Below are 219,916 nucleotides of genomic sequence, written 5' to 3'. Positions count from 1 at the left end.
GACCGGCCGACGTGGACCTCGACGCCGTCTGGCAGGTGGCCCCTCTCCCCCGTCGCGGCTCGTCGGCACCAGTCCAGGAGCGTGTCGTGCGGGGTGTCGCTTCTTGTCCCTCCTGAGGCCCCACCGTCGGGGTGCCACTGGGCGAACCACCCCTGGCCGAGCAGCGCCACGAACGGTCCTCCGACGACGCGACCGACCGTGTCGTCGATGGCGTCCAGGAGGTCCTCCGACCCCCAGTCGCACGCGTCGCACCCGCAGTCCGGCACCGACATGAGGGTGATCCGCGGCTCGGCGGCGCTGATGTGGAGGACCGCGAGCGTCGACTGGTGCCCCGGCTGCGGCGCGTCCCGCTCGAGCAGCAGCAGGGGCAGCGTGTCCGGTCGACGCGGGACGAGCTTGGTGCCGCGGTCGAAGGACCCCTGGGACGGCTCCGTCCCGTCCAGCGGGGCGGCCGGTAGAGGGACGGTGTCGACGTCGAGCAGGTCGGTCAGGACGTCGATCCACACGCGGGCCCGGGCGTGGACGATGCGGTAGCGCTCCGGCGCGGTGACGCGGGAGTACTCCTCCTCGCGGGCCTCGGCCCCATCGGGATGAGGGTTCGGCCAGGAGGGCAGGTCGAGGCGGGCGTAGCGTGCAGCCACCTCGGCGCTCAGGTCACCCAACCCCGTCACGGTCGAGACCCTACGCCCCTCCGAGATCCGCGGCTGGAATCGTCAGGAGCAGGAGCCCCTCGCGACGAGGACCGGCTGACCAGCAGGTAGCGCTCGTCCTCGATGGTCTTGCCCCAGTAGACCGGCTCCGGCAGCGGACGCACCCAGACGTCCTTGAGCAGGGGGCGCACGATCTCCTCGCACTCCGCCGCCGTCAGACCGGCCCCCGTCGACCACCGGCCCTCCACGAGGACCACGACGCCGCCCGGACGCAGCAGCTCGACCCAGCGTGCGAACGCCTCGGCGGGGTCGGGCATCGCCCACAGGACGTGCCGGCTCAGCACCACGTCATACGCCCCGGGCTCGAGCGCAGGACGGGCGGCGTCCCCGACGACGAACTCCGCTTCCGGGACCTTCACCCTCGCCCGACGGATCATCTCCGGGGAGAGATCGAGCCCGTCGACGACATACCCCTCGTCGGTGAGCAGCCGCGTGAGCGTCCCGGTGCCACACCCGAGGTCGGCCACCCGTCCTGGAGCCGCGGGAAGGACCTCGAGCAGCAGCTCCCGCCACGCGGACCGCACCTGCGGATCCGCCAACCCGTGGTCCGGCTCGTCGTCGAAGTGCGCGGCCTCGTCGTCCCACAGGTCCCGGGTCATCCGGTCAACCTACCGAGGTAGGCCGTGGCCCCCGTCACGAGCTGGCGGAACCTCGCTGGGGCTGCCCCTCGAGCACCGTTCCCAGGCGGTCAAGGTCCTGTCGCAGACCCCGTCCGAGCATGATCCCGAGGACCGGCTCGAGAAGTCGTGACGCACCTGCGAGACGGACCTCCAGCGCGGCGGTCACGGCAGCCCCGTCCGGAGCCGCGTCCACCGTGTAGGAGCCGCCTCCGCGCCACGGCCCGTCCGTCAGCTGCCACCGGACGTGCCGTCCGGGGACGTGGTCGACGACGGTCCAGCCCATCGAGACCCGCTTGTCCCCCATCGCAACGCCGGTCAGGCCCTGCCGGCCGACGGCGAGCGGCCCGTCGGTCGTGTACGAGGACTCCACGACCGACCGGCGCCAGTGGACCTCGTTCGTCACGTCGGCCAGGTAGTCGAAGACCTCGTCGACCGGCCGACGCACCAGGTCGTCGCACGCCTCTTCATCCGTTCTCGCTCTCGTCCTGGCGCCGCCGCCGAGCCTGGCACGCACCCTGGGTGCCACACCGTAGCGGGCTGGGACCATCCGCGGGCGGCACGTGCGACACACTTCAGGAATGCCACTGATCCGCCGGTCCCCCGGAAAGGACCCCTTCGAGTCCGAGCTGGGCTTCTTCGACCATCGCGTCGGGCGTCTCCTGCACCACGGAGCCCAGGTGGGACATGTCGCATCGCACGTGCAGTGGGCCGGGGTGTTCCGGCTGCGTCCGCTCCCCACCTTCCTCATCACCTGGCACGACGGGTCGCACGAGCTCATCGCCGAGGACCCCCAGCCGTTCTCCCTGACGCGCGAGGTGCGGGCCGGCCGGCTGCCCTGGTTCGTCCGCCAGCACTCGATCCGGGAGGCCCTCGACCTCACCGGGGAGGACGAGACGGACTTCACGGTCGAGTGGCTGGACGACGCCGGGTCGGCCGCCCTCTGGCCCACGGTCGGCTTCCCCGAGGACCAGGGAGAGCTAGCCAGCCCGAGGTCCGACGAGGACTCCTAGATGGAGAACGGCGTCCACCACGTCGAGCTGTGGACCTGCGACCTCGCGGGTGCCGTGCCGTCGTTCGACTGGCTCCTCACCTCGATCGGCTGGCACGCCGAGGATGACCGGGACTGGCCGGCGGGACGGGTGTGGACCCACCCGAGCGGTGTCTACCTGGTGCTGGAGCAGTCCCCCGACGTCACCGGTGCCCACGAGCGCACCCGCGCCGGGATGAACCACCTGGCCCTTCGCGTCGCCGACCGCCACCAGCTCGACCGGCTGCGAGAGGACTGCGGCCGGCACGGTTGGACCGAGCTCTTCGCGGACCGCTACCCGCATGCCGGCGGACCGCAGCACACCGCCCTGTTCATCGAGAACCACGAGGGCTTCGAGCTGGAGCTGGTCGCCCCGGAGTGATTCCACCGGCGGAGCTGTCCTGGCCGCGGGGACGAACCCGTGGTCGGCCCCGACCCGTCGAGCCACGTGCCCTACCGTTGGGCCATGCTCCGACGCCTCGTCGCCCGCACCTTCTGGGCCGTCAGCCGGTGGAAGCTCGTCTCGGCGCCCGCGCCGGACCGCCCCACCGTCCTCGTCGGGGCGCCCCACACGTCCAACTGGGACTTCGTGCTGATGTTGGCGATCGCCTGGCGTCTGGGCATGGACTTCAGGTGGCTGGGCAAGCACACGCTCTTCAGCGGCTGGCGCGGTCCGATCATGCGTCGGCTGGGCGGCATACCCGTCGACCGGTCCAACCCCTTCCGGGTCGTCGACGAGGTGCTCGAGCGCATCCGCACGGGCGAGGTGTTCGGCCTCGTGGTCACCCCCGACGGCACCCGCAAGGGTCACACCCACTGGAAGTCGGGCTTCTACCGGATCGCGCAGGAGAGCGATATGCCGGTCACGCTCGGGTATGTGGATCGCACCACCATGACGACTGGTCTGGGTCCGACGATCGAGCTGACGGGGAACGTGTCGGCCGACATGGACCGCATCCGGGAGTTCTACGCCGACAAGGCCGGCTTCCGTCCGGAGAGCCGCGTCGAGCCCCGGCTGCGCGAGGAGTCGCGCGGGTCCTGAGGATCGCCGGGGCCCGTGCACCGCCGCCCTCCGTCGATCAGTAACGCGTGTGATCGGGCGCCGGGACAGGAATGACCCCTCCGGCGCGCACGGGGTCGACGACCGCCCGCCCGCGATCGTCGGCGCTGACCCTCCAGGCTCGACCCGTCCCGAGGACGTCCCACTGTTGACCTCGGGGGCGCACGGCAGTGTCCTCGTCAAGGGCCACGACGACCTCCGCACCTCGCTGCAGAACGATCGCGACGGCTCGGCCGACCGTCCCGGCCTGGGCGGCGTGCACCTCGACCACGCCGGGGACGAGACCGATCCCTTCGTCGAGGGAGACCTCGTCCAAGCCCTCCGACCACCCGACAGGGCAGACGTCGACCCCATCCACCCGGTGGCCCCCCACGAGTGCCCGGTCTCCGGCGATCATCGCGCCGGCCGAGAAGCCGAGGTAGGGACAGCCGACGGCGGCCATCGCGCGGATCTCGGGATAGACAGGGCGCAGCGCCGAGTGATACGCGGGGGTCGGGCCACCACCTACGACGAGCGCCTCGAACCTGGCCACGTCCGGGACGCCGTCCGCGAGCGGCACCACGTCGATCCGCCCGGCGAGCGCGGGCAGCAGGTTCGTGTAGTCGGGGGCGAACATTCTGGCGTTGTCGGCCGCACCTGCCAGGAGCAGGCCGACACGGGCGACTCCACGTTCCAGGCAGGCGTCGACGAACGGTTGGAGACAGGTCGAGCTGCGGGTGGTGTCCGGGCCGCCGCCCACGAGGACCGTGGTCATGCCCACAGTTCATCATCGGACCGTGGGTCCGCGCGCGAGGTCACTGCATCATCGCCGCGTGTGGCAGATCGTTCTCATGGGCGGCGACGCGTCAGCCGAGGTCGAGCTCGCGCAGGGGCTGACCGCCGTCGACGAACACCCGCCCACCCGAGGCCAGGGCGGCCCGGATGCGTTCCAGCGCCAAGGCCCCGGCGTCGGGGTGCCGACCGTCCAGGGCGCCCACCCGGACCGCGAACACCACGTCGAACGGGCCCTCCCCCGGCTCGGGCACGAACTCCTCGGCCGCGGCCTGACGGACGCTCATCCGGCCGGACGCGATCTCGCTGGCGGAGCTGGCACGCGTCTGCTCGACGGCCCTGGCCGAGCGGTCGATCGCGAGGATGCGCCCGTCGGTCAGCCGAGCGGCGACCGCGCGGGCCGCAGCGCCGGTCCCGCAGCCGATCTCCAGGACCCGGGAGTGCGGAATGATCGGCAGGGCGTCCACGACGGCTGCCAGGCGGGGCGAGAGGGCGGGCGCCACGCTCATCACAGTAGCGCTCACACCACAAGGTGACCCGGTGCCCCCGGATCAGCCCAGTGTCCGCTGGCTAGGCCTGCGGCTTCCAGACCGCGCGGCGCTGCGCCTCGTCCTCGCGCAGCTCCGCCACGGGTCGCAGGTCGACGTGCAGCTGCACCACCGACGGCCCGGCGGCGAAGCCCTCCGGCCGGATCGCGCCGTTGTGGGCGTACATCTCGATATCGTGGCCCTCCAGGCGCCAGAGCCAGCTGGGGCCCCGGCCCTCGGCCTCCGCGGTGGACTCCGATGGCGCTCCGTGGACGGTCGAGATCTCCTCGGCCAGGGCCGCCGCGGCCGATCGCACGTCTTCCCACTCAAGGTCGCTCCACAGCCACCACGACACGCCCGCGAACCGCCCGCGGTAGGTGCTCCATCCGACCTTCGCCGCGCCCCACGCCGGCAGCGTGGCGAAGTCCCAGGCGCCGCTGTCCTCCTCGCACGACGTCTCCTCGGCAGTCTCCGTCGACACGCCGAGCGACCCCAGCCACGGGATCCCGTCGTCGAGCCCGTCGGGCCACGTCGACCCGACGATCGCGGTGATCTGCGCTGCGACGTCCCCCGGCGTAGGCCTCATGCTTCCCAGACCCTAGCCCCCTGAACGGGCAGGATGGAGGGCTGGACGAAACACGCCCGAGCTCCAGCTCCCGCGTCGCGATCGAGGCCGGCGGGCGTCACCCGGTCGGGAAGAGCCGTGCGAGCTGGGCGTGGCCGACGGCCTCGAACGGCTCGTCCCCGACCGCGAAGGCCCACACGGCCGTGCCGACCGCCTCGGCGACGTTCATGCGTCGCCACATCCCCGGTTCGCGCGGGTCGCGACCATAACCCTCCCGGAAGGCCACCTCAAGCCGCTGGTCGCGCAGGAAGTCCTGACGAGCGAGCCGCACGAAGTCCTCCTCGGGCGGGCGGAGATCGAAGCGACCGAGATCGATCACCCGCAGCGTCCCGTCGTCGTCCAGCCAGTTGCGCGGCTGCCAGTCGCCGTGGGTGGGCACGACGGCGGCTCCCCCGCCGGGCCAGTCCTCGAGCTCCCGGCGAACTCGCGCCTCCACCTCCCCGTCGATCCGGTGGGGTCTCGCGAGGAAGTTGTCCACCCGCTGCCGGAGCCGGTCGTTCCAGTCCGGATCCACCTCTGCGTGCTGACTGTGGAAGGCCGCCAGCAACCGCCCCGCCTGCAGGTATGTCGTCGGGTCGTCCTGCGCGGACGTCCCCTCGACCAGACGCCCGGGGACGAACGACGTGACCAGGACCCGGGCGTCCTCGTCGGCGGCCACCATCCGGGCGGCCCGCCCCGCCTCCACCCATCGTGCGGTCCACCCCTGGTGGGCCCGGATCTCTCGCCCGATGTGACCGTTCGCGGGCCCGCCCGCCTTGACGACGACGTGACCACGGGCGGACCGGACCTCGAGCACCACTGTGTCGGTCTGGCCCCAGGTGTGGTCGGCGAGGACGCACCACTCCCCCAGCCACGTGTCGACGAGGGCCCGCTGCCGGGCCGTCAGGCGATCTGCGGGGTCGGTCACGGTCCCGACCCTAACCTCCGGGTCCGGACCCGCAGGCCCGTCTCAGCACTCCCAGTTGTAGGTGCGGACCTCCGTCGTCAACCAGGTCGACAGGTCGCCGCTGTCGGACTCGAAGCGCGCGAACCCGTCGGAGAAGACGGTGACGTCGCCCACGTCGTCGCCGGGCCCCGGGGCGACCACCCTAGGGGCCGAGACGTCGGTGACCACCATCAGGGCGTTCGCTCCCCCGGCGGTTCCGCCGTCGAGCTCGGCGTCCAGCGCGCGCTGCTCGTCGCGGTAGAGCTGGTACCAGGTGGTCCCGTCCAGCTCGAGGACCTCGTTGCCGCAGGCTGGGTAGAAGGGCACGTCTGCGTGCACCTCCCTGACCGTGACGCCCGAGCGCGGTCCCGCGGGGGGATCACCGCTGGTGGCCGTGCCGCACCCGGCGACCACGAGAACCGATGCCCACACCGTCACCGCCGCACCCGCTGTCCTCGCGTCCATACGCCTCAGACGTGCGACGGCAGTGCGATGTTCCCGGGCGCGTCCTGCCGACGACAAACGTTCTTTGAACACGTTCAAAACAGGTGTATGTTGCCCTCATGACCACCAAGGCGGAGCGCACGCGCGAGCTCCTCGTCGACACCGCCCTGCGGTTGTTCCGCGAGCGCGGCTACGAGGCGACGACGATGCGCCTGGTCGCCACCGAGGCCGGGGTCTCCCAGGGCTCCGCCTACTACTACTTCGACGGCAAGGACGCCTTCGTCCTCGAGCTCTACGCCCGCATCCAGGAGGAGCACCGTGAGCGCGCCCTGCCGCTGCTGCGCGAGGGGGCGTCGCTGGCCGACAACCTGCGCACGGTGCTGCATACCGGCCTCGACACCATGAGTCCATACCACTCCTTCGGGGCGACGATGCTGCACGTCGCACTCTCGCGGTCCTCGGCCGTGAGCCCGTTCTCGACGGAGTCCGGGCCGGCCCGCGCGGCCGCGACGGACCTCATGCGGCAGGTGCTCGCCGCCTCCCGCGGCACCCGGACGACCACCGTGCACCCGCGGCTGGCCGAGCTGCTGTGGATGGCCTACCTGGGGGTCACGCTGCACTGGGTCACCGACTCCTCCCCCCAGCAGCGCCGCACGCGGGAGCTGGCGGACGGCCTGGCGCCGATCATCTCGCGCGTGGTCTCCCTGAGCCGGCTGCCTGTCGGCCGGGGCCTGGCCGCCGACGTCTTCGCCCTGGTCGACCGGCTGGCGGCACCTTCCTCCGACAGGAGCGCCCCATGAGCACCGTCGTCCTCGCCGGGGCCTCCGGCTTCCTCGGGCAGCACCTCCGGCGGGCGTTCGCCGCCGAGGGGGTCGAGGTGCGCACCATCGGCCGCACCACGGGGGACGCGACGTGGGGCCAGGACCTGCGCCCGGTGCTGGAGGGCGCCGACGCCCTGGTCAACCTGGCCGGACGCTCGGTGAGCTGCCGCTACACCAGACGCACCGCTGACGAGATCTTCTCCTCGCGCACCGAGACCACCCGCGCCCTCGGAGAGGCGCTTGCGGGATGCACGTCTCCTCCCCCGGTCTGGATCAACGCCAGCACCGGCACGATCTACCGCGACGCCCGCGACCGCCCGCAGGACGAGGAGACCGGTGAGCTGGGCAGCGGTTTCTCGGTCGCCGTCGCCCGGGCCTGGGAGCGGGAGCTGTATGACGCCCCCACGCCGGTCCGCAAGGTCGCCCTCCGCATCGCCATCGTGCTCGGTCCGGACGGCGGCGCCCTCAGCCCGCTCGTCAACCTGGCACGCACCGGCTTCGGCGGGGCGCAGGGCGACGGGGCCCAGATGTTCAGCTGGGTCCACGTCGACGACGTCCACGGCGCGATCCGCCACGTGATGGACCGTCCCGACATCAGTGGTCCGGTCAATCTGGCGACGCCGCACCCCGTGACCAACGCCCAGCTCATGGCGGCCGTCCGGCGCCACCTGGGTGCGCCGGTCGGTCTCCCCCTGCCGGCGTGGTCCTTGCGTGCGGGCGCTCGGATCATCCGCACCGAGGAGGAGCTCGTCCTCAAGAGCCGCTGGGTCCACCCCGCGGTGCTGCTGCGCACCGGCTACGCCTTCCGCCACCCCACCCTCGACGAGGCGCTTGCGGCCATCGCTCCCCTGACCCGGTGGGGTCTGCTGCCGGTCCAGCTGGGCTGAGGCGCGACCGGGCCTTCAGGGAGCGTCGACGATCTCCCCGCTATGCGGTATGCCGTTCCCGAAGGTCAGGGGCAGCCCACGAGCGCGGCCGGGGTCGAGCTGGTCCATGACCTGCAGGTGCAGGTGCGGCTCGGTGCTGTTGCCCGAGTTGCCGCACCGGCCCAGCTCCTCGCCGGCGGCGACCTCCTGCCCCGGTCGCACGCCGACGCTGCCGTCGGCGAGGTGGCACAGCGCCACGAACACCCCGATGCGGACCTCTACGACGACGTGGTTGCCGGCGAGCGCCACCCACCCCCCGTGAGCCCGCCTGCCCTGCGTGAGGGCGTAGCCCACCGACGGCAGGCCGCGGTAGGCGTCATGGTCCGGCTCCCCGTCGTGGACCGCAGCGACCACGCCATCGGACGGGGCGAGCACCGGTCGTCCGAACCCGACGAAGGCCTGCGGCGGCTCCGGGCGCACCAGGCCCCGCAGCCCGAGGCGGGCGGACCGGCCCACCTCGTCCACGGGCACGAAGTCGATCGCGTAGGTGGTGGCGAAGAGGTGCGTGCCGTGGCTGGGCACGCGGTCGGCCGGGCTGTTCTGGACCAGCCAGCGGCCGGAGAAGGGAGGGGCGAGCTCGACCGGGCGCGTCACCGATCTCCCAGCTCCAGCGCCGTGAGGATCGTCGTCCCGCGTTCGGGGTCGGGCGCCCGCCGACCGGTCTCGCGGAAGCCGACCTTGTCCAGCACCCGCAGCGACGGGCCGTTCCAGTCCCACACGCTGGCCACGAGCCGCTCGTGCCCCGCCGCGCGCGCCGCGTCGACCACCGCGAGCGCCGCCTCGGTGGCGTAGCCCCTGCCCTGGTGCCCACGCAGCAGCTCGAAGGCCAGCTCGGGATCCTCGCCGTCATCGGTGGGGACGATGCCGCAGTAGCCGACGACCTCCCCGGTCTCCGCGACCTCCACGGCCAGCAGACCGGGCGGAGGTCCGACGGCGTCCTGGACCCGCCGAGCCAGGTCGGAGACGGTCGGCCGTCCCTCGGCGTCGATGCGCCGGTGCGGCGGCACGCGCGGGTCCCGCTCGCTCCACAGCTCGCGGAGGACCGCGGCGTCCCCCTCCTCCAGCGGCCTCAGGACCAGGCGGGCCGTGCGTAGCATCCGACCCCTACTCCAGCCAGGTCGTGACGAACTCGGGGTTGGCGTGGACGTGCACCGCCTCATACCCCTGCGGTCCGGTGGTGAACCGGTGCGGGGTGTCGGCGGGGACCACGAGCACCTGCCCCGCCCGTCCCTCGACGGTGTCCTCCCCGATCGTGAAGGTCGCCGAGCCGCGGCGGATGACGAAGGTCTCGGCGTAGGGGTGCTGGTGCAGGCGCGGCCCGACGCCGGCTCGGGTGGTGGACTCGAGGATGAGCGAGATCCCGACCCCACCCGGCAGTCGCTCGTAGTTGTCGGTCCACTCCTCGCCGTCGGACCGGCCGTCGGAGCGGTCGAGCACGGAGCCGGCCATCATGCGGACGGGGCGTCCTGGAAGGCCCGGACCTCGATCCGGCCACCGAGCGCCCGCGAGGCGCGTTCCGCCCAGTCGAGGGCGGTCTCCTGGTCGGCGACCTGGATCACCCAGAAGCCGCCGAGATACTCCGGCGCCTCGACGAACGGCCCGGGCGTCCGGGTCGTGGAGGCTTCCGTGGCCTCGACGGTGACCGCGCTCGAGGGCGGCATGAGCCCACCGGCGAAGACGAACGCGCCCGAGGACATCAGCTCCTCGAGGATCGCGCCGGTGGCCGCGAGCGCGGCCTCGAGCTCGGCCGGGTCCATGGTGGCCATGGTCGGCTCCTCGGCGGAGTCGTGGGGGACGGACAGCAGGTACTGGGTCATGCGAGGTCCGACCGGCCCCGGCGCCCGGACTCATCGGTCGGCGTCCCAGGTGCGCCGCACCGCGTGGTGCAGAGCCACCGACCCCCCGGTGAAGCGGCGGACCTCGCGCAGCTCCAGGTCGAGACGTATGCCGTGGGGCAGGGCGGGCTTGCCGCCACCCAGGACCACGGGCTGCACGACCAGCACGACCTCGTCGACGAGCCCGTGCCGGAAGGCCTCGGCCCCGAGCGCGGCGCCTCCGACGCTGAGGCCGCGGTCCGAGGTCTCCTTGAGCCGCCGAACGGCCTCGGGGTCGAAGGTGCGCTCGACGCGGGTCCGTGACGTGGTGGCCCCGGCGAGGGTGGTGGAGTAGACGACCTTGTCGGCGTCGCGCCAGATCTGGGCGTAGTCGAGGACCACCTGGGGCTGCCGATCCAGCCAGTCGTCCTCCTCCCAGACCCGCATCGCCTCCCACATGCGGCGGCCGTAGAGCGAGGTGCCGATGCGGCTCTCGTGCTCGTTCCAGAAGGCGTGGACCTCCTCGTCCGGCACGGACCAGTCCAGGGACCCCGCATCGTCCTCGAGGTAGCCGTCGAGCGAGACGTTGGCCGCGTAGACGAGCGTGCCCATGAGGTGCCTCCGCGGTCGGTGGAAGGTGCCAGGCTCGCAGCGCGAGGAGCGGACGGTCAAGACCCGGCACGCGCCGAGCACGGACGGGTACGGTGGGGTCCGACCGGTGCCGCGTGGCGCCGGTGGGCCGAGGGAGGCCGTCCAGCGTGGTCGTCCGTTTCATGCATCCCCCCGAGCAACCGCTCCGTCTCACGCAGCTGGCGGCCGCGCTGCGGCAGGCCAGGACGGTCGTCCAGTCCCGTCGGACGCCGCCGGCGGCCAAGGCCGAGCTCGCCGTGGCCAGGGCGGCCCTGCTGGACGCCGCGGAGGCCTACGTCGCCGAGCTCCACCTGCTCCGCATGCCGGTCCCGCCCCGCCTGCGCGACGAGCTGCGCCTGCTGCGCAGCTGCCGCAACGACTAGCTCGGTCAGCGGCCGTTCGTCCGTCAGGGGTCGCGGTTCTTCGCGATGGCGACGCGCATCCGCGCCCAGAAGCCCGTGCCCTCGACCTCGAAGAACCACCCGGGACGGCTCTGGACCTCCTCCAGGTGCTGCAGGGGTGCCTTGGTCCCCAGCGGTGCGCACTGGGCGGCGATCTCGCGCAGCGCGGCGGCGTCCTTGGCGTCGCGGCGGCCGAGGTACTCCTCCCCCGTGTGGAGGAAGAGCTCGGCGGCGGTCTCGCCCGGGAAGACCTGGACGTAGTACTGCTTGCGGAAGATGACGTTGTCGGAGAAGCCGATGCCCCGGCTGTCGCGCTCGCCGACGTAGACGTCGAGCCGGAAGACCATGCCGTAGGCCTGCTCGCTCGGCGTCGCCCGTCCGTCGATCCACCCCTCCCAGATCAGCCGGTCCCGACCGGCCCACCCCGTCGTCCGGTCCCCCGGGGCGGACAACGGCCTGGCCAGCTCGGTCGCGAGGTCGCCCAGGTCGTCGTCGAGGGCCTGGGAGGCGAAGGGCCCGTAGCAGTTCTCGGCCTCGGCGCTCTGGTGGAAGAGCTCGAAGTCGACGTAGCGCGGCTTGATGCTCACGCCGAAGTAGAACTCGCTGTCGCCGAACCAGTCCTTGCCGCGTCGGACGTCCGCCTCCTCCAGCCACAGCGACACCTTGTGGGTGCCGTGGAGGAAGCGCATGGCGATCTCGTAGGTCTCGCGCGAGTTCACGATCGAGTCGGCCCCGCCGTGGCTCTTGTGCACGAAGGTCCGAGGGGCCCCGGGCAGCTGCGCGGAGGCCTGCTTGACGAGACCGTCGCTGCGGTTGGTGGCCAGGGAGCCCTCGTCGAGCAAACGTGGAGAGGCGGTTGAGCACGCTCGCCGGGCGCACGCCATACGCCCGGTAGTTGGTGCCGACCACGGTGAGGATGCGCTCGGGAGGAAAGACCTCGAGCAGCTCCAGGTGTCGGACGCTGTCCGGGGAGAAGCCGACGAGCTCGTCGGCGCCGCCCCGCACACCGGGCAGTGCCTCGAGCAACCACCGGGGCATGCCCTGGAAGGCGATCCCGCGGTGGGGCGTCCCGAGCGTGACGACCCGGTGGACCAGGGTGCGCGCCGAGCCCTCCTCCTGCGCGTCCATCTGCAGCAGCGCCTCGCGCATCACGAGCCCGCCCATGCTGTGGCAGACGAGGTCCACCCCGTCGAAGGAGCCGGGCCCGGTGCGCTCGACGGCCTGCCGGATGAGGGTGACGAGCCGCACCAGGCCTGCGCCGTAGGTCGCCAGCGAGCGCGGCGAGAGGTCGTAGAACCGGTAGACCCACAGTGTGCCGAGCGCCGCCTCCTGGAGCACGCGCCGCGCGACCTCGTGGTCGATGACGACCGTGCCGCTGGTCTCCCCCTCGCCCCAGCCGTCGAGGTCGCCGCCAGGCGAGGTGACGGGGCTGGAGTAGTAGCCGACGACGTTGGTCGCGTCCCGGTAGGGGTAGTCGCCTGACTTCATGGCGCGCAGCAGGAAGCCCTCGTAGATGTAGTTGTCGCCGCGCCGCCCCGGGTAGACGGTGCCCTCGTTGAAGCCCTGGTAGGCGTTCGCCTGCTCCGCGCTGACGTCCAGCCCTCCGAAGCCGCGCACCAGGATCAGCGGTCGGATCGTGGTCCCACCCATGACGGCCCTCCCCTGCTCGCCCCGGATGGTGCCGGTCTACCAGCGCCTCGCCGAGGGCGGGTATGGGTAGTTGTGCCCATGGACAGCGGGCGCGCGCCGGAGGACACTACGTCCTCGTGGTCAGGGCACGACGAGGTGCTGGTGCCCGTCGATGCCCTCCCGCGCCAGGTCGAGGTGGCCGGCGTGCGTGGTGGTCTCCACGAGGAGGCGCAGGAGGCAGGCCCGGGCGTCCGCGAACGGCGGGAACGGGAAGACGTCCTGCGGGGGCCACCAGCGCGCCGGGGCGTCGAGGTCGACCTCGGCGAGGAGGGCGTCCGTGCGGCTGACCCAGCGGCGGTAGCCCTCGACGGCCTCGGCCCCCGTGGTGACCGGCAGCCGCCAGCCGTCCTGGATCTCCGCCGCCGCCTCCTCGTCGCCCCCGAGGATCGCGCAGCCCCAGAAGATCTCGTCGTCGTAGGTGAGGTGGTGCAGGAGCTGGGCGATCGACCAACCCGAGGGCGCCACGGGTCGCGTCAGGTCGTCCTCGTCGAGGCCGTCCACGGCCGCGAGCACGTGCCCGCGCGCCTCCGCGAGATGGGCGAGGAGCGCCGTCAGCTCTGCGGTCATGCGGTGCACCGTACGCCACCTCGTGGGACTGTGAGCCGGGTCAGCCCAGGGGATGGGCGGCGTAGACGTAGCCGTCCTCCCAGCTCCCCGACGGCGCGGTCCGCAGCAGGATCATGCCGTCGCCGAGGAAGGAGACGATCTCGTGACCGGCAGGTCCGCTGATCGCGACCTCGCCGTCCCGGACGAGGGCGACGCCCGTCATCTGGTCCCAGTCCGAGTAGTCACCCTCGAGGGCCAGCAGCGCCTGCAGACCGTCGTCCCGGACGCTGGCCGCCCAGCCGTCCACGCCCTCGACGGCCTCGTAGCACGTGACAGACCCGTCGACGAGGTCGATGAGGTCGCCGGAGAGCATCGTGGAGCTCCGGTCGGCGTGGACGGAGGGCACGAACGGAAGGGTGCCAGGCTCGTCCATCGGAGCGCAGGTGCCGCCCTCCCCCACCGGTCCGTCGGCCCCCACGACCTGGATCGTCCCGTCCACGTGGTTGATCCACAGGTCCTCGGTCACCCGGTGCGTCCCCTTCCGGTCCGAGTCGTCGTAGGGGTCGTCCACGGCGGTGGTGGCGTCGTCGTCGATGACCATGAGGAGCCCGGTCGGCGTGACGTCGTTGCCCAGCCACAGCTGGTCCAGGCTCGCGGGCTCGGAGGCGTAGGTCCCGGCCGGCACCTCGGTCGTCGAGGTGGCGAGGTCCTCACCGGTGGCGGGGTCGACGACCGCCACGACCAGGAGGCTGGTGCTCGACCCGGCAGGTGTCCCGGTCCAGGCCAGCCGGACGGTCCGGTGTCCCTTGACCGCCATCGCCCTCACGTCCGTGGCCTCGGCGAGGTCCTCCGGCACCACCATCGGCCGCTGCCACACCTGCGTGCCGTCGGCCGCGCGGCCGACGACGATGGTCGCGACGTCCTCGCCACGGGTGAAGACGGCGACGTCGTCGTAGACGTCGACCAGGTCCCCGGTCTCGGTCCAGGAGGCCGTCTGCGCGATGGTGGGGATGTCGAGAGCCTCGGGGGCCGCCTCGCCCGCCTCCTCGCCCCTGTCCTCGGCGGGGTCCTCGGCAGCCTCGGGCTCGGTGTCGGTCCCGGTCCCGGCCGGCTCCACCGTCACGGCGCTGGTGTCCGTGATCGGCGCCTCGGCGGCGCCACCGTCCTGCTGCGTCCCGCAGCCGGAGGTGAGCACCAGGGCGGCGGTCAGAGCGGTGGGAAGAGCAAGGGTGCGGAGCTGGCGGTTCATCGGGTCCCCCTCGGGTGAGTCGCATCGTTGCGTTGTGCTCCTGAAGACGCCGCCCTCCCCCAGATCGGTTGTGTGATGTGTGCCACATCAGCGGTCGGCCATTGTTTCGACAAACTGTCGGGACACGGTAGGGTCCCGCCTCATGGACGTCGCTCACTCTGCCGCCCTCTTCCTCCACATCCTTGGCGCCGCCGCGCTCGTCGGAGGCTGGTTCGCCACCTACCGCAGGCCCACCGTGCTGCAGGTGCAGCTCTGGGGAGCCTGGGTGCAGCTCGTCACGGGCGTCCTGCTCGTCGGCCTGATCGAGATGGGCGAGGACGGCCACGTCAACAACGTCAAGATCACCGTCAAGCTGGTCGTCCTCGTCGGCGCCCTCGTCGCGGCCATCCTCGGACGCCGCAAGGTCAAGGCCGGCCAGGAGGTCTCGGTCGGTCTCGCCCACGCCGTCGGCGGGCTGGCGCTGCTCAACATCGCGATCGCCGTCTTCTGGTGACCCGTCGCGGCGTCGGCCGCCTAGGCTGACGGCGTGCCTCAGCCGCGCGTCGTCGCCGTCAGCCGCGATGCCGAGCACCGCTTCAGCAAGGTGCCGGTCGGCTCCATCACGCTCGTGGAGGGGCTCGGGGTCGTCGACGACGCCCACGCGGGGTCTACGGTGCAGCACCGCTCCCGGGTGAGGCGCGACCCGACGCAGCCCAACCTCCGTCAGGTGCACCTGATCCCCGTCGAGCTCTTCGCCGACGCGGCGAAGGCCGGCCACCCGCTGGGACCCGGCGATCTGGGCGAGAACGTCCTGACCGCCGGTCTCGACCTCGTCGCCCTTCCCGAGGACACCCGGCTGAGAGTCGGGAATGCGGTGCTGCGGGTGACCGGGCTGCGCAACCCCTGCGCGCAGATCAACACCTTCCGACCGGGCCTGCTCAAGGTCGTGCTGTTCCGCGGCGACGGCACCCCCCTCGACCGTCCCGCTCCGGGCACGGGGGCTCCGGGGGCGGCCTCGGCACACGTCATACGCAGGGCCGGGGTGATGTCAGTCGTGGAGCGCGGCGGTGAGGTCCGTGCGGGCGACCCGGTCGAGGTGGAGCTGCCCGCCGGGCCGCACCGCCCGCTGCGACCCGTCTGACGACGTCCGGGGTGGCACTCGCCGGCGAACCACTGCGACAGCGAATTGCCCTGGCGCCGACGCCCAGCCCCTCCTAGGGTCGGGGACGGACGGTTCCGGACCAGGGGGTGAACCATGCGACCCACGAGGCGTGACGACCACGGCGGCGGCCCGCGCCGGCCGGGCCCACGTGCCGGCCGACCCGGTGTGCTCGCCTCGCGCAACGCCCGCTTCCAGCAGTGGGAGGCCCTGCTGGACAACCGCACCAAGCGCCAACGCCTCGGTCAGTTCCTCGTCCAGGGGGTGCGACCCATCACCCAGGCGGTCGAGCACGGCTGGACCGTGCAGACGCTCCTGCACGACGGGAGCGCCACCTCGCGCTGGGCCACGGAGCTGCTGCGCGCGGGGATCGCCGAGGACCAGGTCCGGCTCTCCCCCGACCTGCTGCGCGACCTGAGCCAGAAGGACGAGGACACGGTCGAGGTGATCGCGGTCGTCCGGATGCCCCCGGACGACCTGGACCGCATCGATCCTGGGCCGACCGGGGTCATCGTGATCCTCGACCGCCCGGTCAGCCCGGGCAACGTCGGGTCGTTGATCCGGACCTGCGACGCCCTTGGTGTCAGCGGGGTGGTCGTGACCGGGCACGCCGCCGACGTCTACGACCCCAAGTCCGTGCGCGCCAGCCGTGGCTCGGTGTTCGCCGTCCCCGCCGTGCGGGTCCCGGCCCCGGCGGATGTCGTGGACTGGGTGCGCACCCACCCGGGTATGGAGATCGTCGGCACCAGCGAGGACGCGGACTCCACCGTCTGGGCCCACGACTTCCGTGGGCCCACGGCACTCGTCGTCGGCAACGAGACCACCGGGATGAGCGCCTTCTGGCAGGAGGCCTGCGACCGCACCGTGAGCATCCCGATGGTGGGCTCCGCCAGTTCCCTCAACGCCACGGTGGCCGCCTCGATCACCCTCTACGAGCTCGTGCGGCAGCGTTCCGAGGGCGTCCCGCGCCGGTAGACTTCGCCCCGTGCGACGGCCCGCCGCCGTCGCCGACGTCTGTCCCGGGCGGCCTGCGCCCCCCGTCGCGACGCTCCCCCGTGCCACACCGCCCCGCCGAGGTCCGCCATGCCCGAAGCCGCCAGCCCCGCGCCCGAGGCGCCCCGTCCCTCGGTGGTGCCCGAGGCCGGCGAGCGTGACACGTCGACCCTGGCCGCGCTGCGGGATCCCCGCCGGCTGCGGACCGAGGCCCTGGCCGGCCTGGTCGTCGCCCTCGCCCTGATCCCCGAGGCGATCTCCTTCGCGATCATCGCGGGGGTCGACCCGCGGATGGGGCTGTTCTCCAGCTTCATCATGGCGGTGACCATCTCGGTCGTCGGCGGCCGGCCGGCGATGATCTCGGCGGCCACCGGGGCCGTCGCCCTCGTCATCGCGCCGGTGGCGCGCCAGCACGGGCTTGACTACTTCCTGGCGACCGTCCTGCTCGCCGGTGTCCTGCAGATCGTCCTGGCGCTGCTCGGGGTGGCGCGGCTGATGCGCTTCATCCCCCGCATGGTCATGGTCGGCTTCGTCAACTCCCTGGCCATGCTCGTCCTCATCGCCCAGGTCCCTCACGTGGTCGGCGTCCCGTGGCTCGTCTATCCCCTGGTCGCCCTCGGCATCGCCGTGATCGTGGCCTTCCCCCGCCTGACCACCGCCATCCCCGCACCGCTGGTGGCGATCGTCGTGGTGACCGCGCTCGTCGTCGCGACCGGCTGGAGGGTGCCCGACGTCGCCGACCAGGGCGCGCTGCCCACCTCCCTGCCCTGGCTCGTCGTGCCCGACGTGCCGCTGACCCTCGACACGCTGCGAATCATCGGGCCCTACGCCCTGGCGATGGCCCTCGTCGGCCTGCTGGAGTCGCTCCTGACGGCCAAGCTCGTCGACGGCATCACCGACACCCACTCGGACAAGACCCGGGAGGCGTGGGGCCAGGGCGTCGCCAACCTCACCTCGGGACTCTTCGGCGGAATGGGCGGCTGCGCGGTCATCGGCCAGACGATGATGAACGTCAAGGTGGCCGGCGCCCGGACGCGCATCTCCACCTTCCTCGCCGGCGTCTTCCTGCTGGCCCTGGTCCTCGGGGCCGGGCCGCTGGTCGGGATGATCCCGATGGCGGCCCTCGTCGCGGTGATGATCATGGTCTCGGTCGCGACCATCGACTGGCACAGCCTCCACCCCGCCACCCTGCGACGTATGCCGCACAGCGAGAACCTCGTCATGCTCCTGACGATGGGGGTCACGGTGGCCACCGGGAACCTCGCCTACGGCGTGCTCGTCGGCGTCAACGCCGCGATCATCCTCTTCGCCCGCCGGGTGGCCCGCTTCGCGTCGGTCGTGGCGGTCGGCGACCGGGACGTGGACGGAGACGGTGCCCCGGACGTGCGCACCTACAAGGTCTCCGGCGAGCTCTTCTTCGCCACGAGCAACGACCTCGTCTACCAGTTCGACTACGCCGGCGACCCGACCCGCGTGGTCGTCGACCTCTCCGACAGCCACATCTGGGACGCCTCGACCGTCGCGGCGCTGGACGCCGTGCGCACCAAGTACGAACGCGTCGGCAAGACGGTCGAGATCGTCGGCCTCAACGAGGCCTCGGCCGCCCGCCACGCCCGGTTGAGCGGTCGGCTCGGCGAGGAGCTCTAACCGCCGCGGGTGCGCTCGAGGTGCCGGCACGTCATACCGGGGAAGGTCCCGGCCCCGACAGTGGTTCTCCTTCCCACACACCCGCTGGAGTCCGTGCGGCAGGAGCTCCTGCGCCCATCCTCGACCACGACGGTCTGCCCCTGGAAGGGCACGGCCTCCTACTACTCCCTCGAGGTCGGTGGCCGCCAGAACCCCGACGCGGTCTGGACCTACCGCGACCCGAAGCCGGCCGCGTCGCAGATCGCGGGCCGGGTGGCGTTCTGGAGAGGCGTCGACGTCATCGCCTGACGGTCCCGGTGCTGGTCGGCGATGGTGGGCCGCCCTAGGCTGGACCCCACGTCGTCAGGAGGACCAGCCATGAGCGCGACCACCCGGATGCCGGCGGCCTTCCTCGGGCACGGCAACCCGATGAACGCCCTGGAGCGCAACCGCTACACCGAGGCCTGGCGGCTCTTCGGGCGGTCGGTGCCCCGTCCGCGGGCGATCCTGGTCGTCTCGGCGCACTGGTACACCAACGCCACCGCCGTCACCTCCATGCCGCGGCCGCGCACCATCCACGACTTCTACGGCTTCCCCCAGGAGCTCTTCGACGTCCAGTACCCCGCGCCCGGGGCGCCCGACGTCGCCGAGCTCGTCGCGGACGTCGTCAAGCCGACCTGGGTCGGCCAGGACATCGACAGCTGGGGCATCGACCACGGCACGTGGTCGGTCCTGCTTCACGCCTTCCCCGACGCCTCGGTGCCCGTCGTGCAGCTCTCGCTCAACGCCTTCAAGAGCTTCGACCACCACCTCGAGCTCGGCCGCAAGCTCGGGGCGCTGCGCGACGAAGGGGTCCTGGTCGTCGGCAGCGGCAACGTCGTCCACAACCTGCACGCCGTCGACTTCACCCGCCCGGACGAGGGCTACGACTGGGCGCGGCGCTTCGACGACGTGGCGCGCGAGACGCTCATGGACGACCCGGCGCAGGTCGCGGCGCTCGACTCCCACCCCGACTTCGCTGCGGCCGTCCCGACGCCCGACCACTACCTTCCGCTCCTCTACATCGCCGGTCTCGCCGACGGAGAGCCGCTGGACCCGCTGGTCGACGGCCATGCGGCCGGCTCGATCTCGATGGCCGCCTACACCCTGGGGCTGGACCTCGAGGCCGCTCGCCGGGCGGAGTCGGAGGCCGAGGAGGGCGCCGCCGACCTGCCGCCCGGCTTCCCGGCGCTCGACGCCAACATCTGAGTCAGCGGGTCTGCCGCGGCATCGACCGGGACGCGACGAAGAGGAAGACCAGCACCAGGGCCGCCAGCAGCCCCAGGTCCACGACCGTCCCCGGACCCACCGAGTCGGCCAGCACGTCGCCGACCGCGTCCACGGCCCAGGTCATCGGCAGGCACGCCGCGATCAGCCCGAGGGCGTCCGGCATCAGGTCGGTCGGCACGAAGAGGCCGCACAGCAGGAGCTGCGGTCCGATGAAGACGGGCATGAACTGCACGGCCTGGAACTCGGTGCGCGCGAAGGCGCTGGCGAGGAGGCCGAAGGCCACGCCGACGAGGCCGTCGAGCAGGGCGACGAGGAGCAGGACCGCCGGGGGCCCGTCGATCTCGACGCCGAGCGGGCCGAGGATGAGCAGCCCCAGCAGGAGCGCCTGGACCACGCTGAGCATGCCGAAGACGGCACCGTAGGAGGCGAGGAGGTTCCAGCGGCTCAGCGGCGTCGTGAGCAGGCGCTCCAGCGTGCCGGACCGGCGCTCCCGCAGCATCGTCACCGAGGTCACGATGAACATCAGCAGCATCGGCAGGACCGCGAGCATGACCGGCCCGATGCGGTCGAAGACCGACCGGCCGCCCGGCGGCACCGGCACGTCGAGGAAGACCAGGTAGAGCAGGGTCACGAGCACCAGCGGCATGACCAGCACGATCGCCACGGTCCGGGGGTCGGCCCGGAGCTGGGCGGCGATCCGTCGCACCGTCGCGAGGCGGCTGCTCACCGGCCCTCCTTGATCAGGGCCAGGAAGGCGGCCTCCGGCGTCGTCGTGCCGGTGCGCTCCTGCAGCTCCTCGATCGGGCCGTGGGCGAGGAAGCGCCCCTCCCGCATCAACAGGACGTCGTCGCACCGGGTGGCCTCGTCCATGACGTGGCTGGAGACGAGCAGCGTGCGGCCCTCCGCGACGAGGGAGTGGAAGTAGGTCCACAGCGCCTCGCGCGTGAGCGGGTCCAGCCCCACGGTCGGCTCGTCGAGCACCAGCAGCTCGGGGTTGCCCACCAGCGCGCAGGCGAGCGAGACCCGGCTGGCCTGGCCGCCGGAGAGGGTCTCGACCCGACGGTCCGCGTGGTCCCCGAGCTCGACCGCCTCGAGGATCCGCCCGACCTGCCCGTCGCCCGCGCCGACCAGCCGCGCGAAGTAGGACACGTTGGCCCGCACCGTGAGGTCCGGGTAGACGCTGAGGTTCTGGCTGGTGTAGGCCACCCGGTGCCGCAGACCCGGCGACCCGGCCGGCTCCCCCAGCACCAGGACCTCCCCCGCCGTGACGCGCTGGACGCCCACGAGGGTGCGCATGAGGGTCGTCTTGCCGCAGCCGGAGGGACCCAGCAGGCCGGTGACCGTGCCGGGTGCGAGCGCCAGGTCGAGGTCGTCCAGGACGCGCGTCCGACCACGGTGGACCACGAGGCCACGAGCCTCGACCACCGGGCCGCCCGACACCGACGACATCACGTCAGCAGCGTAGTCCCGCGGCGGGTTCGCGCCGTGGGACAGGATGAGCAGGTGACGGGAACCGACCGCTCAAGGCTGTCGCCGGACGGTCGGGACGAGTAGCGTCGGGCGGACGCGGGGGACGAGTGAGGGGGACGTCATGGTCGAGCAGGGCGGTCGTCGTGATCCGGCCGGGCGCCGCTGGTGGCTCGGCCTCGTGCTGGCATTCCTGCTGGGCGCCGCCACGTGGGCCGCCTGGCTGGGGTGGGACACCGAGTACTACTGGGACGCCGAGATCGGGGCCTACCAGGGTCCCTACCGTCCTGCGCAGGTCGTCGGCTGCGCGCTGACCTTCGCAGCCGTCGTGGCGCTGCTCACCCTGAGGTGGCCGTCCCGGATCGTCGTCGCAGGCACGGTGCTCGGCTTCTGGCTTCCGTGGACCGTGCAGGCCGTTCGGGAGGACGAGTCGGGCCTGGCCGTGGTCGGGTCGCTGATGCTCCTCGTGGGGCTCGCCGTCGGGGCGGTCGTGGTCAACGCCGTGACCCGGGCCGTGCGCGACCGGGTCAGCCGGCGCGACCGCCGTAGCGGCCCCAGCTGACGATCTCCTCCAGCGGCTTGCGCCCGGACAGCTGCGGAGCCGCCTGCGCCCTGGCGGTATCGGTGTAGCCCAGGGCGATCGCCGACCACGGCTCCAGCGCGGACGGCATGCCGAGCAGGTCGCGCACCCGGCCGCGCGACTCGGGCGTGCTGAACCAGGCGGTGCCGCTGCCCAGACCCAGAGCCGCCGCCGCGAGCATGATCCGCTCCTGCAACCGCCCGTCGTCGTAGGCGCCCGGGCGCCCCGGGCCCTCGATCCCCACGACGATCGACATCGGCGCACCGGCCAGGAAGCCGGCGAAGTCGCCGCAGCCGGCCAACGTCTCCTGGTCGGCCCGGTCGGTGACGACGACGAGGTGCCACGGCTGGCTGTTCTTGGCGCTCCCCGTCCAGCGGGCGACCTCGAGGATCTGCTCGAGGTCCTCCCGGGGCACGGGACGGTCGAGGAAGCGGCGGGACTGGCGCAGCCCCCGCATCAGGGCGAGCAGGTCGGAGCCTCGTGTCGTCATCCCGCCATTCTGCTGGTCCGTGGTAGGCAGGCAACCATGAGCGGCACCACGGACAAGGTGGACCTCAGGCGGACCATGGACTCCTACCGCGCCCGCGCCGGCGAGTTCCGCGAGATCGAGGTGCCACCGCTGCGCTACCTCATGGTCGACGGGACCGGCGACCCCAACACCGCTCGGGCCTATGCCGAGGCGCTGGCCGCGCTCTACCCCGTCGCCTACCGCGTGAAGTTCCTCGCCCGGGACCGGCTCGGGCGCGACCACGTCGTCCCGCCCCTGGAGGCGCTGTGGTGGGCCGAGGACCACCGCGTCTTCACCTCGGCACGTGACAAGAGCCGGTGGAGCTGGACGACGATGATCCTGGTCCCGGACTGGGTCCCGTCCGACCTCGTCGACGAGGCCGTCGCCGACGTGGCCCGCAGACCCGACGCCTCCCCCGCGCTCGACCGGCTGCGCTGCGAGACGCTCGCCGAGGGCCGGTGCCTGCAGACCCTGCACGTCGGGCCCTACGACGACGAGGGCCCCGTGCTCGCCGAGCTGCACGACGTGGTCATCCCCGGGCGGGGGCTGCGGCTCACCGGGAAGCACCACGAGATCTATCTCAGCGACGCCCGACGCACCTCGCCGGAGCGGCTGCGGACCATCCTGCGTCAGCCGGTGGCACCGGCCTGACCCGGGGTATGCCGTGCCCGCGGCGGCGGGCCGGGGTGGGGTTGTCCCCACCCCGGCGGGTCGGGGACAGCCACCGCGAAGTCTCTGTCTGGCACCACAGACACCGAGCCCTCGCGTCGATGGACTGGAGACATGCTCTCCGCACCGCTCCCCCACGCTCTTCCCCGGACGATCCGCACGAGGATTCACCCCCTCGCGCTGCTGTCGTCCCAGGTGCCCGCGCCGTCGACCACGCTCGCCATCGGGGTGGCGCTGGTGACCTCCACGGTGCCCTCGCTGCTGCCCCGGCCGGCCTGGACCCAGGGCCTGCTGGCGGGCGTGCTGGTGCTGGCGGCGGTGGGGCTGGTCGCCGTGGTGCGGCGCGCGACGGGGCCGCGCGCGACCGGCGCGGACGCGGGCGGCGGGCGCGCGGGCGTTCTCGTCCTCGCAGCCACCGCCCTCGTGGTCCTCGTCGCAGGGACGCTCTCCTGGCTCGGCCTCTCCGAGCAGGCTGTCACCCTCGGCCTGCCTGAACCCGGGCTCGCCCACGCGCTGACGGCCGGTGCCTGGACCCTCCTCGTGGTGGGCGTCGGTCTCACCCTGGCCCGCGGCGTCACCGCCGCCCTGCGGGCGCTGCGCACCTCCTCGACGGCCCGCGTCGCCACCGTCCTCGTGCTGGGAGCCAGCGTGACGACGGCGTCGGCCTCCGCGCCGGGGGTGCTCGACGGGCTGCTGGACGGGCTGCGCAAGGGGCACCCCAACCACATCCTGCTCCAGGAGTCGCCCGTCGGGGCCACCCGCGTGCTCGCACTGGCCGACGAGGCCGACGGCCCGGAGGCGGTCGCCCGGCTGGCGGTGGACCGGCTCGTGACCGCGGGCGGGCTCGCCCGCCGGGCCGTGGTGGTCGTCGTGCCCACCGGGAGCGGCTGGGTCAACGACGTCGCGGTCAGGGAGGTCGAGGCGCAGCTCGGCGGCGACGTCGCGGTCGTCTCCGCCCAGGCCGGCGACCTGCCGAGCTGGTACTACTTCCTCCTCGACCAGGACCCGGCCCGCCGGGCGGCGTCGACCCTGGTGCACGGGGTCGTCGAGGTGGTCGGCGAGGTGCCGGCGGCCGACCGCCCCGACGTCTACGTGCTGGGTGAGTCGCTTGGTGCCACCGTCGGCCAGGCCGCGGTCGCCGAGCTCCCGGACCCGGCGGGCCAGGTCTGCGCAGCGGTGTGGAGCGGCACGCCCGGCACCACGACCTCGGGCCACCCGCGTGAGCGGACCCTGCTCAACGCCGACGACCCGATCACCCACCTGACCACGCGCACGGCATACCAGCGCCCCGAGGACTGGCCCGGCACCTGGCTGCCCGGGCTCAGCTATGCGACGACCTGGCTCGACACCAGCGTCTCGCTGAGCACCCCGTCGGGGCACGGGCACCGCTACGGCGCGGAGCAGGACTGGACGCTGCCGACCTGCTAGTCCTCCTGCGGGGCGGGCGCGGGGCCCTCGACGTTGACCGTCGGCGCCCCGGAGCCGCAGCGCACGATGACGGCGCGCGAACCCTCCTCGCCGGGGTTGGACTCGCGGTGGACGGCCCAGGCGGGCACCCGCAGGAAGTCTCCGGGCCCGGCCTCGACGACCTCGCTGCCGTCCGGCCCGGACTCCAGACGCATGCGCCCCGAGACGACGTAGAGCGTCGTCTCGTGCTCCCCGTGGTGGTGCCAGCCGCTCACCGCGCCGGGCTCGGTGTCGACAGTGCCGGTCCACATCCCGTCGGCGTGCATGGCGACGCGTCGCGACATGCCGGGGGTCGGGTCCGCGGGCGCGAGGGCCCCGTCGGGGACCAGGGTCACAGGCTCGGCGGATCGGGAGTCGTGCCGGGGGTCGTCCATCCCCCGATCCAACCGCAGCCGTGCGGAGTCGTCCAGCGGCCCGGGCGTCAGCAGGTCGCCAGCAGCATCGGCACGAGCAGCTGGTTGAGGTCGTAGGGCGGCAGCGTCCCGGTCAGGTCACGACCGGTGATGCCGACCGACAGCTGGCGCGTGCCGTCGGCCGAGGACAGCGCCAGGCTGACCGTGCCGTAGCTCGCGCCGTCGTGGCCGTAGAGCCACCCGCCCGTGCACGGGTCCTGCAGGCGGTAGACCCCGAGCCCGTAGTCGGGGAAGAGCTCCTGACCGACGGTCCGCGGCTCGACCATGTCGGCCACGGTCCCCGGCTCGAGCAGCTCGCCCGACAGCAACGCCTCGGTGAAGGCGTTGAGGTCCTCGGTCGTGCTGACCGCAGCCCCGGCCGAGCGGAAGACGTCCGGGTCGAAGCCGTCGAGCGAGACCCAGTCCAGACCGCCCGTCCACGCTGGCCCGGTGTAGGCGGCGCCGACCAGGAACGGGCCGTTGATGCCCGGGTCGTCGGGATAGCTCGTGTGGCGCATCCCGGCGGGACGCAGCACGCGCTCGCGCAGCAGGTCGTCGATCTCCTCCCCCGTGACCTCCTGGAGCAGCACCCCGAGGGCGACGTAGCCGGCGTTGGAGTAGGAGAAGTCGGTGCCCGGCAGGAAGTGCCAGGGCAGGTTGTTGACGACCCACAGGTGGTCCTCGTCGCTGTAGTCCTGACCGATCGCGGCGAGGAACTGGTCCCAGCTGCTCGGGTCCTGGATGCGGGTCAGGAGCACGTGGTCGGTCGCGGTGGGCGCGCCCGAGCGGTGGCTGAGCAGCTGCTCGACCGTGACCGAGCCGCGGCCCGGGAACAGCCCGGGGACGATCGAGCTCACCGGGGTGTCGAGGTCGAAGGTGCCCGCCTCGACCTCCTGCAGCACGAGCGTGGCGATCATCGTCTTGGTGATGCTGGCGACGCGGAAGCGGTCCTGCGGCTGGGCCGGCGGGCGGGCCCCAACCTCGCGCACACCGGCGGAGCCGCGCCAGTCCAGAACCGGCGACTCGACCCGGGCGGTGACGCCCACGGCCCCCTGGTCGACGAGCGCGCGCGTGGCCTCGTCGAGGGCGCGGCGGAGCTCCCGGTCGGTGGGCGTGGTGGCGGGACCGGCGGACCTCGCGGACGCGGTGCCCGTGCGCTCCTGCTGCGCCTCCCGGACGGCCTCGACGACGAGCCCGGTGACGTCCGTCGGCGTCAGGTCGTCAGGCCCCGAGCCGTCGGGCTGGGCGACCGCTCCGGGCGTCAGCCCCAGCGGCAGGGCGAGGGCCGCGAGGGCGGCCAGGGTGGTCGAGACGGTGCGACGTCGGCGCATGGACAGGTCCTCCCCGAGAGACGTGAACCGGCATTCAAGCACGTCAGAGGGGGTGATGCCAGTCGCGGACCTCGCCGGCGAGGTCCGCCGGGCCTCAGGACCAGGCGAAGACCGGCTGCTCGAAGTGGTCGACGGGGTCGCTCCGGCCCAGCAGCCCGAGCCATCCGAGCTGGACCAGGACGGCGGCCGTCGGCGCGTGCACGTAGGTCGATCCCAGGGGCACGGAGACCACCGGACGGTCGCTCTCGGGGATGTGCTCCAGGCGCGGTGAGTCCGTCCGGAGCAGCTGGTGCAGGCCGACCCGGTAGGCCGCCATCACCTCGCCCGGGTCGGGCCGCAGCTCGACCTCACCGGCCCAGACGACGACCGGGGTCATGACGAAGCCGGAGCGCGTCACGTAGTCGTCGAGCAGTCCCAGGACGGCGTCCGGACCGAGGTCGACGCCGATCTCCTCGTGCGTCTCGCGCAGGGCTGCCGTGACCACGTCCTCCCCCGGCTCGAGGCGGCCACCGGGCAGGGCGTACTGACCCGCGTGGCGCGGCAGGGTCAGCGGCCGACGGCAGAGGACGAACGCCGCTCCTCCCGCCCCGGCCGTCAGTCCCTCGTGCAGGAGCACCGGGGCGTGCGCCGGGCGACCGTCCGGCCCGAGCGAGGGTGCGCGTGCGGTCTCCGGGGCCGAGTCCACGAGGACCAGGGCGACCGCGGCGTGCCGCCGCTCCCCCAGGTCCGCCACCCGGCGCTCGTGCCCGGAGAGGTGGGCGGTGATGCGCTCGCGCAGCTCCACGTCATACCGCAGCGGGGCGGGTATGACGTGCGCCAGCGATCCCTGCTCCCCCACCGTTCCTCCTCCTGGCCCGGACCCCTGGGCACGAGGCGTCCGTGCACCCTGTCGTCCCCGGCACCGTACCCGGGTCGCCCGGCGCCGTGACCGGCGGTCCTAGGCTGGCGGCATGGCCACCCTCTTCACCAAGATCATCAACGGCGAGATCCCCGGCGAGCTCGTCTGGGAGGACGACGTCTGCGTCGCCTTCCTCAACATCGCCCCGCTGACGCGCGGGCACGCCCTCGTCGTGCCGCGCGCCGAGGTGGATCAGTGGACCGACCTCGACCCCGCGACGATGGGGCACCTCATGGAGGTCGCGGCCACCGTCGGCCGGGCCCAGCTCGGCGCCTTCGGCGGGAAGCGGGTGGGCGTGGTCATCCAGGGCTTCGAGGTGCCGCACGCGCACGTGCACGTCTTCCCGGCGTCCAGCCCGGACGACTTCGACCTCTCGGCGGCGACGCCGCGCGACCCCGCCGACCTGGCGCAGGACGCGGTGCTGCTGCGCGAGGCGCTGGGGCGCTGAGACCCGGGGCGGCCACTGGCCGGCCGCCCCGCCGGGTCAGTCGCGGCGCGGGGCGTGGATGCCCGCGAGCATGCACCGGGCGGAGCCGCCCGCGTGCTCGATGGTGGGCACCTCGACCGGCAGCACCTCGTGGTGCGACTCCAGGCGTCGACGCTGGTCGCGGTCGAGGGAGCGCCAGCCGCGCGCCGACATCACGAGCAGCGGCGAGCCGCCCGCCAGCACCTCGAGGGCGTTGCCGGCGAACTCGCCCATCTGGGCCTCGGTGATCGAGACGACCTCGCGGCCGGACTGCTCGAGCTCGTGGACGAGCCGGGCCCGCTGCGTGGTGTCGCGCACGGTCTCCAGGGCGACGATCGCGACCCGGGTCCCGACGGCCATCATGACGTTGGTGTGGTAGATCGGCACGCCCTCGGAGTCGGTCGCGTCGAAGACCACCGGGCGGTAGTCGTGCTCGGCGCAGAAGAGCTCGAGCAGGCGCTCGTCGGCGCGGCCGGAGCGGCAGACGTAGGCGATGCGGTACACGTGGTCGAGCACCATGACGCCGGTGCCCTCGAGGTAGCGGCCGACCTCCTCCCACGCGCTGTAGTCGCGCGTGCGGGCGATGCGGTAGCGCCCGTAGAGCATGCCCACGACGTCGGCGCGGCGCTCCCAGCGGCGCACGGGCGAGCGCATCGGGTAGAGCACGAGGCTGCCGTCGGGGTGGGTGGTGAACCAGTTGTTCGGGAAGACCGAGTCGGGCGTGGCCCTCCCGGTGTCCTCGACGAGGTGGACCTCGACCCCGGCGGCGCGCAGCTGCTCGGCCATGACCGTGACCTCGCGGTAGGCGGCGCGGGCCACCTCCTCGGGGGCGGCGTCGGGCACGCTCATGAACTCGTTGTCCACGAGCGTCTCGGGGTTCGGGGTGAAGTGGTGGGGTCGCACCATGACCACGGCCGCCGGCGCCTGCTGCGCGGCCGCGGGGTGCGGCTGCGGCTGGCGCCCGCGGACGAGGTCCGGGACGTCACGGCGTTCGGGAGCAAGGGTCATGTGCCCCATGATGCGGTCGGGGCGGTGTCAGCACATCGGCGTGAAACGCCATACTTTCCGTCATTCCCTGATCATTCTGCGCTGCGGGTTGTACAGTCTGGCCATGCACCGCCTTGACGACATCGACCGGGCCCTGCTGGCCCGGCTGCGGGACGACGGCCGGGCCTCGGTCTCCTCGCTCGCGGCCGACCTGCACGTGGCCCGGGGCACCGCGCAGACGCGCCTCAACCGGCTCGTCTCCGACGGCGTGATCAGGCGGTTCACCATCGAGCTCGACCCGGAGCACGAGAAGCAGATCGTGCGCGCCGTGTGCCTCGTCGAGCTGCACGGCACCACCACCAAGGCCGTCGCGCAGGTGCTGCGCCGCATCCCCGAGGTGGTCGAGATGCACGCGACCAACGGCAGCTGGGACATCGTCGCCACGCTCAGCGCCACCTCCCTCGGCGAGCTCGACCGGGCCCTGGTCGAGCTGCGCGGGGTGCGCGGGGTGGTGCGGACCGAGACCTCGATCCTGCTGCGGACGCTCTGAGGCGAGAAGGAGCCCACCGTGCACGACGACGACATCCGGACCGACGACGACCGGTCCGAGCACTACCACCGCGAGGTCTACGACGCGTGGGAGGAGGACCTGGGTCCGGCGGCCGAGATGCACCGCCCGGGGCTCGACCTCGGCCTGCTCGTCGCGCGCCTCGGCACCCTGCTGCTCGTCCCCCACGGCGTGCACAAGGCGACGGACATGAGCACCTTCGTCCGCGAGGTCGGGGACAACGTCCTCGGGGCGCAGGCGCCGGAGTTCTTCGCCTGGATGATCATGCTCGGTCAGGTCGGCCTGCCGGTGCTCATCGCCCTCGGGCTCTTCACCCGCCCCGCGGCCTTCCTCGTCGCCGGCTCGCTGTCGACGATCTGGCTGCTGGAGATCTACCTCAGCCTCGACTACCAGCCGCTGACGCCCGAGGGCGGGCTGACGGGCGAGGCGGTCCTGCTGCTGGTGGCCCTCTCCCTCGCGCTGGTCTTCACCGGGGCGGGCCGCTGGTCCCTCGACGCGATGCGCACCAGCGGACGGCCCTGACCTTCAGCGCGCCTAGGCTGTCGGGGTGCAGTGCGACTACTTCGACGCGGGGGTATGCCGCTCCTGCGCCCTGATGGGGGTGCCCTACCCCACCCAGCTGGCCGACACCCAGCGGTCGGTCGCCGCCGCGCTGCACGCGCACGTGCCCGACGAGCTCTGGGACGCGCCGTTCTCGGGCCCCGAGCAGGCCTTCCGCAACAAGGCCAAGCTCGTCGTCGGCGGCACCCGGGACGCGATGACCTTCGGCATCCTCGACGTCGCCGGGCAGGGCGTCGACCTGCGCCACTGCGGCCTCTACGAGCCCGCGCTGGCCGCCGCCGTGCCGGTCCTGGCCGACCTCGTGGCGGGGTCGGGGCTGGTGCCCTACGACGTCCCGCGCCGCCAGGGCGAGCTCAAGCACGTGCTCGTCACCGCGTCCCCGGACGGTGAGCTGATGGTCCGCCTCGTCCTGCGCTCCCCCGGCCAGCTCAACCGCGTCCGTGAGCTGCTGCCCCTCGTGCGCGAGGCCCTGCCCGGCACACGCGTCGTGAGCGTCAACCTCCAGCCCGAGCACAAGGCGGTGCTCGAGGGCGACGAGGAGCTGGTGCTCACCGCGGAGCAGACGCTGCCGATGCGCCTCAGCTCGGTGACCCTGCACCTGCGGACCCGCAGCTTCTTCCAGACCAACACCGTCGTCGCGGCCGGGCTCTACCGCCAGGCCCAGGAGTGGGTCGGTGAGTCGGCGCCCGCGAGCCTGTGGGACCTCTACTGCGGCGTCGGCGGCTTCGCGCTCCACCTCGCGGCTCCAGGGCGCGACGTGCTCGGCGTCGAAAGGTCCCCCGAGGCCGTCCTCAGCGCCCGCACCAGCGCTGCGGAGATGGGCGTCGCCGCGCGCTTCGCGGCGGGCGACGCGACGTCGCTCCTGGTCGACGAGCCCGCTCCCGGATACGTCGTCGTCAACCCGCCCAGGCGGGGCATCGGCTCACTTGCTGCGTGGCTCGAGGCCAGCGGCGTGCCGCGGGTCCTCTACTCCTCGTGCAACGCGACCTCGCTGGCGCGTGACCTGGAGGCGATGCCCTCGCTGCGCGTGCGCCGGGCCCGGGTCTTCGACATGTTCCCGCAGAGCTCCCACGCCGAGGTGCTCGTGGAGCTGGCGCGCGACGGCGCCTGAGTGCCCGACCGGCCGCCCCGCTCGGCCGAGCACCGCATACCCCGTGCCGGACAAGGCTGTGCCGCCGGTGCGACCTCCGGAGAGGCGCATCGGCGGCACAGGGTTGCCGTCCGGCCCGCGGGCCGGCAGCGGGATCAGGACAGGGCTGCGACCGCGGAGTCGTAGTCGGGCTCCTGGCCGATCTCCGGCACGAGCTCGGTGTGGATCACGCTGCCGTCGGCGTCGAGCACGACGACGGAGCGGGCGAGCAGCCCGGCCATCGGGCCATCGGCCATCGTCAGGCCGAGCGCGTCGCCGAAGTCGGAGCGGAAGGCCGAGCCGACGCGGACGTTCTCGATGCCCTCGGCGCCGCAGAAGCGGGCCTGGGCGAAGGGCAGGTCCTTGGACGCGCAGACCACGACGGTGTCGGGCAGCGTCGTCGCCAGCTCGTTGAACTTGCGCACGGACTCGGCGCAGATGCCGGTGTCGACGCTCGGGAAGATGTTGAGCACGACGCGCTTGCCCGCCAGGTCGGCGGTGCTGAAGTCGGACAGGTCGGTGCCGGTGAGCGTGAGGGCCGGTGCGGCCTCGCCCGCCTGGGGCAGCTCGCCGACGGTGGTCACGGGGTTCCCTCGCAGGGTGATGGTCGCCATGCGTCGTGTCTACCATCGGGCGGGCCTCCGGCTCCCGCTGGGGTGGCTCTGTCATGATGGAGCCTCTCAGCACTCCGCCGACGACAAGGAAGTTGATCGAGCATGGCCAGTACGTTCGACGCCGCACCCGAGGGCGTGCGGGAGCGCAGCACCGCCTCGCTGACCATCTCCGACCCCAAGGTGCTCCTCGAGAAGCTCGTCGAGGAGGCCAACAAGCACCGGGGCGCCCTCCGTGAGCAGGACGGCTACACGATCCCCTTCCGCGAGGGTGGCCTCGTGCGCATCCGCGTCGAGGGCGGCACCCTGCACTTCACCGCCGAGGGTCCGACCGTCGAGCGGCGCGAGCACATCGAGCGCACCGTCAGCGAGCTCGCGATCAGCCAGCTCGGCGACGAGGCCGTCCTGAGCTGGCAGCCCCAGGCCTGACGGCAGGCAGACGCAGCCCGTCCCGGCCGCCCGGCCCGGGACGACCGTCAGTCGTCGCTGCTGACGAGCGGCAGCCCGGACGCGCGCGCCTGCTCCCCGAAGGAGTCGTCGACGCACACGACCCGCCGGCCCTGCGCCTGCAGGATCGAGGCGGCCGCCGCCGCGCGGTAGCCCGCGGCGCAGTGCACCCACACCTCGCCCTCGGGCACGGCGTCGAGCCGCTCGAGCAACTGGCCCAGAGGGACGTTCACCGCGCCGTCGACGTGGGTCGCGGCGTGCTCCTTGGGGTTGCGCACGTCGAGGATGCCGACACGACGGTGGTGCAGCACCTGCGCCAGGTCGGCGAAGGTGGCCCGCTCGAGGGTCGCCGGCGCACCCTCGATCCACTCCTCCGGACCGCCCGTCGCGGCACCCGCGACCTGCTCGATCCCGATGCGTGACAGCTCGCGCTGCGCGATGGCGACGTCGTCCTCCGTCGCGCCCAGCAGGGTGACCGTGGCACCGGAGGGCAGCAGCCAGCCCAGCCAGGTGGAGAACTGCCCGTCCAGCCCGAAGCTGAACGACCCGGGCAGGTGACCTGCGCAGAACGCCCGGCGCGTGCGCAGGTCGACCACCCAGTCGCCCGCGTCGACCCGGCGACGCAGCTCGGCCCGGTCGGCAGGGGCGGGCGGGTCGAGGTCGGGCTCGGAGGGGCCCGCGACGTTGGCCGGGTGCATCCGGGCGTAGTAGGCCGGGAAGAGGTCCAGGCCCTCGAGGATCTCGCGGACGTAGTCCTCGACGTCGAGGAGGAGGGCCGGGTTGGTCGCCCGCTCCCGGGCCACGGTCGAGGCGTCCCCGGACGCCTGGGTCGCCGAGCAGAACGAGCCGAAGCCGTGGGTCGGCATCACGTGGGTCTCCCCCGGCAGCTGGTGGGCGAGCCGGTGCGCGGAGCGGTGCTGCAGCCGCGCCAGCTCCTCGCTGTGCTCCTCGCCGAGCAGGTCCGGACGCCCGGTGGAGCCGAAGAGCAGGGAACCGCCGGTGAAGACGTGCGGCGGATCGCCCTCGAGGACGTAGGACAGGTGGGTGAAGGTGTGGCCCGGGGTCGCCAGCACCCGCACCCGCAGCCGGTCGGACACCTCGACGACGTCGTCGTCCCGGACCGGGACCCGGTCGAAGGACACCTGGTCGTCGGCGTTGACGTGGTAGGCCGCCCCGGTGCGGCGCGCGAGGGCGTAGCCGCCCGTGACGTAGTCGTTGTGGATGTGGGTCTCGAAGACGTGGGTGATGCGCACCCCCTCCCGCTCGGCCAGGGCCAGCACCCGGTCGATGTCGCGCTGCGGGTCGACCACGAGGGCGACCTCGCCGTCGTGGGCCAGATAGCTCCGGTCGCCCAGCGAGCTGGTCTCGATGGTCAGGACGGTGGGCACGGTCGGCTCGGGCACGCGGCTCCCTCTCACTCGAACGGGGTCGGGTCGCCGGCGCCGACGCGCACGACCTCGGGATAGCCCTCGGAGAAGTCCACGACGGTGGTCGGCTCCTGCCCGGTCTGGTCGCCGTCCACGACGACGTCGACGACGTGGTCCAGGGCCTCCTTCACGTCCCAGCCCATCGCGATCGGCTCCTCGTGGTCGGGCAGCAGGAGCGTGCTGGTCAGCAGTGGTTCACCCATCGCGTCGAGCAGGGCCCGGCAGACCTTGTGGTCGGGGATGCGGACACCGACCGTGCGCTTCTTGGGGTGGAGCAGCCGGCGCGGCACCTCTCCGGTGGCGGGGAGGATAAACGTGTAGGGCCCCGGCGTGGCCGCCCGGATCGCGCGGAAGACGCTGTTGTCCAGCTGCACCAGCGACCCCAGCTGGGCGAAGTCCGAGCACATCAGCGTGAAGTGGTGCTTGCCGTCGAGGTGCCGGATGTCGATGATGCGCTGCTTGGCGTGCGCGTCGGAGAGCCGCGCCCCGAGGGTGAAGCAGGCGTCGGTCGGGAAGGCCGCCAGCCCGCCGTCCTGGAGGATGTCGACCACCTGGGCGACCAGGCGGGGCTGCGGGTCAACCGGATGGATGTCGACGAAGCGAGCCATGCCGATCACCCTAGCGACCGCGGGCGGCTCGCGCCCGGAAGATCAGGCCGGGATGAGGAAGCGGCGCAGCACCTCGGCGAAGACCTCCGGCTGCTGGGAGTGCACCCAGTGGCCGGCGTCCTTGATGGTGACCCTGCGCGTCTGCGGGAAGTGCTGCCGCATCACCGGCTCCGCCTCGGCGGTGACGTAGTCGGAGTCGGCCCCCGCGACCCAGAGCACCGGCCCCTCGAAGACGGCGTCGCTCCCCAGCTGCGGGATGTCGCCGGTGATCGCCGGCAGGTCGCGACGGAGCACCTCGAGGTTGGGCTGCCAGGCCAGGCGCCCGTGGTCGTCGCGACGCAGGTTCTGCAGCAGGAAGCCGCGCAGCGTGCGCTGCGGCACCTCGGCGGCCAGCTGCTCGTCGGCCTCGCGCGTGCTGGTCATCCCCTCGAGGTCGATGCGGGAGAGCGCACCGAGGAGGTGCTCGAACTCGCTGGTCTCGCCGGTGCCGGTCGGGCCGACGTCCTCGACGACGAGCCGGTCGACGAGGTCGGGATGGGCCAGCGCCAGGGTCATGGCGGTCTTGCCGCCCATCGAGTGCCCGACGACGTGGACGGGGCCGTCCGCGGCGACGCCCGAGCGCAGGTGCTCGGCGACGGCGTCGGCCATCGCGCCGTAGTCGACCCGGTCGGTCCACGGCGAGGCGCCGTGGTCGGGCAGGTCGACGAGCAGCGCGCGCAGCTCGGGCTGCACGGCGCGGGCGGCGGTGGCGAAGTTGCGGCCGCGGCCGAAGAGGCCGTGCAGGAAGACGACGACGGGGCCGTCGCCCTCGCCGACCAGCGTGCTGTGCAGACCCTCGCTCACGGGCCCGAGCCTACGTCAGCGCGCAGGCCCGGGCCTCGGGCACCTCAGAGCGGCAGCGGCCGCTGCATCGACATCATCGACAGCTTCGGTCCGAAGCCGACCCGCTCGTAGAGCCGGGTGGCCCCGGTGATGCTGTCGGAGTCGACGTCCAGCTGGATCGTGTCGTAGGCGCCCGACCGGGACGCCGCGGCGATCGTGGTGAGCAGCGCGGCGGCGGCGATGCCACGACCCCGCGCCTGCGGCACGGTGCCCACGAGGTTCACGTAGAGCTCGCGCGGCTGGTACTCCCCGCACAGCACGTAGGCCAGCACCTCGCCGTCCTCGGACACCGCCAGCGTGGAGACGTCCTGGCGCGCGGCGCGCGTGGTCCAGTGGTCGTGCCAGGGCTCGGGCGCGCTCGGGCCGGAGCCCCAGTGGTCGCGGAAGGCCTCGTTGTGGGCCACCCGCACCGGCTCCTCGTGCTCGGGCTGCGGCACGACGAAGGACACGCCCTCGACCTCCGGCACCTCCGGCACGTCGCCGAGCGGACGCTCCAGCAGGTTGAACCAGCGCACCACGGCATACCCCCGCCGCTCGAGCATCGCCGAGGCGCTGGAGCCCTGCAGCCCGCCACCGGCACGCAGGTATGCCGTGCGGCCCGGGTGCCGCTCGGCGACCAGCTCGGCCGCGCGCGGCTCCAGCAGGTCCATGAGACGGGTGCCCAGGCCGCGACGGCGGTGCTCCTCGCGGACACCGCCCTCGACGTAGCCGCGGCCGGAACCCTCGTGGTCCGGCGTCACCGGCACGCCGACCTTGGCGTAGGCCACCATCACGTCACCGTCCCAGACGGCGATCGAGTCGGTCGCGGGGGTGAACCCGCTGAAGGTCAGCTCCTCCTGGAGCTCCTCCTCGCCGAGAAACTCCTCGGTGCCGTCCACCCGGGCCAGGTGGTTGACCAGGTCCGCCCACGCGGGGACGTCGGCCTCGGTCAGCGGTGCCCACCGGTAGGCGGCGGCGAGGTCCGTGCCCCCGGCGCCCTGCGTGGTCGTCTCTGTCATGGGGACCAGTGTTCCGGACGCCTCCGGAGGACCGCCACCGGGTTTCCGCGCCCGTCTGCCACGATGCCTGCATGCGGGACCTCTGGTACCACCTCGGCATCTCCCCCACCGCGGCCGTCGGCGTCGTGATCAGCACCCTGGTCATGTACTTTCTCTTCGGCGGGGTGCTTCGGCTGTGGGGCCAGCGCCTCTACTCCAGCCCGCGCAGCGTCGACCTCGCGGTCGTCACGGTGCTCGGGGCGATCGTCGGGCGCTCGACCCTGGGGCACGTCCCGACCCTGGCCGGCGGCCTCCTCGCGCTCGGCACCCTGCTCCTCACCGAGCTCGCCTTCCACGGCCTGCGCCGGCTCCCGCTCCCCCAGCTGCGCCGCCCGGCGCCCCGCGCCCGCGCGGTCGTCCTCGCCGTCGACGGCAAGGTGCGCACCGAGGCGCTGCACGCCTACGGCCTGAGCCTGACCGAGATCTGGAGCGCGATGCGGCAGGCCGGGATCAGCCACCCCTCCCAGGTCGCGCTGGCGGTGCTCGAGCCCCGCGGCGTCATCTCGGTGCTGCGCGCTGGCCAGCCGATCCACCCGCGCGCGCTGATGGGCGTCAAGAACGCCCACGTCGTCCAGGAGCAGCTGCGCGAGGCGGGGCACCTGCACACGGGTCCGCTGCCGGCACCGGCCCCCGCGTCCCCCGTGGCCGGCACCGCCCCGGTCGTCGCCGATCCCCCGCGCGACTAGCGCAGAGCCCGGCGCACGGCCAGGACGACCACGCCCACGAGCACCACCACGACGCCGGCGACGACCGACGAGAGCGGCAGGGTGGCCGCCAGCACCAGGCAGCCCACCAGCCCGAGGACCGGCACCACCCGGCCAGGGCGCCACTCCGCACGCAGGGTGAAGGCCGAGGCGTTGGCGACCGCGTAGTAGAGCAGCACCCCGAAGCTGGAGAAGCCGATCGCCCCGCGCAGGTCCGCCACGAGCACCACGGCGAGCACCAGGAGGCCGACGGCGAGCTCGGCCGCCCGGGGCACCCCGGCGTCGGAGACGGCGGCCAACCGGCGGGGCAGGTGGCCGTCCCGCGCCATCGCCACCGTGGTGCGCGAGATGCCCAGCACCAGGTTGAGCAGGGCACCCAGCGCCGCGATCCCCGCAGCCGCCCGCACCAGCCAGCCCCATCCCGGGCCCCACACCTGCGCGGCGACCGTGGCGACCGCGGCCGGGTCCCCCGCCGTGCCCTCCGGTCCGAGGACGCCCAGGACGACGAGCGCGACGCACGCGTAGACACCGAGGACGCCGGTCAGGGCGAGCACCACGGCCCGGGGTATGACGTGGGCCGGGTCGCGCACCTCCTCCCCCAGGGTCGCGATCCGGGCGTAGCCGGCGAAGGCGAAGAAGAGCAGACCCGCCGCCTGCAGCACGCCATACCCGTCGAGGTCGCCGCCGAGCACCCGGGTGACGTCGAGCGCGGGTCCGGTGGCCGTGGGCAGGACCGCCGCGACCCCGACGCCGAGCAGGACGCACAGGACGACCGCGACCACCGCGCGGGAGGCCGAGACGGAGCGCTGCACCCCGGCCAGGTTGAGGGCGGTGATGACGAGGACGGCGACGGCCGCCGCGAGGCGCTCGGCCCCCGGCACGAGGTGGGCCCCGACGGTCATCGCCATGGCCCCGCAGGAGGCGGTCTTGCCGACCACGAAGCACCAGCCGGCGAGATGGCCCCAGGTCTCCCCCAGTCGCTCGCGCCCGTAGACGTAGGTGCCGCCCGCGGACGGGTAGCGAGCGGCGAGGGCCGCGGACGACAGGGCGTTGCACACCGCCACCCCGGCCGCGAGGAGCAGGGCCAGGAGGAGCCAGCCGCCCGCCGCCGTGGCCGCCGGCCCCCAGACCGCGAAGACGCCGGCCCCGACCATCGAGCCCAGCCCGACGGTCACGGCGTCGCCGAGGCCGAGGGTGCGGCGCATCGGTCGCCCCGTCATCGAGCTCCCACCCGTCGTGGGGCGGACGTCAGTCGACCTCGAAGTGGACCTCGGTGGGCAGCTGGACCGTGCGCGAGACGGTGCACAGCCGGTCGCGGGACTTGGTCACCACGTCGGGCAGCCGGTCGCGGGCCCGGTCGCCGCCCTCGCCCTCGGGGAAGGTCACCGACACGGTCACCGTGATCGGCCCCATGTGGTTGCCCTGCTCGTCGCTGAGCTTGTCGCCCGAGGCGCTCATCGAGAAGGTCACCGGCTCGGCCAGCCTGGAGGTGAGCGCGTCGATGTCGACGGCGGAGCAGCCCGCGATGGCGGCGAGCAGCAGCTCGACCGGCGTGAAGTCGGCCGCGTCCGAGCCGCCGGCACCGATCGGGATCGTGCCGCCGCGGGCGTTCTCCGCGAGGAAGGTGCCCGCCCCGGTGCGGGTCAGGGACACCGAGCGGGTCGCGTCGCCGGCCATCAGGCGACGTCGTCCGCGCGGTTGTCGACCGGCTCGTCGGCCGAGGCGTCCTCGCCCTCGCCCGGGACGGGCTCGACCGTCGGCACCTCCCAGTCGTGCACCGGGATGTTGTCCTCGCTGTGGTCGACGTAGAGGAGGAACATCTCGCGCAGCGCCTCCTCGCGGCCGTAGCCGGCCGCCTCGAAGGCCTCCGTGGTGGCGACCTGCCAGCTGGCGCCGTTGGTGCGGGCGCGGCAGCGCCCCTCGATGACCGACAGGTAGTGGCTGCGCACCTCGCGCCGCAGGCCCAGGGCCGCCAGCCCGTCGTCGGCCACGTCGAGCAGGTGGTCGGCCACGAGGTCGACGACGGGGATGCGCCCCAGGCCCGGCCAGCTGTGGATGCTCGCGATGCCGTGCCGGGCCGCGTCGTCGAAGTTGTCGCTGGCCGTCTCGAAGGACATCTTGGTCCACAGCGGGCGACCGCTGCTCGTGGCCGCCTCGAGCAGGCCGTAGTAGAAGCAGGCGTTGGCGACCATGTCGATGACGGTCGGTCCGGCGGGCAGCACGCGGTTCTCGACCCGCAGGTGGGGCACGCCCTGGCTCGTGTCGTAGATGGGCCGGTTCCAGCGCCAGACCGTGCCGTTGTGGAGCCGCAGGTCGCTCAGCGTGGGGACCTCCCCGGCGTCGAGCAGCGAGCCGGGGTCCTCGTCCGACACCTCGGGCAGCAGTGCCGGGAAGGACCGGACGTTCTCCTCGAAGAGGTCGAAGATCGAGGTGATCCAGGCACGGCCGAAGTAGGCACGGGGCCGCACGCCCTGGTACTTCAGCTCGATCGAACGGGTGTCGGTCATCTGCGTGAACAGCGGGATGCGGGTCTCGGCCCAGAGCCGCCTGCCGAAGAGGTAGGGCGAGTTGGCCCCCATCGCCACCTGCAGGCTGGAGATGATCGTGGCGGCGTTCCAGTAGATCGGGAAGTCCTGCGGCGTCACCTGCTGGTGCAGCTGGACCGAGGTGCAGCCCGACAGCGGGCCGATGCCGTCGAAGTAGTCCTCGAAGCTCTCCCCCGTCGGCCCCTGGATCGAGAGCTCGAAGCCCTCGCCGCGCTCGCGCAGCAGGCCGTCCTCGAGCGCCTGGTAGCGCACGCCGTGGGAGATCCACGGGCTGTCGAAGAGGTCGGGCATCAGGGTGGGCATGATCCCGATCGCCGCGACGCGTGCGCCGTGGAGCCGGGCCGCGTCACCGGCGCGGCGCAGCGACTGGGACAGCCAGCGCTCGAGCCGGACGGCCTGGTCGCCGGCCATCGGGCGCGGCGGCACGTTCATCTCGATGTTGTAGCGGCCGACCTCGCTCTGGAAGTCGCCCTCGCGGATCTCGGCCAGGACCTCCTTGTTGACCAGGGCCGGGGCCGCGGTCTCGCCGTCGAGGAGGTTGAGCTCGATCTCCAGACCCATCTGCGGCCGCGTGAAGTCGAAGCGGCTCCCCTCGAGCATCCGCTCGAAGACGTCCAGGTCCTGCAGGACCTTCTGGCGGAAGGCCAGGCGGTGCTCCCGCGTGAACTCACTGTGGCTGACCTCTTGACCCATGGCCAGATCCAAACACAGAAAGGCCCTGCTGGCGAGGGGTTCCGGACGGTGCCGAGCAGCGCTGTCCCGGACGCGGACGGGCGCCGGGACGCGAGGTGCGTGCCGGCGCCCGTCCGGTGCCGAGGTATGGAGCGGCTCAGGCCTCCGGGCCGGTCGCCTCCGGCGTCACGCAGGTGGTGACGAGGTTGCGGTCGCCGTAGACGCCGTCGATGCGGCGCACCGGCGGCCAGTACTTGCGGGACGGGTCCACGCCCTCGGGGAAGACCGCCGTCATCCGGTCGTAGGGGTGGTCCCACTCGCCGGCGATGCTCAGCGCGGTGTGCGGGGCGTTGCGCAGGACGCTGCCCTCGACGTCGCCGGCGACGGCGTCCATCTCGGCGCGGATCGCGACCATCGCCGCCACGAACCGGTCGAGCTCGCCCTTGTCCTCGGACTCGGTCGGCTCCACCATGAGCGTCCCGGACACCGGGAACGACATCGTCGGGGCGTGGAAGCCGTAGTCGATGAGGCGCTTGGCCACGTCGTCGACCGTGACGCCGGTCTCCTTGGTGAGCGGGCGGACGTCGAGGATGCACTCGTGGGCCACCAGGCCGTTGGCCCCGGTGTAGAGCGTCGGGAAGTGCTCGCGCAGGCGGGCCGAGACGTAGTTGGCGTTGAGCACCGCGACCTGCGAGGAGCGGGTCAGACCCGCGCCACCGACGAGGCGGATGTAGGCCCACGAGATCGGCAGGATGCTCGCCGAGCCCCACGGTGCGGCCGAGATGGCGCCGACACCGGTCTCGGGGCCCGCGTCCGCGACGACCGGGTGCGTGGGCAGGTAGGGCGCGAGGTGCTCGCGGACGCCGATCGGGCCGACGCCGGGGCCACCGCCGCCGTGCGGGATGGTGAAGGTCTTGTGCAGGTTGAGGTGCGAGACGTCCGCGCCGAACCTGCCCGGCTTGGCGATGCCCATGAGCGCGTTGAGGTTGGCCCCGTCGAGGTAGACCTGGCCGCCCGCCTCGTGGATGACCTCGCAGAGCTCGGTGATGGTGTCCTCGTAGACGCCGTGGGTCGAGGGGTAGGTGACCATGACCGCCGCCAGCTGGTCGCGGTGCTGGTCGACCTTGGCCCTCAGGTCCTCGAGGTCGATCTCACCGGTGTCGGTGCTCTTGATGACGACGACCTTGAGGCCGGCCATCACGGCGCTGGCGGCGTTGGTGCCGTGCGCGCTGGAGGGGATGAGGCAGACCGTGCGCTGCTCGTCGCCGTTGGCCTGGTGGTAGCGGCGGATCGCCAGCAGCCCGGCGAACTCGCCCTGCGAGCCGGCGTTGGGCTGCATGGAGACCGCGTCGTAGCCGGTGATCTCGCACAGCCACTCCTGCAGCTGACGGACGATCTCGCGGGTGCCCTCGGTCTGGTCGGCCGGGGCGAAGGGGTGCAGCGCGCTGAACTCCGGCCAGGTGATGGGCTCCATCTCCGTGGTCGCGTTGAGCTTCATCGTGCACGAGCCGAGCGGGATCATGCCGCGGTCGAGCGCGAAGTCCTTGTCGGACAGCGAGCGGATGTAGCGCAGCATCGCGGTCTCGCTGCGGTAGGTGTTGAAGACCGGGTGCGTGAGGTAGGGGTGGTCCTCGCCGCGCGCCAGGCCGCCCCAGTCGCCGGACTCCACGGACGGGATCTCCTGCGGCGCGTCGACGCCGAACGCCTCGGCCACGGCCTGCAGGTGCTCCAGCGTCGTGGTCTCGTCGGTGGAGAGCAGCACGGCGTCGGCGTCGGCCTGCCACAGGTTGATGCCGCGCTCGCGGGCGGCGGCCACGACCTCGGCTGCCCGGCCGGGCACCGAGACCCGCAGCGTGTCGAACCACGCGTCGCCGGCCAGCTCCAGGCCGCCGGCGGTGAGGGCATCGGCGAGGGCGCGCGCCTTGGCGTGGGTCTCCAGCGCGATGCGGCGCAGGCCCTCCGGTCCGTGCCACACGGCATACATCCCGGCCATGACGGCGAGGAGCACCTGGGCGGTGGTGATGTTGGAGGTGGCCTTCTCGCGGCGGATGTGCTGCTCGCGGGTCTGCAGGGCCAGGCGGTAGGCGACGTTGCCGTCGGCGTCCTTGCTCACGCCGACCAGCCGGCCGGGCAGGGAGCGCTCCAGGCCGGAGCGGACGCTCATGTAGGCGGCGTGCGGGCCGCCGAAGCCCATCGGGACGCCGAAGCGCTGGGTGGTGCCCACGGCGACGTCGGCGCCCCAGGCGCCGGGCGGGGTGAGCAGGGTCAGCGCGAGCAGGTCGGCGGCGACCGTGACGAGGGCACCGAGCTCGTGGGCGGCGGAGGTGACCGCGGCCCAGTCGCGGACGACGCCGTCGGCGCCGGGGTACTGCAGGAGCACGCCCATGACGTCGCGGTCCCCGGCGGCCGCGCGGAGCCCGTCGGCGTCGGTGACCTCGTCGAGGTCGGTGACGACGACGTCGATGCTCAGCGGGGTGGCGCGGGTCGTGACGACGTCGATCGTCTGGGGCAGCAGGTGGCGGTCGGCGACGAGGACAGCGCCGGCCGGGGCCTTGCTGTTGCGGCGCATCAGGGCCAGGGCCTCGGCGGCCGCCGTGCCCTCGTCGAGGAGGGAGGCGTTGGCGATGGGCAGCGCCGTGAGGTCGCTGACCATCGTCTGGAAGTTGAGGAGGGCCTCGAGACGGCCCTGGGAGATCTCCGGCTGGTAGGGCGTGTAGGCGGTGTACCAGCCCGGGTTCTCCAGGATGTTGCGCTTGACGACCGGCGGCGTCTGGGTGCCGTAGTAGCCCAGGCCGATCATCGAGGTCAGCACGGTGTTGCGGGAGGCCAGCTCGCGCAGCTCGGCCAGCACGGCCTGCTCGCTGGGGGCGGCGGGCATCGACAGCGGCTCGGTCGAGCGGATGGCCGGCGGGACGGCGGCGTCGATCAGGGACTCGAGGCTGTCGTGGCCGAGGACGGCCAGCATCTCGGCGATGTCGGACTCCCGGGGGCCGACGTGGCGCCCGGTGAAGTCGGACAGGGTGGACGGGTCGGGGGTGGTTCCGGTGCTCATCTCAAAGCTCCTCGGGCAGGCGCGGCGGGGCGCTCCCCCTCTGTCGGGCACGTGGTGGTGCGCCCTTCAGAGTTGCCTGATCCGCACGGTCCTGGCGCCTGAGAGCTTGGCGGGGAGTTTGCCCCTTCGGCGCCTCACCGAAACCTGGCGAGGACTCTCCCGCGCGGCCTCGACGGCACCGTCAAACTTAGCAGGTGCGCGGGTGTCCCCCGGCGACCGGTCAGGAGGTGCGGCGGGCGCGACGGCGGGCCGAGAGCTCGTCGGAGGGGTGCTCGGCGACGGGCTCGCCGGCCCGCTCGCTGGGCAGCTCGGCGAGCTGGCCCTCCACCTCGCGCCAGACGCTGCCGACCGCGATGCCGAAGACGCCCTGGCCGCCACGGACCAGGTCGATGACCTCGTCGTCGCTCGTGCACTCGTAGACGCTCGCGCCGTCGCTCATGAGGGTGATGCGGGCGAGGTCCTCCACGCCGCGCTCGCGCAGCGCCGTCACCGCGACGCGGATCTGCTGCAGCGACACCCCGGTGTCGAGGAGGCGCTTGATGATCTTGAGGACGAGGATGTCGCGGAAGGAGTAGAGGCGCTGGGTGCCCGACCCGCTGGGGTTGCGGACGGAGGGCTCGAGCAGGCCCGTGCGGGCCCAGTAGTCGAGCTGGCGGTAGGTCACGCCCGCCGCCCCGCAGGCGGTGGGGCCGCGGTAGCCGATGGTCTCGTCGAGGGCGGGGATGTCCTGCGTGAAGAGGACCCCCTGGGAGGGCCGGGGCTCGTGCCCGGTGCCGGCCTGCGTGCCGGGGGCGTCAGCGCCTGCGCTCACCGGTCCTCCTCGGAGATGTGAACAATGGGATTGGTGTGACTCGTGTGCACCGTGTGCACACCTCGACGGTAGGGCGCGGGGGTGGCGTGGTCAACGACCGACGCGCCGCAGAAGGCCACGGCTACTCCTCGAAGTCCTCGGCGGAGACGTTGTCGAGGAACTCGCGAAAGCGCTGCACCTCGTCCTCCTCCTCGACCGCCATCGTGACGCCCACCTCGTCGAGCAGCTCCTCGGTCGCCAGGATCGGGGTCGCCGCCCGCAGGGCCAGCGCGATGGCGTCGCTGGGGCGGGCCGAGATGACCGTGCCGCCGTCGAAGTGGAGCTCGGCCATGAACGTGTTCTCGCGCACCTCGGTGATGTGCACGGCCGTCAGGCGGTGGCCCAGCTCGGTGATGATCGTGACCATCAGGTCGTGGGTGAGCGGACGCGGCGGCTCGACGCCCTGCTGGGCGTAGGCGATCGCGGTCGCCTCCGGAGCACCGATCCAGATGGGCACGTAGCGCTGGCCCTCGCGCTCGCGCAGCAGCACGATCGGGCTGTTGGTCGGCATCTCGACCCGGACACCCAGGACGTCGAGCTCTCTCACCCTTCCACGGTACCCCGCCGCACCCCCGGACGGCGGGCGCGACGCGGGACGGGTCCCCTGCGGAGGGTCGAACGGGGCCGTCGGCCGGAGGTCAGTGCCCCTGGGAGAGACCGGACCTCACGAGGGCGACGTGCAGCGAGAGCATCGTCGAGAGCAGCTCGGCCTCGGCCTGCTCGGGGTCGGGCCCGGCGGCGCCGCGCGCCTGGCGCCGACGCAACGGCTCGAGGATCTGCTGGGCGATGCCGAGCTCGCGGTCGGCGCCGATCCGGAAGGAGCGCAGGTGCCGGGCCTCGAGGCCGTAGCGGGCCAGCGAGGCGGCCGCGGTCGCGACGTCGAGGTCGTCGGCGTGGTGCCGGCCGCTGGAGTCGGTGCGCAGCAGGCCGAAGGCCTTGAGCTGGCCGTAGGCGGCCCGGTCCAGGCCGGTGCGCTCGCGCAGCTCGGCCGGGGACAGCCGGATCGCGCGGCGACGCCGCAGCGCGGCGGCGCTGAGGTCGGTGACGACCGCGCCGCCCTCCTCGCGGGCGGGCTCGCCGGCCGGCTCACCCTCCCCCGCGGGCCGGGCCAGCTCGGGCACGTCGAGGCCGCGGTCGAGCCGGTCCAGGGCGTCCTTGATGACCTTGAGCGGCCAGAACCGGTCGCGCTGGGCGGTGAGGATGAACCGCAGCCGGGCGATGTCGGCCTCGGAGAAGAGGCGGTAGCCCGAGGAACGGCGCTCGGGGCTGATGAGCCCCTCGGTCTCCAGGTAGCGGATCTTGGAGATCGTCAGGTCGGGGAAGTCGGGCTGCAGCTCGCGCAGCACGGCCCCGATCGAGATCCCCCGTGCGCCGGAGGTCTCGGCGCGTGCGGTCGAGGTCACGGGCGCCCGAGGTAGTAGACGAGGCGGAACTTGCCGATCTGGACCTCGTCGCCCTGGTGCAGGACGGCCTCGTCGATGCGCTGGCGGTTGACGTAGGTGCCGTTGAGCGAGCCGACGTCGCGCACGACATACCCCTCGGGGTCGCGGACGAAGACCGCGTGCCGGCGCGAGACGGTGACGTCGTCGAGGAAGATGTCGCTGCTGGGGTGGCGGCCGGAGGAGACCTCGTCGGCGTCCAGGAGGAAGCGTGCACCGGTGTTGGGACCACGCAGCACGATGAGCAGGGCGGTGCCGGGCCGCAGCGCGTCGACGGTGCGCTGGTCCTCGGCCGAGAGCCGCGGGGTCTCGTCGTCGAAGGTGTAGTCGGCCGGCGGCAGGTCCCCGCCGTGCGGGATCCGCGCGGTGGCCGGGTCGGTGCCGAAGTCGTGGTGCTCGCGGTCGCGGTCGCTCACGGGTGACCTTCCTGGTGGTTGGTACGTCGTGTCCGGGGACGGAAGGGACCGGTGGCCGACGGTGCGGTCACCGGTCCCCCACTGTAGTCCAGCGCTCCCCCCGTTCCGAGGTCCCGGACGGGGGTGGCGCGGATCGACAGGGGTCCGGGGTCAGTCCAGCGACGCCTGGTAGGCGGCGGAGTCCATGAGGCCCTCGAGGGCGGCGGCGTCGGAGAGCTTGACCTCGTACATCCAGCCCTCGCCGTAGCTGTCGGAGTTGATCAGCTCGGGCGTCGCGTCGAGGGCCTCGTTGACGGCGGTGATCTCGCCGGCGACGGGAGCGTAGATGTCGCTCACCGACTTGGTCGACTCGACCTCGCCGACCGAGTCGCCCACGGCCACGGTGTCGCCGACGGCCGGCAGCGAGACGTAGACGACGTCACCGAGGGCGTCCTGCGCGTAGGCGGTGATGCCGACGCGCACCACCCCGTCGCCCTGGTCGCGCACCCACTCGTGGTCGGTGGTGTAACGAAGGTCCTCGGGGTAGTTCAGGGTGCTCATCGCTCTCCTCGGTGGCTGGTCCGGCGGTGCGGTGCGACCGCCGTGGTCGGTAGGGCTACCTTACGAGCCCGGGCAGCGCGCACTACTCGGGGGCTGACGGGACGGGCCGAGCGTAACGGGGCTCCTGCGCCGGGTGCAACGCATCCACGAGGAGGTCGTCGTCCTCGACGACGTTGACCGTCGCTCCCACCCCGCGGAGGCTGTCGGAGAAGCCGCCGGGGATCGCCATGGCCGCCGCGAGCGTGTGCGAGTCGCCGATCGCCACGATCCGGTAGGGCGGCACCAGGGGCGCGCCGTCGAGGGTGACGCGTCCCTCGGCGTCGGTGCCGACCCACGTGGAGGCCACCACCCGCTCCGCACCGATCTGGATCGCCTCGGCACCGGCGTCGCGCAGCTCCTGGATGGCGTCGAGCATCATCGTCTGGGTCACCCCGCCCTCGGGGTCGTTGACGTAGATCGTCACGCCCGGGCCCTGGACCGGCACGGTGCCCGCCAGGATGGCGTAGGACTCCAGGCGCTCGGCCGCGGCGACCGCCGCGGCCTCCCCGCCCTGCTCGCCCTGGAGGCGGAGCCGGTCGGCCTCGAGCTGGACGACCTCCTGCTGGAGCGCGTCGACACGCCCCGTGACGTTGTCGAGAAGCGCCACCAGCTCGGCCTGCCGCAGCTGGCGCAGGCCGGCCTCGTCGGTGCTGCGCACCTGCGCGACCAGGGCGATGCCCAGCAGCGCGAGCAGCATCGCCGCGACGACCTGCCCGCGGCTGGGTCGTGCGCCCGTCGCGAGGCTGCGCAGCCGGCTGCGCGCCTGGTCCGTCGTGACCCGTGGTCCGTGGTGGCGCCGGGGCAGGTGGAGACGGTTCCGGGGGCCCGCTCGGTCGGTGTCCGTCATCAGGCCCCCAGCAGGTGGCGCCGGATCGCCGCCACGTTGGAGAAGATCCGCAGGCCGAGCACGACCACGACGCCCGTCGACAGCTGCGCCCCGACACCGAGCTGGTTGCCGAGGAAGACGATAAGCGCGGCCACGACCACGTTGGACAGGAAGGAGATGACGAAGACGCGGTCGTTGAAGATGCCCTCCAGGGCGGCCCGGGTCGCGCCGAAGACGGCGTCGAGCGCGGCGATCACGGCGATCGGCAGGTAGGGCTGCAGCCACAGCGGCACCTCGGGGCTGACGACCAGGCCGATCGCGATGCCGATCACGAGTCCGAGGATGGGGATCATCGGGTGTCCTCCGAGGTCTGCTGCTCCGGCACGCGGCCGACGCGGGTGGTGAGCCGCTCGGCGGCGCCGATGGTGATCTGCTCCTGGGCGCCGACCTCGGAGCGGATGCCGAGCTGGGAGCGCAGCTCGGACAGGTAGGCCCCCGTCATGCCGCGCGACGTCTCCTCGGCCAGCCGCTCCGGGTCGCCGATGGCGCGGATCTCGTAGGGCGGCGCCAGGCCGCGGAAGTCGACGATGATCGCCTCGCCGGCGTAGCGGATCGCCGAGGTGCTCGTGAGGCGGTGGCCGTTGACCGAGATCGCCTCGGCGCCCGCGCTCCACAGCCTGTTGACGACGAGCTGGATGTCCCGGGCGTTGACCCGCTCGGCACGGGGCCGCTCCCCCGGCCCGGCGGCCTCCGGGACGGCGTCCTGGAGGGTGATGAGCACCCCCGGGCCCTGGACGGCGGCGGCGCCGACCTGCAGGCCCGCGGCGGCGATCCCGCCCTCGCCGGCCGAGCCCTGGGGCAGGGTCTGCGCCTGCTCGAGCTCGAGCAGCTCGGCGCGCAGGGTCTCGACCCGCTCGCGCAGGTCGTCGCCGGCGGCCTCGGCCGCCTCGATGCGGGTGACGAGCTGGGCACGGGTCTCCGCCGCAACGGGGTCGGGCACGCGCAGGGTCAGCGCCGAGACCGTGAGGAGCACCCCGAACGCGAGGGCGGTGACGAACATCAGCGGCGTGGCGAAGCCGGAGGACCGGGGCAGCCCGGCCGCCTCGCGCGCCTCCGCGGCCGAGCTGTAGCCCGGCCCCACGGGCGGGTCGAGGACCTGGTTGAGCAGGGCCATGGACGCCGCGGGGTCGGGGTCGCGGCGGGCCTGCCCGGCGCGGGGGAACCTCATACCCCTGCCCCGGCGCGGCGCTGGCGGATCATCGAGCGCAGCTGCCACAGGTAGATGCAGCCGGTGACCCAGTAGAGCGCCGCGCCCCACCACACCAGGGCCCAGCCGGCGGCCAGCGCCGGCGTCTGCCACCAGCCCTCGAGCTCGCCGAAGAGCAGCAGCGGGAAGGCCGCGAGCAGGTTGAAGGTCGCCATCTTGCCGACGAAGTGCACCGGCGGGATGGGCAGCCGGTGGTGCCGCACCACGGGGTACATCGAGGCCATGAGGGCGTCGCGGGCGACCAGGAGGGCGACCAGCCACCACGGGATGACCGAGATCCAGGCCAGGCTGAGCAGCGTCGCGGCGATGTAGAGGCGGTCGGCGATCGGGTCGAGCAGCTGACCCAGGCGCGTCACGAGGCCGTAGTGCCGGGCGATCTTGCCGTCGAGGTAGTCGGTGACGCCGGAGAGGACGAGGAGCAGGCCGGCCCAGCCGATCTCGCCGGCGACCAGCAGCCACAGGTAGACCGGCACCCCGACGAGGCGGATGACGCTCAGGACGTTGGGCACGGTCAGGACGCGGGCGCTCACCGACGGGACGGGATCGTCCCGCCGGGTCTGCGGAGCCTCCCCCGTGCCCGTGGTCATGGACGCAGTGTAGTTGTCCGGTCCGTGCGTCCCGGGAGGTATGACGAAGGCCCTGCCGGTGTGTCCGGCAGGGCCTTCGTTCTCGGTCGGGCTGACAGGATTTGAACCTGCGACCCCTTGACCCCCAGTCAAGTGCGCTACCAAGCTGCGCCACAGCCCGAGGCCCCGAAGGGCGAGGATCACCTTAACGCATGGGGGCCGGGGAACCGAATCCCGGGTCCCCCTGCGCCACAGGTGTCTCCTCGACCCCGGGATCAGCGCCGGGAGCGCTTCTCGCGCACCCGCACGGAGATCTCGATCGGCGTGCCCTCGAAGCCGAACTCCTCGCGCAGCCGGCGCTCGAGGAAGCGGCGGTAGCCGGCCTCCAGGAAGCCCGAGGCGAAGATCACGAACTTCGGCGGGCGGGTGTCGGCCTGCGTCGCGAAGAGGATCCGCGGCTGCTTGCCGCTGCGCACCGGGTGGGGGTGCGCCGCGACGACCTCGCCCAGGAAGGCGTTGAGGCGCGACGTCGGGATGCGGCGGTCCCAGGAGGCCAGAGCGGTCTCCAGGGCGGGCACCAGCTTGGCGACGTTGCGACCCGTGGCGGCCGAGATGTTGACCCGGGGGGCCCACTGCATCTGCACGAGGTCGCGCTCGATCTCGCGCTCGAGGTAGTAGCGCCGCTCCTCGTCGATGGTGTCCCACTTGTTGAACGCGAGGACCAGCGCCCGGCCGGAGTCGACGACCTGCTGCACGACGCGGATGTCCTGCTCGGTCAGCGGCTCGGAGACGTCGACGAGCACGACGGCCACCTCGGCCTTCTCCAGCGCCGTCTGCGTGCGCAGCGAGGCGTAGAAGTCGGCGCCGCGGGTCTGGTGCACGCGCCGCCGGATGCCGGCGGTGTCGACGAAGCGCCACGGCCGCCCGCCGAGCTCGATGAGCTCGTCGACCGGGTCTCGGGTGGTGCCGGCGACGTTGTCGACGACGACGCGCTCGGACCCGGCCAGCTTGTTGAGCAGCGAGGACTTGCCGACGTTGGGTCGGCCCAGCAGGGCCACCCTGCGGGGCCCGCCGCGGGGGTAGGCCCCGGGGACCGACGTCGTGTCGGGCAGCACGTCCAGCAGCGCGTCGAGGGCGTCGCCGACACCCCGCCCGTGCAGCGCGGACACCGGCCACGGCTGGCCCAGGCCCAGCGACCACAGCATCGCCGCATCGGCCTCGACCCGCTGGTCGTCGACCTTGTTGGCGATGAGGATCACCGGCTTGCCCGAGCGGCGCAGCAGCCGGACGACCTGCTCGTCGGTGTCGGTGGCCCCGACCGTGGCGTCCACGATGAAGAGCACCGCGTCGGCCAGGTCGACGGCCACCTCGGCCTGCTCGGCGACCCGCAGGTGGATGCCGGTGGCGTCCACCTCCCAACCACCGGTGTCGACCAGGGTGAAGCGCCGGCCCGACCAGTCCGCGTCGTAGGCGACGCGGTCACGGGTCACCCCGGGCACGTCCTCGACGACCGCCTCACGGCGGCCCAGGATGCGGTTGACCATGCTCGACTTGCCCACGTTGGGGCGGCCGACGACGGCCACGACGGGACGCGTCTCGGCCTCGTCCAGGTCGCCCTCGGGCAGCTGCCCGGTCTCGACCAGCTCGAGGTCCTCGTCGGACAGCTCGAACTCGGACAGACCTGCCTTGAGCGCGCGCTCGAGCTGAAGCTCCTCCTCCGTCGGCTCGACGTCGACGGTGGGGTCGGCGCCGCCGGTCCACTCGACCTCGACGCCGTCGTCCTCGTTCTCCCAGGACTCGCTCATGCCCCTCCTCCGAGGCTCAGCGCCTCCCGGCGCATCCGGACCTGGCGCTTGATGCGCCCGAGCATGCCCACCATCCCGCGCATCCGCAGCGGGGAGACCGCCTCGGCCAGGCCGAAGCGGTAGGGCGCGTCGTCGGGCACCCCGAGGACCTCCTCGGCCGGCAGGCCGTCGAGCCCCTCGTGCAGGATGCCCGCGAAGCCGCGCGTCGTCGGCGCCTCGGCGGGCGCGTCGAAGTAGAGCGAGACCGTCTGCTCCGGGTCGTCGGCGACCTCGACCGCGAGGAAGACGGGTGACTGGCACTCGTCGACGCGCTCCATCTGGTCGAGGTGGCCGGCGTAGCGCTCCGGCAGGGCGGGCAGCTCCTGGCTCAGCTCCAGCAGCAGCTGGAGGCGGTCCTTCTCCGAGACGGCGTGGAAGTCCTCGGCCAGCTCGGCCAGCGGGGCGGGCAGCGCGGCGCGGGTGTCGTCCCCGGCCGTCATGCTCACCGCTCCACCGGCACGCCGACGGAGTTGCCCCACTCGGTCCAGCTGCCGTCGTAGTTGCGGACCTTCTCGAAGCCGAGCAGGTGGGTCAGCACGAACCAGGTGTGGCTCGAGCGCTCGCCGATGCGGCAGTAGGCCACGACGTCGTCGGAGGGCTGCAGCCCCTGCTCCTGCAGGTAGATGGCCTCCAGCTCCTCGCGGCTGCGGAAGGTGCCGTCCTCGTTGGCCGCCCGGGCCCACGGCACCGACCTCGCGCCCGGGATGTGGCCGCCGCGCATGGCGCCCTCCTGGGGGTAGTCGGGCATGTGGAGCAGCTCGCCGGAGTACTCCCCCGGGCTGCGCACGTCGACCATCGGCTGGCCGATGTGGGCCAGCACGTCATCCTTGAAGGCGCGCACGGTGGTGTCGTCGCGCTCCACGACGGGGTAGTCGACGGACTGCGGGGTGGGGACCTCGGTCGTCAGCTCGCGACCCTCGGCGATCCACGCGGCGCGGCCGCCGTCGAGCAGCCGGACGTCCTCGTGGCCGAAGAGGGTCATCACCCAGAGGGCGTAGGCGGCCCACCAGTTGGACTTGTCGCCGTAGATCACCACGGTGGTGTCGCGGGAGATGCCGCGGGAGCCCATGACCTGGGCGAAGCGCTCGCCGTCGACGTAGTCGCGCGTCAGCGGGTCGTTGAGGTCGGTGTGCCAGTCGAGCTTGAGGGCGCCCGGGATGTGCCCGGTGTCGTAGAGCAGGACGTCCTCGTCGGACTCGAGGACGACCAGGCCCTCGTCGCCGAGGTGCTCGGCCAGCCATGCGGTCGTCACCAGCCGCTCCGGGTGGGCGTAGGCGGCCAGCTTGGGGTCGGTGTCGTGCGGCAGGCTCATCGGTGCTCCTGGGGTACGGGGGTAGGGGGTGCGACGCGGCCGGCGACGAGGTCCAACACGGCCCGGACCGACTCCTCGAAGGTCAGCTCTGAGGTGTCGAGGCCGGTGACGCCGTCGGCGGGTTCGAAGAAGGCGCTGACCGTGGCGTCGTCACGGTCGCGGCGGACGATCTGGTCACGGGTGGCGGCGAGGTGCTCGGCCGCGGTGCCGCCGTGCAGCTCGGCGGCGCGGCGGGCCAGACGGGCCTCCTCGGAGGCGGTCACGAGGATCCGGTGCTCGGCGTCGGGGGCGACGACGGTCGTGATGTCACGGCCCTCGACCACGACGCCGCCGCGCTCGGTGCGCAGCTGCTCGATCAGCTCGCGCTGGCGGCGACGCAGCTCGGCCCGCACGTCGAGGTTGGTGGCCACGGCCGACACCTGGGTGCTGATCCGGGTCTCCCGGATGGCCTCGGTGACGTCCGTGCCCTCGACGGCCACGGAGGCCGCGTCGGGGTCGGTGCGCATCAGCAGCGGCAGCTCGCGGGCGGCGGTGGCCACCGCGGCGGAGTCCGTGAGGTCAAGCCCACGCTCGAGGCACCACCACGCCAGGGCGCGGTACATGGCGCCGGTGTCGAGGTAGCCGAGGCCGAGGTGCCGGGCGACCGCCTTGGAGACCGACGACTTGCCCGAACCGCTGGGACCGTCGATGGCGATGGTGATCGGGGAGTCAGGCACCCGCCCAGCCTAACGGCATACCGGGTCTCCCCCGGCCCCGAGCCGCGGGCCTCAGAGACCGGCGGCGCGGTAGAGCTGGGCGACCTCCTCGGCCGCCAGCGCCCGGTAGCGCCCGGGACGCAGCTCACCGAGACGGACCGGGCCGACCTGCGTGCGGGCGAGCATCTCGACCGGGAAGCCGACCTCGTCCATCATCCGGCGCACGATGTGCTTGCGGCCCTCGTGGATGACGATCTCGACGATCGAGTGGCCGGGCAGCGAGTCGACGAGCTTGAAGGAGTCGGCCCTGGCCAGGCCGTCCTCGAGCTCGACGCCGTCGCGCAGCTGGCGCCCGACGTCCCTGCCGACCACGCCGTGCACCTGCGCGACGTAGGTCTTGGGGATGCCGTAGGCGGGGTGCTGCAACCGGTGGGCGAGGTCACCGTCGTTGGTGAGCAGCAGCAGGCCCTCGGTGTCGAAGTCGAGACGACCGACGTGGAAGAGGCGCTGCGAGAGGTGCCCGACGTAGTCGGCCAGGCACGGGCGGCCCTCGTCGTCGTCCATGGTCGAGACCACGCCGGCCGGCTTGTTGAAGGCGAGGTAGACCTTGTCGGTGTCGAGCACGACGCGGTCGCCGTCGACGTGCACGACCTGGCGCGAGGCGTCGACGCGCACGCCGAGCTCGCGCACGACCTGGCCGTCGACCTGCACGCGGCCGTCGGCGATGAGCTTCTCGCAGGCGCGGCGGCTGCCGAAGCCGGCGGAGGCGAGCAGCTTCTGCAGGCGCACGCCCTCGGGGTCGTGGACGTCGACCTGGGTCGAGGGGCCGGGGGGCTGCTGGCGGCCGCGCGGCGGGCGGGAGGCCCCGGCCCGTCGGGGCCCGGCGGTGCCGCCGTCGAGGGAGCGGCGCGAGGGTCGGCCCGAACCACCCCCGCGACCGCCGCCGGTGCGGCCGGCGCCGCCCTTGCCGCCCCCGCCGGAGCGGTTGCCGCCGGAGCGGCCCCCGCCCTGCGGGCTCCTGCCGCGGCCCGAGCCGCCCGAGTTGCGTCCGTCGTTCATGCCAGTCCTTCCGCGGCGAGCTCCTCCAGCACCTCGGCCGAGGGCAGGTAGGGCGCGAGCGCCGGTAGATCGTCGAGGGAGTCCAGTCCCATGCGTTGGAGAAAGAGGTCGGTGGTGCCGTAGAGCACCGCGCCCGAGGTGGTGTCCTGGCCCGTCTCCCGGACCATCCCGCGCGCCAGCAGCGTGCGCACCACACCGTCGACGTTCACGCCGCGGATGGCACCGATGCGGGCCCGGCTGATCGGCTGCCGGTAGGCGATGACGGCCAGCGTCTCCAGGGCTGCCTGGGTCAAGCGGGCCTGCTGGCCCCCGAGAAGGAACTTCTCGACCACCGGTGCGTATTCCGGGCGGGAGTAGATCCGCCACCCGCCACCGAGCCGGCGCAGCATGAACCCCCGCTCGGAGTCGGCGTAGTCCTGCGCCAGCTCGTCGAGGATCGAGCCGACGTCCTCGACCGGCAGCTCCAGGGCGGAGGCGAGGGCTTCCTCGGTCACCGGCTCGTCGATGACCATGAGCACGGCCTCGACCGCGGAGCGGGCACCGCCCGGGAAGTCGTTGATGTCGAAGGCGACCTGCTGCTCGCCCTCGTCGGGGGGCGACGCGCCGGCGTCGTCGTGCCCTGCGGGCAGGTCGTGCTGCACCTGCTGCTCCTCCGTGCGCTCGCTCATCGGTCCACCTCGTCGGTGCCATCCTCGTCGAACTCGTCGCTGACCTCCACACGGCCCCGGTCCGGCCCGGTCCAGCGCACCGTCAGCTCACCCAGCGGCTCGGGCTGGTCGAAGGTCAGGACGGTGTCGCGGAAGAGCTCGAGCAGGGCCAGGAAGCGCGCCACGATGACCAGCGTGCTGTCGGCGTCGGCGACGATCTCGCGGAAGCTCAGCGTCCCCTTCTCGCGCAGCCGCTCGACGACGAGGGAGGCCTGCTCGCGCACCGACACCTGGGGCGCGTGCAGGTGGGACACCCCGACGGTGGGCGGCGGGCGCGGGATCATCGCGCGACCGGCAATCATCGCCAGCTGCTCGGGCGTGACGGTCAGCACGAGCTCGGGCAGCAGCGAGGCGAAGCGTTCCTCCACGCCGACGTCGCGGGCGAAGATCCGCCCCGCGCCCTCCATCCGTAGCCGCAGCTCCCCGGCGACCTGCTTGAAGGCGCGGTACTGCAGCAGCCGGGCGAAGAGCAGGTCGCGGGCCTCGATGAGCGCGAGGTCCTCCTCGTCGTCCTCGCGGGCGCTCGGCAGCAGCCGCGCCGCCTTGAGGTCGAGCAGCGTGGCGGCGATGAGCACGAACTCGCTGGCCTGCGACAGGTCCCAGTCGTCCTCGGCCGCCTGCGCCGCGCGGATGTAGGCGACGAACTCGTCGGTGACGCGCGCCAGCGCGATCTCCGTGACGTCGAGCTTGTGCTTGGCGATGAGCCCGAGGAGCAGCTCGAAGGGCCCCGAGAAGACGTCGAGGTGGACCTCGAAGCCGCTCGAGGAGCGGGTCAGCACGCCGCCGGGCGTGACGGGAGCGGCGGCGGGCTCCTGCCCGCTCCCCTGCTCCTGCTGGTCCTCCGGCGCGACCGGTGCCCCGGCCCCGGCCGGCGGGGCGGCGGTCACGGTCAGGGGGCGCCGCCGCGGCTGATGAGCTCGCGGGCCAGCTGGCGGTAGGCCTCGGCACCCGCGTGGGTGCTGGCGTAGGAGGTGATGGGCTCGGCCGCGAGGGTCGCATCGGGAAACTTCACGGTGCGGCTGATGACGGTGTGGAAGACCTGGTCCTGGAAGTGGTCGACCACGCTGCGCACGACCTCGCGGGAGTGCAGCGTCCGGCCGTCGTACATGGTGGCCAGGATGCCGTCGATCTGCAGGCGCGGGTTGAGGCGGTCGGTGATCTTCTCGATCGTCTCGATGAGCAGCGCCACGCCGCGCATCGCGAAGAACTCGCACTCCAGCGGGATGACGACGCCGTGCGCCGCGGTGAGCGCGTTGACGGTGAGCAGGCCGAGCGAGGGCTGGCAGTCGATGAGGACCACGTCGTAGTCGTCGAGCACCGGCCGCAGCACGCGGGCCAGGATCTGCTCGCGGGCGACCTCGCCGACCAGCTGCACCTCGGCGGCCGACAGGTCGATGTTGGCCGGCAGGATGTCGATGTTGGGCACCCGGGTGGTCTGGATGACGTCGCGGATGTCGTGGCCGCGCTCGACCATGAGGTTGTAGACCGTGATGTCGAGCTCGTGCGTGCGCACGCCGAGGCCGACGGACAGGGCACCCTGGGGGTCGAAGTCGACCATGAGCACGCGCCGGCCGTACTCGGCCAGGGCCGCGCCCAGGTTGATGGTGCTGGTCGTCTTGCCGACGCCGCCCTTCTGGTTGCACATCGCGATGATGCGCGCAGGCCCGTGGCTGCTCAGCGGGGCGGGCACGGGGAAGTCGGGCAGGGGTCGGCCGGTCGGCCCCTCCTGGCCCACGCCCGTGTCCTCCGTCCCGGGCAGGCGGTCGTACGTCGCGGTTGCCTCGCGCTTCACGTATCTCTCCAGCCTCGATCGCTCGTGGTCGGCCTCCCGCCGATCACCGAAACACTAACGGGTCGGGCGGCTCCCCGCCCCGGCCCGTCAACCTCGACCTGAGGTCGAGGGTCTGCTCCGACCGCCTCTTCCGGGAGGTCAGCGGGCCCGGGCGCGCGGGTGCGCCTGGGCGTAGACCTCGCGCAGGTGCTGGGTCGAGACGTGGGTGTAGATCTGCGTGGTGGTGACCGACGCGTGGCCGAGCAGCTCCTGGACCACGCGCACGTCCGCTCCTCCGTCGAGCAGGTGGGTGGCGAAGGAGTGCCGGAGGGTGTGCGGTGAGACGTCGGCCCGGAGGCCGGCCCGCTCGGCAGCGGCGCGGATCGCGGTCCAGGCCGACTGGCGCGACAGCCGGCCGCCGCGGACGTTGACGAAGACCGCGGGCGTGCCGGTGCCGGCGCGCGCCAGGGCCGGACGGCCCCGCACGACCCAGGCGTCGAGGGCGTCCCGGGCGTAGCGGCCGAGCGGCACGATGCGCTCCTTGCCGCCCTTGCCGAAGAGCCGCACGACCCCGCCGGTGCCGTCGTCGCCCCTCCCCAGCTCCAGGTCGTCCAGGTCCAGCCCGATCGCTTCGCTCACCCGCGCCCCCGACCCGTAGAGCAGCTCCAGCAGCGCGCGGTCGCGCAGCGCGGCGGGGGTGTCACCCAGGGACGCGGCCTGCAGCAGCCGGCCCACGTCGTCGACCGACAGCGCCTTGGGCAGCCGCCGTGGAGGAGCCGGAGGCTGGACCTCCCGGGCGGGGTCCGCCTCCACCTCGCCCTCGACGGTCAGGAACCGGTGCAGGCCGCGGACGGCGACGACGGCGCGTGCCGCGGACGTCGCCGCCAGGGGCGGGTGCTCGTCGTTGCCACGACGCAGGGCGGCGAGGAAGTCGGTCACGTGGCGCTCCGCGACGTCCTCCGGGTCCGTGACGCCGAGACCCTCGAGGAAGGTCAGGTAGCGCTCGGTGTCGCGCTGGTAGGCCTTCAGGGTGTGCTCGGAGCGTCCTCGCTCCACCCGCAGGTGGTCGAGCCAGCCGTCGCGGGCGCGGCGCAGGGCCGTGCGGCGCGGCGGTTCGGGACTGGGTGCGGACATCGGCCCGATTGTCGCAGCGCGTCGGGCCGGGGACGGCCCGCCCCGCCGGGGTCGTCCCGCGCGGTGCGGCACCGCACCGGCGCCGCTGCGCCAGACTGACCTCCATGCGCTGGTATGCCGACGCCCCCGTGAGGCGATCCCGTCAGGTCCTCGCCGACCTGTTCCTGCTCGGCTGGGTGGTCGCCTGGGTGCTCGTCGGACGGGCCGTCTTCGGTCTGGTCACCACCCTCGCCGCTCCTGCCGACCCGCTCCGTGAGGCGGGCGGGTCGCTCAGCGCCCGGCTGACGGAGGCGGCGGCCGAGGTGACGCGCATCCCCGCGGTCGGGGACTCCCTCGGCGAGCGGCTCACCGGGGCCGCGGCCGTCGGCACCGACCTGGTCGCGGCCGGCGACCGGCTCGAGGAGTCGGTGCGCACCGTGGCCTGGGTCGTCACCCTCCTCACCACGGGGACCCCGGTGCTGCTGGTCCTCGCCGTCTGGGCGCTCTTCCGCGTCGCCTGGATGCGGCGGGCGGCGGCGCTGGGCCGCGAGCTGGACGACCCCGAGTCGCAGGAGCTGCTCGCCCTGCGCGCCCTGGTCCGCCAGAGCCCGCGCCGGCTCCAGGAGCTCTACCCCGACCCGGTCGGGGCCTGGCGCTCCGGGGACCCGGAGGCCCGCCGCGCCCTCGCCGACCTCGAGCTGGCGGAGGTCGGCCTGCGCAGCCGCCCGGCACGGCGCTGAGGCGCCACGGCATACCCGGAGACGGACGCAGGCCTCAGCGCACGCCGCGCATCTTCCGCGTGATCCACGGCGAGAGCGCCAGCAGCACCAGGCCGATGCCGATGGTGACGGCGCCGAGCGTGCCGAAGTAGGCCGCCTCGCGCTCCTCGCTGTAGAAGCCCGCCAGGGTGCCCGACAGCGCCGTGCCGAGGGCCAGCGACAGGTAGAAGAGCGAGACCATGAGCACCGGATAGGCCTTGGGTGCCAGCTTGGTGGACAACGACAGGCCGACCGGCGAGAGCATGAGCTCCCCCGCGGTGGCGACGAGCATGATCATCGCCACCCACAGCACCGGCACCCCGGCCGTGCCGACCATCGGCAGGAAGACGAGGAAGGCGGCACCCATGAGGCTGATGCCCAGGGCGAACTTCACCGGCGTCGTTGGCTGGCGGTCCCCCAGACGCACCCAGAGGGCCGCGAAGAGCGGCGCGAGCAGGATGATGAAGAACGGGTTGAAGGACTGCACCCACGGGATGGGCATGGTCCAGTCCCCGAGGAGGGGCAGGCCCGAGAAGTCGCGGTCCAGGCGGGTGTCGGAGTAGATCGTGATGACGGTGAACTGCTGCTGGAAGAGCGCCCAGAAGGCCACCGACCCGACGAACATCGGGATGAAGGCGACGACCCGGGACCGCTCGTCGGCGTCGACGTGGCGGCTGGTGAGCAGCAGGACGAAGAGGACGACGGCGGCGACGACGATGGCGGTGACCACGACCGTGCCGAGGTTGCCGGCGTCCAGCCAGCCGGCCGCGACGGACACCGCGACGAGCACCACGGCCGCGGCGGCGATCGCCAGGTAGCGGCCGTAGAGGGCGCGCGGCAGCGGGTCCGGCACGTGGCGGGCGGTGTCGGGCAGGTTGCGCCGCGCGAGGGCGTACTGCGCCAGGCCGATGGCCATGCCGATCGCGGCGAGCCCGAAGCCGAGGTGGAAGCCCCACCGCTGCTGGACCAGGCCGGTCAGGAGCGGGCCGACGAGGCCACCGATGTTGATGCCCATGTAGAAGATGGAGAAGCCGGCGTCGCGCCGGGTGTCCTGCGGTCCGTAGAGGGAGCCGACGAGGTTGGTGATCGTCGCCTTCAGCCCGCCCGAGCCGACGGCGATGAGGACCAGGCCGACCGCGAGCCCGGCGACGGCGGGGATGACCGCCAGCGAGACGTGCCCCAGCATGATGAGCAGCGCGCTGACGAACATCGTCCGCTCGGAGCCGAGCAGCCGGTCGGCCACCCAGCCGCCGAGGATCGAGAAGAGGTAGACCGACCCGCCGTAGGCGCCGACGATGCCGGCGGCGACCGTCTGGTCGATGCCCAGGCCCCCGTCGGTCGTCTGGAAGTACATGTACAGCAGGACGATGCCCTGCATGCCGTAGAAGGAGAACCGCTCCCACAGCTCGACGCTGAAGAGGTTGGCCAGACCACGCGGCTGGCCGAAGAAGCCGTCCCTGCCCTCCCTCGGGCGCTCGTCGACGGTGCTTCCTGCAGGTGGTGTCGGGTCGGTGGACATCTGTCCATGCTCACCCCGTCGCGCCACGAGCGCCAACCCGGGACCGGCCCGGCCCGAGGTCGGTCAGCCGTGGCGCTCGCGCAGCACCCGCTCCACGTCGGCGATCCCGAGGCCACGGGTCCGCAGCAGGACGAGCAGGTGGTAGACGAGGTCGGCGGCCTCCCCGAGCAGCTCCTCGTCGCCCTGGGCGACGGCGGCGAGGGCGGTCTCGACGCCCTCCTCCCCCACCTTCTGGGCGACGCGGCGCGGTTCGCCGGAGAGGAGGAGGGTCGTGTAGGACCCCTCGGGCCGCTCGAGGTCGCGCACCCGCACGACGTCGTCGAGCTCGTGCACGAAGGAGCCCTCGACCGCTCCGGGCCCGAAGCAGGTGCGGTCGCCGGTGTGGCAGGTCGGCCCGGCGGGCACGGCGTGGATCAGCAGCGTGTCGCGGTCGCAGTCGACCTCGACCCGCTCCACCGCCAGGGTGTTGCCGCTTGTCTCTCCCTTCGTCCAGCTGGTGCCGCGGGAGCGGGAGAAGAAGGTCGCCAGACCGGTGCCCAGGGTGGTCTCCAGGGCTGCGCGGTCGAGGAAGCCGACCATGAGCACCTGGCGGGTGCGGGCGTCCTGGACGACCCCGGGCACCAGTCCCCCGGTCTTGGCGAAGTCGACGTCGTCGACGGCGGTGCCCTCGGGCAGCAGCGGGACGCTCATCGGACCGGCTCCGGGACGGTGCGGACGACCAGCCCGGCCTCGGCGAGCTGCCGCTTGAGCGCCGGGATCTCGATCGAGCCGTTGTGGAAGACGGTGGCGGCCAGGGCGCCGTCGACGTCGGCCTCGCGGAAGACCTCGACGAAGTGCCCGGCGGTGCCGGCGCCGCCGGACGCGATCAGGGGGACACGGCATACCTGCCGGACCGCGTGCAGCTGCTGGAGGTCGTAGCCCTCACGGACCCCGTCCGACCCCATGCAGTTGAGGACGATCTCGCCGGCACCGAGCTCCTGCACGTGCCGGACCCAGTCCAGCGTGGTCACGGGCAGCGCACGGGTGGCGTCGGGGCTGCCGGTGAACTGCCGGATGCGCCAGACCCCGTCCTCGTCCCGCAGGCTGTCGACGCCCACGACGACGCACTGCACGCCGAAGGCCTCGGCCAGCTCGGAGACGAGCTCGGGGCGCTGGGTCGCGGGGGTGTTGACCGAGATCTTGTCGGCACCGGCGTGCAGCACGGCGCGGGCCGCCTCCACGCTGCGGATGCCGCCGGCCACGCAGAACGGGATGTCGATCGCGCGGGCCACGCGGGTGACCCAGTCGACGTCGACCGCGCGGCCCTCGGGGCTGGCGGTGATGTCGTAGAAGACGAGCTCGTCGGCACCCTCCCGGGCGTAGCGCTTCGCGAGCTCGACGATGTCGCCCATGTCGACGTGGTCGCGGAAGCGGGTGCCCTTGACAACCCGCCCGTCGCGCACGTCGAGGCAGGGGATGATGCGTCGGGCCAGGGTCACAGGCCCTCCTCCTGGATGGCGTCGGTCACGGTGAGGCGGCCCTCGAGCAGGGCCTTGCCGAGGATGATCCCCGCGCAGCCGGTGCGGCGGGCCGCGCGCACGTCGTCGACGTTGCGGGCCCCGCCGGAGGCCTGGACCTGCAGCTGGGGGGCCGACCGGGTCAGCGCGGTGTAGAGGTGGAAGTTCGGGCCGCCGAGCGTGCCGTCGCGCCCGATGTCGGTGGTCAGCACGTGCCGCAGGCCCGAGCTGTCGTAGCGGTGCAGGCAGGTGATGAGGTCGAGGTCGGAGTCGCCGGTCCACCCGTCGACCGGGAGCCGCCAGACGCCGTCCTCGCCGATGCGGGTGTCGAGGGCGACCGTGATGCTCTCAGGGCCGAAGCGCTCGAGGAGGCCGATGACGGTGTCGGGCTCGCGCACCGCCAGCGAGCCGATGACGACCCGGGTGGCGCCGGCGTCGAGGAGGCGCTGCACGTCGTCGGCGCTGCGCACTCCGCCGCCGGTCTGGACCATCAGCCCGGTGCGCTCGACGATCTGCTGCAGCATCCCGTCGAGGGTGTAGCGGCCCTCGCGGGCGGCGTCGAGGTCGACCAGGTGCAGCCAGCGGGCGCCTGCGCGGGCGTAGGACTCGGCGACCGTCACCGGGTCGTCGGAGTACTGCGTCTCCTGGTCGTAGTCCCCCTTGAGGAGCCGGACGACGGCTCCGTGCCGCACGTCGATCGCCGGGTAGACGGTGAACGGTCGGGTGGTGCTCACTGTGGAATCACTCCGTGACTGGTCGGGCAGGTCGGACGTCATCGACCGACCTCCGTGAGGAAGTTTCGCAGCAGCCGGGCGCCGACGGACGCCGAACGCTCCGGGTGGAACTGCGCGCCCCACCGCAGCCCCGAGCGCACCACCGCGGTGAAGGTGTCCCCGTGGGTGGTCGCGGCCAGGGTGTGCGGACCGGCCGGTGCGGCGTAGGAGTGCACGAAGTAGGCCCGCTCCCCCTCACCGATCCCGGCCAGCAAGGGGTCGTCGACGATCTCCGTGAGCGCGTTCCACCCCATGTGCGGCACCCGCACACCGTAGTCGGCCTTGATCGGGAGCACCTCCCCGGGCACCAGGCCCAGGGTGTCCACGCCGCCGTCCTCGGCCGAGCGCTCGAAGAGCAGCTGCATGCCCAGGCACACCCCGAGCAGGGGCACCTGGACCTCGTGGAGGACCTCCTTCAGGCCCAGCTCGCGGAGCCGCCGCATCCCCGCCCCGGCGGCGCCGACACCGGGCAGGATCACCCGGTCGGCAGCCAGGATCTCGTCCCGGTCGGCGGTCAGGCGCGCGGTGGCGCCGAGCCGCTCCAAGGCGTAGCTGACCGACCCGATGTTGGTGCCACCGGAGTCGACCAGCGCGACGCGCAGGCTCACAGCACGCCCTTGGTGGAGGGCAGCTCGGTGGAGTCGCCCTGGCGGGCCAGCGCCATCCGCAGCGCGCGGGCCACGGCCTTGAAGCCGACCTCGATCTGGTGGTGGGTGTTCTCGCCGTCGACGCTCAGGTGCAGGGTGCAGCGCAGCGCGTCGGCGAAGGAGCGCCAGAAGTGCTCGATCATCTCGGTCGGGAACTCGCCCACGTTCTCGCGGGAGAAGGTGCCGTCGTAGCGGAAGAACGGGCGGCCCGACAGGTCGATCGCCGCGCTGGCGCGGGCCTCGTCCATGGGCAGCGTGAAGCCGTAGCGGCCGATGCCGCGCTTGTCGCCGAGGGCGGTGCGGATCGCCTCGCCGACGGCCAGCGCGACGTCCTCGATGGTGTGGTGCTCGTCGATGTGGAGGTCGCCGGAGCAGCGCACCGTCATCGAGAAGCCGCCGTGCTTGGCGAGCTGGTCGAGCATGTGGTCGAAGAAGCCGATGCCGGTGTCGGCGACGGCCCCGCCCGGCTGGTCCAGGTCCACGTCGACGCTGATCCGCGTCTCGGCGGTGTTGCGGTCGACGTGCGCGGTGCGCGGACGGTCGGCCAGCTCGTGCGCGATCTGCGCCCAGGTGGTGGTGCCCTCGGCCGGGCTCGCCGCGGAGGGCAGCAGGTAGGTGCGGATCCCCAGGTTGTCACCGAACTGGCGGTCGGTCTCGCGGTCGCCGACCATGACGCTGCGCTCCCAGTCGACGTCCTTGTCCTTGAGCAGGTGCACGACCATGCCGATGCCGGGCTTGCGGGTCCAGGGGGCGTCGGGACCGGCGTGGTGCGGGTCGATCAGGACCTCGCGGAAGCGGATGCCCTGGCTGGTGAGGATCTGCAGGAGCAGCTCGTGCGGGGCGTCGAAGTCCTCCTGCGGGAAGGACTCGGTGCCCAGGCCGTCCTGGTTGCTCACCATGACCAGGTCGTAGCCGGCGTCCTGGATGCGCAGCAGCGCGGGGATGACGCCGTCCACGAGTCGCAGCTTGGCCAGGCTGTCGACCTGGAAGTCGTCCGGCTCGGCGATGATCGTGCCGTCGCGGTCGACGAGGCAGAGGGGGCGGGGGCTCATCGGTCGATCTCTCCCAGGGCGGTGTCGAGGGCGGTCATCTCGTCGTCGGTGCCGATCGTGATGCGCACGGCGTCGGCGAGACCGGGGTGGTGGCGCACGTCGCGCACCACGATCCCGGCAGAGGCGAGGGTACGGAGCAGCGCGTCGGGGTCGTCGTGCCGCACCAGCAGGAAGTTGGCCTCGCTGTCGTAGACGGCGCGCACGCCGTCCAGGTGGCGCAGCCGGTGGCAGAGGTGGTCGCGCCGGCGCAGCGTGGCGTTGACGCGCTCACGCGTGGCGGCCAGCGCCTCGGGGGTGAGCGCCGCCAGCGCGAGGCGGGCGACGGGGACGGGCACGGGGTATGGCGCCTGCACCCGGCGCAGCACCGTGGCCAGCTCGGGGTGGGCCAGGGCGATCCCGACGCGGGCACCGGCGAGCCCGTGCGCCTTGGACAGGGTCCGCAGCACGACGAGCGTCGGGTGCTCCTCCAGGAGCGTGACGGCCGACCGTTGCTCGGCGTACTCGCCGTAGGCCTCGTCGACGACGACGACCGCCTGGTCGGCGAGCTCGTCGGCCAGCGAGGCGATCTCGCGCAGCGGCACGACGTTGGCGGTCGGGTTGCCGGGCGAGGAGACGAACACCACCCGGGCACCCTTCTCCCGGGCCGCGCGGGCCACCGCTGCGGTGTCGACGCGCCAGGTCAGGCCGTCGTCGAGCTGGGGCACGTCGGTGACGGGCACGCCGTGGAGGCGGGCCGAGACCTCGTACATGCCGAAGGTCGGCGAGCAGATGACGATCCCGTCACCGCCCGGACGGCACAGCGCCCGCACGAGCAGCTCGATGAGCTCGTCGCTGCCGCGACCGACGACGACGCGGTCGGGCGTGACGGCCCAGAGGTCGGCGAAGGCCTCGACCAGCTCGGCGGGCTGCGGGTCGGGATAGCGACGGCTGGCGCCCCCGGGGTCGGCGGCGCTGGGGTCGCCGGACTCGTTGGCGTTGAGCCAGATGCGGGCCGGGACGCCGGGGGCGCTGGTCCGGGCCGAGGAGTAGCCGGCGAAACCGCGCAGGTCCTCGCGGACGAGCTCGGTCGGGAAGCCCTCGGAGGGTCCGGCGGCGCTCACGACGCGTCCTGGGTGGGGGCGAGCCGGTCGAGGCGGCGGGTGACGGCCCGCTGGTGGGCGTGCAGCTGCTCGGCCTCGGAGAGCACGACCGCGCACGGGCCGACGGCGGCCAGCCCGTCGGGGGTGGCGCGCTGGACGGTCATCGCGATCTGGAAGGCGGAGACGTTGACGCCGCCGGTGAACCTGGCCGCGCCGGCGGTGGGCAGCACGTGGTTGGTCCCCGAGCAGTAGTCACCGAGGGTCTCCGGCGTGTGGTCGCCGAGGAAGACCGAGCCGGCCCGGTCGACCTGGGCGACACGCTCCTCGGCGTCGCGCAGCGCCAGGATGAGGTGCTCCGGCGCGTAGTCGTTGGACACCTCGAAGGCGGTGTCGAGGTCGGGGGTGAGGATCAGCCGGCTGGAGGCCAGGGCCTTGCGGGCGATGTCGGCGCGGGGCAGGCTCTCGACCTGCTCCTCGACCTGGGCCGCGACGGCCTCGGCGAGCTCACGCGAGTCGGTGAGGAGCAGCACCTGGCTGTCGGGCCCGTGCTCGGCCTGGCTCAGCAGGTCGGCGGCCACGAACTCGGGGTCCGCGCCCGCGTCCGCGATGACCAGCACCTCGGAGGGACCGGCGGGCATGTCGATACCGGGGCCGCCCTCTGCGGTGGTCACCTGGCGCTTGGCCTCGGTCACCCAGGCGTTGCCCGGGCCGAAGAGCTTGTCGCACGCCGGGACCGACCCGGTGCCGTAGGCCATCGCCGCGATCGCCTGCGCGCCGCCCACGACGAAGATGCGGGTGATGCCGCACTCGGCCGCGGCCGCGAGGACGGCGGGGTCGGCGGTGCCGTCGGGGCGGGGAGGGGTGCAGAGGACGACCTCGGGGCAGCCGGCCAGCTGGGCGGGGACACCGAGCATGAGGGCGGTCGAGGGCAGCGGGGCGGAGCCGGCGGGCACGTAGAGACCGACGCGGCGGATCGGCCGGACGACGCGCTCGCAGACCACGCCAGGAGCGGTCTCGACGGCGTAGGCGGACTGCATACCCGCCTCGTGGAAGGCCCGGATGCGGGCGGCGGCCTCGGCGATCGCCTCGCGCAGCTGCGGGTCGAGGGCGGCGACGGCGGCGTCACGGTCGGCGACGGAGACCTCGAGGGCCGCCGGCTCGGCGCGGTCGAGGCGGGCGGTGAGCTCGCGCAGCGCGGCGTCGCCACGGGTGCGCACCTGCTCGAGGATGTCGGCGACCCCGGCGCGCACCTCCGGGCCCGCGGCGGCGGTCGCCCGGCGCAGGGCCTCGGCGCGCTCGGTCTCGGAGAGCTCGGACCAGGTCAGGACGTTCATGCCAGCATCCCCTCGACGGGCAGGACCATGAGGTTGTGCGCACCCGCGTGCTTGAGCTGCTCCAGCTTGGACCAGGACACGGAGCCGTGCACGAGCACCTGCACGGACACCTCGTCACGGTCGTCGACACGCATCACGGTCGGCTCGTGGCCCTCGGGCAGCAGCGGCAGCAGGTCGGTCAGGCCGTCACGGGAGACGCGGAGCATGAGCAGGCGCGACTCCTTGAGCTGCAGGGCGCCATCGAGGCGGCGGACGAGCAGGTCGGCGATCTCCTGGCGGCCGTCGTCGAGGGTGGCGCGCGGGCCGGCGATCACGGCCTCGGAGTGCAGGATCGTGGTGACGGGGCGGAGCTGGTTGGCGCGCAGCGTGCCGCCGGTGGAGACGAGATCGCACACGACGTCGGCCTGGCCCAGGCGCGGGGCGATCTCGACGGAGCCGTTGAGGACCACGGGCTCGGCGTCCACACCGTTGTCGCGCAGCCAGCGGCCCAGGGTCTGCGGGTAGGACGTGGCGATGCGCAGCCCCTCCAGCTGCTGCGGGCCGGTCCACTCCTCGGACTCCGGGATGGCGATGTCGAGGCGGCAGGTGCCCCAGCCCAGCTGGCGCCACTCGTTGAGGTCGGCCGGGCGACCCTGCGCCTCGCGCTCCAGACCGTGCTCGACGAGCACGTTGCGCCCGACGATGCCGAGGTCGCAGACCCCGTCGGCGATGAGGCCGGGGATGTCGTCGTCGCGGACCAGGAGGATGTCGACGGGCAGCGACTCGCCGTAGAGGAAGAGCTTGTCGCGGCTCTCGCGCCAGGTCAGCCCGCACGAGGCGAGGAGCTCGCGGGCGGGCTCGCCGAGGCGGCCGGACTTCTGGATCGCCACACGGAGGCGTTCGCGCGGCTGGACGGGCGGGGTCATGGAGGACCTTCCGGTCGGGTGCCCGGCCGAGGGGCCGGGGCGGGTGGTTCGGGGGCGTGCGACGGTCCGTCGCGGGGAGGCGGTCAGCGCACCAGATGCTCGGGCTCCCCGCCCGCGGCCGAGGCCACCTGCAGCGCGGCGCGGTAGCCCCCGGCGCCGCCCTCGAGGTGGCGGGCGACGCGGCCGATGGTCGTCACGCTGACGCCGGTGCGCTCGTGGATCTGGCGGTAGGAGAGCCCCGCGGCCAGCAGCGGGACCACGCCCCAGCGGTCGGAGAGGGCCTCCAGCTCGGCCGGCGTGCAGAGGTCCTCGAGGAAGGTCTGCACGGAGTCCGCGTCGTCGAGGCCCGCCAGGACCGTGCAGAGCCGGGCCAGGGCGGCGCGGTCGACGGTGCTGCGACGCTTCACGGGGGACCTTCCGGACGGGATCGGACAGAGAAGAACCGGGCGTGGAAGCACGACCCGGTGTGTTAACGCGTTATTACACTAGCACGCTCGAGACGCCCGTCTCACATCGGTGGTCGAGCCGTGGCATCCCCCGATCGGAGGATGCCGGTGCACCCCCGCGGGCGATGTGCGCGCGGGCCGCGCCGGGCGAGGCTGGGGCACATGGAACGGAACGCAGCAGTCACGGTGGAGCACCTGCGCATGACCTACGGCACGACGGTGGCCGTGGACGACGTGAGCCTGACCGTCGCCGAGGGCGAGGTCTTCGGGATCCTCGGCCCCAACGGTGCCGGCAAGACCACGACGGTCGAGTCGATCGCCGGGCTGCGCGTCCCCGACTCCGGGACGATCCGGGTCCACGGTCTGGACCCCGTCCGCGAGCACGACGCGCTGACCCGTGTCCTGGGCGTGCAGCTGCAGGAGAGCCGTCTCCAGCCCAAGATCACCGTCCGTGAGGCGCTGGTGCTGTGGTCGGCCTTCTACGACGACCCCGAGCCCTGGCCCGAGCTCGCGGCCCGGCTGGGGCTCGACACGATGCTCGACTCGCAGTTCCGCAACCTCAGCGGCGGTCAGCAGCAGCGGCTCTCGATCGCCCTGGCCCTCGTCGGCCGGCCCCGGGTCGCGATCCTCGACGAGCTGACCACGGGTCTGGACCCCCGCGCCCGGCGCGAGGTCTGGGACCTGGTCCGCGACGTCCGCGACCGCGGCGTGACCGTCCTCCTCGTCACGCACTCCATGGAGGAGGCGCAGTCGCTCTGCGACCGCATCGCCATCATCAGCGAGGGCCGCGTCCGGGCGCTCGACACCCCGGACGGGCTCATCCGGGCCGCCACCTCCGCGACCGTCATCTCCTTCACCCCCGGCGCGCCCGTCGACCTGCAGGCGCTGCGCGAGCTGCCGGGCGTCGCCGACGTCCGCTCCACGTCCGGGCGGGTCACCGTCGAGGGCGCCGAGGACAGCGTCCTGGACGTGCTCGCGGCGCTCTCCGCCCAGGGGGTGACCCCCGCCTCCCTGCGGGTCGTCGACGGCAGCCTCGACACCGCATACCTCGACCTGACCTCCGCAACAGCCCACCTCGCCGAGGAGCTGGCATGACCCTCTCGACCACCACGACCACCGCCACCCCGAAGCCCGCCCGTCGCGCCGCGCCGACGGCCGCCGTGCTGCGCACCGAGGCCCGCCTGTTCGGGCGCGAGCTGGGCTCGCTCTTCTGGATCCTGCTCTTCCCCGTCGCCCTGCTGTGCATCCTGGGCGCGGTCCCGTCCTTCCGCGAGCCGTCGGCCGACCTGGGCGGGCTGCGGGTCATCGACCTCTACGTGCCGACGATGATCGTCATGTCGATGATCATGGCGGCGATCATGTCGATGCCCGCGCTGATCTGGGCCTACCGGGAGGCCGGCGTGCTGCGCCGCCTGCGCACCACCCCGGTGCGCCCGCCCAGCCTGCTCGGGGCGCAGGTGCTGCTGCACGGCGCCGCGGTCACGGCCTCCTCGGTCCTGGTCCTGCTCGTGGGGCGTCTCGTCTTCGACGTGCCCTTGCCACAGGCGCTGGCCGCCTACGCTGGCGCCTACCTGCTCGGGCTGCTCGCGGCCTTTTCGCTCGGCGCGGTCGCGACGGCCGTCGCGCCCAACGCGCGGGCCGGCACCGTGCTGGCGAGCATCCTCTTCTTCGGCTCGATGTTCACCGCCGGCGTCTGGTTCCCCGTCGAGGGGATGGGTGGCGCGCTGCGCACCGTGGTCGACCTGACGCCGATGGGTGCCTCGGTCCAGGCCATGACCGCGGCGCTGGTCGGCGACCTGCCGCAGCTGCGGGACGTGCTCGTCGTGCTGGTGTGGACGGTCCTCACCGGCGCGGTGTCCGTGCGCACCTTCCGCTGGGAGTGAGAGGGTGGGAGCCGTGACCAGCACGACCGGCAGCCCGGACCGCCACCGGCGCGCCTGGGAGCGGTGGAACCCCTACGTGCCGTTCGCCATGCTCGCCGTGGCGACCGTCGTCGCGCTGCCCACCGGCTCGATCTTCGGCACCGGGACGCCCCGATGGCTGCTGGTCCAGGCCGTCCTGGTGGCGGTCACGGCGCTCTGGTCCTGGTGGTGGACGATGCGGCGGCCGGAGTGGCGCGCCGATCGCCGCCGCATGGCCGTGCACGTCGTCGGGCGCACGGCCCTGGCCTTCGTGCTGACCTGGATCAACCCCTTCTTCGCGCTCTTCGCGTGGGTCGGATTCCTCGACGTCGGTGACGCCTTCACCGGCTGGCCCCGCCGGGCCGTCCTCCTCGTCGTCGCGGCGACGGTGGCCGGCTCGCAGTCGGGCGGCCTCCCACCCTCCGGCGCCGCCCAGACGCTCGTCCTCGCGGTCCTCGTCGTGCTGCACGTCGGCCTGTTCACCTTCTTCGGCAACGTGCAGCAGGAGCTCGACCGGCGTTCGGCCGACCAGGCGGCGGCCATCACCGAGCTCGAGCGTCTCAACGCCGACCTGGAGCGGGCTCTTGCGGAGAACGCGCGGCTCCACGAGACCGTCGTCGAGCAGGCTCGGCGCGCCGGGGTGCAGGAGGAGCGGCAGCGCCTGGCCCGCGAGATCCACGACACGATCGCCCAGTCCCTCGCGGGCGTCCTCGCCCAGCTCCGCGCGGCGCAGGTGGAGCCCGACCCCCGGGCGCGGCTCGACCGGGCCGCCGACCTGGCGCAGGAGGCCCTCGCCGAGGCCCGCCGCTCGGTGATGGACCTCTCCCCCGCCCCGCTCACCGGCTCCGCCGACCTCGCCGAGGCGGTCACCCGGCTGGTGCACCGCTGGGACGAGGAGCACCGGGCCGCGGCCGAGGTGCACGTCACCGGCGACCTGCGACCGCTGCACCCCGAGGTGGAGGCGACCGTGCTGCGCGTCACGCAGGAGGCGCTCTCCAACGTCGCCAAGCACGCCTCCGCCACGCGGGTCGGCGTGACGCTCGCCCTCGACGACGAGGAGGTCCTCCTCGACGTCCGTGACGACGGGGTCGGATTCGACCTCGACGCCGAGCGGGCACCCACCTCCTTCGGTCTGAGAGGTATGCGGCAGCGCGCCGAGCGCCTCGCCGGCGCCCTCGAGGTCGAGACCCAGCCGGGGCAGGGCACCGCCGTCTCGCTGCGGCTGCCCGCGCTCGCCCGGGAGGTCGCCGCGTGAGCGTCCGCATCCTCGTCGTCGACGACCACCCCGTGGTGCGCGACGGCGTCGCGGCCACCCTGTCGGCCGTCGACGACTTCGAGGTCGTCGGCCAGGCCGCGAGCGGGCCAGAGGCCGTCGAGCGGACCGTCGCGCTGGACCCCGACGTCGTCGTCCTCGACCTGCGGATGCCGGGCGGCGGGGGTGTCGACGCCGTGCGCGAGATGCGCCGCCGGGGCCTGCGCGCCTCGGTGCTGGTGCTCACGACCTACGACACCGACTCCGACACCGTGGCCGCGATCGAGGCGGGAGCCACGGGCTACCTCCTCAAGGACGCCCCGACCGCCACACTGGTGTCGGCCGTGCGCTCCACCGCGGCCGGCGAGACGGTGCTCTCCCCCACCGTGGCGACCCGCCTCGCCTCGCACGTCCGCGATCCCGGGCGCCGGCCGGCGCTCAGCGCGCGGGAGCGCGAGGTGCTGGTGCTCGTGGCCCGGGGGATGACCAACAAGCAGATCGCCAGGGAGCTCTTCGTCAGCGAGGCGACCGTCAAGACGCACCTCGGTCACGTCTTCGACAAGCTCGGCGTCACCGACCGCGCCGCGGCCGTGGCCACCGCTTACGAGACGGGGATCCTCGGGTAGCATCGCGCCACCGCCAACCGTCTACGGGAGACTTCTTGATGCGCCGTTCTCTGCTGCTGCCCCGCCTCGCCCTGACCAGCGCCGTCGCGGCCGTCGCCCTGGCCGGGTGCTCCGGCGAGGCGATGTTCCCCGGCGCCGAGGACGACGGGCAGGAGACCGCTGCCGGCGAGACCGGCGCGGCCCAGCCCGCCGGTCCGGTGGAGTGCAGCGAGCCGCCGGCCCCGCCGTCGGACCCCATGGCCTTCCACCCCGATGACCTGCCGCGCCCCAAGAGCGGCGACCCTGAGACGCTCACCGCCACGGTGCAGACCAACTGCGGCGACATCGTCATCGAGCTGGCCGCCGCGGACGCCCCGCAGACCGTCGCCTCCTTCGAGTTCCTCGCCAAGGAGGGCTACTGGGAGGACAGCGCCTGCCACCGCCTGACGACCTCGGGCATCTACGTCCTGCAGTGCGGCGACCCCACAGGCACCGGCGCGGGTGGGCCCGGCTACACGTATGGAATCGAGAACGCCCCGGCCGACGGCTACTACCCGCCCGGGACCCTCGCCATGGCCCGCACCATGGACCCCAACAGCAACGGCGGCCAGTTCTTCATCGTCTACGAGGACACCCAGCTGCCGACCGACGGCGGCGGCTACAGCATCTTCGGCACGGTCGTCGAGGGCATGGAGGTCGTCGAGAAGGTCGCCGAGGCCGGTGTCGAGGGCGGGGCCTCCGACGGCGCCCCCGCCCAGCCGATCAGCATCCTGTCGGTCGAGATCACGCAGTAGGTCACGGCTCGCGGAGACGAAGGCCGCCGCACCGGATCGGTGCGGCGGCCGTCGTGCGTGCGTCGTGGATCAGACGAGCGGCTGCGCCAGCTCGACCTTCAGCGCCGAGACGACCTCGGCGCGCGGCACGGTGAACTGGTCCTGGCGGCGCAGGTCCTTGATCGTGACCGTGCCGTCGGCGACCTCCTGGCGCCCGAGCAGGGCGACGAAGCGGATGCCCGCGCGATCGGCATACCGGAGCTGCTTGGCGAGCTTGCCGCCGTCGAGGACGGCCTCGGTGTTGATGCCGCCGTGGCGCAGCTGGGAGGCCAGCGCGAGCTGGTCGTCGAGCAGCTCGGCGTCGACCTGCGGCACGAGCACCTGGACCGTCGACTCGCTGGTCGACGCCTCGAGCAGGCCGGCCTCGCGCAGCTGCCAGAAGAGTCGCGACAGGCCGATCGAGATGCCGACGCCGGGCAGCTTCGACTTCGTGTACTGGCCGGCCAGGTTGTCGTAGCGACCGCCGGAGCAGATCGACCCGATCTCGGGGTGGTCGTCGAGGACCGTCTCGTAGACCGTGCCGGTGTAGTAGTCGAGCCCGCGGGCGATGGAGAAGTTGAGGCGGTAGTCGCTCTCCGGCACGCCCAGGGCACGGACGAGGGTGAGCACCTCGCGCAGCTCGGCGACGCCCTCGGAGAGCGAGGCGCTGCCGGAGGAGGCGGCCTCCACCCGCGCCAGCTGCTCCAGCGCGTCGTCGTGACCGGTCGAGCGCACCTGGACGAAGTCGAGGATCGCGTCGACGACCGCGTCGGACAGGCCGAAGCCCTCACCGGTCAGCGTGGTGCGCAGGTAGTCGGGGCCGCGCTTGTCGAGCTTGTCGACCTCGCGCAGGACGGCCGCCTGCTGGTCGGCGTCGGTGATGCCGAGGTCCTCGTAGAAGCCGCGCAGGAGCTTGCGGTTGTTGATCTGGATCGTGAAGTCACCGATGGCCAGGTCGGTGAAGATCGCGTGGATGATCGCCGGGCACTCGGCGTCGTGGCGGACCGACAGCTCGTCCTTGCCGATGATGTCGACGTCGCACTGGTAGAACTCGCGGAAGCGGCCGCGCTGCGGGCGCTCGCCCCGGTAGACCCGCTGCATCTGGTAGCGGCGGAAGGGGAAGGTCAGCTGGTGCTCGTGCTCGGCGACGTAGCGCGCGAGCGGCACGGTCAGGTCGAAGCGCAGCGCCATCTCCGGCAGCGCGTCGTCGCCACCCTCGCGGGCCTTCTCCAGCGCGCCGGTCGACTGCACGAAGTAGACCTGGCGCTCGGTCTCGCCCCCGGTCTTGGTGAGCAGCACGTCCGAGCGCTCGAAGACGGGGGTCTCGATCGGCAGGAAGCCGAAGCGCTCGTAGCCAGAACGGATGACGTCCAGCATGCGCTGGAAGGCCACCTGCTCGGGAGGGAGCAGCTCGAGGACACCGGACGGCGTGCGGGGGGTGATCACCGGGCGAGTCTATCGACCCGGCGACCACCGCCCGTCACGCCGTCGGCCGGGTCAGGACCAGAGCGAGTGGTAGGCGTTGAGCGCCGGCTGGCCGCCGAGGTGGGCGTAGAGCACCGTCGAGTCGCGCGGGATGTCGCCCTCCCGGACCAGGTCGATCAGGCCCGCGAGCGACTTCCCCTCGTAGACCGGGTCGGTGATCATCGCCTCCAGCCGGGCGCCCAGGGACATGGCCTCCATCGTGGAGTCGACCGGGATGCCGTAGAGGTCGCCCGCCCAGCCCTCCAGCACCTGGATCTCGTCCTCGCGCAGGTCACGGCCCAGCTCGATGAGCTCGGCGGTGTGCCGGGCGATGCGCGCCACCTGGTCGCGGGTCTTCTCGATGGTGGCCGAGGCGTCGATGCCGATGACGCGGCGGCGCACGCCGGTCAGGTCCTCCAGCGCCGCGAAGCCCGCGATCATGCCCGCGTGGGTCGAGCCGGTGACGGTGCAGACGACGATCGTGTCGAAGACGACGCCGAGGTCCTTCTCCTGCTCGGCCACCTCGAAGGCCCAGTTGGCGAAGCCGAGCCCGCCCAGCGGGTGCTCGGAGGCACCGGCAGGGATCGGGTATGGCGTGCCGCCCGCCTCCTCCACCTCGCGCAGCGCCTGCTTCCAGGAGTCGCGGATGCCGATGTCGAAGCCGGACTCGTCGAGGCGGGAGTCGGCGCCCATCATCCGCGAGAGCAGGATGTTGCCGACCTTGTCGTTCATCGGGTCGTCCCACGGCACCCAGGTCTCCTGCACGAGCCGGCACCTCAGGCCGAGGTGCGCCGCGACGGCCGCGACCTGGCGGGTGTGGTTGGACTGGTAGCCGCCGATCGACACCAGCGTGTCGGCCCCGGAGGCCAGGATGTCGGGGACGAGGTACTCGAGCTTGCGGACCTTGTTGCCGCCGTAGGCCAGGCCGCTGCTCACGTCCTCGCGCTTGGCCCAGACCTGCGCGCCGCCGAGGTGGTCGGACAGGCGCCTGAGGTGGTGGACCGGGCTGGGCCCGAAGGTGAGCTGGTGACGGGGGAACTCTGCGAGCTTCATCGCTGCCTTCACGTGGTGTCGGGGTGGGTGGGAGGGGGAAGGAGGTCCTGCAGCGTCCGCCAGATGCGGTCGCTGACGTCCGCGGCACCGGCGGCGTCGCCGGCCTCGCAGCGGTCGACGAGCTCCGCGTGCAGGTGGACGGAGTCCTGTCCGGCGTGGGTGCCGAAGCGGATCCGCTCGAGGCGGCGCACGACCGGGGTGAACTGGTCGAGCACGGTGCGCAGCGCCCGGTTGCCGGAGACAGCCACCGGGACGTCGTGCAGCTCGTCGTCGGCGGCCAGCGCGGCGTCGACGTCCCCCGCCTCGAGAGCCGCGGCGAAGCGCGCGTTCGCCTCGCGCATCCGCGCGAGGTCGTCGTCCGTGAACCGCCGGGCCGCCGTGGTGACGGCCAGCCGGTGCATCGCGGCGACGACCGCCTGGGCGTCCCGGACGGCGTCCTCGTCGACGTCGGCGACGATCGTGGACCGCCCGGGGACGGCACTGACCAGCCCCGACTCGGCCAGCTTGAGGATCGCCTCCCGGACCGGCGTGCGGCTCACGCCGAGCTGGGCCGCGAGCTCGCCGTCGCGCAGCACCGAGGCCGGCGCGAGGCGGCCGTCGACGATCGCGTCGCGCAGCCGCGTGTAGACGTCGTCGCGGAGCAGGCCCTTGCGGACCGGGGCGAGCGGCTGCGTCGTCGACATGCAATATATTGCACACCGGGCAGGGTGTTCGCGTCAAGGGGTAGGCCCGCAGGAGGTCGCCAGCGGACCATCTCGGTATGTGGACGGGGACCGCCCGACCCCCTCAGGACAGCTCGCGCAGGAAGGGGTTGGTCGAGCGCTCGCGGGCGATGGTGGTGGCCGGGCCGTGACCGGGCAGCACGAGGGTCGAGTCCGCCAGCGGCAGCACGACGTCGCGCAACGACCGCTGCATGGCCGCGGGGTCGCCGCCGGGGAGGTCGGTGCGGCCGATCGAGCCGGCGAACAGCACGTCGCCCGAGAGGACGGTGCGGTCGAGCTCGTCCGACGGGATGCCCTGGGGCAGGCCCGGGAGGCTGAAGAGGACCGAGCCCTCGGTGTGGCCCGGCGCGTGGGCGACCTCGAGCCTCACTCCCGCGATCTCCAACGTCTGGCGGTCGGTCACCTCGACGACCGTCTCCGGCTCCTTCCACGTCGCCGAGCGTCCGAACTGCTGCTCCAGCGCCAGCCGGATCGGCTCCGAGAGCTGGCGCACCGGGTCGACGAGGCGGTAGCGGTCGTCGGCGTGGATGTAGGCGGCCGTCGTGCCCCCGCAGACCGGCGTCACCGACCAGACGTGGTCGAGGTGGCCGTGCGTGAGGAGGACGGCCGCGGGCCGCAGCCGGTGCTCCGCGAGGACCTCGGCGACGCGGTCGGTCACCCCGATGCCCGGGTCGACGACCAGGCACTCCTCGCCGCGCGCGGGGGCGATGACGTAGCAGTTGGTGCCGAAGGCGTCGGCGACGATGCTGCGGACGAACACGCTCGGAACACTACGCGACGCACGCGTCGGCGATTCCGTTCGGTAGTGTCGTGCCACGCCATGTCAGTCGAGCCGGCCCCGATGGTCGTGCCCGCGGTCGAGAGAGGCCACCAGTGTCCGAGCAGACGCCCAGCCCCGTTCCCACTCCCCCGTCGCCGGCCATGCTGGCGTCCCGCAAGCCGGCGGTCCCCCGCCCGGCCGCACCGGCCTCCGAGCCGGCAGCCGAGGCCCCCGCCGCGGCCGAGACCCCCGCCGTCGCCCCGAGCGAGTCGGTCAAGCACGGTCGGGTCGGTGAGGACGGCACGGTCTACGTGATCCTGGCCGACGGCTCCGAGCGCGCGGTGGGCTCCTATCCCGACGCCACGCCCGAGGAGGCCCTGGCCTACTTCGCGCGCAAGTACGACGAGCTCGTCGCCTCCGCCGACCTCCTCGCGCAGCGCCTGGCCCACACCGACGTCTCGGCGCACGACGCCCGCCAGTCACTGGCCCACCTCAAGGAGCAGATCGGCGAGGCCCACGTCGTGGGCGACATCGCCGCGCTCGAGGCCACCGTCTCCTCCCTCGAGGAGTCCGTCGCCGCCAAGTCCGCCGTCGAGGCCGAGCAGCGCGCCAAGGCGAAGGCGGAGGCCACCGTCGAGCGCGAGAAGCTCGTCGCCGAGGCCGAGGGCCTCGCCGCCGCCGACCCCGCCAAGGTGCAGTGGAAGCAGGCCTCGACCCGCGTCCGCGAGCTCCTCGACGAGTGGAAGGCCCACCAGCGGTCCGGCCCGCGCCTGGACAAGGACGTCGAGAACGAGATGTGGAAGCGGTTCAGCCACGCGCGGACCGCCTTCGACAAGAAGCGCAAGACCTGGTTCGCCCAGCTCGACGAGCAGCACGGTCAGGCCAAGGCCGTCAAGGAGCAGCTCGTCCGCGAGGCCGAGGCGCTGGCCACCAGCACCGACTGGGGCCCCACCGCCGGTGCCTTCAAGCGCCTCATGCAGGAGTGGAAGCGTGCCGGTCGGGCCGCCCGCGCCGACGACGACGCCCTGTGGACGCGCTTCAAGGCGGCGCAGGACGCCTTCTTCAACGCCAAGGACGAGGTCGTCGCCGCCGAGGAGGCGGAGTTCGCCGAGAACCTCAAGGTCAAGGAGGCGCTGCTGGTCGAGGCCGAGGCGCTGACGATCGACGAGGAGCACCTCGAGTCCGCCAAGGCCGAGCTGCGGCGCATCCAGGAGCGCTGGGACGCCGCCGGCAAGGTGCCGCGCAACGACCTGCGCCGCGTCGAGGGCCGCCTGCGCGCCGTCGAGCAGAAGGTCCGCGAGCTCGAGGACAACCAGTGGCGTCGCACCGACCCCGAGCTGGCCGCCCGTGCCCGGTCGCTCGTCGACCAGCTCGAGCGCGCCGTCCAGGGTCTGGAGTCCGACCTCGCGGCGGCCCGGGCCGCCGGTGACGACCGCAAGGTCGCCACGCTCGAGTCCGAGCTGGAGACCAAGCGCCTCTGGCTCGAGTCCGCGCGGGGCAACCTGTCGTGACCGACCCCGCCGGTCTGGCCACCCGCGTCGCGGACGTGGCGGAGGGGCTGTGCGCCTATCTGGACGCCTCCCCCTCCCCCTTCCACGCCGTCGACTCCGCCGCCGCGCTGCTCCGCGCGGCCGGCTTCGTCGAGGTGGCCGAGACCGACCCGGCCCCGGCCGCACCGGGCCGCTACGTGGTCCGCCGCGGCGGATCGCTGCTGGCGTGGTCCACGGCCGAGGCCGGCGACGGCGCCCCGCTGCCGCCCGCGACCCCCTTCCGGGTCGTGGGTGCGCACACCGACTCCCCCAACCTGCGCATCAAGCCGCGCCCCGACTGGGTCCGGGCCGGCTGGCAGATGCTGGGCGTGGAGGTCTACGGCGGGGCGCTGACCAACTCCTGGCTGGACCGCGACCTGGGCCTGTCGGGCCGGGTCACCGTCCGCGACAGCTCGGCGCCGGGTGGCTACTCGGCGCGGCTGTTCCGCACCGACGACCCGGTCCTGCGGGTCTCCCAGCTGGCCATCCACCTGGACCGCACGGTCCGGTCCGAGGGCCTGGTCCTCAACGACCAGCAGCACCTCGCCCCGCACTGGGGCCTGGGCCTGGAGCGCCGCTCCTTCCGGGAGTGGCTCGCCCAGCAGGTGCACGTCGCGCCGGCCGACCTGCTCGCCTTCGACGCCATGACCCACGACCTCACGCCGGCCCGCCTCGTCGGCACCGAGCGCGAGCTGCTCGCCTCCGCGCGCCTGGACAACCTGGCCACGAGCTATGCCGCGGTGCGCGCCCTGCTCGAGGTCGTCGATCACCCCGCGGACGGAGCCCCCCTCATCCCGCTGATCGTCCTCTTCGACCACGAGGAGGTCGGCAGCACCTCCGAGCGCGGGGCGCAGTCGACCTTCCTGCCGTCCTGGATCGAGCGCATCGTGCTCGCCGCCGGCGGCACCCGCGACGACGTCTGGCGGGCGCTGGCCGGCTCCGTGATCGCCTCGGGCGACATGGCGCACGCCACGCACCCCAACTACGCCGAGCGGCACGAGCCCGAGCACACGATCGCGATCAACGGCGGCCCGGTGCTCAAGGTCAACACCAACCTCCGCTACGCGACCGACTCGCTCGGTGCCGCGGCCTTCGCGCTGGCCTGCGAGCAGGCGGGCGTGCCGATGCAGACCTTCGTGACCCGCTCCGACCTGCCCTGCGGGTCGACGGTGGGCCCGATGACCTCGGCGCTCACCGGCGCCACGACGGTCGACTTCGGCGCCCCGATGCTCTCGATGCACTCGACGCGCGAGATCTGCGGCACGCTGGACCAGGCGGCCTACGCCGCGGCCCTGGCGGCCTTCCTCTCCCCCGAGCGCTGAGGGCCGCCCGGCTCGTCCGGGTGCCCCGCCCTTCCAGGGGTATGCCGTGCGCCCGCCTCAGGCGGTCGCAGAGCGACTGGACTCGGCGGACCGGCGCCGGTGCGGGTCGGTGCTCGCCGTGCCCGTGACGCGGTAGGCGTCGAGCACGCCGGACACCTGGCGGACGGCCCGGATGACCGACTGCAGGTGGCTCGGGTCGGCCATCTCGAAGGTGAACTTCGACAGCGCGACCCGGTCGCGGCCGGTCTGCACCGAGGCCGACAGGATGTTGACGTGCTGGTCGGAGAGCACGTGCGTGATGTCCGACAGCAGGCGTGGCCGGTCGAGCGCCTCGACCTGCAGGTTGACCAGGAACAGGCTCGAGGCGGTGGGAGCCCAGGCGACCGGGATGATGCGCTCGGAGTGCCGCTCCTTGAGCTGCTCGGCGTTGGTGCAGTCGGTGCGGTGCACGGAGACGCCGCGACCGTGGGTGACGAAGCCCATGATCGGGTCGCCCGGCACCGGGGTGCAGCACTTGGCCAGCTTGACCCACACGTCGTCGGTGCCGACGACGGTGACGCCCGGGTCGGCCTGCTGGACCCGGCCGCGTCGCGGCGGCGTGGTGGCCTCGGCGAGGTCCTCCTCGGCGCCGTCCTCGCCGCCCAGCGTCGCCACGAGCTGGCCCACGACGTGCTGGGCCGAGATGTGGCGCTCCCCCACCGCGGCGAACAGCCCATCGATGTCCTTGTAGCTGAGCTCCTGGGCGACGGCCATGAGCGTGTCGTGCGACATCAGGCGCTGGAGCGGCTGGTTCTGCTTGCGCAGCACCTTGGCGATCTGGTCCTTGCCGGACTCGATGGCCTCCTCGCGCCGCTCGCGCGTGAACCACTGCCGGATCTTGTTGCGGGCCCGCGCGCTCTTGACGAACGTCAGCCAGTCGCGGCTGGGTCCGGCGTCCTCGGCCTTGCTCGTGATGATCTCGACGGTGTCGCCGTTGGAGAGCTCGGAGTCGAGCGGCACGAGCTTGCCGTTGACGCGCCCGCCGACGCACTTGTGGCCGACCTCGGTGTGGACGGCGTAGGCGAAGTCGACCGGGGTCGCCCCCGCCGGCAGCGCCATGACGTCGCCGCCGGGCGTGAAGACGTAGACCTCGGCCGAGCCGATCTCGAAGCGCAGGGAGTCGAGGAACTCGCCGGGGTCGGCGGTCTCGCGCTGCCAGTCGATGAGCTGGCGCAGCCACTGCATACCCTCGAGCGGTCCGGGTGCCCCGTCGGAGCCGGTGACGGCCTTGGTGCCGTCCGGACCCTGCTCCTTGTACTTCCAGTGCGCGGCGACGCCGTACTCGGCGCGGCGGTGCATCTGGTGGGTGCGGATCTGGATCTCGACCGGCTTGCCCTCGGGCCCGATGACCGTCGTGTGCAACGACTGGTACATGTTGAACTTGGGCATCGCGATGTAGTCCTTGAAGCGCCCCGGCACCGGGTTCCACCGGCTGTGCAGGGCACCGAGCACCGCGTAGCACTCCTGGATCGAGTCGACGAGCACGCGCACGCCCACCAGGTCGTAGATCTTGTCGAAGTCGTGCCCCCGCACGATCATCTTCTGGTAGACCGAGTAGTAGTGCTTGGGCCGCCCGGTGATCGTCGCGCGGATCTTGTTGGTCTTGAGCTCCTCGGAGATCTCCTCGCGGATCTTGGCGAGCAGCTCCTCGCGGGCCGGGGCGCGCTGGGCCACCATCCGCACGATCTCGTCGTAGACCTTCGGGTAGAGCTGGGCGAACGCGAGGTCCTCCAGCTCCCACTTGATGGTGTTCATGCCCAGCCGGTGCGCCAGCGGGGCGTAGATCTCCAGCGTCTCCGAGGCCTTGCGCGCGGCGGACTCGGGCGAGACGTAGCGCCACGTGCGGGCGTTGTGCAGCCGGTCGGCGAGCTTGATGACCAGCACCCGGATGTCGCGCGCCATCGCGACGACCATCTTGCGGACGGTCTCGGCCTGCGCGGCGTCGCCGTAGGTCATCTTGTCGAGCTTGGTCACGCCGTCGACGAGCATCGCGATCTCGTCGCCGAAGTCGGCGCGCAGCTGATCGAGGGAGTAGGAGGTGTCCTCGACGGTGTCGTGCAGCAGCGCCGCCGCGATGGTCGAGGGGGTCATGCCCAGCTCGGCCAGGATGGTGGCGACGGCCAGCGGGTGGGTGATGTAGGCGTCGCCGCTCTTGCGCTTCTGGCCCTGGTGGGCCTTGGCCGCGACGGCGTAGGCGCGCTCGATCAGCCCGAGGTCGGCCTTGGGGTGGGTGGCGCGCACGGAGCGCAGCAGCGGCTCGAGCGCCGGGTTGCTGCTGGAGGACCGACCCCCTAGGCGAGCCCAGCGCGGACGGAGCCCGCCACCCGACCGGGTGGTGGAGGGGCTCGGCGCGGTGTCGCTCATGACGAGATCATAGGTGCACCGACTGGGTATGCCGCGCACCAGCCGGGTCGGGCCCGGCCGGTGCGTCGGCACCCACCTCAGACGGTGAGGATGGAGTGGACGTCGTAGCCGCCGAGCTTGTCGCGACCGCCGAGCATGCCGATCTCCAGGACCAGCTCGATGGCTGCCACGCTGGCCCCGCACTGCTCGATGAGGTCGCAGGTCGCGGCGAGGGTGCCGCCGGTGGCGAGCACGTCGTCGACGACCAGCACCCGCTCCCCGTTGGACACGGCGTCCTGGTGGATCTCCAGGGTCGCCGTGCCGTACTCGAGGGCGTAGGACATCTTGTGCACCGCCGAGGGCAGCTTGCCCTCCTTGCGCACCGGGACGAAACCCACCCCGAGCTCGTGGGCGATCATCGCGCCCAGGATGAAGCCGCGGGCCTCGATCCCGGCCACGACGTCGACCCGCCCGCGCTGGCGGGCGACCGTGTCGGACACGATCCGCCCGCGCAGCGACGGGTCGAGCAGGATCGGGGTGAAGTCCTTGAAGACCACGCCGTTGATCGGGAAGTCCGGGATGTCGCGCATCCCGGCCAGCACGTCGTCGGCCAGCGTCGGGTCCGCGCCCTGCGGCTCGGTCCTCATGGTCTTCTCCTACCGGTCGGGGGTCAGTCCCGGCGCTTGCGCTTGGGCTGGTTGCGCGGGCCGCGCTGGGCGTAGGGGTGCAGCTGGCGGCCGGTGGGGGCGGTGCGCTGGGCCTGGGTCGGAGCCGGGGTGGCGCTCACGCCGGCCGGATCGCCCTCGACGTCCGCCTCGCCCAGCACCGGGTCGGTCTCCGCCTCGGGAGCGTTGCCCCCACGGCGGGCCGCCCGCTCGGCACGGCGGGTGACCGACGCGTCGTGCTTGCGGATCTCGGCCTCGCCCTGGCGCAGGTGCACCAGCAGCGGGGTGGCGATGAAGATCGAGGAGTAGGTGCCGACCGCGATACCGATGAACAGCGCCCACGACAGGTCGACCAGCGTGCCCGGGCCGATGATCGTCAGACCGACGAGCAGGATGACCGCGACCGGCAGCAGCGCGACGACCGAGGTGTTGATCGACCGGACGAACGTCTGGTTGACCGCGAGGTTGGCGGCCTCGGCATAGGTCATGCGCCTGGTGTCGAAGGCGTGGACGGTGTTCTCGCGGACCTTGTCGAAGACGACGATGGTGTCGTAGATCGAGTAGCCCAGGATCGTCAGGAAGCCGATGACCGAGGCCGGCGAGACCTCGATGCCCAGCAGCGCGTAGATGCCGACGGTGAAGACGACGTCGTGGATCAGCGCGACCAGGGCCGCGACCGCCATCTTCCAGGTGCGGAAGTAGACGCTGAGCACGGCCGTGACGAGCACCAGGAAGATCACCAGGGCGATCGCTGCGCGCTCGGTCACGGTCTGGCCCCACGAGGGGCCGACCAGCGAGCTGGTCACCGACTCGACGGGCACCGAGAACTCCTCGGCCAGCTCGGCGCGGAGGGCCTCGGCCTGCTGCTGCTCCATCTCACCGGTCTGGACGCGGACGGTGCCGTCGCCGATGCGGGTGACCGACGTGGTCTGGCCCGGGACGGCGGCGTCGACGAGATCGCCCGCGCGCCTCTCGTAGTCGTCCATGTCGGCGACCTGTGACACCCGGAGCTCGGTGCCGCCGCGGAACTCGATCCCGAAGTTGATGCCCATCCCGAAGACGCCGATCAGCGAGGCCAGGAGGAGCACCAGCGAGAGGCCGTAGAACAGGTTGCGGCGTCCGACGATGTTGTAGGACTTCTTGCCCGAGTAGAGGTCGTTACCGAGCTGGCTGAAGCGCGACATCAGACCACACCACCTTCCAGCTCCTCACGGGTATGACGCCTGCGTCCGGTGCTCACCGGCTCGGGCTCGCGGATCTGGCCGCGGCCCAGGTAGGCCGAGCGCTTGGCTCCCAGACGCTCGGGCTCCATGCCCGACCACTTGCGGCCCTCCCCGAAGAACGGGGTGTTGGCCAGGATGGACACGACCGGGTGGGTGAACATCATGACGACCACGAGGTCCATCACCGTCGTCAGGCCGAGCATGAAGGCGAAGGCCTTCACGCCCGCCTCGGACAGGAAGTAGAGGACGCCCGCGGCGATGAGGTTGACGACGTCGGAGATGATGATCGTCTGCCGCGCGCGGGACCAACCGGTGTCGACGGCGTAGCGCAGCGGGCGGCCGGCACGGACCTCGTCCCGGATGCGCTCGAAGTAGACGATGAAGCTGTCCGCCGTGATACCGATCGAGACGATCAGACCGGTGACACCGGCCATCGTGAGGCGGAAGTTCGTCGCCCAGCCCAGCAGCGTCACCGCGCCGTAGGCGAGGATCGCCGCCACGATCAGCGAGGCGATCGCGACGAAGCCGAGCGCGTGGTACTGGATCAGCATGTAGATGAAGACCAGCAGCAGACCGATGGCGCCGGCGATGAGGCCCCAGCGCAGCTGCTCGCCACCGAGGGTGGGGCTGATCTGCTCGGAGGTCTGCACGTCGAAGCTCAGCGGCAGCGCACCGAACTTCAGCTGGTTGGCCAGGGTCTGGGCCTCCTCCACGGTGAAGTCACCGGTGATGGTGGCGACCCCGTTGGGGATGACGCTGTTGACCGTCGGGGCGGAGATGACGATGCCGTCGAGGACCATCGCGAAGCGGTTCTGCGCCGAGTTCTGCTCGTAGCCCATGAGGCGCGTGGTGACCTCGGCGAACTTCTGGCCGCCCTCGTCGTCAAAGGTGAGGACGACCTGCCAGCGGCCGGTGACCGCGCCGCCGGAGACCTGCTCCATGGAGGCGGTCGCGTCGTCGAGCGCCGCACCGGAGATCTCGGCCGGGCCGAGGATGTACTTCTCGGTGCCCTCGGCGTTGCACACGACCAGGGGCTGGTTGCTGGGGGCCTTGGATGCCTTGTCGGCGAGCTCGTCACCGCACTCGGAGGCGACGAACTCCTCCTGGACCTCCGGGGTGATCTGCGAGAGGTCGGAGGGGTCGGCCGGGGGCTCCTCGGCCGCCGGCTCCTCCTCGCCCGCCGGGGCGGAGGTCTCGGAGGCGTCGTCGGTGCCGCCGGCCGCGAGGGCCTCGCCGCCGCGGTTCTCCGGGGCCGGGGCCTCGCCGCCGCGGTTCTCCGCGGTCTGCTCGGCGTCGTCGCCGGGTGCCTCGTCCTGCGGGGCCTGCAGGTCCTCGACGACCGAGGGGGGCAGCGGCAGGTCGCGCGGGGTCGCGGGCTCCTCGCCGGGCGGGTAGACGGGGGTGGCCACGAGCACGGGCCGGAAGTACATCTGCGAGGAGCGGCTGAGCGCCTCCAGCTGCGCCGGCGTCGGGTTGCCCGGGATGGCCACGGAGATGTTCTGCCCGAGGCGGGTGACCTCGGCCTCGGCGGTGCCGGTGCCGTCGACGCGGCGACGGATGATGTCGATGGCCTGGTCGAGCTGGTCGTTGCCTATGGAGGCACCGTCGTCGGTCGCGGGCGCCAGGACGACCTGGCGGCCACCGGCGAGGTCGAGACCCAGCTGCGGGGTGAGCGCGGCCTGCGGGGTCGCCCAGAGGTGCGCGGCTCCGATGCCGGCGAAGAGGGCGATCGTGAGGGCCAGCAGCGTCACGAGGGTGCGGTAGGGGCCGCGGAGGCGCGGGTTGCGGCGGGTCTTCCTCGACCGGCCGGTGCTCGCGGAGGGACGGCGGCCGCTCGTCCTCGAGGCGCCGGGCAGGTCCTCCTCGCGGCGGGAACCCTGGGTGGAGAGCGACATCAGGCGGTCTCCCCCTGCTGAGCGGGGCCGGCGGCCGGGGTGGCGTCGGGCACGACGGCCCGGCGGGCCACCCTCACCACCACTCCGGGGGCGACCTCGAGGTGGACCACGTCACCCTCGATGGCGGAGATCCGGCCGAAGATCCCGGCCGCGGCCATGACCTCCTGGCCGACCTGGAGGCCGGCCTGCGCGTCGGCGACCGCCCGCGCGCGCTTGCGCTGCGTGAACATGAGGTAGAGCAGCACCGCGAAGGGAAGCGCGAGGAGCAGGATGGTGGACAGGCCCCCACCCGACGCGGGTGCGGCGGTGGCCAGTGGCGTCATCGTTGAACCTTCTCATCTGGGATGTGGGGCCGCGAGCAGGCTGCGGCACCGGTCCGCGCCGGTCATGACGCGGGCACCGACGGGAGAGTCTAGGTGAGCCGGGGACAGCCACCAAAGACCAGGTATGCCGTGTTGCGACGCGGTCCTACGCGGAGGGTTCGTCGAGGGGCAGGGACGCCTGCTCGGCCTCCGGGCCCAGCCGGCCTCCGGAGGCCCCTGCCACGGCCACCGCGTCGCGCGGCGGCGTCAGCCCGAGATGCTCCCAGGCGCGGGGGCTGGCGGCCCGGCCGCGCGGCGTGCGGATGAGGAAGCCCTCGCGCACGAGATAGGGCTCGGCGACGGTCTCGACGGTGTCGGGCTCCTCCCCCACGGCCACCGCCAGCGTCGACAGGCCGACCGGCCCCCCGCCGAAACGGGTGCACAGCGCCTCCAGGACCGCCCGGTCGAGACGGTCCAGGCCGATGGCGTCGACGTCGAAGAGCTCGAGGGCGGCCCGGGCGGCCTCGTCGTCCACCCGGCCGTGGCCGTGCACCTGCGCCCAGTCGCGGACGCGGCGCAGCAGCCGGTTGGCGATGCGGGGCGTGCCGCGGGAGCGGGAGGCGATCTGCTCGATGCCCGGCGCGTCGGCCTCGATGCCGAGCAGCTCGGCGTTGCGCGTGAGGATCGTGACCAGGTCGGCGGTGTCGTAGTAGTCGAGATGGCCGGTGAAGCCGAAGCGGTCGCGCAGCGGCGCCGGCAGCAGGCCGGCGCGGGTGGTGGCGCCCACGACGGTGAAGGGCGGCAGCTCGAGCGGGATCGCGGTCGCACCGGGTCCCTTGCCGACGATGACGTCGACGCGGAAGTCCTCCATCGCCAGGTAGAGCATCTCCTCGGCCGGGCGCGACATGCGGTGGATCTCGTCGAGGAAGAGCACCTCGCCCTCGACGAGCGAGGAGAGCACGGCGGCGAGGTCGCCGGCGTGCTGGATGGCGGGGCCGCTGGTGATGCGGATGGGCTGCTCGAGCTCGCCCGCGATGATCATCGCCAGGGTGGTCTTGCCCAGCCCGGGCGGCCCGGAGAGCAGCACGTGGTCGGGCGGGGCCGCCCGGCGACGGGCTGCCTCGAGCACCAGGCCGAGCTGGTCGCGCACGCGCCCCTGCCCCGGGAAGTCGGCCAGCCGGCGCGGCCGCAGGGCGGCCTCGACGCGGCGCTCCTCGTCGCTGGAGCCGGCGTCGACGATGCGGCCGCTCGTGGGGCCCTCGTCGACGTCGATCTCGCGGGAGCCGTCGTCCCAGGTGCTCATCGGCCGAGCTCCCGGAGGGCAGCGCGGAGGATCTCGGAGACCCCGGTGGGCGCGTCGTCGGCCTTGGTCACGCGGGTGACGGCGTCGGCGGCCTGCTTCGAGGACCAGCCGAGGCCCTCGAGGGCCTCGCGCACCTGGCCGAGCACGCCGTCGTCGGCGGGGGCATCGTCGGGGCGCACGGCCAGGTCGGCCGGGTCGACCCCGACGGCGAGGATCTTGTCCTTGAGCTCGAGCACGAGGCGCTCGGCCGACTTCTTGCCGATGCCGGGCACCTTGGTCAGCGTGGCCAGGTCGCCCTGGGCCAGCGCCCGCCGGACGACGTCGGGGGCGTGCACCGACAGCATCGCCAGCGCGAGCCGCGGGCCGACTCCGGAGACCGTCTGCACCTGCTCGAAGAGCGCCTTGGCGTCGGCGCCGCGGAAGCCGTAGAGGGTGAGCGACTCCTCGCGCACCACGAGGGTGGTCTCGAGGGTGACCTCGGTGCCGGTGCGGCACTCGGCGGCGGTGGCCGGGGTGGTGTGCACGAGCAGCCCGACCCCGCCGACCTCGACGATGACGTGGTCCAGGCCGACGTGGCGGACGGGGCCGCGGACGGAAGCGATCACCGGGTGGTTCCTCCTGGGGTGGTGGCCGCGCGGGCGGCGGCCCGGGCCGCGGCCGAACGCGCCGCGGTCTGGTGCGAGGCGTGCAGCTGGGCGAGCCGGTTGGGCGGGGCCTGGCCCGCCAGCCGCTCGGCCTGCTGCAGCAGGTTGGGGGCGGAGCCCTCGGCGGCCAGCCGTTCGTCGGCTCCGCTGCGCCACAGGTGGCAGATCGCCAGCGCGAGGGCGTCAGCGGCGTCGGCCGGTCGCGGGGCCACGTCGAGGGCCAGGATGCGGGTCACCATGTGGGTCACCTGGGCCTTGTCGGCCCGGCCGTTGCCGGTGACGGCGGCCTTGACCTCCGAGGGGGTGTGCAGCCCCAGCGCGAGCCCGAGCCGGGCGGCGGCGAGCATCGGGATGGCCGAGGCCTGGGCGGTGCCCATGATCCCCTTGATGTTGGCCTTGGCGAAGACGCGCTCGACGGCGATCGCGTCGGGCCGCCAGTCGGCGAGCCACTGGTCGATCTCGGTCTGGACCGACAGCAGCCGGTCCTGCGGGTCGTCGGTCGCCGGCGTGCGCACGACTCCGACGGCGACCATCCGCAGCCGCCGCCCGGGCAGCCCCTCGACCACGCCCAGCCCGCAGCGGGTGAGGCCGGGGTCGACACCGAGCACGCGCACGAGCAGGCCTCCTGGGGGTGCCCCGGCGCGACGGGGGCGGCGCGACGGGTGTGGACAGGTGTTCGCACCCACGCTACCCGCCCGGCGCGCGGGCCCGGGCCTGCGACACGCCCCGCCCGACGGCGGGGCGCGCGGGAGGTCAGTCCTCCTCGAGCTCCGCCAGGACCTCGTCGGGGACGTCGACGTTGGAATAGACGTTCTGGACGTCGTCGCAGTCCTCGAGGGCGTCGATGACGCGCATGACCTTGCGGGCGCCCTCGGCGTCGACCGTGACCTCCATGGTCGGCACGAAGGTGACCTCGGCCGAGTTGTAATCGATCCCGGCCTCCTGCAGCGCGGTGCGCACGGCGACGATGTCGGTGGCCTCGCAGATGATCTCGAAACTGTCGTCGAGCTCGGAGACGTCCTCGGCACCGGCCTCGAGCACGATCTCGAGCAGGCCGTCCTCGGTCAGCTCGCCCGACTCCTGCTTGACCGGGACCACGACCTGGCCCTTGCGGTTGAACAGGTAGGCGACCGAGCCGCTGTCGGCCATCGAGCCGCCGTTGCGGGAGAGCGCGGTGCGCACCTCCATGACGGCGCGGTTCTTGTTGTCGGTCAGGCACTCGATGTAGAGGGCGACACCACCCGGGGCGTAGCCCTCGTAGACGAGTGACTCGTAGCTCGCGCCACCGGCCTCGGCACCGGAGCCGCGCTTGACCGCGCGGTCGATGTTGTCGTTGGGGACCGAGGACTTCTTGGCCTTCTGGATCGCGTCGAAGAGCGTCGGGTTGCCGGCGGGGTCACCACCACCCATCCGGGCCGCGACCTCGATGTTCTTGATGAGCTTGGCGAAGAGCTTGCCGCGCTTGGCGTCGATCTGAGCCTTCTTGTGCTTGGTCGTCGCCCACTTGGAGTGACCCGACATGCGCTCTCCCACTTCCCTCGACCGAATCCGAACGGCCTCCGATGCTACCGGGCGGGGGCGCGGGCCTCCCAATCCGGCTCCCGCCCGCCCGACGGGTATGCCGTGGGGCGGGCGCGGAGGGGTCGTGCCGGCCGGCGCCGGGGGCCTGGGTCGGGCCGGCGCGGGGGCGTGGGTCAGGCGGCGGGGACGGCCCGCGCCTGCTCGCAGATGCGCACGAAGAGCTCGTGGACGCGGTGGTCGTCGGTGACCTCGGGGTGGAAGGAGGTGGCGAGCAGGTTGCCCTGCCGCACCGCCACCACGGCGTCGTCGACGCGGGCCAGAACCTGCACGTCCGGCCCGGCGTCCTCCACGCGGGGGGCGCGGATGAAGACGGCCCGGAACGGGCGCCCGGCGTCGCGCAGGCCCTCGACGTGCAGGTCGGACTCGAAGGAGTCGACCTGCCGGCCGAAGGCGTTGCGCCGCACGGTCATGTCGATCCCGCCGAAGGTCTGCTGCTCGACGTGGCCGTCGAGGATGCGGTCGGCGAGCTGGATCATGCCGGCGCACGAGCCGTAGACCGGCAGCCCGGAGGCGATCCGTTCCCGCAGCGGCTCGTGCAGCCCGAAGATGCGGCAGAGCCGGTCGATGGTCGTCGACTCCCCGCCGGGCACGACGAGACCGTCGAGGCCGTCGAGCTCGGTGGGGCGCCGGACGGTCCGGGTGCGGGCACCGGCCGCCTCCAGGGCGGCCAGGTGCTCGCGCACGTCGCCCTGGACGGCGAGCACGCCGACCAGGGGACGCGAGGTGGGGCTCGAGGTCACCAGCCGCGCTCGGCGAGGCGGTGCGGGACCGGGATGTCGTCGACGTTGATGCCGACCATGGCCTCGCCCAGCCCGCGGGAGACCTGCGCGACGGTGTCGGGGTCGTCGTAGAAGGTCGTCGCCTTGACGATGGCGGCGGCCCGCTGCGCCGGGTTGCCCGACTTGAAGATGCCGGAGCCGACGAAGACGCCCTCGGCGCCGAGCTGCATCATCATCGCGGCGTCGGCGGGGGTGGCGATGCCGCCGGCGGTGAAGAGCACGACGGGCAGCTTGCCGGCGGTCGCGACCTCCTTGACGAGCTCGTAGGGCGCCTGCAGCTCCTTGGCCGCGACGTAGAGCTCGTCCTCGGCCATGCCCTGCAGGCGGCGGATCTCGGCGCGGATGGTGCGCATGTGGGTCACGGCGTTGGAGACGTCACCGGTGCCGGCCTCGCCCTTGGAGCGGATCATCGCCGCGCCCTCGGTGATGCGCCGCAGCGCCTCGCCCAGGTTGGTCGCGCCGCAGACGAAGGGGACGGTGAAGGCCCACTTGTCGATGTGGTTGGCGTAGTCGGCCGGGGTGAGGACCTCGGACTCGTCGATGTAGTCGACGCCGAGGCTCTGGAGCACCTGCGCCTCGGCGAAGTGGCCGATCCGGGCCTTGGCCATGACGGGGATGGAGACGGCCTCGATGATGCCGTCGATCATGTCGGGGTCGCTCATGCGGGAGACGCCGCCCTGGGCGCGGATGTCGGCCGGCACGCGCTCCAGCGCCATGACGGCCACCGCACCGGCGTCCTCGGCGATCTTGGCCTGCTCAGGGGTGACGACGTCCATGATCACGCCGCCCTTGAGCATGTCGGCCATGCCGCGCTTGACGCGCGACGTGCCGGTGGTGTGCGGGGTGGGCTCGCTCATCGGTGCCTCTCGGGAGGTTCTGCAGCGCGCGCGGGTCCCGTGCCGCGCTGCGACGGAAGGTGTGATGGTGCCGAAGACCGGCGGGCCGCTCCTGCGAGGCGGCGCGTGGACAGTCTACGAGCCCGTCCTGCGTGCTCCGCACGCGCCGTCGTAGAGCTCCTCCCACCGGTCGGCGAGCACCGGCCAGTCCCAGCGCCCGACCCGCTCCCGGCCCTGGTCACGCAGCCGCCCGGCCAGCTCCCCGTCGCCCAGCACCGCGGCCAGCGCGTCGGCCAGGGCGGTCGGGTCGGACGGCGCCACGAGCATGCCCGCCTCGCCCAGCACCTGCCGGAAGGCGGGCAGCGCGCTGGCCACCACCGGGGTGCCGGTCGCCATCGCCTCGGCGAGCACGATGCCGAAGCTCTCCCGCCCGGTGTGCGGCGCCGCGAGCACGTCGGCCGCGCGCAGCAGCGCCCGCTTGCGCGCCTCGCTCACGGTGCCGACGTCCTCGACCTCGGGCACCCGCACCCGGCCCGGCCCGGCGACGACGACCCGGACCTCCGGCACGAGGTGCCGCAGCCGCGGGAGCGCCTCGACGAGCACCGGCAGGCCCTTGCGCGGCTCGTCGCGCCGGCCGAGGAAGAGCACGACCGGGCCCTCCCCCTCCAGCCCCGCCGCTGCGCGGAGCTCGACGGGGTCGAGCCCCGGCCGGGGCAGGTATGCCGTGACGTCGAGCCCGTTGGGCACGACCAGGGGATCGAGGTGGTACTGCTCCCGAGCGACCTGCCAGGCCTGCGGCGACACGGCGGTGCTGAGGGCGAGCGGCCCGAGGACCCGGCGCACCACCGGCCCGCTGGCCCGGGCCGTCCGTCCCACGGGCCGGTCGGCGTGGAAGGTCGCCACCACGGGCAGGCCGGCCGCGCGGGCCCGGCGGACGGCGGTGATCCCGAGGCCGGGGGTGGCCGGCTCGTGGACGTGCACGACGTCGGGACGGGCGGAGGCCAGCCACCGCTCGACCTGCGCCGGCACCGTCGGACCGACGGCCAGGTGCGCCACGGAGCCGTTGCCCGGGACGGCGCGGCCCGGTCCCGCGCTGGTGACGTGGGGCAGCTCCGGCCCCGGGGGTCGGCCCGGCCCGAGGACCGCGACCTCCTGGCCGCGTCGGAGCAGCTCCTCGGCGAGCCCGAGAACCTGGCCCTGGACCCCGCCGGGGCGGCCGAGGTCGTAGGGGCACACCAGCCCGATCCTCACGACGCCCTCCCCGCGGGCACGAGCGGCGCGGTCAGGTGCCAGTCCGCGGTCGACCGGCGGACCGACTCCCCCAGCACGTCGGCGCAGGCCCGGGTCATCGAGGCGACCCTCTCGGCGCGGGAGCCCGGCCCGACGGGGACGTCCGCCCCGAAGGTCACGCGGTGCCGGGGCGCGCCCCACCCCAGGGTCTCGACGGTGACCGGCCGCAGGTCGGCCCCGGTGGCGAGGGCCAGCTCGGCCGGCCCGGCCGCGAGGGTGGTCGGCAGCCCGGCGAGGTGGACGGGGACCCGGCGGGAGCGCACGCCCCGGTCGGCAAGGTCCCGGTCGGCGAGGAGCGCGACCGCCCCTCCGCCGCGCAGCACCTCCACGAGGCGCCGCGCACCGGCGGCCCCGGCGTCGACGGGCACGACCTCGAGCCCGGCGGCGGCACGGGCCCGCCGCGTCAGCGCCGCCATCAGGGGCCGGGACCGCAGCACCTCGGCCACGGTCGTCAGGCCGCCCAGCCGCCGCCCGGCCCAGGCGCCGGCGACCTCCCAGTGGCCCTGGTGGAGGAGGACGAGCACCTGGCCCCGGCCCTGCTGCATACCCTCCAGGACGGCCTCGGCGCCGACGCCTTCGACCAGGCGGTCCAGGGAGGCGGGGCGGCGCAGCGGCAGGAGGGCGAGGCCGACCCAGTAGCCGGCGTAGCGGGCCACCCCGCAGACGGTCAGCGCGAGGTGCGCCACCGGCCCGAGGTCGGGGTGCACCGCACCGTAGGTGCGGTGCAGGTCCAGCAGGCTCACCCCGCGACGGCCTGGCGCCGCACCATCGCCATCCGTTGCACGACCGTCACGAGCGAGGCGGCCAGCAGGAGGGCGAGCACCGTGGTCAGGACCCAGTCGGGCAGGAAGAGACCGGTGAACCCGGTGGCGACGAGCACGGCCACCAGCCGGTCGGCGCGCTCGGCGATACCGCCCTCGCAGACCCACCCGAAGGACTCGGCCCGGGCCTTGGCGTAGGAGACGAGGAAGCCGCCGGCCAGGCAGCCGAGGGCGAGGGCGCCGTCGAGCGGTCGGTCGCCGTCACCGAGGAACCACAGGACGAGCCCGCCGAAGATCGCCGCGTCGCCCACCCGGTCGAGGGTGGAGTCGAGGTAGGCGCCCCACGGGCTGGAGCGGCCGGAGATGCGGGCCATCGTGCCGTCGACGAGGTCGGAGAAGACGAAGGCGGTGATGAAGAGCGTCCCCCACCACAGCTCGCCGCGGGGGTAGAACCACAGCGCCCCGACGACGACGCCGAGCGTGCCCACGGCGCTGACGACGTCCTGGTGCACGCCGAGACGCAGGAGCAGCCGGGCCAGGGGCGAGAAGACGCGCGTGAACGTCCCGCGTGCGTAGCGGTTGAGCATCGGCGCGTCAGCCCTGGGGCCACGCGGCGACCAGCGCGCGGCGGGTGTCGTCGAGCAGCTGCGGGAGGGCCTTGGTCTGCCCCACGATCGGCAGGAAGTTGGCGTCGCCCTGCCAGCGCGGGACGACGTGCTGGTGCAGGTGGGCGGCCACCCCGGCCCCGGCGGCCTCGCCCTGGTTCATGCCGAGGTTGTAGCCCGCGGGGCTGCTGGCGGCCTCGATGGCGCGGATGGCCTGCTTGGTCAGCGCGGTGAACTCCTCGGTCTCCTCGTCGGTGAGGTCGACGTAGAGCGGGACGTGGCGGTAGGGGCAGACGAGCAGGTGCCCCGGGTTGTAGGGGAAGAGGTTGAGGACGACGTAGCAGAGCTCGCCGCGGTGGACGATCAACGACTCCTCGTCGGGGGTGCCGGGGGCGGCGCAGAACGGGCAGCCGTCGCCCTGCTCCTCGCTGGGGCGCTCGCCCTTGACGTAGACCATCCGGTGCGGGGTCCAGAGCCGCTCGAAACCGTCGGCGGCACCGGGCAGTCCACGGGCCTCGGGCGCCGTCTCGGATCCGTCGCTCATGCGGGGAATCCTACGGTGGTGCCCCCGCGCGGGAAGAGCGACGCCCCCGGCGCGGTTGCACCGTGCATGTCGCAGACCTCCCAGGACGCCGGCCGTCCCGCTTCCGACCTCGGTTCCACCTCGCCCGACGACTACCTGCCCGAGCGCAGCGGGTGGGTCGCCGAGCAGCTCACGGCCATCGACTCCGCCGGTGACACCCGCGCCGCCTCGATCCAAGGCCGTCCGATCGTCGTCGTGACGATGCGCGGCGCCCGCTCCGGTCTGCTGCGCCGGGTGCCGCTCATGCGGGTGGAGCACGAGGGCACCTACCTTGCCGTCGCCAGCAAGGGCGGCGCCCCGGAGCACCCGGCTTGGTTCTACAACCTGCGCGCCGGCGGTGACGTGCTCGTCCAGGACGGCATCCAGCAGCACCTGCGCCGCAGCCGCCTCCTCGAGGACGGCCCCGAGCGCGACGCCTGGTGGGAGCGGGCCGTCGCGGCCTTCCCGTCCTACGCCGACTACCAGGAGAAGACCGAGCGCCAGATCCCGGTCTTCGCGCTGGAGCCTCACGGCGCCTGAGCCGCCGCCTCGGTCCGGTCAGCCGGCGTCCTCGCCGGCGGACCGGGCCCGTCTGCCGTGGAGCTGCTCGATCCCGTCCAGGATCCGCTCCAGTCCCCAGCGGAACTCGTACTCGACGTCGTTGTCCGCCTCCCCCTCCGGCGGCACCGCCGACCGGTCGCCGCCGGCGTAGCCGCCCGTGAGGAGGATGGGGGCCAGCGCCGGCCACCGCTCAGGGGTGATGACCTGCCCCAGCTGCGCCATGGCGTCGGGCCCGAGCTGCAGCGTCGCCTGCCCCGCGAGGTCGCGCTCGAGGCCGGCGAAGGAGCTCACGTAGGCGCTCAGGGTGAGGATGACCGCCACCCGTTCCTGGTCCTCCAGACGCAGTCCCGTCAGCGCCTGCAGGCCGCGATCGGCGACCCCGACCGAGCTGGGCATGAGGACCGACACCGGACCCCGGGGCACCTCCAGCGCCCACGGGTGGGCGCGGTAGACCTCGCGCAGGCTCTCGACCCAGCGCCCGAGCGCCTCGCGCCACCCCGGGCCGTCGTCCGCGGGGCCCTCGGGCAGCGTGGTCGCGGCGTCGAGCATGAGGAGGAGAAGCTCCTCCTTGCTCTCGACGTAGCGGTAGAGCGCCATCGTGCTGAAGCCCAGCTCCCGGGCCAGCCGCGACATCGTCACCGCGCCGATCCCCTCGGCGTCCGCGAGACCCACGGCGGTCCGCACCACCTGGTCCAGGCTCACCCCGCGGGCAGGTCCGCGCGTCGGCTCGGGCAGCAGACCCCAGGCCAGCGCGACCGGCCTGGGCAGCGCCCCGTCGTCCTCGCCCATGGCACCTCCGCGTGGTCTCGCTCTGCATCGTTCGCGTGCGACTGTATGCCGTTCCCGTCCGGGGGTGTACGCGGGACACTGTTTACGTCATACTCAGTGTATGACGTACACACAAGACAGAGCGGTGATCGAGCTGCGGGGGGTCACCCAGGCCTACGGCACGACACAGGTCCTGCGGGGCGTCGACCTCACCATCGGGGCGGGCGTGCACGCCCTGCTCGGCCCCAACGGCGCCGGGAAGACCACTCTCGTGGGCATCCTCACCACCCTCCGCCCCCACGACGCCGGTGAGGTCCGGGTGCTGGGCCTGGACCCCAGGACCGAGGGGCCCGAGATCCGCAGGCGGATCAGCGTCACGGGACAGTTCGCCGCCGTGGACGCAGTCCTCACCGGCACCGAGAACCTGGTCATGATGGGCCGGCTGCTCGGCCTGCCCACCCGCCGAGCGCGGACGCGGGCCGAGGAGCTGCTGGCCCGCTTCGACCTCACAGACGCGGCACGGCGACCCGTGCGCACCTGGTCCGGCGGGATGCGACGGCGGCTCGACCTGGCGGTCAGCCTGATCTGGCCGCCGGAGGTCCTCGTCCTCGACGAGCCCACGACGGGCCTGGACACGCGCAGCCGTCTCGCGCTGTGGGCGCAGGTCGAGGCCCTCGCGGCGGCGGGCACGACCGTGGTGCTCACCACCCAGTACCTCGAGGAGGCCGACCGCCTGGCCGACCGGGTCTGCGTGCTCGACGGCGGCCGCGTCGTCGCGGACGGCACGCCCGCGGACCTTAAGGAGCTCGTGGGAGGCAGCGTCCTGGCCGTGTTCGACGACGCGGGCGCGGTGGTCGAGGAACGCTCCACCGACGGCTCCTCGGCGGACGTCGCCCGGGTCGCGGCGGAGTTGGCCGCCCGGCACCCGGACCTCCACGTGGAGCTGCGCACCCCCACGCTCGACGACGCCTTCCTGCGGCTCACCGGGCACCACGCCGAGCAGGAGGAGGCCGCCTGATGGCCACGCACCACTCCCTCACGCCCGCGGGCTCCCCCGCTCCCGCCACCGGCACGGGGGTCGTCACCGCATCGCGCGTCTTCGTCGGGCGCGCCGTGCGGCACAGCGTCCGGGACGTCGAGGCGCTGCTCATGGCCGTCGTCCTGCCGGTGCTCCTCATGCTGGTCTTCACCTTCGTCCTCGGTGGCGCGATCGCGCCGGACGGGACCTACCTCGACTACGTCGTGCCCGGGATCGTGCTGACCTGCGCCGGCTTCGGCGCCTCCTTCACCGGCGTGGCCGTCAGCAACGACCTGACCTCCGGCACGATCGACCGGCTCCGGACCATGCCCGTCCCCGGCGCCACCGTGCTCGTCGGCCACACCGTCGCCAGCCTGGCGCGCAACCTCGTGGCCACCGCGGTCGTGCTCCTCGTGGCAGTCGGGCTGGGCCACCGCCCGGCAGCGGGACCGGTCGCCTGGGCGGCGGCCGTGGGCCTGATCGCCCTCTACATCCTGGCGATCACGTCCGTCTTCGCGCTCCTGGGCCTGCTCGCGCGCTCCCCCGAGGCCGTCACCGGCTACGGCTTCGGACTGCTGTTCCTGCCCTACGTCTCCAGCGCCTTCGTGCCCGTGGAGACGATGCCGGGCTGGCTCCAGGGCATCGCCGCCCACCAGCCCCTCACCCCTGTCGTGGAGGCGGTCCGGGCGCTGCTGGGCGGGGGTGCCCCCGGCGGGGACGCGTTCCTCGCGGTGGCCTGGTGCGCGGGGATCGTCCTCGCGACCGCCGCGGCCACGGCATACCTGTGGCCCCGGAGGGCCTCCCGCTGAGCCGACCGCCCCACCCGGGGTCCCCCGCAGGGGCTCCGGGGTGAAAGGCTGGACCCATGATCGAGATCCTCAGCCCCTCCGAGGTCGAGGCGGCCCGGCCCGCCGGACGGTTCGTCGGCGAGACCCTCCGCCACCTGCGGGAGCGCACCCGCGTGGGCACCAACCTGCTGGAGATCGACGAGTGGGCGGCGCAGCGCATCGAGGACGTGGGGGCGGTGTCCTGCTACGTGGACTACGCGCCGTCCTTCGGCAGCGGGCCGTTCGGGCACGTCATCTGCACCTCGGTCAACGACGCCGTGCTGCACGGGCTGCCCCACGACTACGCGCTGCGGGCCGGCGACCTGCTCACGCTCGACTTCGCCGTGTCGATCGACGGGTGGGTCGCGGACGCGGCGATCACCTTCAGCGTCGGTCAACCGGCGACGCCGGACGAGCAGCGGATGATCGACGCCTCGGAGAAGGCCCTGGCCGCCGCGATCTCGCGCGCCCGGGCCGGCAACCGCGTCGGCGACCTCTCCCACGCCATCGGCAAGACGCTCAAGCGCGCCGGCTTCCGGGTCAACACCCAGTTCGGCGGGCACGGGGTCGGCTCGACGATGCACCAGGACCCCCACATCGCCAACGACGGCCGCCCCGGCAAGGGCACGGTGCTGCGCCCCGGGATGCTGCTGGCCATCGAGCCGTGGGTCATGGCCGACACCGACGAGCTCGTCGTCGACGACGACGGCTGGACGCTGCGCAGCGCCACCGGCGCCCGCACCTGCCACGTCGAGCACACCGTGGCGATCACCTCGGGCGACCCGATCGTTCTGACCAGGGTCGACTGACGCAGGACCCGTCCGAACAGCAGGTCCCCGGCGACCTCGCGGCCCGCCAGCCGGTCCGGTCCGTCAGGGACGCGTCGGCAGGCTGACTATCGTGCGCCCCAGCACGTCCGCCCGAGCGGCGTCGAGCACGGCGCCCGGCAGCGCCACCTCGGGCGAGACGTCGACGCTGGGATAGCCCTCGCGGCCGAACCACGTCACGACAGCGCGCACCAGCGCGAGGGCGACGGGCTCGGGTCCCGGCGCGCCCAGGGGCTCCAGGGCGATCAGCTCGGGCAGGCCGCGCCCGACGTGGGGGAGCACGGGGAGCCGGCACACCGCCATACCGACGTGCTGCTCGTCGCACTCGGCGACCCAGGCGGGCAGGTCGGCGCTGCGCAGTTGCCACGCCGCGGCCAGGGCCGTGACGTGGCTGCCGGTGCTGCGCCCGGACGAGGGGTCGACGCCGCGGCGTCGCAGGGCCTGCAGGTGCAGGGCACCGAGGAGGAAGGACTCGTCCTCGGTCAGGCGGCGCACCCGGACCCGGGCGCTCTCCTCCCCCAGCGACGCCACGGCCGGATCAGACCTGCACCCGGTCGCGGACGGCCTGGACGATCTCGGCCACCGCCTCCGCCACGGGCACGCCGTTCTTCTGCGAGCCGTCGCGGTAGCGGAAGGAGACCGCGCCGGCGTCGCGGTCCTCGCCGCCGGCGATGAGGATGAACGGCACCTTGCTCTTGCTGGCGTTGCGGATCTTCTTGGGGAAGCGGTCGTCCGACAGGTCCAGCTCGACGCGGATCCCGGCCGCCCGCAGCTGCTCGGCGACCTCCTTGAGGTAGTCGTCGAAGTCCTCGGCCACCGGCACGCCGAGCACCTGGACCGGCGCCAGCCACGGCGGGAACATGCCGGCGTAGTGCTCGGTGAGGACGCCGATGAAGCGCTCGATCGAGCCGAACTTGGCCGAGTGGATCATCACCGGCTGCTGGCGGGTGCCGTCGGCGGCGGAGTACTCCAGCCCGAAGCGCTCGGGCTGGTTGAAGTCGTACTGGATCGTCGACATCTGCCAGGTGCGGCCGATCGCGTCGCGCGCCTGCACCGAGATCTTGGGGCCGTAGTAGGCGGCGCCGCCCGGGTCGGCGACCAGCTCGAGGCCGGACTCGCGGGCGACCTCCTCGAGGACCGCGGTCGCCTCGGCCCACTGCTCGTCGGAGCCGATGAACTTGTCCTTCTTGTCACCGGTCTCGTCGCGCGTGGACAGCTCGAGGTAGTAGTCGTCGAGGCCGAAGTCGCGCAGCAGGCCCAGGACGAAGTCGAGCAGGTGGCGGATCTCGCCGGGCGCCTGCTCCTTGGTCACGTAGGAGTGGCTGTCGTCCTGGGTGATCATGCGCACCCGGGTCAGGCCCTGGAGCACGCCGGACTTCTCGTTGCGGTAGACGGTGCCGAACTCGAAGTAGCGCAGCGGCAGCTCGCGGTAGGAGCGCTGCTGGGAGCGGTAGATGAGGTTGTGCATCGGGCAGTTCATCGCCTTGATGCGGTAGGCCTGCCCGTCGTCGTCGAGCTCGGGCATCATGCCGTCGGCGTAGTAGGGCAGGTGCCCGGAGGTGTGGAAGAGCCCCTCCTTGGACAGGTGCGGGGTCGTGACGTAGGAGAAGCCCGAGTCGACGTGGCGCTGCCAGACGTAGTCCTCCATGGTGCGCCGCAGGATGGCGCCCTTGGGGTGGAAGACGGGCAGGCCGGGGCCGACCTCCTCGGGGAAGGAGAAGAGGTCCATCTCGGCGCCGAGCTTGCGGTGGTCGCGGCGCTCGGCCTCGGCGAGCCGGTCGAGGTAGCCCTTGAGGTCCTCCTTGGTCGGCCAGGCGGTGCCGTAGATGCGCTGCAGCTGGGGGTTCTTCTCCGAGCCGCGCCAGTAGGCGGCGGCGGTGCGTATGAGCTTGAAGCCGTTGCCGATGAGCTTGGTCGTCGGCACGTGGGGGCCGCGGCACAGGTCGCCCCAGACGACCTCGCCCTTGCGGTCGACGTTGTCGTAGATCGTCAGCTGGGCGCCGCCGACCTCCACCGCGGCGCCCTCGATCTCAGGCATCGTGTCCGAGGGCCGGCCTTTCAGCCCGATGAGCTCGAGCTTGTAGGGCTCGGAGGCGAGCTCGGCGCGCGCCTCGTCGTCGCTGACCTCGCGGCGGGCGAAGGTCTGTCCGGAGTTGATGATGCGCTGCATCGACTTCTCGAGGCGCTTGAGGTCGTCGGGCGTGAACGGCTCGTCGACGTCGAAGTCGTAGTAGAAGCCGTCACGGACCGGCGGGCCGATGCCGAGCTTGGCGTCGGGGAAGGCGTCCTGGACGGCCTGGGCGAGGACGTGGGCGCAGGAGTGGCGCAGCACGGCCAGGCCGTCCTCCTCGGTGACCAGCACCGGCTCGACGACGTCGCCGTCCTCGAGGACGTGGGTCAGGTCGCGCAGCTCGCCGCCGATCCGGGCGACGACGACCTCGCGGTCGTCGGCGAAGAGGTCGCCGGCGGTGGTGCCCTGCTCCACCGTTCGCTCGCTGCCTGCGACGTGGACGGTGATCTGGCTGGGCACGGGTGCGCTCCTCGGGGGTGCTCGGGTGGGCCTGCTTGCGGCTCGCGGTCCGGTCGGGCCGCGTTTTCCAACACTACCGCCCACAGTGCTGCGGACCTGCAGGGTTATGGTCGCCCGCGTGGGACACGTCGAGGACCGGGAGCCGCCGGACGGGATCGTCAAGCACTTCACGGTCGCGACCTTCGTCGTGCACGATGGTCACGTGCTGCTGCACCCGCACCGCAAGCTCGGGCTGTGGCTCCCGCCGGGCGGGCACATCGAGCCGCACGAGCTGCCCGACGACGCGGCCCGGCGCGAGACGCTCGAGGAGACCGGGCTGCCCGTGAGCCTGGTGGGATCTCCCGGCATCGACCACCTCGCTCCCGGCGCGCCCCGCCAGCTGCTGCGCCCCGAGGGCATCCAGGTCGAGGACATCTCCCCCGGCCACCAGCACATCGACCTCATCTACTTCGCCGTGCCCGACGGCGTCGCCCCCGAGGCACCTCTCCCCCGCCCCCTCGGCGACGAGGGTATGGAGTGGGTCGACGAGGCGGGGCTGCTCGAGCGCCCGGTGACCGAGGAGGTCCGCACCTGGGCGCGGCTCGCGCTGGCCGAGGTGCCGCGCCGGCTGGCGGTCGCCGCCACGTGACGCACCAGACACCGCGGGCGTGACCCAGGTCGCTGCGGCGAGCCGCCCCCGGTGGTGCGCTGGGAGGGCACGAGGAGGTGCGCCATGCCGACCACGATGACCGTGACCCGTTCCGACCCGTCCACCCTGCCCGGCCGCGACGTCCCGACGGCGCTCGTCGTGCACGAGTCCTGCTGGGGCAACACCCGCCTGGTGGCCGAGGCCATCGCCCAGGGCCTCGGCGAGGGCGCCACGGTGGTCGGCGTCGCCTCCGCACCGCCGCTGGACCAGGTGCACACCGACCTGCTCGTCGTCGGTGCACCTACCCACGCCTTCGGCCTCAGCCGGCCCGGCACCCGGCACGACGCCTCGGAGCGGGGCGGCACGGACCCGGGCACCGGCATACGCGAGTGGCTCGAGGCCGCCTCCCCGGCCGCGGGCCGGCGGGCCGCCACCTTCGACACGCACGTCCGACGCCCCAACCTCCCGGGCACCGCGAGCCGGGCGGCCGCACGCCGGCTGCGCCACCTCGGCTTCGAGATCGTCCGCGAGCCCGAGGTCTTCTGGGTGCGCGGGATGGAGGGGCCCCTCGAGGAGGGCGAGCTGGCCCGCGCCCGGGCGTGGGGCGCGGAGCTGGTGCGCCTGCTCTGAGTCGGGCGCTCTCCCCCGAGGTCGCTTCGGGCGGACGCCCGGGAAGCCGCGTGCGACGCTGCATGGGTCCGCACGTTCCACCCGGGGAGGATCCATGCGAGCACTGGTCTACCGCGGCCCGTACAGGGTCGAGGTGCGCGAGAAGGACATGCCGCGCATCGAGCACCACAACGACGCGGTCGTCAAGGTCGAGATGGGCGCGATCTGCGGCTCCGACCTGCACCTCTACCACGGGATGATGCCCGACACCCGGGTCGGCACGACCTTCGGCCACGAGTTCATCGGCACCGTCCACGAGGTGGGCCCGTCGGTGCGCAACCTCAAGGTCGGCGACCGGGTGATGGTCCCCTTCAACGTCTTCTGCGGCACCTGCTTCTTCTGCGCCCGCGGGCTCTACTCCAACTGCCACAACGTCAACCCCAACGCCACGGCGGTGGGCGGGATGTACGGCTACTCCCACACCACCGGTGGCTACGACGGCGGTCAGGCGGAGTACGTCCGGGTGCCCTTCGCCGACGCCGGCCCGAGCCTCATCCCCGACTGGATCTCGGACGAGACCGCGGTGCTGCTCACCGACGCCCTGCCGACCGGCTACTTCGGGGCCCAGCTCGCCGACATCGTCGAGGGCGACACCGTGGTGGTCCTGGGCGCGGGGCCGGTGGGCCTGTTCGCAGCGCGGTCGGCCTGGCTCATGGGCGCCGGCCGCGTCATCGTCGTCGACCATCTGGAGCACCGGCTGGAGAAGGCGCGCACCTTCGCGTTCGCGGAGACCTACAACTTCGCCGAGCACGACGACATCGTCGTGCTCCTGAAGAGGGTGACCGACCACCTCGGGGCCGACCGGGTCATCGACGCCGTCGGCGCCGAGGCCGACGGCAACCTGCTCATGCACGTGACCTCGGCCAAGCTCAAGTTGCAGGGCGGCTCCCCCGTCGCGCTCAACTGGGCCATCGACGCGGTCCGCAAGGGCGGCACCGTCTCGGTCGTCGGCGCCTACGGACCGATGTTCAGCGCCGTGAAGTTCGGCGACGCGATGAACAAAGGCCTGACGCTGCGGATGAACCAGTGCCCCGTGAAGCGGCAGTGGCCGCGGCTCCTCGAGCACCTGAGGGCGGGCTACTTCGACCCGACCGAGATCGTGACCCACCGCATACCCCTGGAGCACCTCCCCGAGGGCTACCACATCATGTCCGCCAAGCTCGACGGGTGCATCAAGCCCCTGGTCACCGTCGGCGACTGACGCAGGAGGACACCGTGCCGTACCCCGCAGACAAGCCGAGCCGCGCCCCCTCCTCCGAGGAGCTGAGGGCCCGCATCCCCGGGTGGGGCGCCGACCTCGACCCCGCCGACCGCCCCAGCGTCCCGCGGGAGCGCTTCGACCCCCGCGCCACCGGTGCCTGGTGGGACCTGCCCGAGCAGCAGCCCGAGACCTACCCGCGCGAGCGGTCGATCGAGCACGCCCGCCTCACCCCGGTCTTCGGGACGACCTATCCCCCGAGGGGCGTCTCCGGCGCCATCCGGCGGCTGGCCTTCCGCCGCTACAGCGAGGCGCGCGCCGCCCACTGGCTGCTGCTCCTGGCCGCCGACCGGGTCGACGTCGTCGAGAGCTCGGTGCGCGAGCTGACCTCGGGCCGCGTCTCCAACCCCGTGGCGACCGGGCTGCGGAGCGAGGTCACGCACGGCGGACCCGACCCGCGCACCACCGCCCGTCGCGTGGACCACAACCACCGGTGGATGGACCCGATCGTCACCGCGGGACCGCTGGTCGCAGCCGGCGTCGGAGCCGTGCTCGTGGGGCGCCGGCTGCTGCGCAGGCCCTGAGATCGCCCGAGATCCTGCGCGCGCGGGCCCGGAGGGTCCACACTGACGCATGAGCACTTCAGGGGTGGCTATGGGGTCGGGGTGGTCCGGACGGCGCGGCTGGTCGCCGGGATGGGCGATGGCGGTCGCCGCCATCGGCGCGCTGCTCGCGCTGGTGCCCGTCGTCTACGGCGCCGGCGTGCTGATGCAGCCGAGCACCGGCACTCCGACGGCCGATGGCATGGGGGCCGCGATCGGTCAGGTCTCGCTCGTCGCGGGGCTGGTCACGCTCGCGTTCCTCGGCTGGTTCCTGGTGCGCGGCGGCCGGGTCGGCTTCGTGGTCGGGACGGCGCTCGTCGCGCTGGGCGTGGCCTACTACGTCCTGCTCGGGATCTAGCCAGGTCCGAGCACCCCGCCGGGCACGGCATACCCGTCGATAGGGTGGAGGAGCATCCTCCCGCAGGAGGTGCGACCTGGTGAGACGCCCCTGGAGGTGACCGGTGGTAGGTCCGCGACGGGACCGGTACCGCGAGATCGTGGAGACCCTGACGATCCACGGGTTCGGAGCCGCCATCGGGTCCATGGGGCTGCCCGGCCGGTTGCGCCTCCCGGGCCGCCCGCACTCCCCCGCGCACTCCCGTCCCGAGCACCTACGGCTGGCGCTGGAGGAGCTCGGACCTACCTTCGTGAAGCTGGGCCAGCTGCTGTCGACCCGCTCGGACCTGCTGCCGCCGGAGTACACCGCCGAGCTGGCCAAGCTGCAGGACGCTGCCGCTCCCGTCCCGATCGAGGCAATTCTGGAGACCCTCGGCGAGGAGATCGGCGGCCCGGAGCTGTTCGACGACTTCGACCCGGCGCCGCTCGCCAGCGCCTCGATCGGTCAGGCCCACGCCGCGACGCTGGCCGGCCTCCCGGTGGTGGTCAAGATCCGCAGGCCCGGTGCCGTGGAGACCGTCCAGATGGACCTGGAGATCCTGCACAACCTCGCCGCCACGACGACCCGCCACTGGCAGGCGGCCCGGTCCTACGACGTGGTCGGCCTCGTGCGCGACTTCGCCTCGACGCTGCGGGCGGAGCTGGACTACCTCGCGGAGGCGAACAACGCCGAGCGGTTCGCCGCCAACTTCGCCGACGACCCGCGCGTGCAGATCCCGGCCGTGATCTGTGAGGCGACGACCTCACGGGTGCTGACCCTCGAGCGGGTCGGTGGCCTAAAGATCGACGACCTCGACGGCCTGGACGCCGCCGGGATCGACCGCCGCGAGCTCGCGGTCCGGGCCACCGGCGTGCTGTGCCAGATGGTCTTCGAGGATGGCTTCTTCCACGCCGACCCGCACCCGGGCAACTTCTTCGTCGGACCCGACGGCACCCTCGCGGTGATCGACTTCGGCATGGTGGGCGAGCTGGACGACACGCTCCGCTCCCAGCTGGTCGCCCTCCTCATCCCGCTCCTGCGAGGGGACCTGGACCGCACGACCGAGGCGATGCTCGACCTGGTCGGGAACCCTCCCGGGGTCGACAAGGTCGGGCTCCGCCAGGGGCTGCAGCCCCTCGTGGACCAGCTCACCGGCGTCCCGCTCGCCGACCTGGCGCTGACCGGGCTCATCACGGACGTGCTGAGCCTGGTGCGGCAGCACCAGCTGCGACTCCCCACCAACCTCGCGCTGCTCTTCAAGATGCTGCTCATGGCCGAGGGTCTGGGCCGGCGCCTCGACCCGCAGTTCCAGCTCAGCAACGTGCTGGCTCCCTATGCCGCTCGGCTGGCGGTGCGGCGCCACTCCCCCGACGAGATCCTCGACCGCCTCGTCCAGGTCGCTCGTGATCTCGCGGACGCAGGGGCGCACACGCCGAGGACCCTACGGTCGCTGGCCGACGTGCTCGAGCGGGGCGGCTTCGACGTCTCCGTGCGCGCGAACGACCTGCAGCAGGCGCTCAAGGACGCCGATCGCATCAGCAACCGGGTCATCGCCGGTCTCATCGCCGCGGCACTGATCGACGGCGTGGGCCACATCGTCGCCACCAACCAGGGCAAGGGCCGTGCGCTGCAGGGGCCGCTGGTGATCGCCGGGGCGGGCGCGCTGGGTGCCCTCGGCACCTACCTGGCTAGGGGTTCTCTGCGCGGTATTCCGTTGCGGCGCCGGGGCCCTACCGCCTCTTGACGCCGACACAGTCTCCACGAGCGGGTAGGGGAAGGCCGCATCGACACCCTTCTGCACCGCCTACAAGCACGCAGTCGTCAGGGAGATGCCGGTGATCGGCTCGACCCAGGTGCGTGACATCGCGACTCCGCCGATGTCCGGATGCTGGAGACGAACGGCCTGAGACCCCTCAGACGCCTCGCAAGAATCACCGGCGTTTCATTCTGCGCGCAAGGGAGAGACCGCGTCTGCCGGCTGCGGGGGATGATTAGGCTCAGTTCGGGGATGCTTTCCGAGGAAAACAGTCGAGGCATGGAGCAACAGGGCCAGCATCCCCGTTCGACATCACCGCCAACCTCAACAAAGGGGCGAGGAAAGCGGACAGTCACTGGATTGCTGCCGCCACGATCAGTCGGCCAGTGATACGACTCGCTGGAAATCGTGGGGACACACCGCAATTCAGGGTGTGCGTAGGACCCGGACGGGATCGCGGGTGGCAGCGTAGAGGGCGGGCGGGATTGCGGCAACGGTGGCGGCGAGGAGGGCGAGGGTGGCGGTGCCGGTGATGAAGTCCCAGGGAGGGACGGCCCCTAGCCGCCGGGTGAGCAGGACGCCGACGAGGGTGCCGGTCGCCGCGCCGGCCAGGGCGGGGGTCAGGGTGCGCAGGACGACGAGGGTGATGATGGTGGTGCGGGTGGCGCCGAGCGCGCGGCGGCGGCCGAGGTCTGCCCGGCGCACGAGGACGTCGGCCAGGGTGACGATGGCCACGAGCAGCGCCCCGGCGCCGAGGACGCCGAGGAGCAGGGTGCGACCGAAGAGGGCCAGGTCGCCGGTGACCTGGTCCTGCAGCTGGGCCAGTGAGACCGGGGAGGTGATGGTCAGCGCGTCCGGTGCCGGTGGGTCGATGAGCCGCAGCACCTGGGACTGGGTGACTTGCGCGGCACCAGCGGTGTTGAGGACGACGTGCAGGGAGTCCAGGTCACGCCCCTCGGGGGCGACGTACAGCACGCCGGTGGCGTAGTCGCCGAACGGTTCTCTGGGGGTGAAGGAGCCGACGACGGACCAGTCGTCGACGACGGTGGTGGAGGCCTGCGCGACCCACCCGACGGGGTGGTCCATCCCGAGGCGGTCCATCGCGGCCTGGGTGACGATCGCCTCACCGGGGCCGGGCCAGCGTCCGGCGGTCAGGGTCGCGACCGTGGACAGGTCTCCGTGCACGCCCCAGGCGGGGACCCGGGTGCCGCCCTGCCCGATGACGCCGTTGACCACGTCGACCGGGATGAGCGTGCCAGCGGCGCGTTCGGCAGTGGACAGACCGGTGGCCTGGTCCACCACGGTCGGGGTGATGAGACCGTCGCCGCGGGCGTCGGCGACGACCAGGACGCGGGAGCCGGCCGAGTCCAGCCGGGTCAGCAGCTGCTGCTCGGCGGCGGCGGTGCGCCCGACCGTGGCGATCGTGGCCGCGCACATCGTCGCGACCAGCAGCAGCACCAGGACGGTGGGCACCTTGGTCGCCCACGCGGTGGCCAGCGCCTCCCGAGCCAGCAGCAGCGGCCTCACGACCGGCGCCCCGTCGTCGCGGTGGGTGTCATAGGGCCAGGACCTCGTCGGCGTGCTCGAGCACGAACGGGTCGTGCGTGGCGACCACGACCGTGCGGGGCGTGCCGCCTGCGGTGCCGGCGGCCGCGGACAGCGCCGCGAGGACACCGGTGGCGTTGTCCCTGTCCAGGTTGCCCGTGGGCTCGTCGGCCAGGACGACGGCGGGGTCGGTGACCAGGGCCCTTGCGACCGCGACGCGTTGGGCCTGCCCGCCGGAGACCTCCCCGGGGCGGTGGTCCGCGCGGTCGCCGACGCCGAGCTGGTCCAGGAGCTCCCGCGCCCGGACCCGTGCGGCGGTCAGGCTCCAGCCGGCGTAGAGGGCGGGTTCGAGCACCGAGTCCAGCACCGTGCGGGTGGGGTCGAGGGCAGAGTCCTGGAAGACGAACCCGACCCGGTGCGCCCGCACCCGGGAGCGGGTCGCGTCGGGCGCGGAGGACACGTCCTGGCCGTCGAGGAGGACAGCCCCGCGGGTCGGGGTGAGCATCAGCCCGAGCACGTACAACAGGGTCGACTTACCGCGCCCGGAGGGCCCGGTGACCGCGGTGACCGCGCCCGGGGTGAAGTTGTGCGTCAGGCCGTCGAAGAGCTCTTCCCCGCCGCGGGTGTAGGCAAAGGCCAGGTCGCGTACCGCCAGCACGATCCCTCACCCGTTCCCGGTGGCCTCGGCGCCGTCACCCGGTGCCTGGGCGGGCTGCGGTCCTGGGGTGCCGTCGAGGACCTGGACGCGGGTGCCCGGCTCGATGCCCTCGAGGACGGCGACGCCCTGCCCGGACCCGGCCACGGTCACCTCGACCTCACCGGAGTCGGTGACCACGTAGGCGGTGCCATCTGCGCGGGTGGCGACCGCGGCGGCCGGGACGGTGGTGCCCTCCACCTGGGGCACGATCACCACCTCCGAACGCAGCGTCACCTGCGCGTCGTTGGGCAGCACACCGCACGCCTCGCCGCAGACCTCGCCACCGTCGGGTGCGGTGAGCTCGAACGTGGTCGAGCCGAACTCATCCAGTTCGCTCCCCGCGATCACCGCGTCCCACGTGTGGCCCTCGTAGGTGATCTCCACCGTGGCCTCGGCCGGGATCAACCGTGCCTGGTCCTGCGTCACGACGAGCACGAACTCGCGGGCCCCGGTCGGCGCGAGGACCGCGTCCTCACCCCCGCCCACCGTCTTTCCGACCACGATGGCCTCACCGAGCTGGACCACCGCGGGCAGGTCGGGCACCCAGATCAGCGCGCCCAGCGGCACGGTCCCGGTCTGCTCGCGCCCCTCGGCCCTCTGCCAGGCGCGGAGGGCCCGCAACGTGGCCGGCCCGAAGTCACCGTCGGCCTCACCGTCCAGGTGCCCCTGGTCGATCAGCAGTTCTTGCAGGGCGGCCACGTCCTTGCCTTTGGCCCCGGGGGCCAGGTCCCTCCAGAACGGCACCTCGCCCTGCACCACACGCACCGGTGTGTCCCCGACGACGTACACGACGTCCCCTTGGTCCACCTCCCCCGGTGACACCCGGGTGACGACCCCGGTGAAGGTGTTCTGCGCAACCGGCACGGCTGGCTGCCGCAATGTCGTCGACAACGGCAGAGACCGCCCCACCGACCCTGACGTCGCCTGCGCCCACACGACCTGTTGCGCTCCCTCCTGGGGAACGTCGACTGCCAGTGACGGAGTCAGGGTTGCCCGTGATGCCCACCAGGCGAGGCCAGCCACGGCGCTGAGCGCGAGGGCCAGTGTCGCGACGACGGCCGCCCGCGTCACCCAGGGGGGCCGTCGCCGCGGCTGCACATGCGGGCGAGGTGGAGGGGACGAGGATAAAGGGGTCACGCTTCCCAACGCGCCAGTGCGTGATGTGGTTGGGTCCAGACCACGACCCAACCTGCCTGGTTCCTCGTGCGTTGAAGAGAACCAGGTCGACGAGGAGATGCATGACGCAAGGCAGCGAGGACGACTTCGTCGCCTTTGTCCGCGCACGACAGGGCGCGCTCCTGCGGTCGGCCTACCTGATCTGCGGTGACCACCACCTGGCGCAGGACCTGCTCCAGGACGCCCTGGTCAAGCTGGCCAGTCGGTGGGAACGGCTACGGGACGAGCGACCGGAGGCCTACGTGCGACGAATCCTGTACCGGGACGCCATCTCAAGGTGGAGGCGCCTGCGCCGGGAGCACCTTGCCGACCACCAGGACCCCGGTGGACTCTTCGGCAGCCACGAGGCTCCCGATGGCACTGCTTCGTGGCTGACCAACGACGAGATCCGACGCGCTTTGGTTCAGCTCCCGCCTCGACAACGAGCGGTGATAGTGCTGCGCTACTACGAGGACCTGTCCGAGGTGCAGATCGCCGAGGCGTTGAACATCGCCCCAGGCACTGTGAAGTCCCAAGCCAGCGACGCTCTGCGCAAACTGCGCCGACTCATCCCGGCGATCGACGAGACAGCCCAGGAGCTACGGTGAACTCCGACCGCACGCCGAACGGCCTGGCACACGCCCTGCGGCAGGTCGCGGACGAGATCCCCGAACCCGACCTGGCATCCACCGCCTGGTCGATGGGCCGACGGGCACGGCGACGCCGGCACGGCGGCGCCGGCGTCCTCACCATCCTCGCTGTCGTCGGCATCTGGGCCGGCCTGCCGAAGGAGCAGCCGGCACCGGTGCCCGCCGGCGAAGGCAGGGTCGTGGTCACGAGCCCCGTTCAGACGCCCGATTCGACTGGGCTCCCCACCGCACCATCCGTGTCGAACCTGCTCACGGCGAGTTGCCTTCAATACCGCGGATGGCAAGCATCGGCCACAGAGGACACGCTGAGCGTCCAGGTCGGCCAGGGTCGGACCCAACCTGACGCCAACGCCGCCATCCGCGACTGCGCTGACGCACTGGGCATCACGGCCTTCGACCAGGGGTGGCCAACCTTCGTCGGCACAGAGCAACAAGAACAGGCCTCCGTGACGATCTACACGGTCTACGCCGACGTCACTGACTGCCTGCGTGAGAACGACCTGCCCTACGCAACAGCCCCCTCACAGCCCGCATTCGCCGACGACCTGAGCGACGGCTACGTCGACTGGCATCCCTACCTCTCCGCCAACATGAGCAAGAGTCTTGCCTCTGCGATGCGGACCTGCCCAATGCCCGGGACGCCCTGACGCAGCAGTTCTCGCAAAACCTCGACCCAACCCGGAGCGCTCCGCAGGCGTTGAGGAGCATGCGCACAGGTCTAAGAGCCGCCGCCCGCTCCTTACCCCTTATCGTCCTGGTGCTGGGCGGCTGCGCCGCCGCGCCAGGGCCGTCGCCCGACGGCTCGCCTACGACGGAGGACACCAACAGCTCCGCCGTGTCCCCCGCAAGCACGGACGCCTCCTCCTCCATGTCCCAAGACGAACTCACGCGCTCACTGCAGCAAGCACCACCCGGGCCACCCCGCAGCAATGCCGAAGCTCTGCAGCAGTACTGGGAGCAGGCCGGACTGGACGGTGAACCGCCCGCGGTCGAACCTGTCCGCACCGTCGACACGGGCGAATGGAACACCACCATCCAGCCCGAGTGCATGGCCGAGCAAGGGTTTCCGACCACGCAAGACGAGCATGGCCAGGCGGGCATATCCTTCGATCTCAGTCAGGAAGACGACCTGAAACGTGCCACGTACATCTGCATGGCCCAATACCCGCTCGACGAGAAATACCTCCGCCCCTACTCCCTAGAGCAGCTGCAAGTCCTGTACGACTGGCGTGTCAACCACACGATCCCGTGCATGCAAGCAGACGGCGTCTTTCCGCCTGAGCCACCATCGTTCGAGACCTTCGTCGCAGAATATGCAGCCACCGGCTACAAGCACTGGAGTCCGCACACCGAAGTAGAACCACCCCCGGAAGTACAGGCAACCTTGGGCGAAAGCACCTGGTGCCCCGACGCACCGCCCCAAGACGTGCTCTACGCCGACGAATAGCCCGCCAGAGCCACCCCGACCGACGCACGCTATTGCCGCAAACCTTAAGAGTCCGAGCATCGGGTGTAGCCGTCGAGGTAGTAGTCACCATCGGGGGTGCGGCCAACGCGAAACTCGACCACCACTTGACCACTGTCGTCCAGGCGGTGCCATCGCGTCGGGGCGACCTCGACATCTCGGCCAGCAGGGAGCCGTCCGCCGCCAACGGCGTCGAGGAGGATCGCCTCCTCCGCCGTCGTGTGACGGAAGGATGGGTCACTCATGTCGTAGTCAAACTGCACGTCCTCAGTGTTCTCCGGGCACACCAATTCTTCCCGGGCCGGGCTGGACGTGACCGGCACACCAGATCCGGGGTCCTGCGCACTCTCGCACGCCACCAGCACGCTTGAGCAAGCCGCCACGACGGCAACGATCCCGCTTCCAGCGAACGCCCTTTTGCCCATGTGCCCAAGTATGGCCTTGGCCCTAGTACTTCGACAGACGCGCGAGATGACATCCTGTACTGCCGCATAGATCTAGGGGGCTGACAGCGGACCAGGGCGGCTAGGGTTTGCGGTACGACGTCTGCCGTCGCATGTGGAGCATCGCGCGGCAGAGGCGGTCACCTGTCGGCGTGGTAGCGGGGCGCAGAATGGGAGGATTCGAATGCGGCCGGTCCTGGGGGCTTGCCTGATGGCGGTTGGCGGCTTGGTCTTCGTCTCGGCCGCTTTCGCGTTTGAGGGGATGACCGCACGGTTGCTTGGCTCCGTGCTCGCCCTGCTTCTCACGCTTGCGGGCGGGCGCCTGTACGGCAATCCATGGGCGACGCTGCCAACTCCTGCGAAGGACACTTGGAGTCCGAAACGGCGCTCCGTCTTTCTGCTCACTGCGATCCTGACTCCAGTCGCCGCCTTCGCCACCGTCGTCTCCGGTCTCATCGTTGACGGCCTCAACCCGGTTGTCTTGGCGTTCTTGCTCATCACGGCCTGCAGCTTCGTCGTCTTGCTGCTCCTACCACTCGATCAAGAGTCGTAGGTCTCCTGCCGCCGGGTGGCGACGGAAGGCATCACACGTGAGGGCGGCGCCGTGCAGGCAGTCGACGCCTGACTGGACGCTCCGCAAGATGCTTACGCTCATGCCGCGCTGAGGACGCTAGCCTGCGGCGCGTCCAATCGTGCCGCGAGTCGCTCGCCCCGAGAGTCGGATTTTGGGAAGTCGTCCCCTCGGGTCTCGGCTAGAGGCCGCTCTCGAGCGCGGAGAGCCAGTCGGAGTAGCGGTCGCGCAACGAGTCGCGTTCCTCCGGTCCCCCCACGAGCACGTCCGCGCCGCCGTCGTAGGGGCAGTAGAGCCAGGACAGCCCCTTATCGGCGATGACGAACTGGCCCTTGTCGTCGGCGGCGTTCAGCAGAATCGCGTTGAGCGCCTGCTCGTCCACCTCGGACTGCACCCAGCAGTAGATGGGCCCGGCCTCGCGGTCCAGCGGGTTCAGCACGATCCTCCACGGCCACGCACCGTCGGGGTCGAACGGTGCGTGGTTCGGCGCTGGGATCCCCCATTGGGTGCTGATGACCAGCAAATCTGCCGCGTCGGACCCGTGCAGGTCGGCGAGGACGGTCCGATGACGGCGCAGGATCTCAGCCCTCTCGTCCTCGGTGTCGGCGTAGCGCTTCGAACCGGGCAAGCTGTGGAAGCGGACCCAACGGTCGGGCCAGTTCTGGCGCAACACCCACCCCAACGGCTCGCTGTCAGGCCAATGAAGATCCCAGGACCTCGTCAACAATTTCGCTCGTTCGCTGTCCTCGGGCTCCGTGAATTGCACCTTCCACCCCTGTGCTCCCAATCGCTGGTTGGCCCAGCGCCACCGAGTGTCAACCCAATCCGCGACCCCAGTCAACCGAGCTCCACTCGGCCACGTCATCTTCCGAACATTACCGAAGAGCGCCGACCCGCTCAGGCCATGGTCGCGCGGAGAGGAGAGCGATTCAGCGGTGCTGATTGCGCGGGTGATTCCGAGCCGGCGTTCCGAGCACACAGTGGTCAACGACCTCTACGCTGCTCGCAACGCCCGAGGGACGCTTGCCAGCAGGTAACGGCGTTCCCGCTCTACGACCGCGTACTTGAGGGAGATCGGCACCCGGTCAGCCTAGGAGGACGACGACGTGAGGAGAAGTATCCGCTTCTGCCGCGTGGAGGACGGCTACGCTCGTCCGACTTTGCCGCCTCCTGTGCGGGTGCTCCGTGATGCCCATGTTCCCTTTGTCGACCTGAGGTCGGTCAGCAGACCCAGTTGTAGGTGCGTTGCTCCCGGGTGAGCCACGTGGTCAGGTCTCCGCTGTCGGACTCGAAGAGAGCGAGTCCGTCGGCGAAGACAGTCACGTCGCCTATGTCGTCGCCCGGCCCGGGTGCAACGACAGCCGGCACATTGATGCCGCGTATCAGCGTGATCTTCGGCCCCTGGGACAGGGGCGCGAAACTTTGGACCGTCGTGAACGGGTCGGGCGATGCCGGACCCAATGAGTTCTCATCGCCAGGGTCCTCACGCAGTGCACGCTGCTCTTCCGGGAGGAGCTGGTACCAGGTGGTGCCGTCCAAGTCGAGCACCTCGTTGCCACAGGCCGGGTAGAACTCGACGTCCTTATAGACCTGCACCACCGTTTCAGGTGCGGCGGAACCACCTAGGGGTACATCCCCCGACACGTCACCGCAGCCCCCGAGCAACAGCACCGCCACCGACGTGGTCGCAGCGAGGCAAACCCTGGTCACGATCATGAAGGTCCGACGCGTGACGAACTCACCTTGTTCCAACGTGAACGCCAGAAACGTCCGGAAATGCCGCTGATCGCTCATCATGAGAGTCGGAATGTTGGGAAAGCGACGGCCAGGAGCGTCTTGAGCACTCATTGCCCCGGTCGCAGGCGAGTTCTTTGGTGGTAAGGCAAGGTCGCTCATGGCGGTCCGGTCTTAGTGCCGGACCAGATCCAGAGCGGACGAATACACCCCCGGCCTGCGTGCGCCTGTCGGCGCGCGGGCCTACGCTGCCGGTCATGGGCGAGAACGGGGGGCAGGTCGTGCCGTCGGTTGAGGAGATCGCCAGGCTTGTGGGCGAGCTGGTCGACTCGGAATGGCCGACGACGCAGAGCGAGCGGAGCGCGTGGTTCGAGCGACACGGCATTGCGACAGAGGGTGCCGAACGGTTGCGGGAAGAGCACGGGAGCGAGTCTTGGCACAGCGGCGACCCAGGCGCCCCGTGGCCCGGGGTGGGTTGGCACGTCTTTGAGAACGAGTTCGTCGGGGTCAGCTGGTTCCTGTGGCACGGCCTGCCGGAGGACGTCGTGCCCGAGCTGGCGGAGGAGTTGCGCGCCCGTTTTGTCGAAATGGCCGGTGAGCCGATGGACGAGATACGGCGCGAGGGCGAGGATTACCGCTTTGCCGCCTATTGGCAGACGGGTGGTCGCTCCATCGACATGTACCTCCACGGCGGACCTGTGTTGGAAGGTCGGTTCCACGAGCACCCGGTGGTGCAACTGCACGTCAACCACGTCGAGCGCGCCCGACGGGCAGACGAGACCGCGGCGCGGGCGCAGCCGGTGGTGAGGGGTCGGGCGCTGGGGGACGATGCTGCGCCGCATCCGGACCGCCGTGAGGGGCACCCATCACCTTGACACCAAGCCGCGTCCGCTATTGCCGCACTCGGTGCGTATGATCCGGCCATGAGTCATGCAAATGCGATCTGGAACCGGGCCCTGGAGTACGGCGTCGACCTGACCCGACCCGGAGATCGGCACCTGCGTACCGCGGTCACGTTCGACGGTAGCGCCGAGAACGGGGGACTCCTCTCGGCGGTCGAGTCTCACCTCGAAGATGAAGAATTCCCGTTGGCCCATGTCGTCAGCGGGTTACAGTACTTTGGTCTGACGCGGACTGCTGCCCTTGTTGTCGACGCGCGTGACCGCCTCCGTGATGCGAACGACTCCGTGCTTGAGGAGCTGGAGCTAACTCTGGATCCGCGGTACCCCGTCGACGGCGAAGACCTGTCCGGGGCGCTCGAGGACAAGTTGGCCACCGATCCAGAGGACTTCGCTCCTCTCGGGTGAGACCAGCTGCTACCCAGCGAGCGGCCAGGCGCGGTGGAACCATAGCCGCCTGGTCAGGGAGAGGCAGCCTCGGCGCTGCGGAAGGTCGCGCCCGAGGCCTAGTGGAGTGCTTACAGCTATCGACGCCTGCCACACGCCGGGGCTGCACGGCAGAGGCGACGCCCCCGCACGCTTCTGCCGCTGGTCGTCAGCTCACGGACTGGAGCGCCGGCCGGCGTATGCGGCCATACGCCAGAAAGCCGGCGGCGGCCGTAAGAAGCGCCACTGCAGAGAGCAGCCACGGCACGGGGTCGAGGAGTTCCCCGCAGCCGGACATGGTCGGAGTCGTGACGCATCTCTCGCCTGGCCCGCCACGGTTCCTCGAGGCGACCCAAAGTAGCGGAAGGGAGACGCCCGCGAGCAACCAGGGCAGGTCCCATTTCCAGTTTGCCAAGGCGGCAGCCACAATCGCTATCGCGAGAACCGGGAGACCCACGGTCATGACGGACAGGCCATAGAACGTGATGACGCTGCCCGCGGCGAGCCAGACCAGCAGACTCCGCATGCCGCAATTGCGGTGAGCCGTACCGCTCATCCACCGACCATAGCGGTCCGCGGACCTCCCACGTTCAGCCGTGCCGCGACTCGCGACCGGGACTTCCTTGGCGATCGGCCAAGGCGGCGGCCCATCGACGGTAGCCTTATAGCGTGTCGAGCAAAGCGGAGCGGCCGGCTGCGCAGGAGGCCGTGGCTGCCTATCACGAGACTGAGCTGGCCAAACTCGTGGAGCGGGTCGGTCAGGCGATCGACGATTTCCGGTCGGGCCAGATGGACGCCTTCGGGGTCGACCAGGTTCTGTTTCAGTACTCGCGCGCGGCGAAGGAGTTGTGGAAGTTCTGCAACCTCGGGCCGGTCGAACTCACCGCGTCCCTGATCACCCGTGACAAGCCTGCGGTCGATTGGTGGGGGCGTGGCGCGCCCCGACGATGATCCCCAAAGTCGGAAAGCGAGACGTCGCTCATGTTCTTTCGATTCATGGGGGCATGACTTGACGCTCCTTGAGTCGAAGGTGGTACTCCGTGAGCTGGGCGCGGCGGACGCAGACGCGATCGCCGGCTGGTCTCGGGACGAGGACTTCTGTCGAGCGGCCGGCTGGAGAATCCAACCGGTGGAACAGCACCGAGAGTTCCAGCGCCGCCTGATCGCGGATTCACCTACTGACCTGCTGCGACTGGCCGCCGTCCAGGACGGGCGCCTGGTGGGCTACGTCGACCTCCACGGCAACGACCCGCACCGCCGCGAACTAGGTTTTCTAGTCGGACCTCGCGAAATCTGGGGCCAGGGACTGGGCATGGCGGTTGCCACCGTGGGGATCAGATACGGGTTCCAGGTGCTCGGGCTCAAGGAGATCTGTGCGGAAGCGCTGGAGGCGAACCGCGCCTCGATTCGCATCCTTCAAAGAGTAGGCATGACGGAGACTGGCTGGGGCGACATGGACACTCACCTCGGCCGCGCCAGCCGTTACCGCCAGTTCGCCATCGCTGCGGAGTAACAGGGAGCATCCGCTACTGCCGCGTGGAGGACGGCTATGCTCGTCCAACTTTGCCGCACTGAGCGTGGCCGCACGCTACTGCCGCTGTGCGGGCTTTGCTGGTTCGGCGCCGTTGCGTCGAACTGCACATCGCCTTGGGCTCCTTCGCTTCACCAACGAGGCTAAGGAAGGATCGTTCGGGTTGCCCGCGAGTACCGCTACCGCCCCGCAAAGACGCCCGGGCGTCTTCTCCGGACTGTTGCGGAGGTGCAACAAGCCAGCCACGGCGTCGTAACGAGAGTGAAACGCGCGGGAGAGAAGGTGAGTCATGACCGATCACCCGGCTCGACCCGCGCCCACCGCAGATCTCCACTGTGAACTGTGCGGCCACCTCCCCCATCCGGCCAAGTCCCGGCTCACCTTCGCGAACGTAGCTGCAATCCTCCCCATCGAACTGGCCGTGCACGCCGTCGTGCTCCGCAGCGATCTTCCGTACCTGGGCAAGGTCGTCCTGCTGACGGTTCTAGCGACCGTCCTGGTCGTATGGGTGACCGAACCGTCAATCATGCGCCTCCTGCAAGCGTGGTTGCACGCGCCCCAGCTCCTCCATCGACGCCGCCTCGAGTCGGCCGACAAACTCTGGCGGCTAAGGACCCGGATCAGCGACGAGCCCGGCGCACTGCAGGCACTGGCGGAGCGACTGGAAGCGCTCAACGCGAACATCCTCGACCTACAGGTGCACCCTGTCGCTGGCGGCGCCTTGGATGAGCTGACCGTCGCAACCTCGGACGAGGTCAACGCCGAGGACCTCGTCGACGCAGCAACCGCCGCCGGTGGCGTCGACACCCTCGTGTGGCCGACCACTGCTCTCGCGCTGGCCGATGGCCAGACCAAGGCCCTCAACCTGTCAATCAGAGTTGCTGCGGATCCCTCGGAGCTGGCATGGGCAGTGGCCGAGCTGCTGGGAGCCGAGATAGTCACCACCTCGATCACGACACCTGGACCTGGCCCCCTGCCGCTGGAGGAGGCAACGATGCTCAAGATTCCTTCACCGTGGCAAGGCGCGTTCGTCTTCTCTCGGCCGGGAGTACCGTTCACCCCGGCAGAGTCGGCCCGGGCGCACCGCCTTGCCGAGCTCGCGGAGCAAGCGCACTTGTCGACCCTGCGTCTTCGGTCCACCTCCTCCCCGCGGTCAACATCACGCAGAACTAGTGCGGGACTTCAGTAGTTGTCGCGCGGCCGCTTCGTGTGGTGGTGTCCGCCTCGGCCCAACCGTGGAAGCACACACCGCCCCGGTCCACCACGGACGCTTGCTCATGCGCCGTGGGGAACTGGCCTCCATTCGGGGGCCCGCGACTGCGTATCCGCTTCTGCCGCCGGTCGCAAGGTCCCGCTGGACCCACACGGGAGAGACTTCACCCATGGAGCTCTCCTCCCAGATGACCGCCGCCGAGGTGGTGCAGATCGTCGCCTGGCTTGACGCCAATGGTGTGGTCTATCAGGTCAACGGCGGATGGGGTGTCGATGCGCTGGTGGGACGACAGACTCGCCCCCATCAAGATCTCGACGTGTTCATCGACGAAGATCAGGAGGCCGAGTTCATGGCCTGGCTCACCTCCCGCGGCTATCGGGTCACCGAGGATTGGCGACCAGTCCGCGTGCAGCTATCGAGTCCCTCAGGGCAAGTAGACGTCCACGCAATGCGCTTGGACCCGGCCGGCAACGGGGTTCAGGAAGGTCTGGACGGCGAGGTGTACCTCCACCCTTCTGAGCAGAGAGTCACGGGCTTCATAGACGGCCAAGCGGTCGTCGTGGCCAGCGCGGAGCGAGCCCGAGAGCTTCGAAGTGGCTATCCCCCGCGCGCCGTGGACCTCCACGACCTCGCTGTCCTCGACGAACTGTAGGCATCCTGTTCTGCCGCTGTGATCGCGTAGCGTCCAACCATGCCGCTGTGATCGCGACCATGGACCGCCGCTCGTAGAGTGCATCCATGTCTCCGAGTGCGCCGCCTGCATGTTCGTTCTGCGACATTTCGAACCACCGTGGGGAGGCGAGTGTCGCCGTGAGCGACGAGCTGACTGTGGCTTTCATGGACGCATACCCCGTTGCCCCTGGGCACGTGCTCATCGTGCCCCGCCGACATGTTCCCTCTTTGGATGACCTCAGCCCTGTCGAGGGCGCCGCCCTGTGGAGAATGACGCGGTTGATCGCGCGGAGAGTTAAGGCAAAGCACGCACCAGCGGTGAATCTGCACCTGTCCGATGGTGCAGAGGCCGAGCAGGATGTTTCTCACGTCCACATGCACGTTGTTCCACGGCAGGGCGATGACGCTGTCGTGATCGAGTTGCCGGGTACGCGCGTAAGCCGGGACGAGCTCGACCGCGTCGCGGCCTCGCTTGCCGAGGACTGACGAACCCTCCGCAGCTGGGCCGCTTCCAGCTACATTGAGCCAGCGGCCGAGCAGTCGGTAAGGGACCACACGGGTCTTCCCTTAGGGGTAAGAGAAGGGCTGCAAGTAGACCCCGGTGGTGCGCCGCCACACGCACGCTCTTGCCGCACGGAGGACGACCCTGTTCAGAAGTCCCTGCGTGCTCGCCAGGCCAGTGCCGTCAGCACGGCAGTCGTGGGAGTCCAGATGGCCCGCTCGGGCCAGGACGGCGAGATGCCGTTCATGACGGTGCCAACGCCCATCAGGGTGGTGACGCCGGTCAGCACGTGGCGGCGCATCTTCACCGGAGTGCGACGGCTCCCGACCACGACAGAGAGCCCGCTATAGAGAAGCGCCGCGCCTGCGCTCACGACCCTGAGGCGGCTAGGCAGGACGCCGGGGTGAGCGCCGCCGTAACTAGCACGGCCCCAGGGGACCCCGGCTGCAAGCGCAACCTGGAAGGCGGCGACCCCTCCCAGACCAACGGCCAAAGCACTACGTTCCAGGGAGCGCCGCTGACGCTCAGCACCTGATGGCGTCGGCCTCGGCTCAGTCACACCCTTAGGATGCCGCATCCGCTCCTGCCGCTGGTCGCTCGGCGGTTGCGCTGGGGACCCGAGTCTTCGGGCGTGGTTGGGGCCATGAACCCCTTCCGCCGCACCTTCGTTACATGTAACGTGGTGGGTATGACGGTAAAGCATCGAGTCAGCGAGTACCGGCGCAGGATGCGCGCACGCGGCCTTCGACCTGTGCAGATCTGGGTGCCGGACGTGCGTAGCGAGCGCTTTGCACTGGAAGCGGAACGTCAGGCGGCCCTGGTCGCCAGGGCGGACGAGCAGTCCGATGACCAGGAGTTCGTCGAAGCCGTCACCTCCCCCTGGGACGAGGAGTGAGGCGCGGCGAGCTGTGGACCGTCGCCGGGGGTGTCTACGCCTCCAAGCCGAGGCCCGCGCTGATCGTGCAGGACGACCTCTTCGAGGGCACTGCCTCGGTGACCGTGGCGCCCCTGACGACGACCCTGGTCGACGCCCCTCTGCTTCGCGTACGCGTCGCCGCCGATGATCTCACCGGTCTTCAGCACGACAGCCAGGTCATGATCGACAAGGTCACCACAGTCCGCCGCGAGAACGTCGGTACGCGCGTTGGCCGCCTGGCGCCTGAGAGTCTCGTGGAGGTCGAGCGCGCCCTGATGGCTTTCCTCGGCCTGGCTAGGTAGCTGAGGAGCGAGACCACTGCGGACGTCCGCATTTGCCGCCAGGAGCGTGGTCGCACGCTATTGCCGCAGGTGGCAAGCTGACGAGTCGCCGTCGCGGAGGCGCCAGGCGGTACTGGCTTAGGCGGCTGCCGACGACGGTCGAAACGCAAACTCGATCGCGCAGCTACCGAGCTCCGGCCCCAGGTTGGCGAGCTCGGTGGCCGTCGGTTCATGATCACCGGCCGTCCTGGTTCCCATGCGCGACGCTGAACCGCCCGTGTCCAAAGACTTCCGCACGGCCTCGCCCATCTCAGTAGGGCTCTTCGGCACCAACGTGCCGGTGGTCACGTACACCTCACCCGCGTGGATCACCGTCACCGGGATAGTGGAGGTGAAGTTGTGCCGCCACACTGCGTCGGTGAAGGCCATCGGAACGCCGTCGACCAGATTGAAATTGACGGGGATACTCATGCCCCGTCCCGTCCGCCGGCCTTGGAACTGCAGCAGCATGACACCCGGGAAGCGCTTCCCGAGGCGGGACCTCAACAGCGGTCTCGCAACAATGTTCATCGCTTTGAGCACGCGGGGAGGTGGAGGGGGCGCAAGCCAGACGACGCCCCTGTCACGCTTCAGGGTCTGGCCTCTCGTCGACGCGGAGACACACGCGGGAGCAGCGTCCCTCCCTGCCAGAGTCCTCCTCTGGGCACACGCTGTCAACGCGCGCGTCAAACCTCCGGATTTGCCGCATACATAGCTGAGCTGTTAAGGACAAGTGGCTTCCGGCAGGCGTACGAATAGCCAGTCCATCTGTGGGGCGGAGGCGACGATCTCTCTGTCAGATCCGCCCAGAGGGTGGAGCGTGAGCTCATCTCCGTCCTGGGCGTCCCAGGCTGCCTCCTCGTCGGCCAGTCGCCAGATGGATCCGTCGAGCGGACCCAGAAGAGGGGTGTCGCAGTCCGGATCGTCACGGTAGATGTAGCGCACCGGCTGGTCGTTCGGCAGATCGTCTCCGTCGGTGACCAGGGCTGGCTCAAGGGGCACCGCCAGTGACGCGTCTGCGTGCACCTGCTCGTTGGTGGCAGTGCTGCCCTGCTCTGTCAGGTCCACATCGACGACGGTGCGTTCCTCCGGTGCCCCCGGGTAGGGGTCACGCGCCTCCAGCTGCACCCTGAACGGGCCTTCGGGCAGGACAGCCCTGGAAACCGCGACCACGAAGGCGTGCGGGTTGGCATCGGCATTGCAGCCGTACACCTCACCGGGGACGACGAGATCGGCGTAGAGCAGGTCACCCTCGACGAGGACACCGTCCATCCGCACGGGGCAGCCCGAGCCGTAGACCGCGCCGAACCACACCGCGATCTCGCCGTCCCAGTCCACCCGCGGCGCCTCCCCCTCCAGTCCCGCGGCCTCCCACAGGTCCTGCAGCTGGTCGTCGGTGGTGGCCACCGACGTCCGGTAAGGCTCACCGGTCAACCCCTCACCCAGCAGACGCCACCCTTCCCCGGCCGTCGGCTGGCTCCTCTGCGCAGGCGCCTGATCCTCAGGGATCCCGTCCACGCACAAGGGTCGGCCGGTGAAGCCGGCGAGCACCGCCTCGGCCTCGGGGGTGATCACCCCGAGGTGGATCTCGACCACACCGCCGTGCGGGGAGAGCGCGGACCCGCCGCTGCGAACACCGGCCTCCCGCAGCGCGGCGTCCACCTCGTTCAGCACGGCCTCGAGCTCCCCGGCGGTCCAGGGCACCTCCACCACCACGATTCCCTCCCCCGGCCACCTCTGGCTGACCTCCTGCTGCAGCGCGTCCAAGTCGGCGTCCTTGACCCACACAGTGATCCACCCGTTGCGTTCCCGGTCCAGGCCCAGCTCGACGAACCCGGGTTGCTCGACCGCCCACGCGTGCACCTCGCTGAGCAGCTCCTCGGCGTTGCCGTACACCGGCTCGTCGCGGTACAGGGCCTCATCCGCGCGGATCTGCGGCACGTCCGCGCACGACGGGAACCCGGCTACGCCCCCTGATGACGCCCCATCTGCGCCACCGGAACTCCCGCCGACCGTCCCGCACGCTGCCAAGAGCAATGCCGCTATGACGGCGCCCACCGGTACCCGACCGGGCCAAGGGTTACGCCATGACCTTTGCAAGCCCCTCACCTCCAAGAGCAGTCTGCACGCTCGACGCCACGAGACGCTCCCATTGCCGCCGGTCCCGATTTCCTACTTTGTCGTGCTCTCGCGCCACGCCGTGGCGGTTTGCTCGTCGTAGTACCGGCTGAAGCCACAACCCCATGCGATCGGTGAGTCCAGCGGGGCGCCTTCCCAACGAGGTTCACCGCTCACAAGCAGACGCGTCCCAACCTGGACGGGCATAGCTTCCTCCGCGGTCGGCTCGCCGACGCTTTGCAGGTCGACAATGACCTCATCCGCGTCACCGCCCACGAACCACTCGCGGACGTCGAACGTGATGCCCGCCAGGTCCAGGTCACCGTCGTCACCCCGGTCGGAAACAGACGGACCCATGCGGACGACGGTCCCATCGAAAGCGAAGGCGCGGTTCTGAAGTGTCTCGAGCGAATACGACTCGACGCAAGAGACTGCGCCGCCATCTGGCAGCGGACTGCCTTCGTTGTCCGGTGCGGGCTCGCTGCCAGCGGAGGCGACAGCAGATCTATCGGAGCTTTGACGGCTCGCGGTGCTCTCCGCATCGCTGCTACAGGCCGCCAGGATCAGGGCAAGGCCAAGCAGGCTCCCAGTGACGGTATGGATCTGCATCGTCTGCTCCAGGTGAACGTCGCCTCCATCTGAGACGCCGACCCAGCCGCCAGCGTTCCACACCATCCGCACATCCTGTTTGCCGCGCGGCGGCCGGCTCTAGTTCGCATCGATCATCTGCGGGTCAGGATGGTTCATGAACAACTTCCAGATCACCGCCGCCCTCGTCCCAATATCGACCGATGACCCCTCCGTTACTGCGCTACGCCAGGCGATGGCCGCGCACCTTGCCCGTTACACCGGGCAGACGCGCACCCACACCGAATCAGACCTGCGCGCCTTCCTGGCCTGGTGCACCGCACGACACCTCGACCCGCTCGCCGCCCACCGGGTGCACGTCGAGCTGTACGTGCGGTGGATGCAGGAGAACCGCCGATACAAGCCGTCCACGATCTCGCGGCGGCTGTCGGTGGTGATCGGCTTCTACCGCACGGCCGTCATCGACGGTGTCCTGACCGCCTCCCCGGCAGACCACGTCCGCCGCCCGCACGTTCCACCCGAATCACCCACCCTCGGCCTGTCCCACCTGCAGTTCGAGGCGATGCTGCAGGCGGCGCGGGCCAGCGTCAACATCAACGACTTCGCCCTGGTCACCATGCTCGGCCTTCTCGGACTACGGATCTTCGAGGCGTGCGGCGCGAACATCCAGGACCTGCGCGAGGAGCACGGCCACCGGGTGCTGAAGGTCCGTGGCAAGGGCGGCAAGGTCGTCCTGACACCACGGCCGCCGGCGGTGCAGCGCGCGATCGAACGCGCCGTCGACCTCCGTGAGGAAGGGCCGATCCTGCGGAACCAGCAGGGAGGTCGGATGGACCGGCATGCCGCGACCCGTCGCCTGCACCACCTGGCCGACGACGCCGGGATCAACCTTCCCCGGATGCACCCGCACATGCTTCGGCACACCTTCGTCACCACCATGCTCGACGCCGGCGTCGACCTGCGCGACGTCCAGATCGCCGCCCGGCACGCCGATCCCCGCACCACCATGCGCTACGACCGAGCACGCAAGAACCTCGACCGTCACCCCAACTACATTCTCGCCGCTTACATGGCCTCCGGCACCTAACGAACGACGGTTTCGCCCAGGACAAGCGGCGGCTCCCAGCAGGTCGGCGGACAGATCCCGGACCCTTCTTCAGGCCCCCACCGGCGCGCCTGGCCGCTAGGGTCCCTCGTCAGCGGTGGAGCCGCGCCAGCCACAGTTGTGGATGTCGGCTGTGGGCCTGGCTGGTGGGTACATCACCTGCAGAGCCTCGGCATTGATGTCTTGCCGCCGACCTGTCCACTGCCCTGGTCGAACTTGCTCGAGCGAACGTCCCTAGCGCCAGGTTCGAGGTGGGGTCCATCGTGGACATCCCCATGTCGACCGGGCAGCGCCGAGGGTGTCCTCTGCTGGTACGTGCTGCGCCATCTCCCGGACGGCAGTGTCGACAGCGCCCTGGAAGAACTCGTGCGCATCCTCGTGCCCGGCGGCATCCTTCTCTTCGGCGGGCACGTCGGCAGCACCAGTCACATCAAGCAGGAGGGCTACGGCGGTCATCCCATGCGCGTGCAGATCACCCTGCGACCGGCATCACTGTGGGAGCACAAGTTTCGGCGGCTTGGTCTCTCATCATCGAGGCCCACACCGCTCGCGCAGGGCGGGATCGTGGCGCCGCGCGCTGGTCAGCGTCCACTGACCTCCCGTGGTGCGAACCAGGAGTTCCACCAGGACGTCGAGGGACTCCTCCGCCGATCGGGGCGCAAACGTCGCCTGAAGGCCGGCCATATCGGCTCGAGGATGGCGTCCGCCATCCCGCGGAGAGCGCGGTCCTGCCCACGCGGCTCAACGACACCATCGGGGCCCGTCTCCTGGGCCTGCGATAGCGCACCCGACTGGCTGTGCACCCGGCCTGCCGCGACGATGATGGCTGAAGAGCACCCGCAAGAAGGAGCACTCGTGGCCCAGTTCGTCGTCCTGATCTACAGCCCCGACTCGGCGCACTCCCCCGGAGACACGGCAGCCACATCGACAGAGATCGCTGAGTGCGACCAGCATGCCGAGACGCCCACGAACGCTGCGTCGATGACCGCGGCCTGGGCCTTCACACCTCGTCGTATGGCCAGGTCGATCCGCGCGGACGGCATCACCGTCGGGCCGTACTACGACACGCCGCACGTGGTCGCCGGGGTCTACGTGCTCGAAGCACCCGATCTCGACTCCGCCCTGGCGACCGCAGCCACCAACCCCGTCGTCAGCCAGGTAGGTGGCGTCGAGGTCCGCCCGGTCCACAGCGGGAGCATGTAGAAGGTCCGGCCGCAGACCTCACGGAGCATCGCGTGTGCAGCGATCACCTCGGCCCGCCCCACCACGTCGCCCTCTCGCGAGCGACGGTGGCCACCGGTGCCGACGCCACTCGTCCCAGCTCGTGAAGCCGATGGGCGGCGCGTCGATCGGTTCGGTGCCGTCGAGCTCAGCCGCCGTGGGGACCTGCATCATGGCCGCCCACGACGCCAGGTCACCGTTCGACATCATCCAGCTCATCCGGGGCGCTTCGTCCTGCCGTTGGTCCAACCGCCTCCGTTGCTCGGCCGGCTCGAGCTCGAAGTAGTGCATTTCGACTGCCGCACCGCGGTCGGCGGCCGCCTGCCGCAGGGCGGAGCGCTCGTGGCGGCTCCCCAAGCCGAAGTCGATGATCACGTCGACCCCGAGCTCCAGCCCGCGCAGGGCGATCTCGATCAGCCTCCCCTCGATGACCTCCCCGGCCTCGCGCAGGTTCTCATCTCCGTAGAGCGCCTTCACCCACTCGTCCTTGGTGAGCCGCAGGGCCCGATGCTCCTGCTCCAGCTCCCTGGCCGCCGTGGTCCTCCCCGTCCCTGGCAGGCCCACGGTCAGGAAGAGGGTTGGGCGGGCGGTCGAGGCCCCGTGCCTGTCCATCACGACATCATGACCCGCGCAGACGCGTGGGGTGATCGATGACGACGTGGACGGCAGAGGCGGAGCCGCGGCCGTCAGGAGCGGACGTGCATCCGTTCGCCCTGGGGGCCGAAGATGGCCAGCACCTCGGCCGGGGCCGGGCCCGGGTTGCCGACCCAGTGCGGGGTGCGGGTGTCGAACTCGACGACCTCCCCCGCCTCGAGAGCGAGGTCCCGGTTGCCGAGGAGGAGACGCACCCTGCCACTGAGCACGTAGAGCCACTCGTAGCCCTCGTGGGTCTGCAGCGTCGGCGACCGGTCGTCGTCGACCGGCATGACGATCTTGAACGACTGGAGCCCGCCGGATCGCCGGGTCAAGGAGATGAAGGTGCGCCCGTGACGGACGATCGGCTTCGAGCGGATCCGCGGATCCCCGGTCTCGGGCGCGTCGACGAGCTCGTCCAGGGCCACCCGGTAGGCACGCGCCAGCGGCAGCAGCAGCTCCAGCGTCGGCCTGCGCTGACCCGACTCCAGCCGCGACAACGTGCTGATCGAGATCCCCGTCTCCTCGGCCAGGTCGCTGAGCGTCGCCTCGCGCTCGAGGCGGAGCTGGCGCAGTCGCGGACCGACACGGCGGAGCACGTCGTCATCTCCCACACTCCCCATCTTTGCCACCTTAGCAAGATTGTTTGACTCGTGGGCCGGTCCGGTCGCACGATGCCCGTATGAGCGAGGACAAGGCGTATGACGTCGTGGTGGTCGGTGGTGGTGTCGCCGGTCTCAGCGGTGCGATGGCTCTGTGTCGGTCACGGCGTTCGGTGCTGGTCATCGACGCCGGCGAACCCCGGAATGCCGCCGCCGGCGGTGCCCACAACTACCTGGGTCGCGAAGGCGTCAACCCGTCGGAACTTCTCGAGATCGGTCGGGACGAGGTGGCGACCTACGGCGTCGACGTGCTCGACGACCGCGTGCTCGACCTGAGCGGCGAGCTGGACTCCTTCGTGGTCACCACGGCCGGTGGGAGCCGGGTCACCGCCCGTCGCATCCTCGTCACCGGCGGCGTCGTCGACGAGCTGCCCGACGTCCCCGGCCTCGCCGATCGATGGGGCCGTGACGTCCTGCACTGTCCCTACTGCCACGGGTGGGAGGTGCGAGACCAGAGGATCGCCGTGCTCGGTTCCACGCCGATGTCGAGCCACCAGGGCCTGCTGTTCCGCCAGCTCTCCGACGACGTGGTCCTGGTCGTGCACGACGGGGTCGAGATGCCGGAGGCCGAGCTGGAGAAGATGAGGGCCATCGGCGTGCGCATCGTGACAGGCACCCCGCAGGAGGTCATCACCCAGGGGGACGCGCTCGTCGGGCTGCGTCTTGCCGACGGGTCCGTCCTCGAGCGGGACGCCATCGTGGTCGCGTCGCAGCCGCACGCCCGTGCGGACTTCCTCGCCCCGCTCGGCATCGAGCCCGAGCCGTTCGAGGTGAATGGTCTGACGTTCGGGTCGGTCGTCCGGGTCGACCCCAACGGCGCCACGGCCAGGCCTGGCGTCTTCGCGGCCGGCAACGCCACGGACATCTCCATGACCCTCATGGCCTCGGCCGCCCACGGCAATCACGTGGGCGCCTGGATCAACGCCGACCTCGCCGCCGCGGACGCCGCCCGCGCCGTCGCCGATCACCGTGCCCGGCGCCTGGAGCGCCCGCGCTGACCGACCGCACCCAGGATCGCGCCCTGGCCTCCGGCACCTGGCGGTCCGGGCCGGGGCGGAGGCAGGATGTGCCGGTGCTGAGCATCACCCGCGCCGACTTCGACGACCCGCAGCTGCCCGCCTTCCTCCAGGGTCACCTGGACGAGCTGGCGCCGACCGCACCTGCGGAGAGCCGCCACGCCCTCGACCTCGGTCAGCTGCAGGGGCCCGACGTCCGGCTCTGGGTCGCGCGCGTTGACGAAGTCCTCGTCGGCACCGGCGCGCTCGCCCGTGTGGAGGACGGGCACGAGGAGCTGAAGAGCATGCGGACCGATCCCCGGCGGCGCGGGCAGGGCATCGCCGCGCGGATGCTCTCCCACCTGCTGACCGATGCTCAGGCCCGCGGCATCCGTCGCGTCTCCCTCGAGACCGGCAGCATGGGCTTCTTCGCACCGGCTCGGGCGCTCTACCGAAAGGCCGGTTTCACCGACTGCTCTCCCTTCGGGACCTACCGCGAGGACCCCCACAGCGTCTTCCTGACCAAGGAGCTCTGAGATGACCCCATCCAGAGCCGTCGAGCTGACCGACGACGAGCTGCGCGCCGTGGTCGCCTACGCCCTGGCCTGCGCGACGCCGACCCTCGTGATCGCCGAGCGGGCCCTGCCCGACGATCCACGCCCGGCGGCAGCGCTGGAGGCGGCCCGGCTCTTCGCCGAGGGTGCCCCGCGCTCGAACCTCCAGCGCACCGCGGCGGTCGACGCGCACCGGGCCGCGCGGGAGGCACCGACGGAGGCCGCCTCGCACGCGGCGACGGCAGCCGGCGACGCGGCGGCTGCGGCATACCTGCACCCGCTGGCCGAGGCGACGCAGGTGCGGCACATCCTCGGTGCGGCGGCCCAGGCCGCCCGCGCGGCCGAGCTCGCCCGCGGCGACGACCCGGTCGTGGCCGAGTACGTGCTCCACCGCGCCGCGAGGCTCGTGACGCCCGCCGTCCGGGAGGTGCTGGAGCGCTACCCCCGCGCCCCTGCGGGCAGGACGCGGGTCGCCGGGCTCATGCAGCGGCTCGACGGCATGATCCGCGACCCCGCACCGGAGCCCAGGCCTGCCGAGGACCCGGGGCCCTTCTTCCACGGCACACGGGCCGACCTGCACCCGAGCGACCTGCTCACGCCGGGGTGGGGCACCAACTACGGCTCGGGCAAGCGGTCGCGGCACGTCTACCTCACGGCGTCCGAGCACGGCGCCCCGCTCGCGGCGGCGATCGCGCAGGGGGACGGCCCGCCGCGGGTCTACCGGGTCGAGCCGCTCGGCCCGATCTACGACGACCCCAACGTCACGGACAAGAAGTTCCCCGGCAACCCCACGCGCTCCTACCGCACCACCGAGCCGGTGCGGGTCGTCGAGGAGGTCAGCGGGTTCCCGCTCCCCGACCCCGAGGTCGTCGAACGCATCCGCCGGAACGCCGCCGAGCTCAAGGAGCTGGGCATCGAGGCGATGGACGACTGAGCAGGGCCCGGGAACGACGAACGGCCCGCCAGTGCGCTGGTCGGGCCGTGATCGGTGGTGGACGTGAAGGGACTCGAACCCCTGACCTCTCGCGTGTGAAGCGAACGCTCTAACCAACTGAGCTACACGTCCTCGGTGCACCCTGCGGGCGCGAGGACATACTGTACCGGCCTCGCCCCGACGTGCGAAATCGAGGGTCAGGGGTCCATGTCGGCGGCGCTGCGACGGGCGAAGACGTCCTGGGCGAAGCGGGCCATCGGCCCGGGGCCGTCCCCGACGACGCGCGGGGTCACGGTCGGCGCGGGAAGGGTGACGCCGGTGCCGAGCGTCGCCGGCCCGGAGACCTCGATGCGGGTCACCGCGCAGACGTCGCGCACGCTCGAGGTGATCCACACCTCGTCGGCGTCGTCGAGGATCGTCATCGGCAGCACGTCCTCGACGACGTCCACCCCCTCGTCGCGCAGCCACTCGATCGTCAGCTCACGGGTCACGCCGGCCAGCGGTCCGCTCGCCAGCGACGGGGTCAGCACCACCCCGTCGACGACCACGAAGACGTTGGAGCCCGTCCCCTCGCACAGCGCACCGGTCGTGTTGGGCAGCAGCGCCTCGGCGGCCCCGGCGCGCTTCGCCGCGGCGAGGGCCACGACGTTGTCGGCGTAGGAGGTGGTCTTCAGCCCGGCGAGGGCACCCACCTCGTTACGGGCCCACGGCACGACGGCGACCGAGGTCTCCGTGGGCGGGTGCGGCACCTCCGAGGCGGTGACGAGGTATGTCGCACGCCCGGGCGTGCGGTCGCTCCCCAGCGGCCCGGGGCCGGCCGTGACGGTGTAGCGCAGCCGACCGAAGGGCAGCGGCCCCAGGGCGAGGACGGCGTCGATCCCCTCCTGCAGGCGCTCCCGGTCGAGGGCCGGGAGCCCGAGCCCGGCGAGGGAGCGCTCCATCCGGGCGTGGTGGCGGGAGGCGGCGAAGAGCACGCCGTCGACGACCTTGCCGGTCTCGAAGACGCCGTCACCGACCGTGATGCCGTGGTCGAGGGCGGAGAAGGCGGGCTCGTCGCCCACGATCCGGCCGTCGACCCACACCCGCACCTGCGCACTGCCGTCTGCCATGGGTCACACTGTGCCATTCCGCCCGGAGGCACCCGACGACCGGTGGCGCTTCCCGCTCACCCGGGGACGGTCGGCTCCCCCGCCTGGTCCGTCGCGACCTTGGGCTCGGGCGTGCGTCGGAGCGCGGCGAGGGCCGCGATGGCCGTGGCCACGACCGTGACGGCCACGAGGATGCGGTAGTCGACGACGGCGAGGACGGCCGCCGCGACCGCCGTCGTCGCCGTCTGCGGCAGGTTGACCGCGACGTTGGCGGCGGCGTTGGTGCGGCCCTGCAGCCGGGGCGGGGTGAGGCGCTGACGCAGGACCATGAAGGCCACGACCGCCCACGTCACCCCGAAGCCCAGGACGACCAGACCGACCCCCACGAGCACGGTGCTCGTGCCCAGGACCGGCAGGAAGCCCAGGGCGAGCAGCCCCGCGCCGGCGGCGAAGGTGCGCGCCTCCCCCCAGCGGCCGATCGCCCAGGCCGAGGAGAGCCCACCGGTCACCGCGCCGATGCCCTGCATGCTCACCAGGGCGCCGAGCGCCGACGCCGGCAGCCCGAGCCCCTGCTCGAGGGCGGGGAAGACGGCCGCGTTGACCAGGCCGGTCGCGGCGCACACCAGCCCCAGGAGCAGCGTCAGCCGCCCCAGGCCCGGGGTGCGGACCAGGTGCCGGAACCCCGCCGAGACCTCGTGGAGGTAGCCGCCCCGCTCGGACGCCGGCTCCGGCGGCGACTCGACGACCTTGAGGGTCATGAGCGCCAGGGCGGTCAGCAGGAAGCAGACCACCGTCAGGGCCACGACCGAGCGTGGGCCGACGAGCGCGTAGAGGCCGGTGCCGAGGACCGGCGAGATCAGCCGCAGCGCCTGGTCGACGGAGGTCAGCAGGCCGTTGCCCGAGGCCAGGTGCTCGTCGGGCAGGATGTCGCGGACCAGACCGGCCTGGGCCGCGGCGCTGAGGTAGCCCATCGCCCCGTAGACGACGATCACGGTGTAGAGCAGCCAGAGCCACGAGGCCGAGTCGACGAGCACCAGGGTGGCCACGACGCCGGCGACGAGGACGTTGGAGACCACGAGCAGCCGGCGCCGCGAGAAGCGGTCGGCGACCTGCCCCAGCACGGGCGCGATGATGGCCGGCAGCCCCAGCATGACGAAGACCATCGCGGCCGCGCCGTCCGAGCCGCTGAGCTCCTTCACCCAGACCGCGACCATGAGGTAGAGCGCGCTGTCGGCGAGGTTGGTGAAGAGCCAGGCGAGGGTCAGCCGGCGGAAGGCCGGGTGCACCCAGGCGGCAGGGCGACGGCGGTGCCACCGCGTCGCGCCGGCCGTGGTCACGGGAGCGGGGGCGGCCATCTCAGCGCTCCTCGGAGGGCAGCGGGTCGGGGTTGACGGCCGCGAACAGGCGGGCGTGACGCGCGCCCTCCGGCCGCTTCGACGGGTCGTCCGAGCGGCCGGCGAACCGGTCGAGAAGGTGCTGGACCTGCTCGCTGAGGCTGCGCAGCTCCTCGGCCGTCGCCCAGAACCCTCCGGTCGAGATCGTGATGGCCTGCAGCCACTCCTCGGGCTCGGTGTCGGCCGCCGACAGGAAGCGGGTGACGCGCTCGGCCTCGCGGGCGACCGTCAGCGCCGCGAGCTCCTGCACCGCGTGCAGCGAGCCGGGCACCTCCGGGTCGGGCCGGGCGTCCATCGCCGCGCCGGCGTGCCGGACCCGCCACGGCTTCTCGCGCCCGCGCTGCTCGGCCCGCTCGATGTAGCCGTACTTCTCCAGCATCCGCAGGTGGAAGGAGCAACTGGCCACCGACTCCCCCACCCGCTCGGCGCACTCGGTCGCCGTGGCCTCGCCGACGTCGCGCAGGACGTCGAGCAGCGCCAGCCGGACGGGATGGGCGAGCGCGCGGATGCGCTCGGGGTCGGAGATGCGCAACGGGTCCACGGAAGTGGACACTACATACTCAAGACTCCTTTAGCAAGACTTCTTTAGTATGCCGTGGGCTACTCCTTCAGCGCCTCGATCAGCAGCTCCAGGGCCCGCTCGGTCGACCGCTCGACGACCTCCTCGGGCGGGCCGTCGAGCTCCACCCGGTAGGTGCTCGTGCCGTCGGGCACCGTCACCCCGATGTAGAGGGTGCCCGGCTCCTCGCCCTCCTCCGGGTCCGGGCCGCCGACCCCGGTCGTGGACACGGCGGCGGTGGCGCCCAGCAGCCGGGCCACGCCCGTCGACAGCTCTTCGGCGCACCGGGCCGTCACGAGCGGACCGGGCGTGACGCCGAGCACCTCGAACTTCACCCCGGGCGAGTAGGCGACCACGGCGCCCCGGTACCACTCGCTGGCTTCGGGGCCGGCGGCCATGGCCGAGGACACCGCTCCCCCGGTCAGGGACTCCGCCGCGGCCACGGTCAGGCCGCGGCGCTGGGCGAGGTCGGCGAGCTGTTCGGCGAGGTCTGCGATGCGCGTCATCGCTGCATCGTAGGAGCGCGTCACGGTCGACGCGCGCCGATCGGGACGGCCGCTCAGGGACCCCCGCCGCGCCAGCGGTGCGCAGGTCGGCGACCAGCTCCTCGTAGCCGCCGTGCGCCCGCCGGCGCAGGACCGCGGACGGTGGGTGGTGATCACGGTGGCGCGTCCGTCCGGCCCCTCCAGCACGGTGCCACGCTCGGCCCCGATCCGGACCGGCCGGCCGAGCACCGCCCGGCCGGCGGAGGCTCCCAGGCAGACCACCACGTCGGGGTCGACCACGGTCAGCTCCGCCTCCAGCCACGGGTGGCAGGCGACGAGGTGCCTCAGCTCCGGCGCCTGGTGGATGCGCCGCTTCCCCGTCTCGCGGTGGCGGAAGTGCTTCACGGCGTTGGTCAGGTAGACCTCGGACCGGTCCAGCCCGGCCTGCACCAGGGCGTCCGAGAGCACCTGTCCGGCGGGGCCGACGAAGGGCTCGCCCTGCCGGTCCTCCCGGTCACCGGGCTGCTCCCCCACGAGCACGATGCGGGCGGCGGCCGACCCCTCCAGCAGCACGGCCTGGGTCGCGTCCTCCCACAGCTCGCACCCGCGGCAGTCCTGCGCTGCCCGTCGCAGCCCGCGCACGGTGGGCCGGCGTGGCACCCAGGGTCCGGCGTCCGTCACCTCGTCGTCCACGTCCTACCTCGCTCCCGGTCTGTCGTTCCCCTCATCGTGCGCCCGGGCACAGCTCAGCGCGACGTCGGACGCCACCGGCCCGGAAGGGTTGCCGTGCGACGGCCGGCGTCTCGTGGGACGGTGTCCGGATGTCCCCCCTGCTGGCGATGCTGGGCGCCCGCGTGATCAAGGTGGCCCTCAAGGGTGCCGTCGCGTGCGGCCTGGCCTACTACCTCGGTTCCCTGCTCCCCCCGCCGATCGACGAGTACAAGTACTACGCGGCGCTCGGCGCCTTCACCGTCGTCGGCCTCGCCGTCGCCGACTCGATCAAGGAGACCTTCCAGGTCACCGGCGCCGTGGGCGTCGGGGTCGCCGTCGCGATCGCCGCGCAGAGCATCTCCTGGGCCAACTCCGTGACGGTGGCCGTGACCATCGCCCTGTGCTTCCTGCTCGGCTCCATCCGGGTCTTCGGGCTGCACGGGACTTGGGCGCCACTGGCCGGCCTCTTCGTCCTCGCGGCCGGCGGCGCCAACCCCGAGCCGATGGCGCTCGGCTACCTCGTGCAGCTGCCGCTGGGCGCGATCGTCGGGGCGCTCGTGAACGCCCTGCTCTTCGCCCCGCTCGGCGAGGACGAGATCGAGCCGGCCGCCGACGAGACCCTCACCCTGCTGTCCAGGCAGATGGCCAACTACGCCGACCTGCTCGAGGACCAGCGCCGCAACCGCGACGACCCCGACGCCGCGGACAGGCGCGGCGACGAGATGCACGCCAACGTGGTCGCGCTGGAGGACGTGCAGACGCGACTGCGGTCGGCCATCATCGACGCCCGGCGCGCCGAGAAGGGCAACCCGCGCGCCCGGCTGCACACCGAGCGCCGCGAGGCGATCCTGGACCGTGCGGAGGCGGTGAACCGCTGCTCGGCCACCCTCATGGCGGTCGGCGTGGTGATGGCCCAGTCCAGCGCGCCGGAGGACCGGGCCGGTATCTCGGCGCGGCTGCACGCGGTGCGGGCCATGCGCCGGGCCTCGGCGATCTTCGCCGATCCCGAGAAGGCCCAGTGCGAGCCCGAGATCTTCGGCGAGACCAAGCACGAGCTCGAGGAGATGCTGGCCTGCACCCGCGAGGCCACCGGTGACGGTCTGGACGACGTCCTGCTCGGGGCCCTGGCCGTGACCATCAACGACTGCCTGGAGACCTTCGCGCGCCACGTCGCCGAGGTCGACCCCGAGGACTGCCGGCCCGCCTAGCAGGCCGCGGCGGCCGGGACGGCCCGCGGCGCCGCCCGCACGTACCAGGCCCGCAGCACGAGCGCCGCGAGCAGCAGCTCCGCGACGTCGCCTCCGTAGTACATCAGCTGCGCCGCCTCCTGCCCGCGCTCGACGGAGCCGTGGGCGGCCGGCGGCCACTCCCCCGCCCGGGCGTAGAGCCGCTTGGCCAGGACGGCGTGCGCCGCCGCCGAGACCAGGAGCGCGACCAGGCGCGGCGTGGTGCCGGGGCGGTGCGGCGCCGGGTCGGGGCCGGCCAGCACCCAGGCGAGCAGCGCGCCGGAGAGGAGCAGGTGCACCAGCACGAAGGTGTATGCGGTGGGGCTGGTGGTGGTGAGACCGTAGAGCGGCGTGGCGTAGAGGACCCACAGCCCGCCGGCGCTCAGCACCACCGCGGTGGCCGGCAGGTCGTGAGGTCCTGGGACGTGCCCGGCCTCGTGCTCACGGTCGTGGACGGTGACGGCGACGTAGCGACCCTCGCCCTCGGCACCCGGGACCGCCGCACCGGTGAGCCGGTGACGCCGGGCACCTTCTTCCACCTGGCCTCGGTGTCCAAGACGGCCGTGGCCACCGCCATGCTGCGGCTGGTCGGGCAGGGCCGTCTGGAGCTGGACGCACCGGTCACGGCATACCTGCCCGACGTGTCGTGGGCCGACCCGCGCGCGCAGGAGATCACGGTGGCCCACCTGCTGTCGCACACCTCGGGCCTCGGGGACGTTCCCGACTACGGCTGGCACGAGCCGCAGACGGACGCCGGCGCCCTCGAGCGCCACGTGCGGACGGTTGCGGGGTGGCCGCTGCAGACCGCGCCGGGCGAGCGGTTCGCCTACTCCAACGCCGGCTTCGAGGTCCTGGGCCACCTGCTGGCGGTCCTCGAGGACCAGCCCTTCGAGGACTGCCTCGCCGAGGGTGTGCTGCGGCCCGCCCGGATGCCGGCCAGCACGTTCTCCCCCGCGGAGCTGCCCGACCGCCTGCGCGCCCGCCCGCACCTCGGGCTGCCGCCGCAGGTGGTGCGGGGGGTCTACCCCTACACCCGCCAGCACGCGCCCAGCTCGAGCCTGCACAGCAGCGGCGAGGAGCTGGCGAGCTGGATGAGGGTCCACCTGGGTCATGGCCCGGGACTGCTGGACCCTGCGGGGCAGGCGCTGCTGCACGAGCCACGGGTCCCCGCCGGCGAGGGACTCTTCGACCGGATGGCGCTGGGCTGGTTCGTCGGCACCCACCGGGGGCAGCGGGTGGTCGGGCACCCCGGCAGCGACCCGGGATTCCAGAGCCTGCTCGTCCTCGTGCCCGAGCGGGGCATGGGTGTGTGCGTCCTGGTCGACGCCAACACCGCACCAGTCTTCGCCACGGCCCGGGCGGCGGTCGACGTGCTGCTCGGCCTCGAGCGGGAGGACGTCCCCCTCCCTCCGGTGGGGGTGGCGCTCGGCCCGGTGCTCTCCGCGCACGGGGTGGTGGCCGCCGTGGACCGCTACCGGGCGTTGGAGACGGAGCACCCGCCGAGCTTCGACCTCGACGACGAGGACCTGGAGGAGGGCGTGTGGGGGCTGATCGAGCTGCACCGCACGGACCTGGCCCGGCCGCTGCTCGACCTGTGGACGTCGGCGCAGCCACGCTCCGCCCGGGCGTGGCTCACCACCGCCTGGGCGCACGAGGTCGACGGGCGACTCGACCTGGCGCTGTCGCTCGTCCGGCGCGCGCTCGCCCTCTCTCCCGTGGACGACGACGCCCTCGCGCTCCTGCGGCGCCTCGAGGACGGCTGAGGGACGCCCTCGGGCTGGGCACGCCTCGTCCCGCGGACATGCCTTATCGCCCGGCCTGTTGGGGCCGGGCTCGGGGCGGGGTCATCTCAGGTGCCACCGGACCCCGAGCTCGGTCACGGTGGCGGTGAGGCCCCGGTCGTGCACGAAGGTGTGGTGCCTCGGGCACAGCAGGGCGTAGTTGCTCAGGTCTGATCGCCCGCCGCGCGCCCAGGGGACGACGTGGTGGGCGTCGCACCAGGTGGCGGGCACGGTGCACCCGGGGATCGTGCAGCCCCGGTCCCGTGCCGCGAGCCGGACGCGTTGTGCGGGGGTGACGAGGCGCTTGCGTCTGCCCTGGTCGAGGATCTCCGATGGTCCGCCGAGGACGACGGGGATGATGTCGGCCTCGCACGCGAGTCTGCGGATCGCCTCCGCCCGTAACGGCACCCCGGCCAGGGTGGCGCCGACACCGGGCAGGTGACCGCCGGTCTCGGACAGCTGCCGCTTGAGCGTCTCGAAGTCGAGCGTCACCATCAGGGTGGCTTTCGGGGTGGTCGGCTGACCTTGCGTGCCGGCCACCCCTCGGCGCAGGACCGTGACGAACGCGTCGTACCTGCGCTGGGTCGCCGTCCGCAGGTCCAGCTCACCGGTGGCGTCCTGCTCCTCCTTCGACGCCGGCGCCGCCAAGGGCGAGTCGATGATCGCCTTGGCGGCCTCGTAGTCGGCGTCGTCGCCGAACGTGATGATCCACCGCTTCACCGACCCGTCGGCCAGGCTCGACTCGTGGATCCCCCGCATCGCGTGCTTCTTGCGGGCCTTCGCCTCGTGGTCCCGCTCGTCCACGCAGGACGCGACCAACCGGTCCACCATCCGGGAGATGTCCTTCTCGTCGAACACCGGGTCGGACCCGGCCTTGGCGAGCAGCTCGACCGCGGCGGCGTACTCCTCCGGAGGCATGCCCGGCCGGACCCGCTGCAGCGCCCGGTGCAGCCTCGCCGCCCGCGCGATCGACAACTGTCCGTCCTTGACGCGTTCGATCAGCGGGGCGTGGACCGGCTCACGGCCGGCCTGCGCCAACCGGGCCAGGTCCATCAGGGCGCGCCGCTCCAGGTCGGGGCACTTCAGCGCGAGCCAGTCCACGACCGTGAACCCCTCGGCCAGGTGCAGTCCGCGGTCGACGGCTTCGGTGGCCATCACCAGCCGGGAGCGTTCCAGGTCTGACACCGCGCGGGAGATCCACCCCAACGACTCCACGACCAGGTCGTCCTGCACCAGCTCCGGCCGGCTTACGTCAACCGGGAGGTCTCTGGGCAGCCACGCCCGATCGGCCCGCAGCCAGGAGTCACCGGCCGCCGACTCCGTCCCCCTCGGCGGCCGCACCGTCCCCAACGGCTGCTGCATACCTCGATCATATGTTCGAACACCGACAGACCCTCGAAGACACGCCGGTCCCTTGGCATCCTGCCAACCATGACGTCCTACCAGCCCGTCGAGGTCTCCCTGTCCTACCTGCAGCGCGCGCGAGACGCCCTCGTCTGGAAGGTCGAGGGCCTGAGCCCCTACGACATGCGCCGCCCTCTGACACCGACCGGCACCAACCTCCTCGGGCTCGTCAAGCACGTGGCGCTGACCGAGCACGGCTACCTCGGGATCCTGCTCGGCTCGCCCCTCGACCTCCCCCGAAGATGGGAGGACGAGACACCGGACGCCGACTTCTGGGTCAGCCCGGACCAGGACGCCGCGACCGTGCTCGACGCCTACCGCAGGATCTGGGTCAACTCCGACGCCACCGTGCGTCGACTCGGCGCCGACGCGCCCGTCGAGGTGCCTCCGTGGCCGCCCGAACGCCGCTCCACGTCGGTGGGTGCGGTCCTCACCCACGTCGTGGCCGAGACGCATCGTCATGCGGGCCACGCCGACATCCTGCGGGAGACGATCGACGGGGCGGCCGGTCTCCAGCCGTCCTTCTCCAACCTCAGCGAGGGTGACGCCGAGCGCTGGCGTCGGCACGTGGAGCACCTCGAGGCGCAGGCACGCGCGGCCCGGGCATGAGCGCACCGGGCCCGGCACGGCATACCGTGGCGAGATGGACGCTCCCACCACGCTCCACAGGTTGTGCGAGGTCATCGACGCCCACGACTGGACCGCCCTCGAGCAGCTGCTCGCCGACGACTTCACCTGCGACCTGGTCCACACCGGCGAGACCTTCGACAAGGCGGGGTGGGTCCGACTCAACGCCGACTACCCCGGCTTCCAGCACATGGTCGTGGAGGACCTCGTCGGCGCGGGCGACCGCGCCGTGTCGCGGTGCCTGGTGATCGGCGAGAGCGAGGGACGGCAACAACGCTTCCAGGTGGCGTCCTTCGCGCGCGTCACCGACGGCCTGGTCAGAGAGCTCACCGAGGTGTGGACCGACGTCGGTCAGGCTCCCCCACCAGGGACACGGGCCCCCTGAGGCCCCGACGTCGACTAGACGCCGGCGTCGCCCTCCCGACGGGCGTCGCGGGCGCCGTGACGGGCGCCGGTCCGCACCACCAGATAGAGCCCCAGGGCGAGGAGCACCGGGACGAGCAGCACGACGACGTGCCAGAGCTGGACTCTCATCCCTTGACCCTAGCCAGGGACCTGTCCCCCACGGCAACCCTCAGCGTGTCGAGCGCCTGCTGCTCCAGCGCGCGCACGCGCCCCCACGTCACGTCGAGCAGGTCCGGGGTCGCCAGGTGCTTTGCGAGGCGTCGCGCCTCCGCACCCTGGCGGAACCGGGCGGCGCGCAGGTCGAGGAGCAGGGGCAACGCCTCCCACTGCGAGTAGAGGTCACGTCGCTTGTCGCGATAGCTCGTCGCCGAGCCACCGTTGACGTCCGCGGCGATCCCGCCACCCGGGGCGAGCAGCACCGCCGGGGTGCCGAGCCGCCAGGCGTTGACGGCCAGGTGGTAGGTGTCCGTCAGGACGAGCGAGGCGTCGCGGACGCGGTCGAGCAGCTCGGGCAGCGGCAGCTCCTCGTGGGCCTCGGCGGAGGCGGCGCCCCCCGACGGAAGCGCGGCTGCATACCGATCGGGGCGAAGGCCGGTCCCTTGCCCCACGGCAACCACCGCGGGTCGGTGCCGGTCTCGCGTGCCAGTGCGCGACCCAGGAGCGCGATCTCCTCGGGGAGCACCGAGGATCTCCCCAGGAAGACCTCGAGCGCACCGTTCCCAGGGGTATGCGGCAGCACGCCGGCCAGCACCGCGGCGTCCACCCCGTGGTGACCAGCCGCGTCGCCGCGCAGGGTCCCGGCGACCCCGGCGGAGTAGGGGTCGCGGAACCAGACCTGACGCGCCCCACGCACGAAGCCTCCCAGCAGGTCCCCGTAGTCGCCCCGGTAGTCCTCGGCGGCGTTGAGCGACAGCGTCGTCCCGTAGGACAGCGTCCGGGAGCGCAGATCGGCGTCGGCGCCCTCCTGCAGCAGGACGCGCCGGGCGACGGCCGCCGCCTCGATCGGGTCGAGCGGAGCCGCGAGCTCCGAGGTCAGCACCTCGACGGTCGACCGCTGGTAGGGGGCCATGTGGTGGAAGTCGCCCCAGTAGAGGAGCACGTCGCAGTCGGCCAGCTCGTCCTCGCGACCGCGCACGAGCGAGTAGTCGAGTCCCGAGTCGACGTCGTTGACCAGGGCGGGGCCGACGACGCGGGTCCGCCCGGCGGGCTTGCGCCACTCGCCGTCGTCCCAGAGGCGCCAGCAGCGCACGTCGACGTCGGGCCCCAGGTGCTCCGCCACCCGGGCGAGGCCGAGGTCGACCGTGCTCATGCCGGGGTTGCGCCCGTAGGGCGGTGCGCACACGGCGTGCACGCGAGTCCGTCGACCGTTGCCCTCCTCCCCCGGGCGGTCGGTCGCGGCCGGGGCGGGGAGGGAGGACGTCACCGGTCCATCCTGCGCCACGACGTCGGTTGACGACGAACTCGAACGTCCGGGCCTCAGCGCAGCGCGAGCCTGGTCTGCGTCTGAGCGGCGCCGCCGTCCTTCTTCAGCGCGCGCAGCAGCGCGTCGAGCGCGCGGGTGTCGCTGGTCCGCACCCGCAGCAGGTAGTCGTAGGGCCCGGTGACGTGCACCGCGTCCACCACCGCCCGCTGCCCCCGTGACCAGGCGAGGAACTCCTCTGAGTCCTGGTCGGGCTGCAGCCTGACGTCGATGAACGCCTCGAGCCCGGTGGCCCCGACGGACGCCTCCGAGCCCAGCACCGCCTGGTAGCCCGCGATGACGCCGTCCCGCTCCATCCGGCGCACGCGGGCCGCCACGGCGTTGGTGCTCAGGCCGACCTGCCTGCCGATCTCGCTGAACGATACACGGCCCTCCACCCGGAGGATGCCGAGAATCTTCTCGTCCTGGGCGTCCATGCTGCGCATCCTCCCAGGTCGACTGCGAGGTTGTCGCGCCCCCTGCAGAAGCGCACCCACACTTCCGGGTATGGAGCATCTCGTCGCCCTGGGTGCGGGCCTCGCCGCCGGGCTCGCCGTCGCCGTCCCCCTCGGCGCGATCGGCGTCCTCCTCGTGCAGGAGGGCACGACCCGCGGCTGGCGGCGCGGTGCACCCGCCGCCGCGGCCGTGGCCACCGTGGACACGGCATACTCCCTGGGCGCGGTGATGGCGGGCGCGGCCCTGGCCCCTCTCGTCGAGGGCATCTCCCCCTGGCCCCAGGTGGTGGGTGGGCTCCTGCTCGTGGCCCTCGCGGCGCGAGGACTGCTGCGGCTGCGCTCCTCCTCGTCGGCGTCACCGAACCGGGCGGGCGCCGATGTCGCCACAGGCCAGGCGTGGGGCCGCTTCGCCCTGTTCGTCGGCCTGACGGCCGTCAACCCCGCCACGCTCGTCTACTTCGCCGCGATCGTCACCGGGCTGACCTCGGTGGTCGGGTCCGTGGGCACCGGGGCGCTCTTCGTGCTCGGAGTGGCGGTCGCCTCGTCGGCCTGGCAGCTGCTCCTCGTCGCCCTCGGGGCGGCCCTTGGGTGGCGCGGCGGCACACGCGCCCGCCGCGTCACCAGCGTCGTCGGCAACGGGGTGGTGGCCCTGCTGGGGGCGGGGCTGGTCGTCGGCGCCCTGGTCTGAGGTCGAACCCCCACGAAAGGGGCGCTACCACCAGGGTCGCGGGAGCAGCGCAGAAGCGTCCCTCGCGGCCGTGGTCGTGCTCGCCGTGCCGCGCCTGCGACAGATCGGCACCGCTTCCTGCTGGCGCGCTCGTCGGGACCTGCCGACCATCTCGTCCGCGTGCCAGGATGAGGATGTGAAGGCGTGGATCGTCGCGGAGCCGCGGCCGATCGGCGAAGGGCCGCTGCGCATGGTCGAGATGCCCGACCCCATCCCGGGACCGGGCCAGGTCCGGGTGCGGGTCGAGGCCTGCGGTGTCTGCCGCACGGACCTCCACCTGGCCGAGGGCGACCTGCAGCCCCGCCGCCCCGGCACCGTGCCCGGGCACGAGGTGATCGGACGGGTCGACTCCCTCGGTCCGGGCTGCGACCGGTTCGCCGTCGGTGACCGGGTCGGCATCGCCTGGCTGCGCGGCACCTGCGGCCGGTGCCGCTGGTGCCGGAGCGGGGCCGAGAACCTCTGCCCGCGCGCGAACTTCACCGGGTGGGACGCCGACGGCGGCTACGCCGAGCTCGCCGTGGTAAACGAGGCGTTCGCCTACCGCATACCGGAGCACCTCGAGGCCCCCCGCGCCGCTCCCTCCTGTGCTCGGGCATCGTCGGCTACCGGGCGCTCAAGCGGGCGCAGCTGCCACCCGGCGGGCGGCTGGGCATCTACGGCTTCGGCGCCTCCGCCCACCTGGTGGCCCAGATCGCCATCAAACAGGGCGCGGTCGTCCACGTCATGACCCGCTCGCCCCGGGCCCAGGAGCTGGCTCTGCGGCTCGGGGCGGCCTCCGTGACCGGCGCTGCCGACGCTCCCCCGGAGCCGCTGGACGCCGCGATCCTGTTCGCCCCGGTCGGTGACCTGGTGCCACCGGCGCTGCGCGCCCTGGATCGTGGCGGGATCGCCGTCGTCGCCGGGATCCACCTGACCGACGTCCCGCCGCTGGTCTACGAGCGCGAGCTCTTCTACGAGAAGGAGCTGCGGAGCGTCACGGCCAACACCAGGGCCGACGGCGAGGAACTTCTCACGCTCGCCGTCACGCTCGGGCTCGACCCGACGGTCACGGCCCGCCGGTTCGTCGAGGCTGACGACACCCTGCGCGATCTCGCCGCAGATGCCTACGAGGGTGCGGCCGTCCTCGTGCCCTGAGCGGAGAGCTCGTACAGCCGCGTGGTGCCGGCCTCCCACCGTCCATCCACGGGTATGGCGTACTCATGAGGTTGGTGAGAACCACTGGGATTTATCGGTCAACCCCAAGGATGAGGTTGAGTCCCGCATAGTGGTGTAGCGCGGTCGCCGAGACCGTCCCTGGCTTGGACGTAGACGCGGCCACCGCGTGATCCTTCGAGTGAAGCGCCCCAGGTTTGGTGCGGCATCCTTGTGAGTTGGAAGGATGCAGTTCGTGCCGAAGAAGATCGATCCGAAGGTCAAGGAGCGGTGCGTGCGCCTGGTGCTGGAGCACCAGGGCGAGTACTCCTCGCTGACCGCGGCCGCTGAGGCCGCCGCCCGCCGGGAAGGCCTGGGCAAGGAGACCGTGCGCCGCTGGGTTGTCCAGGCCCAGATCGATGGCGGGCAACGCCAGGGCGCCACCGGCGAGGAGCTGGCCGAGATCAAGAGGCTCAAGGCCCAGGTCCGCCGGTTGGAGGAGGGGACTGCTGCACGGGTAGGTGACAGGGGGGTCAGGCTGCGTGAGCGGCCGGTGTGGTCATGATGGTCTCGTACTCGATGGGGGTCAACCGGCCGAGGGCCTCCTGCCGGCGGCGTCGGTGGTAGGTGCGCTCGATCCAGGTGACGATCGCGATGCGCAGCTCCTGGCGCGTGGTCCAGGTGCGGCGGTCCAGGACGTTCTTCTGGAGCAGGGCGAAGAAGGACTCCATGGCGGCGTTGTCGCCGGCTGCGCCGACCTTGCCCATGGAGCCGACCATGCCGTGGCGGTGCAGGGCGCGGACGTGCTTCCGGCTGCGAAATTGGGACCCTCGATCGGTGTGCAGGATGCAGCCGGCGACGTCACCGCGCCGGGTGACGGCACTGTTGAGTGCGTCGACGGCCAGGCGTGACTTCATCCGGTCGCTGATCGAGTAGCCCACGATCCGGTTGGAGAAGACGTCCTTGACGGCGCACAGGTAGAGCTTGCCCTCGCCCGTGCGGTGCGCGGTGATGTCGGCCAGCCACAGCCGGTTCGGTGCCTGCGCGGTGAAGTCGCGCTCGACCAGGTCGTCGTGCACCGGAGGCCCGGGCAACTTGGGCGTTCTTGCCGCGCTTCTTGCCGAAGGCGGACCACCAGCCGTTCTGTGAGCACAGTCGCCACGCGGTCCGCTCGCACATGTCCTGACCAACGTCGCGGGCCTCGTCGGCCAGGTACCGGTAGCCGAACTCGGGGTCGTCCTCGTGCGCGTCGAACAGGGCGTTGGCGCGGTAGGCGGCCGCCCGCTCGGCATCGGTGACCGGGTCCGCGAGCCACCGGTAGTAGGGCTGGCGAGCGATCCTGAGCACCCGGCACGTCACCGTGACGGGGATCCCGTCGCCGGCCAGCTCGCGGACGAGCGGGTACATCATTTTCCCGGCAGGTTCGCCTGGGACAGGTAGGCCGCGGCGCGGCGCAGGACCTCGTTCTCCTGCTCCAGCAACCGGATCCGCTTCTTGGCCTCGCGCAGCTCGGCGTTCTCGGCCGCGGTGGTCCCGGGCCGGGCACCGTCGGCGACGTCGGCCGCGCGCATCCAGTTGCGCAGACACGACTCGGCGATGCCGAAGTCGGCCGCGATCTGCTTGATCGTCTGTCCAGGCTCACGACTCCGAGCGACGTTCACGACGTCGTCACGGAACTCCTGGGGATAGGGCTTGGGCACGGTGCACATCCTTCCAGCGACGCCTCCAAGCGTCACAGATCAGATGTCACCTACCCGTGCAGCAGTCCCTACAGCTAGACCGGCTGCTTCAGGTCCGCCGTCCTCCCGTAGGCTGCTGACGATCCACGGCGCAGGAACCCGGTGAGACTCCGGGGCGGTTCCGCCACTGTGACCGAGCACACGTGCTCGAAGCCAGACACTGGCCATGGACGAATCCGACCGCTACACGGGGCGAGAACCCCGGAGGAGGAACTCGGCAATGGCCGCGTCCGCACACGTCTGCCTGCTCTCCACGTCCGACACCGACCTGCTCTCGGCCCGGGCCAGCGGCGCGAGCTTCGCGCTCGCCAACCCGTCGCGCAGCACGAGCAGCGAGCTCCATGCGGCCCTCGAGGGCGCCGACCTCGTCGTCGTACGTCAACTGGGCTCGCCCCACGACCTGTGGGAGGGGCTGGCGGCCGTCCGCGCCACCGGCACACCGCTGGTCGTGCTCGGCGGTGAGCAACAGCCCAGCGCCGAGCTGATGGAGCTCAGCACCGTCCCGATCGGCGTCGCGACCGAGGCGCACCGCTACCTGGCCGAGGGCGGGCCGGCCAACCTGGCCCAGATGCACGCATTCCTCTCCGACACCGTCCTGCTCACCGGCGAAGGCTTCGAGCCCCCGGCGGTCGTGCCGTCATGGGGCTTCGCCGAGCGAGGCGCACCCTCCGACCCCTCGCTGCCGAAGGTGGGCATCCTCTACTACCGCGCCCACCAGGCCAGCGGGAACACCGCCTTCGCGCACGCCCTGGCGGACGCCGTCGACGCCACCAGTCAGGCCGTGGGCGTACCCATCTTCGCCGGCTCGCTTCGCAGCGCCCCCGACGAACTCTTCGACGCCCTCGGCCAGCTCGATGCCGTCGTGGTGACCGTCCTGGCCGCCGGCGGCAGCGTTCCGGCCTCGGTCAGTGCCGGCGGCGACGACGAAACCTGGGACGTCGAGCGCGTCGCCGCCCTCGACATCCCCGTCCTCCAGGGACTGTGCCTGACCAGCAGCCGTGGGGAGTGGGAAGCCAACGACGACGGAGTCACGCCGCTCGACTCCGCGAACCAGATCGCCATTCCGGAGTTCGACGGGCGCATCATCACCGCACCGTTCTCCTTCAAGGAGATCGACGACGAGGGCCTTCCCCGTTACGTCGCCGATCCCGAGCGTTGTGCCCGCGTGGCCGCCATCGCGGTCAACCACGCGCGACTGCGTTACGTCCCGAACGCGGAGAAGAAGGTCGCACTCGTCCTGTCGGCGTACCCGACCAAGCACTCCCGTATCGGCAACGCCGTCGGGCTGGACACCCCGGTCTCCACGATCCGTCTGCTCCGACGGCTCCGTGACGCCGGGTACGACCTGGGCGGCCCCGGCGCCGTACCGGGCCTCGACCTCGAGGACGACACCCAGGCGGGCGACACCCTGATCCACGCGATGATTGCCGCAGGTGGGCAGGACGAGGAGTGGTTGACGTCCGGACAGCTCACCGACGCGCACGTGCGCATCGACGCCGAGCAGTACCGTCGTTGGACCGCCCACCTGCCGCAGGCCCTGCGCGCCTCCATGGCCGCGGCGTGGGGCGAGGCTCCTGGTTCCCTCTTCGTCAACGACGCTGGTGAGATCGTGATCGCCACGCTCGTCGCCGGGAACGTGGTCATCATGATCCAACCGCCCCGCGGCTTCGGCGAGAACCCCGTGGCGATCTACCACGACCCCGACCTCGCCCCGACCCACCACTACATGGCGGCCTACCGCTGGTTGGAGGAGTCCCCGGAGTCCGGCGGCTTCGGCGCGCACGCCGTCGTGCACGTCGGCAAGCACGGTTCCCTGGAGTGGCTGCCGGGCAAGAACGCGGCGCTCTCCGCCGAGTGCGGCACCGACGCGGTACTAGGCAATCTGCCCCTCTTCTACCCGTTCCTCGTCAACGACCCCGGCGAGGGGGCACAGGCGAAGCGACGCGCCCACGCCACCATCGTCGACCACCTGATCCCGCCGATGGCGCGCGCCGAGACGTACGGCGACATCGCCCGCCTCGAGCAGCTGCTAGACGAGTACGGCAACATCGCCGCGATGGATCCGGCCAAACTGCCCGCGATCCGTGGGGAGATCTGGCAGCTGATGAAGGCCGCCGAGATGCACCGGGACCTCGGTCTCGACGAGCGTCCCGGCGACGAGGAGTTCGACGACTTCCTGCTGCACGTCGACGGCTGGTTGTGCGAGATCAAGGACGTCCAGATCCGCGACGGGCTCCACGTCCTGGGTCAGGCACCCTCCGACGAGGCCCTGGTGAACCTGGTCCTCGCGGTGCTGCGCGCCTCGCAGGTCTGGGGCGGGGTCGGCAACGCCGTCCCCGGGCTCCGGGCAGCACTCGGCCTCTGCGATGGCGCCTCGACCGCGCAGGTGGACGCCTCCGAGGCCGAGGCACGAGGTCTCGTAGAGGCCTTGGCCGCAGCGCACTGGGACCCCACAGTGGTGCCCCTGCTCCACGAGGACGCCGACGTGAGGGCCGCGCTGAGCTTCGCCGCCACCGAGGTGGTGCCGCGCCTGGCTAGCACGACCGACGAGATGGACGTGCTGCTGCACGCCCTCGAGGGTGGCTACGTGCCCGCCGGCCCGTCCGGCTCGCCGCTGCGCGGCCTGGTCAACGTGCTGCCGACCGGCCGCAACTTCTACACCGTCGACCCCCGCGCCATCCCCTCGCGCCTCGCCTGGCAGACCGGTCAGGCGATGGCCGAGTCCCTCGTGCAGCGCTACCTGGACGAGACCGGCGAGTACCCGAGCTCGGTCGGCCTGTCGGTGTGGGGCACCAGCGCGATGCGCACCTCCGGTGACGACGTCGCCGAGGTGCTCGCGCTGCTCGGCGTCCGCCCCGACTGGGACGACATGTCCCGCCGGGTGAACAACCTGCAGGTGATCGACCTGGCCGAGCTCGGCCGGCCGCGCATCGACGTCACCATCCGCATCTCGGGCTTCTTCCGCGACGCCTTCCCGCACGTCGTGGCGATGCTGGACGACGCGGTGCAACTGGTCGCCGCTTTGGACGAGCCGGACGAGATGAACTTCGTCCGCGCCCACAGCCGGGCCGCCCTGGCTGAGCACGGGGACGAGCGCCGGGCCACGACCCGCATCTTCGGCTCCAAGCCCGGCTCCTACGGGGCGGGCATCCTCCAGGTGGTCGAGTCGGGCTCGTGGCGCGACGACAAGGACCTCGCCGAGGTGTACACCGCGTGGGGCGGTTTCGCATACGGCCGAGGCCTGGACGGAGTCGCCGCGGCCGAGGACATGCGCACCGCGTACCGACGGATCAAGGTGGCTGCGAAGAACGTGGACAGCACTGAGCACGACATCGCGGACTCCGACGACTACTTCCAGTACCACGGCGGAATGGTGGCCACCGTGCGGGCTCTCACCGGCTCCGACCCGAAGGCCTACGTCGGCGACTCGTCCTCCCCCGACGCCGTCCGGACTCGCTCGCTGCAAGAGGAGACGAACCGCGTCTTCCGGGCCCGCGTGGTCAACCCCCGCTGGATCGGGGCGATGCAGCGCCACGGCTACAAGGGCGCCTTCGAGCTCGCAGCTACCGTCGACTACCTGTTCGGGTTCGACGCCACCGCCGGGGTCGTCCACGACTGGATGTACGAGTCGCTCGCCAGTTCGTACGTGCTGGACGAGACCAACCAAGCGTTCCTGCGTACCTCGAACCCGTGGGCCCTGCGCGGCATCGTCGAGCGGCTGCACGAGGCCGCCGAGCGTGGTCTGTGGGCGGAGCCCGACCCGGAGACGCTGTCGCAGCTGCAGAAGGTGTACCTCGAGGTCGAGGGGGACCTGGAGGACGAGGCGTGAGTGCCCACCTGCACGTCGTCGGCTTCGGCACGGGTCCCGACCACCTGACCCGGGACGCCGTCCGCGCCTTGCTGGACACCGATTACGTGCTCGCCGTCCGCAAGCACGAGGACGACGAGCTGCTGCAGGTGCGCCGCGCGATCTGCCAGGAGTTCGAGGTCGAGTTGGTCGAGGTGCCCGACCCGCAGCGTGACCGGGACGACCCGAGCGACTACCCCGCCGCAGTGCGCGACTGGCACGCCGCCCGGGTGGCGGCGTTCGCCGACGCGGTGGCCGAGCGGAGTGGACGGGCGACCTTCCTGGTGTGGGGCGACCCCTCGCTGTACGACTCGACCCTGCGCGTGGTCGAGGGGATGTCGGCCGACCCCCGCCTGACCGGCCTCACCTGGGACGTCGTGCCCGGCATCAGCGCCCCCCAGCTGCTGGCCGCCCGGCACCGCATCGTGCTGCACCCGGTCGGCACGCCAGTGCACGTCACCACTGCCCGTCGCCTGCGCGACACCGTCGCTGCGGGCCAGCGCAACGTGCTGGTCATGCTTGGCTCCGAGGCCAGCCTCGACCAGCTCGAGGAGCTCCCCGGCTGGAACATTTGGTGGGGCGCCAACCTCGGCTCGGACGGCGAACAGCTGGTGGCCGGCACGGTCCGCCACGTCCTGCCGCAGGTGCGCGAGGCCCGCGCCCGAGCCCGAGAACTCGCCGGTTGGGTGATGGACGTCTACCTACTACGAGGGCCGGAGGGCGACGCGTGAGCGGGCTGCTGGTGGCCGGCACCACGTCGGACGCCGGCAAGTCGGTGGTGACCACCGGACTGTGCAGAGCGTTCGCGCGCCGCGGGGTCCGGGTGGCGCCGTACAAGGCGCAGAACATGTCCAACAACTCCATGGTCTGCCAGGACCCCGCGGGAGGCACCGCCGAGATCGGCCGGGCGCAGTGGGTCCAGGCCCTCGCCGCCCGGGTGACTCCCGAGCCCGCCATGAACCCCGTCCTTCTCAAGCCCGGCTCCGACCGACGCAGCCACGTCGTGGTCATGGGGCACCCCGCCGGGGAGGTCTCCGCCACCGACTTCGCCACCGGGCGACGGCACCTGGCCGCGGCGGCGCACGCCGCGTACGATGCCCTCGCCGCGCGCTTCGACGTCGTGGTGGCCGAGGGTGCGGGCAGCCCGGCCGAGATCAACCTGCGCTCCAGCGACTACGTCAACATGGGCCTGGCCCGCCACGCTGACCTGCCGGTCGTGCTGGTCGGCGACATCGACCGGGGCGGCCTCTTCGCCTCGATGTTCGGCACCCTGGCGCTGCTGGAGCCGGCGGACCAGGCGCTGGTGGCTGGCTTTGTGGTCAACAAGTTCCGCGGCGACCCCGGTCTGCTGCGCCCGGGCCTGGACCAGCTGGAGCGAATGACCGGTCGGCCCGTGCACGGGGTGCTGCCGTGGCACCCCGACCTGTGGCTCGACTCCGAGGACGCCCTCGACCTGGAGGGTCGCCGCAGCAGGGACGGCGCTCGGGTGCGGGTCGCGGTCGTACGGCTCCCCCGGATCAGCAACTTCACCGACGTCGACGCCCTGGGTCTCGAGCCGGACCTCGACGTCGTCTTCGTCTCCGACCCGCGTGACCTCGCCGACGCTCACCTCGTGGTGCTCCCGGGTACGCGCGCCACGCTCGCCGACCTCGCCTGGCTGCGCTCGCGCGGCCTCGACGCCGCGATCACGGCCCACGCCGCGGCGGGACGTCCGGTGCTCGGGATCTGCGGTGGCTTCCAGATGCTCGGCCGCACGGTGAGCGACCCCGACGGCGTCGAGGGGGCCGTCGGTGCGCACGCCGATGGGCTGGGCCTGCTCCCCGTGACCACCAGGTTCGCCCTGGAGAAGGCGCTGCGCCTGCCCGTTGGCGAGGCGCTCGGTGCGGCCACGGCCGGCTACGAGATCCATCACGGGCGGATCAGCCGCGACGCAGGCGCTGAGGAGTTCCTCGGCGGGGCACGCTCCGGTCAGGTGTTCGGCACGATGTGGCACGGCAGCCTGGAGGGGGACGCCTTCCGGGCTGCCTTCCTCGCCGAGGTCGCCGCTCTGGCCCCCTCCGGCGCCAGCTTCCCGGCTGCCCGGGAGCGCCGGATGGAGCTCCTCGCCGACCTCGTCGAGGAGCATCTCGACGTCGAGATGCTGCTGGCACTGGCCCGTGACGGAGCGCCTGGTTCGCTGCCGGTGCTCACCGTCCCCGCACTCCCCCAGGAAGGTGCACGATGAAGGTCCTGCTGCTCGGTGGCACCGCGGAGGCGCGCGACCTGGCCCGCCTGCTGGTGGAGACCGGGGTGGACGTCACCTCGTCGCTCGCCGGTCGCGTGGCCCGGCCTCGTCTGCCGGTGGGACAGGTCCGCATCGGCGGCTTCGGCGGCGTCGCAGGGTTGCGAGCCGCGTTGGCCGTCTACGACCTGGTGGTCGACGCCACCCACCCGTTCGCCCGCGGCATGAGCGCCAACGCGGTCGAGGCTTGCACGGTCGAGCAGGTCCCGCTGCTGCGCTTCGAGCGTCCGGGCTGGGAGCGCGACCCCGCGTGGTCCTACGTCCGTTCGCATGCCGAGGCAGCGCAGGTGGCGGCAACGCTGGGGCAACGTCCCTTCTTGACCGTAGGCAGACAGGAACTGGCCCGGTTCGTGCCCAACCTGGGCCAGGCTCCGGTGCTGGCCCGGGTTGTTGATGCCCCCGACATGGAGCTCCCCGCGCCGTGGCGTCTGCTCACCAGCCGCGGGCCGTACACGCTTCAGGGTGACCTCGAGGTGATGCGGGAGCACGGCAGCGACGTCCTGGTCACCAAGGACTCCGGCGGCACGTACACCTGGCCGAAGTTGCAGGCCGCTGCGCAGCTCGGCGTCGCTGTGGTCGTCGTCGAACGACCGGAGCCGGACCCCCGCGCGCAGGTCGTGCACGCGGTGGGCCCGGCTCTTGAGTGGGTGCTGTCGCACCGCTGACTCAGGCGACCGCATTCGCGGTGGTGTCGACCCGTTCGAGCAGCCACGTCAGGGCCACGCCCAGGGTGCCCCAGAGCGCGGCCAGGGTGAGGACCGAGGAGATCCAGAACTCCCACAGCACGTAGGCGGGGAAGTCGCCGAGCTCGTTGACTGTCGGCATGGCGAGTGCCGCGACGGTGACCACGATGACGTAGGCGACCCCGGCCACGACGACACCGGTCCACGCACCACGTGCGGCGACGAGCCAGCGGTCCAGGAACACCGTTGCGACCATCGCGACGATGGACATCAGCGCGTAGGCGACGGAGCCGAGTGCGGTGACCAGCGCGGTCGAACCGACGACCGTCAGCCGTCCCAGACGCCCGGCAACGGCGGCGGCGATGAGGGCGGTGATCCCGCCCAGAGCGACGCCGATGGCGATCGTCACGGTGGCCAGGCCCCAGGTCTTCTGGGTGGTGCGGGTGATGCCGCCCTCCTCTTCGTTGCCGTGCGAGTGGGTGTGGCCCTCCTCCGTGTCGGCCGCGGCGTGCGTGTGGACGGCATCACCCTCGGCATGGGTGTGCGCCTCATCCGCGGCGGGCTCAGCGGGAGGCTCCACTGCCGCCTCCTCGCACCCGATGGCGGTGTCGATCGGCGGCTCGCCAACCGTGAAGGCCACGCCGAGGGCCGCGATGCCGCCGATGAGACCCGCGAGAAGGCCGCGGACCAGGAAAGTACGTGCACTCACGTGAGATCCCAGTTTTCTGTAGCCGTCGAATTCGCCACGCACGCTGCACGGCACACCGACGTCCCAGCGCCGTGATCGGCGCAGGGGTCGGGAAGGGAGACCGCCTCACGGACGGCGCAGGCTCAACAGCCCAGATCCCTCGAGGAGATCAGTGGCAGGGGTAGCCGAGAAGGTGACGACCGTCGTGGGCCCACTCGTGCACAGCGGTGCCGGCGAAGAGCGAGACCGCACCCTGGTCGGCGCTGACGCGGAAGACAACCAGGAGGCCGAGCAGCCCAGCGAACAGCGCCCACGGGGCGAGCTCACGAAGGTCAACCGTCGGGATCTCGACGGCGGGAATGGCCGTGGCGCCGGGAAGCGGCGTGGCAACAGTGTGCGACATGTTTCCTCCTCAGCGTTCTGCGCCCAGGTGATGTGGGATGGACGAACGCCCGGGTCTGACTTCACCCTCCGAGGACGGTGTCACAACAGCGCGGCTGTGCCGGACTCACACCGGCTTCCATGGCATTTGCTGGGGCCAGCGTAGGCGGTGTGCCGCCCCCTGATGACGCCGACCCACGGAGTGATAGGTTGCAGGTGCCGTGGTGCACGGGAAGCCGGTGGAAGACCGGCGCGGCCCTCGCCACTGTGAGCGCGGAGTTCCGCGACCTCACCGACACTCCGGTGTCGGGACCACTGGGTGCACACACCTGGGAAGGTCGGTCGCAGGACGGCGATGCGCGAGCCAGGAGACCGGCCACGGCGCGTTTCGTATCCAACGAGGTCCTTGGAGAAAGATCCCATGATTCGCCGTGCCATCATGCCCGGAATGTCACTCGCCGCAGGCGCCGTCCTGCTCCTCGCCGGTTGCGCCGGCGCCCCGGAGAAGGAGTCGGCGACCGCTGAGAGCGGCGACCGCTTCCCTGTCGAGCTCGTCAACTGCGACCACGAGGTCGTCGTGGAGTCCGCGCCCGAGCGTGTGGTAACTCTGAATCAGGGCGCCACCGAGGTGGTGCTCGCCCTCGGGCTGGGTGACCGCCTCGCTGGCACCGCCTACCTCGACGACGCGATCTCGGACCGGTGGGCCCAGGAGTACGAGAAGGTACCGGTGCTGGCTGAGGAGTACCCCACGAACGAGGCGCTGCTGAAGGCAGAACCCGACCTGGTGTACGCGTCGTACGCCTCCGCCTTCGACAGGGGCGTGGCGGGCGACCGGACCATCCTGGCGGAATCGGGAACGCAGTCGTACCTGTCTCCTTTCGGATGCCCGGACGACAGTCAGCGCCCGACCCCCACCTTCGACGCCGTGTGGCAGGAGTTGGACGACGTCGCGGAGCTGCTTGGTGAGCCTGACAGCTCTAAGGCTCTTGTGGCCGAGCAGAAGGAGTCTCTCCGCAGCGTCCGCGACGAAGCACCCGGACAGGGCTTGACTGCCCTGTGGTACGACTCCGGTGACAAGACGCCGCTGGTCGGTGGCGGCCAGAGCGGACCGCAGCTGATCCTCGACGCGGTCGGCGCCGCGAACGTGTTCTCCGACATCGACCGGGGCTGGGGCGAGGGCAGCTGGGAGGACGTCCTGGCGACCGATCCCGACTTCATCGTCCTCGCCGACGCCAGCTGGTCGTCGGCCGAGGAGAAGAAGGCCTATCTGGAGAAGGACCCGGTGCTGCGCGAGCTGACCGCCGTAAAGACCGGCGCCTTCGTGACCGTGGCCTACTCCGAGGCCACGCCCGGAGTTCGCATGGTCGACGGCGCGGTTTCTGTGGCCAGCCAGCTGGCAGATCTCGATCTCCGGCCGTGAGCGTGGCCCGCCTCGCAGGGGGCAGGGCTGTGGTCGTGGTGACGCTCACGTCAGCGGCACTCGTGGCCAGCGCCGCGGTGGCGCTCTCCCTGGGATCGGTGGAGGTGCCCGTGGCACGCGTCCTGGCCGTCCTCCTGCGCCGACTCGGGGCCGGCGGCGAGGTCACGGTCCTGGAGGACCAGCTCGTCTGGCAGTTGAGGCTGCCAAGAGTGCTCGGGGCCATTGCGGCAGGGGCGGTCCTCGCCCTGTGCGGGGCCGTCCTCCAGTCCCTCACGAGGAACGACCTGGCCGACCCCTTCCTGCTCGGCGTCTCCAGCGGCGCCACGGTGGGCGCGGTGACCATCATGGTTCTAGGCATCGGACTCGGCGGGCTCGCCGCCAGTGCCGCCGTGTCTGCGGCCGCCTTTGCCGGGGCGCTGGCCGCCCTCGCCGTGGTCCTGGTGATCGCGTCCGCCGGCGGTCGGGGGCTAAGCCCGCACCGCACCGTGCTGGCCGGCGTCGCTGTGGCCTACCTGTGCAGCGCCTACACCTCGGTCGTGCTCATCATGCATGGCGAGGGCGATGCCGCCCGCAGGGTGCTGAACTGGACCCTCGGCTCGCTCGCGGGGCTCCGCTGGGACAGCACCGTCCTCCTCCTGGGGGCTGCGGTGGTGGCGTTGCTCTGGTTCTTGGCCTACGCCGAACGGCTGGACGCCTTCACCTTCGGGGAGGTTTCCGCACAATCCTTGGGCGTCCCTGTCGCCCCGACGCGCTGGGTGCTCATGGTAGGCACCGCCGTGGTGACCGCGACCACAGTCGCCTACGTCGGAGTGATCGGCTTCGTGGGGTTGGTGGTTCCTCACCTCGTCCGCCCGCTGGTGGGCCACCGACACGCGGCGGTCCTGCCCGCGTCGGCAGCGGGTGGATCGCTCCTGCTGATGTGGGCCGACACCGCCGCACGCTCGCTGGTCGACAGCCAAGAAATCCCCGTGGGCGCGCTCACCGCCGTGCTCGGCGTACCCGTCCTGGTCTGGCTGATGGCAAGGAGGCCTCGCGCATGACACATCGCGACCTGTGCGTGCACTCATCGACGCCCGACCTGCGGGCAATTGGAGTCGTCGTCCGGCTCGGCGTCGACGTCGTGCTGGACGACGTCGATGTCTTCGCTCGAGGCGGCCGGGTCACTGCACTGCTGGGGCCCAACGGGTCCGGCAAGACGACCCTGCTGCACGTCCTGGCCGGCCTGCGGAAGCCCGAGCGCGGCACCGTCCTGGTCGGAGACGTGGCGATCCGCTCGTTGTCGCACCGCCGCCGCGCCCAGACCGTCGCCCTCGTCGAGCAGCATGCCACGACGACCACGGACCTCACCGTGCGCCAGGTGGTCGCGCTGGGCCGCCTCCCCCACCGACGAATGTTGGGCGGCGCGCCCGGCGACTCCGGTGCCGACGTGGTCGACACGGTCATGGACCTCGTCGGGCTCACGCACCTTGCCGACCGCGGGTGGACCACGCTGTCCGGCGGTGAGCGCCAGCGCGCCCACCTGGCCCGTACCCTGGCCCAGCAGCCGGCGGTCCTGCTCTTGGACGAGCCGACCAACCACCTGGATCTCGGGCAGCAGCTCCGGTTCCTCGCTCTGGCTCGAGACCTTGGCCTGACCACCGTCGCCGCCTTGCACGACCTTGAGCTCGCGACGGCGTTCTGCGACGACGTGGTCGTGCTCAACCACGGCCGTGTGCACGACCAGGGACCGGTCGCCTCCACCCTCACCGCCTCGTTGCTACGCGAGGTCTACCACGTGGAGGCCTCGCTGGACCCCCACCCCCGCCTGGACCGTCATCACCTGGTCTGGGACGGCCACGTCGAGGAGCACTCATGACCGTCCACGTCCTCGTGGGCACGTCGCCTGCCGACGCGGCCAGACGCGCAGACCTGGCGGCGCTCGCCGACAAGCTCGACGCCGAGCTCGCGTTCCTGCAGCTGGCCTCCCCCACCTTGGGAGACGTCCTCGAGCGGCTCGCGAAGAGCGGCGAGGCCGAGGTGGTGCTCGTCGGTGTCTCCGGTGGCTTGGGTGGCCCGGGCATCTCCTGGCTGCGACGGGTCGCGGCCGACTGGTGGCGGGCGTTCGGCGACGGCGCGCCACGGGTCAGCACCGCGCCTACTTTCATGGAGGAGATGTCGCAGTGGCGGGCGCTGGTGCAACTGGCACGGCCGATCACCCACGGCGGCCCGGGACTGACGTCGGCCGCGTGGGAGGACGTCCCCGAGCACCGTCACCAGGTGTTCGTCTGTCGCGGGCCGCGCTGCACGGCGGCCGGCGCGGAGCAGGCCTGGAGGGGAGTCGTGCTGGGGCTCATGGGGGCCGGTCTCGGCGACGACGACGTCCTGGTCACCCAGACCGGGTGCCAGTTCCCGTGCAACCACGCTCCGGTGGTCACTGTCCAGCCCGACGACGTCTGGTACGGCGGCGTCGACCAGGAGGCGGCGGGCGCCATCGTCTCGGAGCACCTGGTCGGCGGGGTGTCGGTGCAGCGGCTGCGGCTCCCCCGACGTCGCAAGGCCTGACAGTCGCTCTCGACGTCAGCCGGACGAGCGTGCCCCGCCGACACGCCCACGCGTCGACGGACGACAGGTGCCCTCCGAGAGCCAACCACGCCTTGGCGTCCCGTCTCCTCGTGGGACGGTGGTCGATACTGTCGGACTACCTGTTCGTACCGATCAGCATGGTCGCCAGGGCAGCCGAGAATGGCTGACTCCACGCCACCGTTGGCTAGGGGACCGCCTGCGTCCAGCCTTCAGAGCCGCCACGCGTCCCGGGCGAGCGACGGCGCTGCGACCATCACGGCGAGACCCGCCAGCTGGGAACTGGGAAGGTTGAGCAGGTCCTCGAGCCGGGCAGACGCCTAGCCGAAGTTCTGGTGACGCTCGCTGCGTTACCCCACCATCGCGTCCGGGGTGTTCGAAGCGCGGTGGGCCAGCAGACCCGTCACCCCTGCCACAGCGCCCCAGACCAGCGGGGCCGTGAGGGCGTCCAAGGTGTTCTCGGCAACCGACTCGATCACCGCCCGGGCGATCTGCGGCGGCGAGAGGAACCGCGTGGCGTCCGCCTACAACGGACCAGGTGGCCGCGGCTGTGGCGTGCAGCACGGGCCGACCCCGCGTGCCCCGCTCGAGTCCGGCCCTTGGGCGCCGCGCACCCACCCCACGACGAGCGCGGTGTTGGGCACGCTGCGCGCCCGAGGATCGGCGTGGACGCTCCGCACGAGACCCGCTGCGACAGTGCGGGAAGCCGCCACCGGGTGCCCCGACGAGGGTCGCCCAGGAGGCGATCTCCGGCGGAAGCCCGGGCAAGAGACCCGACGTCCTGGACAGACCACGCGACCCGTTCATGCGTCGATGGCCGACGGCTGGCCCTCCCGTACGTCGTCGAGCGCCCGGAGCAGTTCGGCCATCGTGCCCGGCGGTCGGACGGCGATCCTGGCCCAAGTACCGTCCAGCCCGGGGAAGGTGTCCGCGCGGCGTACTGCGACGCCGTGGGCGCGCAACGCTTCGCGAGTTCCGCAGCCCAAGCGCGCGAGCACGAAGGAGGTGCGTGAGTCCACGACCTCGTAGCCACGATGCTGCAGGGCTGCGACGAGCTCGGTGCGCCAGTGCTCGATCCGCTCCGCCCGACGCGCCGCTTCGGCCGCGGCCTCCCCGGTGGTGCAGGCAATGGCCGCGGCGATGGCCGGCGTGGAGACCGACCAGGGCACCTGCCTAGCGGCGAGCCCCGCGATGGCGCGCTCGTTCCCGAGCACGTAGCCGACCCGGATGCCTGGGATCGACCAGTGCTTGGTCAGGCTCCGCACGACCAGGAGGCCTCGCCGCCGGTCCTTCGAGAGGGACTGGCCCTGGTCGGCCACGGCGTCCATGAACGCCTCGTCCACAACGACGACGCGCTTGGGCCGGCGCAGCTTGAGGATCTCCTCGGCCGGGTGCATGACCCCGGTGGGGTTGGTCGGGTTGCCCACGAACACCAGGTCGGCATCCTCGGGGACTGCCGACGCGGCGAGGCGGAAGCCGTCCTCGGGACGGCAGCTGACGACCGCCACCTGGTGACCTGCGCGCTCGAGCGCGGCATGGGGCTCGGTGAACTGCGGATGCACCACAACAGGGTGCCGCCACGGCTTCCACCGGGCGATCAGCTCGAACGCCTCAGCCGCGCCGGCAGTCACGAGAACCTCGTCGGCGCGTCGGTGATGCAGGTTCGCGATGGCCCCGCGAGCCGGGGCCACGTCCGGGTACATGGTCGAGCGCTCAAGGCCGTCCCGCAACGCTGCCTCGAGCCACGCCGGACGCGGCTCCGGATGGACGTTCACCGCGAAGTCGAGCAGCCCACGTCCGGTCTCGACATCCCCGTGGTGGAGCAGCGGATCGACGAGGGCACGGTCCGGCTTCGGGCGAGACACGACGGTAGCCTGTGGGGCGGGAGCCACAACCGGCGTTGCCCTGGACGCCGCGTGCGCCAGCCGTTCGGCCATCGCCGGGTGCCCGGCCCAGTGGGTATGGAGGTAGGAGGCGTGGAGCGTGGGGGTGGCGACGCCCATGAGCTCGCCATCGACCTCCCAGGCCGGCGCCCACCCGCGGCTGGGGGCGGTCAGGGTGGTGCGGTGGAACTCGTGCCCGTGCACCCGTTCCCCGGCCCGCGTGAGCAGGTTGTCACCGGCCGCGACCGCCGTCGGGTAACGCAGGGTCAGACGCTTCGACATGACGGCACCGGTCCCGATCACCCCGGCCATGGTGGCCCCGTCCAGGTCGTCGAGAAGGTAGAGTAGTCCGGCGCACTCGGCGACCGTCGGCAACCCCGCCCTGACAGCGTCACGCACCTGGTGGAGCAGCGCCCGGTTCTGCGCCAGTTGCTGAACATGCACCTCGGGGAAGCCGCCGCCGAGCAGCAGCGCCTGAGTTCCGTCCGGGAGCCCTCGGTCACGCAGGGGGTCGAAAGGGACGACCGTGCAGCCGGCTGCCCGCAGCAGCTCCTCCGTCTCGGCGTACGCGAAGGTGAACGCTCGTCCGCCGGCAACGGCCACCACCGGAGACTCGCCCTCCACCCGGCGTACCTCGTGACACGGGTCCCACACCGCGTCGCTGAGGTCGGGGGCCCCGCGCGCCACATCGAGCACGGCGTCCAAGTCGACGTGGCGGGCCACCTGCTCGCCGAGGCGGGCGATCAGGTCGGCCGACTCAAACAGCTCCTCTGCCGGGACCAACCCGAGGTGGCGCGACGGCGATGAGATCGCGTCGTCGCGCGGGACGACACCGAGCACCGGCAGACGCAGGCTCCGCTCCACCTCGGCGACGTTGCGCGGCGAACCGGCCCGGTTGAGGATCACGCCGACCACCTCCACGCCCGGGTCGTAGGCGGCCATGCCCGTGACGACGGCTCCCACGGAGCGTGACATCCGGGCGATGTCCACAACGAGCACAACCGGGGTGCGGGTCAACTTCGCGACGTGGGCCGTCGACGCGAAACCGTCGGTCCCAATCCGGCCGTCGTGCAGCCCCATCACCCCTTCAACCACCGCGACCTCGGCGCCTCGGGCGCCGTGCAGCAGCAGCGGGGTGATGCGTTCCTCCCCCACCAGGTGCGGGTCAAGGTTGCGGCCGGGACGCCCGGTGGCGAGGGCGTGATAGCTGGGGTCGATGTAATCGGGCCCGACCTTGTGGCCCGACACCTCCAGGCCGCGGGCCCGCAGGGCAGCCATGAGGCCGGTGGAGATAGCGGTCTTGCCCTGGCCCGTCGACGGAGCTGCCAGCACAACGCGCGGCAGGGTGGTCAAGCCCGACGATCCCGGCTCGGACGTTGTGGGGTCGGCCACCGTTACCACTCGATTCCCCGTTGCCCCTTCTGGCCCACGTCCATGGGGTGCTTGACCTTGGCCATCTCGGTGACGAGATCGGCCACGTCGATCAACTCGGAGGCGGCACGGCGACCCGTGATCACGACATGCTGTCTTCCGGGACGGTCCCGCAGCGTGGCGACGACGTCGTCGAGATCTACCCAGCCCCAGGCGATCGGGTACGTGAACTCGTCAAGCACATACAGGTCGTGCGTCTCAGCTGCGAGGCGGCGCTTGATCTCCTGCCATCCTTCAGCTGAAGCCCGCGCGTGGTCCTCGGCGTCGCCCTGCTTCTTGGCCCAGGACCAGCCCGCCCCCATCTTGTGCCACTCGACCGGGCCGCCCTCCCCGGTCTCGTCATGGAGGCGACCGAGCCGTTCGAGGACGGTCTGCTCGCCGATGCGCCACTTCGCGGATTTCACGAACTGGAAGACCCCGATGTTCCAGCCCTGGTTCCACGCCCTGATAGAGAGGCCGAAGGCGGCGGTGGACTTCCCCTTGCCGTCGCCAGTGTGGACCATCAGGAGTGGGCGGTTGCGGCGCTGGCGGGTCGAAAGACCGTCATCAGGGACGGTGAGCGGTTGGCCCTGGGGCATCAGATGACCTCTTCTGTGACGTTGGCATCGGCGGCAGCCGCGAACGAGGCAACCTCTCCGATGACGGTGATGGCAGGCGGACCGACCTGTGCAGCCCGGACGGCGATGTCGGCAACGGACCCACTCACCACTTGCTGGTCCGGGTGACCCCCACGCGCGATGACCGCCGCCGGAGTGGCTGGGTCAAGCCCGTTGCGCAGGAGTGCCTCTGTGATCTCCGGCAGGGTGGCTACGCCCATGAGGACGATCAACGTGGTGCCGGAGCGAGCGAGGGCACCGTAGTCGAGAGTGGAAGCTGGGTGCCCAGGCGGCACGTGACCCGAGATGACGCTGAAGCCCTGGACGACTCCGCGGTGTGTGACCGGGATGCCGCCGAGCGCGGGGACGGCCACCGACGAGGTGACCCCGGGGATGACCCGCACCGGGACGGCCGCCTCGGTGCAGGCTAGGAACTCCTCCATCCCGCGGCCGAAGACAAACCCGTCGCCACCCTTGAGACGGACGACGCGGCGACCGCTTCGAGCATGCTCCACCAGGAGGTCGTTGATGCGTTCCTGCGGGGTAAAAGCTCCGCGCGGCAGCTTCGCGACGTCCACGACCAGCGCGTCGGGCCGGGCCCAGGCCAGCGCCTCCTTCGGTGCGAGGTGGTCGACCAGCAGGACGTCCGCCTGCTCGACGGCGGCCCGTCCGGCGACCGTCATCAAACCGGCATCGCCGGGACCACCACCGACCAGCGCGACGGTGCCGGGGAGCAAGGGGGCCAATGAGCCCATCACGCCACCCGCCCGTTCACGACGTCGACGAGCCCGGTCGCGCTGATCCGGGCCATGGGAACGTGCTCGGCCTGCAGGTGCGCGGAGAGCCTGCGCGCGAGCCCGAGCCGCAGCGGTCCCTCTTCGCAGTCGACGACGATGCTGGGTACCCGCATCACCGCAACGTGGGCGGCCGCCAACCGGGACCGGTCGACAGCGTCGGCCCCGGAGGTCGCACGGCCGTCCGTCACGACCACGAGCAGCGGCCGCAGCCGGTCGTCCCGGAGTCGCTCCCGACGAACGACGTCCGCCGCGGTGAGCAAACCCTCCGCCAGAGGGGTGCGCCCCCCTGCGGGGAGCTCGTCGAGCAGGGCTGCAGCCACCTCGACCGAGCCGGTCGGCGGCAACGTCACCTCCGCGTCAGTGCCGCGGAAGCTGATCATCGCCACCTTGTCCCGGCGTCGGTACGCATCGGTGAGCAACGACAGGATCGCGGTCTTCACCTGGACCATGCGGCGCCGGGCAGCCATCGAGCCGGAGGCGTCCACGCAGAACAGGAGCAGGTTGGCCTCACGCCCTTCGCGTACGGCGGTGCGCAGGTCGGAGGCATGCAGGACGAAGCGGCCCTCGGCCGACCCGGACGCATCGGTGGCGTGGCGCTCGGCAGCAGCACGCAAGGTCTCGACCAGGTGCAGAGCCCCCGCACCGCGGCCCGGTCCGGCTCCCACCCGGCGGCCCGTGGAACCCAGAGCCCGACTACGCCGTCCCGGCGTGCCCTGCCCGAGTCCCTCGACGGTGAAAAGGCGAGGCCGGTACGCGTCACCAGACTTCACCGCGCTGGAGACTCCGTCGCCGGTGGACTGTGGCCGCCGGGGCCTGGACTCCTGGGTGCTGTTGGAGGCTTCTTCGTGCGCGGTCTCTGGGCCCGCCTGCTCGGCCTCGTTCGCCCTCGGGTCCGTTCCCTCGTGGCCTCCCGGCTCGGGGACTGCAGGTGGATGGTCCTGACTGTCCGGTGTCTCGGCGGGGGTACTCGTAGGGTCCTGCGTCGGAGTGGGGCCGTCCGGCTCGGGTGGCTCGGGGAGCTCATCGTCCCCCAGGACCTCATCGAGCAGCCTCTCATCCAGGCCGGGGGCGTCGAACGGGTTGCGGCGACGGCGGTGCGGAAGTGCGAGCAGGGCCGCGGCGCGGATGTCTGCACGAGTGACGAACCGACGGCCGACCCACGCGGCGTGCGCCACGGCCGTACGGGCGGTGACGATGTCGGCCCGCAGGCCGTGCACCTCGAACGCGGCGCAGACCTCGGCGACCTTGAGCATCGCCGCATCCCCCAGGGTGACCTCCGCGACGCGCTCGCGAGCCAGCGCGATCCGCCGGGTGAGCTCGGCCTGACTGGCCGCGTACCGCGCGACGAAGCCCCCGGGGTCGCGGTCGAAGGCGAGCCGGCGCCGCACCACCTCGACGCGCAGCGAGGGATCGCGTGGGGCGGCTACCTCGACGGTGAGGCCGAAGCGGTCGAGCAGCTGCGGGCGGAGCTCCCCCTCCTCCGGATTCATCGTGCCGATCAGCACGAACCGGGCGCTGTGGCCGATCGAGACGCCGTCACGCTCGACCGTGACCTGACCAGTGGCGGCGGCGTCGAGCAGCAGGTCGACGAGGTGGTCGTGGAGCAGGTTGACCTCGTCGACGTACAGGACGCCGCGGTGCGCGCGAGCCAGGAGCCCAGGCTCGAACTCGACGGCGCCGGCAGTGAGCGCCTTCTCGAGGTTGAGCGAGCCGAGCACCCGGTCCTCCGTGGCGCCGACAGGCAGTTCCACCAGACGGACCGGACGGCTCACGACCGCACCGGAACTGTCAGGGAGGTCGGGCGAGGTCGCGGCCGGGTCGTGCGGGTCGGCGGAGAACCGGTCGCCGTCCCGGACGTCGATCCGAGGCAGCACCTCTGCCAGCCCGCGAACAGTCGTCGACTTGGCGGTGCCCTTCTCGCCGCGGACGAGGACGCCGCCGATCTCAGGACTGATCGCGGTCAGCACGAGGGCGAGGCCCATGCCGTCGAGACCGGAGGTGGTTGTGGGGTCGGGCTCGCACCCGACGACGGCAGAAAATGGGTACTTCAGTGGCACGTTGGAGGCTCCCGCTCGTTGGCCATGGATTGGCTCACGCGAGGCCGGTCTTCGGACTCGTCGAGTCACTCCTGGCGGAGTGCTCAACTCACCGCAGCGGGCCTGTGCCGGACTCTCACCGGCTTCCCAGATTCTCCCCGTTGCTCGTCCCCACCGTTTCCGATGGCTGGGGCGCGGGGGCACCTCACGTGTTGAGCTCACGATAGCCTCCCCACTCGTGGATGACTTGACCCCCCCTCCCCGTGAACACCTCGTGACTGTGGTCGGAGTGGGCGCCGACGGGTCGCTCGCGCCCACAGGCGAGGCAGTGCTGCGGAAGGCGGACGTGGTCCTGGGCGGTCGACGCCATCTAGAGCTCGTGGCTCCCGTATCAGGTCAGGAACGGCGTCCATGGCCCGCTCCCCTGGGACCTGCGCTGCCCGCCCTGATGGCGGAGCTGCGCGGACGCCAGGTGGTCGCGCTGGCGTCCGGCGACCCGATGCTCTCGGGCATCGGAACGACGCTTGTACGCGTTCTTGGAGCCGAGTCCGTCCACGTCCTCCCGTCCATCTCCTCCGTGGCTCTGGCACGCGCACGAATGCGCTGGCCAGCCGAGGAGTCGGTGGTTGTCACGCTGGTCGGACGACACGAGGCACGGGTGCTGCGGGAGATCGCTCCGGGGCGACGGATCCTGGTCCTGACGGCCGGGTCCCACACACCTTCGATCGTGGGCAGGCTGCTGACTGAGATGGGCCATCCGGACGCTGCCATCACCCTGCTCGGGAACCTCGGCAGCGATACCGAGTCGCGGCACACGAAGAACGCCCAGGAGTGGGCTGGGACGGCCGCCGACAACGTCCCCCCGCTGCACGTCCTGGCGATCGAGATCCCCGCGGACGCCTCGGCGTGGCGCTCGTCGTGGGTGGCAGGCTTGCCCGACGAAGCCTTTGAGCACGACGGGCAGCTCACCAAGCGCGACCTACGGGCATCAGCTCTGGCCCGTCTTTCCCCTGCGCCGGGCCAGCACCTCTGGGACGTCGGTGCAGGTGCCGGCTCGGTGGGCATCGAGTGGATGCGCGCACATCCCACGTGCCGGACGACCGCGGTAGAGGCAGAACCCGTACGCGCCGCCCGAGTGGCACGCAACGCGACGCGTCTCGGCGTGCCCGATCTCCGTGTGGTGGAAGGTCGCGCCCCTGACGCACTCGGAGGTCTCGAGCCTCCGCACGCGATCTTCATCGGTGGCGGGGCCACGCGCACCGGCGTCCTCGACGCATGCCTGGCTGCGCTGCGTCCGGGCGGACGCCTCGTCGTGCACGGTGTGACGCTCGAGACGGAGTGGCTTCTCGCCGAAGCCTACCGGACGCACGGCGGCGAGCTCACCCGCCTCGCCCTCGAGACGACGCACCCGGTCGGCTCATTCACGGGCTGGACGCCGCTGCGGACCGTGACGCAGTGGTGCCTGCGCCTTTGAACCCGTAGGGCGGCGTCACGCGACGACCATGGTCTACAAGGGTCGCTTCGTGAACCTGGACCGCTCACGGCTGTACAGGTATGACTCCCCTCCTGCGCGGGCGGGCGCCTCAGCCAGCGCGCGTCCGACCAGGATGACAGCCGCCTGGCGCATCCCGGCCGCCTCCACCTGATCGGCAATGGTGCCGACGATCCCGCGCAACACCAACTCCTCCGGCTGGCTGGCCCGGTACACGACCACCACTGGGCAGTCCCCACCGACGACCGGTTCGAGCTCGGCCATCAGGTTCCGGGTCCGGGTGATCGCCAGGTGCAACACCAGGGTTGCGCCGGTGGCGGCGAACCGGGACAGCGACTCCCCATCTCCCATCGGAGTAGACCGTGCCTGCGTCCGGGTCAGCACCACCGATTGCGTCACCAGCGGCACCGTCAGCTCGCGGCCCACCCGAGCGGCCGCCGCCGAATAGGCCGGGACGCCGGGCGTGACCTGCCAGTTGACCCCGGCAGCGTCCAGTCGGCTCGTCTGCTCGTGCAGGGCGGAGTACAGGGACGGATCTCCAGAGGTGAGGCGCACGACCTGGCGGCCGGCGTTGAAGCCGTCGACGAGGTGCCTGGTGATCTGGTCGAGGTCCAGGTCCTGGGTGTCCACCAACGTGGCCTGCGGGCCGCAGTGGACAAGCACCTCGGGATCCAGGTAGGTCCCCGGGTAGAGCACGAGGTCCGCCTCGGCGAGCAGCCGCGTCGCCCGCACGGTCAACAGATCGGCAGCTCCTGGGCCGGCTCCCACGAAGTGGACGGTCATCGCACGAACCTCGGCGTCCAGACGCCCGCCGAGGAGACACGGGTCGATGAGGCACCCACGATCAGCAGGCACTTCATGTCGATGGTGATGGGATCGAGCTCGCCCAGGGTCGTCACCGTGAGTGCCTCCTCGGCACGTCCGACGTCGCGGCCCACCACGACGACCGTCTCCGGGCTCTTGTGCTCCAGCAGTACTTGCTTGGCCGTGGTGACCTGCTCGGTACGACTCCGCGACGCCGGGTTGTAGATCGCAAGGACGAGGTCCGCCTCGGCGACTGCCCGAAGCCTCTTCTCGACGACTTCCCACGACTTGAGGCGGTCCGAGAGGCTCATCACCGCGAAGTCGCCCCCGACAGGGGCGCCGGCCCGGGCGGCCACGGCCTGCACTGCGCTCACGCCGGGGAGCACCCGGACCCGCACGTCTGCGTACGCCGGATCCTCGGCCGCCTCGAACACTGCAGCGGCCATGCCGAAGACACCGGCGTCGCCACCCGAGACAACCGCCACCTTCGCGCCGCGCTTCGCGAGGTCCAGGGCAAACGTTGCGCGGTCCAGCTCGACGGTGTTGCCCGAGGCGTGGCGGGTCAGCCCCTCGCGCTGCGGCACCCGGTTCACGTACGGCGCATACCCCACGACGTGGTCGACCTCTGCCAGCGCCGCGCTCACCTCGTGCGTCAGCCAGCCATCTGGCCCGGGGCCGAGCCCCAAGACGAGCAGGTCGGCCGGCTCGACCTTGTCGGCTGATGCAGCGACCGCCGTCTGTCCGCTCGTCTCGCGGGAACGCCGTCCGTTCAGGCTGTCTCCGGTGACCACGATCAGAGAGAAGTACGGAACTGATGCTTCGTCTACCTCGGTCACCGGGACCCAGCGTTGCTCCGGCATCGACGCCCGCTCCACGTACAGGGCGTGCTCAAGGCGACCAGCAGCGGTCAGCGCGCGACGTACGGCGGGGAACGTCCGTCCCAGCTTCATGATGATCGCGCCGTCGGTGTCGGCCAGCCGCCGCGCGAGCTCGGGCTCGGGCAGCGTGCCGGGCAACACGGTGAGCACATCGGTCTGACGGACCAGCGGACTCGCGGTCGAGGCGGTGGCCGCCAGGAAGGCAGGAACGCCGGGCACGATCTCGGTCGGGAAGTTGTCGGCGAGGCGGTCGTGCATGTACATGTACGAGCCGTAGAAGAGTGGGTCGCCCTCCGAGAGGAGGACGACGTTGCGACCAGCCAGGAGGTGGACGGCTAGGCGATCGGCTGACTCCTCGTAGAATTCCGCAAGCACCCCGGCGTACCCGCCCGGGTGGTCGGTCGTGCCGGTGGTGACCGGGTAGATCAGCTCCTCCTCCAGGACCTCGGCCGGGAAGAGGTCGGCGGCGATGCGGCGCGCGTTGGACTGCTTACCCCGCGCCGCGTGGTAGGCAATGACGTCGGCCTCCCCGATCAGGCGCGCTGCCTTGCGGGTGATCAGTTCGGGGTCCCCGGGTCCGACGCCGACGCCGGCGAAGTGGCCGATGGCCAAGCTGGACGTGCTCATTCCTGCTCCTGGGCAAGTGCGTTGAGGGCCGACGATGTCATGGCGGATCCACCTCGGCGGCCGCGCACCGTGACGAACGGGATGTCGATGCCGTGGTCGACGCGGAAGTCCTCGAGGGCCTGCTTCGACTCGGCGGCACCGATGAATCCCACCGGGCAGCCGACGATCGCCGCAGGGCGCGGGGCGCCGTCCACCAACATCTCCAGCAGGTGGAAGAGGGCGGTCGGTGCATTCCCGATGGCGACCACCGAGCCCTCGAGGTACGGCTCCCAGAACGAGATCGCCGCCGCGGTGCGGGTGGTTCCCCACTCTTCCGCCAGGGCAGGCACCTCAGGGTGGTTGAGGGTGCAGACTACTTCGTTCTCCGCGGGGAGCCGGCTGCGCGTCACGCCTTTCACCACCATCGTCGCGTCGCAGAGTATGGGCGCCCCCACCTCGAGGGCGGCGCGGGCCGCCGGGACGAGGTCTGGGTGGATCACGAGGTCATCGACCAGATCCACCTGTCCGCTGCCGTGGATCATCCGCACAGCGACCTTCTCGGCGCTCTCAGGCACCCGGGAGAGGTCGGCCTCGCGTCGAATCGTGGCGAACGAGTCGTGGTAGATGGCCGCGCCGCGGTCGATGTATGGGTAGTGGCGGTTCGGACGCCGGGGAAGGTGGGTGGCAGAGCAGCTCACAGAGTCTCCTGAGGGACGAGAACGCCACGCCAAGGGGTGACGACGAGGGCCGGTGCCGCCGCGCACAGGCGTTCCACGGCCGGACGGTCGAGACCGTCCTCCGGTACGGGCACGTGCTGTCCGCCGGGGACAGTTCCGTATGGAAGAGGTGGTGAGGGGTGCGGCAACAGGCCGGACGCGGCCACAGGTCCGACCAACGGCACCGGGAGCTCGTGGACGTGCCAGGGAGCACGCGGTCCGCCACCGCGTGCGTCGAGGAACCTGAGGGCCAGGCCGACGAGCCGTTCCTCCACTCCCACGAGTGGAAGCACCGGACCCCAGCCGGTGCCGATCCGTAGCTGTCCTGCCTCGGGACCGAGTGCCACGAGGCCGAGGTCGCACGTGCGGTCGAGGAGGTCGCCGCGGCCGTCGTCGAGCACGAACAGGAAGCGGCCGGGCAGGGCCCCGAGCGCCGGCTCGGCCAGGAGAGCCGCGTCAAGCGCCCGTACGACAGGACGCAGGTCGGCGCGGCCGCCGAAGAGTCCCGTCTGGGGGGATGCCATGACGTTGCGCGCCAGGTCGTGGGTTCGGCTAGGCAGCAGGCCGGTGTCCTCGATGGCCGCGAGCGCGGGCTGGGCGAGCTGTGTGGTGCCGGGCTTGGCTGGAAGACCCCGAACCTGCAGATTCGTCCGCGTCGTCACGTGCACATGGCCGTCGCCGTACCGCTCGGCCACGGCCACCAGGGCCAGCAACGCGTCCGCACTGACGTTGCCGCCAGGGAGGCGCAACCGGACCAGGAGTCCGTCATCAGCAGGCCAGGGGCGCAGAGCGCCTGGGCAGCGGTCGGGACGTGACCGAGTCACCGTAGATCACCACGTTTCGAGTCCGGGTCCGTACGCGTGACCCATCAAGACCCGACGACGGTTGTCGTCAGGGCCAGCAGGTCTTCGGACTTAGATCATCCGGGCGCGGACGCCTTCCCAGGATCCGCAGACCCAGTGGCTGCCGTCGCCGGCGTGTCCGTCCCGTCCCCTCACCGCTGCGCGTCAGTTCCGGATTCTCACCGGATTCCCTTGACTCCATGTGCGAGTGCGACTGGCTGATCGTGATGATACCGCGCAGACACGACGTCCGCCTGGCCCCCCCTGGAATCAGCACACCGACAGTGAACGGCCCCAGTTGAGACTGCTGCATCAGGAGTGCCCGATGAACGGTGTGAGTAGCGCTTCCAAGGTCGTCGGTCCTGCGTCATGGGCATGCGGTCGGCGATGAGCTCGCTGCCATCAGGACACCTCAACTGCGCGCAGGCGGCGCACGGTCGGCGCGGGTGCGGGTTGGTGTTCAACCTGGCTGGTGCTGGCGGCAGCACGCCGTTGGGGCAGCGGTTGCGGGCGGTCTCGACAGCGAGGGTGACGGCCTCCTGGACGAACCCGGATCGGTTGCTGGGCTTGCCGACCTGATCGAGGTCCTGGCGGACCGCTTCGTCGACGAGCTCGAGGGTGCTGGTGCGCAGTGGGCTCATGCGGCTGCGCCCCTGGCCCTCACCGAGGCACCGTCGCTGTGGCGGGCTGAGGCTCACCGTGGCCCGCCCTCGCGGGCCGCGGTGGGCGTACTCCTCGAGCGAGCGGTGCAGCCACTGGTCGAAGGTGGCCGGCGCCCTCGGGTCGTAGCGAAGGTCGGCCGCCTATGCAGCACTTGCCTGGTCCCACAGCTCGGGATCCCAGTAAGGGACTGCTGCGGGCCGTTTCTGTTGGCCGCGGTTGTGGTGCGTATCGCCCCGCTTATGGTCCGGATATCGTCCGGACCGCGGGAACGACAAAGCCCCTGACCGCGTTTCCGCTGGTCAGGGGCTGTCTCCTGCTGGTGGGCGATACTGGGTTTGAACCAGTGACCTCTTCCGTGTCAAGGAAGCCTGCGCCAAACGACGAGAACATGCTCTGACCTGCGACGATACCAGACCACCCCCTCGCTGTGTCTACACCTAGGGTTTGTAGACATCTCTCCCTTTTTGCCCTCTTTTGCCCTTTTTTCGACGTGTGGGACTTTGTCTACGCCGGATCCGTAGACATGAGATCGGGCCGCCGAAGGCATCCGAAGGTTGACGGTTTTCCGGCCGTTTTGCTCTCGCTGGACCCCTCGCTTCAGCTCTACTTCGGCCCGCTGGGTCGGTAGGTCGCGGCAGAATGCGCCACACCCGACAGGTAGTCGCGGCCGACCACGGCCTCGCTACGACAGAGGAGACCAGATGGGAAAGGCACAGCGCATCCGTCGCCAACGCGAGGCCGAAGCAGCCGAACGCGAAAGGCTGATCGAGGAGCACCTCCAGCTCCGGGCAGACAGGGAGGGCGACCCACGCTTCTCTGCCCTGACGAGGCACGCCGACGGGTCGGCGACCGTGACGATGACCGACGAGCTGGCCGAGGCTGGTCGTCACCAGATCGTCCTCTTCGAGGAGCGGTTCGGTCGGCCGCCCGGCCCGGACGACCCGCTCCTGTTCGACCCCGACCAGGACGAGCCGGCCCCGCTGGACCCTGACAAGTTCCTCGCCGAGGTGGAACGTGCCAGCGCCCGGGCCGGGATGCCCGAGGTGGGCGCCGCGGTGCGCGAGCTCGGCTACATCGTGAGCGAGCAGAACCGGCACCACTTCTCGGTCGCCGAACTGGACGCCTGGGACGAGGCCATCGACCGCCACCGCAAGCTGGCCAGCTAGCCCGGGCGGGCAACGCGAGAGGGGCACGACGCGCGCGCGTCGTGCCCCTCTTCGTGGAACGGGTCAGGCGGCAGCCCAGAAGCCCGCCATGTTGTCCCGCGCGTGACCGAGGTCGGCCGTGCGCAGGTGGGTGTAGACAGCCTGGGTCAGTCGGCTGTCCTCGTGGCCCGCCATCGCAGCGATCTGCATGTCGGTGAGGCCGGAGGCCATCGCCCACGAGGTAATCGCGCTGTGACGGAGCCAGTGCGGGCTGACCCTGTGTCCCTCGAACCGGAGGTCCCCGAGCCCGGCCGCCTCGACGGCCGGCGCGAACTTACGACGGCGGAAGGTGTCCATGTTGAGGCGCCCACCGCGGGGTCCCGTGAACACGAAGTCGCTGCTCGTGAGCCCCCGGCCCTTGATGTGCTGCCGCAGGGAGGCGACCGTGGCGGGCTGCAGCATGGGCACGGTCCGGTAGCCCGCCGACGTCTTCGGCGGGCCGATCGTCCCGGCCTTCGTCAGAGACTGCTCGACCGTCACCGACGCGCGTCCGAGGTCCAGGTGTCGGACCTGGAGCGCTCCGAGCTCACCGATGCGCAGGCCGGTGTCCACCTGGACCTGGCACATGAGCCGCCACCACGGGTCCATGCAGTCGAGGAACCGTCCGACCTGCTCGACCAGGAGGCTCTTGCCCTGCCCCTGGTCGCGGTGGGCGCGCCGCCGGGGGCGGGACGGCAGGCCCCTGGCCGGGTTGCCCGGGATGATGCGGTCGGCCACCGCCTGGTCGAGCGCCTGGGCGAGGACGCGGCCGAGGATCTTGTCGACGGTCTCGCGCGCCTTCTTCTTGTCCAGGTCGTTCCGCAGTGCCCGGACGTCGAACATGGTGATCTCGACGAGCGCCATGTGCCCGACGTTGGGGACGATGTGGTTACGGCTGAGGGACTCGTAGCACTTGTACGTCTCCTCGGTGACGGAGCCCCTGATGACCGTGAGCCACTTCGTCATCCACTCCTCGAGGGTGAGGGCGTCAGGGTTCTTCTTGACCTTCTTCTTCAGGGCGCGCTCGGCGGCGTGGAGCTGCTCGCGCTTCTTGAGCAGCTTGTCCCTGACCGCGTACGCGGTGTGCACGTCGTAGACGGTCACCGACTCCGGCTTCCCGTTCTCCATGCGGGGGATGTAGACGAGGTAGCTGACGCCGTCCTTGTTGGTGGTCTCCTTGATGTATGGCGCCACCGTCCTGCGGGTGCTCGCCATCTCAGACGTCCTCATTCGATGCCGAGTTCGGCCAGGCTGCGAGCGGGGCGACCGACGCGCCCCTTCCTGCCGTTTCCACCGGGCAGCCCCGAGCCGGGGATGGGCACCGGCGCGCCGATGGAGGCCAGGTACGTGGCGACCTGGTCGTGGGTGAACCGGACCCGGCCCGCGGCCTTGAAGTACGAGATGCGGCCCTTCGAGGTGAGCTTGTAGATGTACCACTTCGAGCAGCCGAGGTATTCGGCGAGCTCTTCGACCCCGAAGTGGACAGGGAGTTGGGCGGCGCCAGGAGGTGCGGCGGGGATGGTGGGAGTTGGTGCCTCAGACATGCCGCCGGTGGTGTGGCGGGGAGGACGGCAAAGTGCACGGCTTGCCGTCGGACGGTGCTGGCCGGTCTACCTGTGGTGAGGGTGATGGTGCTCATGCACCACACCATTGACCCATCGGGAGGCAGGTGTGGCGGAGGTGTGGCGGGGTGTCGCAGGTGTGGTGCAGACGACTTTCCGACCGGCCGGATTCGCCTATGCCACACCGCCCTTCGATCCCCGGCATCCGGTGCCCGAGGTCGTCTCGGGAGCCGGCCCCTGGCTCATGCCCTCTCGACCGGGGTGCGCCCCCGTTGCCGCGCCACACCCGCAGCGCATGACCCACTACGTCGTCCCGGCCGACGCCATCGAAGACGTCCAGGGCCGCACTCCCCCGCGCCCGGCGCACCCGGACGCACCCCGCACCTGGTGGGCCGGCGGGTGGATCGTCTCCACACCGCTGACCGACCTGACCGACCCGGAGTGGTTGGCAGCGGCCCCCGGTCTGGCCGAGCAACCCGTCGAGGTGCTCGTGCAGGTGGTTCTCGGGGGCGTCGGGTCCGATGCGCGGCACGTCGACGAGCTGCACCACCTGATCGTCCTGTCGGCCCCGGGCCTGCCCGGGGCCGACAGGACCGGCCCGTTCCGTGCCGTGGTGCGCCTGGGCGACCTGCTGGTCGAGTGGGACGCCGAGACCGCCGACGGGTTCGCCCGGGAGCGGCGCCGGTGGATGCGGGAGCACGGCGTCGCCCGGGTCATCGAGAACACCGACGTCCAGGCCCGGCACCCGTGGCCGGACGACGCGAAGGTGCAGGGCGGCGGGAACGGTCTGGTGATCACGCGCGACCCGGACCGCCCGACCTACCGCACCACGTTCGTGCGAGGCGTTCGTCGCCGAGCCGCGCACGTTCATCCGCGGCGAGGGCGCGACGGTGCCCGAGGCCGAGGACGCCGCCTGGGCGCAGCTGGAGGCCATCCGGTCCTGCCCCACCGGTCACTCGACGTTCGAGACCCGCGGCTACCGCAACGGCCTCGGCTTCTGCACCGACTGGGGCATGTCGCGGTCGGGGGCGTTCGACGTCCGGGAGGTCGGCCATCCGTGCTCGGTGTGCGGGGTCGGCTGCTTCTACTCCCAGCGCGGCGAGGAGTGGTTCTGCGAGGAGCACGCCCCGGCGCGTGACGAGGAGGACCTGTTCGGCCAGGAGGGGTGACCCGGCAGGTCAGTCCCCGATGTCCTTGAGCCGTTCCTCGGCGCGGCGCGCGAGCTTCGAGAAGGACATCCCGGCAACGCCGGCGATGGCCTCGACCTGGGCGATCGTCGGGGACCGGTGGCACTTCTCGATGTTCGACAGGGTGTTGACGTGCAGGCCCGCCGCGGCGGCCATATCCGCCTGCGTCATTCCGGGCTCGATCCGGACCAGCTTCACCTGTAGCGCGATGGAACGGGTCAGCGGGGTGTGCGGCCTGGCCGGCGCACCCCTTGACGGCGTCCTCTCGGTCATCCGGTGAGGCTACAGGCGAGCCGGCCGGTCACCAGAGATGGACTGCGGGCACAGGCTGCCCGTCATGCCCGGCGCCACCAGCGCCTGGTGCGGCGCCTGCGGCGGCACCGTGTTCGTCGTCGCCGCCTGACGAAGGCCCGCCGGAGCCGATCCGGCACCCATTCCTCCATAGCTCAGTCGGCAGAGCACTCGGCTGTTAACCGAGGTGTCGCAGGTTCGAGCCCTGCTGGAGGAGCCCGTGGATCCGTAGCTCAGATGGCAGAGCGCCTGCTCGACGCGCAGGTGGTCGCAGGTTCGAGCCCTGCCGGACCCACTCCCTGATCGCGTAGCTCAGTCGGCAGAGCGCCTCGTTCACACCGAGGAGGCCGCAGGTTCGAGCCCTGCCGCGATCACGCAGGCCCCGGTGGCGGAACTGGCAGACGCGCACGGCTCAGACCCGTGTGCCCGCACGGGCGTGCCGGTTCGACTCCGGCCCGGGGTACCGAGGTGACGCACGCAGCGTCGCCGACATGGTGGACGTAGCTCAGTCGGCAGAGCGCCTGGTTGTGATCCAGGAGGTCGCGGGTTCGAGCCCCGTCGTTCACCCCGATCCCGTAGCTCAGCAGGTCAGAGCGCCTCCCTGATAAGGAGGAGGTCGCTGGTTCAAATCCAGCCGGGATCACCGCGCCGTAGCTCAGGCGGAAGAGCACCGCCCTCATAAGGCGTGGGGTCGCTGGTTCGAGCCCAGCCGGCGCGACCAGCCCCCGTGGCGCAGCTGGAGAGCGCAGCGGGCTTCTACCCCGCCGGTCGCAGGTTCGATCCCTGCCGGGGGCGCCGCACAGTGGCCCAGGACGTGACCGACGTGAACGCCGCAGCCCGCGCCGCCCGCGAGGCCCACCGTGACCCGCGGGGAAGGTTCGGGACCCAACCGGCGACCGAGGCGGACATCGACCTCGCCCAGGACGACCAGACCGACTGGCGGCACGTTCGCGTCGTCGTCATGGGCCGGTCCTTCACCCTCGGCGACGTCCCCGGCGGCCGGCTCTACCACGGCACGGCCCGCCCCCTGACGCCCGGCGAGGAGCTGCGCCCCGGCGCCTCCCCCGCCAACCACGCCCAGTCCGCGCACGACGCCGTCTCCCTCACCTCCGACCCCGCCGTCGCCAACTTCTGGGCCCGCCAGGCCGCCCAGGCCCAGGGGCTCGACCCCGACCAGGCCGTCGTCCTGGAGGTCGAACCAGTCGGCGACGTCACCCCCTGGCGGACCTGCCTGGCCGACCAGGGCCGCTCCTTCGACCTCCTGGAGGCCCGGGCCCCCTCGGCGCGCGTCCTCGGCCCCCGCACAGTGCAACCGGCATGACCCAGATCAGCGATGTCGCACAGGCCTCCCGCGAGGCGCACCGCGCCCCCGACGGCCGCTTCGGTGTCCAGCCCGCGACCGAGGCGACCGCGGTCACCCTGGGCGAGCCGCCCATCGACGACACCACCGCCATGCGCGAGCTGCAGGACACCCTGAACCGCATCGCCCGGGACCTCGGCACCGCCGACGACTGGAGCCCCGACCAGATCGACCAGCTCGCCGCCGCGCTCCGGGACTACGACACCGCCACCGTCGATCGGGAGCGGTTCGCCGGCACCCAGGTCGACCCCGACAGCCGGCTCGGCAGCACCCGCGACCTGCTCGTCGGTGTCGGCTTCTCCGGCGACGCCGTCACCGTCCACGACGACCACGTCACCATCCAGCCGGCCAACGGGTTCCACGGCCTGGCCATCGAGGTGTTCGCCGACGAGGGGCATTCCGGGCAGACCTGGTACACCGCCGAGCGGGTCTCCTGGTCGATGGACCGCGACGGCCAGTCCGAGGACACCCGCACCACCATCTGCTACGGCACCGACGACGTCGCCCTGATGATGTCGAAGGTGTCCGAGGAGGCCGCCAGCCTCGACGACGACGGCCACGGCGGCAGCGCCTGGCCCGTCTTCCAGGACGACATCCACGCCGGCCCGACCCCGGACCCCGACCCGTGGGGCATCCACCGGGCCCCGGCCGGCGACCAGCAGTACGACCCGCCGCCGTTCTGAGCCGGGCACGCCACACCCGGTCAGCTCGTCGGGGCGCCGTGCCCCGGCCGAGCCCGAGGAGGACCATGTCGCACGTCACCGACCTGAAGGAGCTGCTGGGGATCGACCCCGACAGCCCCGAGCAGCAGCGCGCCGACCGCATCATCAACGCCCAGGGCGACCTGCGCCGCGACCTGGCCGCGGTCCGTGAGGCCGCCGGCGTCACCGTGCAGGACGTGAGCGACCGCACCGGCTGGTCCAAGGGCGTGGTGCTCGGCATCGAGAACGGTACGGTCGACCCGTCGCTGTCGATGATGCGTCGCTACTGCCACGCGGTCGGCTGCATCGTCACCTACACCGTCGTCCCGCCGGCCACGTAACCCGCCGGCCGGGGCGGCCCGGTCAGGAGGTCGCCGGGAACATCGTCACCTTCACCTTGATGACCTGGCTGACGAGGTTGCTCGGCGGCAGCCAGTGGTCGGTGAAGGCGTGCGGGGTCGAGCAGGACTCGCACAGGTAGGTCGAGCCGTCCCGCTCCACGGCGATCTCGGTGTCCTGACCGGTCGGGTACATCCTCGACTCGGTCAGGAAGCCGACGGCCTCGACGTAGCCGCGGTCGAGGAGCTTCAGACCGGCGACGCCCTCGACGACGAGGTGGGCGGTCCGGGCCGTGGAGTGGTCGACGTCCGCCGCGCCGGTCGCGGTGTAGGCCTTGATGACGATCGTGTCGTCGCGGTGCTCGACCGCGGCACGCCCCAGCCGCAGCAGGTGGGCATCGGAGCCGGGGCCGCCGCCGGGAGAGAAGGACCGGTCGAGCGCGACGTCGACGTGGTAGAACTCGTCCGGGGTGCCCGGCTGGTAGGCGTAGACCTTGGCCAGCCTGGGCAGGAACAGGCGTGCCCCGTCCCAGCCGCGGTAGGCGTACCCGGCCTGCAGCGCCCACGTCAGCTGCTCGTCGGTGAGGTCGAGCTGCCCCGGGTCGACGACCTTGTCGGCGTAGGGGCGCTCCTCGACGGCGACGGAGCCGAGCTTGGCGAAGATCTCCCTGGCCTGCTCGTCGGTGGGGTTGAACGGCACGGGCTCGGACTGAATGGTCATGGGGTCTCGGTGTGGCGCCATGGCCCCATGCGTCCCTGGTTCGTCAGCAGCGCTGGACCGTGAGGTTCACAAGAGTGACGAGCCGCGCGGCAGGCCCGAGGCGATCGAACGGGCTCCACCGCTCGGTGAGTCCCAGGCCAAGCGCAAGCCTCAGCGGCCCAACTTCCACAGCACGCGAATGCCGAGGTAGGCGATGAACCCAAAGAAGGCCAGTGTGGCCGCCGAAGCCAGGGCGAAGATCCAGGTGTTCGTGGGTGTCATTTCCCTCTCCTTCACTCGACGATAACGGACCAGGCACTGCCGTCGACCAGCAGATCGTGCCTGACGTTGCGGTAGACCGGCAATCCCACGGCCTTGCATCTCCAGCTGTGGATAGCCTGGGCCGGGACTGCTCCATCGTCATACTTGCGGTTGATGTACAGCGAAGGACTATCGCCGCCCCCCGTGCCGCACTGCTCGCGGTTGGCGAACACCTTGTCGATCCGGCCGCGTCCCGTCTTGACCGAGTAGTCCGCGTAGAAGGTGCCCGACACGATTGTGGGCCCGGCGTTCTGGTCGAACACCTTGCAGTTGGCCCGTCGGATCCAGCCGTCCTTGTTCGACAGCGCCTGACAGTCCGAGACCCGCATCGATTCGACCATGCCTCCGGACGCGAACCCGCCGAGGTCGGCGTAGGAGTCATCGGACGTCGCCTCAGAGATGTCCAGCTGAAGTCCACCCTCCAGCGTGACCCAGTCGTTAGTGCCGTCATCAGGCGCATGTTGCACCACGTTGGTACTCACTGACCCGTCGGGCTCGACGGACACTGTCACGGAGTATGCGTCGTTGGATCCTGACACCATCCCCTTTCGACTGGCCGCATGACCGCTCAAGCTGGACCGGAACTGGCTTATCTCCGCCTTCGACGCAGCTTGGTCTGGGAGTTCGGCCCGTTGGGACGAACTGACGGACTCCTGCGCTGTCGTCGCCGTCAGTGGAGGCGCCAGGACCATCGCAACACCCAGCGGCGCCGCGAGAAATGTCTTCATCGTCTTCATCTCAACCCCCGCTTCGAATCGCCCCCCATTGGGCGATAAGTGCGAAGGTAGCAGTGCGGGAGACGTCGGCGTCGGAATCTCGAAGATACATACCAAACCTTTACTGAGAGGCCCTTCACCGCGACCTCCCCGCCCTGGAAGGCGCCGCCCCGCGGCCGCCGACCGGCCGCCCGTCAGGGGGCCTCGTCGTCCCACTCCCCCGTGCACGCCATGCAGACCCGGCGCATGTTCGGGCTGGCCTTGTCCTCCAGCGGCTCCCCGCAGTCCTTGCAGGGTGTCTCCTCGACGGTGAGGAGGCTGGCGTGGCCGTCCATGTCGACCTTCGCGACCGGCATGGCGTTCGGTGCGCGCCACGGCAGGAGCGGCTGCTCGGTCGGCTGCCGCCACGCGGTCGGGGCGAACATCGCCAGGCGGCCGGTGGGCTCGACGGCGATGAAGAGACCGTCGCGGGCCTCGGGCCGCCTGACCGTGTGCAGGATCTCGAGGTAGTCGCGGGCCGAGGCCACGGCCCGGTCCAAAGACTCCTGGTCGACGTCGGCCGGGTAGGTGAGACCGGCCTCGTCGGGGTCGAGCGTGATGCCGCGCGGCGTCTGCGCCTCGGCGTCGGTGCGGGTCAGGTACTGGTCCAGCTCGCTGCTGAAGCGGGTGCGGCCGTCGAAGTCCTCCTCCTCCAGCGCGTCTTGGAGCTCCTGCACGCCGGAGCGAGGCTGCACGTGGTCGCGAAGGTGCTCCGGCAGCTGGGAGGCGGGGTCGAGCAGGCGCTGGCGTGCCTGGGCGATGAGCTTCTCGGCGTCCTCGGCCTTGGCGTCCTCGAACGACATCTCCCAGGAGAGCTGGACGTCCATGACGGGGCCGTCGTCGCCGGGGGTGCGGGAGACCTTCGCGTCGTACTCCTCGGCGACGAACGCCTCGATGCGGTGCCAGCGGCGGTCCAGGTACTCCGGGTCCTGGGCGTGCTCCTCCGGGATGGCCGCGCCGAGGAAGAGCGTCGGGCCCTGGACGGTCACGACCTGGCCCCAGCGGTCGGCACGGACGCTGGCCTCCCCGAACAGGTGCTCGCCGGGGGCGGCGGGTCCGGCGAGGTCCACGTCGGCCTCGCTGCAGGGCTTGGTCGTGAACCGGCCGCCCTCACCGCGGGGGTGCTTCGTCTCGTCGAACTGCTGGGTCGTCGCGCTCATGCAGGACCTACTGTGCGGTTGCCGCCGGCGCCACACCTCAGACCACTCCAAGAAGGAAGGCAGGACCCATGGGACAGTTCCCGATCACCCTGCTCGGCACGACCGCACCGGTGAAGATGTGGCTGCACGAGCACGACACCGACTACTCCGCGATCACGCAGCTGCGCAACGTCGCCGAGCTGCCGTGGGTGGAGGGTGTGCGGGTCATGCCCGACGCCCACGCCGGCAAGGGCGCGACCGTCGGGTCCGTCATCGCCATGCGCGACGCCGTCTCCCCCTCGGCCGTCGGTGTCGACATCGGCTGCGGTGTCGCCGCCGTGCGCACCTCGCTGACCGCCGACGACCTGCCGGACGACCTGCGGTCGTTGCGGCTGGCGATCGAGGGCGCAGTCCCGGTCGGATTCCACGCCCACGACGGCCAGGTCGACACCCGCCGTCTCGGCCTCGGCGACGACTCCGGCTTCTGGTCCCGGTTCTCCTACCTGCACCCCGGCGTGCAGGACCGGGAGGGCAAGGCCCGGGCCCAGGCGGGCACCCTCGGTGGCGGGAACCACTTCATCGAGCTGTGCACCGGCCAGGACGGGCAGGTGTGGCTGACGCTGCACTCCGGCTCGAGGAACATCGGCAAGGAGATCGCCGAGCGTCACATCGCCGTCGCCAAGAAGCTCGCGCACAACGCCGGCCTGCCCGACAGCGACCTGGCGGTGTTCCTCGCCGGCACCCCGGAGATGGTGGCCTACCGGCGCGACCTGGACTGGGCGCAGGAGTACGCAGCCCGGAACCGGGCCATCATGCTCCAGCTGGTGCAGCGCACCGTCGCCGGACACTTCGAGGCTCGTGGCAAGGCGGTCACCTTCGAGCCGGCCATCAACGTGCACCACAACTACGTGGCGACCGAGACGGTCGACGGGGTGGACCTGCTCGTGACCCGCAAGGGCGCGATCCGGGCCGGCAACGGCGACCTGGGCATGATCCCCGGCTCCATGGGCACGGGCGCCTACATCGTCCGCGGCCTGGGCAACCCGGAGTCGTACTGGTCGGCCTCGCACGGGGCCGGCCGGCGCATGTCGCGGTCGAAGGCGAAGCGGCAGTTCACCGCCGACGACCTGGCCGCGCAGACCGCCGGCATCGAGTGCCGCAAGGACTCCGGGGTCGTCGAAGAGCTCCCGGCCGCGTACAAGGACCTGGACGAGGTGATGGCCGCCCAGGCCGACCTGGTCGAGGTCGTGGAGAAGCTCGACACGCGCCTGTGCGTGAAGGGCTGACGTGAGAGGGGCCGGAGGTGCGCACCTCCGGCCCCGCCACACCCGGTCGGCATGACCACCAAGACCGTCCCCGTCGCCGTCGCCCGCCGCGTCGGCGAGATCACCGAGTCCTGCCACTTCGGCGCCGAGCACCGCATCACCTACGTCCAGGTCAAGCGCCTCGTCGACACCGGCCGTCGTCAGACCGTCGACAACGGGTACGAGACCGTCGAGGAGCGCATCCTCCTGGACCGCCAGGGCCGCGAGTACCTCACCCGCTCCCCCATCGACTTCTCCGGCGGCACGCTCTACATGCGCCAGACCGACCGTGCCGTCTTCGGCCGGATGCCCTCGGGCATGGCGCGCGACATCACCGGCCGGCCCCTCACCCCCAAGACCCCGCCCGGCCCGGCCTGGACTCCCCCGGCGCCGGACCCGGCGGGCGTGCCCCTGTAGCTCAGACGGTCAGAGCGGACGCCTTGTAAGCGTCAGGTCGCCGGTTCGAGACCGGCCAGGGGCTCACTGGTCGGCGCACCGCTCGTCCCAGACCTCCACGGTCCACCTGACCCGGTCCCCGTTCTCGGGGCCCATTTCTTCGCGCAGGGCAGCGATCTGCTCCTCACGTCCCTCTTGGAAGTTCTCGCAGTACTTCTCGAGCCGGTACTCCGACAACTTGTCGAAGGCCGAGTTGAGGTGCATCTTGTAGAGCTCCTCGGAGGTCGGGACGTGGACCGGCTCCTCCTCCTCGCACGCGGTCAGCACGGTCAGGCAGACCAGGGCGGGGAGAACTGCTCAGGACCATGCCGCTCCCCTCCTCGAACAGCGCCGGCCCCGAACCCGACCGATCCGGCGAATGTACTCCTATCCGGACAGTCCCCGTAGCTCAGCGGAAAGAGCGCCGACCTCCTACGTCGGGCGTCGCAGGTTCGAGTCCTGCCGGGGACACCAGTGCACCCTGCCGGTTCGGGCATGTTGGGGATCATGGACACAGCCGAGCTGCTCACCCGGGCCGCCACCCTGGCCGAGACCCCCGGCCGCACCCTCCTCGGGATCGCCGGTGCGCCCGGAGCCGGGAAGTCCACGCTGGCCGCCCTCCTGCAGGACCGGCTCGGCGCCCGCTGCGTCGTCGTCCCGATGGACGGCTTCCACCTCGACGACCCCGTCCTCGCGCGCCTGGGCCGGCTCCACCGCAAGGGAGCACCCGACACCTTCGACGTCGACGGGCTGGTCGCCACGCTCACCCGGATCCGCACTGCCACGCACACCGTCTACGCCCCCAGGCTCGACCGGTCCCGCGAGGTCGCGGTCGCCGGCGCCGTCCAGGTCGACGCCGCGGCCACCCTGGTCGTCGTCGAGGGCAACTACCTGCTGCTCGAGGACGACGGATGGCGGGACGTGCGGGCCCTGATCGACGAGACGTGGTTCCTCGACGTGCCCCAGGACGTGCACGCCGAGCGCCTCACCCTGCGCCGCATCGCCGACGGGCACCGCCCCGACGCATCCCGGGCCTGGGTGCACGCCGTCGACCTTCCCAACGGGCGCACCGTCGAGGCCACCCGCGACCGGGCCGACCTCGTCATGCCCGCCACACCGGCCAGCCATGGCTCGTAGGAAGGATCCGCGCATCGCGGCGGATCCCGAGCCGGCCGGCACGCCCCCGCCGGCGTTCGTCATCCCCTCCTTCGCCAGCCGTGTCCCCGGCCGGACGCCCGAGTGGAAGCTGCACAACGGGCTCGGCCAGGCCCGCAGCGCCGTCAGCAACTCCCTGTGGTCACTGCCCGGTGCCCGGGCCGAGGTCTGGCAGCGGGTGCGCAACGGCACCTGGCAGCGCATCGACTGACCGGCTTCAACTCGAACACGAAGTCCGCCTTGCAGCGGAACTACGCAGATCGAGTCTTCGTCCTACCTGTGAACCCGCGAAGTCAGGAGCTCATCATGCAGATGTCCAGGAGCTGGCGTCTTGTTGGTCTCACGTTCGTGCTTGCGGCCTGTGGCGTAGTGGACAACGGAGACGCGCTGCAGAGCGATGGCGCGGTCAAGGCCCCGAGCAGCGATACCTCGCCTGGTACGCAGGAAGACTTGGCAGGTGGTGGTTCAGGGGCGTGCGTTGAGTTCTACTCGCCCGATGCGCTTCGGAGCCGCGCGTTTGCTTTCGACGGGACGGTGGTCCGCGTCGGACCATCGGTCTCTGACAGGGGCGACGCCGGAGACCTGGGGATGCCGGGAGTGACGTTCGCGGTCAATGAGTGGTTTCTGGGCGGAGCCTCCGAGGAGATCACGGTCGACATGCAAGGTCTCGGGGAGACCGGGGAGGGAGACCTACTCATCCGTGAAGGATCGCGCCTGTTGTTGAGCGGTGAGCCTCGGTGGGGTGGCGGGCCCTTGGACCAGCCGGTCGCGTGGGGATGTGGCTTCAGTCGGCTCTACGACGAAGACACAGCCGCTTCGTGGCGTAGGAGCACACACCCCTAGCGCTAGGTGGCCGCCGACCTACCCTTGTACCGCATCATGAAGTCGTTGCCGCTGGATTGAAGGGCGACCGTTCGGGCACGGCGCCCCGTGCAGCAGGTCGTCTCACGCCGCCAGGGTCACAGAGTCGTTTGAGCGAGGATCGCCTACCTCGCTCCGACCTCCCGTCTGAGGTGCCGCTTGAACTGATCCCAGTCGTCGCGCGGAAGGTCGTCCAGGCCCGACACTGCCTGGTCTGCACTTGCGCGCATAGGCTGGTCCACCTGCGCACGTTGCGTGCTCGTGAAAAGGCCGAAGGAGTTCACCACACGGTAACGACCTGACTCGGAACCTCCCTTATCCAACAGGAAGACGGCTACTTCGTCTGGGGGCACGGTCCCATCGGTTGGTGAACCCAAGAACTCCACCGGTAGCGGTTCCGTTACTACCCCTGAGATGACCTCAGAGGGCTCGAAGGTAAGACACTTGTAGGTAACCAGATCGCCTTCGCTCCCCCCGCCCATCTGTCGGTCGTCACACTGGGCGACAAACCTCCCGACCGCCACAACGTCCGCCTCGGCGGCCATGCCCGTCAGCGAATCGTCGATGAACACTTCTGATCCCTCGATCACGGCCCAACCCCAGTCATAGACTGCTGACTGGGGATTGGTCGAGGATTCGTCTGCTCCGGAGTCAGCCACTACACATGCCGACGTCAAAGATGTCACCGCGAGAAGCGCTGCTCCCCGCATGAACTTTCGCACCATCTCAGTACCTCGCGTTGATGTGGGCTCTGTCGTGCGTTGTGAGTGCACTGGTTGTGGCCTGCGCTATGTTTGGAAACACACAAGAGGCCGTCTCCGTGCCGTGTCGGAGGCCGACGGTGTGGGCCAGCTCATGGCAAGCGAGCCGCTGATAGCTCGGCGGGGTGTACGCAAGATTGAACCGCACCCACTGGTGTTCGCAGGTGCGGTTGGGATTCGCACCGGACGAGCCGGCTCGACAGGCCACCCACCCGTACAGATTATTGTTGCCATAGTCCTGATCGAAGACGCAGATCTGCTTGCCCGAGCCGCACGTCGCGGCGGAACTGACAGTTACCACCAGGTCGGTAGGATCGTAGACGTTGTTCGCCCTGTTGAGCACAGCGCCGTTGTAGTTTGTGGTCAAGGCCACGCGTTTGATGTTCATGTTCCGGTCTGGAAGCAGAGAGACTTGACTGTCGTTGCCGGCCGTTGATGGTGTTCCTGTGGAGCCCCAGTTTGTTGCACTCGCCACCCCAGTCAAGCTGCTGGCGCCGGCGAATCCGCAGATGATGACTCCGAGGGCTGCTCGACGAAATTGCGATTTTAGTTTCCCCATGAGCAGACAGTAGTGGGGGCAACCAAGGGGCGCAAGGCCTTACTTTCATCCAACATCCGGGCAGTGCTTCAGTGCCCGGACGCTGCTGTCTGGACGATTCCCATGCCTGTCCGGGTATGGCGGAGCCGGTCAGTACTCGTCCTCGTGGTCGCCCTCGCACATGTCGCAGTAGTCAGGCGGGAACTCGTCCGGCCCGTAGCACCCGTGGCCGACCCAGGTACCGCCGTCGTGGTTCGACCGCTACACCCCGGACAAGGCCCCGGTGGTCCTCACCCGGGTGGTCCCGGTCGTGGTGGAGGTGGCGGCCGACACCGCCCGGCAGGGGTTCGCCTTCAGGCACCAGGTGCGCTTCCTGCGGGTCCGCGACGACCTCGACCCGCAGTCCGTCGTCGGGCCGTAGGCGCGCCACGACCAGGTCGCGTTCAGGGTCAACGCCCGGGAGGCGTGTCTACGCTTTCGCGCCCCGGCACCGTAGACACGAGCTCGTTGGCCGCGCCTGGAGGGCCTTCAGGCGCCCGCCGTGTCTACAGAGGGGCCTCCAGAAGCGTAGACAAATGTAGACAAATGCCCGTCGGCACCAACGAGAAAACCCCCTCCGACTCCGCGTTTCCGCAGGTCGGAGGGGGTTTCTGTGTGGTGGGCGATACTGGGTTTGAACCAGTGACCTCTTCCGTGTCAAGGAAGCGCGCTACCACTGCGCCAATCGCCCGTGGCCGGTGATGCTGGCCGGTGTTGCGAGGTGGCGACGGGATTTGAACCCGTGTAGACGGCTTTGCAGGCCGTTGCCTCGCCTCTCGGCCACGCCACCATTTGAGGCATCTCGGTGGTGGTGCCTCCGAGCGGACGACCGGTCTCGAACCGGCGACCTCAACCTTGGCAAGGTTGCGCTCTACCAACTGAGCTACGTCCGCACTTCGCTTCCCTCCGTTCCCGGTGGGGCGCGAGAAAGAACATTACCCAACGTCCCGCGAAGGTCCAAATCCACCCCCCTCCCGAGTGTCGCGAGGCGCCAGGAACCGCACCGTTGCGCGGTTTCGCGCACAATGGGCGAGCGAGAGCGCGGCGGGTCCCGCCGCTCCCCACCCACCTGGAGGCTTCCCCACCCATGGACGTCTGGCCCGGCAACGCCTACCCCCTCGGCGCCACCTTCGACGGCAGCGGCGTCAACTTCGCCCTCTTCTCCGAGAACGCGACGGCGGTGGAGCTCTGCCTGGTCGACGAGGACGGCGGAGAGACGCGCCACCCGCTCACCGAGGTCGACGCCTACGTGTGGCACGGCTACCTGCCCAACGTGCAGCCCGGGCAGCGCTACGGCTACCGCGTGCACGGGCCGTACGCCCCCGAGGAGGGCCACCGCTTCAACCCCCACAAGCTCCTCCTGGACCCCTACGCCAAGGCCGTCAGCGGGCAGGTGAGCAACGACCAGGCGATCTTCGGCTACGACTTCGGCGACCCCGAGTCCTTCAACGAGGACGACTCCAACGGGCACACGATGCTGTCGGTGGTCACCAACCCGTTCTTCGACTGGGGCCACGACCGGCCGCCGAGGCACGCCTACGCCGACACGGTCGTCTACGAGGCCCACGTCAAGGGCCTGACCATGAGCCACCCCGACGTGCCGGAGGAGATCCGGGGCACCTACGCCGGTGTCGCCCACCCGGCCGTGGTCGACCACCTCACGCGCCTGGGCGTGACCGCGATCGAGCTGCTCCCGGTGCACCAGTTCGTCGACGACCCGCACCTGCAGGAGAAGGGCCTGTCCAACTACTGGGGCTACAACACCATCGGCTTTCTGGCGCCGCACAACGGCTACTCCGCCTACGGCGACCGCGGCCAGCAGGTCACCGAGTTCAAGTCGATGGTCAAGACGCTGCACGAGGCCGGCATCGAGGTCATCCTCGACGTGGTCTACAACCACACCGCCGAGGGCAACCAGCTCGGCCCGACGCTGTCCTTCCGCGGCATCGACAACGCCAGCTACTACCGTCTCGTCGACGACGACAAGGCCTACTACTACGACACCACCGGCACCGGCAACAGCCTGCTCATGCGCCACCCGCACGTCCTGCAGCTGATCATGGACTCGCTGCGCTACTGGGTCACCGAGATGCACGTCGACGGCTTCCGCTTCGACCTGGCCGCCACCCTCGCCCGCCAGTTCCACGAGGTCGACAAGCTCTCGGCCTTCTTCGACATCATCCAGCAGGACCCGGTCATCTCGCAGGTCAAGCTCATCGCCGAGCCCTGGGACCTCGGCGACGGCGGCTACCAGGTCGGCAACTTCCCGCCGTTGTGGACCGAGTGGAACGGCAAGTACCGCGACACCGTCCGCGACTTCTGGCGCGGCGCCCCGGCCACGATGGGTGAGTTCGCCTCCCGCCTGACCGGCTCCTCCGACCTCTACGAGCACAGCGGCCGCCGGCCGTTCGCCTCGATCAACTTCGTCACCGCCCACGACGGCTTCACGCTGCGCGACCTCGTCTCCTACAACGAGAAGCACAACGAGGCCAACGGCGAGGGCGGCGGCGACGGCGAGTCGCACAACCGGTCCTTCAACCACGGCGTGGAGGGTCCGACCGACGACGCCGGGATCAACGCCCTGCGGCTGCGCCAGCAGAAGAACTTCCTGACGACCCTCATGCTCAGCCAGGGCGTGCCGATGCTCCTGCACGGTGACGAGATGGGGCGCACCCAGCAGGGCAACAACAACGTCTACTGCCAGGACAACGAGCTGGCCTGGATGGACTGGGACCTCGACCCCGACCAGGAGGAGCTGCTCGACTTCACCGCCGGCCTCATCAAGCTGCGCTGCGAGCACCCCGCCTTCCGGCGTCGCCGCTTCTTCGCCGGCGACGCCGAGCACGGCGGGCAGAGCGAGCTGGGCGACATCGTCTGGTACGACCCCGAGGGCGAGGTCATGACCGAGGAGGGCTGGCACTCCACCGAGCAGGCCGTCACCGTCTTCCTCAACGGCGAGGCCATCCCGGACCGCGACGAGCGGGGCCAGCCGATCACCGACGACCACTTCCTGCTGCTGCTCAACGGCCACCACGAGCCGGTCAGCTTCACGGTGCCCTCGGGCATCGACGCCACCACCTGGGAGGTCGTGGTCGACACGACGGGCGGGCTGGAGCCGGGCACGACATGGGAGACCGGCTCGCAGCACGAGCTCCCCGGTCGTGTCGTGATCGTCCTGCAGGCCACGCCACAGCCGGAGCTGCAGCCGGCCCGCTGAGGTCACATCGCGGCGAGCCGCGCCTTCTCGGCCTCCACGTCGAAGTCGGCCTCCGGCCACTCCAGGTCCAGCTGGCGCAGGTGCTCCAGCAGCAGCTGCTGCACCGCCAGTCGGGCGTACCACTTGCGGTCGGCCGGCACGACGTACCACGGCGCGCCCGGCGGGCTGCACCGGTCCATGACGGCCTGGTAGGCCTCCTGGTAAGCGTCCCAGTGGGCGCGCTCGTCGAGGTCACCGGGGTTGAACTTCCAGTGCTTGTCGGGGCGGTCCAGCCGCTCCTGCAGGCGCTCCTTCTGCTCCTCGGGGGAGATGTGCATCATCACCTTGATCAGGGTGATGTCGTCGTCGACGAGCTCCTGCTCGAAGGCGTTGATGACGTCGTAGCGCTGCTCCCACTCCTCCTGCGGCACGAGGTCGTGGACGCGCACCACGAGCACGTCCTCGTAGTGGGAGCGGTCGAAGACGCCGATCATCCCCGGCTCCGGCAGGGCCTTGCGGATGCGCCACAGGAAGTCGTGCGCCAGCTCCTCCTCGGTCGGCTTCTTGAAGGAGGTCAGCTGCACGCCCTGCGGGTCGACCGCACCGACGACGTGGCGCATGATCCCGCCCTTGCCGGAGGTGTCCATGCCCTGCACGACGAGCAGCACCCGCTGCCGGTCGACGCCCACCCGGGACCGGGCGTAGAGCCGCTCCTGCAGGTCGTCCAGCTCCTCGTCGGCGGCGGCGAGGGCCTTCTGGCCGGCGGCCTTGTCACCGTCGAACGCGGGGGTCGAGTGGGGGTCGCGGTCCGCCAGCACGAAACCCTCGGTCACGCGCAGGGCGTCGCTGAACGGCGTGGTGGAGGCCTCCTGGGCCTTCGTCGTCGTGGCCATGGCGCACATCCTGGCACGCAGCGGGTGAACAATGGGCTAATGGACGTGCGCACCGCCACCGGCCCCCTCGACGCCGACCGCCTCGCCGAGTGGTATGCCGTGCCGCCGGAGGCCCGGGACCGCACCTGGGTGCGGGGCAGCTTCATCACCTCTCTCGACGGGCGGGCCACCGGGCCGGGCGGGCTCAGCGGCGGGCTCAACGCCGGGTCGGAGGGCGACCACGCCGCCTTCCACCACGTCCGCGAGCAGGCCGACGTCGTCGTGGTCGGGGCCGGCACGATCCGCTCCGAGGGCTACGGCCCGCTCCCCCGGGTCAACCTCGCCGTGGTCACGCGCAGCGGGGACGTCCCCGACAAGGTGCTCGACCGCTCCCCCGGCGACGGCGAGGTGGTGGTGATCAGCGGCGACGGCGCCGAGGTCACCCCTCGGCAGGTGCTGGACGAGGTCGGCCGCCGCGGCTGGCGCAGCGTCGTCATCGAGGGCGGACCCTCGCTCTTCGCGCCCTGGGTGCGGGCCGGCCTGGTCGACGAGCTGTGCGTCACCGTGCGACCCGTGCTCGTCGGCGGCGACGGACCGCTCCTGGTGCCCGCCTCGGCGCGCTTCGACGACCTCGTGGGCCGGGCTACGCACGTCCTCGTCTGGGGCGGGGACGTGCTGGTGCGCACCCGCCTGCGCTGACGGCATACCCGGGCCGGGGGCCCTCGCCTCAGCGCAGGAAGCTGGCGACGAGGTCCTCCCACAGCGAGGGGTTGGTGTTCCACTCCTGGCAGTGCCGCGACCGCGGCCAGACGAAGGTGTGCACCAGGCCGGGCCGGCGCCGCGCGAGGTCCTGGGACGGCTGGTAGGGCACCGTCTCGTCGGTCGCCGAGTGGATGATGAAGATGCGGTGGGTGACCTCGTCGGCCCGGTCGACCCAGTTGGTCGCCGCGACGTCGACCGGCTCGGCGATGCGCAGCAGGTGGCGCGAGAGCCGGCTGCGCATGAGCGAGCGGGCCAGGTGGTCGATCGGCCGGGGTATGAAGTGAAGGTCCGCCTGGTGCGCCAGGACCGAGCCCCAGTCGATCACGGGGGCGTCCAGCACGACCCGCTGCACCTGCGAGGCGACGCCGGAGCGGTTGAGCGCCTGCAGCACGATCGCGCCGCCCATCGACCACCCGAGCAGCACGAGCCGCCTGGCCCCGTGGTCGAGGGCGTAGCGCATCGCCGCGTCGACGTCGCGCCACTCCGACAGGCCGAGGCTGTAGCGGCCGTCGGCGCTCGGCGGGGCACCGACGTCGTTGCGATACATCGGCACCAGGCTGGTGAAGCCCGCCCGGTGCAGCACCGGCAGCGCCCGCAGGCACTCCTCGCGCTGCGCGCTGCGCCCGTGCACGAGGATCGCCCAGTCGCCGTTGTCGCGGTCGGCGGGGGGCGCCACCTTCCAGGCGGGCAGCTCGCCGACGTCGCTCGTCACGAGCACGTCCTCGTGCTCGAGCCCGAGGGCCGAGCGGGGCGTGCCGCAGTAGAAGTACTTGTTCCAGCGCGCCGGACCGGGCGCCAGGGTGCCCGCGTCGACCCCGAGGACCGTGCGGGTCACGGTGGCGTGACGCCCTGGTCGCGGAGGACGGTGGGTGCCGCGCCGCCCCTCGGGAGCCGCCTCGGCCGGCGGGTCGACGATCTCACCGAGGCGCGCGTGGCCCTGCCCGCGGTCGAGCCACAGGCCGTAGCGCCCCGGGGAGGTCGTCTGCGGCGTCGCGCGCAGGGTGACGGTGTCCTCCCCCACCTCGACGACGACGACGTCGTCGCGCTTCTCGTGCTCGGGCGTGATGATCCGGTGGGCGAAGTAGGTCGCGGTGCCCATCGACACCGCACCGCCCACCGCGGCCCCCACGGCCACGCCGGTGCCGACGGTGGCGGCCTTGCGCGCGGTCGTCATCGGCCCACCCCCAGGACGTCGGCGAGGTCGTAGTCGGCAGGACGGTCCAGCTGGTCGTAGGTGCAGCTGCGCGGGTCGCGGTCGGGACGCCAGCGCACGAAGTGCGTCGTGTGCCGGAAGCGCTCCCCCTCGAGGTAGTCGTAGCGCACCTCGACGACCCGCTCCGGCCGTAGCGGCGTGAACGACAGGTCCTTGCCCCCGCTCCACCGCGAGCCGACGCTCTTGCTCGGCGTGCGCTCGCCCTCGAGGTGTCGCACCCAGTCCCACGGGTGGCCCTCGAGGTCGGTCACCAGGGGCTGCAGCTCGGTGAAGAGCTCGCGGCGGCGGGCCATCGGGAAGGACGAGGAGACGCCGACGTGGGCCAGCGTGCCGTCGTCGGTGTAGATCCCGAGCAGCAGGGAGCCGATGGCGTGGTCGTCGGTCTTGTGGGTGCGGTAGCCGGCGACCACGCAGTCGGCGGTGCGCTCGTGCTTGAGCTTGGTGAGCACCCGCTTGCCGGGCTGGTAGGGCGCCTCGGGGTCCTTGGCGATGAGGCCGTCGAGACCGGCTCCCTCGAAGTCGCGGAACCAGCGCATGGCCACCTCCTCGTCGTCGGTCACGGGTGAGAGGTGGACCCGGCCGCCCTCGGCCGGCAGCGAGGCGCTCAGCGCCTCCTCCAGCCGGGCGCGCCGTTCGCGGAACGGCAGTCCGGTGAGGTCCTCGTCGCCGAGCGCGAGCAGGTCGAAGGCGACGAACGCCGCCGGGGTCTGCTCGGCGAGCATCCGCACCCGCGAGTCGGCCGGGTGCACCCGCTGCTGGAGGGCCTCGAAGTCGAGCCGGGACCCGTCGGGGGTCGCCACGACGATCTCGCCGTCGACCACGCACCGGGGCGGCAGCTCGCTGCGCATCGACTCCACCAGCTCGGGGAAGTAGCGCGTCATCGGCCGCTCGTTGCGGCTGCCCAGCTCGACCTCGTCGCCGTCGCGGAAGACGATCGAGCGGAAGCCGTCCCACTTCAGGTCGTAGAGCCAGCCGGCGGGCAGGCTCGACATCGGCTTGGCCAGCATCGGCGAGACGGGCGGCAGCACAGGCAGGTCCACGACGTCAGTCTGCCCCACCACGGCGACGGACCTCGGGCTCGACGCGGTTGCCCTCCTCGTCCCAGTGCTCGGCGACCTTCTTGCTCGGCTGCACGCGCGGCGGCTCGCCCGGCATCTTGGGGTGGTCGGGCGGGAAGTTGAGCTCGCCCAGGCCGCGCTCCAGATCGGCCTCCCACAGCGAGTAAGCACCGTCGACCTCCCCGGGCTCGTCGTGCAGGTGCTCCCACGCGTCGCCGTGCACGGCATACCACTCGGGCACGGTGTGCACGGTGAGCTCGCCCGGGCCGACCCCGCCCAGCTGCTCCCAGGTCATCGGCACCGAGACCGGCGCGCCGGACAGGATCCGGGGGCTCCACGCCGCGGCCAGCGTGCGGTCGCGGGTGGCCTGGTTGAAGTCGACGAAGATCCGCTCGCCACGCTCCTCCTTCCACCAGGCGGTGGTGACCAGGTCGGGCATCCGGCGCTCGAGCTCGCGGGCGAGCCCGATGACGGCGTGGCGCACCTCGAGGAACTCCAGGCGCGGGCGCACCGCCGCGAAGACGTGCACGCCCCGGCTGCCGGTGGTCTTGACGTGGGGGGTCAGCCCGGCCTCGGTCATCACCTCCCGCAGGCCCCGTGCCGCCTCGACCACGTCAGCGAAGGCCCGCCCGGGCTGGGGGTCGAGGTCGATGCGGACCTCGTCGGGGTGGTCGTTGTCGCCGCTGCGGACGGGCCAGGGGTGCCAGGTGACGGTGCCCATCTGGGCGGTCCACAGCAGCGTCGCCTCGTCGTCGATGACGAGCTGGGGGTGGCTGCGCCCGGAGGGATAGGTCACCATCGTGGTCCGCGACCAGGCGGGGACCCCCTTGGGCGGGTTCTTGGAGTAGAACTCCTCCCCCTCGATGCCGCCGCGCACCCGCTGCAGGGTGACCGGCCGGTCGGCGAGGCCGCGCAGCATCGGCTCCGACACCGCGCTCAGGTATGCCGCCAGGTCGGCCTTGGTGATCGCCGCGCCCCGGTCGGTGGCCGGCCAGACCACCTTGTCGGGACTGCTCAGGCGGACCTCGACGGTCTCGCCGTCGGGTCCGGTCGCCGTCAGCGTCGTCGCGTCCGCAGCCATGGCCCCAACCTACCCACCGCTGCGCTCCCGGGGCCCGACCGTGGGGACGCGGCGGTGACCGGGGGGGCACCGCCGCGTCCGTGCGTCGTCAGCGGCCGCGGGCGACGCCCTGGGCCGGGATGAGCAGCTTCTGCCCGACGAGGATGAGGTCGACGTCGTCCAGCTTGTTCACCGCGGCGATGTCGACCCAGCGCTTGCCGAAGCGCTCCGCCAGAGCCGAGACCGTGTCACCCTCGACGACGGTGTACTCGAAGTCCTGCTGGGGGTCGTAGAGGTTGATCTCCTGGCCGACCTGGATCACGTCGGGGTCGCTGATCGGGTTCCAGCGGAGCAGACCTCCAGGGTCAGGCCGTGGGCCTCGGCGATCCCGCCGAGGGTGTCGCCGGCCACGACCGTGTGCGTCAGCTGGGCGGGAAGGGTCTGGGCCACGGGCGCGTCGGCGCCGTCGTGCTGGTCGGTCACGGCAGGAGGTCCTTTCGACGGAGGTGCGCGGGGCCGCGCGGCCCCGGTGGCGGGTCCTTATCGCTGGTCAGCGTGGCCGCCCAGGCAGGTGGGAACATCTGCGGCCCACCGTGGTTGACTCAGGTATGACCCACAGCACCCCCGCGACCGACGCCAGCAAGGGCGCCACGGCATACCCCACCGCGAAGACCGAGGAGCAGTGGCGCGAGGAGCTCTCCCCCGCCGAGTACCACGTGCTCCGGGAGGCCGGCACCGAGCGCCCCTTCACGGGTGAGTACACCGACACCTTCACCGAGGGCGTCTACAGCTGCCGCGCGTGCGGCGCGGAGCTGTTCCGCTCCGAGACCAAGTTCGAGAGCCACTGCGGCTGGCCCAGCTTCTACGCGCCGCTGGCCGAGGACCGTGTGCAGTACATCGAGGACACCTCCCTCGGCCGCACCCGCACCGAGGTGCGCTGCGCCTCCTGCGGCTCCCACCTCGGCCACGTCTTCGAGGGCGAGGGCTACGAGACCCCGACCGACCTGCGCTACTGCATGAACAGCATCGCGATGACGCTGTCGCCGAAGCAGGACTGACCGCACCCACGCAGCGAGGGGCCCGGCACGATCGTGCCGGGCCCCTCGCGTGCGTCGGGGATGCCTCAGGGCAGGCGCGCCACCAGCTCCTCGACCTCCACACGGGGGCCGGTGAAGAACGGGATCTCCTCGCGGACGTGCAGACGCGCGTCGGTGGCCCGCAGGTCGCGCATCAGGTCGACGATGCGGTGCAGCTCCTCGGCCTCGAACGCCAGCAGCCACTCGTAGTCGCCGAGCGCGAAGGAGGAGATGGTGTTGGCCAGCACGTCCTTGTAGCCCGCGGCGGCCTGGCCGTGCTCGCGCAGCATCCGGCCGCGCTCGGCCGGGTCGAGGACGTACCAGTCGTAGGAGCGCACGAACGGGTAGACGCACAGGTAGCGGCCCGGCGCGTGGCCCGAGAGGAACGCCGGCACGTGACCGCGGTTGAACTCCGCCGGGCGGTGCAGGCCGACGCTCGACCACACCGGCTCCAGGTGGCGGCCGAGCTCGGTGCGGCGGAAGCGCTGGTAGGCCGACTGGACGGTCTCGACGTCCTCCGCGTGCCACCAGATCATCACGTCGGCGTCGGCCCGCAGCGCCGAGACGTCGTAGACGCCGCGCACGACCAGGCCCTCGCCCTCGAGCTCGGCGAAGAGCGCGCGCACCTCCTCGACCAGCGCACCCCTGTCCTCCGGCAGCGGCACGACGGCCGAGAAGACGGAGTAGGCCGCGTAGCGGATGGCGCTGTTGATCTGCTCGACCTGGTCGGGGGTCGGGTGCGTGTAGTCGCTCATGCTCTCCATTGTGGGTCGGGCGCTCTTCCGGACGGCCACCGGGTATGCCGTGCCGTCGCGCGGGCGGGTGCGCGGCTGGCGGACCCGGGTCAGGCGAGCAGCTGCTCGACCGCCCGGTGGGCCGACTGGATGCAGGCGGGCACGCCGACCCCGTCGTAGACGGCGCCGCAGGCCACGAGGCCGGGCACGCCGGCGAGGACGTGCCGGACGGCCGCGACGCGGGCCTGGTGCCCGACGGCGTACTGCGGCAGGGCCCCGCCCCAGCGCTGCACGTGGGCGTCGACGGGAGCGGGCAGCTCGCGCCCCAGGGCCTCGGACAGGTCGGCGCGCGAGAGGCGCACGAGCTCGTCGTCGTCGACCTGCAGCGAGGACTCCTCGCGGTGCCGGCCCACGGACAGGCGCAGGAAGGTCAGGTCACCGCCGCCAGGGGCCGCGCCCTCGCCCGCCTCGGCCACCCAGTCCCACTTGGTGGCGCTGAAGGTGGACGCCTTGACGCTCCGGCCGTCAACCGGCGGCACGAGGAAGCCGGAGCCTCCGAGCACGCCGACGTCCTCGGAGCGGTAGGCCAGGGTGATCACCGCGGTCGAGGCGGTCTCGACCGAGGCCAGCTGCTCGGCGGCGTCGGGGGCCACCCGGGCCAGCAGCCGGGCCGCGGGCGCCGCCGGCAGGGCCAGCACGACCCGGTCCGCACGGTAGGTGATGGGAGCGGGGCGCGGGCCGGTGACGACCGTCCAGCCGCCGTCGTCGGTGTGGTGCAGCTCGCGCACGAGCGTGCCGGTCACGACGCGGGCGCCCCGCTCGACGAGCCGCGCGGCCAGGGCCTCGGGCAAGCGGTGGAGCCCGCCGGAGACGGTCGCGAAGACGGGATGGCGGGCCACCGGCGCGGCGCCGGACCGCGGGGGCGGCGGGACCATCCGGCCCGCGGCGGACAGGAGGGGCTCCCCCGCCTGGGCGGCGGCCAGCAGGGCGGGGATCGAGGAGGCCGCGGAGAGGAGGTCGGCGTGACCGGCGTAGACACCGCCGAGCAGCGGCTCGACGAGACGGTCGACGACGGCGCGGCCCAGCCGGGAGGCGACGAGCTCGCCGACCGAGACGTCCGGCTCGCGGACGGGGGCCACGACCTCCGTGGCGGCGCGGCTCACCTCGTCCTCGGTGAGGAGGCCGTGGAGGTCCGCGGGGTCGGCGGGCACGCCCATGACGGTGCGGGCGGGCAGCGGGTGGAGCCGGCCGCGGGACCAGATCTGGGCGCGGGCCGCCGTGGGGTGCACGACGTCGGCCGCGAGGCCGGCCCGGTCGATCATCTCCATCGCCTCGGGACGGCGGAAGAGGACGGCCTCGGCACCGACGTCCAGGCGCCGCCCGGCCACCCGCTCGCCGCGCAGCTTGCCGCCGACCCGGTCGGCCCCCTCCAGCACCGTGACCTCCGCCGCGGGATCGGCCCGCAGGAGGTCGTCGGCCGCCGTCAGACCGCTGATCCCGGCACCCAGCACGAGGTAGCTCGTCATGTGGTCAAGCGTCTCACCTCGCCCCGTCACCGGAACGCGCCGGCCCCTGCCGCCCGGCCCGGACCCTGGTGACCCTCCCACCTGCTGCGACGCCCGCGCGCCGATAGAGTCGCGACGTGACCGACATCCAGACGCAGCAGGAGATCCGTGCCGCCCTCGAGGTCGTCGACCCCGAGGGCTTCGACGCCGCAGCCGAGGCCGAACGCCGCATCGGCTTCCTGGCCGCCTACCTGCGCGACACCGGCGCCAAGGGCCTGGTCCTGGGCATCAGCGGCGGGGTCGACTCGACCGTCGCCGGCCGCCTCTCCCAGCTCGCCTGCGCGCGGGTGCGCGAGGAGGGCGGCGACGCCCGCTTCGTGGCGGTCCGCCTCCCCTACGGCGCGCAGGCCGACGAGGAGGACGCCCGCCACGCCGTGGCGTTCATCGAGGCCGACGAGACGATGACGATCGACATCCAGCCCGGCGTGGACGCCCAGTGGGACGCGATCCTGGCCGCGGGCCTGGAGCTGTCCGACGACCGCGAGCACTACCACAAGGGCAACGTCAAGGCCCGGCACCGGATGGTCGCCCAGTTCGCGATCGCCGGCGCCCGCGGCATGCTCGTCGTCGGCACCGACCAGGCCGCCGAGGCCGCCGTCGGCTTCTTCACCAAGTTCGGCGACGGCGCGGCCGACCTGACCCCGCTCTTCGGCCTGCCCAAGCGCCGCGTGCGCGAGATCGGCCGCCACCTCGGCGCACCCGAGGAGCTTCTCGCCAAGGTGCCGACCGCCGACCTGGAGAGCGACAAGCCCCTCATCGCCGACGAGGTCGCCCTCGGCGTCACCTACGAGGCCGTCGACGACTACCTCGAGGGCAAGCAGGTCTCCGAGGAGGACGAGCGCACGATCCTCGGGTGGTACCGCCGCACCGGGCACAAGCGCGAGCTCCCGGTCACCCCGGACGGCTACCTCGGCGACCGCTGACGCGACCCCACGACACCGACGACGAAAGGGGCGCCCCGGGCCAGCGGCCGGGGCGCCCCTTCGCGTGCTGCGGGAAGGACGCGGGCGTCAGCGCGCGGAGACCTCGTGGACCAGCTCGACGACCCGGGTGATCACGTCGGGGTCGGTGCTCGGCAGCACGCCGTGCCCCAGGTTGAAGATGTGGCCGGGGGCCTGCCGCCCCTCCTCGACGATCTCGCGGACCCGGTGCTCCAGCGCGGGCCACGGGGCGAAGAGCAGGGCCGGGTCGAGGTTGCCCTGCACGGCATACCGGCCGCCGGTGCGCTCGACCGCGTCGGTCAGGCTGACCCGGTAGTCGACGCCGATGACGTCGGCGCCGGCCTCGGCCATCGAGGTGAGCAGCTCGCCGGTGCCGACGCCGAAGTGGATGCGGGGCACGTCGGGGTGCGTGGCGTGGATGCCCTCGAGCACCGCGCGGCTGTGCGGCTCGACGTGGCGCAGGTAGTCGGCCCGGGACAGGTGCCCCGCCCAGGAGTCGAAGAGCTGGACGACGCTCGCCCCGGCGTCGGCCTGCACCCGCAGGAAGGCCAGGGAGATCTGTGCGAGGCGGGCGCACAGGTCGTGCCAGAGCTCGGGGTCGCCGTGCATGAGCGCCTTGGTGCGCTCGTGGTTCTTCGACGGGCCGCCCTCGACGAGATAGGAGGCGAGGGTGAACGGGGCCCCGGCGAAGCCGATGAGCGGGGTGTCGCCCAGCTCGGCGACGAGGCGCGTCACCGACTCGGTGATGTCGGGCACCTGGTCGGGGGTGAGCTCGGGCAGCCGCTCGAGATCGGCGCGGGTGCGCACCGGGTGGGCGACGACGGGGCCGGTCCCGGCGACGATGTCGAGGTCGACCCCGACGGCCTGCAGCGGCACGACGATGTCGCTGAAGAAGATCGCCGCGTCGACGCCGTGACGGCGCACCGGCTGCAGGGTGATCTCGCTGACGAGGTCGGGCGTGCGGCAGGACTCGAGCATCGGCACGTCCGCGCGGATCGCGCGGTACTCGGGCAGCGACCGCCCGGCCTGGCGCATGAACCACACCGGGGTGTGCGACACCTCCTGACGGCGGGCGGCACGGACCAGGACGCTGTCTGAGGGGCCAGGGCTGGCGACGGGGGTGCTCACGCCTCCGATCCTCGCACGAGGCCCCTGACCTCCTCCTGCCGGTGACCCCGGCCCCCCGGACGTCCTCGGCCGGTGTGCCGGCCCGCTCCCCCGGGCGTGGCGCTGCTGCCACGGAGCCTCCCGCGGATCTAGGCTGGTCGGTGTGGTGAGCCGGACGACGGGATCTCGCCCGCGGGCACGCACCGCGGGCTCTGCCCTCCTGCCCGGTGACCCCGGCCCCTTCGCCCGGGCCCTGGAGGGCCTGCGCTCCGTGGCGGTGCGCCCCGAGCTGGTGCTCGAGGAGGTGCCCGCCCCCACCCGGCTCGCCCCGCACGCCGTCGCCCTCTCCGGCGAGGTCGTGCCCTCCTACCTCACCGAGGACGACGACCCCGCCGCGACCGGCCGCTTCGTCCTGCTGCACGACCCCGCAGCGCCGGAGCCCTGGGAGGGCGAGTGGCGCGTCGTCACCTACGCCAAGGCGCAGATGGAGCCCGAGGTCGGTCAGGACCCGCTCGCCGGCCAGGCCGGCTGGTCGTGGCTGACCGACGCCATGCAGGCCGGCGACCTCGAGTGGAGCGCCCCGGCCGGGACGGTCACCTGCGTGACCTCCGAGAGCTTCGGGGCGCTGTCCGAGCGCGAGCCCAGCGTGGAGCTCGAGATCCGCGCCTCCTGGACCCCGGTCCTGACCCCCGGTGCCGAGGGCCCCGGCCTGGCCGGCCACCTGGGCGCCTGGGGCGACCTGCTGTGCACCCTGGCCGGCCTCCCACCCCTGCCCGAGGGCGTCGTCGCGCTCTCCGGCCCCCGCCGGTGAGCGTGGACGGCACCGACGCCCGGGGTGTCGGCGACGACGGCGGCGAGGGCATGGTCCACCCTCTTCTCGCCGAGCTGGGGCTCGACCTGGACCTCGACCCCGACCCGACCTCCGACTACCAGAAGGTGGACATCCCCGCCGGGGGAGTTCCGCCGGTCGTCGACACCGAGGAGGCGCTGGCCGACGCCGTCGCCGCGCTGCGCGAGGGCTCCGGCCCCGTGGCGGTCGACGCGGAGCGCGCCTCCGGCTTCCGCTACGGCCAGCGCGCCTATCTCGTGCAGCTGCGCCGCGCCGGGTCCGGCACCTGGCTCGTCGACCCCGTGCCCTTCGAGGACCTCTCGGTCCTCGACGAGGTGCTCTCCTCCTCCGAGTGGGTGCTGCACGCCGCCACCCAGGACATCCCCTGCCTCGACGAGGCCGGCATGCACCCGCGGGCGCTCTTCGACACCGAGCTCGGCGCCCGCCTGGCGGGGCTGCCGCGCGTCGGGCTCTCCGCCTCCCTGGAGTACTACCTCGGCGTCACGCTGGCCAAGGAGCACTCGGCCGTCGACTGGTCGACCCGGCCGCTGCCCGAGCCCTGGCTGCGCTACGCCGCGCTCGACGTCGAGATGCTCGTCGAGCTGCGCGACCGCATGGAGCGCGACCTCGCCGAGCAGGGCAAGCTGGAGTGGGCCCGGCAGGAGTTCGCCGCGCTCGTGGACTTCGCGCCCCGGCGCGACGACGGCGAGGCCTGGCGCCGCACCTCGGGCATCCACCGGCTCCGCACCCCGCGCCAGAACGCCGCCCTGCGCGAGCTGTGGCTGGCGCGCGACGCGATCGCCCGGGAGCGCGACGTCTCCCCCGGCCGGATCGTGCCCGACAGCACGCTCGTCGACCTCGCCGCGCGCATGCCGAAACAGGCCTCCGGGCTCGCTTCCGAGAAGCCCGACCGCTCCCGCTCCCGCCAGCGCCGCGCCGAGCAGGGCCTGCTGCGCCACCAGCGCACCTGGCTGACGGCCATCCGCGCGGCCGTCGAGCTGCCCGACGACGAGCTGCCCGACCCGCCCCCGCGCGGCGAGGGGCCGCCACCGCCGCGGGCGTGGGCCGACCGCGACCCTGCGGCCGCGGCCCGGCTCGCGATGGCCAAGGAGGAGATCGCGCGGCTGTCCGGGCGGCTCGACATCCCGGTCGAGAACCTCATGACCCCCGACACCGTCCGGCGGGTGCTCTGGCGCCCGCCGCGCCCCGCCACCCACGAGGCCGTCGACCGGGCCTTCGCCGACCTCGGGGCCCGCCCCTGGCAGCGCGAGCTCATCACGCCGATCGTGGTCGCCGCCGTCGACGAGCACCCCTGACGAGCCTCGCGCCCCCAGCGGTTCGCCCAGCCTTATCTCATATATGTGATCTAGACTCGGGCCCCATGACTGAGAGCTACCTGTCGCGTATCGGCGGCCTCATCCGCGACGCCCGACGCCACAAGGACCTCACCCAGGCCGAGCTCGCGGAGCTGCTCGGCACCAGCCAGAGCGCGGTGGCCCGCATCGAGCAGGGCAAGCAGAACCTGTCGCTCGAGATGATCGCCCGCATCGGCGAGAAGCTGGACTCCGAGATCGTGCAGGTCTCCTCCGGCGTGCCCCAGAACCTGCGCATCGAGGGCGGGGTGAAGCTCTCCGGCGAGATCGACGTGCGCACCTCCAAGAACGCCGCCGTCGCGCTGCTGTGCGCCTCCCTCCTCAACAAGGGCAGGACGACCCTGCGCAACCTCGCCCGGATCGAGGAGGTCAACCGCATCACCGAGGTGCTGACCTCGATCGGCTTCAAGATCCGCTGGCTCCCGGACTCCTCCGACCTCGAGATCGTCCCGCCGGAGAAGATCGACCTCGACTCCATGGACGAGACGGCGGCGCGCCGCACCCGGACGATCATCATGTTCCTGGGCCCGCTCCTGCACGAGTACGAACGCTTCGAGCTGCCCTACGCCGGTGGCTGCGACCTCGGCACCCGCACGGTCGAGCCCCACATGATCGCGCTGCGCCACTTCGGCCTCGACGTCACCGCGACGACCGGCTCCTACCACGCCTCCGTCGACCGCTCCACGAGCCCGAAGCGGCCGATCGTGCTCACCGAGCGCGGCGACACGGTCACCGAGAACGTCCTGCTGGCCGCCGCCCGCCACCCCGGCACGACGGTCATCCGCAACGCCTCGTCCAACTACATGGTCCAGGACCTCTGCGTCTTCCTCCAGCAGCTGGGCGTGAAGATCGAGGGCCTGGGCACCACCACCCTGACCGTCACCGGCGTCGAGCACATCGACCAGGACATCGAGTACTCCCCCTCCGAGGACCCGATCGAGGCGATGAGCCTGCTCGCCGCGGGCGTCGTCACGGGCAGCGAGATCACCATCCGCCGCGTGCCGATCGAGTTCATGGAGATCGAGCTCGCGGTCCTCGAGACGATGGGCTTCGAGTGCGAGCTGTCCGAGGAGTACGTCTCGGCCAACGGCCACACCCGGCTCGTCGACCTGACGACGATCCCCGGCCCGCTGAAGGCGCCGCTGGACAAGATCCACCCGCTGCCCTTCCCCGGCCTGAACATCGACAACCTGCCGTTCTTCGCGATCATCGCGGCCTGCGCGCAGGGCTCGACGCTCATCCACGACTGGGTCTACGAGAACCGCGCCATCTACCTGACCGAGCTCACCACCCTCGGCGCGAAGGTCCACCTCATGGACCCGCACCGGGTGATGATCGAGGGCCCGACCCGCTGGCGCGCCGGCGAGATCATGTGCCCGCCCGCGCTGCGTCCCGGCGTGGTCATCCTGCTCGCGATGCTCGCCGCCCCGGGCACCTCGGTGCTGCGCAACGTCTACGTCATCAACCGCGGCTACGAGGACCTCGCCACCCGGCTCAACGCCCTCGGCGCCCGCATCCAGACCTTCCGCGACATCTGAGCCGCGCGGCCCCGCTGCGCGACGCACGATGAGCATCGTCTGGGACGAGCGTGGCGGGGCCACCGTCGAGCGCGACGGCCACCCGCAGTCCTACGTCGATCCCGACGACCCGCTGCTGCTCGTCTTCGAGTACGTCCAGCAGTTCGCCCTGGTCCTCGAGGCGCTGCGCCCCGATCCCGCGCCGCTGGCGGTCACCCACGTCGGCGGTGCGGGTATGACGCTCGCCCGCTGGGTGCACCGGATGCACCCGGGCTCCCCGCAGATCGTGCTGGAGCCCGACGTCGCCCTCACCGAGCTGGTGCGACGCGAGCTGCCGCTCCCCCGCGGCCACCGGATCCGGGTGCGCCCCGTCCCGGGCCAGGAGGGGATCGGCGCGCTGCGCGACGGCTCGGCGGACGTGGTCGTCGTCGACGCCTTCGACGACGGCCGGGTGCCGCCGGGGCTGGCGGGCCAGGCCTGGGTGCGCGAGCTCGACCGGGTGCTGGCCACCGACGGGCTGGTGCTCGTCAACGCCGCCGACGAGCCCGGGCTGCGGTGGGTCGCCCGGCTGTGCGCCACCCTGTCCGGACGCTTCTCGCACGTGGGCCAGCTGGTGCTCCGGGAGGTCGCCAAGGGCCGCCGCTACGGCAACGTCGTGGTCGTCGCCTCGCGCCGGCCGCTCGACGACGTGAGCCTGTCCCGGGCCGCCGCCCGGGCCGCCTTCCCGTCCGAGTGGCGCGGCAGCGCGCAGGTCGCGCGGGCCCTCGCCGGGGTCCGGCCGTTCGGGGAGATCGGCGAACCGTCGCCCGCGCCGCCCGACGCGGGGAAACTGCGGTTGCGCTGACGCGATCGGGCCCCCGCGAGCCGTAGGCTGGCGGCGTGCGCACGGCATACCTGGACCACCCCGGCCCCGTCCCCATGGCGCACCGGGGGTTCGACCTCGACGGGCTCGAGAACACCATGAAGGCCTTCGAGGCCGCCGTGCGCCTGGGCTACCGCTACGTCGAGACCGACGTGCACGCCACCCGTGACGGGCAGCTCGTCGCCTTCCACGACGACACGCTCGACCGGGTCACCGACAGCACTGGCACGATCACCGAGATGTCCTGGCGCCAGGTGTCACGGGCCCGGATCGGCGGGAAGGAGCCGGTGCCGCTGCTGGAGGACCTCCTCGGCACCTTCCCCGAGCTGCGCCTCAACATCGACATCAAGTCCTCGGGCGCCGTCCTGCCCCTGGTGCGCGCCATCGAGCGCACCCGTGCCCACGACCGGGTGTGCGTGACCTCCTTCTCCGACCAGCGGCGCGAGGCCGCGATCATGCGCCTCACCGCGCCGGTCGCCACCTCGGCCGGCCAGAACACGACCGCGGCCTTCCGCGCGGCGGCCTCGCTGCCTCCCCTCGTGCGGCCCGCCGTGGTCGCCAAGGCGCTGCGCCACGTCGACGGCGTGCAGGTGCCGCCCCAGCGCTACGGGATCGAGGTCGTCAACCCCACGACTGTCGCCGCGGCGCACGAGGTCGGCCGGTTCGTCCACGTCTGGACGGTCAACGAGGTGCCGGAGATGGTGCGGCTGCTCGACCTCGGCGTCGACGGGATCATGACCGACCGGGCCGACCTCCTCAAGGAGGTGCTGGTCGCGCGCGGCCAGTGGGTGGGCTGACCCGCCTCAGCGGTCGCAGCCGGTGAACTCCCACAGGGAGGCGTGCCCGCCCTCGTCGACCAGGCGCCAGCCGTCGCCCTCGGGCTCGATGTTGCGCAGTCCCGGCGTGCTCTCCTCCCACTTGGCGTTGAGGTCGTCGTGGAAGGTGAGGCTGTCGACGTAGACGTGGGTGACGCCCAGCGCGCGCACGGCCTCGCAGACCTCGGGGTCCCTGCGCCAGTCACGGAAGCGCTCCTGCAGGAGCATCCGTTCCGGGGAGTCCGCGATCGAGGTGAGCTGGGGGTAGACGACCTGCACGTCGGCCCGGTGCAGCAGGTAGGGCGAGCCGGCGACCGGCTCCCCGAGCACCACGGCGTCGTCGGGCAGCGTCTCGGCCGCCCGGTCGACCATCTCGATCTCCTCCGGCTCCAGGATCGTGCCCCAGGCGATCGGGAAGGTGGTGTAGGTCGAGGCCATCACCTGCGTCTGGCTGGTCCAGCGCAGCCCGGAGGTGAGCACAGCGACGACCACGAGCAGCCCGGCGGCCACGGCGGGGACCGGCACGCGGAGGCGGGAGGCGGCGTGGCGCACGAGCCACGCGCCGGCGCCCGCCGCAAGCACCACCGACGGCACCACGACGAGCTGGTTGACGCGGGAGGCCTGGGTGTACCAGAAGCCCGCCAGCACCCGCCACGGGTTGTCGGGCGGCCCGGCCGCCAGCAGCGTGACGACCACCGCCGCCAGCAGCGAGATGACGAGCCAGCGGGCGTGGACGCGGCGCACGGTCAGCGCCACGCCCAGCAGGACGAGGATCGTGACGACCAGGTTGACCGAGGTGATCTTGTAGACGTAGATCAGCGGGTGGTCGACGAGCAGCGACCCCAGGCCGGGCAGGTAGGAGTCCTGCCCGCCGCGCCGGTAGTCCATGATCGAGCGGACCGGCGGGAAGGTGACCAGGAAGGCGAGCAGGCCGGCGACCGCCGCCAGCCAGCCGGCGAAGGCCAGGGCCGCCAGCAGCGGAGAGCCGAGGCGCGCCCGCCGCAGCAGCTGCCGCGCGAGCAGCACGGTCACCAGCGGCAGGCCCAGGAGCAGCAGCGAGAAGAGCCCGGAGGGGTGCGCCAGCACGACGCCGCCCACCGCCAGCGCCAGCCCGAGGGCCAGCGAGGTGTGCATCCGCCAGGACAGCACACCGCGGGTGGTGGCGATGACGAGGGCGAGGGTGCCGGGCAGGCAGGCCACCGAGAGGGCGAAGGGCCAGACCGCGAGCATCGAGACCGCGACGGCCGGGAAGGTGACGTAGGTGGCGGCGAGCACCGGGACGAGGACGACCGGGAGCGAGCGGCCCGGGAAGACGAGACGGGTCAGGGCGACCAGCCCGGCGATCCAGATCACCGAGCCGATGACCAGCGAGGAGGCGTTGGCGGCCTCGGTGACGCGCTCGAAGCCGGGAGCGACGGCGACGAGGGCGTGCCAGACGGCCGGGTAGAACGGGGCGACGGTGTCGGCGTACATCGGGGCGAGCCCGCCGAGCGAGCTGCCGTTGGCCGTGTCGCGCACGAACCAGAGGGCGTTGAGGTGGAAGACCGCGTCCCAGGCCTGCGGCGGCTGGTCGGGCCGACCCATGCCGGTGGCCATCGCGGCCGCCAGCACGCCGCCGCCCGCGAGCCAGGTCGCCGTCAGCCCGCCGCGCTCGACGGGCCGCAGCGGGCGGGCGCCGGCCACGGTGACGCCGCTCGGGTCGGTGGTGGTGCGCAGCAGCCGACCGATCCCGGCCGCGACCGCGACGGCGAGCAGCAGGCCGAGCAGCACGGTGGGCAGGGTCCACGGGATCCCGACCAGGCCGTAGGCGATGCCGAGCACGCCGGCGACGCCGGTCGTCACCGCGGCACCGGCGCCCAGCGCCAGCAGCCCACGGGCCCCGAGCAGCCGGAGCACGGCATACCCGGGAAGGACCCAGAGCAGCGCGAGCCCGACGGTGGCGGGCAGGACAGCGGTCCAGCTCATGCGGTGCCCGGCTCGCCCCCGCCGACGGTGAGCCGGGGGGTGCCGGCGAAGCGGGCGGGGTCGGTGACGCGGCGGCCGTCGAGGAGCAGGCGCAGGCCGGGCAGGTCGGTCGCGGACAGGGTGGCGTACTCGGGATGGTCGGCCTGGACGATCGCGACGTCCACGGTGTCGCCGGAGCCGAGGGTGTAGGGCTCCCAGCCGTAGGCCGCGAGCTCCTCGGGCGTGTACATGGGGTCGTGGACCAGCACCTGGGCGCCGCGCTCGCGCAGGGCGTCGACGGTGCCGAAGATGCCGGAGAAGGCGGTCTCCTTGACCCGGCCGCGGTAGGACGCGCCGAGCACGAGGACGCGCAGCCCGGACAGCGACCCGAGGACCGACTCGGCCCGGGCCACGGCGTAGGCCGGCATCGCGGCGTTGGTCTCGCGCGCGGCCCGCACCACGGTGGCGTCGGGGTCGGTGGAGAGGTAGAGGCGGGGGTAGACGGGGATGCAGTGCCCGCCGACGGCGATGCCGGGGTGGTGGATGTGGGAGTAGGGCTGGGAGTTGCACGCCTCGATGACGCGGTGGACGTCGATGCCGACGGTGTCGGCAAAGCGGGCGAACTGGTTGGCCAGGCCGATGTTGACGTCCCGGTAGGTCGTCTCGGCCAGCTTGGCCATCTCCGCGGCCTCGGCCGAGCCCATGTCCCACACCCCGTTGGGACGGGGCAGGTCGTCGCGGTCGTCGAAGTCCAGGACGGCCTCGTAGAAGTCGACCGCCCGGGCGGTGCCGGCCTCGGTCAGGCCGCCGACGAGCTTGGGGTAGCGGCGCAGGTCGGCGAACACCCGACCGGTGAGGACCCGCTCCGGGGAGAAGACCAGGTGGAAACCGTCGTCGCTGCCCTCCGTCAGGCCGGAGATCTCCTCGATCATCGGCTTCCACCGGCCGCGGGTCGTGCCGACCGGAAGGGTGGTCTCGTAGGAGACGAGGGTGCCGGGGGTCAGGTGCGCGGCCAGCGACCGGGTCGCCTCGTCCATCCACCCGAAGTCGGGGGCGCCGGTGGTCTCGTCGACGAAGAGCGGCACGACGAGCACGACCGCGTCGGCGCCGGGAATGGCGTCGCCGTAATCGGTCGTGGCCCGCAGCCGACCCGCGGGGACCAGCTGCGCGAGCTTCTCGCCCAGGTGCGCCTCCCCCGGGAACGGCTCGCGGCCGGCGTTGACCGCCTCGACCACCTGCGCGTTCACGTCCACCCCGACCACCTCGTGGGAGGGGTCGGCGTCCGCGAACTGCACCGCGAGCGGGAGACCGATCTTGCCGAGCGCGACGACCGCGATCTTCATGACAGGGAGAGTCCGTCCTGGAGGGGGCAACTGCCTGATCAGGATACGTTGGTCGGGGCTCCGGGCCCGCCTATCCTGACGCCATGCAGGGCTCGACGCTGACCCACACCGTCCCCGACGGCACCGTCCTCCACGTCCACCGGTGGCTGCCGGACGGTCCGCCGCGCGCGATCGTGCAGATCGCGCACGGGATGGTCGAGCACGCCGCCCGCTACGCCCACCTCGGCGAGCGGCTCGCCGGGCAGGGGTATGCGGTGTACGCCTCCGACCACCGGGGCCACGGGAGGACCGCCGGAGGCCCCGACGAGCTGGGCCACCTCGGCGACGAGCACGGCTTCGCCGACGCGGTCGACGACCTCGTCGCGCTGACCGACCACCTGCGGGAGGAGCATCCCGGCGTGCCGGTCGTGCTGCTCGGCCACTCGATGGGCTCCTTCCTGGCCCGCGCCTACGCCGCCCGCTACGGCGACCGGCTGGCGGGGCTGGTCCTGTCCGGCACGGCTCCCGACCCCGGCGTCCTCGGGGCGATCGGCGTGCGGCTGGCCGAGCTGGAGGTGCGGCTGCGGGGCCCCCGGGCACGCAGCCCGCTGCTGGAGGCACTCACCCTCGGACCCAGCAACCGGCCGTTCCGTCCCAACCGCACGCGCTACGACTGGCTCTCGCGGGACGAGGCGCAGGTCGACAGCTATGCCGCCGACGAGCTGTGCGGCGGGGTGGCGACGACCGCCTTCTACCGCGACCTGCTCACCGGGCTGCGCTGGGTGAGCGCGGGGTCGACCTATGCGGCCTTTCCCTCCGACCTGCCGGTCCACCTCGTCTCGGGCGGGGCGGACCCGCTGGGCGGGGCGCCGGCGGTCGAGGAGGTCTCGGAGCGGCTGCGCCGCGCCGGCGTGCGCGACGTGACGACGACGGTGTGGCCGGGCGCCCGCCACGAGGTCTTCAACGAGATCAACCGTGACGAGGTCGAGGACGGCGTGCTGGCCTGGCTCGAGGAGCGCTTGTAACGCTCGCTCAGCGGCGCGCGGCCAGCGAGGACGCGATGAAGCGGAGCGGAGCCTCCCGGTCGAGCAGCCGGCGCCAGTCCCGGGGCACGAGGGTGCGCGGCGTGCCGTGCCGACGCCGGGCGTGGGCCAGCTCGACCATCCGCTCGGCCGGCACGTCGACGTCCGCGATGGCCGAGAGCAGGTCGTGGTCGGCGCGGCTCAGCGCCCCGGCCGCCGGGCCGGCGGCCTCCAGCAGGTCGTGGGTGATCACCGCCAGCTCGGCGCGCTCCTGCGGCGTCCACCAGGCGGGGTCGGTGCGGGTCAGCACCGCTCCGAAGACGTGGATGCGGATCAGCTTGACCGCGACCGCCCGGCGCTCGGAGGCGGGCCGGCGGGCGAGCCACGGGTCGTCGACGAGGGCCCGGACCGCCGCGAGCTGGTCGTGGATCGGGCGCGGCACGTAGGTCGTGCGGTCCTGCGCCTCGGTGCCGACGACATAAGGGGCCTCCGTGGCCAGCGCCACGCGCGCCCCGGCGTAGAGGCGCGTGACGAACGGGACGTCCTCGCCGACCTGGGCCCCCGGCAGCAGCCGGGCACCGGTGCGCTCGACCGCCGCGCGCGAGAGCAGCCCGAGCGGAGCCGAGCGATAGCTGAGGCGGTCACGGACGAGGTCGAGGTGGTCGCGCCGGCGCAGGTGAAGGCCCCCGGCCGGGCTCCGGCCGGGGCGCACACGGGTCGGCGGCGTCGCCACGACGCTGCCCTCGAGCTCCACCCTGGCCAGCACCACCTCGGCGCCCGTGGTCCGTGCGACGTCGAGCCAGTGGGCGATCGCGCCGGGTGCCAGCCGGTCGTCGCTCCCCAGGATGCTCACCCAGGGGGCGGTGGACGCCTCGAGGCCGGCGGTGAACGGACCGCTCGGGCTGCGGAGCCCGTCGGTGTGCTCGAGCAGCCGCACGCGGGGGTCGGCGACCAGGGCCTCCCCCAGGGCCGTCTCGATCTCGGCGGCCGGGAGGTCGTGGCAGACGACGGTGACGCGGACCGGCAGGTCGCCGCTGCCGTCCAGCACGGAGCGGACGGCCCGCCCGACCTGGCGCCGTGGGTCGTGCACGGCGATGACGACGTCGACGAGGCGGGCGTCGGTCGACGCGTCGGAGCCGGCGGACCCCCGCGATGCGGCGACACCGCGGGCTGCAGCGGACCGCGAGCCCGCGCCCAGGCCCCGGTAGACCTCGTCCACGCGCTCGACCCAGGCCTCCGGGCCGTAGCGGGCACGCACGTCCGCCGCCACCTCCTCGGCGGAGAGCGTGCGGGCGTCCGTCCAGACCTGCTCGACGGCGTCCGCCCAGTCGGCGGGCGGGGCGCCCGGCGCGACGAGCCTGCCGGTGGGCGGCCGCACGAACGCCCGCGGGCCGCCGGAGTCGCCCACGACGACGGGACGGCCGGCGGCCAGCGCCTCGGCCGCCGCCACGCAGAAGGTCTCGGCACGGGTCGGCAGCAGGAAGAGGTCGCTACCGGCGAGGACGCCCGCGACGTCGGCGGGCGGCAGCGGACCGGTCAGCCGGGCCGGCACCCCGAGGCTGCGGGCCCGGCCCTCGACGGCGTCGTGCAGCGGGCCGGTGCCGACCCAGGTGAGCCGGGCGTCGACCCCGCGACGGCGCAGCTCGGCGATGGCGTCGACGGCGCGGAGCGGGTCCTTGCGGTCGACGAGGCCGCCGACGGCCACGAGCTCCAGCGGCCCGCGATCGGCGAGGTCGACGTCTGCGTCTCGGCGGGGCGCCGGCTCCCCCGGCGCCTCGACGATGTTGGGCACGACCACGACCGGACCGCCGCGCAGCTCGCGCACGGAGGCGGCGAGCTCCTCCCCCACGACCGCGACGACATCGGGGCGCGTCAGCAGCGGGCGGACGGCCAGCCGGGCGGCCCGCATCCCCCGGCCGAGGGTCTCGGGGGCGCCGAGCCCGGACCAGTGCTCGGTGTGGACCCAGGGCACGTCGGGGCGCCAGGTCGCCATCGGCAGGAGGGTCGAGATGGCCATCGTGTGCAGCACGTCCGCCTCGGCCACGGCCTCCCGCACGCGCCGGGCTGCCCGCAGCACGTGGTCGGGCCTGCGGGGGTCCATGACCAGCCGCTCGACGGGAGGCGCGCCGCCGTCCCCGGCCGGGCCCACGGCATACCCCTGCGTGGGCACGGATCCCGTGGACGACGCGCTGCCGGACTCGCCCGCCGCCGCGAGCGACGGCGCCACGAGGTGGAGGACGCGCACGTCGTGGCGGGTGGCGAGCGCCGCGGCGTCGCGGGCGACGAAGACGCCGGTGCCGGGCGACGACGGGGTGGGGTACCAGGTCGTCACCACGAGCACGCGCATGTTCCCAACGTATCCCGCGTGCACTCCGCCTACCCTTGGGACTCGTGAGGATCCTCAGCGTCGTCGGTGCCCGTCCGCAGTTCGTCAAGCTCGCCCCGGTGGCGGCCGAGTGCGCGCGGCGCGGGGTGGAGCACGTCATCGTGCACACCGGCCAGCACTACGACCCTATGCTCTCCGACGTCTTCTTCACCGACCTCGGCATCCCCGACCCCGACGTCCACCTCGGCGTCGGCTCCGGCGGCCACGGCGCGCAGACCGGGTCGATCCTCGGCGCCATGGACCCCGTGCTCCTGGAGCAGCGTCCCGACTGGGTGCTGGTTTACGGCGACACCAACTCCACGCTCGCCGGTGCGCTGTCGGCGGTAAAGCTGCACGTGCCGGTCGCGCACCTCGAGGCCGGGCTGCGGTCGTTCAACCGGCGGATGCCCGAGGAGCACAACCGCGTGCTCACCGACCACGCCGCCGACCTGCTCCTCGCCCCCACCGAGGTCGCCGTCGATCACCTGCGCGCCGAGGGGCTGGGCGAGCGGGCCGTGCTCGTGGGCGACGTGATGATCGACGTGCTGCACCGGGTCCGCGACGAGCTCGCCGACACCGACGCCGTCCTGGCCGAGCTCGGTGTCGAGGCCGGCGGCTACTCCGTCGCGACCATCCACCGGGCCGAGAACACCGACGACCCCGAGCGGCTCGGCGCGATCGTGCGGGCGCTGCAGGAGGTCGACCACCCGGTCGTGCTCCTCGCGCACCCGCGGCTGCGGGCCCGGGCCGGCGAGCACGGGCTCGACCTGGACGGCGGCTCGCTGACCACCCGCGACCCGCTGGCCTATCCCGCCCTCGTCGGTGCGGTCGGCGCGGCCCGGGGCGTCATCACCGACTCCGGCGGCCTGCAGAAGGAGGCCTTCGCGCTGCGCACCCCGTGCACGACCGTGCGCACCGAGACCGAGTGGGTCGAGACCGTCGAGCTCGGCTGGAACGTCCTCGTCGAGCCCGGGCCGGCCGTGCGCGACGCCGCCTCCCGGCCCGCGCCCGGGCCGACCGACGCCGCGCCCTACGGCGACGGTTACGCGGCCGCGAAGGTGCTCGAGGCGCTGGGCGCCTGACGGCGCTCAGCCGTTGAGGCGTGCCGCGAGCGTGTCGATCGCGCGCTCCCAGCCGCGCACCTGCTCCTCGGCCGACAGCTCGCGCGCCGCACGGTGGGCGGCCTGCTTGTAGCCGGCGACGTCCTCCGCCGTCAGCGCGTCCAGGGCCTTCGCCAGCGACTCCGGCGTGAAGTCGTCTGTGACGACGCCCAGGCCGTGCCGGCGGACCAGCGCGGCCATCTCCGGGCTGGGACCCACGACGAGCGCGAGCCGGCCCTGGACGAAGTCGAAGACCTTGTTGGGCAGTGCCCACAGGTGGTTGAAGGACACCGGCGGCAGCACGTAGACGCCGACGTCGTGGGCGTTGAGCGTGGCGGGCAGCTCGTGCGGGGCGACCGGAGGGTGGATGCGCACCCGGTCGGAGCCGGCGTGGCGGGTGCGCAGCTCCTCGAGGTAGCCCGGGTCGTTGGACATCAGGTAGAGGTCGAGGGTCATCGGGGCGGTGACGAGGTCCATCGCGGCGAGGATGACGTCGAGCCGGTGCCGCTGGGCGTTGCCGGAGTGGACCAGGCGCAGCGGGGTGGCCACCGGGGTCGGCTCGAGGTCGACGAAGTGCGGCGCGTTGACGACGACGCCGGCGCGCAGGCCGAAGCGCAGGCGGTACTCGCGGGCGATGCCCTCCCCCACGGTGGTCACCGAGTCGGCGCGGGTGCCGTAGGTGCGGACCAGCCAGCGGTAGTAGGGCGCCACGAACAGCCGCCAGCGGCGCGACTCCTCGTTCTGGCGGGGGTGGTACTCGTGCAGGTCGGCGTGGACGCCGGCCGGCGGGTGCAGGTCGAGAGCCAGCGGGACGGTGTCGATGTCGTCGGCCAGCACCACGTCGAAGCCCCGCGCCCGGCCCTCCAGCAGCGCCTGCGCGGCCACGACGACCGGCGCCGTGCGGTAGGCCGCCTCGAACCGGCGCGTCGCGAGGAGCCGTCGGTCCTTGTGCCAGTTGACGACGTCGTCGGGCAGGCGGAGGTGCTCGACCACCCCGTCCGGCGCGGGCCCGTAGCCGAGCGTGGTGACGGCATAGCGCTCGCGGAAGAGCTGGACCTGACGCAGCACCCGCGCGTCGGCACGCAGCGGGCTGAAGGACATGATCAGCAGACGGGGTCGGGGGTCGGTCCTCACAGGCCCTCCTGGCTGATGCGGCGCACGGACTCGACCCAGGCGCGCGACTGCTCGGTGTCCGACAGCTCGCGGGCCGCGGCGTGCGAGGCCTGCTTGAAGGCGGCCACCGAGTCGGCGTCGAGGCGCCGCACGGCGTCGGCCACGGCCCCGCCGTCGAAGGCGGTCGCGACGACGCCGAGGGAATGGCGGTGCACGAGCATCGCCATCTCCGGGCTGGGGCCGACGAGCAGACCGAGGCGCGCCTGGACGTAGTCGAAGACCTTGTTGGGCAGGGCGTTGGCGTTGTTGAAGGACACCGGCGGCAGCACGTGGACGCCGACGTCGTGAGCGTTGAGCGTGGTGAGCAGCTCGGCGTAGGGCACCGGGTCGTGGACGGTGACGATCCCGCCGGTCGCGGCCGCCCGGGACCGCAGCTCCTCGAGGTAGCCCGGGTCGTTGGGGGTCAGATAGAGGTCGAGGGTGACCGGGGCCGGGTGCTCCCCGGACGCGGCGGCCGCCACGGCGTCGACCAGGACGTGCAGGTCGCGGTTGCGCAGGCAGGCGCCCGAGTGGACCAGCCGGATCGGGTCGCCGACGGGCGTCGGCGACAGGTCGGTCCAGGGGCTGGCGTTGGTCACCACGCCCACGTCGACCCCGAACTGCTCGGTGTACTCCTGGGCGATCCGCCGGCTGACCGTGGTCACGGCGGCGCAGCGCGGCAGGGAGGACCGGCAGAGCCAGGACTGGTAGGGCGAGATCCGCCGCATCCAGGCCTCGTGCTCCTCGTGCAGCCGCGGGAAGTACTCGTGCAGGTCGGCGTGGACGCCCCGCCGCGGCCGCAGCGCCAGCGCGAGCGGCACGGTGTCGAGGTCGTTGGCGACGACGACGTCGGCCGCACCGGCGGCCACGTGCTGGCGGACCCAGCGCACGCCCGCCAGCTTCTCGTAGGCGGCGCGGTAGGCGTGCAGCGTGATGAGCCGCCCGTCGAGCTCGTTGCGCGCCTCGTCGGGCACCCGCACGTGGGCGGTCACCCCGGGCGGCGGCGGGCCGTAGCCGCAGGTGACGACGTCGAACTCCGCCCCCAGGTGCCGCACCTGCTTGAGGACGCGCGCGTCGGAGGCGATGGGGCTGAAGGACAGCACGAGCACGCGGGGACGGTGGTGGGGGCCGCGGTGCGTCGGTGCGACCGAGGGGGTATGCCGTGCCGCCAGGGCGCGTCGTCCGCGCCCCGCCGCCTCGGCCAGGTGCTGGCGCACGGTGGACTCCCGGTCGAGGTTGGCCAGGACGTCGGGGGCGAGCAGGATGTCCCAGCGGGAGGCCCTGGCCCGCTCGGCCGAGGCCCGGGCGAGCTGATCGGTGTCGGTGGCGGTGAGGACGGCCGCGAGGAGCCGGCGGTCGGCGCGGTGGAGCGCCCGCTCGGCGTCGGGCGCCATGGCGAGCAGCTCGCGGGTGAGCGAGCGGACCCAGGCCGCCTCCCCCGGCCCCCAGTCGAGCGGTGACGGCCGGCGGCGGACGGCGCCGAGGACGTGGATGCGGAGGGTCTTGACGACGATCGCCCGGCGCGCGGGCTCGGGCAGCGCCCGCACCCAGCGCAGGTCGACGAGGCGCGCGTGCGCGGCCAGCTCGTCGGCGACCGGGCGGGCCACGTGGGTGGTGCGCTCGACCGCGATCTCGGTGCCCTCGCGCGGGTCGCCCGTGGCAGCGCCCGTGCCGATGACGTAGGGGGGCAGCTCCACGGCGTAGTCGATCCGCTCCCCCGACGAGGCGAGCCGCAGCGAGAGCTCGACGTCCTCGCCGGTGGGCAGGCCGGGGGTCAGCGGCTCGGGCAGCAGGCCGAGGTCCTCCAGCACCGCGCGGCGCAGCAGCCCCAGCGGGGCGGTGCGGTAGGCCAGGCGGTCGAGCACGAGGTCGAGCTCGCGGCTGCGGCCGGGTCGGGTGCGCGGGGTCGGCACCTGCTCGCCGGTGTCCGTCTCGAGCCGGGCCATCAGCCAGGCCGAGCCCAGCTCGTCGGCCAGGCTCGCCCAGGCGCCGAGGGCACCCTCGGCGAGGTGGTCGTCGGAGCCGATCATGCAGACGTAGCGGCCGTCGGCCGCCGCGATCCCCGCGTTGAACGGGCCGGCGGGCGACCGGAGGCCGTCGCGGACCTCGAGGTAGCGGACGTGGGCGGCGAGGTCGTCCTCGCCCTCGGCCTCCAGCGCGCGCTCGACCCGCTGACGCACCGGCACCGGGTCGAGCTCGTGGCAGGCGACGGTGACGCGGACGCGGTGGCCGCTGGGCAGCACGCCCGCCAGGTCGGCGCCGCGCAGGGCCGAGAGGACGGTGCGGTCGACGCGCCGGGCGAGGTCGTGCACGGCGACGACCACGTCCACGTCCACCGCGGGCAGGGCCGGGGTCGTGCTCATGCGAGCCCCGAGAGCCGGGCCTGGGTGGCGAATTCGGGATGGGCCGCCACGACCTCCTCGAAGGTGCCGCGGGCGGCGATGGTGCCGTCGGTCATGAAGCAGACCTGGTCGGCGTGCCGCACCGTCGAGAGCCGGTGGGCCACGGCGATGACGGTGACCTCGCCGTGCAGCTCGCGGATGGCCCGGGCGACGGCGTCCTCGGTCGCGGTGTCGAGGGCCGAGGTCGCCTCGTCGAGGACGAGCACGAGCGGGTCGGCGTAGAGGGCCCGGGCGATGCCGAGGCGCTGCCGCTGCCCGCCGGAGAGGGCCAGGCCGCGCTCGGCCACCCGGGTGTGCAGGCCGCCGCGCTCGCGCACGACGTCGAGCAGCTGGGCCCGCTCGAGGGCACGCTCGACCGCCTGCTCGTCGTAGTCCTGGCCCCAGGTGAGCGCGACGTTCTGGGCGATCGTGCCGTCGAAGAGGTTGACCTCCTGCGGCACGTAGCCGACCCGGGAGCGCCACGCGGCGAGGACGTCCGCGAGCGGGTGGTCGTCGACCCTGATCTCGCCCTGCTGCGGGACGAGCAGGCCGAGGAGCACGTCGACGAGCGTCGACTTGCCGGCGCCGGAGGCCCCGACGAGGGCGACCGAGGAGCCGAGCGGCACGTCGAGGTCGACGTCGTGCAGCGCGGGCTCCGTGGAGCCGGGATAGGTGAAGCCGACACCGGTCAGGGTGAGCCGCTGCGGACGCTCCGGCAGGGGCTCCTGCCCCAGCTGCTCGGCGTCCTCGACGTAGCGGCGGGCGGCGTGGATGTCGGCGATGACGGCCTCCGCGTGCGGCAGGGTCGAGGAGGTCTGGGTCATGACGGACTGGAACCGGTTGACGCTGGGGATCATGCGCATCCCGGCGACGGCGAAGAGCGCGATCGCCTCGAAGGCCTGGTCGGCCCCGCCGAGCAGGAAGGCCACGCCGCCGACGATCGCGAAGCCGAGCACCAGGCCGGTGTCGGTGACGAACTTGGGCACGGCGTTGAGGAACATCAGGTTGGTGCGGGCGCGGACGGCGTGGACGCGGTGGCCGTGGACCTCTTCGGCGACCTCCTGCGCCTTGCCGCGCAGCGTCACCTCCTTGAGGGCACCCATCATCTCGGTCATCAGGCCGGCGACCTTGAAGGAGTAGTCGCGCCCCACGCGACCGGCGACGACCGCGCGCGGGCTGATCACGACATACATGAGGACGGCGAGGCCGCCCAGGTAGGCGAAGGTCATCAACGCCGTCAGCGGCTGGGCCACGAGCAGCACGACCAGGACCGCGGCGAAGGTGGCCAGCTCGGCCGGGATCGACGCGGCCGGCAGCAGCAGGCCGGTCGTGGTGTTGGCGATGCCGACGTCGGCCAGGCGGACGAGCTGGGCGGTGTTGCGCTTGAGCCGTTCGGTCCAGGGGGCGCGGATGTAGGCGCCAAAGAGCCGGTCGCCGATGACGAGGTCGTAGGCCCCCAGCCGGCGGGAGACGGCCCACTGGAGCACCAGGGCCGCCAGGCCCTTGAGGACGACGAGCAGCGTGATGCCGCCGAGCAGCCAGACGTAGCGGTCCGGACCGACCTCGCCGATCAGCGGCAGGTCGACCGGCCGGTCCTGCACCATCGGCCCGAGCGTGAGGGCCAGCAGCGACAGGGCCAGGATGTCGACGGCAGCGAGCACGCTCGAGAGCACGGCATAGCCGACGAGGAACCAGCGCGTGGAGGGCGGCAGCAGGGGCAACAGCTGACGCAGCGCGCGCCACAGCCTGGTCACCGTCGCCGCCTCGTCATGGCGACCATCGTAGGCTGCTGACGTGGGCGGACCGGGAACCAACGTGCGCAGGCTGGCCTGGCGCGCGGTCGCGATCCTGCCCTCTCCCGTGCGCGGGCTGGCGACGCTCCCGGTGCGCCGCCGGGCCGACGCCGAGCTGCGCGCGCTGGCCCCCATGCCGCCCGGCGACCGGCGGCTCTACGTCGGGCCGTGGAACACCGCTGGCCAGGCCTGGCAGTGGGTCCGCGCCGCGGAGCGCCACCTGCCCTCGACCGCCGCGCAGAACCTCTGGGCGCAGCGCTCGCTGTCGCAGGCGCACTTCGACTTCCCCGCCGACCACCGCCTCTCGGTGCTCGCCCAGCGCGGGCGGGTGCGCGAGCTCCACGGCGAGCGGGTGCTGCGCGAGAGCACGCACGTGCTGCACGAGTCGGGCCGCCGGGTGCTCGCCGACTTCCACGCGGGCTCGATGCTCGAGGACCTGCCCGACCTGCGTCGCGCGGGCGTCTCCCCCGCCGTCCTCTTCCACGGCAGCGAGATCCGCGACCTGCGCCAGCACGCCGAGCGCTCTCCGCACAGCCCCTTCCGGGTCCCCGAGCGCGGGTGGGACGACTACCTGCGCACCCTGCAGTCGATCGTCGAGCGCAACCGCGCCGACCTGAGGCGCTGGCGCGAGGAGGCGGGCGGCCCGGTGCTCGTCTCGACGCCCGACCTGCTGGACTTCGTGCCCGACGCCACCTGGCTGCCGCTCGTCGTCGACGTGGACCGCTACGCCGAGGCGGCGCGACTGGCCGGGGTGGTGCCGCTGGAGCGAGAACGGCCGGTGGTCCTGCACGCTCCCTCGAACCCGCGCCTCAAGGGCACCGAGGCGGTCGAGGAGGTCCTCAGCGGTATGGAGTCCGCCGGGCTGGTCGACTACCGCCGGCTGAGCGGGGTGCCCCACGAGCAGATGGCCGCCTTCGTTGCCGAGGCCGACGTCGTGGTCGACCAGGTCGTGCTGGGCAACCCCGGCGTCCTCGTCGCGGAGTCGCTGGCGGCCGGCCGGCTGGTGGTGGCCCACCTGTCGGAGCAGGTCCGGGATCGGTGGCCGGGGCTGCCCGTGCTCGAGGCCGACGCGTCCTCGCTGCGCGAGGTGCTGGAGTCGGCGCTGGCCGACCGCGCAGCGGCTCGGGAGCTCGCCTCCCAGGGGCCTGCGTGGGCGCGCGAGCACCACGACGGGCGGCGCGCCGCGGCGGTGCTGGCGCCCTGGCTGGGCGCACCGGCGCCGGGCTGACGGTCCGGCCCCGGTCGGTCAGCCGGTCAGGCGGCGCCACCACGGACGTCGTGGCCGGCCGGCGTCCTCGCGCTCGCCCGCCTCCTGGGGCGGCACGGGTGCCGGCTGCGGCTCCGCGGCCCGCCGCGCTCGCTCCTCGCGCCAGCGCGCCACCATGTCCTCGACGTCGACCCGCCCCACCACGGGCGGCGGGAGCGGCCCGACGTGGGGGCGGCGCCGGTCGGCGAGCACCCGCTCGTTGAAGTCCTCGAGGTGCTCGCGGACGGCGTCCTCGTCGGGCAGGTCGAGCAGGGAGCCGGGGAAGGCGGCCTTCTCGCGGCGCAGCCGGAGCACGCCGGGCAGGGCCTCGGAGAGGTCGAGCTTCTCACGCTCGATGAGGCCGCGCACCCACCAGTCGGGGTCGGTGCGGACGTCGACGTCCTCCAGCGGACGGCCCTTCCCGGGAAGGTCCTCGAAGGCTCCCTGACGCTCGGCCTGCTGGATCTGCTGGTCCACCCAGGTCGCGACCGCGTTGGCGGTGCGGGCCGGGGGCGGGCGTCGGCGGACACCCTGGTCGGCGAGCTGGTCGTCGGCGCGCGGAGCACCGGGGCGTTCGCCGGGCCGTCCCCACGTGGGGCGGCCGTCGGGCTTCTGCTGCTCGGTCATACCGGTCTCCTCCCACGCACCACCCTACGTGCCGGGCGGAGGAGAGTCAGGTGAGATCCGCCAGCCCCCGCAGCACGACCCGCGCCGCCTCCCGGCCCGTCGCGGCCAGGCTCCGGTGCTCGCGCACCCAGGCGACCCGGCGTGCCGCGGCGGCCTCGTCCCGACCGGCGCGCAGCGCCCGCACCATCGCGGCAGCCACCTCGTCGACGTCGTAGCCGACCGCCTCGCCCAGGTCGTGCTCCCGCACGTCGACCGCGGCAGGACCCGGTCCGGCGAAGACGACCGGGGTGCCGCAGGCCAGGGCGGCGATGACCTTGGTGGGATAGGCGAAGTCGTAGCCGACGCCGGGCCGCACGGACACCAGCGCGGCGGCGGCCGCCCGCTGCCACGCGGCCGCCTCGCGCGCCGGGGCGAGCGGTCGCAGCTCGAGTGCCCCGGGCGGCAGCTCGGCGCGGACCCGCTCCAGGGCGGGCCAGGACGAGCCCTGGCCGAGGAAGACCAGCCGGGCGTCCGGGACCTCCCGGACGACCGTGCGCATGGCCTCGGCGAAGATCTCGGCGCCCTGCCACTCCGAGGCGGTCCCGGCATACACGAGGTATGGCGTGCTCGGCGCGTCCTCGGGACGGTCGCCCTCCGGGGTGAAGACCGTGGTGTCGATGCCGTTGGGGACGACGGTGACGGGGGCGTCGGCGCCGGCGAGGGCGCGCACCCGGTCGGCGACGCCGTCCGAGACCGCGACCACGTCGCGCGCGCCGCGCAGGGCGAAGGTCTCCACCAGGCGCATCAGCGTCACGACCGGTGCCGGCGCCCCCATCGAGGCGGTGGCGTCGGACCACACGTCGGCGGCGTAGTAGACGTAGGGCACCGGCCGGCGGCCGCGCAGCCGACCGGCCAGCCCGCGCACGCCGAGGGCGACCCGTGTCACGGCGCCCGTCGTCGGCGGCGGCTCGACCACGACGACGTCGGGCCGGGGCGTGACGAGCATCCGCAGCGCCAGGGGAAGGTCGTAGGAGAGGTAGGGCAGGTAGCCGCGCACGTAGCCCGTGGCGTCGCGCAGCACCGGCCAGCGGGAGACCTCCACGCCGGGCTCCGCCTCCTGCGCCGCGGCCCGCAGCCGCGGCGGCGGGGTGGCCGTGAGCACCCGCACCCTCGCGTGGTCCGCCAGGGCGTGGACCAGCGCGCCGAGGCGGAAGGTCGCGGCCGCCGACTCCGGCGCCCAGATGCGCGAGGCCAGCAGGACCGCCGGGCGGCGACGGCGGTCGGACCCGGCCGCTGCGCCCCCGGTCACAGGCTGACGGTCTCGCCGGTGGAGGCGGAGGCGAGGACGGCCTCGACGACGGTGAGGGTGTGCACGCCCTCGGCCATCGAGACGACCTCCGAGGGCCGGCCCCACAGGGCGTCGCGGAAGTTCTCCTGCTCCACCCGCAGCGGCTCGCGGCGGGAGATCGCGTAGCGGATCGAGTCACCCTCGGACACCCCGCGGAACTGGCGGTCCAGGTCCCACTCGGACGTGACGTCGCCGTTGGCGACGAAGGTCAGGTCGCCGGTGAGCGTGTTGGCCACGAACGCGCCCCGCTCGCCGGTCACGACGGTCTGGCGCACCTTCATCGGCGAGAGCCAGTTGACCGTGTGCGCGACGATCACGCCGTTGCGCAGACGTCCGGTCGCCACGACCATGTCCTCGTGCTCGCGCCCCGAGCGGTGCGCGACCTGCCCGGCCACCCGCTCATACGGCGAGTCGGCCAGCCACGCGGTGAGGTCGATGTCGTGGGTGGCGAGGTCCTTGACCACGCCCACGTCGGCGATCCGGCCCGGGAACGGGCCCTGCCGCGAGGTCGTGATCTGGTAGACCTCCCCCAGCTCACCGGCCCGCATCCGCCGCCGCATCTCCAGCAGCGCCGGGTTGCACCGCTCGACGTAGCCCACCGCACCGACCAGACCGGCCTTGGCGAACGCCTGGGCGACGCGCCGGCCCTCGGTCGCGGTCGCCGCGATCGGCTTCTCGACCATCGTGTGCACCCCGGCCTCGCACAAGGCCAGCGCGACCTCCTCGTGCAGGTAGGTCGGCACCGCCACCATCGCCGCGTCGATGCCCGCGGCGATCAGGGCGTGCACGTCCGGGAGCACCTCGAGCTCGCCCGCGACCCCGTGCCGGTCACCGGAGGGGTCCGCGACGGCGACGAGCTCCATACCCTCCACCTCGCGGATCACCCGCGCGTGGTGACGACCCATCGAGCCCAGCCCGATGAGGCCCATCCGGATCGTGCGGCCCTCCTCGAGGACGGCCGTGGGGGTCTCGCCGACCGGCACGCCCGAGGCGGCCGCGACCGCCTCCGAGCCGACGCCGGGCTCGTCCGCGCTCACGCTCCGGCCCCGACGACGGCGTGGACCGCGGCGGCGACGCGCTCGAGGTCGCCCTGCGACAGCGAGGGGTGCACCGGCAGGCTGATGACCTCGGCCGCCGCGCGGGCGGTCTCGGGCAGCTCGTGCGCCGGCGCGAAGCGCGCGAGGGAGACCAGCTCGTGGTTGGGCGTGGGGTAGTAGACCCCGCACCCGACCTTGTGCTCCTCGCGCAGCGCGGTGACCACCCGGTCCCGCTCCGCCGCCGACGCACCCTCGATGCGGATCGTGTACTGGTGGTAGACGTGCGTGCAGCCCTCGCGCACCGGCGGCACCACCACCACGTCACCCAGCGCCTCGTCCAGCCACGCGGCGTTGGCGCGGCGAGT

At 72.2% G+C, this 219,916-nt stretch carries 240 protein-coding genes, 15 tRNA genes, 4 pseudogenes and 5 riboswitches (2 of these 264 only partly in view); of the genes and pseudogenes, 108 read left to right on the top strand and 151 right to left on the bottom strand.

Going from position 1 to position 219,916, the window contains the following annotated elements:
* The 3 genes in view from FB476_RS08575 to FB476_RS16450 are tightly spaced (at most 34 nt apart) and all read right to left on the bottom strand, a layout consistent with a single transcriptional unit that may run on beyond the window.
* A protein-coding gene (locus FB476_RS08575; protein WP_141818394.1) for a DUF6226 family protein crosses the window boundary here: on the bottom strand, positions 1–671 show its 5' portion. It extends 13 nt beyond the left edge of the window; the window shows 671 of its 684 coding nt (coding positions 1–671); the start codon lies at positions 669–671; its stop codon lies off the left edge, out of view.
* A complete protein-coding gene (locus tag FB476_RS08570; protein WP_141818393.1) occupies positions 668–1,309 on the bottom strand; it encodes a class I SAM-dependent methyltransferase in 642 nt (213 codons plus the stop codon). The genes FB476_RS08575 and FB476_RS08570 overlap by 4 nt, the downstream gene beginning before the upstream one ends.
* A gap of 34 nt (positions 1,310–1,343) precedes the next feature.
* Positions 1,344–1,775 (bottom strand): SRPBCC family protein, encoded by a 432-nt coding sequence (locus FB476_RS16450; protein WP_170233581.1) that lies wholly within the window; start codon positions 1,773–1,775, stop codon positions 1,344–1,346.
* A gap of 133 nt (positions 1,776–1,908) precedes the next feature.
* Between FB476_RS16450 and FB476_RS08560 the strand changes: the two genes are divergently transcribed.
* From FB476_RS08560 to FB476_RS08550, 3 genes are all read left to right on the top strand, one after another.
* Entirely contained in the window at positions 1,909–2,340 is a 432-nt protein-coding gene (locus FB476_RS08560; protein WP_170233580.1) for a hypothetical protein, read from the top strand.
* The gene (locus FB476_RS08555; RefSeq protein ID WP_141818390.1) at positions 2,341–2,739 is read left to right on the top strand and encodes a VOC family protein; all 399 of its coding nucleotides are present in this window, start codon (positions 2,341–2,343) and stop codon (positions 2,737–2,739) included. It abuts the gene before it with no gap.
* 84 nt (positions 2,740–2,823) lie between these two features.
* Positions 2,824–3,399 carry a 1-acyl-sn-glycerol-3-phosphate acyltransferase gene (locus FB476_RS08550; RefSeq protein WP_141818389.1) on the top strand — a complete coding sequence of 192 codons (576 nt, stop codon included), beginning with the start codon at positions 2,824–2,826 and terminating at the stop codon, positions 3,397–3,399.
* A 37-nt stretch (positions 3,400–3,436) separates the two neighbouring features.
* On the opposite strand, the gene FB476_RS08545 is transcribed toward FB476_RS08550, so the two are convergent.
* The 5 genes from FB476_RS08545 to FB476_RS08525 all read right to left on the bottom strand — a co-directional run bounded on the left by FB476_RS08545 (position 3,437) and on the right by FB476_RS08525 (position 6,592).
* A complete protein-coding gene (locus FB476_RS08545; protein WP_141818388.1) occupies positions 3,437–4,171 on the bottom strand; it encodes a type 1 glutamine amidotransferase family protein in 735 nt (244 codons plus the stop codon).
* Positions 4,172–4,262: 91 nt separating this feature from the next.
* Entirely contained in the window at positions 4,263–4,712 is a 450-nt protein-coding gene (locus tag FB476_RS08540) for an SAM-dependent methyltransferase (RefSeq protein ID WP_238329626.1), read from the bottom strand.
* Positions 4,713–4,758: 46 nt separating this feature from the next.
* Complete coding sequence (locus FB476_RS08535) at positions 4,759–5,301, bottom strand: hypothetical protein (RefSeq protein ID WP_141818387.1); 543 nt, start codon at positions 5,299–5,301, stop codon at positions 4,759–4,761.
* Between the two features lie 97 nt (positions 5,302–5,398).
* Entirely contained in the window at positions 5,399–6,247 is an 849-nt protein-coding gene (locus FB476_RS08530; protein ID WP_141818386.1) for an aminoglycoside phosphotransferase family protein, read from the bottom strand.
* 42 nt (positions 6,248–6,289) lie between these two features.
* On the bottom strand, positions 6,290–6,592 hold the full coding sequence (locus FB476_RS08525) for a hypothetical protein (RefSeq protein ID WP_141818385.1): 303 nt from the start codon (positions 6,590–6,592) through the stop codon (positions 6,290–6,292).
* Between the two features lie 236 nt (positions 6,593–6,828).
* Here FB476_RS08525 and FB476_RS08520 point away from each other — a divergent pair, with 236 nt between their 5' ends.
* Together FB476_RS08520 and FB476_RS08515 are read left to right on the top strand one after the other, a co-directional pair.
* Positions 6,829–7,509, top strand: a complete 681-nt coding sequence (locus tag FB476_RS08520) for a TetR/AcrR family transcriptional regulator (RefSeq protein WP_141818384.1) — start codon at positions 6,829–6,831, stop codon at positions 7,507–7,509.
* Entirely contained in the window at positions 7,506–8,417 is a 912-nt protein-coding gene (locus FB476_RS08515; protein ID WP_141818383.1) for a TIGR01777 family oxidoreductase, read from the top strand. Before FB476_RS08520 ends, FB476_RS08515 begins: the two co-directional genes overlap by 4 nt.
* Before the next feature lie 15 nt (positions 8,418–8,432).
* Here the strand turns inward: FB476_RS08515 and FB476_RS08510 are convergent, their stop codons facing one another.
* From FB476_RS08510 to FB476_RS08490, 5 genes are read right to left on the bottom strand one after another with little or no spacing between them, the layout of a single operon-like run.
* A complete protein-coding gene (locus FB476_RS08510; protein WP_141818382.1) occupies positions 8,433–9,050 on the bottom strand; it encodes a M23 family metallopeptidase in 618 nt (205 codons plus the stop codon).
* Complete coding sequence (locus FB476_RS08505) at positions 9,047–9,553, bottom strand: GNAT family N-acetyltransferase (protein WP_141818381.1); 507 nt, start codon at positions 9,551–9,553, stop codon at positions 9,047–9,049. The genes FB476_RS08510 and FB476_RS08505 overlap by 4 nt, the downstream gene beginning before the upstream one ends.
* Before the next feature lie 7 nt (positions 9,554–9,560).
* On the bottom strand, positions 9,561–9,908 hold the full coding sequence (locus FB476_RS08500; RefSeq protein WP_238329625.1) for a cupin domain-containing protein: 348 nt from the start codon (positions 9,906–9,908) through the stop codon (positions 9,561–9,563).
* Positions 9,905–10,273, bottom strand: coding sequence for a YciI family protein (locus FB476_RS08495; RefSeq protein ID WP_141818380.1), 369 nt, complete (start codon positions 10,271–10,273; stop codon positions 9,905–9,907). Before FB476_RS08495 ends, FB476_RS08500 begins: the two co-directional genes overlap by 4 nt.
* Positions 10,274–10,303: 30 nt before the next feature.
* Positions 10,304–10,882 carry a dihydrofolate reductase family protein gene (locus tag FB476_RS08490; RefSeq protein ID WP_141818379.1) on the bottom strand — a complete coding sequence of 193 codons (579 nt, stop codon included), beginning with the start codon at positions 10,880–10,882 and terminating at the stop codon, positions 10,304–10,306.
* Positions 10,883–11,043: 161 nt separating this feature from the next.
* Here FB476_RS08490 and FB476_RS08485 point away from each other — a divergent pair, with 161 nt between their 5' ends.
* A complete protein-coding gene (locus FB476_RS08485) occupies positions 11,044–11,283 on the top strand; it encodes a hypothetical protein (RefSeq protein WP_141818378.1) in 240 nt (79 codons plus the stop codon).
* 23 nt (positions 11,284–11,306) lie between these two features.
* Here the strand turns inward: FB476_RS08485 and FB476_RS08480 are convergent, their stop codons facing one another.
* The 4 genes and pseudogenes from FB476_RS08480 to FB476_RS08465 form a co-directional block, all read right to left on the bottom strand.
* Positions 11,307–12,143, bottom strand: a complete 837-nt coding sequence (locus tag FB476_RS08480; RefSeq protein ID WP_141818377.1) for a hypothetical protein — start codon at positions 12,141–12,143, stop codon at positions 11,307–11,309.
* A 211-nt stretch (positions 12,144–12,354) separates the two neighbouring features.
* Positions 12,355–12,789, bottom strand: a pseudogene (locus FB476_RS17235) (esterase/lipase family protein); the annotation flags it as partial.
* Positions 12,790–13,071: 282 nt separating this feature from the next.
* On the bottom strand, positions 13,072–13,557 hold the full coding sequence (locus FB476_RS08470; protein ID WP_141818376.1) for a DinB family protein: 486 nt from the start codon (positions 13,555–13,557) through the stop codon (positions 13,072–13,074).
* 40 nt (positions 13,558–13,597) lie between these two features.
* Entirely contained in the window at positions 13,598–14,785 is a 1,188-nt protein-coding gene (locus tag FB476_RS08465; RefSeq protein WP_141818375.1) for a hypothetical protein, read from the bottom strand.
* 142 nt (positions 14,786–14,927) lie between these two features.
* Between FB476_RS08465 and FB476_RS08460 the strand changes: the two genes are divergently transcribed.
* The 6 genes from FB476_RS08460 (at position 14,928) to ygiD (ending at position 19,790) form a co-directional block, all read left to right on the top strand.
* Positions 14,928–15,278, top strand: a complete 351-nt coding sequence (locus FB476_RS08460) for a hypothetical protein (RefSeq protein ID WP_141818374.1) — start codon at positions 14,928–14,930, stop codon at positions 15,276–15,278.
* 33 nt (positions 15,279–15,311) lie between these two features.
* Positions 15,312–15,905, top strand: a complete 594-nt coding sequence (locus FB476_RS08455) for an MOSC domain-containing protein (RefSeq protein WP_141818373.1) — start codon at positions 15,312–15,314, stop codon at positions 15,903–15,905.
* 114 nt (positions 15,906–16,019) lie between these two features.
* On the top strand, positions 16,020–16,898 hold the full coding sequence (locus FB476_RS08450) for a TrmH family RNA methyltransferase (protein WP_141818372.1): 879 nt from the start codon (positions 16,020–16,022) through the stop codon (positions 16,896–16,898).
* A 108-nt stretch (positions 16,899–17,006) separates the two neighbouring features.
* Complete coding sequence (locus FB476_RS08445; RefSeq protein ID WP_141818371.1) at positions 17,007–18,563, top strand: SulP family inorganic anion transporter; 1,557 nt, start codon at positions 17,007–17,009, stop codon at positions 18,561–18,563.
* Positions 18,564–18,656: 93 nt separating this feature from the next.
* Entirely contained in the window at positions 18,657–18,851 is a 195-nt protein-coding gene (locus FB476_RS08440) for a DUF427 domain-containing protein (protein ID WP_238329624.1), read from the top strand.
* A gap of 69 nt (positions 18,852–18,920) precedes the next feature.
* Entirely contained in the window at positions 18,921–19,790 is an 870-nt protein-coding gene (gene ygiD, locus FB476_RS08435) for a 4,5-DOPA-extradiol-dioxygenase (protein ID WP_141818370.1), read from the top strand.
* Position 19,791: 1 nt separating this feature from the next.
* Here the strand turns inward: ygiD and FB476_RS08430 are convergent, their stop codons facing one another.
* Positions 19,792–20,538, bottom strand: coding sequence for an ABC transporter permease (locus FB476_RS08430; RefSeq protein WP_141818369.1), 747 nt, complete (start codon positions 20,536–20,538; stop codon positions 19,792–19,794).
* Positions 20,535–21,260 (bottom strand): ABC transporter ATP-binding protein, encoded by a 726-nt coding sequence (locus tag FB476_RS08425; protein WP_141820063.1) that lies wholly within the window; start codon positions 21,258–21,260, stop codon positions 20,535–20,537. Before FB476_RS08425 ends, FB476_RS08430 begins: the two co-directional genes overlap by 4 nt.
* A 142-nt stretch (positions 21,261–21,402) precedes the next feature.
* Between FB476_RS08425 and FB476_RS08420 the strand changes: the two genes are divergently transcribed.
* The gene (locus tag FB476_RS08420; protein WP_141818368.1) at positions 21,403–21,840 is read left to right on the top strand and encodes a hypothetical protein; all 438 of its coding nucleotides are present in this window, start codon (positions 21,403–21,405) and stop codon (positions 21,838–21,840) included.
* Here the strand turns inward: FB476_RS08420 and FB476_RS08415 are convergent.
* Complete coding sequence (locus FB476_RS08415) at positions 21,806–22,348, bottom strand: nitroreductase family protein (protein ID WP_141818367.1); 543 nt, start codon at positions 22,346–22,348, stop codon at positions 21,806–21,808. The two genes, FB476_RS08420 and FB476_RS08415, sit on opposite strands and share 35 nt — an antisense overlap.
* A 36-nt stretch (positions 22,349–22,384) precedes the next feature.
* Between FB476_RS08415 and FB476_RS08410 the strand changes: the two genes are divergently transcribed.
* Positions 22,385–23,017: a GyrI-like domain-containing protein gene (locus FB476_RS08410; protein WP_141818366.1), complete on the top strand. Its 633-nt coding sequence runs from the start codon at positions 22,385–22,387 to the stop codon at positions 23,015–23,017.
* Between the two features lie 132 nt (positions 23,018–23,149).
* Entirely contained in the window at positions 23,150–24,463 is a 1,314-nt protein-coding gene (locus tag FB476_RS08405; protein ID WP_141818365.1) for an alpha/beta-hydrolase family protein, read from the top strand.
* Here FB476_RS08405 and FB476_RS08400 read toward each other — a convergent pair.
* From FB476_RS08400 to FB476_RS08390, 3 genes are all read right to left on the bottom strand, one after another.
* A complete protein-coding gene (locus FB476_RS08400; protein ID WP_141818364.1) occupies positions 24,460–24,876 on the bottom strand; it encodes a cupin domain-containing protein in 417 nt (138 codons plus the stop codon). The two genes, FB476_RS08405 and FB476_RS08400, sit on opposite strands and share 4 nt — an antisense overlap.
* Before the next feature lie 47 nt (positions 24,877–24,923).
* Entirely contained in the window at positions 24,924–26,225 is a 1,302-nt protein-coding gene (locus FB476_RS08395; protein ID WP_141818363.1) for a serine hydrolase domain-containing protein, read from the bottom strand.
* 94 nt (positions 26,226–26,319) lie between these two features.
* Positions 26,320–27,063, bottom strand: coding sequence for an NUDIX hydrolase (locus FB476_RS08390; protein WP_238329623.1), 744 nt, complete (start codon positions 27,061–27,063; stop codon positions 26,320–26,322).
* A 112-nt stretch (positions 27,064–27,175) separates the two neighbouring features.
* On the opposite strand from FB476_RS08390, the gene FB476_RS08385 reads away from it, so the two are divergent.
* Positions 27,176–27,571 (top strand): HIT family protein, encoded by a 396-nt coding sequence (locus FB476_RS08385; protein ID WP_141818362.1) that lies wholly within the window; start codon positions 27,176–27,178, stop codon positions 27,569–27,571.
* A 36-nt stretch (positions 27,572–27,607) separates the two neighbouring features.
* Here the strand turns inward: FB476_RS08385 and ctlX are convergent, their stop codons facing one another.
* Positions 27,608–28,597 (bottom strand): citrulline utilization hydrolase CtlX, encoded by a 990-nt coding sequence (gene ctlX / locus FB476_RS08380; RefSeq protein WP_141818361.1) that lies wholly within the window; start codon positions 28,595–28,597, stop codon positions 27,608–27,610.
* A gap of 103 nt (positions 28,598–28,700) precedes the next feature.
* Here ctlX and FB476_RS08375 point away from each other — a divergent pair, with 103 nt between their 5' ends.
* The 3 genes from FB476_RS08375 to FB476_RS08365 are packed head-to-tail and all read left to right on the top strand — an operon-like array spanning position 28,701 to position 30,816.
* On the top strand, positions 28,701–29,126 hold the full coding sequence (locus FB476_RS08375) for an Lrp/AsnC family transcriptional regulator (protein ID WP_141818360.1): 426 nt from the start codon (positions 28,701–28,703) through the stop codon (positions 29,124–29,126).
* A gap of 18 nt (positions 29,127–29,144) precedes the next feature.
* Complete coding sequence (locus FB476_RS08370; protein ID WP_141818359.1) at positions 29,145–29,666, top strand: DoxX family protein; 522 nt, start codon at positions 29,145–29,147, stop codon at positions 29,664–29,666.
* 25 nt (positions 29,667–29,691) lie between these two features.
* The gene (locus FB476_RS08365) at positions 29,692–30,816 is read left to right on the top strand and encodes a methyltransferase domain-containing protein (protein ID WP_141818358.1); all 1,125 of its coding nucleotides are present in this window, start codon (positions 29,692–29,694) and stop codon (positions 30,814–30,816) included.
* A 134-nt stretch (positions 30,817–30,950) separates the two neighbouring features.
* Here the strand turns inward: FB476_RS08365 and tpx are convergent, their stop codons facing one another.
* Positions 30,951–31,448, bottom strand: coding sequence for a thiol peroxidase (gene tpx, locus FB476_RS08360; protein WP_141818357.1), 498 nt, complete (start codon positions 31,446–31,448; stop codon positions 30,951–30,953).
* Between the two features lie 102 nt (positions 31,449–31,550).
* On the opposite strand from tpx, the gene FB476_RS08355 reads away from it, so the two are divergent.
* The gene (locus FB476_RS08355) at positions 31,551–31,874 is read left to right on the top strand and encodes a hypothetical protein (protein ID WP_141818356.1); all 324 of its coding nucleotides are present in this window, start codon (positions 31,551–31,553) and stop codon (positions 31,872–31,874) included.
* 47 nt (positions 31,875–31,921) lie between these two features.
* On the opposite strand, the gene FB476_RS08350 is transcribed toward FB476_RS08355, so the two are convergent.
* Genes FB476_RS08350 through FB476_RS08335 form a run of 4 tightly spaced genes read right to left on the bottom strand, consistent with a single transcriptional unit; the run spans position 31,922 to position 35,807 of the window.
* Positions 31,922–33,295 (bottom strand): MBL fold metallo-hydrolase, encoded by a 1,374-nt coding sequence (locus FB476_RS08350; RefSeq protein ID WP_238329622.1) that lies wholly within the window; start codon positions 33,293–33,295, stop codon positions 31,922–31,924.
* A gap of 11 nt (positions 33,296–33,306) precedes the next feature.
* The gene (locus FB476_RS08345; protein WP_141818355.1) at positions 33,307–33,927 is read right to left on the bottom strand and encodes an L-threonylcarbamoyladenylate synthase; all 621 of its coding nucleotides are present in this window, start codon (positions 33,925–33,927) and stop codon (positions 33,307–33,309) included.
* Between the two features lie 42 nt (positions 33,928–33,969).
* Positions 33,970–34,770, bottom strand: a complete 801-nt coding sequence (locus FB476_RS08340) for an alpha/beta fold hydrolase (protein ID WP_141818354.1) — start codon at positions 34,768–34,770, stop codon at positions 33,970–33,972.
* Between the two features lie 44 nt (positions 34,771–34,814).
* The gene (locus tag FB476_RS08335) at positions 34,815–35,807 is read right to left on the bottom strand and encodes a GNAT family N-acetyltransferase (protein WP_141818353.1); all 993 of its coding nucleotides are present in this window, start codon (positions 35,805–35,807) and stop codon (positions 34,815–34,817) included.
* 71 nt (positions 35,808–35,878) lie between these two features.
* On the opposite strand from FB476_RS08335, the gene FB476_RS08330 reads away from it, so the two are divergent.
* A complete protein-coding gene (locus FB476_RS08330) occupies positions 35,879–36,532 on the top strand; it encodes a YetF domain-containing protein (RefSeq protein WP_141818352.1) in 654 nt (217 codons plus the stop codon).
* On the opposite strand, the gene FB476_RS08325 is transcribed toward FB476_RS08330, so the two are convergent.
* The 23 genes from FB476_RS08325 to xerD form a co-directional block, all read right to left on the bottom strand.
* Positions 36,529–37,770 (bottom strand): APC family permease, encoded by a 1,242-nt coding sequence (locus FB476_RS08325; RefSeq protein ID WP_202876934.1) that lies wholly within the window; start codon positions 37,768–37,770, stop codon positions 36,529–36,531. The genes FB476_RS08330 and FB476_RS08325 overlap by 4 nt on opposite strands.
* Before the next feature lie 28 nt (positions 37,771–37,798).
* A complete protein-coding gene (locus tag FB476_RS08320; protein ID WP_141818351.1) occupies positions 37,799–38,227 on the bottom strand; it encodes an OsmC family protein in 429 nt (142 codons plus the stop codon).
* The gene (locus FB476_RS08315; protein ID WP_238329621.1) at positions 38,227–39,789 is read right to left on the bottom strand and encodes a glutamate-cysteine ligase family protein; all 1,563 of its coding nucleotides are present in this window, start codon (positions 39,787–39,789) and stop codon (positions 38,227–38,229) included. Before FB476_RS08315 ends, FB476_RS08320 begins: the two co-directional genes overlap by 1 nt.
* A 136-nt stretch (positions 39,790–39,925) precedes the next feature.
* Entirely contained in the window at positions 39,926–42,820 is a 2,895-nt protein-coding gene (gcvP, locus tag FB476_RS08310) for an aminomethyl-transferring glycine dehydrogenase (protein WP_141818350.1), read from the bottom strand.
* A 76-nt stretch (positions 42,821–42,896) separates the two neighbouring features.
* Positions 42,897–42,992: riboswitch (glycine riboswitch) on the bottom strand.
* Between the two features lie 48 nt (positions 42,993–43,040).
* Entirely contained in the window at positions 43,041–43,631 is a 591-nt protein-coding gene (locus FB476_RS08305; RefSeq protein ID WP_141818349.1) for a MerR family transcriptional regulator, read from the bottom strand.
* Positions 43,632–43,752: 121 nt separating this feature from the next.
* Entirely contained in the window at positions 43,753–44,217 is a 465-nt protein-coding gene (locus tag FB476_RS08300) for a bifunctional nuclease family protein (RefSeq protein ID WP_141818348.1), read from the bottom strand.
* Between the two features lie 91 nt (positions 44,218–44,308).
* Positions 44,309–45,073 carry a transcriptional regulator FtsR gene (ftsR, locus tag FB476_RS08295; RefSeq protein ID WP_238329620.1) on the bottom strand — a complete coding sequence of 255 codons (765 nt, stop codon included), beginning with the start codon at positions 45,071–45,073 and terminating at the stop codon, positions 44,309–44,311.
* Positions 45,070–45,525, bottom strand: coding sequence for an FHA domain-containing protein (locus FB476_RS08290; RefSeq protein ID WP_141818347.1), 456 nt, complete (start codon positions 45,523–45,525; stop codon positions 45,070–45,072). The genes ftsR and FB476_RS08290 overlap by 4 nt, the downstream gene beginning before the upstream one ends.
* A 150-nt stretch (positions 45,526–45,675) precedes the next feature.
* Positions 45,676–46,065 (bottom strand): glycine cleavage system protein GcvH, encoded by a 390-nt coding sequence (gene gcvH, locus FB476_RS08285; protein WP_141818346.1) that lies wholly within the window; start codon positions 46,063–46,065, stop codon positions 45,676–45,678.
* Between the two features lie 82 nt (positions 46,066–46,147).
* Positions 46,148–46,951 (bottom strand): DUF881 domain-containing protein, encoded by an 804-nt coding sequence (locus FB476_RS08280; RefSeq protein ID WP_141818345.1) that lies wholly within the window; start codon positions 46,949–46,951, stop codon positions 46,148–46,150.
* Positions 46,951–47,283 carry a small basic family protein gene (locus FB476_RS08275; RefSeq protein ID WP_141818344.1) on the bottom strand — a complete coding sequence of 111 codons (333 nt, stop codon included), beginning with the start codon at positions 47,281–47,283 and terminating at the stop codon, positions 46,951–46,953. Before FB476_RS08275 ends, FB476_RS08280 begins: the two co-directional genes overlap by 1 nt.
* Entirely contained in the window at positions 47,280–48,158 is an 879-nt protein-coding gene (locus FB476_RS08270; protein WP_141818343.1) for a DUF881 domain-containing protein, read from the bottom strand. The genes FB476_RS08275 and FB476_RS08270 overlap by 4 nt, the downstream gene beginning before the upstream one ends.
* The gene (locus tag FB476_RS08265) at positions 48,155–48,784 is read right to left on the bottom strand and encodes a CDP-alcohol phosphatidyltransferase family protein (RefSeq protein ID WP_141818342.1); all 630 of its coding nucleotides are present in this window, start codon (positions 48,782–48,784) and stop codon (positions 48,155–48,157) included. The genes FB476_RS08270 and FB476_RS08265 overlap by 4 nt, the downstream gene beginning before the upstream one ends.
* Before the next feature lie 86 nt (positions 48,785–48,870).
* Positions 48,871–48,944 (bottom strand) — tRNA-Pro (locus FB476_RS08260).
* Positions 48,945–49,038: 94 nt separating this feature from the next.
* Positions 49,039–50,568 (bottom strand): ribosome biogenesis GTPase Der, encoded by a 1,530-nt coding sequence (gene der / locus FB476_RS08255; protein ID WP_141818341.1) that lies wholly within the window; start codon positions 50,566–50,568, stop codon positions 49,039–49,041.
* Positions 50,565–51,047: a SufE family protein gene (locus FB476_RS08250; protein ID WP_141818340.1), complete on the bottom strand. Its 483-nt coding sequence runs from the start codon at positions 51,045–51,047 to the stop codon at positions 50,565–50,567. Before FB476_RS08250 ends, der begins: the two co-directional genes overlap by 4 nt.
* A 2-nt stretch (positions 51,048–51,049) precedes the next feature.
* The gene (locus FB476_RS08245) at positions 51,050–51,919 is read right to left on the bottom strand and encodes a sulfurtransferase (protein ID WP_141818339.1); all 870 of its coding nucleotides are present in this window, start codon (positions 51,917–51,919) and stop codon (positions 51,050–51,052) included.
* Positions 51,916–52,635 carry a (d)CMP kinase gene (cmk, locus tag FB476_RS08240; RefSeq protein WP_141818338.1) on the bottom strand — a complete coding sequence of 240 codons (720 nt, stop codon included), beginning with the start codon at positions 52,633–52,635 and terminating at the stop codon, positions 51,916–51,918. The genes FB476_RS08245 and cmk overlap by 4 nt, the downstream gene beginning before the upstream one ends.
* A gap of 51 nt (positions 52,636–52,686) precedes the next feature.
* The gene (locus FB476_RS08235) at positions 52,687–53,673 is read right to left on the bottom strand and encodes a pseudouridine synthase (protein ID WP_141818337.1); all 987 of its coding nucleotides are present in this window, start codon (positions 53,671–53,673) and stop codon (positions 52,687–52,689) included.
* The gene (scpB, locus tag FB476_RS08230) at positions 53,670–54,341 is read right to left on the bottom strand and encodes an SMC-Scp complex subunit ScpB (RefSeq protein WP_238329619.1); all 672 of its coding nucleotides are present in this window, start codon (positions 54,339–54,341) and stop codon (positions 53,670–53,672) included. Before scpB ends, FB476_RS08235 begins: the two co-directional genes overlap by 4 nt.
* Entirely contained in the window at positions 54,338–55,273 is a 936-nt protein-coding gene (locus FB476_RS08225) for a segregation and condensation protein A (RefSeq protein ID WP_420359367.1), read from the bottom strand. The genes scpB and FB476_RS08225 overlap by 4 nt, the downstream gene beginning before the upstream one ends.
* Entirely contained in the window at positions 55,270–56,172 is a 903-nt protein-coding gene (locus FB476_RS08220; protein WP_238329618.1) for a ParA family protein, read from the bottom strand. The genes FB476_RS08225 and FB476_RS08220 overlap by 4 nt, the downstream gene beginning before the upstream one ends.
* 138 nt (positions 56,173–56,310) lie before the next feature.
* Entirely contained in the window at positions 56,311–57,285 is a 975-nt protein-coding gene (xerD, locus tag FB476_RS08215) for a site-specific tyrosine recombinase XerD (protein WP_141818335.1), read from the bottom strand.
* A 104-nt stretch (positions 57,286–57,389) separates the two neighbouring features.
* On the opposite strand from xerD, the gene FB476_RS08210 reads away from it, so the two are divergent.
* Positions 57,390–58,004 carry a hypothetical protein gene (locus FB476_RS08210; RefSeq protein WP_141818334.1) on the top strand — a complete coding sequence of 205 codons (615 nt, stop codon included), beginning with the start codon at positions 57,390–57,392 and terminating at the stop codon, positions 58,002–58,004.
* A gap of 34 nt (positions 58,005–58,038) precedes the next feature.
* Here the strand turns inward: FB476_RS08210 and FB476_RS08205 are convergent, their stop codons facing one another.
* The 10 genes from FB476_RS08205 to FB476_RS08160 form a co-directional block, all read right to left on the bottom strand.
* Positions 58,039–59,541 carry a peptide MFS transporter gene (locus FB476_RS08205; protein ID WP_141818333.1) on the bottom strand — a complete coding sequence of 501 codons (1,503 nt, stop codon included), beginning with the start codon at positions 59,539–59,541 and terminating at the stop codon, positions 58,039–58,041.
* 63 nt (positions 59,542–59,604) lie between these two features.
* A complete protein-coding gene (hisIE, locus tag FB476_RS08200; protein WP_141818332.1) occupies positions 59,605–60,231 on the bottom strand; it encodes a bifunctional phosphoribosyl-AMP cyclohydrolase/phosphoribosyl-ATP diphosphatase HisIE in 627 nt (208 codons plus the stop codon).
* The gene (gene hisF, locus FB476_RS08195) at positions 60,228–61,019 is read right to left on the bottom strand and encodes an imidazole glycerol phosphate synthase subunit HisF (RefSeq protein WP_141818331.1); all 792 of its coding nucleotides are present in this window, start codon (positions 61,017–61,019) and stop codon (positions 60,228–60,230) included. The genes hisIE and hisF overlap by 4 nt, the downstream gene beginning before the upstream one ends.
* The gene (gene hisA, locus FB476_RS08190) at positions 61,016–61,771 is read right to left on the bottom strand and encodes a 1-(5-phosphoribosyl)-5-[(5-phosphoribosylamino)methylideneamino]imidazole-4-carboxamide isomerase (protein WP_238329617.1); all 756 of its coding nucleotides are present in this window, start codon (positions 61,769–61,771) and stop codon (positions 61,016–61,018) included. The genes hisF and hisA overlap by 4 nt, the downstream gene beginning before the upstream one ends.
* 38 nt (positions 61,772–61,809) lie before the next feature.
* A complete protein-coding gene (hisH, locus tag FB476_RS08185) occupies positions 61,810–62,418 on the bottom strand; it encodes an imidazole glycerol phosphate synthase subunit HisH (RefSeq protein WP_238329616.1) in 609 nt (202 codons plus the stop codon).
* A complete protein-coding gene (gene hisB, locus FB476_RS08180) occupies positions 62,415–63,509 on the bottom strand; it encodes a bifunctional histidinol-phosphatase/imidazoleglycerol-phosphate dehydratase HisB (RefSeq protein WP_141818329.1) in 1,095 nt (364 codons plus the stop codon). Before hisB ends, hisH begins: the two co-directional genes overlap by 4 nt.
* Positions 63,506–64,609, bottom strand: a complete 1,104-nt coding sequence (hisC, locus tag FB476_RS08175) for a histidinol-phosphate transaminase (protein ID WP_141818328.1) — start codon at positions 64,607–64,609, stop codon at positions 63,506–63,508. The genes hisB and hisC overlap by 4 nt, the downstream gene beginning before the upstream one ends.
* Positions 64,606–65,922, bottom strand: coding sequence for a histidinol dehydrogenase (hisD, locus tag FB476_RS08170; protein WP_141818327.1), 1,317 nt, complete (start codon positions 65,920–65,922; stop codon positions 64,606–64,608). The genes hisC and hisD overlap by 4 nt, the downstream gene beginning before the upstream one ends.
* Positions 65,919–66,827, bottom strand: coding sequence for an ATP phosphoribosyltransferase (gene hisG, locus FB476_RS08165; protein ID WP_141818326.1), 909 nt, complete (start codon positions 66,825–66,827; stop codon positions 65,919–65,921). The genes hisD and hisG overlap by 4 nt, the downstream gene beginning before the upstream one ends.
* 83 nt (positions 66,828–66,910) lie before the next feature.
* On the bottom strand, positions 66,911–67,234 hold the full coding sequence (locus FB476_RS08160) for a YerC/YecD family TrpR-related protein (RefSeq protein WP_141818325.1): 324 nt from the start codon (positions 67,232–67,234) through the stop codon (positions 66,911–66,913).
* 201 nt (positions 67,235–67,435) lie between these two features.
* Between FB476_RS08160 and FB476_RS08155 the strand changes: the two genes are divergently transcribed.
* The 5 genes from FB476_RS08155 to FB476_RS08135 are packed head-to-tail and all read left to right on the top strand — an operon-like array spanning position 67,436 to position 71,825.
* Positions 67,436–68,368 carry an ABC transporter ATP-binding protein gene (locus FB476_RS08155; RefSeq protein ID WP_141818324.1) on the top strand — a complete coding sequence of 311 codons (933 nt, stop codon included), beginning with the start codon at positions 67,436–67,438 and terminating at the stop codon, positions 68,366–68,368.
* Positions 68,365–69,156: an ABC transporter permease gene (locus FB476_RS08150; protein ID WP_141818323.1), complete on the top strand. Its 792-nt coding sequence runs from the start codon at positions 68,365–68,367 to the stop codon at positions 69,154–69,156. The genes FB476_RS08155 and FB476_RS08150 overlap by 4 nt, the downstream gene beginning before the upstream one ends.
* Before the next feature lie 13 nt (positions 69,157–69,169).
* Positions 69,170–70,429, top strand: coding sequence for a sensor histidine kinase (locus FB476_RS08145; RefSeq protein WP_141818322.1), 1,260 nt, complete (start codon positions 69,170–69,172; stop codon positions 70,427–70,429).
* Positions 70,426–71,052, top strand: a complete 627-nt coding sequence (locus tag FB476_RS08140; RefSeq protein ID WP_141818321.1) for a response regulator — start codon at positions 70,426–70,428, stop codon at positions 71,050–71,052. The genes FB476_RS08145 and FB476_RS08140 overlap by 4 nt, the downstream gene beginning before the upstream one ends.
* A 38-nt stretch (positions 71,053–71,090) precedes the next feature.
* Positions 71,091–71,825, top strand: a complete 735-nt coding sequence (locus tag FB476_RS08135) for a peptidylprolyl isomerase (RefSeq protein ID WP_141818320.1) — start codon at positions 71,091–71,093, stop codon at positions 71,823–71,825.
* 69 nt (positions 71,826–71,894) lie between these two features.
* On the opposite strand, the gene hisS is transcribed toward FB476_RS08135, so the two are convergent.
* The 4 genes from hisS to FB476_RS08115 form a co-directional block, all read right to left on the bottom strand.
* Complete coding sequence (gene hisS, locus FB476_RS08130) at positions 71,895–73,289, bottom strand: histidine--tRNA ligase (RefSeq protein ID WP_141818319.1); 1,395 nt, start codon at positions 73,287–73,289, stop codon at positions 71,895–71,897.
* Positions 73,290–73,340: 51 nt separating this feature from the next.
* A complete protein-coding gene (locus FB476_RS08125) occupies positions 73,341–74,360 on the bottom strand; it encodes a 1-aminocyclopropane-1-carboxylate deaminase (RefSeq protein WP_141818318.1) in 1,020 nt (339 codons plus the stop codon).
* Between the two features lie 8 nt (positions 74,361–74,368).
* Positions 74,369–75,043 carry a GntR family transcriptional regulator gene (locus tag FB476_RS08120; protein WP_141818317.1) on the bottom strand — a complete coding sequence of 225 codons (675 nt, stop codon included), beginning with the start codon at positions 75,041–75,043 and terminating at the stop codon, positions 74,369–74,371.
* A gap of 103 nt (positions 75,044–75,146) precedes the next feature.
* The gene (locus tag FB476_RS08115; RefSeq protein WP_141818316.1) at positions 75,147–75,842 is read right to left on the bottom strand and encodes an MBL fold metallo-hydrolase; all 696 of its coding nucleotides are present in this window, start codon (positions 75,840–75,842) and stop codon (positions 75,147–75,149) included.
* A gap of 113 nt (positions 75,843–75,955) precedes the next feature.
* Between FB476_RS08115 and FB476_RS08110 the strand changes: the two genes are divergently transcribed.
* Together FB476_RS08110 and FB476_RS08105 are read left to right on the top strand one after the other, a co-directional pair.
* Positions 75,956–77,353, top strand: coding sequence for a DUF349 domain-containing protein (locus FB476_RS08110; RefSeq protein WP_238329615.1), 1,398 nt, complete (start codon positions 75,956–75,958; stop codon positions 77,351–77,353).
* On the top strand, positions 77,350–78,693 hold the full coding sequence (locus FB476_RS08105) for a M18 family aminopeptidase (protein WP_238329614.1): 1,344 nt from the start codon (positions 77,350–77,352) through the stop codon (positions 78,691–78,693). Before FB476_RS08110 ends, FB476_RS08105 begins: the two co-directional genes overlap by 4 nt.
* Positions 78,694–78,750: 57 nt before the next feature.
* Here FB476_RS08105 and FB476_RS08100 read toward each other — a convergent pair whose 3' ends face one another.
* The 15 genes from FB476_RS08100 to FB476_RS08030 form a co-directional block, all read right to left on the bottom strand.
* Entirely contained in the window at positions 78,751–81,096 is a 2,346-nt protein-coding gene (locus FB476_RS08100; RefSeq protein WP_141818315.1) for a RelA/SpoT family protein, read from the bottom strand.
* Between the two features lie 77 nt (positions 81,097–81,173).
* Positions 81,174–81,722, bottom strand: a complete 549-nt coding sequence (locus FB476_RS08095; RefSeq protein ID WP_141818314.1) for an adenine phosphoribosyltransferase — start codon at positions 81,720–81,722, stop codon at positions 81,174–81,176.
* 23 nt (positions 81,723–81,745) lie between these two features.
* On the bottom strand, positions 81,746–82,924 hold the full coding sequence (gene secF, locus FB476_RS08090; RefSeq protein WP_141818313.1) for a protein translocase subunit SecF: 1,179 nt from the start codon (positions 82,922–82,924) through the stop codon (positions 81,746–81,748).
* Entirely contained in the window at positions 82,924–84,858 is a 1,935-nt protein-coding gene (gene secD, locus FB476_RS08085) for a protein translocase subunit SecD (protein ID WP_141818312.1), read from the bottom strand. The genes secF and secD overlap by 1 nt, the downstream gene beginning before the upstream one ends.
* Positions 84,858–85,181 carry a preprotein translocase subunit YajC gene (gene yajC / locus FB476_RS08080; protein ID WP_141818311.1) on the bottom strand — a complete coding sequence of 108 codons (324 nt, stop codon included), beginning with the start codon at positions 85,179–85,181 and terminating at the stop codon, positions 84,858–84,860. Before yajC ends, secD begins: the two co-directional genes overlap by 1 nt.
* Before the next feature lie 145 nt (positions 85,182–85,326).
* The gene (gene ruvB, locus FB476_RS08075; RefSeq protein WP_141818310.1) at positions 85,327–86,463 is read right to left on the bottom strand and encodes a Holliday junction branch migration DNA helicase RuvB; all 1,137 of its coding nucleotides are present in this window, start codon (positions 86,461–86,463) and stop codon (positions 85,327–85,329) included.
* Entirely contained in the window at positions 86,460–87,068 is a 609-nt protein-coding gene (gene ruvA / locus FB476_RS08070; RefSeq protein WP_141818309.1) for a Holliday junction branch migration protein RuvA, read from the bottom strand. The genes ruvB and ruvA overlap by 4 nt, the downstream gene beginning before the upstream one ends.
* Positions 87,065–87,721, bottom strand: coding sequence for a crossover junction endodeoxyribonuclease RuvC (ruvC, locus tag FB476_RS08065; RefSeq protein WP_141818308.1), 657 nt, complete (start codon positions 87,719–87,721; stop codon positions 87,065–87,067). Before ruvC ends, ruvA begins: the two co-directional genes overlap by 4 nt.
* A gap of 139 nt (positions 87,722–87,860) precedes the next feature.
* Positions 87,861–88,628 (bottom strand): YebC/PmpR family DNA-binding transcriptional regulator, encoded by a 768-nt coding sequence (locus tag FB476_RS08060; RefSeq protein WP_141818307.1) that lies wholly within the window; start codon positions 88,626–88,628, stop codon positions 87,861–87,863.
* A 173-nt stretch (positions 88,629–88,801) separates the two neighbouring features.
* On the bottom strand, positions 88,802–89,428 hold the full coding sequence (gene pdxT / locus FB476_RS08055) for a pyridoxal 5'-phosphate synthase glutaminase subunit PdxT (RefSeq protein ID WP_238329613.1): 627 nt from the start codon (positions 89,426–89,428) through the stop codon (positions 88,802–88,804).
* Positions 89,425–90,324 carry a pyridoxal 5'-phosphate synthase lyase subunit PdxS gene (gene pdxS / locus FB476_RS08050; RefSeq protein WP_141818305.1) on the bottom strand — a complete coding sequence of 300 codons (900 nt, stop codon included), beginning with the start codon at positions 90,322–90,324 and terminating at the stop codon, positions 89,425–89,427. The genes pdxT and pdxS overlap by 4 nt, the downstream gene beginning before the upstream one ends.
* Before the next feature lie 114 nt (positions 90,325–90,438).
* The gene (locus FB476_RS08045) at positions 90,439–91,554 is read right to left on the bottom strand and encodes a glycosyltransferase family 4 protein (RefSeq protein WP_170233579.1); all 1,116 of its coding nucleotides are present in this window, start codon (positions 91,552–91,554) and stop codon (positions 90,439–90,441) included.
* A complete protein-coding gene (locus FB476_RS08040; RefSeq protein ID WP_170233578.1) occupies positions 91,551–92,336 on the bottom strand; it encodes an LpxL/LpxP family acyltransferase in 786 nt (261 codons plus the stop codon). Before FB476_RS08040 ends, FB476_RS08045 begins: the two co-directional genes overlap by 4 nt.
* Complete coding sequence (gene pgsA, locus FB476_RS08035) at positions 92,333–92,941, bottom strand: phosphatidylinositol phosphate synthase (RefSeq protein ID WP_141818302.1); 609 nt, start codon at positions 92,939–92,941, stop codon at positions 92,333–92,335. Before pgsA ends, FB476_RS08040 begins: the two co-directional genes overlap by 4 nt.
* A gap of 7 nt (positions 92,942–92,948) precedes the next feature.
* On the bottom strand, positions 92,949–93,503 hold the full coding sequence (locus tag FB476_RS08030; protein WP_141818301.1) for an HIT family protein: 555 nt from the start codon (positions 93,501–93,503) through the stop codon (positions 92,949–92,951).
* A 66-nt stretch (positions 93,504–93,569) separates the two neighbouring features.
* Between FB476_RS08030 and FB476_RS08025 the strand changes: the two genes are divergently transcribed.
* Positions 93,570–94,061 (top strand): nitroreductase family deazaflavin-dependent oxidoreductase, encoded by a 492-nt coding sequence (locus FB476_RS08025; RefSeq protein WP_141818300.1) that lies wholly within the window; start codon positions 93,570–93,572, stop codon positions 94,059–94,061.
* Between the two features lie 18 nt (positions 94,062–94,079).
* Here FB476_RS08025 and FB476_RS08020 read toward each other — a convergent pair whose 3' ends face one another.
* The gene (locus FB476_RS08020; protein WP_141818299.1) at positions 94,080–94,871 is read right to left on the bottom strand and encodes a TetR/AcrR family transcriptional regulator; all 792 of its coding nucleotides are present in this window, start codon (positions 94,869–94,871) and stop codon (positions 94,080–94,082) included.
* Positions 94,872–94,971: 100 nt separating this feature from the next.
* Between FB476_RS08020 and FB476_RS08015 the strand changes: the two genes are divergently transcribed.
* Genes FB476_RS08015 through map form a run of 3 tightly spaced genes read left to right on the top strand, consistent with a single transcriptional unit; the run spans position 94,972 to position 97,504 of the window.
* Positions 94,972–95,868 (top strand): ATP-binding cassette domain-containing protein, encoded by an 897-nt coding sequence (locus tag FB476_RS08015; protein ID WP_141818298.1) that lies wholly within the window; start codon positions 94,972–94,974, stop codon positions 95,866–95,868.
* Positions 95,868–96,677, top strand: coding sequence for an ABC transporter permease (locus FB476_RS08010; RefSeq protein ID WP_141818297.1), 810 nt, complete (start codon positions 95,868–95,870; stop codon positions 96,675–96,677). The genes FB476_RS08015 and FB476_RS08010 overlap by 1 nt, the downstream gene beginning before the upstream one ends.
* 56 nt (positions 96,678–96,733) lie before the next feature.
* Positions 96,734–97,504, top strand: coding sequence for a type I methionyl aminopeptidase (map, locus tag FB476_RS08005; protein ID WP_141818296.1), 771 nt, complete (start codon positions 96,734–96,736; stop codon positions 97,502–97,504).
* Positions 97,505–97,567: 63 nt separating this feature from the next.
* Here map and FB476_RS08000 read toward each other — a convergent pair whose 3' ends face one another.
* Positions 97,568–98,053, bottom strand: coding sequence for a hypothetical protein (locus tag FB476_RS08000; RefSeq protein WP_141818295.1), 486 nt, complete (start codon positions 98,051–98,053; stop codon positions 97,568–97,570).
* 7 nt (positions 98,054–98,060) lie between these two features.
* Positions 98,061–100,052 carry a threonine--tRNA ligase gene (gene thrS, locus FB476_RS07995; protein WP_141818294.1) on the bottom strand — a complete coding sequence of 664 codons (1,992 nt, stop codon included), beginning with the start codon at positions 100,050–100,052 and terminating at the stop codon, positions 98,061–98,063.
* A gap of 118 nt (positions 100,053–100,170) precedes the next feature.
* On the opposite strand from thrS, the gene FB476_RS07990 reads away from it, so the two are divergent.
* The 6 genes from FB476_RS07990 (at position 100,171) to FB476_RS07965 (ending at position 105,269) form a co-directional block, all read left to right on the top strand.
* Positions 100,171–100,680 carry an NUDIX hydrolase gene (locus FB476_RS07990; RefSeq protein WP_202876933.1) on the top strand — a complete coding sequence of 170 codons (510 nt, stop codon included), beginning with the start codon at positions 100,171–100,173 and terminating at the stop codon, positions 100,678–100,680.
* Between the two features lie 84 nt (positions 100,681–100,764).
* Positions 100,765–101,310 carry a flavodoxin family protein gene (locus FB476_RS07985; RefSeq protein WP_238329612.1) on the top strand — a complete coding sequence of 182 codons (546 nt, stop codon included), beginning with the start codon at positions 100,765–100,767 and terminating at the stop codon, positions 101,308–101,310.
* Positions 101,311–101,404: 94 nt separating this feature from the next.
* Positions 101,405–102,550, top strand: coding sequence for a zinc-dependent alcohol dehydrogenase (locus FB476_RS07980; RefSeq protein WP_141818292.1), 1,146 nt, complete (start codon positions 101,405–101,407; stop codon positions 102,548–102,550).
* A gap of 14 nt (positions 102,551–102,564) precedes the next feature.
* Positions 102,565–103,131, top strand: coding sequence for a hypothetical protein (locus tag FB476_RS07975; protein ID WP_141818291.1), 567 nt, complete (start codon positions 102,565–102,567; stop codon positions 103,129–103,131).
* 118 nt (positions 103,132–103,249) lie between these two features.
* Positions 103,250–103,507: a hypothetical protein gene (locus tag FB476_RS07970; RefSeq protein ID WP_141818290.1), complete on the top strand. Its 258-nt coding sequence runs from the start codon at positions 103,250–103,252 to the stop codon at positions 103,505–103,507.
* Positions 103,508–103,646: 139 nt separating this feature from the next.
* The gene (locus FB476_RS07965; protein ID WP_202876932.1) at positions 103,647–105,269 is read left to right on the top strand and encodes an ABC1 kinase family protein; all 1,623 of its coding nucleotides are present in this window, start codon (positions 103,647–103,649) and stop codon (positions 105,267–105,269) included.
* A 438-nt stretch (positions 105,270–105,707) separates the two neighbouring features.
* On the opposite strand, the gene FB476_RS07960 is transcribed toward FB476_RS07965, so the two are convergent.
* From FB476_RS07960 to FB476_RS16445, 3 genes are read right to left on the bottom strand one after another with little or no spacing between them, the layout of a single operon-like run.
* Positions 105,708–106,808, bottom strand: a complete 1,101-nt coding sequence (locus tag FB476_RS07960) for an FtsX-like permease family protein (RefSeq protein WP_141818289.1) — start codon at positions 106,806–106,808, stop codon at positions 105,708–105,710.
* 28 nt (positions 106,809–106,836) lie between these two features.
* Positions 106,837–107,484, bottom strand: a complete 648-nt coding sequence (locus FB476_RS07955; RefSeq protein WP_141818288.1) for an ABC transporter ATP-binding protein — start codon at positions 107,482–107,484, stop codon at positions 106,837–106,839.
* 6 nt (positions 107,485–107,490) lie between these two features.
* Positions 107,491–108,312 carry a peptidoglycan-binding protein gene (locus FB476_RS16445; RefSeq protein ID WP_170233577.1) on the bottom strand — a complete coding sequence of 274 codons (822 nt, stop codon included), beginning with the start codon at positions 108,310–108,312 and terminating at the stop codon, positions 107,491–107,493.
* A gap of 449 nt (positions 108,313–108,761) precedes the next feature.
* Between FB476_RS16445 and FB476_RS07945 the strand changes: the two genes are divergently transcribed.
* The 3 genes from FB476_RS07945 (at position 108,762) to FB476_RS07935 (ending at position 110,775) form a co-directional block, all read left to right on the top strand.
* Positions 108,762–109,286, top strand: a complete 525-nt coding sequence (locus tag FB476_RS07945; RefSeq protein ID WP_141818286.1) for a SigE family RNA polymerase sigma factor — start codon at positions 108,762–108,764, stop codon at positions 109,284–109,286.
* Entirely contained in the window at positions 109,283–109,975 is a 693-nt protein-coding gene (locus tag FB476_RS07940) for a hypothetical protein (RefSeq protein WP_141818285.1), read from the top strand. The genes FB476_RS07945 and FB476_RS07940 overlap by 4 nt, the downstream gene beginning before the upstream one ends.
* A gap of 221 nt (positions 109,976–110,196) precedes the next feature.
* Complete coding sequence (locus FB476_RS07935) at positions 110,197–110,775, top strand: hypothetical protein (RefSeq protein WP_141818284.1); 579 nt, start codon at positions 110,197–110,199, stop codon at positions 110,773–110,775.
* Between the two features lie 44 nt (positions 110,776–110,819).
* Here the strand turns inward: FB476_RS07935 and FB476_RS07930 are convergent, their stop codons facing one another.
* The gene (locus FB476_RS07930) at positions 110,820–111,056 is read right to left on the bottom strand and encodes a hypothetical protein (protein WP_141401503.1); all 237 of its coding nucleotides are present in this window, start codon (positions 111,054–111,056) and stop codon (positions 110,820–110,822) included.
* 364 nt (positions 111,057–111,420) lie between these two features.
* On the opposite strand from FB476_RS07930, the gene FB476_RS07925 reads away from it, so the two are divergent.
* Positions 111,421–111,789 carry a hypothetical protein gene (locus FB476_RS07925; RefSeq protein WP_141818283.1) on the top strand — a complete coding sequence of 123 codons (369 nt, stop codon included), beginning with the start codon at positions 111,421–111,423 and terminating at the stop codon, positions 111,787–111,789.
* Between the two features lie 199 nt (positions 111,790–111,988).
* Here the strand turns inward: FB476_RS07925 and FB476_RS07920 are convergent, their stop codons facing one another.
* Together FB476_RS07920 and FB476_RS07915 are read right to left on the bottom strand one after the other, a co-directional pair.
* Positions 111,989–112,672, bottom strand: a complete 684-nt coding sequence (locus tag FB476_RS07920; RefSeq protein WP_420359354.1) for a DUF3885 domain-containing protein — start codon at positions 112,670–112,672, stop codon at positions 111,989–111,991.
* Positions 112,673–113,028: 356 nt separating this feature from the next.
* The gene (locus FB476_RS07915; protein ID WP_141818281.1) at positions 113,029–113,703 is read right to left on the bottom strand and encodes a hypothetical protein; all 675 of its coding nucleotides are present in this window, start codon (positions 113,701–113,703) and stop codon (positions 113,029–113,031) included.
* A gap of 95 nt (positions 113,704–113,798) precedes the next feature.
* Between FB476_RS07915 and FB476_RS07910 the strand changes: the two genes are divergently transcribed.
* Positions 113,799–114,416 carry a hypothetical protein gene (locus FB476_RS07910; protein WP_141818280.1) on the top strand — a complete coding sequence of 206 codons (618 nt, stop codon included), beginning with the start codon at positions 113,799–113,801 and terminating at the stop codon, positions 114,414–114,416.
* A gap of 48 nt (positions 114,417–114,464) precedes the next feature.
* Positions 114,465–114,848 carry a DMP19 family protein gene (locus FB476_RS07905; protein WP_141818279.1) on the top strand — a complete coding sequence of 128 codons (384 nt, stop codon included), beginning with the start codon at positions 114,465–114,467 and terminating at the stop codon, positions 114,846–114,848.
* Positions 114,849–115,035: 187 nt separating this feature from the next.
* On the opposite strand, the gene FB476_RS07900 is transcribed toward FB476_RS07905, so the two are convergent.
* Positions 115,036–115,422, bottom strand: a complete 387-nt coding sequence (locus FB476_RS07900) for a hypothetical protein (RefSeq protein ID WP_141818278.1) — start codon at positions 115,420–115,422, stop codon at positions 115,036–115,038.
* Between the two features lie 113 nt (positions 115,423–115,535).
* On the opposite strand from FB476_RS07900, the gene FB476_RS07895 reads away from it, so the two are divergent.
* From FB476_RS07895 to FB476_RS07875, 5 genes are all read left to right on the top strand, one after another.
* Positions 115,536–115,817, top strand: coding sequence for a hypothetical protein (locus FB476_RS07895; protein WP_141818277.1), 282 nt, complete (start codon positions 115,536–115,538; stop codon positions 115,815–115,817).
* Positions 115,768–116,379, top strand: a complete 612-nt coding sequence (locus FB476_RS07890; protein ID WP_141818276.1) for a GNAT family N-acetyltransferase — start codon at positions 115,768–115,770, stop codon at positions 116,377–116,379. The genes FB476_RS07895 and FB476_RS07890 overlap by 50 nt, the downstream gene beginning before the upstream one ends.
* A gap of 307 nt (positions 116,380–116,686) precedes the next feature.
* Positions 116,687–117,586: an ACT domain-containing protein gene (locus FB476_RS07885; protein WP_141818275.1), complete on the top strand. Its 900-nt coding sequence runs from the start codon at positions 116,687–116,689 to the stop codon at positions 117,584–117,586.
* A gap of 193 nt (positions 117,587–117,779) precedes the next feature.
* The gene (locus FB476_RS07880) at positions 117,780–118,262 is read left to right on the top strand and encodes a nucleotidyltransferase domain-containing protein (protein ID WP_141818274.1); all 483 of its coding nucleotides are present in this window, start codon (positions 117,780–117,782) and stop codon (positions 118,260–118,262) included.
* Between the two features lie 86 nt (positions 118,263–118,348).
* Complete coding sequence (locus FB476_RS07875; RefSeq protein WP_141818273.1) at positions 118,349–118,768, top strand: HIT family protein; 420 nt, start codon at positions 118,349–118,351, stop codon at positions 118,766–118,768.
* Between the two features lie 164 nt (positions 118,769–118,932).
* Here the strand turns inward: FB476_RS07875 and FB476_RS16440 are convergent, their stop codons facing one another.
* Positions 118,933–119,091, bottom strand: a complete 159-nt coding sequence (locus tag FB476_RS16440) for a hypothetical protein (RefSeq protein ID WP_170233521.1) — start codon at positions 119,089–119,091, stop codon at positions 118,933–118,935.
* A gap of 336 nt (positions 119,092–119,427) precedes the next feature.
* On the opposite strand from FB476_RS16440, the gene FB476_RS07870 reads away from it, so the two are divergent.
* Both FB476_RS07870 and FB476_RS07865 read left to right on the top strand, forming a co-directional pair.
* Complete coding sequence (locus FB476_RS07870) at positions 119,428–119,679, top strand: antitoxin MazE-like protein (protein ID WP_238329610.1); 252 nt, start codon at positions 119,428–119,430, stop codon at positions 119,677–119,679.
* Positions 119,676–120,002 (top strand): type II toxin-antitoxin system PemK/MazF family toxin, encoded by a 327-nt coding sequence (locus tag FB476_RS07865; protein ID WP_022921232.1) that lies wholly within the window; start codon positions 119,676–119,678, stop codon positions 120,000–120,002. Before FB476_RS07870 ends, FB476_RS07865 begins: the two co-directional genes overlap by 4 nt.
* 117 nt (positions 120,003–120,119) lie before the next feature.
* On the opposite strand, the gene FB476_RS07860 is transcribed toward FB476_RS07865, so the two are convergent.
* From FB476_RS07860 to FB476_RS07850, 3 genes are all read right to left on the bottom strand, one after another.
* Complete coding sequence (locus FB476_RS07860; protein ID WP_141818272.1) at positions 120,120–120,452, bottom strand: hypothetical protein; 333 nt, start codon at positions 120,450–120,452, stop codon at positions 120,120–120,122.
* A gap of 291 nt (positions 120,453–120,743) precedes the next feature.
* The gene (locus FB476_RS07855; RefSeq protein WP_141818271.1) at positions 120,744–121,961 is read right to left on the bottom strand and encodes a hypothetical protein; all 1,218 of its coding nucleotides are present in this window, start codon (positions 121,959–121,961) and stop codon (positions 120,744–120,746) included.
* 231 nt (positions 121,962–122,192) lie between these two features.
* Positions 122,193–122,813, bottom strand: coding sequence for a hypothetical protein (locus FB476_RS07850; RefSeq protein ID WP_141818270.1), 621 nt, complete (start codon positions 122,811–122,813; stop codon positions 122,193–122,195).
* Between the two features lie 70 nt (positions 122,814–122,883).
* Here FB476_RS07850 and FB476_RS07845 point away from each other — a divergent pair, with 70 nt between their 5' ends.
* Both FB476_RS07845 and FB476_RS07840 read left to right on the top strand, forming a co-directional pair.
* Positions 122,884–123,813 (top strand): tyrosine-type recombinase/integrase, encoded by a 930-nt coding sequence (locus FB476_RS07845; RefSeq protein ID WP_141818269.1) that lies wholly within the window; start codon positions 122,884–122,886, stop codon positions 123,811–123,813.
* Positions 123,814–123,867: 54 nt separating this feature from the next.
* Positions 123,868–125,034 carry a methyltransferase domain-containing protein gene (locus FB476_RS07840; RefSeq protein ID WP_337678358.1) on the top strand — a complete coding sequence of 389 codons (1,167 nt, stop codon included), beginning with the start codon at positions 123,868–123,870 and terminating at the stop codon, positions 125,032–125,034.
* Positions 125,035–125,052: 18 nt separating this feature from the next.
* Here FB476_RS07840 and FB476_RS07835 read toward each other — a convergent pair whose 3' ends face one another.
* A complete protein-coding gene (locus FB476_RS07835; RefSeq protein WP_141818267.1) occupies positions 125,053–125,664 on the bottom strand; it encodes a P-loop nucleotide/nucleoside kinase family protein in 612 nt (203 codons plus the stop codon).
* A gap of 74 nt (positions 125,665–125,738) precedes the next feature.
* On the bottom strand, positions 125,739–126,308 hold the full coding sequence (locus FB476_RS07830) for a helix-turn-helix domain-containing protein (RefSeq protein WP_170233574.1): 570 nt from the start codon (positions 126,306–126,308) through the stop codon (positions 125,739–125,741).
* Between the two features lie 59 nt (positions 126,309–126,367).
* Here FB476_RS07830 and FB476_RS07825 point away from each other — a divergent pair, with 59 nt between their 5' ends.
* The 4 genes and pseudogenes from FB476_RS07825 (at position 126,368) to arr (ending at position 128,830) form a co-directional block, all read left to right on the top strand.
* Positions 126,368–127,345 carry an NAD(P)/FAD-dependent oxidoreductase gene (locus tag FB476_RS07825; RefSeq protein WP_141818265.1) on the top strand — a complete coding sequence of 326 codons (978 nt, stop codon included), beginning with the start codon at positions 126,368–126,370 and terminating at the stop codon, positions 127,343–127,345.
* A 74-nt stretch (positions 127,346–127,419) separates the two neighbouring features.
* A complete protein-coding gene (locus FB476_RS07820; protein WP_141818264.1) occupies positions 127,420–127,878 on the top strand; it encodes a GNAT family N-acetyltransferase in 459 nt (152 codons plus the stop codon).
* 1 nt (position 127,879) lies between these two features.
* Positions 127,880–128,263: pseudogene (locus tag FB476_RS17230) on the top strand (putative immunity protein); the annotation flags it as partial.
* Between the two features lie 132 nt (positions 128,264–128,395).
* Positions 128,396–128,830: an NAD(+)--rifampin ADP-ribosyltransferase gene (arr, locus tag FB476_RS17225; RefSeq protein ID WP_238329744.1), complete on the top strand. Its 435-nt coding sequence runs from the start codon at positions 128,396–128,398 to the stop codon at positions 128,828–128,830.
* Between the two features lie 55 nt (positions 128,831–128,885).
* Here arr and FB476_RS07810 read toward each other — a convergent pair.
* The 5 genes from FB476_RS07810 to FB476_RS16950 all read right to left on the bottom strand — a co-directional run bounded on the left by FB476_RS07810 (position 128,886) and on the right by FB476_RS16950 (position 133,049).
* Positions 128,886–128,962, bottom strand: a tRNA-Val gene (locus FB476_RS07810).
* A 65-nt stretch (positions 128,963–129,027) separates the two neighbouring features.
* Complete coding sequence (locus FB476_RS07805) at positions 129,028–129,939, bottom strand: aminotransferase class IV (protein WP_141818262.1); 912 nt, start codon at positions 129,937–129,939, stop codon at positions 129,028–129,030.
* Positions 129,940–129,995: 56 nt separating this feature from the next.
* Positions 129,996–131,273 (bottom strand): MFS transporter, encoded by a 1,278-nt coding sequence (locus FB476_RS07800; protein WP_141818261.1) that lies wholly within the window; start codon positions 131,271–131,273, stop codon positions 129,996–129,998.
* A 1-nt stretch (position 131,274) separates the two neighbouring features.
* Complete coding sequence (locus tag FB476_RS07795) at positions 131,275–131,865, bottom strand: ArsR/SmtB family transcription factor (protein WP_141818260.1); 591 nt, start codon at positions 131,863–131,865, stop codon at positions 131,275–131,277.
* A 47-nt stretch (positions 131,866–131,912) separates the two neighbouring features.
* On the bottom strand, positions 131,913–133,049 hold the full coding sequence (locus tag FB476_RS16950; RefSeq protein WP_238329609.1) for a UdgX family uracil-DNA binding protein: 1,137 nt from the start codon (positions 133,047–133,049) through the stop codon (positions 131,913–131,915).
* Positions 133,050–133,177: 128 nt separating this feature from the next.
* On the opposite strand from FB476_RS16950, the gene FB476_RS07780 reads away from it, so the two are divergent.
* Entirely contained in the window at positions 133,178–134,275 is a 1,098-nt protein-coding gene (locus FB476_RS07780; RefSeq protein ID WP_141818258.1) for an aromatic acid exporter family protein, read from the top strand.
* Here the strand turns inward: FB476_RS07780 and FB476_RS07775 are convergent.
* On the bottom strand, positions 134,272–134,832 hold the full coding sequence (locus FB476_RS07775) for a cytochrome c oxidase assembly protein (RefSeq protein ID WP_141818257.1): 561 nt from the start codon (positions 134,830–134,832) through the stop codon (positions 134,272–134,274). The genes FB476_RS07780 and FB476_RS07775 overlap by 4 nt on opposite strands.
* Between FB476_RS07775 and FB476_RS07770 the strand changes: the two genes are divergently transcribed.
* Entirely contained in the window at positions 134,719–136,056 is a 1,338-nt protein-coding gene (locus FB476_RS07770) for a serine hydrolase domain-containing protein (RefSeq protein ID WP_337678344.1), read from the top strand. The genes FB476_RS07775 and FB476_RS07770 overlap by 114 nt on opposite strands.
* 81 nt (positions 136,057–136,137) lie before the next feature.
* On the opposite strand, the gene FB476_RS07765 is transcribed toward FB476_RS07770, so the two are convergent.
* The gene (locus tag FB476_RS07765) at positions 136,138–137,436 is read right to left on the bottom strand and encodes an HNH endonuclease signature motif containing protein (RefSeq protein WP_141818255.1); all 1,299 of its coding nucleotides are present in this window, start codon (positions 137,434–137,436) and stop codon (positions 136,138–136,140) included.
* Positions 137,437–137,505: 69 nt separating this feature from the next.
* Between FB476_RS07765 and FB476_RS07760 the strand changes: the two genes are divergently transcribed.
* Both FB476_RS07760 and FB476_RS07755 read left to right on the top strand, forming a co-directional pair.
* Positions 137,506–138,087 (top strand): DinB family protein, encoded by a 582-nt coding sequence (locus FB476_RS07760; RefSeq protein ID WP_141818254.1) that lies wholly within the window; start codon positions 137,506–137,508, stop codon positions 138,085–138,087.
* Between the two features lie 34 nt (positions 138,088–138,121).
* Entirely contained in the window at positions 138,122–138,490 is a 369-nt protein-coding gene (locus FB476_RS07755; RefSeq protein ID WP_141818253.1) for a nuclear transport factor 2 family protein, read from the top strand.
* Positions 138,491–138,504: 14 nt separating this feature from the next.
* On the opposite strand, the gene FB476_RS17120 is transcribed toward FB476_RS07755, so the two are convergent.
* The 4 genes from FB476_RS17120 to FB476_RS07740 are packed head-to-tail and all read right to left on the bottom strand — an operon-like array spanning position 138,505 to position 140,406.
* Positions 138,505–138,639 carry a hypothetical protein gene (locus FB476_RS17120; protein WP_272949394.1) on the bottom strand — a complete coding sequence of 45 codons (135 nt, stop codon included), beginning with the start codon at positions 138,637–138,639 and terminating at the stop codon, positions 138,505–138,507.
* On the bottom strand, positions 138,636–138,929 hold the full coding sequence (locus tag FB476_RS16435) for a hypothetical protein (protein ID WP_170233571.1): 294 nt from the start codon (positions 138,927–138,929) through the stop codon (positions 138,636–138,638). Before FB476_RS16435 ends, FB476_RS17120 begins: the two co-directional genes overlap by 4 nt.
* Positions 138,930–138,979: 50 nt before the next feature.
* A complete protein-coding gene (locus tag FB476_RS07745) occupies positions 138,980–139,933 on the bottom strand; it encodes a hypothetical protein (RefSeq protein WP_141818251.1) in 954 nt (317 codons plus the stop codon).
* 53 nt (positions 139,934–139,986) lie between these two features.
* Complete coding sequence (locus FB476_RS07740; protein WP_141818250.1) at positions 139,987–140,406, bottom strand: Lrp/AsnC family transcriptional regulator; 420 nt, start codon at positions 140,404–140,406, stop codon at positions 139,987–139,989.
* Between the two features lie 70 nt (positions 140,407–140,476).
* On the opposite strand from FB476_RS07740, the gene FB476_RS07735 reads away from it, so the two are divergent.
* The 4 genes from FB476_RS07735 to FB476_RS07725 all read left to right on the top strand — a co-directional run bounded on the left by FB476_RS07735 (position 140,477) and on the right by FB476_RS07725 (position 142,847).
* The gene (locus tag FB476_RS07735; RefSeq protein WP_141818249.1) at positions 140,477–141,112 is read left to right on the top strand and encodes a hypothetical protein; all 636 of its coding nucleotides are present in this window, start codon (positions 140,477–140,479) and stop codon (positions 141,110–141,112) included.
* Between the two features lie 175 nt (positions 141,113–141,287).
* Positions 141,288–141,878, top strand: coding sequence for an alcohol dehydrogenase catalytic domain-containing protein (locus FB476_RS17185; RefSeq protein ID WP_337678343.1), 591 nt, complete (start codon positions 141,288–141,290; stop codon positions 141,876–141,878).
* Positions 141,875–142,285 carry a hypothetical protein gene (locus tag FB476_RS17180; RefSeq protein WP_337678342.1) on the top strand — a complete coding sequence of 137 codons (411 nt, stop codon included), beginning with the start codon at positions 141,875–141,877 and terminating at the stop codon, positions 142,283–142,285. Before FB476_RS17185 ends, FB476_RS17180 begins: the two co-directional genes overlap by 4 nt.
* A gap of 253 nt (positions 142,286–142,538) precedes the next feature.
* On the top strand, positions 142,539–142,847 hold the full coding sequence (locus tag FB476_RS07725) for a hypothetical protein (protein WP_141818248.1): 309 nt from the start codon (positions 142,539–142,541) through the stop codon (positions 142,845–142,847).
* Here FB476_RS07725 and FB476_RS07720 read toward each other — a convergent pair.
* Positions 142,816–143,982 (bottom strand): annotated as a pseudogene (locus FB476_RS07720) (IS3 family transposase). The gene FB476_RS07725 and the pseudogene FB476_RS07720 overlap by 32 nt on opposite strands.
* Positions 143,983–144,055: 73 nt before the next feature.
* A riboswitch (cobalamin riboswitch) is annotated at positions 144,056–144,205 on the top strand.
* Between the two features lie 36 nt (positions 144,206–144,241).
* Between FB476_RS07720 and cobN the strand changes: the two are divergent.
* Genes cobN through FB476_RS07700 form a run of 4 tightly spaced genes read left to right on the top strand, consistent with a single transcriptional unit; the run spans position 144,242 to position 150,814 of the window.
* Entirely contained in the window at positions 144,242–147,850 is a 3,609-nt protein-coding gene (cobN, locus tag FB476_RS07715; protein ID WP_141818247.1) for a cobaltochelatase subunit CobN, read from the top strand.
* Positions 147,847–148,599, top strand: a complete 753-nt coding sequence (gene cobF / locus FB476_RS07710; RefSeq protein ID WP_202876930.1) for a precorrin-6A synthase (deacetylating) — start codon at positions 147,847–147,849, stop codon at positions 148,597–148,599. The genes cobN and cobF overlap by 4 nt, the downstream gene beginning before the upstream one ends.
* Complete coding sequence (locus FB476_RS07705) at positions 148,596–150,092, top strand: cobyric acid synthase (protein WP_141818246.1); 1,497 nt, start codon at positions 148,596–148,598, stop codon at positions 150,090–150,092. Before cobF ends, FB476_RS07705 begins: the two co-directional genes overlap by 4 nt.
* Entirely contained in the window at positions 150,089–150,814 is a 726-nt protein-coding gene (locus FB476_RS07700) for a cobalt-precorrin-6A reductase (protein WP_141818245.1), read from the top strand. The genes FB476_RS07705 and FB476_RS07700 overlap by 4 nt, the downstream gene beginning before the upstream one ends.
* A 1-nt stretch (position 150,815) precedes the next feature.
* Here FB476_RS07700 and FB476_RS07695 read toward each other — a convergent pair whose 3' ends face one another.
* Both FB476_RS07695 and FB476_RS07690 read right to left on the bottom strand, forming a co-directional pair.
* The gene (locus FB476_RS07695) at positions 150,816–151,541 is read right to left on the bottom strand and encodes a CbtA family protein (RefSeq protein ID WP_141818244.1); all 726 of its coding nucleotides are present in this window, start codon (positions 151,539–151,541) and stop codon (positions 150,816–150,818) included.
* Between the two features lie 148 nt (positions 151,542–151,689).
* Positions 151,690–151,923 (bottom strand): CbtB domain-containing protein, encoded by a 234-nt coding sequence (locus FB476_RS07690; RefSeq protein ID WP_141818243.1) that lies wholly within the window; start codon positions 151,921–151,923, stop codon positions 151,690–151,692.
* 183 nt (positions 151,924–152,106) lie between these two features.
* Positions 152,107–152,296, top strand: a riboswitch (cobalamin riboswitch).
* Between the two features lie 26 nt (positions 152,297–152,322).
* Here FB476_RS07690 and FB476_RS07685 point away from each other — a divergent pair.
* The 4 genes from FB476_RS07685 to FB476_RS07670 are packed head-to-tail and all read left to right on the top strand — an operon-like array spanning position 152,323 to position 155,862.
* A complete protein-coding gene (locus FB476_RS07685) occupies positions 152,323–153,321 on the top strand; it encodes an ABC transporter substrate-binding protein (RefSeq protein ID WP_141818242.1) in 999 nt (332 codons plus the stop codon).
* A 35-nt stretch (positions 153,322–153,356) separates the two neighbouring features.
* Positions 153,357–154,361 (top strand): FecCD family ABC transporter permease, encoded by a 1,005-nt coding sequence (locus tag FB476_RS07680; RefSeq protein ID WP_238329607.1) that lies wholly within the window; start codon positions 153,357–153,359, stop codon positions 154,359–154,361.
* The gene (locus tag FB476_RS07675; protein WP_141818241.1) at positions 154,358–155,176 is read left to right on the top strand and encodes an ABC transporter ATP-binding protein; all 819 of its coding nucleotides are present in this window, start codon (positions 154,358–154,360) and stop codon (positions 155,174–155,176) included. The genes FB476_RS07680 and FB476_RS07675 overlap by 4 nt, the downstream gene beginning before the upstream one ends.
* Positions 155,173–155,862 (top strand): (2Fe-2S) ferredoxin domain-containing protein, encoded by a 690-nt coding sequence (locus FB476_RS07670; RefSeq protein ID WP_141818240.1) that lies wholly within the window; start codon positions 155,173–155,175, stop codon positions 155,860–155,862. The genes FB476_RS07675 and FB476_RS07670 overlap by 4 nt, the downstream gene beginning before the upstream one ends.
* Positions 155,863–156,230: 368 nt before the next feature.
* On the opposite strand, the pseudogene FB476_RS17220 reads toward FB476_RS07670, so the two are convergent.
* From FB476_RS17220 to FB476_RS07645, 5 genes and pseudogenes are all read right to left on the bottom strand, one after another.
* Positions 156,231–156,380, bottom strand: a pseudogene (locus tag FB476_RS17220) (cobalamin biosynthesis protein); the annotation flags it as partial.
* 303 nt (positions 156,381–156,683) lie between these two features.
* On the bottom strand, positions 156,684–159,116 hold the full coding sequence (locus FB476_RS07660; RefSeq protein WP_170233570.1) for a bifunctional hydrogenobyrinic acid a,c-diamide synthase/histidinol phosphate aminotransferase CobBC: 2,433 nt from the start codon (positions 159,114–159,116) through the stop codon (positions 156,684–156,686).
* Between the two features lie 41 nt (positions 159,117–159,157).
* Positions 159,158–159,772, bottom strand: a complete 615-nt coding sequence (gene cobO / locus FB476_RS07655; protein WP_141818239.1) for a cob(I)yrinic acid a,c-diamide adenosyltransferase — start codon at positions 159,770–159,772, stop codon at positions 159,158–159,160.
* Complete coding sequence (gene cobA / locus FB476_RS07650) at positions 159,772–160,527, bottom strand: uroporphyrinogen-III C-methyltransferase (RefSeq protein WP_238329606.1); 756 nt, start codon at positions 160,525–160,527, stop codon at positions 159,772–159,774. The genes cobO and cobA overlap by 1 nt, the downstream gene beginning before the upstream one ends.
* A gap of 17 nt (positions 160,528–160,544) precedes the next feature.
* Positions 160,545–162,644, bottom strand: coding sequence for a VWA domain-containing protein (locus FB476_RS07645; protein WP_337678341.1), 2,100 nt, complete (start codon positions 162,642–162,644; stop codon positions 160,545–160,547).
* Positions 162,645–162,669: 25 nt separating this feature from the next.
* Positions 162,670–162,844: riboswitch (cobalamin riboswitch) on the bottom strand.
* Positions 162,845–162,861: 17 nt separating this feature from the next.
* Between FB476_RS07645 and cbiE the strand changes: the two genes are divergently transcribed.
* Positions 162,862–164,097: a precorrin-6y C5,15-methyltransferase (decarboxylating) subunit CbiE gene (cbiE, locus tag FB476_RS07640; RefSeq protein WP_141818238.1), complete on the top strand. Its 1,236-nt coding sequence runs from the start codon at positions 162,862–162,864 to the stop codon at positions 164,095–164,097.
* Between the two features lie 33 nt (positions 164,098–164,130).
* Here the strand turns inward: cbiE and FB476_RS07635 are convergent, their stop codons facing one another.
* Genes FB476_RS07635 through FB476_RS07620 form a run of 4 tightly spaced genes read right to left on the bottom strand, consistent with a single transcriptional unit; the run spans position 164,131 to position 167,943 of the window.
* Positions 164,131–164,898 carry a cobalt-precorrin-4/precorrin-4 C(11)-methyltransferase gene (locus FB476_RS07635; protein ID WP_141818237.1) on the bottom strand — a complete coding sequence of 256 codons (768 nt, stop codon included), beginning with the start codon at positions 164,896–164,898 and terminating at the stop codon, positions 164,131–164,133.
* A complete protein-coding gene (locus tag FB476_RS07630; RefSeq protein ID WP_141818236.1) occupies positions 164,895–166,424 on the bottom strand; it encodes a precorrin-2 C(20)-methyltransferase in 1,530 nt (509 codons plus the stop codon). The genes FB476_RS07635 and FB476_RS07630 overlap by 4 nt, the downstream gene beginning before the upstream one ends.
* Positions 166,421–167,101, bottom strand: coding sequence for a precorrin-8X methylmutase (locus FB476_RS07625; RefSeq protein ID WP_141818235.1), 681 nt, complete (start codon positions 167,099–167,101; stop codon positions 166,421–166,423). Before FB476_RS07625 ends, FB476_RS07630 begins: the two co-directional genes overlap by 4 nt.
* The gene (locus tag FB476_RS07620) at positions 167,098–167,943 is read right to left on the bottom strand and encodes a nitrite reductase (protein WP_141818234.1); all 846 of its coding nucleotides are present in this window, start codon (positions 167,941–167,943) and stop codon (positions 167,098–167,100) included. The genes FB476_RS07625 and FB476_RS07620 overlap by 4 nt, the downstream gene beginning before the upstream one ends.
* Before the next feature lie 58 nt (positions 167,944–168,001).
* Positions 168,002–168,194, bottom strand: a riboswitch (cobalamin riboswitch).
* A gap of 1,281 nt (positions 168,195–169,475) precedes the next feature.
* Here FB476_RS07620 and FB476_RS07610 point away from each other — a divergent pair.
* Complete coding sequence (locus tag FB476_RS07610; RefSeq protein WP_141818233.1) at positions 169,476–169,790, top strand: hypothetical protein; 315 nt, start codon at positions 169,476–169,478, stop codon at positions 169,788–169,790.
* A gap of 63 nt (positions 169,791–169,853) precedes the next feature.
* Here the strand turns inward: FB476_RS07610 and FB476_RS17115 are convergent, their stop codons facing one another.
* Positions 169,854–171,023, bottom strand: coding sequence for a tyrosine-type recombinase/integrase (locus FB476_RS17115; protein WP_170233569.1), 1,170 nt, complete (start codon positions 171,021–171,023; stop codon positions 169,854–169,856).
* An 11-nt stretch (positions 171,024–171,034) separates the two neighbouring features.
* Positions 171,035–171,352 (bottom strand): excisionase family DNA-binding protein, encoded by a 318-nt coding sequence (locus FB476_RS07600; RefSeq protein WP_141818231.1) that lies wholly within the window; start codon positions 171,350–171,352, stop codon positions 171,035–171,037.
* A gap of 908 nt (positions 171,353–172,260) precedes the next feature.
* On the opposite strand from FB476_RS07600, the gene FB476_RS07595 reads away from it, so the two are divergent.
* The gene (locus tag FB476_RS07595; protein WP_141818230.1) at positions 172,261–172,539 is read left to right on the top strand and encodes a hypothetical protein; all 279 of its coding nucleotides are present in this window, start codon (positions 172,261–172,263) and stop codon (positions 172,537–172,539) included.
* A 9-nt stretch (positions 172,540–172,548) separates the two neighbouring features.
* Here the strand turns inward: FB476_RS07595 and FB476_RS07590 are convergent, their stop codons facing one another.
* Positions 172,549–172,830: a helix-turn-helix domain-containing protein gene (locus FB476_RS07590; protein WP_141818229.1), complete on the bottom strand. Its 282-nt coding sequence runs from the start codon at positions 172,828–172,830 to the stop codon at positions 172,549–172,551.
* Between the two features lie 162 nt (positions 172,831–172,992).
* On the opposite strand from FB476_RS07590, the gene FB476_RS07585 reads away from it, so the two are divergent.
* From FB476_RS07585 to FB476_RS07535, 11 genes are all read left to right on the top strand, one after another.
* Positions 172,993–173,065 (top strand) — tRNA-Asn (locus tag FB476_RS07585).
* A gap of 5 nt (positions 173,066–173,070) precedes the next feature.
* Positions 173,071–173,143, top strand: a tRNA-Val gene (locus FB476_RS07580).
* Positions 173,144–173,149: 6 nt separating this feature from the next.
* Positions 173,150–173,222 (top strand) — tRNA-Val (locus FB476_RS07575).
* Between the two features lie 5 nt (positions 173,223–173,227).
* Positions 173,228–173,311, top strand: a tRNA-Leu gene (locus tag FB476_RS07570).
* Positions 173,312–173,342: 31 nt separating this feature from the next.
* Positions 173,343–173,415 (top strand) — tRNA-His (locus FB476_RS07565).
* 2 nt (positions 173,416–173,417) lie between these two features.
* Positions 173,418–173,491, top strand: a tRNA-Ile gene (locus FB476_RS07560).
* A 1-nt stretch (position 173,492) separates the two neighbouring features.
* Positions 173,493–173,569: transfer RNA gene (locus FB476_RS07555), tRNA-Ile, on the top strand.
* Positions 173,570–173,643, top strand: a tRNA-Arg gene (locus tag FB476_RS07550).
* Positions 173,644–173,662: 19 nt separating this feature from the next.
* Positions 173,663–174,169, top strand: coding sequence for a hypothetical protein (locus FB476_RS07545; RefSeq protein WP_141818228.1), 507 nt, complete (start codon positions 173,663–173,665; stop codon positions 174,167–174,169).
* Positions 174,166–174,891: a hypothetical protein gene (locus FB476_RS07540; RefSeq protein ID WP_141818227.1), complete on the top strand. Its 726-nt coding sequence runs from the start codon at positions 174,166–174,168 to the stop codon at positions 174,889–174,891. Before FB476_RS07545 ends, FB476_RS07540 begins: the two co-directional genes overlap by 4 nt.
* Before the next feature lie 65 nt (positions 174,892–174,956).
* Positions 174,957–175,250: a helix-turn-helix domain-containing protein gene (locus FB476_RS07535; protein WP_141818226.1), complete on the top strand. Its 294-nt coding sequence runs from the start codon at positions 174,957–174,959 to the stop codon at positions 175,248–175,250.
* 22 nt (positions 175,251–175,272) lie between these two features.
* Here FB476_RS07535 and FB476_RS07530 read toward each other — a convergent pair whose 3' ends face one another.
* From FB476_RS07530 to FB476_RS07520, 3 genes are all read right to left on the bottom strand, one after another.
* Positions 175,273–175,968 (bottom strand): hypothetical protein, encoded by a 696-nt coding sequence (locus FB476_RS07530; protein WP_141818225.1) that lies wholly within the window; start codon positions 175,966–175,968, stop codon positions 175,273–175,275.
* Positions 175,969–176,240: 272 nt separating this feature from the next.
* On the bottom strand, positions 176,241–177,005 hold the full coding sequence (locus tag FB476_RS07525) for a hypothetical protein (RefSeq protein ID WP_141818224.1): 765 nt from the start codon (positions 177,003–177,005) through the stop codon (positions 176,241–176,243).
* Positions 177,006–177,178: 173 nt separating this feature from the next.
* The gene (locus tag FB476_RS07520; protein ID WP_141818223.1) at positions 177,179–178,183 is read right to left on the bottom strand and encodes a hypothetical protein; all 1,005 of its coding nucleotides are present in this window, start codon (positions 178,181–178,183) and stop codon (positions 177,179–177,181) included.
* A 68-nt stretch (positions 178,184–178,251) separates the two neighbouring features.
* Between FB476_RS07520 and FB476_RS07515 the strand changes: the two genes are divergently transcribed.
* From FB476_RS07515 to FB476_RS07505, 3 genes are all read left to right on the top strand, one after another.
* The gene (locus tag FB476_RS07515) at positions 178,252–179,448 is read left to right on the top strand and encodes an RtcB family protein (protein WP_141818222.1); all 1,197 of its coding nucleotides are present in this window, start codon (positions 178,252–178,254) and stop codon (positions 179,446–179,448) included.
* A 51-nt stretch (positions 179,449–179,499) separates the two neighbouring features.
* A complete protein-coding gene (locus tag FB476_RS07510; RefSeq protein ID WP_141818221.1) occupies positions 179,500–179,883 on the top strand; it encodes a hypothetical protein in 384 nt (127 codons plus the stop codon).
* A tRNA-Thr gene (locus FB476_RS07505) sits at positions 179,874–179,947 on the top strand. The genes FB476_RS07510 and FB476_RS07505 overlap by 10 nt, the downstream gene beginning before the upstream one ends.
* Here FB476_RS07505 and FB476_RS07500 read toward each other — a convergent pair.
* The gene (locus tag FB476_RS07500; RefSeq protein ID WP_141818220.1) at positions 179,947–180,189 is read right to left on the bottom strand and encodes a hypothetical protein; all 243 of its coding nucleotides are present in this window, start codon (positions 180,187–180,189) and stop codon (positions 179,947–179,949) included. The genes FB476_RS07505 and FB476_RS07500 overlap by 1 nt on opposite strands.
* Positions 180,190–180,299: 110 nt before the next feature.
* Here FB476_RS07500 and FB476_RS07495 point away from each other — a divergent pair.
* From FB476_RS07495 to FB476_RS07480, 4 genes are all read left to right on the top strand, one after another.
* Positions 180,300–180,375 (top strand) — tRNA-Arg (locus tag FB476_RS07495).
* Positions 180,376–180,408: 33 nt separating this feature from the next.
* A complete protein-coding gene (locus tag FB476_RS07490) occupies positions 180,409–181,038 on the top strand; it encodes a nucleoside/nucleotide kinase family protein (RefSeq protein ID WP_141818219.1) in 630 nt (209 codons plus the stop codon).
* Positions 181,028–181,267, top strand: coding sequence for a hypothetical protein (locus FB476_RS07485; protein ID WP_141818218.1), 240 nt, complete (start codon positions 181,028–181,030; stop codon positions 181,265–181,267). The genes FB476_RS07490 and FB476_RS07485 overlap by 11 nt, the downstream gene beginning before the upstream one ends.
* Before the next feature lie 95 nt (positions 181,268–181,362).
* Positions 181,363–181,899: a hypothetical protein gene (locus FB476_RS07480; RefSeq protein WP_141818217.1), complete on the top strand. Its 537-nt coding sequence runs from the start codon at positions 181,363–181,365 to the stop codon at positions 181,897–181,899.
* 143 nt (positions 181,900–182,042) lie between these two features.
* Here FB476_RS07480 and FB476_RS07475 read toward each other — a convergent pair whose 3' ends face one another.
* Positions 182,043–182,507 (bottom strand): hypothetical protein, encoded by a 465-nt coding sequence (locus FB476_RS07475; protein ID WP_141818216.1) that lies wholly within the window; start codon positions 182,505–182,507, stop codon positions 182,043–182,045.
* Between the two features lie 136 nt (positions 182,508–182,643).
* Complete coding sequence (locus FB476_RS07470; RefSeq protein WP_170233568.1) at positions 182,644–183,066, bottom strand: matrixin family metalloprotease; 423 nt, start codon at positions 183,064–183,066, stop codon at positions 182,644–182,646.
* Positions 183,067–183,499: 433 nt separating this feature from the next.
* Between FB476_RS07470 and FB476_RS16430 the strand changes: the two genes are divergently transcribed.
* Positions 183,500–183,637, top strand: coding sequence for a hypothetical protein (locus tag FB476_RS16430; protein ID WP_170233567.1), 138 nt, complete (start codon positions 183,500–183,502; stop codon positions 183,635–183,637).
* 234 nt (positions 183,638–183,871) lie between these two features.
* On the opposite strand, the gene FB476_RS07465 is transcribed toward FB476_RS16430, so the two are convergent.
* The 3 genes from FB476_RS07465 to FB476_RS07455 all read right to left on the bottom strand — a co-directional run bounded on the left by FB476_RS07465 (position 183,872) and on the right by FB476_RS07455 (position 184,148).
* Positions 183,872–183,946: transfer RNA gene (locus FB476_RS07465), tRNA-Val, on the bottom strand.
* 28 nt (positions 183,947–183,974) lie between these two features.
* A tRNA-Cys gene (locus tag FB476_RS07460) sits at positions 183,975–184,045 on the bottom strand.
* Positions 184,046–184,075: 30 nt separating this feature from the next.
* Positions 184,076–184,148: transfer RNA gene (locus tag FB476_RS07455), tRNA-Gly, on the bottom strand.
* Positions 184,149–184,342: 194 nt separating this feature from the next.
* Here FB476_RS07455 and glgX point away from each other — a divergent pair.
* Positions 184,343–186,472 (top strand): glycogen debranching protein GlgX, encoded by a 2,130-nt coding sequence (gene glgX / locus FB476_RS07450; protein ID WP_141818214.1) that lies wholly within the window; start codon positions 184,343–184,345, stop codon positions 186,470–186,472.
* Between the two features lie 2 nt (positions 186,473–186,474).
* On the opposite strand, the gene FB476_RS07445 is transcribed toward glgX, so the two are convergent.
* Complete coding sequence (locus FB476_RS07445) at positions 186,475–187,344, bottom strand: polyphosphate kinase 2 family protein (RefSeq protein WP_141818213.1); 870 nt, start codon at positions 187,342–187,344, stop codon at positions 186,475–186,477.
* Positions 187,345–187,383: 39 nt separating this feature from the next.
* Here FB476_RS07445 and FB476_RS07440 point away from each other — a divergent pair, with 39 nt between their 5' ends.
* Positions 187,384–188,022, top strand: a complete 639-nt coding sequence (locus FB476_RS07440; RefSeq protein WP_141818212.1) for a dihydrofolate reductase family protein — start codon at positions 187,384–187,386, stop codon at positions 188,020–188,022.
* 28 nt (positions 188,023–188,050) lie between these two features.
* On the opposite strand, the gene FB476_RS07435 is transcribed toward FB476_RS07440, so the two are convergent.
* The 5 genes from FB476_RS07435 to FB476_RS16420 form a co-directional block, all read right to left on the bottom strand.
* A complete protein-coding gene (locus FB476_RS07435; protein ID WP_141818211.1) occupies positions 188,051–189,259 on the bottom strand; it encodes an alpha/beta hydrolase family protein in 1,209 nt (402 codons plus the stop codon).
* Positions 189,256–190,338 (bottom strand): ATP-dependent DNA ligase, encoded by a 1,083-nt coding sequence (locus FB476_RS07430; RefSeq protein WP_141818210.1) that lies wholly within the window; start codon positions 190,336–190,338, stop codon positions 189,256–189,258. Before FB476_RS07430 ends, FB476_RS07435 begins: the two co-directional genes overlap by 4 nt.
* Positions 190,339–190,342: 4 nt before the next feature.
* Positions 190,343–191,437, bottom strand: coding sequence for a non-homologous end-joining DNA ligase (gene ligD / locus FB476_RS07425; protein ID WP_141818209.1), 1,095 nt, complete (start codon positions 191,435–191,437; stop codon positions 190,343–190,345).
* A gap of 88 nt (positions 191,438–191,525) precedes the next feature.
* Positions 191,526–191,738 (bottom strand): LysM peptidoglycan-binding domain-containing protein, encoded by a 213-nt coding sequence (locus tag FB476_RS16425; protein WP_170233566.1) that lies wholly within the window; start codon positions 191,736–191,738, stop codon positions 191,526–191,528.
* Complete coding sequence (locus FB476_RS16420; RefSeq protein ID WP_170233565.1) at positions 191,735–191,899, bottom strand: LysM peptidoglycan-binding domain-containing protein; 165 nt, start codon at positions 191,897–191,899, stop codon at positions 191,735–191,737. Before FB476_RS16420 ends, FB476_RS16425 begins: the two co-directional genes overlap by 4 nt.
* Positions 191,900–192,024: 125 nt before the next feature.
* On the opposite strand from FB476_RS16420, the gene msrB reads away from it, so the two are divergent.
* Positions 192,025–192,474, top strand: coding sequence for a peptide-methionine (R)-S-oxide reductase MsrB (gene msrB / locus FB476_RS07415; protein WP_141818207.1), 450 nt, complete (start codon positions 192,025–192,027; stop codon positions 192,472–192,474).
* Between the two features lie 65 nt (positions 192,475–192,539).
* Here msrB and hemQ read toward each other — a convergent pair whose 3' ends face one another.
* Both hemQ and hemG read right to left on the bottom strand, forming a co-directional pair.
* Positions 192,540–193,247: a hydrogen peroxide-dependent heme synthase gene (gene hemQ, locus FB476_RS07410; protein ID WP_141818206.1), complete on the bottom strand. Its 708-nt coding sequence runs from the start codon at positions 193,245–193,247 to the stop codon at positions 192,540–192,542.
* 89 nt (positions 193,248–193,336) lie between these two features.
* Positions 193,337–194,752 carry a protoporphyrinogen oxidase gene (gene hemG / locus FB476_RS07405; protein WP_141818205.1) on the bottom strand — a complete coding sequence of 472 codons (1,416 nt, stop codon included), beginning with the start codon at positions 194,750–194,752 and terminating at the stop codon, positions 193,337–193,339.
* Between the two features lie 125 nt (positions 194,753–194,877).
* On the opposite strand from hemG, the gene nadE reads away from it, so the two are divergent.
* Positions 194,878–195,714 carry an ammonia-dependent NAD(+) synthetase gene (gene nadE / locus FB476_RS07400; protein WP_238329742.1) on the top strand — a complete coding sequence of 279 codons (837 nt, stop codon included), beginning with the start codon at positions 194,878–194,880 and terminating at the stop codon, positions 195,712–195,714.
* Between the two features lie 87 nt (positions 195,715–195,801).
* Here nadE and hemE read toward each other — a convergent pair whose 3' ends face one another.
* Positions 195,802–196,869 carry a uroporphyrinogen decarboxylase gene (hemE, locus tag FB476_RS07395; protein WP_141820025.1) on the bottom strand — a complete coding sequence of 356 codons (1,068 nt, stop codon included), beginning with the start codon at positions 196,867–196,869 and terminating at the stop codon, positions 195,802–195,804.
* A gap of 133 nt (positions 196,870–197,002) precedes the next feature.
* Here hemE and FB476_RS07390 point away from each other — a divergent pair, with 133 nt between their 5' ends.
* The 5 genes from FB476_RS07390 (at position 197,003) to FB476_RS07370 (ending at position 202,217) form a co-directional block, all read left to right on the top strand.
* A complete protein-coding gene (locus FB476_RS07390) occupies positions 197,003–197,650 on the top strand; it encodes a DUF3000 domain-containing protein (RefSeq protein WP_141818203.1) in 648 nt (215 codons plus the stop codon).
* Positions 197,647–198,984, top strand: a complete 1,338-nt coding sequence (locus FB476_RS07385) for an HRDC domain-containing protein (RefSeq protein ID WP_238329604.1) — start codon at positions 197,647–197,649, stop codon at positions 198,982–198,984. The genes FB476_RS07390 and FB476_RS07385 overlap by 4 nt, the downstream gene beginning before the upstream one ends.
* A 65-nt stretch (positions 198,985–199,049) precedes the next feature.
* On the top strand, positions 199,050–200,579 hold the full coding sequence (locus FB476_RS07380; protein ID WP_141818202.1) for a helix-turn-helix domain-containing protein: 1,530 nt from the start codon (positions 199,050–199,052) through the stop codon (positions 200,577–200,579).
* Between the two features lie 28 nt (positions 200,580–200,607).
* Positions 200,608–201,402 (top strand): spermidine synthase, encoded by a 795-nt coding sequence (locus tag FB476_RS07375; protein WP_141818201.1) that lies wholly within the window; start codon positions 200,608–200,610, stop codon positions 201,400–201,402.
* Between the two features lie 35 nt (positions 201,403–201,437).
* A complete protein-coding gene (locus FB476_RS07370; protein ID WP_238329603.1) occupies positions 201,438–202,217 on the top strand; it encodes a glycerophosphodiester phosphodiesterase family protein in 780 nt (259 codons plus the stop codon).
* Between the two features lie 6 nt (positions 202,218–202,223).
* Here the strand turns inward: FB476_RS07370 and FB476_RS07365 are convergent, their stop codons facing one another.
* A complete protein-coding gene (locus FB476_RS07365; RefSeq protein WP_141818200.1) occupies positions 202,224–204,200 on the bottom strand; it encodes a DUF6541 family protein in 1,977 nt (658 codons plus the stop codon).
* A complete protein-coding gene (locus tag FB476_RS07360; RefSeq protein ID WP_141818199.1) occupies positions 204,197–205,522 on the bottom strand; it encodes a nucleotide sugar dehydrogenase in 1,326 nt (441 codons plus the stop codon). The genes FB476_RS07365 and FB476_RS07360 overlap by 4 nt, the downstream gene beginning before the upstream one ends.
* An 83-nt stretch (positions 205,523–205,605) precedes the next feature.
* Between FB476_RS07360 and FB476_RS07355 the strand changes: the two genes are divergently transcribed.
* On the top strand, positions 205,606–206,526 hold the full coding sequence (locus tag FB476_RS07355) for an alpha/beta hydrolase (RefSeq protein ID WP_141818198.1): 921 nt from the start codon (positions 205,606–205,608) through the stop codon (positions 206,524–206,526).
* A gap of 7 nt (positions 206,527–206,533) precedes the next feature.
* Here the strand turns inward: FB476_RS07355 and FB476_RS07350 are convergent, their stop codons facing one another.
* Positions 206,534–208,870, bottom strand: coding sequence for a glycosyltransferase (locus tag FB476_RS07350; RefSeq protein ID WP_141818197.1), 2,337 nt, complete (start codon positions 208,868–208,870; stop codon positions 206,534–206,536).
* A 44-nt stretch (positions 208,871–208,914) separates the two neighbouring features.
* Between FB476_RS07350 and wecB the strand changes: the two genes are divergently transcribed.
* Positions 208,915–209,970, top strand: coding sequence for a non-hydrolyzing UDP-N-acetylglucosamine 2-epimerase (wecB, locus tag FB476_RS07345; protein ID WP_141818196.1), 1,056 nt, complete (start codon positions 208,915–208,917; stop codon positions 209,968–209,970).
* A 6-nt stretch (positions 209,971–209,976) separates the two neighbouring features.
* On the opposite strand, the gene FB476_RS07340 is transcribed toward wecB, so the two are convergent.
* From FB476_RS07340 to FB476_RS07330, 3 genes are read right to left on the bottom strand one after another with little or no spacing between them, the layout of a single operon-like run.
* Positions 209,977–211,122 carry a glycosyltransferase family protein gene (locus FB476_RS07340; protein ID WP_238329602.1) on the bottom strand — a complete coding sequence of 382 codons (1,146 nt, stop codon included), beginning with the start codon at positions 211,120–211,122 and terminating at the stop codon, positions 209,977–209,979.
* Complete coding sequence (locus tag FB476_RS16935) at positions 211,119–213,503, bottom strand: glycosyltransferase (RefSeq protein WP_238329601.1); 2,385 nt, start codon at positions 213,501–213,503, stop codon at positions 211,119–211,121. Before FB476_RS16935 ends, FB476_RS07340 begins: the two co-directional genes overlap by 4 nt.
* Positions 213,500–215,275, bottom strand: coding sequence for an ABC transporter ATP-binding protein (locus FB476_RS07330; protein ID WP_141818195.1), 1,776 nt, complete (start codon positions 215,273–215,275; stop codon positions 213,500–213,502). Before FB476_RS07330 ends, FB476_RS16935 begins: the two co-directional genes overlap by 4 nt.
* A 40-nt stretch (positions 215,276–215,315) precedes the next feature.
* Here FB476_RS07330 and FB476_RS07325 point away from each other — a divergent pair, with 40 nt between their 5' ends.
* Positions 215,316–216,542: a glycosyltransferase family 4 protein gene (locus FB476_RS07325; protein ID WP_141818194.1), complete on the top strand. Its 1,227-nt coding sequence runs from the start codon at positions 215,316–215,318 to the stop codon at positions 216,540–216,542.
* 18 nt (positions 216,543–216,560) lie between these two features.
* Here the strand turns inward: FB476_RS07325 and FB476_RS07320 are convergent, their stop codons facing one another.
* From FB476_RS07320 to FB476_RS07305, 4 genes are all read right to left on the bottom strand, one after another.
* The gene (locus tag FB476_RS07320; RefSeq protein ID WP_141818193.1) at positions 216,561–217,187 is read right to left on the bottom strand and encodes a DnaJ family domain-containing protein; all 627 of its coding nucleotides are present in this window, start codon (positions 217,185–217,187) and stop codon (positions 216,561–216,563) included.
* A gap of 46 nt (positions 217,188–217,233) precedes the next feature.
* On the bottom strand, positions 217,234–218,475 hold the full coding sequence (locus FB476_RS07315) for a glycosyltransferase (protein ID WP_141818192.1): 1,242 nt from the start codon (positions 218,473–218,475) through the stop codon (positions 217,234–217,236).
* A complete protein-coding gene (locus FB476_RS07310; RefSeq protein ID WP_141820014.1) occupies positions 218,472–219,443 on the bottom strand; it encodes a Gfo/Idh/MocA family protein in 972 nt (323 codons plus the stop codon). Before FB476_RS07310 ends, FB476_RS07315 begins: the two co-directional genes overlap by 4 nt.
* Positions 219,444–219,547: 104 nt before the next feature.
* On the bottom strand, positions 219,548–219,916 hold the 3' portion of the coding sequence (locus FB476_RS07305) for a DegT/DnrJ/EryC1/StrS family aminotransferase (protein ID WP_141818191.1). It continues 759 nt past the right edge of the window; the window shows 369 of its 1,128 coding nt (coding positions 760–1,128); the start codon falls outside the window, past its right edge — the gene reads right to left on this strand; the stop codon is at positions 219,548–219,550.

The sequence above is a fragment of the Ornithinimicrobium humiphilum genome, from assembly GCF_006716885.1.
GTDB classification, from domain to species: Bacteria; Actinomycetota; Actinomycetes; order Actinomycetales; family Dermatophilaceae; genus Ornithinicoccus; species Ornithinicoccus humiphilus.
This window is presented reverse-complemented; position numbering and strand designations above follow the sequence as displayed.

Bases quoted from the DNA above. Each gene is read 5' to 3' on its own strand.
- FB476_RS07870 (WP_238329610.1), top strand. From the start codon at position 119,428: ATGAACCCCTTCCGCCGCACCTTCGTTACATGTAACGTGGTGGGTATG.
- FB476_RS07690 (WP_141818243.1), bottom strand. From the start codon at position 151,923: ATGTCGCACACTGTTGCCACGCCGCTTCCCGGCGCCACGGCCATTCCC.
- FB476_RS07380 (WP_141818202.1), top strand. From the start codon at position 199,050: ATGACTGAGAGCTACCTGTCGCGTATCGGCGGCCTCATCCGCGACGCC.
- FB476_RS07355 (WP_141818198.1), top strand. From the start codon at position 205,606: ATGCAGGGCTCGACGCTGACCCACACCGTCCCCGACGGCACCGTCCTC.
- FB476_RS07700 (WP_141818245.1), top strand. From the start codon at position 150,089: ATGAAGGTCCTGCTGCTCGGTGGCACCGCGGAGGCGCGCGACCTGGCC.
- FB476_RS07850 (WP_141818270.1), bottom strand. From the start codon at position 122,813: ATGGTGTGGAACGCTGGCGGCTGGGTCGGCGTCTCAGATGGAGGCGAC.
- hisD (WP_141818327.1), bottom strand. From the start codon at position 65,922: ATGAACGTCCTGACCTGGTCCGAGCTCTCCGAGACCGAGCGCGCCGAG.
- FB476_RS07875 (WP_141818273.1), top strand. From the start codon at position 118,349: ATGTCTCCGAGTGCGCCGCCTGCATGTTCGTTCTGCGACATTTCGAAC.
- FB476_RS07535 (WP_141818226.1), top strand. From the start codon at position 174,957: ATGTCGCACGTCACCGACCTGAAGGAGCTGCTGGGGATCGACCCCGAC.
- FB476_RS08320 (WP_141818351.1), bottom strand. From the start codon at position 38,227: ATGGCCGGCGACGCGACCCGCTCGGTGTCCCTGACCCGCACCGGGGCG.
- FB476_RS08245 (WP_141818339.1), bottom strand. From the start codon at position 51,919: ATGAGCCTGCCGCACGACACCGACCCCAAGCTGGCCGCCTACGCCCAC.
- FB476_RS07435 (WP_141818211.1), bottom strand. From the start codon at position 189,259: ATGACGACCGCGCGCAAGGCCGCCACCGTCGGCACCGGCGTGGCCGTG.
- FB476_RS08385 (WP_141818362.1), top strand. From the start codon at position 27,176: ATGGCCACCCTCTTCACCAAGATCATCAACGGCGAGATCCCCGGCGAG.
- FB476_RS07320 (WP_141818193.1), bottom strand. From the start codon at position 217,187: ATGACCGAGCAGCAGAAGCCCGACGGCCGCCCCACGTGGGGACGGCCC.
- msrB (WP_141818207.1), top strand. From the start codon at position 192,025: ATGACCCACAGCACCCCCGCGACCGACGCCAGCAAGGGCGCCACGGCA.
- FB476_RS08395 (WP_141818363.1), bottom strand. From the start codon at position 26,225: ATGCGCCGACGTCGCACCGTCTCGACCACCCTGGCCGCCCTCGCGGCC.
- FB476_RS07440 (WP_141818212.1), top strand. From the start codon at position 187,384: ATGGACGTGCGCACCGCCACCGGCCCCCTCGACGCCGACCGCCTCGCC.
- FB476_RS08550 (WP_141818389.1), top strand. From the start codon at position 2,824: ATGCTCCGACGCCTCGTCGCCCGCACCTTCTGGGCCGTCAGCCGGTGG.
- FB476_RS16935 (WP_238329601.1), bottom strand. From the start codon at position 213,503: ATGAGCACGACCCCGGCCCTGCCCGCGGTGGACGTGGACGTGGTCGTC.
- FB476_RS07805 (WP_141818262.1), bottom strand. From the start codon at position 129,939: ATGGCAGACGGCAGTGCGCAGGTGCGGGTGTGGGTCGACGGCCGGATC.
- FB476_RS07935 (WP_141818284.1), top strand. From the start codon at position 110,197: ATGTCCCAAGACGAACTCACGCGCTCACTGCAGCAAGCACCACCCGGG.
- FB476_RS08120 (WP_141818317.1), bottom strand. From the start codon at position 75,043: ATGTCGACGACGCAGCCGCTCGCCCCGGTCCGCAAGGGCCTGCTCCGC.
- FB476_RS07540 (WP_141818227.1), top strand. From the start codon at position 174,166: ATGACCCAGATCAGCGATGTCGCACAGGCCTCCCGCGAGGCGCACCGC.
- FB476_RS08020 (WP_141818299.1), bottom strand. From the start codon at position 94,871: ATGGGCGAGGACGACGGGGCGCTGCCCAGGCCGGTCGCGCTGGCCTGG.
- FB476_RS08500 (WP_238329625.1), bottom strand. From the start codon at position 9,908: ATGATGGCCGGCTCCGTGCTCGACCGCTCCGACGGCCGGTCCGACGGC.
- FB476_RS08460 (WP_141818374.1), top strand. From the start codon at position 14,928: ATGGACGTCGCTCACTCTGCCGCCCTCTTCCTCCACATCCTTGGCGCC.
- FB476_RS08330 (WP_141818352.1), top strand. From the start codon at position 35,879: ATGCGGGACCTCTGGTACCACCTCGGCATCTCCCCCACCGCGGCCGTC.
- FB476_RS08520 (WP_141818384.1), top strand. From the start codon at position 6,829: ATGACCACCAAGGCGGAGCGCACGCGCGAGCTCCTCGTCGACACCGCC.
- FB476_RS08400 (WP_141818364.1), bottom strand. From the start codon at position 24,876: ATGGACGACCCCCGGCACGACTCCCGATCCGCCGAGCCTGTGACCCTG.
- FB476_RS07860 (WP_141818272.1), bottom strand. From the start codon at position 120,452: ATGAGTATCCCCGTCAATTTCAATCTGGTCGACGGCGTTCCGATGGCC.
- FB476_RS07350 (WP_141818197.1), bottom strand. From the start codon at position 208,870: ATGCGCGTGCTCGTGGTGACGACCTGGTACCCCACCCCGTCGTCGCCC.
- FB476_RS07845 (WP_141818269.1), top strand. From the start codon at position 122,884: ATGAACAACTTCCAGATCACCGCCGCCCTCGTCCCAATATCGACCGAT.
- FB476_RS07670 (WP_141818240.1), top strand. From the start codon at position 155,173: ATGACCGTCCACGTCCTCGTGGGCACGTCGCCTGCCGACGCGGCCAGA.
- FB476_RS08210 (WP_141818334.1), top strand. From the start codon at position 57,390: ATGCGCTGGTATGCCGACGCCCCCGTGAGGCGATCCCGTCAGGTCCTC.
- FB476_RS07635 (WP_141818237.1), bottom strand. From the start codon at position 164,898: ATGACCGTCCACTTCGTGGGAGCCGGCCCAGGAGCTGCCGATCTGTTG.
- hemQ (WP_141818206.1), bottom strand. From the start codon at position 193,247: ATGAGCGACTACACGCACCCGACCCCCGACCAGGTCGAGCAGATCAAC.
- FB476_RS08485 (WP_141818378.1), top strand. From the start codon at position 11,044: ATGCATCCCCCCGAGCAACCGCTCCGTCTCACGCAGCTGGCGGCCGCG.
- FB476_RS08125 (WP_141818318.1), bottom strand. From the start codon at position 74,360: ATGAAGCTCGCAGAGTTCCCCCGTCACCAGCTCACCTTCGGGCCCAGC.
- glgX (WP_141818214.1), top strand. From the start codon at position 184,343: ATGGACGTCTGGCCCGGCAACGCCTACCCCCTCGGCGCCACCTTCGAC.
- FB476_RS08025 (WP_141818300.1), top strand. From the start codon at position 93,570: ATGTCGCAGACCTCCCAGGACGCCGGCCGTCCCGCTTCCGACCTCGGT.
- FB476_RS07365 (WP_141818200.1), bottom strand. From the start codon at position 204,200: ATGAGCTGGACCGCTGTCCTGCCCGCCACCGTCGGGCTCGCGCTGCTC.
- FB476_RS07735 (WP_141818249.1), top strand. From the start codon at position 140,477: ATGGAGCATCTCGTCGCCCTGGGTGCGGGCCTCGCCGCCGGGCTCGCC.
- FB476_RS07945 (WP_141818286.1), top strand. From the start codon at position 108,762: ATGACGCAAGGCAGCGAGGACGACTTCGTCGCCTTTGTCCGCGCACGA.
- FB476_RS08535 (WP_141818387.1), bottom strand. From the start codon at position 5,301: ATGAGGCCTACGCCGGGGGACGTCGCAGCGCAGATCACCGCGATCGTC.
- FB476_RS07905 (WP_141818279.1), top strand. From the start codon at position 114,465: ATGAGTCATGCAAATGCGATCTGGAACCGGGCCCTGGAGTACGGCGTC.
- FB476_RS07825 (WP_141818265.1), top strand. From the start codon at position 126,368: ATGAGCGAGGACAAGGCGTATGACGTCGTGGTGGTCGGTGGTGGTGTC.
- cobO (WP_141818239.1), bottom strand. From the start codon at position 159,772: ATGCCCCAGGGCCAACCGCTCACCGTCCCTGATGACGGTCTTTCGACC.
- FB476_RS07600 (WP_141818231.1), bottom strand. From the start codon at position 171,352: ATGTCTGAGGCACCAACTCCCACCATCCCCGCCGCACCTCCTGGCGCC.
- FB476_RS07520 (WP_141818223.1), bottom strand. From the start codon at position 178,183: ATGAGCGCGACGACCCAGCAGTTCGACGAGACGAAGCACCCCCGCGGT.
- FB476_RS07485 (WP_141818218.1), top strand. From the start codon at position 181,028: ATGGCTCGTAGGAAGGATCCGCGCATCGCGGCGGATCCCGAGCCGGCC.
- ctlX (WP_141818361.1), bottom strand. From the start codon at position 28,597: ATGACCCTTGCTCCCGAACGCCGTGACGTCCCGGACCTCGTCCGCGGG.
- FB476_RS08265 (WP_141818342.1), bottom strand. From the start codon at position 48,784: ATGACCACGGGCACGGGGGAGGCTCCGCAGACCCGGCGGGACGATCCC.
- FB476_RS07470 (WP_170233568.1), bottom strand. From the start codon at position 183,066: ATGAACATCAAACGCGTGGCCTTGACCACAAACTACAACGGCGCTGTG.
- FB476_RS08270 (WP_141818343.1), bottom strand. From the start codon at position 48,158: ATGAGGTTCCCCCGCGCCGGGCAGGCCCGCCGCGACCCCGACCCCGCG.
- FB476_RS08545 (WP_141818388.1), bottom strand. From the start codon at position 4,171: ATGACCACGGTCCTCGTGGGCGGCGGCCCGGACACCACCCGCAGCTCG.
- FB476_RS07375 (WP_141818201.1), top strand. From the start codon at position 200,608: ATGAGCATCGTCTGGGACGAGCGTGGCGGGGCCACCGTCGAGCGCGAC.
- FB476_RS07780 (WP_141818258.1), top strand. From the start codon at position 133,178: ATGTCCCCCCTGCTGGCGATGCTGGGCGCCCGCGTGATCAAGGTGGCC.
- FB476_RS08450 (WP_141818372.1), top strand. From the start codon at position 16,020: ATGCGACCCACGAGGCGTGACGACCACGGCGGCGGCCCGCGCCGGCCG.
- gcvH (WP_141818346.1), bottom strand. From the start codon at position 46,065: ATGAGCACCCTGAACTACCCCGAGGACCTTCGTTACACCACCGACCAC.
- FB476_RS07740 (WP_141818250.1), bottom strand. From the start codon at position 140,406: ATGGACGCCCAGGACGAGAAGATTCTCGGCATCCTCCGGGTGGAGGGC.
- FB476_RS08495 (WP_141818380.1), bottom strand. From the start codon at position 10,273: ATGACCCAGTACCTGCTGTCCGTCCCCCACGACTCCGCCGAGGAGCCG.
- FB476_RS08420 (WP_141818368.1), top strand. From the start codon at position 21,403: ATGGTCGAGCAGGGCGGTCGTCGTGATCCGGCCGGGCGCCGCTGGTGG.
- FB476_RS08015 (WP_141818298.1), top strand. From the start codon at position 94,972: ATGACGTACACACAAGACAGAGCGGTGATCGAGCTGCGGGGGGTCACC.
- FB476_RS08235 (WP_141818337.1), bottom strand. From the start codon at position 53,673: ATGAACGACGGACGCAACTCGGGCGGCTCGGGCCGCGGCAGGAGCCCG.
- map (WP_141818296.1), top strand. From the start codon at position 96,734: ATGATCGAGATCCTCAGCCCCTCCGAGGTCGAGGCGGCCCGGCCCGCC.
- ruvB (WP_141818310.1), bottom strand. From the start codon at position 86,463: ATGAGCACCTGGGACGACGGCTCCCGCGAGATCGACGTCGACGAGGGC.
- FB476_RS08425 (WP_141820063.1), bottom strand. From the start codon at position 21,260: ATGTCGTCGGTGTCGGGCGGCCCGGTGGTCGAGGCTCGTGGCCTCGTG.
- FB476_RS07985 (WP_238329612.1), top strand. From the start codon at position 100,765: ATGCCGACCACGATGACCGTGACCCGTTCCGACCCGTCCACCCTGCCC.
- FB476_RS07310 (WP_141820014.1), bottom strand. From the start codon at position 219,443: ATGGGCCTCATCGGGCTGGGCTCGATGGGTCGTCACCACGCGCGGGTG.
- FB476_RS08315 (WP_238329621.1), bottom strand. From the start codon at position 39,789: ATGGGTCAAGAGGTCAGCCACAGTGAGTTCACGCGGGAGCACCGCCTG.
- FB476_RS08410 (WP_141818366.1), top strand. From the start codon at position 22,385: ATGAGCGGCACCACGGACAAGGTGGACCTCAGGCGGACCATGGACTCC.
- pgsA (WP_141818302.1), bottom strand. From the start codon at position 92,941: ATGCTCAACCGCTACGCACGCGGGACGTTCACGCGCGTCTTCTCGCCC.
- FB476_RS07675 (WP_141818241.1), top strand. From the start codon at position 154,358: ATGACACATCGCGACCTGTGCGTGCACTCATCGACGCCCGACCTGCGG.
- FB476_RS07915 (WP_141818281.1), bottom strand. From the start codon at position 113,703: ATGAGCGACCTTGCCTTACCACCAAAGAACTCGCCTGCGACCGGGGCA.
- yajC (WP_141818311.1), bottom strand. From the start codon at position 85,181: ATGACGCCACTGGCCACCGCCGCACCCGCGTCGGGTGGGGGCCTGTCC.
- FB476_RS08515 (WP_141818383.1), top strand. From the start codon at position 7,506: ATGAGCACCGTCGTCCTCGCCGGGGCCTCCGGCTTCCTCGGGCAGCAC.
- FB476_RS07360 (WP_141818199.1), bottom strand. From the start codon at position 205,522: ATGAAGATCGCGGTCGTCGCGCTCGGCAAGATCGGTCTCCCGCTCGCG.
- FB476_RS08345 (WP_141818355.1), bottom strand. From the start codon at position 33,927: ATGGCTCGCTTCGTCGACATCCATCCGGTTGACCCGCAGCCCCGCCTG.
- FB476_RS07445 (WP_141818213.1), bottom strand. From the start codon at position 187,344: ATGGCCACGACGACGAAGGCCCAGGAGGCCTCCACCACGCCGTTCAGC.
- hisB (WP_141818329.1), bottom strand. From the start codon at position 63,509: ATGAGCCCCCGCCCCCTCTGCCTCGTCGACCGCGACGGCACGATCATC.
- FB476_RS08445 (WP_141818371.1), top strand. From the start codon at position 17,007: ATGCCCGAAGCCGCCAGCCCCGCGCCCGAGGCGCCCCGTCCCTCGGTG.
- FB476_RS07755 (WP_141818253.1), top strand. From the start codon at position 138,122: ATGGACGCTCCCACCACGCTCCACAGGTTGTGCGAGGTCATCGACGCC.
- ligD (WP_141818209.1), bottom strand. From the start codon at position 191,437: ATGGCTGCGGACGCGACGACGCTGACGGCGACCGGACCCGACGGCGAG.
- FB476_RS08470 (WP_141818376.1), bottom strand. From the start codon at position 13,557: ATGACCGCAGAGCTGACGGCGCTCCTCGCCCATCTCGCGGAGGCGCGC.
- FB476_RS07885 (WP_141818275.1), top strand. From the start codon at position 116,687: ATGACCGATCACCCGGCTCGACCCGCGCCCACCGCAGATCTCCACTGT.
- FB476_RS08355 (WP_141818356.1), top strand. From the start codon at position 31,551: ATGGCCAGTACGTTCGACGCCGCACCCGAGGGCGTGCGGGAGCGCAGC.
- secF (WP_141818313.1), bottom strand. From the start codon at position 82,924: ATGTCGCGCTTCAGCCAGCTCGGTAACGACCTCTACTCGGGCAAGAAG.
- FB476_RS08275 (WP_141818344.1), bottom strand. From the start codon at position 47,283: ATGATCCCCATCCTCGGACTCGTGATCGGCATCGCGATCGGCCTGGTC.
- hemG (WP_141818205.1), bottom strand. From the start codon at position 194,752: ATGACGAGCTACCTCGTGCTGGGTGCCGGGATCAGCGGTCTGACGGCG.
- FB476_RS08560 (WP_170233580.1), top strand. From the start codon at position 1,909: ATGCCACTGATCCGCCGGTCCCCCGGAAAGGACCCCTTCGAGTCCGAG.
- FB476_RS07480 (WP_141818217.1), top strand. From the start codon at position 181,363: ATGCAGATGTCCAGGAGCTGGCGTCTTGTTGGTCTCACGTTCGTGCTT.
- der (WP_141818341.1), bottom strand. From the start codon at position 50,568: ATGAGCGAGTCCTGGGAGAACGAGGACGACGGCGTCGAGGTCGAGTGG.
- FB476_RS08490 (WP_141818379.1), bottom strand. From the start codon at position 10,882: ATGGGCACGCTCGTCTACGCGGCCAACGTCTCGCTCGACGGCTACCTC.
- xerD (WP_141818335.1), bottom strand. From the start codon at position 57,285: ATGTCCGCACCCAGTCCCGAACCGCCGCGCCGCACGGCCCTGCGCCGC.
- FB476_RS07630 (WP_141818236.1), bottom strand. From the start codon at position 166,424: ATGAGCACGTCCAGCTTGGCCATCGGCCACTTCGCCGGCGTCGGCGTC.
- FB476_RS07910 (WP_141818280.1), top strand. From the start codon at position 113,799: ATGGGCGAGAACGGGGGGCAGGTCGTGCCGTCGGTTGAGGAGATCGCC.
- cobN (WP_141818247.1), top strand. From the start codon at position 144,242: ATGGCCGCGTCCGCACACGTCTGCCTGCTCTCCACGTCCGACACCGAC.
- FB476_RS08555 (WP_141818390.1), top strand. From the start codon at position 2,341: ATGGAGAACGGCGTCCACCACGTCGAGCTGTGGACCTGCGACCTCGCG.
- FB476_RS08010 (WP_141818297.1), top strand. From the start codon at position 95,868: ATGGCCACGCACCACTCCCTCACGCCCGCGGGCTCCCCCGCTCCCGCC.
- FB476_RS07970 (WP_141818290.1), top strand. From the start codon at position 103,250: ATGGCGGTCGCCGCCATCGGCGCGCTGCTCGCGCTGGTGCCCGTCGTC.
- FB476_RS07525 (WP_141818224.1), bottom strand. From the start codon at position 177,005: ATGAAGACGATGAAGACATTTCTCGCGGCGCCGCTGGGTGTTGCGATG.
- FB476_RS08155 (WP_141818324.1), top strand. From the start codon at position 67,436: ATGGAACGGAACGCAGCAGTCACGGTGGAGCACCTGCGCATGACCTAC.
- hisG (WP_141818326.1), bottom strand. From the start codon at position 66,827: ATGACCCCGCCCGTCCAGCCGCGCGAACGCCTCCGTGTGGCGATCCAG.
- FB476_RS07920 (WP_420359354.1), bottom strand. From the start codon at position 112,672: ATGACGTGGCCGAGTGGAGCTCGGTTGACTGGGGTCGCGGATTGGGTT.
- FB476_RS07925 (WP_141818283.1), top strand. From the start codon at position 111,421: ATGCGGCCGGTCCTGGGGGCTTGCCTGATGGCGGTTGGCGGCTTGGTC.
- FB476_RS08570 (WP_141818393.1), bottom strand. From the start codon at position 1,309: ATGACCCGGGACCTGTGGGACGACGAGGCCGCGCACTTCGACGACGAG.
- FB476_RS07530 (WP_141818225.1), bottom strand. From the start codon at position 175,968: ATGACCATTCAGTCCGAGCCCGTGCCGTTCAACCCCACCGACGAGCAG.
- FB476_RS08375 (WP_141818360.1), top strand. From the start codon at position 28,701: ATGCACCGCCTTGACGACATCGACCGGGCCCTGCTGGCCCGGCTGCGG.
- FB476_RS08325 (WP_202876934.1), bottom strand. From the start codon at position 37,770: ATGACGGGGCGACCGATGCGCCGCACCCTCGGCCTCGGCGACGCCGTG.
- FB476_RS07835 (WP_141818267.1), bottom strand. From the start codon at position 125,664: ATGGACAGGCACGGGGCCTCGACCGCCCGCCCAACCCTCTTCCTGACC.
- FB476_RS07490 (WP_141818219.1), top strand. From the start codon at position 180,409: ATGGACACAGCCGAGCTGCTCACCCGGGCCGCCACCCTGGCCGAGACC.
- FB476_RS07880 (WP_141818274.1), top strand. From the start codon at position 117,780: ATGGAGCTCTCCTCCCAGATGACCGCCGCCGAGGTGGTGCAGATCGTC.
- FB476_RS08100 (WP_141818315.1), bottom strand. From the start codon at position 81,096: ATGAGCGACACCGCGCCGAGCCCCTCCACCACCCGGTCGGGTGGCGGG.
- FB476_RS08415 (WP_141818367.1), bottom strand. From the start codon at position 22,348: ATGACGACACGAGGCTCCGACCTGCTCGCCCTGATGCGGGGGCTGCGC.
- FB476_RS08250 (WP_141818340.1), bottom strand. From the start codon at position 51,047: ATGACGGCCGGGGACGACACCCGCGCCGCGCTGCCCGCCCCGCTGGCC.
- FB476_RS07830 (WP_170233574.1), bottom strand. From the start codon at position 126,308: ATGGGGAGTGTGGGAGATGACGACGTGCTCCGCCGTGTCGGTCCGCGA.
- gcvP (WP_141818350.1), bottom strand. From the start codon at position 42,820: ATGAGCACCGGAACCACCCCCGACCCGTCCACCCTGTCCGACTTCACC.
- FB476_RS07685 (WP_141818242.1), top strand. From the start codon at position 152,323: ATGATTCGCCGTGCCATCATGCCCGGAATGTCACTCGCCGCAGGCGCC.
- FB476_RS17120 (WP_272949394.1), bottom strand. From the start codon at position 138,639: ATGAGAGTCCAGCTCTGGCACGTCGTCGTGCTGCTCGTCCCGGTGCTC.
- FB476_RS08205 (WP_141818333.1), bottom strand. From the start codon at position 59,541: ATGTCCACCGACCCGACACCACCTGCAGGAAGCACCGTCGACGAGCGC.
- FB476_RS07590 (WP_141818229.1), bottom strand. From the start codon at position 172,830: ATGACCGAGAGGACGCCGTCAAGGGGTGCGCCGGCCAGGCCGCACACC.
- FB476_RS07980 (WP_141818292.1), top strand. From the start codon at position 101,405: ATGCGAGCACTGGTCTACCGCGGCCCGTACAGGGTCGAGGTGCGCGAG.
- FB476_RS17115 (WP_170233569.1), bottom strand. From the start codon at position 171,023: ATGGCGAGCACCCGCAGGACGGTGGCGCCATACATCAAGGAGACCACC.
- FB476_RS07800 (WP_141818261.1), bottom strand. From the start codon at position 131,273: ATGGCCGCCCCCGCTCCCGTGACCACGGCCGGCGCGACGCGGTGGCAC.
- FB476_RS07510 (WP_141818221.1), top strand. From the start codon at position 179,500: ATGACCACCAAGACCGTCCCCGTCGCCGTCGCCCGCCGCGTCGGCGAG.
- hisIE (WP_141818332.1), bottom strand. From the start codon at position 60,231: ATGAGCGTCCCGCTGCTGCCCGAGGGCACCGCCGTCGACGACGTCGAC.
- FB476_RS08505 (WP_141818381.1), bottom strand. From the start codon at position 9,553: ATGCTACGCACGGCCCGCCTGGTCCTGAGGCCGCTGGAGGAGGGGGAC.
- FB476_RS08060 (WP_141818307.1), bottom strand. From the start codon at position 88,628: ATGTCGGGTCACTCCAAGTGGGCGACGACCAAGCACAAGAAGGCTCAG.
- pdxS (WP_141818305.1), bottom strand. From the start codon at position 90,324: ATGAGCGAGCCCACCCCGCACACCACCGGCACGTCGCGCGTCAAGCGC.
- FB476_RS08465 (WP_141818375.1), bottom strand. From the start codon at position 14,785: ATGAACCGCCAGCTCCGCACCCTTGCTCTTCCCACCGCTCTGACCGCC.
- FB476_RS08095 (WP_141818314.1), bottom strand. From the start codon at position 81,722: ATGAGGACCGAGCCGCAGGGCGCGGACCCGACGCTGGCCGACGACGTG.
- FB476_RS07515 (WP_141818222.1), top strand. From the start codon at position 178,252: ATGGGACAGTTCCCGATCACCCTGCTCGGCACGACCGCACCGGTGAAG.
- FB476_RS17180 (WP_337678342.1), top strand. From the start codon at position 141,875: ATGACCCGCTCGCCCCGGGCCCAGGAGCTGGCTCTGCGGCTCGGGGCG.
- FB476_RS07900 (WP_141818278.1), bottom strand. From the start codon at position 115,422: ATGAGCGGTACGGCTCACCGCAATTGCGGCATGCGGAGTCTGCTGGTC.
- FB476_RS07760 (WP_141818254.1), top strand. From the start codon at position 137,506: ATGACGTCCTACCAGCCCGTCGAGGTCTCCCTGTCCTACCTGCAGCGC.
- FB476_RS08335 (WP_141818353.1), bottom strand. From the start codon at position 35,807: ATGACAGAGACGACCACGCAGGGCGCCGGGGGCACGGACCTCGCCGCC.
- scpB (WP_238329619.1), bottom strand. From the start codon at position 54,341: ATGAGCGAGCGCACGGAGGAGCAGCAGGTGCAGCACGACCTGCCCGCA.
- ygiD (WP_141818370.1), top strand. From the start codon at position 18,921: ATGAGCGCGACCACCCGGATGCCGGCGGCCTTCCTCGGGCACGGCAAC.
- FB476_RS08030 (WP_141818301.1), bottom strand. From the start codon at position 93,503: ATGAGCGACGGATCCGAGACGGCGCCCGAGGCCCGTGGACTGCCCGGT.
- FB476_RS08405 (WP_141818365.1), top strand. From the start codon at position 23,150: ATGCTCTCCGCACCGCTCCCCCACGCTCTTCCCCGGACGATCCGCACG.
- tpx (WP_141818357.1), bottom strand. From the start codon at position 31,448: ATGGCGACCATCACCCTGCGAGGGAACCCCGTGACCACCGTCGGCGAG.
- FB476_RS08150 (WP_141818323.1), top strand. From the start codon at position 68,365: ATGACCCTCTCGACCACCACGACCACCGCCACCCCGAAGCCCGCCCGT.
- FB476_RS08135 (WP_141818320.1), top strand. From the start codon at position 71,091: ATGCGCCGTTCTCTGCTGCTGCCCCGCCTCGCCCTGACCAGCGCCGTC.
- secD (WP_141818312.1), bottom strand. From the start codon at position 84,858: ATGTCGCTCTCCACCCAGGGTTCCCGCCGCGAGGAGGACCTGCCCGGC.
- arr (WP_238329744.1), top strand. From the start codon at position 128,396: ATGATCCGCGACCCCGCACCGGAGCCCAGGCCTGCCGAGGACCCGGGG.
- FB476_RS07765 (WP_141818255.1), bottom strand. From the start codon at position 137,436: ATGCAGCAGCCGTTGGGGACGGTGCGGCCGCCGAGGGGGACGGAGTCG.
- FB476_RS08280 (WP_141818345.1), bottom strand. From the start codon at position 46,951: ATGACGGACACCGACCGAGCGGGCCCCCGGAACCGTCTCCACCTGCCC.